The sequence below is a fragment of the Thermococcus sp. LS1 genome, from assembly GCF_012027395.1.
Taxonomy (GTDB): Archaea; Methanobacteriota_B; Thermococci; order Thermococcales; family Thermococcaceae; genus Thermococcus.
Map to the genome: position 1 here is coordinate 1 of NZ_SNUJ01000001.1, position 219974 is coordinate 219974.

The 219974-nt window shown below is 53.0% G+C and carries 237 protein-coding genes, 6 tRNA genes, 2 rRNA genes, 1 other RNA gene, 4 pseudogenes and 1 other annotated feature (1 of these 251 running past the window's edge); of the genes and pseudogenes, 118 read left to right on the forward strand and 132 right to left on the reverse strand.

Annotated features, from left to right (window positions below):
• Positions 1-8 precede the first annotated feature (8 nt).
• Positions 9-96, reverse strand: a sequence feature (5S ribosomal RNA rRNA prediction is too short).
• A 53-nt stretch (positions 97-149) separates the two neighbouring features.
• Together E3E26_RS00005 and E3E26_RS00010 are read left to right on the forward strand one after the other, a co-directional pair.
• On the forward strand, positions 150-1688 hold the full coding sequence (locus tag E3E26_RS00005) for a hypothetical protein (RefSeq protein WP_240911608.1): 1539 nt from the start codon (positions 150-152) through the stop codon (positions 1686-1688).
• 4 nt (positions 1689-1692) lie between these two features.
• Positions 1693-2073: a ribonuclease P protein component 4 gene (locus E3E26_RS00010; RefSeq protein WP_167899386.1), complete on the forward strand. Its 381-nt coding sequence runs from the start codon at positions 1693-1695 to the stop codon at positions 2071-2073.
• A gap of 73 nt (positions 2074-2146) precedes the next feature.
• On the opposite strand, the gene E3E26_RS00015 is transcribed toward E3E26_RS00010, so the two are convergent.
• Together E3E26_RS00015 and E3E26_RS00020 are read right to left on the reverse strand one after the other, a co-directional pair.
• Positions 2147-3295, reverse strand: a complete 1149-nt coding sequence (locus tag E3E26_RS00015) for a cell wall-binding repeat-containing protein (RefSeq protein ID WP_167899387.1) — start codon at positions 3293-3295, stop codon at positions 2147-2149.
• Between the two features lie 230 nt (positions 3296-3525).
• Positions 3526-4095, reverse strand: a complete 570-nt coding sequence (locus E3E26_RS00020) for a cyclase family protein (protein WP_167899388.1) — start codon at positions 4093-4095, stop codon at positions 3526-3528.
• 54 nt (positions 4096-4149) lie between these two features.
• Here E3E26_RS00020 and E3E26_RS00025 point away from each other — a divergent pair, with 54 nt between their 5' ends.
• The 3 genes from E3E26_RS00025 to tsaA all read left to right on the forward strand — a co-directional run bounded on the left by E3E26_RS00025 (position 4150) and on the right by tsaA (position 7220).
• Entirely contained in the window at positions 4150-5415 is a 1266-nt protein-coding gene (locus E3E26_RS00025; RefSeq protein WP_167900042.1) for an adenosylhomocysteinase, read from the forward strand.
• A gap of 165 nt (positions 5416-5580) precedes the next feature.
• Positions 5581-6519 carry a caspase family protein gene (locus E3E26_RS00030; protein ID WP_167900043.1) on the forward strand — a complete coding sequence of 313 codons (939 nt, stop codon included), beginning with the start codon at positions 5581-5583 and terminating at the stop codon, positions 6517-6519.
• 41 nt (positions 6520-6560) lie between these two features.
• On the forward strand, positions 6561-7220 hold the full coding sequence (tsaA, locus tag E3E26_RS00035; protein ID WP_167899389.1) for a tRNA (N6-threonylcarbamoyladenosine(37)-N6)-methyltransferase TrmO: 660 nt from the start codon (positions 6561-6563) through the stop codon (positions 7218-7220).
• Here tsaA and wtpC read toward each other — a convergent pair.
• The 5 genes from wtpC to E3E26_RS00060 all read right to left on the reverse strand — a co-directional run bounded on the left by wtpC (position 7192) and on the right by E3E26_RS00060 (position 10987).
• The gene (gene wtpC, locus E3E26_RS00040; RefSeq protein WP_167899390.1) at positions 7192-8226 is read right to left on the reverse strand and encodes a tungstate ABC transporter ATP-binding protein WtpC; all 1035 of its coding nucleotides are present in this window, start codon (positions 8224-8226) and stop codon (positions 7192-7194) included. The genes tsaA and wtpC overlap by 29 nt on opposite strands.
• Entirely contained in the window at positions 8213-8965 is a 753-nt protein-coding gene (wtpB, locus tag E3E26_RS00045) for a tungstate ABC transporter permease WtpB (protein ID WP_167899391.1), read from the reverse strand. Before wtpB ends, wtpC begins: the two co-directional genes overlap by 14 nt.
• Positions 8966-9005: 40 nt before the next feature.
• Positions 9006-10049 carry a tungstate ABC transporter substrate-binding protein WtpA gene (wtpA, locus tag E3E26_RS00050; RefSeq protein ID WP_167900044.1) on the reverse strand — a complete coding sequence of 348 codons (1044 nt, stop codon included), beginning with the start codon at positions 10047-10049 and terminating at the stop codon, positions 9006-9008.
• Positions 10050-10115: 66 nt separating this feature from the next.
• Entirely contained in the window at positions 10116-10670 is a 555-nt protein-coding gene (locus E3E26_RS00055; RefSeq protein WP_167899392.1) for an HD family hydrolase, read from the reverse strand.
• 2 nt (positions 10671-10672) lie between these two features.
• Entirely contained in the window at positions 10673-10987 is a 315-nt protein-coding gene (locus E3E26_RS00060) for a GTP-binding protein (protein WP_167899393.1), read from the reverse strand.
• Between the two features lie 51 nt (positions 10988-11038).
• Here E3E26_RS00060 and E3E26_RS00065 point away from each other — a divergent pair, with 51 nt between their 5' ends.
• Complete coding sequence (locus tag E3E26_RS00065) at positions 11039-11596, forward strand: Era-like GTP-binding protein (protein ID WP_167899394.1); 558 nt, start codon at positions 11039-11041, stop codon at positions 11594-11596.
• Here E3E26_RS00065 and E3E26_RS00070 read toward each other — a convergent pair whose 3' ends face one another.
• Genes E3E26_RS00070 through E3E26_RS00080 form a run of 3 tightly spaced genes read right to left on the reverse strand, consistent with a single transcriptional unit; the run spans position 11597 to position 13557 of the window.
• Positions 11597-12001 carry a secondary thiamine-phosphate synthase enzyme YjbQ gene (locus E3E26_RS00070; protein WP_167899395.1) on the reverse strand — a complete coding sequence of 135 codons (405 nt, stop codon included), beginning with the start codon at positions 11999-12001 and terminating at the stop codon, positions 11597-11599.
• Positions 12002-12295, reverse strand: a complete 294-nt coding sequence (locus E3E26_RS00075; RefSeq protein WP_167899396.1) for a hypothetical protein — start codon at positions 12293-12295, stop codon at positions 12002-12004.
• The gene (locus tag E3E26_RS00080) at positions 12274-13557 is read right to left on the reverse strand and encodes a prenyltransferase (RefSeq protein WP_167899397.1); all 1284 of its coding nucleotides are present in this window, start codon (positions 13555-13557) and stop codon (positions 12274-12276) included. Before E3E26_RS00080 ends, E3E26_RS00075 begins: the two co-directional genes overlap by 22 nt.
• A gap of 115 nt (positions 13558-13672) precedes the next feature.
• Here E3E26_RS00080 and E3E26_RS00085 point away from each other — a divergent pair, with 115 nt between their 5' ends.
• Positions 13673-14767, forward strand: a complete 1095-nt coding sequence (locus tag E3E26_RS00085; protein ID WP_167899398.1) for a TRM11 family methyltransferase — start codon at positions 13673-13675, stop codon at positions 14765-14767.
• On the opposite strand, the gene E3E26_RS00090 is transcribed toward E3E26_RS00085, so the two are convergent.
• Entirely contained in the window at positions 14764-15192 is a 429-nt protein-coding gene (locus tag E3E26_RS00090; RefSeq protein WP_167899399.1) for a CoA-binding protein, read from the reverse strand. The genes E3E26_RS00085 and E3E26_RS00090 overlap by 4 nt on opposite strands.
• Positions 15193-15261: 69 nt before the next feature.
• Here E3E26_RS00090 and E3E26_RS00095 point away from each other — a divergent pair, with 69 nt between their 5' ends.
• Entirely contained in the window at positions 15262-15699 is a 438-nt protein-coding gene (locus E3E26_RS00095; protein ID WP_167899400.1) for a hypothetical protein, read from the forward strand.
• Here the strand turns inward: E3E26_RS00095 and E3E26_RS00100 are convergent.
• Entirely contained in the window at positions 15671-16054 is a 384-nt protein-coding gene (locus tag E3E26_RS00100) for an NfeD family protein (protein WP_167899401.1), read from the reverse strand. The two genes, E3E26_RS00095 and E3E26_RS00100, sit on opposite strands and share 29 nt — an antisense overlap.
• The gene (locus E3E26_RS00105; RefSeq protein ID WP_167899402.1) at positions 16051-16698 is read right to left on the reverse strand and encodes a M48 family metallopeptidase; all 648 of its coding nucleotides are present in this window, start codon (positions 16696-16698) and stop codon (positions 16051-16053) included. Before E3E26_RS00105 ends, E3E26_RS00100 begins: the two co-directional genes overlap by 4 nt.
• Before the next feature lie 38 nt (positions 16699-16736).
• Here E3E26_RS00105 and E3E26_RS00110 point away from each other — a divergent pair, with 38 nt between their 5' ends.
• Positions 16737-17537, forward strand: a complete 801-nt coding sequence (locus E3E26_RS00110; RefSeq protein WP_167899403.1) for a radical SAM protein — start codon at positions 16737-16739, stop codon at positions 17535-17537.
• Here E3E26_RS00110 and E3E26_RS00115 read toward each other — a convergent pair whose 3' ends face one another.
• The 5 genes from E3E26_RS00115 to E3E26_RS00135 all read right to left on the reverse strand — a co-directional run bounded on the left by E3E26_RS00115 (position 17538) and on the right by E3E26_RS00135 (position 22409).
• Positions 17538-18170, reverse strand: a complete 633-nt coding sequence (locus E3E26_RS00115; RefSeq protein WP_167899404.1) for a diacylglycerol/polyprenol kinase family protein — start codon at positions 18168-18170, stop codon at positions 17538-17540.
• Positions 18171-18210: 40 nt separating this feature from the next.
• Entirely contained in the window at positions 18211-19551 is a 1341-nt protein-coding gene (locus E3E26_RS00120) for a glycerate kinase (RefSeq protein WP_167899405.1), read from the reverse strand.
• A 43-nt stretch (positions 19552-19594) separates the two neighbouring features.
• Positions 19595-20944: a GntP family permease gene (locus E3E26_RS00125; protein WP_167899406.1), complete on the reverse strand. Its 1350-nt coding sequence runs from the start codon at positions 20942-20944 to the stop codon at positions 19595-19597.
• 288 nt (positions 20945-21232) lie between these two features.
• Entirely contained in the window at positions 21233-21901 is a 669-nt protein-coding gene (locus E3E26_RS00130; RefSeq protein WP_167900045.1) for a TIGR00703 family protein, read from the reverse strand.
• 88 nt (positions 21902-21989) lie between these two features.
• The gene (locus tag E3E26_RS00135; protein WP_167899407.1) at positions 21990-22409 is read right to left on the reverse strand and encodes a DUF371 domain-containing protein; all 420 of its coding nucleotides are present in this window, start codon (positions 22407-22409) and stop codon (positions 21990-21992) included.
• A 110-nt stretch (positions 22410-22519) separates the two neighbouring features.
• On the opposite strand from E3E26_RS00135, the gene E3E26_RS00140 reads away from it, so the two are divergent.
• A complete protein-coding gene (locus E3E26_RS00140; RefSeq protein ID WP_167900046.1) occupies positions 22520-22723 on the forward strand; it encodes a 30S ribosomal protein S17e in 204 nt (67 codons plus the stop codon).
• 54 nt (positions 22724-22777) lie between these two features.
• On the opposite strand, the gene E3E26_RS00145 is transcribed toward E3E26_RS00140, so the two are convergent.
• Positions 22778-23374 (reverse strand): ArsR family transcriptional regulator, encoded by a 597-nt coding sequence (locus E3E26_RS00145; protein WP_167899408.1) that lies wholly within the window; start codon positions 23372-23374, stop codon positions 22778-22780.
• A 113-nt stretch (positions 23375-23487) separates the two neighbouring features.
• Here E3E26_RS00145 and thrC (E3E26_RS00150) point away from each other — a divergent pair, with 113 nt between their 5' ends.
• A complete protein-coding gene (gene thrC, locus E3E26_RS00150; protein ID WP_167900047.1) occupies positions 23488-24657 on the forward strand; it encodes a threonine synthase in 1170 nt (389 codons plus the stop codon).
• Here the strand turns inward: thrC (E3E26_RS00150) and E3E26_RS00155 are convergent.
• Both E3E26_RS00155 and rbcL read right to left on the reverse strand, forming a co-directional pair.
• The gene (locus E3E26_RS00155; protein ID WP_167899409.1) at positions 24654-25232 is read right to left on the reverse strand and encodes a thymidine kinase; all 579 of its coding nucleotides are present in this window, start codon (positions 25230-25232) and stop codon (positions 24654-24656) included. The genes thrC (E3E26_RS00150) and E3E26_RS00155 overlap by 4 nt on opposite strands.
• 90 nt (positions 25233-25322) lie before the next feature.
• Entirely contained in the window at positions 25323-26654 is a 1332-nt protein-coding gene (gene rbcL / locus E3E26_RS00160) for a type III ribulose-bisphosphate carboxylase (protein ID WP_167899410.1), read from the reverse strand.
• Between the two features lie 391 nt (positions 26655-27045).
• On the opposite strand from rbcL, the gene hpkB reads away from it, so the two are divergent.
• The gene (hpkB, locus tag E3E26_RS00165) at positions 27046-27249 is read left to right on the forward strand and encodes an archaeal histone HpkB (protein WP_012572195.1); all 204 of its coding nucleotides are present in this window, start codon (positions 27046-27048) and stop codon (positions 27247-27249) included.
• Positions 27250-27281: 32 nt separating this feature from the next.
• Here hpkB and E3E26_RS00170 read toward each other — a convergent pair whose 3' ends face one another.
• The 3 genes from E3E26_RS00170 to E3E26_RS00180 are packed head-to-tail and all read right to left on the reverse strand — an operon-like array spanning position 27282 to position 29015.
• Positions 27282-27776, reverse strand: a complete 495-nt coding sequence (locus tag E3E26_RS00170) for a metallophosphoesterase (protein ID WP_167900048.1) — start codon at positions 27774-27776, stop codon at positions 27282-27284.
• 9 nt (positions 27777-27785) lie between these two features.
• Positions 27786-28697 carry a transcription initiation factor IIB gene (locus E3E26_RS00175; protein ID WP_167899411.1) on the reverse strand — a complete coding sequence of 304 codons (912 nt, stop codon included), beginning with the start codon at positions 28695-28697 and terminating at the stop codon, positions 27786-27788.
• A 6-nt stretch (positions 28698-28703) separates the two neighbouring features.
• On the reverse strand, positions 28704-29015 hold the full coding sequence (locus tag E3E26_RS00180; protein WP_167899412.1) for a Gar1/Naf1 family protein: 312 nt from the start codon (positions 29013-29015) through the stop codon (positions 28704-28706).
• 123 nt (positions 29016-29138) lie between these two features.
• Between E3E26_RS00180 and E3E26_RS00185 the strand changes: the two genes are divergently transcribed.
• From E3E26_RS00185 to E3E26_RS00195, 3 genes are all read left to right on the forward strand, one after another.
• Entirely contained in the window at positions 29139-29978 is an 840-nt protein-coding gene (locus E3E26_RS00185) for a carbohydrate kinase (protein WP_167899413.1), read from the forward strand.
• Positions 29979-30078: 100 nt separating this feature from the next.
• Positions 30079-30588 (forward strand): NUDIX hydrolase, encoded by a 510-nt coding sequence (locus tag E3E26_RS00190; RefSeq protein WP_167899414.1) that lies wholly within the window; start codon positions 30079-30081, stop codon positions 30586-30588.
• A gap of 4 nt (positions 30589-30592) precedes the next feature.
• Complete coding sequence (locus tag E3E26_RS00195) at positions 30593-30946, forward strand: Mth938-like domain-containing protein (protein ID WP_167899415.1); 354 nt, start codon at positions 30593-30595, stop codon at positions 30944-30946.
• On the opposite strand, the gene E3E26_RS00200 is transcribed toward E3E26_RS00195, so the two are convergent.
• From E3E26_RS00200 to E3E26_RS00215, 4 genes are all read right to left on the reverse strand, one after another.
• A complete protein-coding gene (locus E3E26_RS00200) occupies positions 30936-32399 on the reverse strand; it encodes a hypothetical protein (RefSeq protein WP_167899416.1) in 1464 nt (487 codons plus the stop codon). The two genes, E3E26_RS00195 and E3E26_RS00200, sit on opposite strands and share 11 nt — an antisense overlap.
• A gap of 8 nt (positions 32400-32407) precedes the next feature.
• Positions 32408-33169 (reverse strand): ABC transporter ATP-binding protein, encoded by a 762-nt coding sequence (locus E3E26_RS00205; protein WP_167899417.1) that lies wholly within the window; start codon positions 33167-33169, stop codon positions 32408-32410.
• Between the two features lie 84 nt (positions 33170-33253).
• Positions 33254-34564, reverse strand: a complete 1311-nt coding sequence (locus tag E3E26_RS00210; RefSeq protein ID WP_012572204.1) for an RNA-guided endonuclease TnpB family protein — start codon at positions 34562-34564, stop codon at positions 33254-33256.
• Positions 34561-34716 carry a hypothetical protein gene (locus E3E26_RS00215; RefSeq protein WP_167899418.1) on the reverse strand — a complete coding sequence of 52 codons (156 nt, stop codon included), beginning with the start codon at positions 34714-34716 and terminating at the stop codon, positions 34561-34563. Before E3E26_RS00215 ends, E3E26_RS00210 begins: the two co-directional genes overlap by 4 nt.
• 375 nt (positions 34717-35091) lie before the next feature.
• Between E3E26_RS00215 and E3E26_RS11100 the strand changes: the two genes are divergently transcribed.
• Entirely contained in the window at positions 35092-35394 is a 303-nt protein-coding gene (locus E3E26_RS11100) for a hypothetical protein (RefSeq protein ID WP_240911609.1), read from the forward strand.
• 38 nt (positions 35395-35432) lie between these two features.
• On the opposite strand, the gene E3E26_RS00225 is transcribed toward E3E26_RS11100, so the two are convergent.
• Positions 35433-36110, reverse strand: a complete 678-nt coding sequence (locus tag E3E26_RS00225) for a TIGR00289 family protein (protein WP_012572207.1) — start codon at positions 36108-36110, stop codon at positions 35433-35435.
• A 93-nt stretch (positions 36111-36203) separates the two neighbouring features.
• Here E3E26_RS00225 and E3E26_RS00230 point away from each other — a divergent pair, with 93 nt between their 5' ends.
• On the forward strand, positions 36204-37478 hold the full coding sequence (locus tag E3E26_RS00230) for a bifunctional L-myo-inositol-1-phosphate cytidylyltransferase/CDP-L-myo-inositol myo-inositolphosphotransferase (protein ID WP_167900049.1): 1275 nt from the start codon (positions 36204-36206) through the stop codon (positions 37476-37478).
• On the opposite strand, the gene E3E26_RS00235 is transcribed toward E3E26_RS00230, so the two are convergent.
• From E3E26_RS00235 to E3E26_RS00250, 4 genes are read right to left on the reverse strand one after another with little or no spacing between them, the layout of a single operon-like run.
• Positions 37475-38560, reverse strand: a complete 1086-nt coding sequence (locus E3E26_RS00235) for an ABC transporter ATP-binding protein (RefSeq protein ID WP_167899419.1) — start codon at positions 38558-38560, stop codon at positions 37475-37477. The two genes, E3E26_RS00230 and E3E26_RS00235, sit on opposite strands and share 4 nt — an antisense overlap.
• A gap of 10 nt (positions 38561-38570) precedes the next feature.
• On the reverse strand, positions 38571-39440 hold the full coding sequence (locus tag E3E26_RS00240) for a carbohydrate ABC transporter permease (RefSeq protein WP_167899420.1): 870 nt from the start codon (positions 39438-39440) through the stop codon (positions 38571-38573).
• Positions 39440-40375, reverse strand: a complete 936-nt coding sequence (locus E3E26_RS00245) for a carbohydrate ABC transporter permease (RefSeq protein WP_167899421.1) — start codon at positions 40373-40375, stop codon at positions 39440-39442. The genes E3E26_RS00240 and E3E26_RS00245 overlap by 1 nt, the downstream gene beginning before the upstream one ends.
• Positions 40376-40384: 9 nt before the next feature.
• Positions 40385-42019 carry an extracellular solute-binding protein gene (locus E3E26_RS00250; RefSeq protein ID WP_167899422.1) on the reverse strand — a complete coding sequence of 545 codons (1635 nt, stop codon included), beginning with the start codon at positions 42017-42019 and terminating at the stop codon, positions 40385-40387.
• 246 nt (positions 42020-42265) lie between these two features.
• Between E3E26_RS00250 and E3E26_RS00255 the strand changes: the two genes are divergently transcribed.
• From E3E26_RS00255 to E3E26_RS00275, 5 genes are all read left to right on the forward strand, one after another.
• A complete protein-coding gene (locus tag E3E26_RS00255; RefSeq protein WP_167899423.1) occupies positions 42266-43414 on the forward strand; it encodes an inositol-3-phosphate synthase in 1149 nt (382 codons plus the stop codon).
• A 64-nt stretch (positions 43415-43478) separates the two neighbouring features.
• Positions 43479-44081, forward strand: coding sequence for a DUF4443 domain-containing protein (locus E3E26_RS00260; protein ID WP_167899424.1), 603 nt, complete (start codon positions 43479-43481; stop codon positions 44079-44081).
• 4 nt (positions 44082-44085) lie between these two features.
• Positions 44086-44733 carry an orotidine-5'-phosphate decarboxylase gene (gene pyrF, locus E3E26_RS00265; RefSeq protein WP_167899425.1) on the forward strand — a complete coding sequence of 216 codons (648 nt, stop codon included), beginning with the start codon at positions 44086-44088 and terminating at the stop codon, positions 44731-44733.
• A gap of 2 nt (positions 44734-44735) precedes the next feature.
• Positions 44736-45254, forward strand: coding sequence for an RNA-binding protein (locus tag E3E26_RS00270; protein WP_167899426.1), 519 nt, complete (start codon positions 44736-44738; stop codon positions 45252-45254).
• A 1-nt stretch (position 45255) separates the two neighbouring features.
• Positions 45256-45708, forward strand: a complete 453-nt coding sequence (locus E3E26_RS00275) for an adenylyltransferase/cytidyltransferase family protein (RefSeq protein ID WP_167899427.1) — start codon at positions 45256-45258, stop codon at positions 45706-45708.
• A 97-nt stretch (positions 45709-45805) separates the two neighbouring features.
• Here the strand turns inward: E3E26_RS00275 and E3E26_RS00280 are convergent, their stop codons facing one another.
• The 4 genes from E3E26_RS00280 to E3E26_RS00295 form a co-directional block, all read right to left on the reverse strand.
• A complete protein-coding gene (locus E3E26_RS00280; protein ID WP_167899428.1) occupies positions 45806-46150 on the reverse strand; it encodes a CopG family transcriptional regulator in 345 nt (114 codons plus the stop codon).
• Positions 46137-46907: a ParA family protein gene (locus tag E3E26_RS00285; protein ID WP_167899429.1), complete on the reverse strand. Its 771-nt coding sequence runs from the start codon at positions 46905-46907 to the stop codon at positions 46137-46139. The genes E3E26_RS00280 and E3E26_RS00285 overlap by 14 nt, the downstream gene beginning before the upstream one ends.
• 33 nt (positions 46908-46940) lie before the next feature.
• Positions 46941-48191: a cell division protein FtsZ gene (gene ftsZ / locus E3E26_RS00290; protein WP_167899430.1), complete on the reverse strand. Its 1251-nt coding sequence runs from the start codon at positions 48189-48191 to the stop codon at positions 46941-46943.
• 65 nt (positions 48192-48256) lie between these two features.
• The gene (locus E3E26_RS00295; protein WP_167899431.1) at positions 48257-48448 is read right to left on the reverse strand and encodes a ribbon-helix-helix domain-containing protein; all 192 of its coding nucleotides are present in this window, start codon (positions 48446-48448) and stop codon (positions 48257-48259) included.
• 209 nt (positions 48449-48657) lie between these two features.
• On the opposite strand from E3E26_RS00295, the gene cgi121 reads away from it, so the two are divergent.
• The 5 genes from cgi121 (at position 48658) to E3E26_RS00320 (ending at position 52140) form a co-directional block, all read left to right on the forward strand.
• Complete coding sequence (gene cgi121 / locus E3E26_RS00300; protein ID WP_167899432.1) at positions 48658-49065, forward strand: KEOPS complex subunit Cgi121; 408 nt, start codon at positions 48658-48660, stop codon at positions 49063-49065.
• An 85-nt stretch (positions 49066-49150) separates the two neighbouring features.
• Positions 49151-50329, forward strand: a complete 1179-nt coding sequence (locus E3E26_RS00305) for a pyridoxal phosphate-dependent aminotransferase (protein ID WP_167899433.1) — start codon at positions 49151-49153, stop codon at positions 50327-50329.
• Positions 50330-50342: 13 nt separating this feature from the next.
• Complete coding sequence (locus E3E26_RS00310; protein WP_167899434.1) at positions 50343-50606, forward strand: TMEM165/GDT1 family protein; 264 nt, start codon at positions 50343-50345, stop codon at positions 50604-50606.
• Between the two features lie 12 nt (positions 50607-50618).
• Positions 50619-51824: an MFS transporter gene (locus E3E26_RS00315; protein WP_167899435.1), complete on the forward strand. Its 1206-nt coding sequence runs from the start codon at positions 50619-50621 to the stop codon at positions 51822-51824.
• A complete protein-coding gene (locus tag E3E26_RS00320) occupies positions 51814-52140 on the forward strand; it encodes a hypothetical protein (RefSeq protein ID WP_167899436.1) in 327 nt (108 codons plus the stop codon). The genes E3E26_RS00315 and E3E26_RS00320 overlap by 11 nt, the downstream gene beginning before the upstream one ends.
• A 516-nt stretch (positions 52141-52656) precedes the next feature.
• Here the strand turns inward: E3E26_RS00320 and E3E26_RS00325 are convergent.
• The 5 genes from E3E26_RS00325 to ffs form a co-directional block, all read right to left on the reverse strand.
• Positions 52657-52734: transfer RNA gene (locus E3E26_RS00325), tRNA-Gly, on the reverse strand.
• A 12-nt stretch (positions 52735-52746) separates the two neighbouring features.
• A tRNA-Phe gene (locus E3E26_RS00330) sits at positions 52747-52823 on the reverse strand.
• Between the two features lie 92 nt (positions 52824-52915).
• Positions 52916-53635: a 7-cyano-7-deazaguanine synthase QueC gene (queC, locus tag E3E26_RS00335; protein ID WP_167899437.1), complete on the reverse strand. Its 720-nt coding sequence runs from the start codon at positions 53633-53635 to the stop codon at positions 52916-52918.
• 45 nt (positions 53636-53680) lie between these two features.
• Positions 53681-54583 carry a dihydroorotate dehydrogenase gene (locus E3E26_RS00340; protein WP_167899438.1) on the reverse strand — a complete coding sequence of 301 codons (903 nt, stop codon included), beginning with the start codon at positions 54581-54583 and terminating at the stop codon, positions 53681-53683.
• Positions 54584-54646: 63 nt separating this feature from the next.
• Positions 54647-54960, reverse strand: an RNA gene (gene ffs / locus E3E26_RS00345) — signal recognition particle sRNA.
• 123 nt (positions 54961-55083) lie between these two features.
• On the opposite strand from ffs, the gene E3E26_RS00350 reads away from it, so the two are divergent.
• The 15 genes from E3E26_RS00350 (at position 55084) to E3E26_RS00420 (ending at position 69808) form a co-directional block, all read left to right on the forward strand.
• On the forward strand, positions 55084-56520 hold the full coding sequence (locus tag E3E26_RS00350; RefSeq protein WP_167899439.1) for an FAD-dependent oxidoreductase: 1437 nt from the start codon (positions 55084-55086) through the stop codon (positions 56518-56520).
• Positions 56517-57023: a 4Fe-4S dicluster domain-containing protein gene (locus E3E26_RS00355; RefSeq protein WP_167899440.1), complete on the forward strand. Its 507-nt coding sequence runs from the start codon at positions 56517-56519 to the stop codon at positions 57021-57023. Before E3E26_RS00350 ends, E3E26_RS00355 begins: the two co-directional genes overlap by 4 nt.
• A complete protein-coding gene (locus tag E3E26_RS00360; protein WP_167899441.1) occupies positions 57020-57292 on the forward strand; it encodes a (2Fe-2S)-binding protein in 273 nt (90 codons plus the stop codon). Before E3E26_RS00355 ends, E3E26_RS00360 begins: the two co-directional genes overlap by 4 nt.
• Complete coding sequence (locus E3E26_RS00365; RefSeq protein WP_167899442.1) at positions 57285-58451, forward strand: FAD-binding oxidoreductase; 1167 nt, start codon at positions 57285-57287, stop codon at positions 58449-58451. Before E3E26_RS00360 ends, E3E26_RS00365 begins: the two co-directional genes overlap by 8 nt.
• A 162-nt stretch (positions 58452-58613) precedes the next feature.
• Positions 58614-60524: a KamA family radical SAM protein gene (locus E3E26_RS00370; RefSeq protein WP_370520060.1), complete on the forward strand. Its 1911-nt coding sequence runs from the start codon at positions 58614-58616 to the stop codon at positions 60522-60524.
• 78 nt (positions 60525-60602) lie between these two features.
• Positions 60603-61280, forward strand: a complete 678-nt coding sequence (gene pyrH / locus E3E26_RS00375; RefSeq protein ID WP_167731648.1) for a UMP kinase — start codon at positions 60603-60605, stop codon at positions 61278-61280.
• A gap of 66 nt (positions 61281-61346) precedes the next feature.
• The gene (locus E3E26_RS00380; protein ID WP_167899443.1) at positions 61347-61613 is read left to right on the forward strand and encodes a ribbon-helix-helix domain-containing protein; all 267 of its coding nucleotides are present in this window, start codon (positions 61347-61349) and stop codon (positions 61611-61613) included.
• Entirely contained in the window at positions 61589-62056 is a 468-nt protein-coding gene (locus E3E26_RS00385) for a putative toxin-antitoxin system toxin component, PIN family (protein ID WP_167899444.1), read from the forward strand. The genes E3E26_RS00380 and E3E26_RS00385 overlap by 25 nt, the downstream gene beginning before the upstream one ends.
• 18 nt (positions 62057-62074) lie before the next feature.
• Positions 62075-63592, forward strand: coding sequence for a pentapeptide repeat-containing protein (locus E3E26_RS00390; RefSeq protein ID WP_167899445.1), 1518 nt, complete (start codon positions 62075-62077; stop codon positions 63590-63592).
• A gap of 61 nt (positions 63593-63653) precedes the next feature.
• Positions 63654-64973: an NAD(P)/FAD-dependent oxidoreductase gene (locus tag E3E26_RS00395; protein ID WP_167900051.1), complete on the forward strand. Its 1320-nt coding sequence runs from the start codon at positions 63654-63656 to the stop codon at positions 64971-64973.
• 218 nt (positions 64974-65191) lie between these two features.
• Entirely contained in the window at positions 65192-66928 is a 1737-nt protein-coding gene (locus E3E26_RS00400; RefSeq protein WP_167900052.1) for an endonuclease/exonuclease/phosphatase family protein, read from the forward strand.
• Between the two features lie 85 nt (positions 66929-67013).
• Entirely contained in the window at positions 67014-68174 is a 1161-nt protein-coding gene (locus E3E26_RS00405; protein ID WP_240911643.1) for a M48 family metalloprotease, read from the forward strand.
• Between the two features lies 1 nt (position 68175).
• On the forward strand, positions 68176-68340 hold the full coding sequence (locus tag E3E26_RS00410; protein ID WP_167899447.1) for a hypothetical protein: 165 nt from the start codon (positions 68176-68178) through the stop codon (positions 68338-68340).
• Positions 68341-68373: 33 nt separating this feature from the next.
• Positions 68374-69228: a hypothetical protein gene (locus E3E26_RS00415; RefSeq protein ID WP_167899448.1), complete on the forward strand. Its 855-nt coding sequence runs from the start codon at positions 68374-68376 to the stop codon at positions 69226-69228.
• 37 nt (positions 69229-69265) lie between these two features.
• On the forward strand, positions 69266-69808 hold the full coding sequence (locus E3E26_RS00420) for an RNA 2'-phosphotransferase (protein ID WP_167899449.1): 543 nt from the start codon (positions 69266-69268) through the stop codon (positions 69806-69808).
• Here the strand turns inward: E3E26_RS00420 and E3E26_RS00425 are convergent.
• The 8 genes from E3E26_RS00425 to E3E26_RS00460 all read right to left on the reverse strand — a co-directional run bounded on the left by E3E26_RS00425 (position 69792) and on the right by E3E26_RS00460 (position 78510).
• A complete protein-coding gene (locus E3E26_RS00425) occupies positions 69792-71030 on the reverse strand; it encodes an MFS transporter (RefSeq protein ID WP_167899450.1) in 1239 nt (412 codons plus the stop codon). The genes E3E26_RS00420 and E3E26_RS00425 overlap by 17 nt on opposite strands.
• A gap of 173 nt (positions 71031-71203) precedes the next feature.
• Positions 71204-72265: a galactokinase gene (locus tag E3E26_RS00430; RefSeq protein WP_167899451.1), complete on the reverse strand. Its 1062-nt coding sequence runs from the start codon at positions 72263-72265 to the stop codon at positions 71204-71206.
• Positions 72266-72314: 49 nt separating this feature from the next.
• Positions 72315-72911: a hypothetical protein gene (locus E3E26_RS00435; protein ID WP_167899452.1), complete on the reverse strand. Its 597-nt coding sequence runs from the start codon at positions 72909-72911 to the stop codon at positions 72315-72317.
• Positions 72912-73522: 611 nt separating this feature from the next.
• The gene (locus E3E26_RS00440) at positions 73523-73720 is read right to left on the reverse strand and encodes a hypothetical protein (RefSeq protein ID WP_167899453.1); all 198 of its coding nucleotides are present in this window, start codon (positions 73718-73720) and stop codon (positions 73523-73525) included.
• Between the two features lie 220 nt (positions 73721-73940).
• Positions 73941-75101: an FAD-binding oxidoreductase gene (locus tag E3E26_RS00445; protein ID WP_167900053.1), complete on the reverse strand. Its 1161-nt coding sequence runs from the start codon at positions 75099-75101 to the stop codon at positions 73941-73943.
• A 5-nt stretch (positions 75102-75106) separates the two neighbouring features.
• Positions 75107-76591 (reverse strand): FAD-dependent oxidoreductase, encoded by a 1485-nt coding sequence (locus E3E26_RS00450; RefSeq protein ID WP_167899454.1) that lies wholly within the window; start codon positions 76589-76591, stop codon positions 75107-75109.
• Positions 76592-76717: 126 nt separating this feature from the next.
• Positions 76718-78334: a sodium/proline symporter gene (locus E3E26_RS00455; RefSeq protein ID WP_167899455.1), complete on the reverse strand. Its 1617-nt coding sequence runs from the start codon at positions 78332-78334 to the stop codon at positions 76718-76720.
• On the reverse strand, positions 78331-78510 hold the full coding sequence (locus tag E3E26_RS00460; protein WP_167899456.1) for a hypothetical protein: 180 nt from the start codon (positions 78508-78510) through the stop codon (positions 78331-78333). Before E3E26_RS00460 ends, E3E26_RS00455 begins: the two co-directional genes overlap by 4 nt.
• Before the next feature lie 179 nt (positions 78511-78689).
• On the opposite strand from E3E26_RS00460, the gene E3E26_RS00465 reads away from it, so the two are divergent.
• A complete protein-coding gene (locus tag E3E26_RS00465) occupies positions 78690-79175 on the forward strand; it encodes a hypothetical protein (protein WP_167899457.1) in 486 nt (161 codons plus the stop codon).
• A gap of 4 nt (positions 79176-79179) precedes the next feature.
• Here the strand turns inward: E3E26_RS00465 and E3E26_RS00470 are convergent, their stop codons facing one another.
• On the reverse strand, positions 79180-80346 hold the full coding sequence (locus E3E26_RS00470) for a GTP-binding protein (RefSeq protein WP_167899458.1): 1167 nt from the start codon (positions 80344-80346) through the stop codon (positions 79180-79182).
• Between the two features lie 118 nt (positions 80347-80464).
• Here E3E26_RS00470 and E3E26_RS00475 point away from each other — a divergent pair, with 118 nt between their 5' ends.
• From E3E26_RS00475 to E3E26_RS00500, 6 genes are all read left to right on the forward strand, one after another.
• A complete protein-coding gene (locus E3E26_RS00475) occupies positions 80465-80917 on the forward strand; it encodes an Lrp/AsnC family transcriptional regulator (RefSeq protein WP_167900054.1) in 453 nt (150 codons plus the stop codon).
• 76 nt (positions 80918-80993) lie between these two features.
• Positions 80994-81494: a deglycase PfpI gene (gene pfpI, locus E3E26_RS00480; protein ID WP_167899459.1), complete on the forward strand. Its 501-nt coding sequence runs from the start codon at positions 80994-80996 to the stop codon at positions 81492-81494.
• 79 nt (positions 81495-81573) lie between these two features.
• Complete coding sequence (locus tag E3E26_RS00485) at positions 81574-82296, forward strand: hypothetical protein (protein ID WP_167899460.1); 723 nt, start codon at positions 81574-81576, stop codon at positions 82294-82296.
• A gap of 42 nt (positions 82297-82338) precedes the next feature.
• Complete coding sequence (locus E3E26_RS00490) at positions 82339-82767, forward strand: PspC domain-containing protein (RefSeq protein ID WP_240911610.1); 429 nt, start codon at positions 82339-82341, stop codon at positions 82765-82767.
• Position 82768: 1 nt separating this feature from the next.
• A complete protein-coding gene (locus E3E26_RS00495; RefSeq protein ID WP_167899461.1) occupies positions 82769-82996 on the forward strand; it encodes a hypothetical protein in 228 nt (75 codons plus the stop codon).
• Positions 82997-83893: a triphosphoribosyl-dephospho-CoA synthase gene (locus E3E26_RS00500; protein WP_167899462.1), complete on the forward strand. Its 897-nt coding sequence runs from the start codon at positions 82997-82999 to the stop codon at positions 83891-83893.
• On the opposite strand, the gene E3E26_RS00505 is transcribed toward E3E26_RS00500, so the two are convergent.
• Genes E3E26_RS00505 through E3E26_RS00515 form a run of 3 tightly spaced genes read right to left on the reverse strand, consistent with a single transcriptional unit; the run spans position 83877 to position 85292 of the window.
• A complete protein-coding gene (locus tag E3E26_RS00505) occupies positions 83877-84158 on the reverse strand; it encodes a family 4A encapsulin nanocompartment shell protein (RefSeq protein WP_167899463.1) in 282 nt (93 codons plus the stop codon). The genes E3E26_RS00500 and E3E26_RS00505 overlap by 17 nt on opposite strands.
• Before the next feature lie 43 nt (positions 84159-84201).
• Entirely contained in the window at positions 84202-84843 is a 642-nt protein-coding gene (snatA, locus tag E3E26_RS00510; protein WP_167899464.1) for a neutral amino acid NAAT transporter SnatA, read from the reverse strand.
• Positions 84844-84884: 41 nt separating this feature from the next.
• Positions 84885-85292 carry an OsmC family protein gene (locus E3E26_RS00515; protein ID WP_167900056.1) on the reverse strand — a complete coding sequence of 136 codons (408 nt, stop codon included), beginning with the start codon at positions 85290-85292 and terminating at the stop codon, positions 84885-84887.
• 58 nt (positions 85293-85350) lie between these two features.
• Here E3E26_RS00515 and E3E26_RS00520 point away from each other — a divergent pair, with 58 nt between their 5' ends.
• The gene (locus E3E26_RS00520) at positions 85351-86193 is read left to right on the forward strand and encodes a radical SAM protein (RefSeq protein WP_167899465.1); all 843 of its coding nucleotides are present in this window, start codon (positions 85351-85353) and stop codon (positions 86191-86193) included.
• On the opposite strand, the gene E3E26_RS00525 is transcribed toward E3E26_RS00520, so the two are convergent.
• Positions 86120-86953: a gamma-glutamyl-gamma-aminobutyrate hydrolase family protein gene (locus tag E3E26_RS00525; protein WP_167900057.1), complete on the reverse strand. Its 834-nt coding sequence runs from the start codon at positions 86951-86953 to the stop codon at positions 86120-86122. The two genes, E3E26_RS00520 and E3E26_RS00525, sit on opposite strands and share 74 nt — an antisense overlap.
• Positions 86954-87015: 62 nt before the next feature.
• A complete protein-coding gene (locus E3E26_RS00530) occupies positions 87016-88272 on the reverse strand; it encodes a PLP-dependent aminotransferase family protein (RefSeq protein ID WP_167899466.1) in 1257 nt (418 codons plus the stop codon).
• Between the two features lie 238 nt (positions 88273-88510).
• Here E3E26_RS00530 and E3E26_RS00535 point away from each other — a divergent pair, with 238 nt between their 5' ends.
• Positions 88511-89479, forward strand: a complete 969-nt coding sequence (locus tag E3E26_RS00535) for a ribose 1,5-bisphosphate isomerase (protein WP_012572257.1) — start codon at positions 88511-88513, stop codon at positions 89477-89479.
• 54 nt (positions 89480-89533) lie between these two features.
• Here E3E26_RS00535 and E3E26_RS00540 read toward each other — a convergent pair whose 3' ends face one another.
• Both E3E26_RS00540 and E3E26_RS00545 read right to left on the reverse strand, forming a co-directional pair.
• Complete coding sequence (locus E3E26_RS00540) at positions 89534-90394, reverse strand: hypothetical protein (RefSeq protein WP_167899467.1); 861 nt, start codon at positions 90392-90394, stop codon at positions 89534-89536.
• The gene (locus tag E3E26_RS00545) at positions 90384-91640 is read right to left on the reverse strand and encodes a nuclear transport factor 2 family protein (RefSeq protein WP_167899468.1); all 1257 of its coding nucleotides are present in this window, start codon (positions 91638-91640) and stop codon (positions 90384-90386) included. The genes E3E26_RS00540 and E3E26_RS00545 overlap by 11 nt, the downstream gene beginning before the upstream one ends.
• A 310-nt stretch (positions 91641-91950) precedes the next feature.
• Here E3E26_RS00545 and E3E26_RS00550 point away from each other — a divergent pair, with 310 nt between their 5' ends.
• From E3E26_RS00550 to E3E26_RS00575, 6 genes are all read left to right on the forward strand, one after another.
• Complete coding sequence (locus E3E26_RS00550) at positions 91951-93216, forward strand: C/D box methylation guide ribonucleoprotein complex aNOP56 subunit (RefSeq protein WP_167900058.1); 1266 nt, start codon at positions 91951-91953, stop codon at positions 93214-93216.
• A gap of 5 nt (positions 93217-93221) precedes the next feature.
• Positions 93222-93902, forward strand: coding sequence for a fibrillarin-like rRNA/tRNA 2'-O-methyltransferase (locus E3E26_RS00555; RefSeq protein ID WP_012572261.1), 681 nt, complete (start codon positions 93222-93224; stop codon positions 93900-93902).
• Between the two features lie 34 nt (positions 93903-93936).
• On the forward strand, positions 93937-94401 hold the full coding sequence (locus E3E26_RS00560; RefSeq protein WP_167899469.1) for a hypothetical protein: 465 nt from the start codon (positions 93937-93939) through the stop codon (positions 94399-94401).
• 191 nt (positions 94402-94592) lie between these two features.
• On the forward strand, positions 94593-95645 hold the full coding sequence (locus tag E3E26_RS00565; protein WP_167899470.1) for a hydroxymethylglutaryl-CoA synthase: 1053 nt from the start codon (positions 94593-94595) through the stop codon (positions 95643-95645).
• Between the two features lie 10 nt (positions 95646-95655).
• The gene (locus E3E26_RS00570; protein ID WP_167899471.1) at positions 95656-96816 is read left to right on the forward strand and encodes a thiolase domain-containing protein; all 1161 of its coding nucleotides are present in this window, start codon (positions 95656-95658) and stop codon (positions 96814-96816) included.
• A gap of 2 nt (positions 96817-96818) precedes the next feature.
• The gene (locus tag E3E26_RS00575) at positions 96819-97223 is read left to right on the forward strand and encodes a Zn-ribbon domain-containing OB-fold protein (RefSeq protein WP_167899472.1); all 405 of its coding nucleotides are present in this window, start codon (positions 96819-96821) and stop codon (positions 97221-97223) included.
• Positions 97224-97337: 114 nt separating this feature from the next.
• Here E3E26_RS00575 and E3E26_RS00580 read toward each other — a convergent pair whose 3' ends face one another.
• The gene (locus tag E3E26_RS00580; protein ID WP_167899473.1) at positions 97338-97631 is read right to left on the reverse strand and encodes a hypothetical protein; all 294 of its coding nucleotides are present in this window, start codon (positions 97629-97631) and stop codon (positions 97338-97340) included.
• Positions 97632-97648: 17 nt separating this feature from the next.
• The gene (locus E3E26_RS00585) at positions 97649-98152 is read right to left on the reverse strand and encodes a GNAT family N-acetyltransferase (protein ID WP_167899474.1); all 504 of its coding nucleotides are present in this window, start codon (positions 98150-98152) and stop codon (positions 97649-97651) included.
• 70 nt (positions 98153-98222) lie between these two features.
• Here E3E26_RS00585 and E3E26_RS00590 point away from each other — a divergent pair, with 70 nt between their 5' ends.
• Positions 98223-98756 (forward strand): multiprotein bridging factor aMBF1, encoded by a 534-nt coding sequence (locus E3E26_RS00590; RefSeq protein WP_167899475.1) that lies wholly within the window; start codon positions 98223-98225, stop codon positions 98754-98756.
• Between the two features lie 4 nt (positions 98757-98760).
• Here E3E26_RS00590 and E3E26_RS00595 read toward each other — a convergent pair whose 3' ends face one another.
• Positions 98761-99171: a DUF356 domain-containing protein gene (locus E3E26_RS00595; RefSeq protein ID WP_167899476.1), complete on the reverse strand. Its 411-nt coding sequence runs from the start codon at positions 99169-99171 to the stop codon at positions 98761-98763.
• A gap of 91 nt (positions 99172-99262) precedes the next feature.
• Between E3E26_RS00595 and E3E26_RS00600 the strand changes: the two genes are divergently transcribed.
• The 3 genes from E3E26_RS00600 to E3E26_RS00610 all read left to right on the forward strand — a co-directional run bounded on the left by E3E26_RS00600 (position 99263) and on the right by E3E26_RS00610 (position 102704).
• Positions 99263-100993 (forward strand): DUF505 family protein, encoded by a 1731-nt coding sequence (locus tag E3E26_RS00600; protein ID WP_370520061.1) that lies wholly within the window; start codon positions 99263-99265, stop codon positions 100991-100993.
• Between the two features lie 110 nt (positions 100994-101103).
• Positions 101104-101676 (forward strand): TATA-box-binding protein, encoded by a 573-nt coding sequence (locus E3E26_RS00605; protein WP_055430193.1) that lies wholly within the window; start codon positions 101104-101106, stop codon positions 101674-101676.
• Positions 101673-102704: a histone deacetylase family protein gene (locus E3E26_RS00610; protein WP_370520062.1), complete on the forward strand. Its 1032-nt coding sequence runs from the start codon at positions 101673-101675 to the stop codon at positions 102702-102704. The genes E3E26_RS00605 and E3E26_RS00610 overlap by 4 nt, the downstream gene beginning before the upstream one ends.
• A 14-nt stretch (positions 102705-102718) precedes the next feature.
• On the opposite strand, the gene E3E26_RS00615 is transcribed toward E3E26_RS00610, so the two are convergent.
• The 3 genes from E3E26_RS00615 to acs are packed head-to-tail and all read right to left on the reverse strand — an operon-like array spanning position 102719 to position 106661.
• Positions 102719-103327: an indolepyruvate oxidoreductase subunit beta gene (locus tag E3E26_RS00615; protein WP_012572273.1), complete on the reverse strand. Its 609-nt coding sequence runs from the start codon at positions 103325-103327 to the stop codon at positions 102719-102721.
• Positions 103324-105270 (reverse strand): indolepyruvate ferredoxin oxidoreductase subunit alpha, encoded by a 1947-nt coding sequence (iorA, locus tag E3E26_RS00620; RefSeq protein ID WP_167899477.1) that lies wholly within the window; start codon positions 105268-105270, stop codon positions 103324-103326. The genes E3E26_RS00615 and iorA overlap by 4 nt, the downstream gene beginning before the upstream one ends.
• A gap of 11 nt (positions 105271-105281) precedes the next feature.
• Positions 105282-106661: an acetate--CoA ligase alpha subunit gene (gene acs / locus E3E26_RS00625; protein ID WP_167899478.1), complete on the reverse strand. Its 1380-nt coding sequence runs from the start codon at positions 106659-106661 to the stop codon at positions 105282-105284.
• Positions 106662-106847: 186 nt separating this feature from the next.
• Between acs and E3E26_RS00630 the strand changes: the two genes are divergently transcribed.
• Both E3E26_RS00630 and E3E26_RS00635 read left to right on the forward strand, forming a co-directional pair.
• The gene (locus tag E3E26_RS00630) at positions 106848-107522 is read left to right on the forward strand and encodes a metal-dependent hydrolase (RefSeq protein ID WP_167899479.1); all 675 of its coding nucleotides are present in this window, start codon (positions 106848-106850) and stop codon (positions 107520-107522) included.
• 45 nt (positions 107523-107567) lie between these two features.
• Positions 107568-108566 carry a cell wall-binding repeat-containing protein gene (locus tag E3E26_RS00635; protein WP_167899480.1) on the forward strand — a complete coding sequence of 333 codons (999 nt, stop codon included), beginning with the start codon at positions 107568-107570 and terminating at the stop codon, positions 108564-108566.
• A gap of 73 nt (positions 108567-108639) precedes the next feature.
• Here the strand turns inward: E3E26_RS00635 and E3E26_RS00640 are convergent, their stop codons facing one another.
• The gene (locus E3E26_RS00640; protein WP_167731639.1) at positions 108640-108786 is read right to left on the reverse strand and encodes a C2H2-type zinc finger protein; all 147 of its coding nucleotides are present in this window, start codon (positions 108784-108786) and stop codon (positions 108640-108642) included.
• A 158-nt stretch (positions 108787-108944) separates the two neighbouring features.
• Here E3E26_RS00640 and E3E26_RS00645 point away from each other — a divergent pair.
• Positions 108945-110249: pseudogene (locus E3E26_RS00645) on the forward strand (RNA-guided endonuclease InsQ/TnpB family protein).
• 36 nt (positions 110250-110285) lie between these two features.
• Here E3E26_RS00645 and E3E26_RS00650 read toward each other — a convergent pair.
• The 8 genes from E3E26_RS00650 to E3E26_RS00685 form a co-directional block, all read right to left on the reverse strand.
• The gene (locus E3E26_RS00650) at positions 110286-111098 is read right to left on the reverse strand and encodes a hypothetical protein (protein WP_167900061.1); all 813 of its coding nucleotides are present in this window, start codon (positions 111096-111098) and stop codon (positions 110286-110288) included.
• A 43-nt stretch (positions 111099-111141) separates the two neighbouring features.
• Entirely contained in the window at positions 111142-111783 is a 642-nt protein-coding gene (locus tag E3E26_RS00655) for a hypothetical protein (RefSeq protein ID WP_167899481.1), read from the reverse strand.
• The gene (locus tag E3E26_RS00660) at positions 111783-112499 is read right to left on the reverse strand and encodes a creatininase family protein (protein ID WP_167899482.1); all 717 of its coding nucleotides are present in this window, start codon (positions 112497-112499) and stop codon (positions 111783-111785) included. Before E3E26_RS00660 ends, E3E26_RS00655 begins: the two co-directional genes overlap by 1 nt.
• 10 nt (positions 112500-112509) lie before the next feature.
• Positions 112510-113652 carry a glycosyltransferase family 4 protein gene (locus E3E26_RS00665; protein WP_167899483.1) on the reverse strand — a complete coding sequence of 381 codons (1143 nt, stop codon included), beginning with the start codon at positions 113650-113652 and terminating at the stop codon, positions 112510-112512.
• Positions 113653-114441: a UbiA prenyltransferase family protein gene (locus tag E3E26_RS00670; RefSeq protein WP_167899484.1), complete on the reverse strand. Its 789-nt coding sequence runs from the start codon at positions 114439-114441 to the stop codon at positions 113653-113655.
• Between the two features lie 41 nt (positions 114442-114482).
• Entirely contained in the window at positions 114483-115331 is an 849-nt protein-coding gene (gene speE / locus E3E26_RS00675; protein ID WP_167899485.1) for a polyamine aminopropyltransferase, read from the reverse strand.
• Positions 115332-115383: 52 nt separating this feature from the next.
• Complete coding sequence (locus E3E26_RS00680; RefSeq protein ID WP_167899486.1) at positions 115384-115857, reverse strand: pyruvoyl-dependent arginine decarboxylase; 474 nt, start codon at positions 115855-115857, stop codon at positions 115384-115386.
• A gap of 165 nt (positions 115858-116022) precedes the next feature.
• Positions 116023-117171, reverse strand: coding sequence for a cation:proton antiporter (locus E3E26_RS00685; RefSeq protein ID WP_167899487.1), 1149 nt, complete (start codon positions 117169-117171; stop codon positions 116023-116025).
• Between the two features lie 77 nt (positions 117172-117248).
• Between E3E26_RS00685 and E3E26_RS00690 the strand changes: the two genes are divergently transcribed.
• On the forward strand, positions 117249-117656 hold the full coding sequence (locus tag E3E26_RS00690; protein ID WP_167899488.1) for an ACT domain-containing protein: 408 nt from the start codon (positions 117249-117251) through the stop codon (positions 117654-117656).
• Here the strand turns inward: E3E26_RS00690 and E3E26_RS00695 are convergent.
• Genes E3E26_RS00695 through E3E26_RS00730 form a run of 8 tightly spaced genes read right to left on the reverse strand, consistent with a single transcriptional unit; the run spans position 117639 to position 121429 of the window.
• Positions 117639-119141, reverse strand: a complete 1503-nt coding sequence (locus E3E26_RS00695) for a proton-conducting transporter membrane subunit (protein WP_167899489.1) — start codon at positions 119139-119141, stop codon at positions 117639-117641. The genes E3E26_RS00690 and E3E26_RS00695 overlap by 18 nt on opposite strands.
• Entirely contained in the window at positions 119138-119428 is a 291-nt protein-coding gene (locus tag E3E26_RS00700; RefSeq protein WP_167899490.1) for a cation:proton antiporter subunit C, read from the reverse strand. The genes E3E26_RS00695 and E3E26_RS00700 overlap by 4 nt, the downstream gene beginning before the upstream one ends.
• Positions 119421-119822 (reverse strand): Na(+)/H(+) antiporter subunit B, encoded by a 402-nt coding sequence (locus E3E26_RS00705; RefSeq protein ID WP_167899491.1) that lies wholly within the window; start codon positions 119820-119822, stop codon positions 119421-119423. The genes E3E26_RS00700 and E3E26_RS00705 overlap by 8 nt, the downstream gene beginning before the upstream one ends.
• Positions 119819-120061 (reverse strand): hypothetical protein, encoded by a 243-nt coding sequence (locus E3E26_RS00710; RefSeq protein WP_167899492.1) that lies wholly within the window; start codon positions 120059-120061, stop codon positions 119819-119821. Before E3E26_RS00710 ends, E3E26_RS00705 begins: the two co-directional genes overlap by 4 nt.
• Positions 120058-120288, reverse strand: a complete 231-nt coding sequence (locus E3E26_RS00715; protein ID WP_167899493.1) for a hydrogenase subunit MbhD domain-containing protein — start codon at positions 120286-120288, stop codon at positions 120058-120060. Before E3E26_RS00715 ends, E3E26_RS00710 begins: the two co-directional genes overlap by 4 nt.
• Positions 120269-120583: a monovalent cation/H(+) antiporter subunit G gene (mnhG, locus tag E3E26_RS00720; protein WP_167899494.1), complete on the reverse strand. Its 315-nt coding sequence runs from the start codon at positions 120581-120583 to the stop codon at positions 120269-120271. Before mnhG ends, E3E26_RS00715 begins: the two co-directional genes overlap by 20 nt.
• The gene (locus tag E3E26_RS00725; protein ID WP_167899495.1) at positions 120576-120848 is read right to left on the reverse strand and encodes a monovalent cation/H+ antiporter complex subunit F; all 273 of its coding nucleotides are present in this window, start codon (positions 120846-120848) and stop codon (positions 120576-120578) included. The genes mnhG and E3E26_RS00725 overlap by 8 nt, the downstream gene beginning before the upstream one ends.
• Positions 120824-121429 (reverse strand): monovalent cation/H+ antiporter subunit E, encoded by a 606-nt coding sequence (locus E3E26_RS00730; RefSeq protein WP_167899496.1) that lies wholly within the window; start codon positions 121427-121429, stop codon positions 120824-120826. Before E3E26_RS00730 ends, E3E26_RS00725 begins: the two co-directional genes overlap by 25 nt.
• A gap of 196 nt (positions 121430-121625) precedes the next feature.
• On the opposite strand from E3E26_RS00730, the gene gcvH reads away from it, so the two are divergent.
• Positions 121626-122030: a glycine cleavage system protein GcvH gene (gene gcvH / locus E3E26_RS00735; protein WP_167900062.1), complete on the forward strand. Its 405-nt coding sequence runs from the start codon at positions 121626-121628 to the stop codon at positions 122028-122030.
• A 77-nt stretch (positions 122031-122107) separates the two neighbouring features.
• Positions 122108-122446, forward strand: coding sequence for a hypothetical protein (locus E3E26_RS00740; protein ID WP_167899497.1), 339 nt, complete (start codon positions 122108-122110; stop codon positions 122444-122446).
• Positions 122447-122695: 249 nt separating this feature from the next.
• Here the strand turns inward: E3E26_RS00740 and gltA (E3E26_RS00745) are convergent, their stop codons facing one another.
• From gltA (E3E26_RS00745) to E3E26_RS00760, 4 genes are all read right to left on the reverse strand, one after another.
• Positions 122696-124147 (reverse strand): NADPH-dependent glutamate synthase, encoded by a 1452-nt coding sequence (gene gltA, locus E3E26_RS00745; RefSeq protein ID WP_167899498.1) that lies wholly within the window; start codon positions 124145-124147, stop codon positions 122696-122698.
• Positions 124147-125013, reverse strand: coding sequence for a sulfide/dihydroorotate dehydrogenase-like FAD/NAD-binding protein (locus E3E26_RS00750; protein WP_167899499.1), 867 nt, complete (start codon positions 125011-125013; stop codon positions 124147-124149). Before E3E26_RS00750 ends, gltA (E3E26_RS00745) begins: the two co-directional genes overlap by 1 nt.
• Before the next feature lie 222 nt (positions 125014-125235).
• On the reverse strand, positions 125236-125997 hold the full coding sequence (locus E3E26_RS00755) for a tRNA (adenine-N1)-methyltransferase (RefSeq protein ID WP_167899500.1): 762 nt from the start codon (positions 125995-125997) through the stop codon (positions 125236-125238).
• On the reverse strand, positions 125978-126616 hold the full coding sequence (locus E3E26_RS00760) for a DUF257 family protein (RefSeq protein WP_167900063.1): 639 nt from the start codon (positions 126614-126616) through the stop codon (positions 125978-125980). Before E3E26_RS00760 ends, E3E26_RS00755 begins: the two co-directional genes overlap by 20 nt.
• Before the next feature lie 57 nt (positions 126617-126673).
• Between E3E26_RS00760 and E3E26_RS00765 the strand changes: the two genes are divergently transcribed.
• Entirely contained in the window at positions 126674-127018 is a 345-nt protein-coding gene (locus tag E3E26_RS00765) for a signal recognition particle protein Srp19 (RefSeq protein ID WP_167900064.1), read from the forward strand.
• On the opposite strand, the gene E3E26_RS00770 is transcribed toward E3E26_RS00765, so the two are convergent.
• Positions 127019-127264: an Lrp/AsnC family transcriptional regulator gene (locus E3E26_RS00770; protein WP_014789277.1), complete on the reverse strand. Its 246-nt coding sequence runs from the start codon at positions 127262-127264 to the stop codon at positions 127019-127021.
• Positions 127265-127402: 138 nt separating this feature from the next.
• Between E3E26_RS00770 and E3E26_RS11330 the strand changes: the two are divergent.
• The 4 genes and pseudogenes from E3E26_RS11330 to E3E26_RS00780 form a co-directional block, all read left to right on the forward strand.
• Positions 127403-128395: pseudogene (locus E3E26_RS11330) on the forward strand (DEAD/DEAH box helicase); the annotation flags it as partial.
• A gap of 345 nt (positions 128396-128740) precedes the next feature.
• A pseudogene (locus E3E26_RS11335) lies at positions 128741-129424 on the forward strand (LAGLIDADG family homing endonuclease); the annotation flags it as partial.
• A gap of 180 nt (positions 129425-129604) precedes the next feature.
• Positions 129605-130792: pseudogene (locus E3E26_RS11340) on the forward strand (helix-hairpin-helix domain-containing protein); the annotation flags it as partial.
• Positions 130793-130839: 47 nt separating this feature from the next.
• Positions 130840-131397, forward strand: a complete 558-nt coding sequence (locus E3E26_RS00780) for a dephospho-CoA kinase (RefSeq protein WP_167900065.1) — start codon at positions 130840-130842, stop codon at positions 131395-131397.
• On the opposite strand, the gene E3E26_RS00785 is transcribed toward E3E26_RS00780, so the two are convergent.
• A complete protein-coding gene (locus E3E26_RS00785; protein WP_167899502.1) occupies positions 131383-132192 on the reverse strand; it encodes a ZIP family metal transporter in 810 nt (269 codons plus the stop codon). The genes E3E26_RS00780 and E3E26_RS00785 overlap by 15 nt on opposite strands.
• A gap of 70 nt (positions 132193-132262) precedes the next feature.
• Between E3E26_RS00785 and E3E26_RS00790 the strand changes: the two genes are divergently transcribed.
• Entirely contained in the window at positions 132263-132670 is a 408-nt protein-coding gene (locus E3E26_RS00790; RefSeq protein WP_012572308.1) for an RNA-binding domain-containing protein, read from the forward strand.
• A 10-nt stretch (positions 132671-132680) separates the two neighbouring features.
• Here E3E26_RS00790 and E3E26_RS00795 read toward each other — a convergent pair whose 3' ends face one another.
• From E3E26_RS00795 to E3E26_RS00820, 6 genes are read right to left on the reverse strand one after another with little or no spacing between them, the layout of a single operon-like run.
• Positions 132681-133958 (reverse strand): ABC transporter permease, encoded by a 1278-nt coding sequence (locus tag E3E26_RS00795; RefSeq protein ID WP_167899503.1) that lies wholly within the window; start codon positions 133956-133958, stop codon positions 132681-132683.
• Complete coding sequence (locus E3E26_RS00800) at positions 133955-134710, reverse strand: ABC transporter ATP-binding protein (RefSeq protein ID WP_167899504.1); 756 nt, start codon at positions 134708-134710, stop codon at positions 133955-133957. Before E3E26_RS00800 ends, E3E26_RS00795 begins: the two co-directional genes overlap by 4 nt.
• Entirely contained in the window at positions 134700-134909 is a 210-nt protein-coding gene (locus E3E26_RS00805; protein WP_167711324.1) for a helix-turn-helix transcriptional regulator, read from the reverse strand. The genes E3E26_RS00800 and E3E26_RS00805 overlap by 11 nt, the downstream gene beginning before the upstream one ends.
• Before the next feature lie 11 nt (positions 134910-134920).
• The gene (locus E3E26_RS00810) at positions 134921-135220 is read right to left on the reverse strand and encodes a DUF2178 domain-containing protein (RefSeq protein ID WP_167899505.1); all 300 of its coding nucleotides are present in this window, start codon (positions 135218-135220) and stop codon (positions 134921-134923) included.
• On the reverse strand, positions 135221-135589 hold the full coding sequence (locus E3E26_RS00815; protein ID WP_167712260.1) for a hypothetical protein: 369 nt from the start codon (positions 135587-135589) through the stop codon (positions 135221-135223).
• Positions 135590-136198 carry a hypothetical protein gene (locus E3E26_RS00820; RefSeq protein ID WP_167899506.1) on the reverse strand — a complete coding sequence of 203 codons (609 nt, stop codon included), beginning with the start codon at positions 136196-136198 and terminating at the stop codon, positions 135590-135592.
• Between the two features lie 101 nt (positions 136199-136299).
• Here E3E26_RS00820 and E3E26_RS00825 point away from each other — a divergent pair.
• The 5 genes from E3E26_RS00825 (at position 136300) to E3E26_RS00845 (ending at position 144033) form a co-directional block, all read left to right on the forward strand.
• Positions 136300-136387, forward strand: a tRNA-Leu gene (locus E3E26_RS00825).
• 433 nt (positions 136388-136820) lie between these two features.
• Positions 136821-137948 carry a tungsten cofactor oxidoreductase radical SAM maturase gene (locus E3E26_RS00830; protein ID WP_167899507.1) on the forward strand — a complete coding sequence of 376 codons (1128 nt, stop codon included), beginning with the start codon at positions 136821-136823 and terminating at the stop codon, positions 137946-137948.
• Between the two features lie 208 nt (positions 137949-138156).
• The gene (locus E3E26_RS00835) at positions 138157-139974 is read left to right on the forward strand and encodes an aldehyde ferredoxin oxidoreductase family protein (protein ID WP_167899508.1); all 1818 of its coding nucleotides are present in this window, start codon (positions 138157-138159) and stop codon (positions 139972-139974) included.
• Between the two features lie 307 nt (positions 139975-140281).
• Positions 140282-142288, forward strand: coding sequence for a S8 family serine peptidase (locus tag E3E26_RS00840; RefSeq protein ID WP_167899509.1), 2007 nt, complete (start codon positions 140282-140284; stop codon positions 142286-142288).
• Between the two features lie 41 nt (positions 142289-142329).
• Positions 142330-144033 carry a hypothetical protein gene (locus E3E26_RS00845; protein WP_167899510.1) on the forward strand — a complete coding sequence of 568 codons (1704 nt, stop codon included), beginning with the start codon at positions 142330-142332 and terminating at the stop codon, positions 144031-144033.
• Here the strand turns inward: E3E26_RS00845 and E3E26_RS00850 are convergent.
• Positions 144013-144705, reverse strand: coding sequence for a nucleotidyltransferase domain-containing protein (locus tag E3E26_RS00850; RefSeq protein ID WP_167899511.1), 693 nt, complete (start codon positions 144703-144705; stop codon positions 144013-144015). The genes E3E26_RS00845 and E3E26_RS00850 overlap by 21 nt on opposite strands.
• Positions 144702-145754, reverse strand: coding sequence for a N(4)-bis(aminopropyl)spermidine synthase (gene bpsA, locus E3E26_RS00855; RefSeq protein ID WP_167899512.1), 1053 nt, complete (start codon positions 145752-145754; stop codon positions 144702-144704). The genes E3E26_RS00850 and bpsA overlap by 4 nt, the downstream gene beginning before the upstream one ends.
• Positions 145755-145865: 111 nt before the next feature.
• On the opposite strand from bpsA, the gene E3E26_RS00860 reads away from it, so the two are divergent.
• The 3 genes from E3E26_RS00860 to E3E26_RS00870 all read left to right on the forward strand — a co-directional run bounded on the left by E3E26_RS00860 (position 145866) and on the right by E3E26_RS00870 (position 147535).
• A complete protein-coding gene (locus E3E26_RS00860; protein WP_167899513.1) occupies positions 145866-146606 on the forward strand; it encodes an ATPase in 741 nt (246 codons plus the stop codon).
• A gap of 63 nt (positions 146607-146669) precedes the next feature.
• On the forward strand, positions 146670-147200 hold the full coding sequence (locus E3E26_RS00865; protein ID WP_167899514.1) for a metal-sulfur cluster assembly factor: 531 nt from the start codon (positions 146670-146672) through the stop codon (positions 147198-147200).
• Positions 147201-147331: 131 nt separating this feature from the next.
• Positions 147332-147535, forward strand: a complete 204-nt coding sequence (locus tag E3E26_RS00870) for a ferredoxin (protein ID WP_167899515.1) — start codon at positions 147332-147334, stop codon at positions 147533-147535.
• Positions 147536-147802: 267 nt separating this feature from the next.
• Here E3E26_RS00870 and E3E26_RS00875 read toward each other — a convergent pair whose 3' ends face one another.
• Together E3E26_RS00875 and E3E26_RS00880 are read right to left on the reverse strand one after the other, a co-directional pair.
• Positions 147803-148975, reverse strand: coding sequence for a nicotinate phosphoribosyltransferase (locus E3E26_RS00875; RefSeq protein WP_167900066.1), 1173 nt, complete (start codon positions 148973-148975; stop codon positions 147803-147805).
• 303 nt (positions 148976-149278) lie between these two features.
• Positions 149279-150181 carry an MBL fold metallo-hydrolase gene (locus E3E26_RS00880; protein WP_167899516.1) on the reverse strand — a complete coding sequence of 301 codons (903 nt, stop codon included), beginning with the start codon at positions 150179-150181 and terminating at the stop codon, positions 149279-149281.
• 98 nt (positions 150182-150279) lie between these two features.
• Here E3E26_RS00880 and E3E26_RS00885 point away from each other — a divergent pair, with 98 nt between their 5' ends.
• The 3 genes from E3E26_RS00885 to E3E26_RS00890 all read left to right on the forward strand — a co-directional run bounded on the left by E3E26_RS00885 (position 150280) and on the right by E3E26_RS00890 (position 151912).
• Entirely contained in the window at positions 150280-150873 is a 594-nt protein-coding gene (locus E3E26_RS00885; RefSeq protein WP_255453683.1) for a helix-hairpin-helix domain-containing protein, read from the forward strand.
• A 10-nt stretch (positions 150874-150883) separates the two neighbouring features.
• Positions 150884-151153, forward strand: a complete 270-nt coding sequence (locus E3E26_RS11230) for a hypothetical protein (protein ID WP_255453684.1) — start codon at positions 150884-150886, stop codon at positions 151151-151153.
• Positions 151154-151447: 294 nt separating this feature from the next.
• Positions 151448-151912, forward strand: a complete 465-nt coding sequence (locus E3E26_RS00890; RefSeq protein WP_167899517.1) for a hypothetical protein — start codon at positions 151448-151450, stop codon at positions 151910-151912.
• Positions 151913-151927: 15 nt separating this feature from the next.
• Here E3E26_RS00890 and gltA (E3E26_RS00895) read toward each other — a convergent pair whose 3' ends face one another.
• Positions 151928-153376 (reverse strand): NADPH-dependent glutamate synthase, encoded by a 1449-nt coding sequence (gene gltA, locus E3E26_RS00895; protein ID WP_167899518.1) that lies wholly within the window; start codon positions 153374-153376, stop codon positions 151928-151930.
• Positions 153377-154225 (reverse strand): sulfide/dihydroorotate dehydrogenase-like FAD/NAD-binding protein, encoded by an 849-nt coding sequence (locus E3E26_RS00900; protein ID WP_012572337.1) that lies wholly within the window; start codon positions 154223-154225, stop codon positions 153377-153379. It lies immediately after the preceding gene.
• A 204-nt stretch (positions 154226-154429) separates the two neighbouring features.
• On the opposite strand from E3E26_RS00900, the gene E3E26_RS00905 reads away from it, so the two are divergent.
• Positions 154430-155215: a 4-phosphopantoate--beta-alanine ligase gene (locus tag E3E26_RS00905; RefSeq protein WP_167900067.1), complete on the forward strand. Its 786-nt coding sequence runs from the start codon at positions 154430-154432 to the stop codon at positions 155213-155215.
• A gap of 10 nt (positions 155216-155225) precedes the next feature.
• Here the strand turns inward: E3E26_RS00905 and E3E26_RS00910 are convergent, their stop codons facing one another.
• Positions 155226-155957, reverse strand: a complete 732-nt coding sequence (locus tag E3E26_RS00910) for a helix-turn-helix domain-containing protein (protein ID WP_167899519.1) — start codon at positions 155955-155957, stop codon at positions 155226-155228.
• Between the two features lie 357 nt (positions 155958-156314).
• Here E3E26_RS00910 and dph5 point away from each other — a divergent pair, with 357 nt between their 5' ends.
• Both dph5 and E3E26_RS00920 read left to right on the forward strand, forming a co-directional pair.
• Positions 156315-157109, forward strand: coding sequence for a diphthine synthase (gene dph5, locus E3E26_RS00915; protein WP_167900068.1), 795 nt, complete (start codon positions 156315-156317; stop codon positions 157107-157109).
• A 42-nt stretch (positions 157110-157151) separates the two neighbouring features.
• A tRNA-Val gene (locus E3E26_RS00920) sits at positions 157152-157229 on the forward strand.
• Between the two features lie 343 nt (positions 157230-157572).
• Here the strand turns inward: E3E26_RS00920 and E3E26_RS00925 are convergent.
• A tRNA-Arg gene (locus tag E3E26_RS00925) sits at positions 157573-157650 on the reverse strand.
• Positions 157651-157793: 143 nt separating this feature from the next.
• On the opposite strand from E3E26_RS00925, the gene E3E26_RS00930 reads away from it, so the two are divergent.
• Genes E3E26_RS00930 through E3E26_RS00940 form a run of 3 tightly spaced genes read left to right on the forward strand, consistent with a single transcriptional unit; the run spans position 157794 to position 159493 of the window.
• Positions 157794-158159 carry a BlaI/MecI/CopY family transcriptional regulator gene (locus E3E26_RS00930; RefSeq protein ID WP_167899520.1) on the forward strand — a complete coding sequence of 122 codons (366 nt, stop codon included), beginning with the start codon at positions 157794-157796 and terminating at the stop codon, positions 158157-158159.
• 6 nt (positions 158160-158165) lie between these two features.
• Positions 158166-158948 carry a M48 family metallopeptidase gene (locus tag E3E26_RS00935; protein ID WP_167899521.1) on the forward strand — a complete coding sequence of 261 codons (783 nt, stop codon included), beginning with the start codon at positions 158166-158168 and terminating at the stop codon, positions 158946-158948.
• Between the two features lie 5 nt (positions 158949-158953).
• A complete protein-coding gene (locus E3E26_RS00940; RefSeq protein ID WP_167900069.1) occupies positions 158954-159493 on the forward strand; it encodes a cytidine/deoxycytidylate deaminase family protein in 540 nt (179 codons plus the stop codon).
• Here E3E26_RS00940 and E3E26_RS00945 read toward each other — a convergent pair.
• Positions 159490-159855 (reverse strand): DUF2304 domain-containing protein, encoded by a 366-nt coding sequence (locus E3E26_RS00945; protein WP_167900070.1) that lies wholly within the window; start codon positions 159853-159855, stop codon positions 159490-159492. The two genes, E3E26_RS00940 and E3E26_RS00945, sit on opposite strands and share 4 nt — an antisense overlap.
• A gap of 5 nt (positions 159856-159860) precedes the next feature.
• Positions 159861-161183 carry an HAD-IA family hydrolase gene (locus tag E3E26_RS00950; RefSeq protein ID WP_167899522.1) on the reverse strand — a complete coding sequence of 441 codons (1323 nt, stop codon included), beginning with the start codon at positions 161181-161183 and terminating at the stop codon, positions 159861-159863.
• A 55-nt stretch (positions 161184-161238) separates the two neighbouring features.
• Between E3E26_RS00950 and E3E26_RS00955 the strand changes: the two genes are divergently transcribed.
• On the forward strand, positions 161239-162147 hold the full coding sequence (locus tag E3E26_RS00955) for a glycosyltransferase 4 family protein (RefSeq protein ID WP_167899523.1): 909 nt from the start codon (positions 161239-161241) through the stop codon (positions 162145-162147).
• Here the strand turns inward: E3E26_RS00955 and cas6 are convergent.
• Entirely contained in the window at positions 162104-162853 is a 750-nt protein-coding gene (gene cas6, locus E3E26_RS00960) for a CRISPR-associated endoribonuclease Cas6 (protein WP_167899524.1), read from the reverse strand. The two genes, E3E26_RS00955 and cas6, sit on opposite strands and share 44 nt — an antisense overlap.
• 218 nt (positions 162854-163071) lie before the next feature.
• On the opposite strand from cas6, the gene E3E26_RS00965 reads away from it, so the two are divergent.
• A complete protein-coding gene (locus E3E26_RS00965; RefSeq protein WP_167899525.1) occupies positions 163072-164268 on the forward strand; it encodes a proteasome-activating nucleotidase in 1197 nt (398 codons plus the stop codon).
• Here E3E26_RS00965 and E3E26_RS00970 read toward each other — a convergent pair.
• Positions 164255-165382, reverse strand: a complete 1128-nt coding sequence (locus tag E3E26_RS00970; RefSeq protein ID WP_167899526.1) for an MFS transporter — start codon at positions 165380-165382, stop codon at positions 164255-164257. The genes E3E26_RS00965 and E3E26_RS00970 overlap by 14 nt on opposite strands.
• An 84-nt stretch (positions 165383-165466) precedes the next feature.
• On the opposite strand from E3E26_RS00970, the gene E3E26_RS00975 reads away from it, so the two are divergent.
• From E3E26_RS00975 to E3E26_RS00985, 3 genes are read left to right on the forward strand one after another with little or no spacing between them, the layout of a single operon-like run.
• Positions 165467-166018 carry a hypothetical protein gene (locus E3E26_RS00975; protein ID WP_167899527.1) on the forward strand — a complete coding sequence of 184 codons (552 nt, stop codon included), beginning with the start codon at positions 165467-165469 and terminating at the stop codon, positions 166016-166018.
• A gap of 42 nt (positions 166019-166060) precedes the next feature.
• Positions 166061-166993, forward strand: a complete 933-nt coding sequence (locus E3E26_RS00980) for a serine/threonine-protein kinase RIO2 (protein WP_167899528.1) — start codon at positions 166061-166063, stop codon at positions 166991-166993.
• Positions 166983-167474, forward strand: a complete 492-nt coding sequence (locus E3E26_RS00985) for a hypothetical protein (protein WP_167900072.1) — start codon at positions 166983-166985, stop codon at positions 167472-167474. The genes E3E26_RS00980 and E3E26_RS00985 overlap by 11 nt, the downstream gene beginning before the upstream one ends.
• Here the strand turns inward: E3E26_RS00985 and E3E26_RS00990 are convergent.
• The 4 genes from E3E26_RS00990 to E3E26_RS01005 all read right to left on the reverse strand — a co-directional run bounded on the left by E3E26_RS00990 (position 167464) and on the right by E3E26_RS01005 (position 171500).
• Entirely contained in the window at positions 167464-168411 is a 948-nt protein-coding gene (locus E3E26_RS00990; protein ID WP_167900071.1) for a radical SAM protein, read from the reverse strand. The two genes, E3E26_RS00985 and E3E26_RS00990, sit on opposite strands and share 11 nt — an antisense overlap.
• A 2-nt stretch (positions 168412-168413) precedes the next feature.
• The gene (locus E3E26_RS00995; RefSeq protein WP_167899529.1) at positions 168414-169598 is read right to left on the reverse strand and encodes an MFS transporter; all 1185 of its coding nucleotides are present in this window, start codon (positions 169596-169598) and stop codon (positions 168414-168416) included.
• On the reverse strand, positions 169599-170519 hold the full coding sequence (locus E3E26_RS01000) for an isoaspartyl peptidase/L-asparaginase family protein (protein ID WP_167900073.1): 921 nt from the start codon (positions 170517-170519) through the stop codon (positions 169599-169601).
• A gap of 66 nt (positions 170520-170585) precedes the next feature.
• Positions 170586-171500, reverse strand: a complete 915-nt coding sequence (locus E3E26_RS01005; protein WP_167900074.1) for a phosphate uptake regulator PhoU — start codon at positions 171498-171500, stop codon at positions 170586-170588.
• A gap of 89 nt (positions 171501-171589) precedes the next feature.
• On the opposite strand from E3E26_RS01005, the gene E3E26_RS01010 reads away from it, so the two are divergent.
• Positions 171590-172756 (forward strand): MFS transporter, encoded by a 1167-nt coding sequence (locus E3E26_RS01010; protein ID WP_167899530.1) that lies wholly within the window; start codon positions 171590-171592, stop codon positions 172754-172756.
• Positions 172757-172759: 3 nt separating this feature from the next.
• Here the strand turns inward: E3E26_RS01010 and E3E26_RS01015 are convergent, their stop codons facing one another.
• Positions 172760-173341 carry an indolepyruvate oxidoreductase subunit beta gene (locus tag E3E26_RS01015; protein ID WP_167900075.1) on the reverse strand — a complete coding sequence of 194 codons (582 nt, stop codon included), beginning with the start codon at positions 173339-173341 and terminating at the stop codon, positions 172760-172762.
• Positions 173342-173467: 126 nt separating this feature from the next.
• Entirely contained in the window at positions 173468-175048 is a 1581-nt protein-coding gene (gene lysS, locus E3E26_RS01020; RefSeq protein WP_167900076.1) for a lysine--tRNA ligase, read from the reverse strand.
• 134 nt (positions 175049-175182) lie between these two features.
• Between lysS and E3E26_RS01025 the strand changes: the two genes are divergently transcribed.
• Both E3E26_RS01025 and E3E26_RS01030 read left to right on the forward strand, forming a co-directional pair.
• The gene (locus tag E3E26_RS01025) at positions 175183-176058 is read left to right on the forward strand and encodes a PhoI (protein ID WP_167899531.1); all 876 of its coding nucleotides are present in this window, start codon (positions 175183-175185) and stop codon (positions 176056-176058) included.
• Between the two features lie 70 nt (positions 176059-176128).
• Positions 176129-176737 carry a hypothetical protein gene (locus E3E26_RS01030; RefSeq protein WP_167899532.1) on the forward strand — a complete coding sequence of 203 codons (609 nt, stop codon included), beginning with the start codon at positions 176129-176131 and terminating at the stop codon, positions 176735-176737.
• Here E3E26_RS01030 and E3E26_RS01035 read toward each other — a convergent pair.
• From E3E26_RS01035 to E3E26_RS01070, 8 genes are all read right to left on the reverse strand, one after another.
• Positions 176734-177300 carry a DUF366 family protein gene (locus tag E3E26_RS01035; RefSeq protein ID WP_167899533.1) on the reverse strand — a complete coding sequence of 189 codons (567 nt, stop codon included), beginning with the start codon at positions 177298-177300 and terminating at the stop codon, positions 176734-176736. The two genes, E3E26_RS01030 and E3E26_RS01035, sit on opposite strands and share 4 nt — an antisense overlap.
• 2 nt (positions 177301-177302) lie before the next feature.
• A complete protein-coding gene (locus tag E3E26_RS01040; RefSeq protein ID WP_167900077.1) occupies positions 177303-177773 on the reverse strand; it encodes a magnesium-dependent phosphatase-1 in 471 nt (156 codons plus the stop codon).
• Between the two features lie 134 nt (positions 177774-177907).
• Positions 177908-180937 (reverse strand): 23S ribosomal RNA (locus tag E3E26_RS01045).
• Positions 180938-181057: 120 nt separating this feature from the next.
• Positions 181058-181134: transfer RNA gene (locus tag E3E26_RS01050), tRNA-Ala, on the reverse strand.
• A gap of 52 nt (positions 181135-181186) precedes the next feature.
• Positions 181187-182673 (reverse strand): 16S ribosomal RNA (locus tag E3E26_RS01055).
• The 16S and 23S rRNA genes sit together here with 1 tRNA gene alongside, the layout of an rRNA operon.
• 635 nt (positions 182674-183308) lie before the next feature.
• Positions 183309-184148, reverse strand: a complete 840-nt coding sequence (locus E3E26_RS01060) for a ribose-phosphate diphosphokinase (RefSeq protein WP_167900078.1) — start codon at positions 184146-184148, stop codon at positions 183309-183311.
• A gap of 66 nt (positions 184149-184214) precedes the next feature.
• Complete coding sequence (locus tag E3E26_RS01065) at positions 184215-184919, reverse strand: DUF1614 domain-containing protein (RefSeq protein WP_167899534.1); 705 nt, start codon at positions 184917-184919, stop codon at positions 184215-184217.
• The gene (locus tag E3E26_RS01070) at positions 184912-185289 is read right to left on the reverse strand and encodes an ASCH domain-containing protein (RefSeq protein ID WP_167899535.1); all 378 of its coding nucleotides are present in this window, start codon (positions 185287-185289) and stop codon (positions 184912-184914) included. The genes E3E26_RS01065 and E3E26_RS01070 overlap by 8 nt, the downstream gene beginning before the upstream one ends.
• Before the next feature lie 102 nt (positions 185290-185391).
• On the opposite strand from E3E26_RS01070, the gene E3E26_RS01075 reads away from it, so the two are divergent.
• Positions 185392-186027 carry an MBL fold metallo-hydrolase gene (locus E3E26_RS01075; RefSeq protein WP_167899536.1) on the forward strand — a complete coding sequence of 212 codons (636 nt, stop codon included), beginning with the start codon at positions 185392-185394 and terminating at the stop codon, positions 186025-186027.
• 11 nt (positions 186028-186038) lie between these two features.
• Positions 186039-186713 carry a DNA repair and recombination protein RadB gene (gene radB, locus E3E26_RS01080; protein WP_167899537.1) on the forward strand — a complete coding sequence of 225 codons (675 nt, stop codon included), beginning with the start codon at positions 186039-186041 and terminating at the stop codon, positions 186711-186713.
• A 67-nt stretch (positions 186714-186780) separates the two neighbouring features.
• Here radB and E3E26_RS01085 read toward each other — a convergent pair whose 3' ends face one another.
• Both E3E26_RS01085 and E3E26_RS01090 read right to left on the reverse strand, forming a co-directional pair.
• Positions 186781-188196 (reverse strand): ribonuclease E/G, encoded by a 1416-nt coding sequence (locus E3E26_RS01085; RefSeq protein ID WP_167900079.1) that lies wholly within the window; start codon positions 188194-188196, stop codon positions 186781-186783.
• A complete protein-coding gene (locus E3E26_RS01090; protein ID WP_167899538.1) occupies positions 188162-188908 on the reverse strand; it encodes a hypothetical protein in 747 nt (248 codons plus the stop codon). The genes E3E26_RS01085 and E3E26_RS01090 overlap by 35 nt, the downstream gene beginning before the upstream one ends.
• A gap of 129 nt (positions 188909-189037) precedes the next feature.
• Between E3E26_RS01090 and moaA the strand changes: the two genes are divergently transcribed.
• Genes moaA through E3E26_RS01105 form a run of 3 tightly spaced genes read left to right on the forward strand, consistent with a single transcriptional unit; the run spans position 189038 to position 191899 of the window.
• Positions 189038-189961 carry a GTP 3',8-cyclase MoaA gene (moaA, locus tag E3E26_RS01095; RefSeq protein ID WP_370520082.1) on the forward strand — a complete coding sequence of 308 codons (924 nt, stop codon included), beginning with the start codon at positions 189038-189040 and terminating at the stop codon, positions 189959-189961.
• A gap of 38 nt (positions 189962-189999) precedes the next feature.
• Complete coding sequence (locus tag E3E26_RS01100) at positions 190000-190950, forward strand: DUF835 domain-containing protein (RefSeq protein WP_240911611.1); 951 nt, start codon at positions 190000-190002, stop codon at positions 190948-190950.
• Positions 190886-191899: a class I SAM-dependent methyltransferase family protein gene (locus tag E3E26_RS01105; protein ID WP_167899539.1), complete on the forward strand. Its 1014-nt coding sequence runs from the start codon at positions 190886-190888 to the stop codon at positions 191897-191899. The genes E3E26_RS01100 and E3E26_RS01105 overlap by 65 nt, the downstream gene beginning before the upstream one ends.
• 4 nt (positions 191900-191903) lie before the next feature.
• On the opposite strand, the gene E3E26_RS01110 is transcribed toward E3E26_RS01105, so the two are convergent.
• Both E3E26_RS01110 and E3E26_RS01115 read right to left on the reverse strand, forming a co-directional pair.
• The gene (locus E3E26_RS01110; RefSeq protein WP_370520063.1) at positions 191904-193406 is read right to left on the reverse strand and encodes a replication factor C large subunit; all 1503 of its coding nucleotides are present in this window, start codon (positions 193404-193406) and stop codon (positions 191904-191906) included.
• On the reverse strand, positions 193406-194386 hold the full coding sequence (locus tag E3E26_RS01115) for a replication factor C small subunit (protein WP_012572376.1): 981 nt from the start codon (positions 194384-194386) through the stop codon (positions 193406-193408). Before E3E26_RS01115 ends, E3E26_RS01110 begins: the two co-directional genes overlap by 1 nt.
• Before the next feature lie 146 nt (positions 194387-194532).
• On the opposite strand from E3E26_RS01115, the gene E3E26_RS01120 reads away from it, so the two are divergent.
• The 3 genes from E3E26_RS01120 (at position 194533) to E3E26_RS11110 (ending at position 197304) form a co-directional block, all read left to right on the forward strand.
• Positions 194533-195720, forward strand: a complete 1188-nt coding sequence (locus E3E26_RS01120; RefSeq protein WP_167731624.1) for a glycine C-acetyltransferase — start codon at positions 194533-194535, stop codon at positions 195718-195720.
• A gap of 154 nt (positions 195721-195874) precedes the next feature.
• A complete protein-coding gene (locus tag E3E26_RS11105; RefSeq protein WP_240911612.1) occupies positions 195875-196729 on the forward strand; it encodes a hypothetical protein in 855 nt (284 codons plus the stop codon).
• Positions 196672-197304 carry a hypothetical protein gene (locus E3E26_RS11110; RefSeq protein ID WP_240911613.1) on the forward strand — a complete coding sequence of 211 codons (633 nt, stop codon included), beginning with the start codon at positions 196672-196674 and terminating at the stop codon, positions 197302-197304. Before E3E26_RS11105 ends, E3E26_RS11110 begins: the two co-directional genes overlap by 58 nt.
• A 17-nt stretch (positions 197305-197321) precedes the next feature.
• Here E3E26_RS11110 and endA read toward each other — a convergent pair whose 3' ends face one another.
• From endA to E3E26_RS01140, 3 genes are all read right to left on the reverse strand, one after another.
• The gene (gene endA / locus E3E26_RS01130) at positions 197322-197837 is read right to left on the reverse strand and encodes a tRNA-intron lyase (protein WP_167899540.1); all 516 of its coding nucleotides are present in this window, start codon (positions 197835-197837) and stop codon (positions 197322-197324) included.
• Positions 197834-198337 (reverse strand): ribosomal protein S18-alanine N-acetyltransferase, encoded by a 504-nt coding sequence (gene rimI, locus E3E26_RS01135; protein ID WP_167899541.1) that lies wholly within the window; start codon positions 198335-198337, stop codon positions 197834-197836. The genes endA and rimI overlap by 4 nt, the downstream gene beginning before the upstream one ends.
• Positions 198338-198432: 95 nt before the next feature.
• Complete coding sequence (locus E3E26_RS01140; protein ID WP_240911614.1) at positions 198433-199947, reverse strand: protein cytosolic protein; 1515 nt, start codon at positions 199945-199947, stop codon at positions 198433-198435.
• A gap of 256 nt (positions 199948-200203) precedes the next feature.
• Here E3E26_RS01140 and herA point away from each other — a divergent pair, with 256 nt between their 5' ends.
• From herA to nurA, 4 genes are read left to right on the forward strand one after another with little or no spacing between them, the layout of a single operon-like run.
• The gene (gene herA, locus E3E26_RS01145) at positions 200204-201964 is read left to right on the forward strand and encodes a DNA double-strand break repair helicase HerA (protein WP_167899542.1); all 1761 of its coding nucleotides are present in this window, start codon (positions 200204-200206) and stop codon (positions 201962-201964) included.
• 9 nt (positions 201965-201973) lie between these two features.
• Complete coding sequence (gene mre11, locus E3E26_RS01150) at positions 201974-203344, forward strand: DNA double-strand break repair protein Mre11 (protein WP_167899543.1); 1371 nt, start codon at positions 201974-201976, stop codon at positions 203342-203344.
• On the forward strand, positions 203341-205995 hold the full coding sequence (gene rad50 / locus E3E26_RS01155; protein ID WP_167899544.1) for a DNA double-strand break repair ATPase Rad50: 2655 nt from the start codon (positions 203341-203343) through the stop codon (positions 205993-205995). The genes mre11 and rad50 overlap by 4 nt, the downstream gene beginning before the upstream one ends.
• Positions 205988-207322 carry a DNA double-strand break repair nuclease NurA gene (gene nurA / locus E3E26_RS01160; RefSeq protein ID WP_167899545.1) on the forward strand — a complete coding sequence of 445 codons (1335 nt, stop codon included), beginning with the start codon at positions 205988-205990 and terminating at the stop codon, positions 207320-207322. The genes rad50 and nurA overlap by 8 nt, the downstream gene beginning before the upstream one ends.
• A 738-nt stretch (positions 207323-208060) precedes the next feature.
• On the opposite strand, the gene E3E26_RS01165 is transcribed toward nurA, so the two are convergent.
• Positions 208061-210004 (reverse strand): hypothetical protein, encoded by a 1944-nt coding sequence (locus E3E26_RS01165; RefSeq protein ID WP_206204297.1) that lies wholly within the window; start codon positions 210002-210004, stop codon positions 208061-208063.
• A gap of 84 nt (positions 210005-210088) precedes the next feature.
• Here E3E26_RS01165 and E3E26_RS01170 point away from each other — a divergent pair, with 84 nt between their 5' ends.
• Genes E3E26_RS01170 through thrC (E3E26_RS01190) form a run of 5 tightly spaced genes read left to right on the forward strand, consistent with a single transcriptional unit; the run spans position 210089 to position 214747 of the window.
• On the forward strand, positions 210089-211105 hold the full coding sequence (locus E3E26_RS01170; RefSeq protein WP_167899546.1) for an iron ABC transporter permease: 1017 nt from the start codon (positions 210089-210091) through the stop codon (positions 211103-211105).
• Complete coding sequence (locus E3E26_RS01175) at positions 211105-211818, forward strand: ABC transporter ATP-binding protein (RefSeq protein WP_206204322.1); 714 nt, start codon at positions 211105-211107, stop codon at positions 211816-211818. Before E3E26_RS01170 ends, E3E26_RS01175 begins: the two co-directional genes overlap by 1 nt.
• A gap of 46 nt (positions 211819-211864) precedes the next feature.
• Positions 211865-212467 (forward strand): archaeal proteasome endopeptidase complex subunit beta, encoded by a 603-nt coding sequence (gene psmB, locus E3E26_RS01180; protein ID WP_167899548.1) that lies wholly within the window; start codon positions 211865-211867, stop codon positions 212465-212467.
• A 38-nt stretch (positions 212468-212505) separates the two neighbouring features.
• Entirely contained in the window at positions 212506-213594 is a 1089-nt protein-coding gene (locus tag E3E26_RS01185; RefSeq protein WP_167899549.1) for a hypothetical protein, read from the forward strand.
• Between the two features lie 7 nt (positions 213595-213601).
• Complete coding sequence (gene thrC, locus E3E26_RS01190; protein ID WP_167899550.1) at positions 213602-214747, forward strand: threonine synthase; 1146 nt, start codon at positions 213602-213604, stop codon at positions 214745-214747.
• Here thrC (E3E26_RS01190) and E3E26_RS01195 read toward each other — a convergent pair.
• Entirely contained in the window at positions 214731-215012 is a 282-nt protein-coding gene (locus tag E3E26_RS01195) for a hypothetical protein (RefSeq protein ID WP_167899551.1), read from the reverse strand. The genes thrC (E3E26_RS01190) and E3E26_RS01195 overlap by 17 nt on opposite strands.
• Positions 215013-215129: 117 nt before the next feature.
• On the opposite strand from E3E26_RS01195, the gene E3E26_RS01200 reads away from it, so the two are divergent.
• The gene (locus E3E26_RS01200; protein ID WP_167899552.1) at positions 215130-215918 is read left to right on the forward strand and encodes an extradiol dioxygenase; all 789 of its coding nucleotides are present in this window, start codon (positions 215130-215132) and stop codon (positions 215916-215918) included.
• 59 nt (positions 215919-215977) lie between these two features.
• On the opposite strand, the gene E3E26_RS01205 is transcribed toward E3E26_RS01200, so the two are convergent.
• The gene (locus tag E3E26_RS01205) at positions 215978-216433 is read right to left on the reverse strand and encodes an alanyl-tRNA editing protein (RefSeq protein WP_167899553.1); all 456 of its coding nucleotides are present in this window, start codon (positions 216431-216433) and stop codon (positions 215978-215980) included.
• Positions 216434-216641: 208 nt separating this feature from the next.
• On the opposite strand from E3E26_RS01205, the gene E3E26_RS01210 reads away from it, so the two are divergent.
• Positions 216642-217988, forward strand: a complete 1347-nt coding sequence (locus E3E26_RS01210) for a cyclic 2,3-diphosphoglycerate synthase (protein WP_167899554.1) — start codon at positions 216642-216644, stop codon at positions 217986-217988.
• Between the two features lie 89 nt (positions 217989-218077).
• Entirely contained in the window at positions 218078-218347 is a 270-nt protein-coding gene (locus tag E3E26_RS01215) for a PLDc N-terminal domain-containing protein (RefSeq protein WP_167900084.1), read from the forward strand.
• 166 nt (positions 218348-218513) lie between these two features.
• Here the strand turns inward: E3E26_RS01215 and E3E26_RS01220 are convergent, their stop codons facing one another.
• The 3 genes in view from E3E26_RS01220 to E3E26_RS01230 are tightly spaced (each overlapping or abutting the next) and all read right to left on the reverse strand, a layout consistent with a single transcriptional unit that may run on beyond the window.
• Positions 218514-218927 (reverse strand): secondary thiamine-phosphate synthase enzyme YjbQ, encoded by a 414-nt coding sequence (locus E3E26_RS01220; RefSeq protein WP_167899555.1) that lies wholly within the window; start codon positions 218925-218927, stop codon positions 218514-218516.
• Complete coding sequence (locus E3E26_RS01225; RefSeq protein WP_167899556.1) at positions 218884-219207, reverse strand: VanZ family protein; 324 nt, start codon at positions 219205-219207, stop codon at positions 218884-218886. The genes E3E26_RS01220 and E3E26_RS01225 overlap by 44 nt, the downstream gene beginning before the upstream one ends.
• A protein-coding gene (locus tag E3E26_RS01230) for a thiamine-phosphate synthase family protein (protein ID WP_167899557.1) crosses the window boundary here: on the reverse strand, positions 219204-219974 show its 3' portion. The gene runs 120 nt beyond the window's last position; 771 of the gene's 891 nt are visible here — the last part of the coding sequence; its start codon lies beyond the right edge, outside the window; its stop codon occupies positions 219204-219206. The genes E3E26_RS01225 and E3E26_RS01230 overlap by 4 nt, the downstream gene beginning before the upstream one ends.

Consider the following 219974-nt stretch of genomic DNA (forward strand, 5'->3'; position numbering starts at 1 on the left):
CCCCTCTCGGAGGGCAGTACACCCGGGATCGCTGGCGGGCTTAACTTCCGGGGTCGAAACGAGACCGGGTGTAACCCCGCCGCTATGACCGCCGTACCGATACATACCTCCCGCGGTGCATTTATAAATCTTACGGTCGATGAAGACGGATGATGGAGAAGGAGATACTCGAACTACTGAGACTGGAGCGGATGAGGGAGCCGCTGAGCCCTAGCAGAAGGGTTAGGGAGTTCCAGATGAGACTTCAGAGAATAAAAAACGGCGAAGAGACAGAGGTAGCAGGTTTCCTGCTCGCGAGGAAGCCTCCCCACGCCCCAAGGGATGCCGCCTATTACCTCCTCTCCCCGCTCTCTCCATCGGAGCTGGAGGGTCTGGGGGAGGACGAGTTCAGGACGTACCTGATCGTTCGAGCCACAGAGAACACCAGGGTAAGCGGGGAAGTCAGGCCCGGGAGTTACGTGCTTGTCAGAGGTATCATCGACGCTTATCCCCTCGGCAACCTAAGGATGATCCACGCGAGCTCCATTGAGGGAAAAGACTACTCGGACTACTGGAAGGACTACCGCGAGTTCGCCCTCAGCAAGCGCGAGGTCGTTGAGCTTTTTGAAAGGACGATCTACGTCCGTGACGACATGAGGAAGGCCCTCATATACTCCCTCTACGGTGTCCCCTACATCCTCTGGGGAAGCGAGGCGTCCCAGTGGGGCGAGGGCTTTGAGTACACGGTCTACAAGCACAGGGAGAACATGGGACTCCTGGCCCTCTGGAAGGCCCTCAAGTACCTCCAGTCGAGCCTGCCCTGGGAGCTCAGGCTCGGAAAAGAAACCTCCCTCGAGATAATCGACCCCATGCTGGACATAGACTTTCGAACCCGCAACCCCAACAGGAGCGATATGAAATACTACACTCCCCCATCGAAGAGGGGCCTGGTTAGGATTCCGAAGTGGACTGAGAAGTACCTTATGAACAAGAGGGCGATCGGTCTCCTCCCCCAGGACGTGGAGGCAGACCCCACCGACGCACTGGCCAAGATCTCCGAGACGCCTTTTGTCCTCATGCCCTGGGAGGAGAAGCCGTACTTCGAAGAGAACAGGGAGTTCAGGCAGCTGATCCCCAACCTGCTCGTGACGATCTTCATCAACAGGGAGCGCTTTCGCTCCATGAGCCACGATGAGCTCGGCAGGCTGAGGGAGGAGCACCTAAAATGGCGTCGGTGGGGCAGGGAGGAGTACAGCGAGACTTTTGGAAAGCTGACGACGCCGAGAGGGGTGTTCCACCTCGGAATGAGGTTCTACCTCGACGCCAGGCTCTTCGGGGCCATCACAAGGTTCTACGGAAAAATCACAGACAAGGCTGCAAAGGACGTTAGGGAGATCGACGACACCATACTGAACGAATGGAACGTGGTTCTCGACGAGATTATCAGGAAACGGCCTGAAGTCATAATGAAGCTTGAGAAAGAGTACGAGCGCTACATCCCCCGTGACGTCAGGGCCCAAAAGGCCCTCCAGATTTTCCATGACCTGGCATCAACAAGCCCGAGCGGCGAGGTTACCAGGGAGGAGTTCCTGAGGGAGATGGTGAGGGGCGGCTTCAACGAGCGGGACGCCCTCGACATGATTGAAAGGTTTATAGCCACCGGCTACATTTACGAGCCATTTCCCGGAAAGCTGAGGCTGGTACGGTGATACCATGTCAAAAAAGAAGTTCATACGCCAGAGAGAGCAGCGGGAGAAGAAGAGAATAGCGAGGGAGAGAGTCGAGATTCTCTTCACACTCGCCGAGCGCGTCTTTCCCTACGAGCCTGAATTAGCCAACCGCTACGTCGAAATAGCCCTGGCCGTCCAGCAGAAGGCCAAGATAAGGATGCCAAAGAAATGGAAGAGGCGCTACTGCAAGAGATGCCACTCGTTCCTCGTTCCCGGCGTGAACGCCAGGGTTAGGCTGAGGAACAAGCGGATACCCCACGTGGTAATCAAGTGCCTCAACTGCGGGCACATCATGAGGTATCCCTACCTAAAGGAGCAGAAGGAAAAACGAAGGAAAAATGCCGAGAAAAGGGAAAGGGACTGATTTGAGCATCTGATTTAAACTCCACGTATCGAGAGTTCGTTGATGGTGGTGCCCAACGTTAAACAATGAAAGTTCAAGGCCTTCGAGGCCTCTCTCTCGGGACACTCCTTATGGCGTCCCTGCCGTTCCTGTAGGCTTCCTGGATCATACTCTTTATCTGGTTCATAAGCTGCTTTGCAACGTCGTACTGGCCGTTCTGGATGGCAACCCTGAGCTGCTCCATGAGGGCGTTGATCTGGCTTACATCAATGCCCGCCTTCTCCATAACCCGTATCTGAGCTTCAAGCTTCACAAGCTCCCTCTCGAGGGCCATCTTCTCGCTGTTCTTTATTGCTATCCTCATCTCGCCATTCGCTGCCTTGAGGCTGAACTGGGTCCTGACCTGGAGCTCGAGCATGAGCTGGTAGGCGTAGGTGTAGTTGCCAGCCTGAAGGGCCTGGTTGGCCTTCTCCATGGTCATCTCCATGACGCGAACCTGCTCCATGAGCTGAGTAGCGTTGGTGGCATTGGCTATCTCCTCAATGGCCCTGAGCCTCTCCCTGACCTGAATCATCAGCTGGAGCACGGTCTCCTTGGTAACGTTGACCTGGACTTCCTTCGCGGTGCAGTTGCACTCCTTGAGCTGCTTCCTAACCAGCTCCATGATCATTTCAGAGGCATGGGTGTGAACCATGGTCATGTTCCTTATCTGGAACCTCTCCATCAGCAGGGTGATGTTCGTGGTCTTGTTAACGTAGAGTATTATAGCCCTGTTCTGAACCGCTATCCTGAGGGCGTTCTGAATTGCCAGGCTGTCGTTTCCAGCTACCACAACGCTTCCATTGAACTTAAGGCCGAACTTGACCTGGGCTTGAGTCATGACCATGAGGTTTGTCTCGTACCTGTTCTGACCGCCCCAGCGCTCCACTGTAATACCCAGCTCCTGCAGGTCCGTAACGTACTCTTCCACCACCGCGTCGGGACCGCCTATTATTATGACCTCGTCCGGAGCGTAGCTCATTATCTCAGCAGTGACGTTCGGGTCGTAAACACCCCACGTAGTCGTCACAATGATCGCACCTGTCTCGTTGGCCAAGTACTCTGCTATACACTTATCTGCAGCGTTGTCGCTGACGAGTATCACTGTGACGCTTTCGGTGGCCGCGCTGACGCCCGTGAAGCTTACCGGCATTGCTAACATCAGCAATCCGAACAGGATTGCTAGGACTTTCTTTCCTATCATAGCACCTCACCTCAGTTATCCTTATGAAAAAAGACATATTTAAGCTTTTTTCAGGAAATCGTCCAGTTGTGTTACCCATTGTTTAGAAAAAAGCGTTGAGAGCGGGTTTTTATCCAGTAACTGTTAATAAAGGTTTCTCAATGTTTAGCTGCGTTTAAAAATCGAGGATTCACCGCCAAATCTAGAAAACGGCTGAGATGTAATAGTACCAAACCCATACTGACACAGGCTTATTTGGTTATAGCAACTGCTCGGACTGGACTGCCCGAACCTCCCCTAACCTTCAGTGGAAATGCTATGAATGTGAACTCTCTCCCCACCAAAAGCTCGAGGTTGGTAAGGTTCTCGAAGATCGGTACCTCCTCACTGAGGAGTATCCTGTGCACGGCATCATCCCCTATGCTCATGGCATCTGTTCCAACAGCTCTGGCCCCCTCCGCGACAAGGAACAGGGCAACCTCTGGTGATAGCTCCCTCCCTCCGGTGAGGAACAGAACAACCCTCCCCAGGAATCCGGAGTCAGGCACCTCTTCAAGCCCTACTAGTCCTTCACCGCTTCGGACATCGATAACGAGGCCGGGACCCATAAACTTCTCAAGGGGAAGCTCGTCAACTGTTTTCCCTCCAGGTATAAAGTGTGCCGGCGCATCGACGTGGGTTCCGCTGTGCTCACCCAGCTTTAAGACGTTCATGTAGTAGCCGTCGCGTTCTATAACTGCCCAGGGCTTTATCCGTACCTCCGGGTCTCCGGGATAAACCCGGGTCTCCTCGGAGAGGGAAAGGGACAGGTCGATTATCATGGAACCACCAATGAGCTTTTAACGTTCAAGGATTAAAACCCTGCGGTGATAACGATGGACTGCACGAAGGATTACTGCGTCAAGGACATCAACCTGGCACCCAGCGGGGAGAAGAAGATAGACTGGGTATCTCGCTTTATGCCAGTTCTCCAGAGCATAAGGGAGGATTTCGAGAAGAAGCAGCCCTTCAAGGGGGTTAGGATCGCGGCAACACTCCACCTCGAAATGAAGACGGCATTTTTACTGCTCACCCTTAAGGCAGCCGGTGCAGAGGTTTCGGCGGCAGCGAGCAACCCACTTTCAACCCAGGACGACGTTGTTGCGGCTCTGGCCAAGGCCGGCGTTAAGGTCTACGCGGTGAGGGGCGAGAGCCTGGAGGAGTACTACGAGAACATGCATAGGGCGCTGGATATTAGGCCGAACATAATAATAGACGATGGGGCAGACATGATAAGCGTCGTCCACCGCGAAAGGACGGAGCTGATAGACGAGGTTTGGGGTGCCAGTGAAGAGACTACGACCGGCGTTATAAGACTCCGCGCAATGGAGAAGGACGGCGTGCTGAGGTTCCCGATAATAGCTGTGAACGATAGCTACACCAAATATCTCTTCGACAACCGCTACGGAACGGGCCAGTCCACGTGGGATGGCATACTAAGAACTACCAACCTGCTTATAGCCGGGAAAAATGTCGTCGTTGTCGGCTACGGCTGGTGCGGAAGAGGCATAGCTATGAGAGCCCGGGGACTCGGAGCAACCGTTATCGTTGTCGAAGTTGACCCGATCAGGGTTCTCGAGGCAAGAATGGACGGCTTCATGGTCACGAACATGCTCGAGGCTGCAAAAATTGGTGACATCTTCATCACAGCAACCGGAGACATCAACTGCATTCGCAAAGAGCACTTCGAGCTCATGAAGGACGGTGTTATCCTTGCCAACGCCGGCCATTTCGACGTTGAGATAAGCAAACCCGACCTAGAGGCACTGGCTGTAGAGATAAACCAGCCGAGGCCAAATATCACCGAGTACAAGCTCGCCGATGGAAGAAGGCTCTATCTCCTCGCGGAGGGCAGACTCGTCAATCTGGCTGCAGCAGATGGCCATCCCGCTGAGATAATGGACATGAGCTTTGCTCTGCAGGCTAAGGCGGCCGAATATATCAGAAACAACCATGAGAAGCTTGAGCCTAAAGTCTATGTGCTCCCAAGAGAGATAGATGAGATGGTGGCGAGGATTAAGCTCAAGGCAATGGGCATCGAGATTGAAAAACTCACGGAGGAGCAACGTAGGTATCTCCAAAGCTGGGAGCATGGCACATAATGAAAACGTTGATTTTTGTCCATAAGACAACACAGGAGTCCTACCAATTTTTATTCATTTTTGAAAACTCTTCTGTTGTTACTTGTAACGATAAGGGCTGCTATCAATGTAAAACACGAAGAAAATCTTTTATCCATAAATCCATATCCAGTTGCGGTGATCCACATGAAGAAACTTTCAGCTATATTTGTGGTGTTAGTAGTCCTGCTGAGTCTACCAATGGTCGCCTCTGTTCAGCAGAGGCATGGCATAGATTACTCCAAGCCCCTGTACGCAGAGGACGTGAAGATAGGGCACAAGATAACCGTAGACTACATTCCAAAGGCCGGAGGATTCCGCGGCGGAAGAGGTGGAGGAACAAGCACCACAACCGCGGCAACGGGTATCCTCGGGGCCCCAGTCGAAGGAGAGAAGTACGCGATAGTTATCGGTATCGCCGATTATCCAGGAACATCGAGCGACCTTCAGTACACGGACGATGACGCCCAGCTAGTCTACGATACGCTGATTAACGTCTACGGCTTCAAGCCAGAGAACATAATCTTCCTCCTCAACATGGACGCGAGTTTCTACAACATATACAACGCCGTTATGGAGCTCAAGTCGAAGGTTCAGCCGGGAGATGAGGTTGTGTTCTACTTCAGCGGTCACGGTTCAACCGGAAGGGCCGATGATGGAGACGACGAGGTAATTGACGAAGCGATAGTCACTCACGACGGCAACCCTGACGGAAGCTTTATCCTTATATGGGACGGCCAGCTCAGAGCATGGTTCGAGGACTTCCCAACTGACAGGATAATATTCATCTTTGACAGCTGCTACTCCGGTGGAATGACTGATTTGGCCGCTGAGGGCAGGATAGTTGTCATGGCCTCTGGAGAACGGGAATTCTCACTCGAGAGCGCCGAGTGGGAGCACGGCCAGTTTACGTACTACTTCTTCCTTGAGGGCATAAACTACGGCTACGCCGATGTCTACGACCACGATGGAGACCCATCTACTCCTGACGTCACCGTCGAGGAGGCCTTTGACTATACCCTGGCCAACTGCGAGCAGCAAACACCCGTTATAGCGGACGGCTTCACCAACGATCTCCTTCCGTAAAGCGTTTTAACTCTCTCTTCTTTTCTTCTTCTGGTGATGTTATGGACTTTGAGTCCTTCAAGATTATCCCTGTTGGCAGAGTCAGGAAAGAAAACGAGAAAACTTGGCTTGAAATCTATCCCGAGTTCAGCGAAGCCGTAGAAGGGCTTCGAGAGGGAGATTGGATAAAGCTCATCCTCTGGTTCCATGAAAGTGACACCCCGGAGAAGCGAAATATTCTGAGGGTGCACCCCTACAACAATCCAGAGAACCCACTGACGGGCGTCTTTGCCACGCGCTCTCCCGTTAGGCCTAACCCCTTGGCAATTTATGCGGTCAAAATCCACAGAATAAAGGGAAACAGGTTGTACATAGACTGGATTGACGCCCACGACGGAACGCCAATAGCCGACATCAAGATACTCGTCGAGAGGCTCGATTGCCCACAGGAAATACCCATCGAGGAGTGGGAGCTCGACATCGGGAAATCTCGGCAGGTTGGAGAGGTCAACCTGATACCGAGGAAAAGCGAACACCTCGACGAGCTGGAGGAGGTTTTGCCGGAGGAGTACGACGCGCTGGTTCTTGAAATCGGGCCAAAGACCACCGTACTGACAGCGGAAGAACTCGTTGAGCTTATAGAGGCCCTAAAGGAAATTTACGAAAACCTGCCCGTGGAGATAAAGGACAGATTCAGAAGACGTGAAGGGCGCTCGCCTTGAAGCTCACATAGACTTCTTTCCCTTTCCCTATCCCCATCTCAAGCATAGAGGAACGGGTTATGAATGCCCTGAGATAAAGCTCGCCTGCCTTGAGGTGCACCCTCACGAGCGGGCCGAGCTCTTCCACCGAATCAACCACCGCTTTGAACTCGTTCCTGGCAGAGGTTCTTATCGGCTCGATGGAGAGGATTATGTCCTCTGGCCTTAAACCGACGCGTATCTTCCCGCTCGCCTCCACCGGAAGCTCAATCTCGATGCCGTTCGCCCTGAGAACCCTTCCCTCGGCCGTTCCCTCAATGATGTTCTCGAAACCGAGGAAGCGCGCAACTTCTTCGCTCGCTGGCCTTGAGAAGACCTCCCTCACGGGACCGACCTGGACAAGCCTCCCGTCGAGCATAACCCCAACCCTATCACCCAAACTTACGGCTTCCTCGAAGGAGTGGGTGACATGCAAAGCTGTGAAGCCCAGTTCTTTCTTCCAGCGCTTCATCTCCCCTATCAGCCTGGCCCTCGTCTGGACGTCGAGGTTGGCGAAGGGCTCGTCAAGGAGGAGAAGCTTGGGCTCGACCACCAACGCCCTCGCTATAGCCACCCTCTGGCTCTCGCCGCCACTAAGGGTCTTCGGCTTCCTGTGGAGGAGGTGGTCTATGCCAAGAACTTCAGCTATCCCCTTGACCTTCTTCTCGATTTCGGGCTTTGGAATCCTCCTGAGCTTCAAACCAAAGGCAATGTTATCGTAAACGCTCATGTGAGGGAAGAGGGCGTAGTTCTGAGGGATATAAGCTAAGCCCCTTCTCTCCGGCGGCCAGTTAGTTACATCGCTCCCCTCTAGGATTACCTGACCGGAATCGGGCTCTATTATGCCTGCTATGATTTCCAGCAGAACGGTCTTTCCCGCGCCGCTCGGGCCGAGGATTATGAAGTACTCCCCTGCCTTAACGTCGAAGGTTACCCCCCGGAGCTTGAACTCCTTCCAGTCTTTAGATATGGATTTAATTTCCAGCATCCGCCCTCCTCCCCACGAGCCATCTAAGTATCACGAATATAGTGAGGCTCATTACTATGAGTATGACCGAAATGGGCCTCGATGCCCTCAGCCCGTAGTTGTTAAAGTACTCCATGACCAGAACCTGGGCGGTCTTGGGGTAGTAGGCGACTATCAAAATCGCTCCGACCTCGCTTATCGCCCTCGCCCAGGTCATTATCGCGCCGCTCGCTATGGCTGGAAACGCCATTGGGAGGGCTATTGAGAAGAAGGCCCTCAGGCGGGAGGCGCCAAGGGTTCTCGCGACGTGCTCCAGCTCTTCATCCACTGCCAAAAACCCGTCGCGCGCAGCGTTTATCGCGAAGGGAGCTGAAACGAAGAGCATCGCCGCTATTATTCCGGCGTAGCTGTCAAGAATGGCGCTCGAGAAGGTTACCAGAAGCATTATACCGACGACAGAATGGGGGATAACGATTGGAACATCAACTATGGCCTGAACGAGGCTTTTACCTTTGAAGTCCTTTCTAGCCAAGACGTAGCCGAGGGGAACGCCGAAGAGGAGTGATATTAACGCGGTCGCGGTTGCCGTTAGCAGGGAGTTCTTGAGGGCCTTTATGACAAGCTCGTCATGGAGCGTCTTTACGAGCATCCCCCAGTCGGAGGCCTGCTTGAGGAAAATCACGATTAGGGGAATTGCAATGTAGAGCACTATGAAGCTCCCCATGAGGGCAAAGAACGCCACCGTGTAGTCGCGCTTCATTTTCGCCCCCCAGAAAATTTTGAAGAGGGAAATAAAAATATCATCCCTCAACCTTGACCATGTCCTTGATTTCGTCGGGCACGTTGCCGAAAGCTACCGGCGGCCATATGAAGTCCTGATAGTTCTTCTGGAATACCTCCTTACCCTTCTCGCTCAGGAGGTACTTGAGGAACTCCATCGCCAGCTCCCTGTTGGGTGCATCCTTGGGGACGGTGACGCCGTAAACGATGGGCTTTGCCTGGATAACTTTCTCTGTTGAGCCGATGTAAATTTGAACCTTGCCGTAGTAGTCTGCCATCTTGAAGTCCTTGAGGTTTATCTCGTTGGGGAGCTCGATGTACTTGAGGCCGTGCTGCTCGGCCACGCTCTTGTAGATGAAGTAGTAGTCAAGGCTTCCGGATTCGACGAGGGCGGTAAGGTCAGTCTCCTTGGGCCTTATAACAACCCTGTCATTCTTGATCTGAATCTCCTTGGGGGCCACTACGTGGGTGCCGTTGAAGTAGATGTTGGTGTTCTTCTCGACCAGGGTCTCAAAGATTGGCTTGCCATAGTAGTAATCGGCGAGCTTCATGACCATAACGCTCCTGTAACCGCAGGGATCCTGGTTCGGGTCGCTGAAGCCGAAGGAAACGTCGTCCCTTGAGAGAATCTCATACCAGTTGTCGGAGTTTATCTCGTCAGCGTACTTGCTCTTGTCGGTGAAGGCTATGACTATCTCATTGGTGGCAAAGATGACGTAGAAGTCGGTGTAGTTGGGTATCATCAGCTGGGGTATGAGGGTGTAGTCGGCAACAGCAACTATGTCGGCCTTCTTGCCGAGGTCCGTGACCTTCCTGACGGCCGCAACACTTCCGCTGGCCTCATCCTGGAAAGTTACCTTATAGCCAAGGTTCTCCTCGGCGTACTTTGCGAACTCTTCCTCTAACTGCTGGAACGGAACGCTGAGCGAGCCGGCGTGAAAGACTATCAGCGTCGCCTCCTTAGGTCCAGAGGTCGAAGTCTCAGAGCCATCGCCGCTTATACACCCCGCAGCGACCACTGAAAGGATGAGAATAGCCATTAAGAGAATGCCCTTCCACCTCATTGGAACCACCGAACTAATACCCAGAAGCGAGTATTTAAGCATTTTGAGAAAACAAACATGTTTAAGTTAACGTTTCTGTTTACGTCGGGTGACGAGTTCTTCGACCAAGTCCCGGAAATGTTGATAGAACTCGCTCTCCCTCAACTTTTCAAGAGCGCTCCAGAACTCGTCGAGATTCTTAAAGCCCGCCCGCTCGTATTCCAGTGCCTGAATCAACATTTCCAGCTTGTCGGCGAACTTAACGAGTCTGCCCTCAAGGCTGAGCCCTTCCTCGTACTCGCGCCAGAACCTGAAGTACTCCTTTGCCAGGGGTCCGGCCTTAATGAACATCTCCATTGCAGCCTTCTTCTCGGCTTTCTCCTTATCGAGGTAGTACTGGGCAGTTAGAGGAATGTCCGTTATTCTTGCCTCTGCCAGATCGTGGAGTATCGCTATCTTGAGGGCCCGCTCAACGTCTATCTCAATCCCCTTTTCCCTCAAAGAATCGGCCAAAAAAAGGGTTATCAGAGCCACGCGGTAGCTATGGTCGGCTATGCTCTCCGGATTTGAAACGCCCCTCAGAAGCCAGCCTGTTCTCGGCAGCTTCTTGAGGTTCCCGGCTTCAAAAAATAGATCAAGCATGCTCACTCCTCCGTGGTGAAAACGGCTTTTTCGGTCTCTATCGCGCTCGCCATTATGCAGTCGCCCAAGAACCTTCCGTAAACCCTCACCCACTCCCCCTTGCCCAGACATGGGCTTCCGGAGAACTCGACCCTGATGCCGGAAACTTTAAACGTGGTTCTGTATCCAGGAAGTTCCATGGGGAGGAACTCAATCAGAGGCTTGTCCTCAATAGTGCCCTCGATGACAACGTTCTTGCCCCTGAAACCGCCGGCATGGAGCTCATCAACCGTAACGATGTAATAATAATGATGACCGAGCTTGATCCTCTTGGGCATACTTCATCACCTTTATAGCCCGACTTCGAGTACTATCTGTGGGGTGAGGGTATGATAAAGGTTGCGATTATAGGGGCCGAGAACGTCGGCAAATCAACGCTCATGAACGCCCTCATTGGGGGCAAAATTTCAGAGGTGGAGAACCTTCCAGGAACCACGAAGGGAACCATAAGGCGGCGCTTCGGCAAGCTGAAGATACCGAAGAGCATGAAGAACCCGATGGGTGGGGCAGATGAGTTCGTCCTCATAGACACGGCCGGACTCTTTGATCCACAGAGGGAGTTCAGGGGGAAAGTCCTCAGTGAGGAGAAGTTCAGGGAGATCCTAGAGGAGATAATATCATCGGACATCGTCATCCACATGGTCGATGCGACGGTCGGCCTCCACAGGGGTATGGAGAAGCTCCACCACATGCTCAAGTTCAGATACGAGAAGCCGATAATAGTGGTCATCAATAAGATAGACCTTGTTCCAAGGGAGAGGGTCGAGGAGCTGAGGAGGATAATAAAGAAGCGTCTTGAGCAGGAGGCCATCCCCCTCTCGCTGGTCACCTACGAAGGCTTCAACGACCTGCTGAAGGCGTTAGCCTATTACGCCCAGTACGTCTGATCAGCACTTGCATATCTTTACCAGAACTTTTCTGTGCCTCGGCCCATCGAGTTCGACGAAGAGTATCCTCTGCCAAGTTCCAAGCAGGAGTTCTCCTTCGTCTATTGGCACGACGACCTCGGGGCTGAGGAAGAGGCTTGCCCTTATATGGGAGTGGGCGTTGCTGTCTATTGAGTCATGACCGTAGCCGGCCCCTTTGGGAACAAGTTCCTTCATCTTGGCCTTTATATCCTGGAGGAGCCTCTCCTCATTCTCATTTATGAAGAGGCCCGTCGTCGTGTGCTTAGTAAAAACAACGACGATGCCGCTCGTGACGTCGCTCCTCCAGACGAGGTGCTGAACCTCCCTTGTTATATCCACTATCTGAAACCGCTCCTTTGTAGGTACCTCGATTTCGAAGAGCATTCACCTCACCATGTGGAGGTTCTTCCGGATATCAATAAGGACTTCCTCCGGACTTTTAATATCCCCAGAGACTATGGCCCTTAAAAGGACTGCCTTCTCATAAGCCCCAACGAGTTCGCTTCTGCCTTTATCAATAACCTCCGAGCGCAGCGTGTTGTATATCTCCTCGATGGCGTCCCTGAACAGAACTTCGTCTGCGTAAACATCCTTGTCGGTTAAGAGAAGGGTTATCAGGTCGCCTATGAACTCGACTTTACTCTCCTTCCATCCGATCAGTGCTTTGAGCCGTTCCATGGCTTAACCCTCCTCGGAAGCTCACGCTCAAGCGCTTTGATGAGTATCTCCGAGACGAGTATCGAAGAGAACCTTGGATCCCTGACTTCAACGGCGGCGTCAATGGCCTTATCAACCTCACCCTTCTTGACCAGATGATGGGCTATGTCCCCCATCACTATTGAGCGAAGCCTTCTGTCCTGGATGAGTGTTCCAACTTTCATTGCCCCCTCGAGCTCCCCAACGAGGACGTAGTAGCGGGCTATCTTGGCCCAGACTTCTTCGCTTGGTGTGCTTTTCCCTATTGCCTTAACGATCTCCCAGCTCCCCTTCTCCGGCCTCTCAAGAATTCTGTTCATCATGACCTTACCAACAACCTCTGCTTCCTCTTCATTCAGGGCAGATATGAACTTGGGGAGAACATCGTGGTCTCTTTCCAGAAGTTCCAGAGCCATCTTCACGAGAAGCGACTCACTGTCTTCGAGACGTCTGATGAGCTCTACGGCCGGAACACCCTCCCCAGTGAGGGCAAAGGCGAGGGCGAGCTCCACAGTGAACTCCTCTCCAAAGCGGTCTATGAGCTCGTTGGCCACCTCCTCGAGGGAATCTATGTAATGGCCGAGAACTTCCTTGTCCTTCAGGTAGAAGGCGACCTCCTTAAAGGCCTGCCTGGCCCACTCTTTAACGCCGATTGCTCTGATGAGGGCTATCCCGTTCTCGTAGCTTCCAAGAATCATGTAGGCCTTAATCAGCTCGAGAAGGGCCTTGGAGCGGTAGGGTTCAGAATCAATATACTCCAGGGCAAGCTTACTTCTCCTGAGGCGGTAGGCGACTTTCAGCTGCTCCTTTCCAATCATCCGGGTGTTAGTGCGTATTATTTCGAGTAAAACCTCATTCCTAAGCTTCCTGTTGCTGATTTCAAGGGCATACGTCACGGCCTCACCTATTTCGCCGAGGGCAAGCATGTAAGTGGCAGCGCTCTGCATTATTAAATCCCGCTGAGGAGCCGAAAGAACGCGGGAATCCTCGAGAACCTCTTGGTATATCCTCTTGGCCGATTTGAGGCCAGCCTTGCTGAGGGAGTAGCCAACCGAGAGAAGTGCCCGGAACATTTTAACAGGCTCGTCGATTTCCTTTGCAGTCTCCATGGCCATCAAAAAGGCGGTCCTGTAGTTGTTATCCTTCGCCTTTGCCAACCTCTCGCCTATTTTAGCATAGGTAACCGATTTGATATATGGGTCTTGAATTATTTCAACAGAGGCTAGTATCTCCTTAACTAGCATATCCTTCACCCATGAGAGTAAATTACTCAGGGCTCATTTCACTAAAAATACGCGTTTGATGTTATTAAACCTAACCCTCGGAACTTTTTTAAGAGTTTGACTCCATGGAGAGACCATGTACGCAGTGATATTCGGTAAGAATCCCCGCCTCAGCGAGGCAGAGTTTCACACCTTTGCGAGGAGGTTTCATCTAAGGATTAGGTCCGTCGAGAGCGGGAGGGACTGGCTGGTCTTCGAGGCTGATCCCAACGTGGAAAGGTATTTCAGGTGGCTTGGGGGCTCGCTGAAGCTGGTTAAGATACTCGGCGAGGGAGAGGGAACTATACGGGAGTTTGAATACTCAAAGCTCTTCACGGTGAGCCTCTACGGGAAGAGCGACTGGAAGCTCTGGCGGAAGATTGGGAGCGAGATAAAGAAGGAATTCAAAGTCGAGGGTCCCTCAAAGTTCTTCAAACCTGCCAAAGTTTACGCCATGCCGGCCGAGCTCATCCTCAAGGGCTTTCCAGAAACTAAGGACTTTGTATTCCTCTTCGGCGAGAGTCTCTGGGTCGGAGAGACGATTAAGGTCACCGACCCCTTTGAGCTGAAAAAGCTTGACGTCGAGAGGCCGGTTCAGAGGCCGATACTCTCTATTCCGCCCAGACTGGCGAGGATAATGGTGAACCTGAGTGAGGTGAGAAAAGGCAACTTCCTCGACCCCTTCTGCGGCATAGGAACGATAGTCCAAGAGTTCGTCCTCCAGGGGCTTTCAGCTTACGGAAGCGACAGGGACGAGAAAGCCATTAGAGACGCCAAGAAAAACTTAGCGTGGCTGAGGAAGGAGTTCCACCTTAAGAACTCGGCCCATCTTGAAGTCTGCGATGCTAGGAAGCTGAAGAGGTGCTTCAGGACAAGGTTCGATGCCATAGTCACGGAACCCTACCTCGGCAAGCCCCTCAAGAGGAACCCGAGCAGAGGGGAGGCGATAAAGCTCGCCAACGAGCTGGACAGATTTTATTATTCGGTTTTCGAGAGCTTCAGTGAGGTTCTCAAGAGGAACGGAAGGGTTGTCTTCGTCTTCCCAGCCTACAGGCTTTCCAGCGGTGGAATATATAGAAAAGACAGGAAGTGGCTCGGGAAACTCGGCTTTGAGGTCCTGGGCAAATACACCGACTACGAGGAGAGGCACAAGCTGGTGAGGGACATCCACGTGCTGAGGTATCGGGGCTAACCGATAAGCCTCGCGTGCTCCTGCTTTATGCAGCGGTGGGCAACTGCTATAAGTCCCGCTTCTTTCGCCTTTTTGAAGGCATCCCTGTTGTAGGTTCTGAACTGGAACCAGATGACCTTGGCACCCTTCTCTATCGCCTGCTCGACGTAGTCCATCGTGAACTCCGGTCTGACGAAGAGGTCAACGATTTCAATATCATCGGGGATGTCAAGAACGCTCGGATAGCACTTCCTGCCGAGGACCTCCTCGTAGTGCGGATTCACCGGATAGACCTCGTAGCCATGTTCAAGCAGATAGCGCATGACGTCGTTCGCATCGCGCTCTGGCTTCGGGGAAGCCCCAACGAGGGCTATCTTCCGGTACTTGGCAAGTATCTCCTTAATGTCATCATCAGTCAGTCTGTCGACGGGCATTACCCTTACCATACCATCACCATAGGAAGTTTGGAAGCCAAACTTTAAAGGGATAGTGGGGGACTTTTCTCTGGTGAGAGAATGGCACTCTACGAAGAGACGGTTTCAAACAGAGCTTTTCAGCTCATCATGCTAGCTCCAATCGTCGGCATGCTCGCTGGACTCTATGGGACATACTTGGCAGGTGAAGGGTTTGAGATAATGCTGATCTCGACTCTGGCAGTGGTGATAATCCTTCTTGACGTCATGGTGCTGAGGATAGAGATAGATGAGCGCGAGATAAGGCTGCGCGGAGTAATAGGGCTCATCGTCAGAAAAACGATACCGGTTGAGAACATCGCCAGCTTCAGGGTTGGTGGAGGGTGGACGAGCTGTTATGGAATGATACACTTCAACCTCCCCGCCAAAGGCTGCGTCACGATACGCCAGAAACATGGCTGGAGCGTTTCCTTCACAACGAACCGGCCAGAGGACGTCGCGATGGTTCTCTCTACTCTGGGCATTCCACGAGAACCTTAGTGCCCTCAACGGCAACGATTTTCACTTCCTCACCTCTCCTGGCAGTTCCATTTATGCATTCTGCCTTCCAGAGCTCGCCTTCGAGCTTGACAAGACCTTCGGACGTTAAATCCTCAACAACCACCGCAGTCCTGCCTATCAACGCCTCAACGCCGACTTCCACCTTTCTGTCGAAGGTCTTGAGGAGGAACGGGGCAATGGCTATGTCCTTGATCAGGAGCACGCCCAAGATTACCAGCACGCCCCTGATGGGAACGTTTATGCCCATTGCGGGGAGGACGATTAAAAGCAGAACAGCCACGATAAGTTCGTCTACCATCAACGCGAGAAGCTTGAGAATATTTCCCTTCTTCATGTCCTTCCCTCCAGCCAGCGCCAGTATTCGTTCAGCTCAACCACGCGCCACCAGTGTTTGAGCTCCCTTCTGGCGGTTTTGTAGTCGGGATAAAACCTTCCGACGAGCTCCCAGAAGGCCTTTGAGTGGTTGAGATACCTCAGGTGAGCAAGCTCGTGAACAACAACATATCGCTTCAGATTTTCCGGAACGACTATGAGACGGAGGTTGAAGCTCAGGTTTTTCCTCGAAGAGCAGCTTCCCCACTTGCTCCTGCCGAGCCTCACGTAGATCTTTCCGGGTTCGACGCCCATCTTCCGGGAGTACTCACCGATAAGTTCGTGGAGTTCCCTCCTGAGGCGCTCCCTAAGGAGCGAGACCATCGGTTCAGGCATCGGAGGGAGAACGACCGTCTCGAACCGGTCGTGTATCTTCGGCTTTCTACCATGGATGACGTGGTAGAACCTGCCGTTGATCGGAAAGCCCTTCTCCGTTTCTTTCCTGGCTTTTTCAACCTCAGCAAGTTTTTCCTCAAGCCACTTCCTGTGATTCTCAATAAAGGAATCAACGTCAAAGCCGGACGGGGCCGTAACAACTACCTTTCCATCCGGCCTGACCTCAAGCCGGGCGTACTTCACCGGCCTCACGCGGAGCTCGTAGTCCATCCCGCTCACCTTTTAAGGAAAAGTAAGAAGCTGAGCTTATGAAAGTTGAGGTCCTCGAGAGAAAAGCCAAAAGCATCTACACCCGCTCGAAGATTCCAGGAGTTAACTGGACGGTGAACCAGTACGTCGGCTGTGCCTTCGCCTGCAGGTACTGCTACGCCAAGTTTCTGTGCCGGTGGAGGGACTATGGGAAGTGGGGAAGCTGGGTGGAGGTAAAGACCAACGCACCGGAGCTCGCCAGGAAGCGGGTGCGAGGGAGCGTTGTGATGTCAACCGTCAGCGACCCCTACCAGCCGATAGAGGCCGAACTGAAGCTAACTAGGCGGGTTCTCAGCTACATGGACAAGAGAAACGAGCTGTCCATATTGACGAGGTCTCCGCTGGTCACACGCGACATAGACTTATTCCGGGAGTTCCGCTCGATAGAGGTCGGCCTGACGATTAACGGCTTTGAGGGGAGGGAAAAGAGGCTCTTTGAACCGCTTGCGCCCGTTCAGAAGGCCCGGATCACCGCGCTCCAGAGGCTTTACGATGAGGGCGTAAGAACCTACGTCTTCGTCAGCCCCATAATCCCAGGAGTTACCGATGTCAGAACCATCGTAGAGGAGACCCGGGGCTTCGCGGACCGCTACTTTTTCGAGGTGCTGAACCTCAGGGCCTCCGGAAAGGAGTTCCAATGGGTTCTGCGGGAGAACTACCCAGAGAGCTACGTGATTCTAACGGACGACGAGAAGTTCACGCGCTTCATTTCGAAGCTGAGGGAAGAAATTAAAGGGCTCGACATAAAAACGGAGGGGGTAGAGACCCACAGGGAGGGGTGGGAGTTCGTCCCGCTCTGATCACCACGTCACACCAAGCAGTTCTCCACCATAGGCGAGCCATATCAGGAGGGCAGTTGCAAATGGAACTGTGAACTCGTCGTAGGCCGACGGGATGGGGAGGCTCTCCAGAAATACCGCAATCATGGCCACCAGTCCCAGGAACGGGAGGGAATACTGCATACCAAGGACTCTGTGGGCAAAAATCAGCATGACCAGAGAGACCACGAACATGGTGACACTTCCAATGATGGTCTTTCTACCATTCCACGGGATTCTCGGCCCGCCCACGGCTCGGCCTACTATCGCATTGAAGCAGTCGCCGAAGGTCGAGACCCACAGCGCCGAGAGGGCGGCTATCTTCGGAAAGATTGAACATATCATCGCCATCGTAACCCAGAAAAGGAAGCTCCCCAGGTAGTTGTCGGCTTCGTCCTCCCTCGCCATCTGGCGGTAGCTCAGGTCTGCTACAGGGATGGTGAAGCGCCAGCCCCTCCTGAGCTTGAGATGCTGGAGAGTGTAGAGGAATGCGAAACCCCACACCACCAAGAGCGTTACCCACCTTGGCGTGAAGACGATTATCGGAGCCCCCAGTATTCCCGGTGAGATATGCCAAGCCTTTCTTATCAGCTCCCTTCGAGATATACGGTTCATGATTTCACCCTCTAGAGTTCAGCGGAAGGATTTATATCTTCTACGGAATCACTGCTATCACCAGCGAGTTGACGTTCGTCCCGGTCGGGCCGGTTTTGAGGAGCGCACCTACTTTTTCGAGGGCCCTGTAGGCGTCGTGTTTCTTAAGGACTTCCTCCACATCTATTCCAGCCGTTTTGAGATTTTCAAGGGTGGATCCGTCAACAATTCCCCCGGCGGCATCGGTGGGACCGTCGGTTCCGTCGGTGTCAAGGGCCAAAACTACGGCGTTTAAGCCAGCTATCTTCCTCGCTATGCTCAGCGCGAACTCCTGGTTTGGGCCGCCGAGACCAGCTTCCCCTTCAATCGTGACTGTCCACTCACCGCCGGCTATCAGAACAGCGGGCCTCTCAAAGGGCCGGTTTCTCGAGGCTATCTCCTGAATCAGCGAGCCGATTGCGAGCGCTACCTCCCTTGCCTCGCCTTCAAGGGTGGTCGTCAGGATGTGGGCATTAAAGCCGAGCTCTTCGGCCTTTCTCTTTGCGGCCTCACACGCTATCGCCCCACTCCCCACTATGAAGTTGTGAACGTTGGGCAGATCTTCTTTGAGGGTCTCCTCTGCTTCCCCCAGGAGGCCTTTTTCTACGTGCTCCCTAACACTCTCCGGGAGCTTGTCCCACACGCCGTAGAGCCTCAGAACCCTGTGAGCATCTTCAAAGGTGGTGGGGTCGCTCACAGTTGGTCCAGAGGCGATGGCCTCCAAGGGGTCACCGACGACATCCGAGAGGATTAAACTTACAACCGTCCCCTTCACGAGCTTTGCCAGTTTTCCGCCCTTCACCTTTGAGATGTGCTTCCTGACGGTGTTTATTTCATAAATCTTCGCCCCGCTCTTCAAAAGAAGCTCGTTCGTCTGTATCTTGTCGTCGAGGCTTATGCCGTCCTCGGGGAGAGTAAAGAGAGCCGAACCTCCACCTGAAATCAGGACGAGAAGTAAATCATCTTCCCCAACTTTTTCCGCGAGCTCAACGCCAGCCAGCGCGCCCCTCATAGAGTTCTCATCGGGGACTGGGTGGCCCGCCTCGATTACCGTGATTTTCGGGTCGTCCACGCAGTTTGCAGCATATCCGTATTTTGTGACGATGAGGCCTTCCGCTATCCTCTCACCGAGAACCTCGTGGGCGGCCTTCGCCATCGCACAGGCAGCCTTGCCGAAAGCGAGGAGGTAGACCCTGCCTGGAACATTGAAGGACTTTCCATTCACATAGAGCCTATCCTCGCGGTACTCGAGCGCCCTTTTAACAGCCAAGTAGGGATCGGCCGCCTTAAGTGCGGCGTTCATTATTTCGAGGGCCGCTCTCTGGAGATCACCTTTAGGAAATAGGGATAAGCCAGTACCCATCATACCACCTCTCCCCCTCAGTTAAAAAATAAAGAAGGCCAGCTCAAAGAAGAATCGCGCCCATGATTAAAATCACTATGGCCGCTACGACACCCTCAACGAAGGTTGCTATTGTCTGGAGCCTGTAGCCCTGGGTGACGTCCATGTTGGAGAACTGCGTAACCACCCAGAAGTAGCTATCGTTCGCGTGGCTTACGACCATGGAACCGGCACCGATCGCTAAAACTGCCAGCGCTCTGCCGTAGGGAGATCCAAGTCCCAGTGAGTCCATCATTGGAGACAGAAGCGCTGAGGTCGTGATTATTGCAACTGTTGAGGATCCCTGAGCGGTCTTAAGGAGCGCAGCTATAACAAACGGCAGCAGAAGTCCGAGATTGTATGCGGCCAGAGTGCTTCCGATGTAGTCACCTATTCCAGTCTCCCTCAGAACATACCCAAAGGAGCCACCAGCGCCGGTGATCAAGATGATGATTGCAGCGTTCTTTAGACCTTCTCCGACCCAGCCATTGGGCCCGTAGATGCTCTCGTCGAGTTTTTCAACCAGCTTAAACGACAGAAGGACACCGATCAGCAGTGCAGTTATTGGGTGACCAATGAAATCAAGGAAGTTCTTGAGCGTCTCCGTTCCGAAGGGATGAGATGGGAAGTCAGCTATCGACTTGAGAACGATGAGAAGTATTGGAACAACCAGGGGGGCAAACGCCCACTTGGCTGGTGGCAGCTTGCCGTACTTCTGCATGAGATCCTCATAGCTCTCCTCTATGTCGGGCTCGATTTGTATCTTGCTTCCCACCTTCATTGCATAGTAGAGGCCAGCGATGGCAGCAGGTATCGAGGCAATAAGTCCCAGCACGATTACAAGTCCGAGATCCGCGTTAAGATTCTCAGCGGCTGCAATTGGACCCGGCGTTGGTGGCACCAGGGTGTGGGTAGCGTATAAACCCGTGCTCAGTGCAATGGCAGTAACCGCCATGGAAAGGCCCGCACGCTTGGTCAGGGTCTTGTTGAGTGGGGATAAGATAACGAATCCCGAGTCACAGAACACGGGCACTGAGACTATGTATCCGATTATACTCATCGCATGTGGGACCCTGTTCTTCCCAATAACCTTGAGAACGGCCTCTGCCATGGACAGTGCTCCACCGGACTTTTCGAGAATATATCCAATTATTGTTCCAGCTGCAATAACTATGCCTATCGACTTCAGGGTTCCTCCAAAGCCCGTGGCTATTGCATTTACTGTCTCTGAAAGTCCGAGGCCCGAGAATATCCCCACAAAGTATGCTGCTCCTAGAAGCACCAGAAATGCATGCACTTTGTACTTCCCTGTAAACAAAACAATTAGACCAACCGATATAGCCAGCAATAGCAGCAGTATCTGCCCCGAAACCATGGGATACCCTCCTGCCCGAAAGGGCAAAAATTCTATTGCTTAAATACCAAATAAATCTTTCCATACAGACAATAAAAGCCGTCATTACTTTTGGTCTTATGATAAATTTCCACTTTCCAAAACGCCAAATTATTAACAATACATTGTGTTACAAAAATAGTGCTTGAGGCGACTTTATTAACTACAGAAAATTAACGTTCAAATTACATTGGGTTCCCAGAAGACAGAATCTCTCGTAGATCTAACCTTTGCCGTTGGATGGATAATAGGGGAAGAAAATAAACTGAATCAGTCCAGCATAGCTAGAACCTTGTCCACCTCGTTGGCCACCTCGACGTCAAAGAGGTGTATCGTGGGCAGGAGCCACCAGAGGCGGTAGCTGTGGGCCTTACCTTCCTCGCCGTAGTACTGGAAGACGAACCTTCCGAAGCCGGTCATGTCGCGGTGGAGGTCTCTGACTTCTCTCAGGACACGCCTGACCTTGGGTGGGTACTCCTCGTAGGGCAGCGGGAGACTCTTAACAAAAACCCTGTCCTTGAAGAAGTCGGTGGTCAGTCCCACTGACCAGACGTATTTCTCAAGCTGCTTGAAGCCCTTTCCAGTCCAGAAGCGGTGGAGGATTATCCTGGGGTCTTCCTTAGCCAATGGAAAGATCTGCTCTTCCTCTTCTAACCAAAACTCGAGATAGGGCTGACCCTTTCCAATTACTATTCTGGCCAGAAGCCTTGCGTTCTTCGGTATTGCCTTCTGGGTCTCGTCAATGTGGTACTCCTTGCCCCTAACAGTGTAGGTCTCGCCCTCCTGCCTCTCACCAGCCTTTGAGACAAAGTAGGCCCTTTCACCTTCTATCGTTCCGAGGTGAAGGTCATAGCCCCAGGCCTTGAGATCCTTAAAGCGGAACCTCCTCTCGGCAGGGACAACGCCAGAGTTTTCAACTATGTAATACCCTTCGAGCATTTTCATCACCAAAGGTTAATAAAATAGCGAGAGTATTTAAAGGTTTCTTCCCAGCGTTAGGGGATGGAGAAAGAAGCACAGAGTACACTCACTCGAGGATAATCAGCTCTATCTCAGCAACAGTTTTTGGGTTCTTCAGAAGCTCAACGATGCGCCTGTCTATGTCTTTAGCGGCTTTGTTCGCTTTTATCGCAAGGGTTCTTCCATCGATGTAGTCGCTCTTCCTGACGACCATGGAGTAGGGATGTTCGAGAATCAGCCTGGGGCTTCCCTCGGCGAGGACTTCGTCCGTGAGGTCAGCGACTTTTATCCTTATGAGGAGCCTCTTTCCTTCTTTCAGCGCCCGCTTAAACTCCTCGCTCAGGTCGTTTATTCCTTTGTCAGCTTCAATACAGAGTATGCAATCCCCCTTCGGAGTTAGGTAGTCCTCCTTTGTGAACTCAAGCGTGGACTTGTGCGTGGCCCTAACGTTCTCGTGACCCCGGCAGCGGATGATTTCCCTGAGCATGGTTCAGGTTTTGAGAGAGGGTTTATAAGCCTGAGCCGGGGAAAAGTTTTAAAACGGCTTTCGAGATTGGGCATATGGTTGTCAAACTCAAGCTAACGGGGGGATTGATGATGGGAAACATCAAGCAGACGTTCATTAAGAGGGTTGCAAGGGAGCTCTTTGACCGCTATCCAGACCAGTTCACCAGGGACTTCGAGCACAACAAGAAGAAGGTCGAGGAGCTGACCAACGTTACCAGTAAGACCATCAGGAACAGGATAGCGGGCTACATCACCAGGCTCGTGAGAATGAAGGAAGAGGGCAAGATGCTCTGAATGCCCTATCCCTCGTTTTTCTGAGCTTTAACTTTCTCCTTCTCCAGCCGCTTTCTAAAAGTCGTCGAGGTCTTCCAGTATCTTCCTGGGGAGCCTTGGGCCAAACTCGCGCATGAGCCTCTCGAATTCGCGCTCGTTCTCCTGGGCTATTCTCCGCAGGAGATTCTCTATGTAGGTCTCGGTGAGAAGGCGGACCTCTTCAAGCTCCTGCTTTGTCCTTATGATCTCCTCAATCCTCTCCCGGATCTCGGCGAGGAACGTCACGAGCTCTCTAATTTTGTCCTCCACAGGCTCGGTGGACTTTATTAGCGCCCTCGCCTGGGCGTACTCACGGGTGGGTCTTGGCGCCTTGGGCTCGTACATCTCGGTTCCAAAGGCATATGGAGTCAGGAGAACCTCTAAACGGAAGCCGCGCTTTATCGTGTAGTACTTCCTCGGCCTGCCGCGCGGGATCTTCTCTACCCTACCCTCAATCAGTCCTGCACTCTCAAGTATCCTGAGGTGCTCCAGAACGGCCTTCTGGCCGACACCAAGCTCCTGACTAAGCTCGCTCACAAAGTACGGCCTCTTGGTGAGCAGGATGAGTATCCTTCTTCGCGTCTCGTTTCCCAGTATGTCAAGCAATCGTCCCATGTTCTTATTTGACTCCATAATCTCACCCCCTTATCTTTCCCTAACTTAATGTAAGAAAAGGCCACTTTAAGCTTTTCGGTTAGGACGCCCAGGTTTAAAAAGCATCGGCAGAAGTAACTTCGGTGATCCCAATGTTCGCGGCAAATCTGGTCTGCACCAAATGTGGTGAACCTTACCCCCTCGCCTCCGGCATCTACAAGTGCACCAAATGCGGCTCACCCCTGGATGTTTGCTATCATTACGACGACATAGCCGACCTCATCCAGGACAACGACCCCTGGTTCCGGGAGCATCCGCACGTCTGGAAGTACTGGATGTTCCTGCCAGTTTCCAATCTTAAAAAAGCGGTTACGCTCAATGAAGGCGGTACAAGACTCTACAGGGCAAAGAGGCTCGAGGAAAAAATAGGTATCTCGAGGCTGTACATCAAGAACGAAGGCGAAAACCCGACTGGAGCTTTTAAGGACAGAGGCTCAAGTGTCGAAATTACAAAAGCCCTCGAGTTTCACGCGCAGAAAGTGATAGTAGCTTCAACCGGCAACATGGCGGCGTCAATAAGTGCATACGGGGCAAAAGCTGGCCTCAAAGTCACTATAGTAGTTCCTGAGGGAACCCCAGAGGGCAAGCTCGTCCAGGCCAAGATGTATGGAGCAAACGTTGAGGTTTTCGGAAAGACGTACGATGAAGCGCTGGCAGAGGCAGAGAGAAGGGCGCTTGAGGAGGGCTACTACCTGACCGGCAACTATCACTATCGCGTCGAGGGACAGAAGACGACGGGCTTCGAAATCATCGATCAGCTCCACTTCAACGTCCCGGACTGGATAGTAGTGCCCATCGGAGCCGGAACACACCTCAGGGCAATCTGGAAGGGCCTAAAAGAGTTTTATCGGGTTGGCCTCATCAGTGAGCTTCCAAGGATAGCGGGCGTCCAAATTGAGGGCTACGACGCAATAGTTAGGGCCTGGAAGACCGGCAAACCCATTGAGAAGATAACAAAAAAGGTTCCAACCATCGCCAGTGCAATAGCCGTCAAGGCCCCAGTTGATGGAGAAAACGTTCTCAAGGCAGTAAAGGAGAGCAACGGATACCTTGATACAGTTACCAATGAAGAAACAGCCGAGGCTGGCCTTCTCCTCGGAAAGGAGGGCCTCTTTGTTGAGCCATCATCCGCAACCTCCCTGGCCCTTGCTCAGAAAATGAGGGAAGAGGGAATAATAGACAAAGGCGAAAGCGTAGTCATCATCGCAACCGGCCACGGACTCAAAGACATCAACACCTGGAGCAAAGTGCTGACGAGCTAAGGCACCTCGTGATGGAGCCTGCACCTCGCCTCGTAGCTCTCCCTTCCTCCAACGAGGATTACCGGGGAATCCCTGGGGGCAGGCTTTCCATCGATGAGCCTCTGACTCCGGGTTGCAGGTCTTCCACAGACGGTGCAGACTGCGGTGAGGTAGATTATGTTGTCAGCCCTGACGAGAAGCTCCCGGGTTACGGGGAACGGGTCTCCTTTGAAGTCCAGGTTCAGGCCGCTCGCTATGACGTAAACACCATCGTCGGCAAGCCTGTTGAGTGTTTCAACGATGCCCATCGGAAAGAACTGCACCTCGTCGATTCCTATGACCTCAAAGCCCTCCCTCTTAGTTATTTCCTCTATCTTCCTCACACCCTCCTCGTCCGTCGGTATGACAAAGGCCTCGTAGCGCAGCCCGTTGTGGGCAACGATCTCATCCTCGCTGTACCTGTTGTCTATGGCAGGTTTGAAGAGCGCCGCCTTTCTTTTTGCAAACATCTGGCGTTCTATGCGCTTAATCAGCTCCGTTGTCTTGCCCGCAAACATCGGTCCAGTGATGACCTCGAGAAATCCCTCCGGATGCATGTGGTCCCACCGAATATTGGATACCCTCAGAGGTTAAATGACCTCCGGCAGAAAAGTTGAACGGAAGACGAAAAGGAGAAGAGAAAGCCGTCAGACTGGGGTAACGTGACCCCACTTCTCGAGGGCCCTCGCGAGCTCCTTGTGGGTCTTGGCATACTCGTCGAGCGGTATGCCTTCCATGATGGCATCCAGCGCCTGCCTGACGGCCATTGCTCCAGCCCTCGGTCCGTCCGGATGTCCGAGGGTTCCGCCGCCTATCTGGAGGACGATGTCCTTTCCAAGGGCCTCTATAACAGGCTCGAGGTTGCCCGGGTGCAGTCCGCCGGAGCTGGTCGGCATGGCCGGCTTGATGTGGTAGAACTTCTGCTCCAGGTGGAAGACGTCGTTCTCGTCCGGGACGTAGTGCTCCTCCCTGAATATCCTGGCGTACTGTATGACCTCCCACTTGCCACCCTCGAGCTTTCCTGCTCCGGCGGTACCGACGTGGAGCTGATCGATACCTATAACACGGTAGAGCTTTGCCAGGACGAACATTGAAATGCCATGGTAGGGGTTTCTCGTGAAGGTAGCGTGCATCGCCCTGTGGCCGTGGACGGCTATGCCGTAATCGGCGGCCAAATCTCTGATGTACTCGAGAGCTCCCCAGCCGGTAACGACGACGTCAACCATGGCGTGCGGGTTGCCGTAGTCCGCGAGTATCTCAAGCCTCCTCTCCATCTCACGCACGTCGGCGGTGATGTTGGCGAACCAGCTCTTGGTCTCGCCGGTCTCGTTCTCAACACGGTCGATGACGTTCATGACCACCTCAGCCCTCTTATCGAAGCGGTTGTACCACAGGCTGGTGAGGTTCTCGTCGTCCTTTATGTAGTCCATTCCACCGCTAAGGAGGTCGTAGGCAAGCTTCTCAAGCTCCTCCGGGGAGTAACCGACCTTGGGCTTGGGAACGGTTCCAACGATGGGCCTGTCCTTCACATCGAATATCCTCTTAACGCCCTCCTTACCGAAGGCGGGTCCATCGAACTCCCTGAGGAACCTCTCCGGGAGGTAGAGGTCCTCCAGACGGAGTCCCTTAACACGCTTCATACCGAAGACGTTGCCGGCAACCGAAGCCAGCATTCCCGGCATGTTCCACTCTTCGAACAGGTGAACCGGATAGGCTATGCGAACTATCCAGCTGCCGTCACCCATGTCGTGGAAGTGGTAGGCCTTAGCCGACATGTCGTCCCAGCGCTCCTTCTCGTACCACTGGTAGAGGCTCGTCCAGGTTCCGGTCGAGCTCTCGGCGGCAACGGCTCCAGCGGCATCCTCAATGCTGAAGCCCTCGGCGGGGGTTATTCTGAAAACTGCTATCAAATCCCTTTTGGGGTTCGGCTCGTACTCCTTGTCTACATATATGTCGTATATCTCAAACTTCTCTACCATACTTTCACCTCCTCGGTAACCCAGAGATTGCACCAATCCCTATAAAAATGCTATGGTTCAATTTTGGGACATTGCTGCCTCCATGTGCGTATTAAGGGCGCTTTTCCTTCGCCAGCGACCCAAACTCCCGCTCCCCTTTGGGAAATAAGAACCACAAGCAGCTGATAAACCTGATTTAAAGGCCTAAAATCGCTTTTCGAAACTTCGCCCTGAAGTTAGTATTGAGCCGTTCATAAGTCACAAACCCAATGATGTCCAATTTCTCAACACCCCACTGAAAAATGGCCGAGTATTGCCTTCAGAGTGCCCCATTTCCGAAAAGTTTATATAGCTCTTTGTTCTTAGAATAAAACGCAGATACCTGCAAAACAACGTTTAGGAGGTTGGGAAAATGGCTGAGTTGCCAATTGCCCCAGTTGACAGGTTGATAAGGAAGGCTGGCGCTGCCCGCGTTAGCGAGGACGCTGCCAAGCTTCTCGCCGAGCACCTTGAGGAGAAGGCCCTTGAGATCGCCAAGAAGGCGGTCGACCTTGCCCACCACGCCGGCAGGAAGACCGTCAAGGCCGAGGACATCAAGCTCGCCATCAAGGCCTGAAGGCCTTTCTTTCTTCTTGCTTTTCGACTTTTCTACCAGAACTTAACGCGCTCCACCGAGACTTTCTCACCTTCCACTTTGACAAAAGCAAAACCTGCCGAGTCCATTCTTGGGAAGGTCGGCGAACCGGGGTTGAGAAGGACGACCCTCTGACCGTGGATCGAGTAGGTGTCATAATAATACATATGAGTATGGCCAAAAACAAGCACATCGACCTCCATATCGAGGGCCTTAAGGGTCAAAAACTGCGCATTGAGGCTGAAGAATTGATGGCCATGCAGAAGGCCGATTCTAACGTCCTCTGCATCAACGACCTGCTCCTCAGGCAGTTTCAGGTGGTCGGCATTTCCTCTGACTGCAATTACAGAGGCAAACTCCTCCAGTCTTTCGAGGAGCCCCGGAGAAGTAACGTCACCGGCGTGAAGAATAAGGTCTGGCCCTCTCTTCTCAAGCTCCTGGAAAAGAAGGGAAGGAAAATTCTTTGTCTTGTCGCCGTGGTGTGTGTCGCTCGTCACCGCTATCAGCAAGGCCATCCCTCAGATCGGGACGTTTATGCCGAGCTTCTCGACGAGCTCCTTGTAGCGGTTCCTGACAGTAACCTCGGTCACGTGAGCTACCTCGGCTACCTCACGCTGGGTCTTCTTCTCCCCCTCAAGGAGCGAGGCAACGTACAGGGCCGCGGCGGCCAAGCCAGTTGGTCCTTTTCCGCTCGTTATTCCCCTCTTGATGGCTTCCTGAAGTATCTCCTTGGCGCGCTTCTTGGTTCTCTGGCTCACGCCGAGGGCATCGCCAAAGCGGTCGACGTACTCGATCGGACTCGTCGGCCTAAGGTTCAGCCCGAGACCTCTAGCTAAGAAGCGGTAGCTCCTTCCTATCTCCTTCTTGGTAACCTTCGAAACTGCAGCAATCTCGTCGAGCGTCCTTGGAATGCCCTCCATCCTGCAGGCGGCGTAGAGGGCAGCCGAGACCATTCCCTCGATTGACCTTCCGCGGATGAGCTTCTTCATGACGGCCTTCCTGTAGAGCGAGGCGGCGACCTCCTTAACGCGCCTCGGCAGCATCATCTGGGCCGCCATCCTGTCAAGCTCGCTCAGGGCAAATGCCAGGTTACGCTCGGCGGCGTCGTTTATCCTCATCCTGCGCTGCCACATCCTGAGCCTGCGCATCTTGGTGCGGTACATTCCCGTAATCTGGTTGCCGTGAATGTCCCTATCGCGCCAGTCTATATCGGTGGAGAGGCCCTTATCGTGGATCATCAATGTCATGGGAGCACCGGTTCTGGCGCGCTTTGCCCTCTGATCGGGGTCAAAGGCGCGCCATTCGGGACCCTCATCGATGACATTCTGCTGAACGACGTAACCGCAGACAGAACAGACGATCTCGCCCCTCCGCGGATCGTAAAACAGCTTATCTGAACCACAAACCGGACAAACATTCTTATCGGCCAAAAGTTCTCACCCCCTCTTTCTGGGGGCAGGGCGTCTACCCTTTCCGCCCTTAGCTCTTCTTTTCTTCCCGTGATTCGGCTTGACCTTTTTGCGCTTGGTATCGACGTAGAGCAAAGCCCCGACGTACTCCTCGGGGTTCTTGACGCGCGGCTTAATGGCCACGTAGGGCCTTTTAACCGGCCCGAAAACATCCTTAACTACCCCGACCATGGTGAGCTTCTTATCCACCACCGGTTCGTTGAGCGATGGAACCCAGTCCGTACGCAGAATTAGGAACCCCTGCTTTGCATAGTGAGAAACCTTGCCCAGGCGCTTCATAGCCCCACCCCAAAAGGATACATCCTTTTAAGCTTTTCGCTTTTGCACTTATAAACTTTTCGGCGAATTTCCAAAAGGTTTTTATTTAAGGCACTCTCTATATTTGAAGTTAGGCGGGGTAAAATGAAGTGCCTTCTCGTGGGTCACCTTGTCATTGACATCGTGGTCAGAGGCTCGAGGTCCGAAACCCGAATCGGGGGAGGAGCCTACTACTCAGCCCTCGCACTGGCGAAGTTCTGCGACGTTGAGATTCTCACGAGTGTGGGGGAAGACTTTCCAGAGAAATGGATCAAGGAGCTCGAAGAGAGGGGAATAAAACTCAACATCATTCCCTCAAAAACCAGCACAGCCTACGAGCTCAGATACCTGGACGGAAACACGAGAACGCTGAGGCTTCTCGCTAGGGCCGAGCAAATAACAGAAGTCCCAGATAAGCGCTATGATATGGTGATCCTCAACCCCGTTGCCAACGAGATTCCTCCCGAAACGGTCGAAGCGTTCAAGAGGAGAACAGACTTCCTGGCGGCCGACGTCCAGGGGTTCATCCGAAAGCCCCAGCCTGGAATGGTGGAACTTATCGAGAGGGAAACCTCTTTCCTCAAGGGCGTCAAGGTGCTCCACGCTGACCTATTGGAGCTTCCGTACCTCAAGAACCTTCAGCCCGAGGACGTTGAGGTTCTCCTCGCTTCCAACGGACCGGAACCGGGAAGGGCGTATCTAAGAGGCAGGGAGTACATCTACCGGCCGGTTAGGGTTGAGGTCGAGGAATCCACCGGTGCGGGGGACGTTTTTCTCGCCGCGTTCAGCTACTTCTACAAGAGCTGTCCGTTCATTCAGGCGCTCAAGAGGGCAAATGCATTCACTGGGCTGTTCCTAGAGAGGAGGAGCTTTGACTTCTCAATGGAAGATGTGGACGAGCTGGCGATGAGGGTGAAAGTCGAAAGGAGCGAGGACGCTTCTTAACATTGAAAACTATAAAAGCCCCAGCGGGAACTATTATCGACCGATGATGAAACGTCAGCATGCTGAAGATGATGAGAAGGGACTTCCCTGAGGTGATGATATGGACAGGTACGTTCTCCTCGTTAAAGCTCCAAAGGGAATGGATATCTCCCCCGTAAGGGAGGAGCTGAAGGAGTTCCTCAGCGAGAGGCATCCTGAACTCAAGGTCGAGCTTCACAGATGCATAGGCCTAACCGTTGATTTGGTAATTCTCTACCGCGAGGGTGTTGTGCTCATTAAGAGGAAGCATGAGCCGTTTAAGGACCACTTTGCCCTGCCTGGGGGCTTCGTCGAGTACGGAGAGACCGTTGAGGATGCTGCAGTAAGAGAAGCGAAGGAGGAAACGGGGCTCGACGTCAGACTATTGCGGCTGATTGGAGTTTACTCAGACCCCAACAGGGACCCGAGAGGACACACGGTAACTGTGGCGTTTCTTGCTCTGGGAACCGGTGAGCTGAAGGCAGGAGACGACGCCAAGGACGTTATGGTAGTCCCGATAGATGAGATTAATGAAATTCCATTGGCGTTTGATCATGGTAAAATCTTGAGAGACGCCCTGGAACTGAGGTGAAGATATGATAGAAGTTCCCGAGTTCGGTCGGATAATCGTCGATGGAAAGGAGTATGCCCACGACATCGTGATATATCCCAGTGGAAGGATAGAGACGAGAAAGAAGTGGATAAGCAAGGAGAAGCACGGGACAAGCCACAAGCTCGATCCAGAGGAGCTGAGGGAGTACCTGAGAGAGGACTTTGACGTTCTCGTTGTTGGGACCGGCCTCTGGGGCATGCTCTCCCTTCTGCCGGAGAGCAAGGAGCTGGTCAAGGACAAAGAAATCATCGAAATACCAACGCCAGAGGCGGCCGAGCTCTTCGAGAAGCTAAGAAAGGAGAAAAGAGTCCTTGGGATATTCCACGTCACCTGCTAACCGCTTTCAGGAAAACAAAAACTCCTAAAATAGAAAGCCCTATGGCGTAGGGATACCCCACAAGGAACCAGACTCCTGCAACGATTCCGAGGGTTATTCCGTTGAGTATCATCAGGGCTATGACGTGCCCAAAGTTCGTCTCCGGGAGGGATAGCTCTTTTTCCCCGTGATAGAAGAAGGTCATCGCCAGTGATGACGTCAGAAGAGGCAGAACTATTGCAGCGGGAACTAGTTTCAGGAGGTAGGGGTTGAGATAGGAAGCAACGAGCACGAGGACTACTCCAGCGGATATTGGAACTGCGTTCATAGTTATCAGCTTCCCCCTCACGAACTGACCAAGGGTTATCGGCAGGCTTCTTAGGAACTCGAACTCCAAGCCGTCTATTTTGAGAACAGTGTCAATTCCGACGGAGGCCATCCATGCTATCATAAAGAGAACCGACATCACAGCCCCTTCACTGACCTTTCTCGAACTCAGTACACTGATGGCTGTCGGAAGGACAATAAAGAGGGGAAGTAAAAGCCCAACGAGCAGGGAGCTCTTCCTGAAAATTATCCTGAGGTCCTTCATTGTTAGCGCCAGCACCGGGGACAGGATTTTGGCCCTGAACTTGGAAACGACAGTGCGGGAGGCCTTGAGGTTCTCACCCATCCTTTCCCACAGCCTACGAATAACTACCAGGTATAAGGGAGCAAGGATGGCAATGTAGCCGAGCAGTATTAAAACCGAGGTAATGGGTTCGAGTATTGACGTCACAGAGAACGGGTATGCTATGGAATAGCGCGAAAAAACCGGGATAAGCTCCTCATAGTGTTCAGAAACGTAGGCCTGGATGTAGTTGAGGGCGTAAAACATGCTGATGAATAGCAGTACCCCAATCGTTCTCGCAAGGGTCTTCAGGCCAGAGAACCTTCCGCCGACACTGGCGGAGCCGAAGAATGTGAATATCACCAGGCCCAGAACGTGGCCGAGAAACGCACCAACGATTATCCAGAGGAGTCCCAGGAGGCCTATGAGGCCGTAGTTGAGAGCCAAAACCCCGACTGACGGAAGCATAGCGACCAGGGCCGGAACGTTGTCAATCATGAGAAGCAGGCTGAGGTATTTGGCCCCGGTTTTTATTGGGAGCGGCTTCAACGGCTCAAAAATTCCCATAGAGGTAGCGTAAGAGGCGTTGACTGCAGTTGTGTAGAGAGCCATCACAAAGGGAAGCATCGCGTATGTTGAGAACATTATAACTGCCTTGGTCTTGTCTCCGGTGGATTTTATGGCCATCGCCATCATGAAACCGAAGAAGAGGAACGCGATGGACTGGAAAAGAATACCCCTGATTATGTCCCCGCTAGTTTTGAGCTGCTTCTCGAACTTTTTGGGATCGCTTGCTATCTGAGGGTTGCTTTTGAGCCGTCTGTAGTGCAGCTCCAGGTAGAGTATCCTCACAACCTCAAACATGCTCCCACCTAAAGCCTCTCCTTGAGTGCCTGAACTACGGCAAAAATCTCGTCCTGGCTCTCGGTCAGTTTGAGGAAGACATCCTCCAGGCTCTCCTCATGGGCGAACTTCTTGAGTTCGTCAACCGTTCCCTCGGCAATTATTTCGCCGTTGTAGATAACACCAACACGGTCGCAGATCATCTCCGCCAGCTGGAGCACGTGGGTGGAGAATACAATGCTCCTGCCCTCCCCTTTGAACTGAAGGAGAAGTTCCCTGAGAATGCGAGCGCTTTTAGGATCGAGGCCGTTCATGGCCTCATCAAGGATAAGGACTTTTGGATCATGGAGGAGGGCGCTTATGAGGGAAACCTTCTGCTTGGTTCCGAAGCTGAGGGAGCCTATCAGCTCATCGAGGTATTTCTCTACCCCAAAGGCCTTCACAAGGGTCTCGGCCATCTCATTGAGCCTCTCTCCTGGAATCCGTCTCACACTCCCGATGAAGTTGAAGAACTCGATTGGGGTAAGACTCTCATAGAGGACTGGAGTTTCGGGGACGTAGCCGACTATTTCCTTCACTTTGATTGGATTTTCCGATACATTAACACCATCAACGAGAACCCTCCCGGAGGTGGGTCTCAAGATCCCCGCAAGGATTTTCATCGTTGTTGACTTTCCACTACCGTTGGGACCAAGAAGGCCGTATATCTCGCCATTTTTTACCGTGAAGCTGATTCCCCTAAGGGCGTGAGTGGAACCAAAGGTCTTGACGAGGTTCTCGGCTTCAATCACCCTACCACCCGGGATAAAATTTCACCCACCGCTAATAAGTCTTGTCCATTGACTGACCTCCCTCCCTGCATTGAAGGGCGAGGATTAACCCCTCGCCAGTGACAGGGAGGTTTGAGGGGCTTCATTCAAACCCACTAAAAAGTGGGTTTTCAACCCCTCGGGGAGAGCCTTCCCCCCATTACCCCTCACCCTGAAGGCTCTCAAACCCTCAAGGCTCGGGGTTATCGTTTTTACCTTCTTCAAAATATTAAATGCCCCAACCAAGTCGGCATTAAACACAAGCCCCGTTGTGGGACACGAATAAAGACCACGAACAAATCTCGCCCCTTTATGAGGCTTCCCGCAAACGGGGCAGGTTTTAGAAGTAAAAGCCTCATCAACGACCTCAACAAGGATACCATACTCTTCGGCAACTTCCTTAAGACGTTTGATAACGTAATTAAACCGCCAGACGTGAGAGAGGAGAAAATTTTGCTTCCTTCTCTTCTCAGAGTTTCTTGCTATTCCCTTTGGGTAACCAACGACGATTTTAGAAACACCCAAATCGTAAAGCCTCCTAACTGTTTGTCTTACCACCGTGTTAATGTAGTGCTTCGCCTGAAGTTTGGCCTTTTCATGCATTCTTTTGAGTTTCCTGCTCTTTTTAGCCCCGCTTTTGCTGAGTTTCGACTGATAATCCGCAATCCTCCTCTGCCAGTAGAAGGCTATTGATTTTAGTGGTTTTCCATTCACCAAGAAGCTTTCCCCGTTCTCGACATAAACGGCCATTAAGTTGTTCACTCCTAAGTCAATCCCTGCTGTGAGTCTTCCTTTTGGTGTTCTTGGAACGCTGATCCATTCGTTTTTGATTAGCTTTTTCTCAACGGTGAAGCTGACATGAGCATACCATTTTTGCTTAGCATTATCATAGATGATTTCTAATCTTCCCTGCTTGCCCCTCAAGTGTATTCTCCCCTTAAACTGTATTTCGAGGCGTTTGAATTTGCCGAGACCCATTAAAATAAGCTTATTTCCTTCAATGCGGTATTGAGTGTTTCTCAGAACGATGAAGAGCTTTCTCTTCCCGTTTTCTTTGAGGTAGTTTGGTGGTTTTGGTTTTAACCAAGTGGGGAGTTCTCCGTTCCTCTTCTTCCTGAGGAGGGAGAAGAAGCCCCGCCAAGCTTCAGCGTTTTTCCTCGCTATTGTTTGGACGGTTGCAGAACCGATTTCTTTCTTGAACTCTTCGTAAACGATTTTCTGAGTTTTCAAAAAGTCTATTGGTTTTCCTTGGAAGTATTCCTGCCGTCTAAGGTAGTTTACTCTATTCCATGCTCTGGAACTTAGGTCAGCCAACTGAAAGAGAGCCTTTTCTTGCTCTTTTGAGGGCTGGAGTTTGAGTGTCAATGTTCTCTTCATTTTTCCTCGCTTTCTACTTTTTTAATCCAGAGTTTCATGGCTTCAGTTACTGCAACGCCTAAAGCTCCCCTGATTTTCCCGTATTTCTTTTCCACGAGTTCCCTGAATTTTCTTTCGACTTCATCATCAACGGAAATTGTCATGACCCCCAAGCTCTCACCATTAATTATTAGCATTGCTTAGTATTTAAGCTTTTCTTTGAGTGCTTTCTCGGTATGAGGGTCATTGGGTGGTTTATTGAATCCTCGCCCTAAGGAGCGAAGTTTTCAAAAGAAAAAAGATAAACCATCCAGAAACTCTTAAATATGAAGAGGGCCAAATTATAAAAAATCCAAACCCTTGTATGGGACCTAATTTCGTTTCTTGCCTCCAAGGGTTTGGATTTGGAGGCGCCTTCATGAGAGAGACATCAAAGGTTCTAATTTTTGTATTCCTAACGTTATTAGTCATTATCAGCGGATGTGCGAGTAATACCCCCACATCAACATCAACGGGAACGAGTCGAGGCGAACGACCACAGCAGGCTTTTGTATCACGACGATAGGACGATAAGCGTGAACTGGTCCTACATCAACGGCTATCCTGTCTTTGTGATGCCGCTCGACGAGGCCCGGAAGTACAGGAGAATTCTGATCAAAACCACCGGGTGGAACAACGACGACCCGGTGGGCATCGTGGGGATAACGATCCTGCTCGACGACGACTACTTCGACTGGCACGTTTTCTCCGGAATCCCGACCAAGGAGTGGGTCCTGGATTTCAACGTCTGCGGCGTCAGCGGAGGCTGCAGTAAGGTTTGGCTGTGGGTAAGGGTGAAGCCAGAGGGCTGAGGCTTTCCCTTCTTTTCCAAATTTTAAAAGGTGAAGAATCACTCTTTTGGCTCCAGATGCGCCCTTTTAACCTCAAGAACGCCGGAATAGCTGCACTCGTCCCACCGCTTTTCTACCTCATCGAAGACTATCCTGGCTTTGAAGAAGGGCGCATCGCGAACGAAGGTCTCAAACTCGCCACCCTCGCCAGCGACGTGAATGCTGTACTTTTCGTGAATTTTGATAAGCTCTTCTAAAGCTTTCTCGTCTATCCTCCTTCCGAGCCACTTCTGGTCGAGGCCGTAAGCGGAAACGCCGACCATCACGATGTCAAAGATGTTTATCAGCTCGCGCATGTAGTCAACCGGATCGCGATGCCAGGCGGGAGCGAAGCTCTCAAGTCCGAGCTCTTCTGCAACCCTATCAACCCTCTTCTTCTGGTACTCGCTCGCTAAAGCTCCAGCAACGATGCCGTCTACCTTCAGCCCCTCAAGGACGGCCTTCATGTCCTCGACTTCCTTCTCCTTCTCGCCGCTGGTGAAGCCCTTAATGAGGGGTATCCCAATCGCTTTGGCCTGAAGCTCGGTTAGGTGAATGTTCGGCACGTGGTACATGTAGCTCTCGTCGCTCTCGCTAACCATGCTGACAAGATATTTGACCTCAAAGCCCTGCTTCAGAGCCCAGTATAGGGCATAGTTCGAATCCTTACCGCCGGAGTAGAGCACCGCAACGCGCATCTCTCTCACCCGAAAGCTTTAAATCACCTTCAGTTAATTTAATTTCAGACTTCTAATCCAACGCACTTGAAATGCCTTAAAAAGGTGATGCCCATGGTTCCAACTACGGCAGTGATTCTAGCAGCTGGCCTCGGGACAAGGATCGGCAGAAGGCCCAAGGGACTGCTCAAGGTGGCAGGAAGAGAAATACTCTACCGCACCATGAAGCTTCTGAGCAATGAGGGAGTCAAGAGGTTCGTTATAATCACCAACGAGCACTATGTCGAGCTTTACAGAGAGTTCATCGAAAAACACGGCTTCAATGCAGAGTTCGTGACAAACCCCGCCCCTGAGCGAGGAAACGGTTACTCCCTTCACCTCGCGAGGGGAAAGGTTAGTGGAAGGTTTGTTCTCGTAATGAGCGACCACGTATATTCGGAAGCCTTCGTCAGGGAAGCAGTGAAGGGTAAAGGGCTCATAGCGGACAGGAAACCGGGATGGGCCGACGTTGGAGAGGCCACCAAGGTAAAGGTCGAGAACGGGAAAGTGGCAAGAATCGGGAAGGATCTTGAGGAGTGGGATGCCGTAGATACCGGCTTTTTCGTCCTCGAGGAGGATATCTTTGAAGTCACGTCCTCACTGGTCGCAGAGAAGGGTAGCTTCGAGCTTAGGGAGGTCGTTGAAAGGGCAAAGCTGAAAGTTACCTTCGTTGACGGCCTTCCATGGGTCGATGTGGACACGCCAAAGGACGTCAAGCGCGCCAGGAGGATGCTCATTAAGAGCGCCGTTAAAGGAACCGGTGATGGCTTCATCAGCAGGCATCTGAACAGGAAGATTTCAACCGAGATGAGCATACTGCTGGTCGAGCACGTCAGCCCAAACGCAATGACCGTCGTTACGTTCCTCTTTGGCCTGCTCTCGGCACTGCTAAACCTCTGGAATCCAGCGGTAGCCGGCATCCTTTACCAGCTCAGTTCAATCCTTGACGGGGTGGACGGTGAACTGGCTCGAGCGAGACTGCAGACGAGCCGCTTTGGAGGCTATGTTGATTCCCTCCTCGACCGCTACGTGGATGGAGCATTTTTGGCCCTGCTCGTATACTCAACGCTAAGCGAACCAGTTTGGTGGCTTGTAGCTCTGCTGGCCTTGTTAGGCTCAGTTATGGTGAGCTACTCCACAGAGCGCTTCAAAGCGGCCTACTGCAAGGATGCTTACAGAGTCGTTCCAGCGCTTCGATATCTGCCGGGCAAGAGGGATGAGAGGATATTTTTAACGATGATCCTGCTCCTTCCTGGCCAGGTTAAGGCTCTCTTTGCCCTCCTGGCAGTTTTGACGAACCTCCGGGTTGGTCTCACGGCCTATCTCATATGGAGAAAAGAGGGAAGCTAAGATTCAAGGAATTCCAGGGCTTTCTCCGTCTTTCTATCGAAAAGGACAATTCTATCCTCCATGATCCTGACCGTTACCTCCTCCCCAAAGCGGAAGTGCTCTCCCTCCGGTGCGAATACCTTAACGTGGGCCCCGTTGAATGAAACCGTAACTATCTGCTCCCTACCCAAGGGTTCAAAGGAGTAAACGGCACCTTTTAATCCCTCGGCCTCTCCCCTAACGACCTCGGCATCATGGGGCCTGAAGCCGAGTATAACCTCCTCAACGTTGATCCTTTTCACAAGCTCCCGGTACTGCGCCGGAACCGGAATTCTATTACCGTAAACATTGAGGTGCTCATTCTCAACCTCAGCATCGAGGAAGTTCATGGGTGGGCTTCCAAGAAAACCGCCGACGAAGCGGTACTTGGGACGGTAATAAACGTCGTCCGGGTCCCCGACCTGTAGTATCTTTCCCTCCCTTATCACGGCTATCCTGTCGGCCATGGCCAGAGCCTCGGCCTGGTCGTGGGTTACGTAGACGGCCGTTATGCCCAGCTCCTTCTGGAGCCTCTTGAGCTCTGCTCTCACCTCCAGCCTGAGGAGAGCATCGAGGTTGCTGAGGGGCTCATCGAGGAGGAGGACGTCCGGTTCCTTGACAAGGGCCCTCGCTATTGCCACGCGTTGCTGCTGGCCGCCGCTCAGCTGCCAGGGATACCTATCGAGGAGCTTCTCTATGCGGAGCATCTCGGCTACTTCTCTCACCTTCCGCTCGATCTCGTCCTTCGGAGCCTTTCTCAGCTCAAGGGGGAAGGCGATGTTGTCGAAGACCTTCATGTGGGGATAGAGCGCCCAGTTCTGGAAGACGAGTCCGACGTTCCTGTCCTTCGGGGGGACGTCAGTTATGTCGCGTCCGTCAAAGTATATCCTCCCGCTCGTTGGTTTATAGATTCCAGCTATCGTGTAGAGGAGCGTCGACTTCCCGCTTCCGCTCGGCCCGAGGAGGGCCATGAACTCCTTGTCCTCTATCTCAAGGCTTATGCCCCTAAGGGCTGTGAAATCACCGAACTTCTTCGTGATGTTTTCCAGGGTTATCCTGACCATATCCACCACCTCATCCCTTAATTCCACCCGAATAGCCCTGGAGGAGGAGCTTCTGGGCCGTCAGGAAGAATATTATGGTAGGAAGAAGGTAGAACGTCCCGGCGGCGGCAATGAGGGGCATGTGCGAGTACTCCGCCTCTATGTTGGCCTCTATGAACGTCGCGAGCGTCTGGTATATCAGGAAAGTCCTGACGTAGATTATGTCCTGCCAGCCGGCGAGGAAGGCAAAGAGGGCCACCGAAAGAATTCCCGGCTTTATCAGGGGGAGCATAATCTTTCTCCAGACGGTTATCCTAGATGCCCCGTCGATTATCCCCGACCACTCAAACTCCCAGGGGACTGTGTCGAAGAAGCCCTTCATCAGCCATATTGACATCGGGATTTCAAGGGCCGCGCGGGCGAGAATAACGTAGAGGAAGGAGTAAAGCCCGACGAAGCCCGTTGACTCCGGAAAAGTAAGGCGGTATAGGAGGTAGACTCCGACTATGAGGGCAACACCCGGAAAGGCGTGGAGAACCAGGAGGAGAACCATCATGGTCTTCCTTCCCTTAAAGTCTATCCTCGACAGTGAGTAGCCCGCCATCGTGCTCGTCAGCGTGACTACCCCAGCAACCCCTAGGGCCACAATGAGGGTGTTGAGGGTTATCCTCCAGATGTTGACCCTTATCCCGCCGGTTGTGGCTATCTTCCCCTGGAAGAGGTTTATCCAGTTTTCAAGGGTGAAGTGAAAGGAACCCGGGTCGAGGTTTGTGACCATCTCGGTGCTGAAGCTCGACAGCATGAGGAGGGAAAAGCCGACGAGGAGGGGAAGGCTTGCAAGGAGGAGGGCGAGGAGGATTAGCCACTCGTACCTCTTGGGTCTAGCCTCAACGTCCCTCATCAGAAGTCCCCCCTTGGCCTTCTCATCATCCTCTCGAACTTGAGCACCTTAAGAGTCACAAAGCCACCTATTATGCCTATTATTGAGAGAATCACCGCTGCCGCCGCTGCCAGCCCCTGGTCCTGCTCACCCCTGCCGAAGGCAGTATTGAATACGTACAGCGCCAGCGTTGTTCCGTAGTCCCTGTTAACGAGATCCCACTGAACGAGCAGGAAGAGGTGGGGATATGTGGTGAGCAGGCTGAGGAACTGCCAGGTGAGGACGTAGAGCAGGTGCCACTTGATCATGGGAATTAGTATCCTCCTTGATATCTGCCACGAGGAAGCGCCGTCAACCCTCGCCGCAACGACCAGCTCCCGGGGTATCTGGTTCAGCGCTGAGGTGAAGACTATCATTCCGAAGCTTACCCCCACGAGGCCGTTAACGAAGATTATTATGCTCCACGCCCCCCAGGGTATGACCTGTCCCCAGGGGATGGGTTCGGAAATGAGGCCGAGGTGCATCAGAACGGAGTTCAGAGTTCCGATTTCACTCCCGTGAAAGAAGTAGTACCAGACAAGGCTGTAAACCGCTATCGGCGACATCCTGGGGAGGAGCCAGAGCAGACGGTATGAAGAGGCGGATTTTTCGTTAATGAAGAATGTCGCCAGGGCGAGGGCAAGGCCCCCAAAGACGTTTATCATGAGCGTGATTCCGACGAAGACGAGGGTGGTCAGAACAACGGCCTTGAAGGTCGGGTCGTGCTGGAACATGTAGAAAAGCCTATCGTAGTTGTAGAGGCCCACAAACTCGGTAAGATACCTGTCAACGTTCCAGTTCCTCATCCGGGTCATGCTAATATAGACGGTCATGACTAGGGGTATCAGGTAGAACAGGAACACCATAATTATCATAGGGGACAGAAAGAAGGAAAGATCCCTAACTTTTCCCCTCATGAAATCACCTCATCCCTGGGGGAACTTCCAGTCTTTGGGTATCTCTCCCTGTATCTCGACGGCATCTTTAAGCTCGGGATCGGCATTGACCTTCTGAATTATGTAATTAACGGCTTCGTCCGGCTTCATCTCGCCCCTGAGGACCTTGTCAACCGCCTCCTTGAAGATGTCGGCCAGGGCAGGATACTTCGGGTGAGCAGGAGCCAGGTGGGTGTACTCCAGCATGTAGCTAACATCTGCCAGGAACTGGGCGTTTATCGGGTTGACCGTCGCCTGAACGATGTCCCGGATGTTGTTCTTCACCTCATCGCTCAGGTCGAGGTTGAGCGACTTGAGGTCGTTGAGCCACTTTTCGTCCTTGATGAGCTCTGCAGCAGCTTTTCTCACGGGCAGGTGAGCGGAGATGACGCTGTGTATCGCGTTTATGTCCGGGTCGCTGGCCTTGATGAGCATCAGGAAGGCGAGCTTGTGGTAGACATCTTTGAGCTCATCGTACTTCGGGTTCAGCTGGCCGGCCTTGGAGTTTATCATCCAGACGAACGGCTGGCTCAGCGTTACCGGCTTCTCGCCCTTCTCACCCGCCGGGAAGAGCGTGTAGTAGAACCACTCCTTCACTTCCTCGGGCTTGAGGCCCCTCGGAGTTCCGCCCTTGGCGTAGTACTGCTTGGTCTGCCACTCGGTCCAGTACCACGTTCCGCCTATGTCAAAGAGCGTTCTCCCCTCGACCACCGTTGGATGTATCTGCTTGGCCCAGTCCCAGCTCATTATGTCCTCAGGAAGGAGGCCATCGCGGGCAAACTTCCACTCAACGTAGAGCCACTTGTAAACGGCCGGAACATCAACGACCAGCTTTCCGGTGTTTGGGTCATAGAGCCTGCCCCCGAAGGCGAAGATGAACTGTATCAGGTCAGGGTGGGCTGAACCCTTTCTGTGGATGAGGCCCCACTCGGCGGCTCCCTCATCCTTGGCCTTCTTGGCCCAGTAGTAGATGTCGCTCCATGTGAACTCACCGTTCTTAACCTTCTCGTCCAGACCGTTAAGGTCGAAGCCTATCTTCGCCGCGACGTCCTTCCTTATGTAGAGGGGCCTCGCCTCGGTATCCTGAGGCAGGCCGTAGAGCTTTCCGTTGTACTTTGAGGCCTCAATCAGGGACGGATAGAAGTCGTCGATAACGCTCTGGTAGGCCTTCGCATAGTCTGTTATGTCAAGGATGTAGCCCTCATCGGCCAGGGTCGGCAGGAAGGCGTAGCTGTTGACGAAGAAGTCCCCGGCCTGTCCAAGGGGCTGCTTGCTTAGGTACTCTTTGTAAGCGTCTTGGAAGGAGGCGACGTAGTGAGTGTCGGTTATCACGATTTTGACGTTGATACCGTTGTCGGCCCAGATTTTGTTTATCCTCCTCGCCGCTTCAACTATGCCATAAACCCTCATCACGCTGTTGGGGTCGCCGGAACCCCATGCGGAGAACTTGACCTCCTTAACTCCATTCTGCTCTAGAATCTTGCCTATCTCAACGGCGTCCTTTGTAAAGTCCCCCGTAAGCTGAACCTCCGCAGAAGAAGTCTTCGTTTCTTCTCCTCCTATGCAGCCGCTGGCAATCACTCCGAAAACCACCAATGCGACCAGCCAGAGTGCCGCGGCCCTCATGGCTACCACCCCCTAAGTCGTCAAAAGCGAGCCCAAAAAGGCCCGGAGGGAGTTATTTTAGAAAGCGGGCAAACGCCATCTTTTATTCAGGTTTTGTTATTTATAAAATTTTTGGAGGCGGTTCTCTGGATGGCAATCGGGCAAACTGGGAAGGAAGGAATGTTCAAAAATTCATAAAATCGTTTTTCCACCAAAAACTATTTAACTGCTGTAAAATATCCATAAACAAGTAAAGGAGGTGGGAAAATGGTTAGGGTTGTAATCCTCGGACAGGGCTACGTTGCCAGCATCTTTGCGAGCGGTCTTGAGAAGATAAAAGCCGGAAAGCTTGAGCCCTACGGCGTTCCCCTGGCTGATGAGCTCCCAATCAAGATAAAGGACATCGAAATAGTTGGCTCCTACGACGTCGATGCCTCCAAGATCGGCAAGGATCTCTATGAGGTCGTCAAGGTCTACGATCCAGAGGCGCCAGAGAGCCTCAAAGGAATAACCGTGAGGAAGGGAATCCACCTGAGGAGCCTCAGGAACCTGCCGATTGAGGCCACTGGTTTGGAGGACGAGATGAGCCTTAAGGATGCCATTGAACACCTCGTAAACGAGTGGAAGGAGATGAAGGCTGAGGTCTTCATCAACGTCTGCACCACCGAGGCCTTCCTTCCCTTCGAGAGCAGGGAGGAGCTTGAGAAGGCCATCGAGGAAGACAACAGGGACAGGCTCACGGCGACGCAGGTCTACGCCTACGCCATTGCCCAGTACGCCAAGGAGGTCGGCGGCGCTGCCTTCGTCAACGCTATTCCGACCCTCATCGCCAACGACCCGGTCTTTGTAGAACTCGCCAAGGAGAGCAACATGGTCATCTTTGGTGACGACGGTGCCACCGGTGCAACCCCGCTCACCGCCGACGTACTCAGCCACCTCGCCCAGAGGAACCGCTACGTCATCGATATAGCCCAGTTCAACATCGGTGGAAACAACGACTTCCTGGCTCTCACCGACAAGGAGAGGAACAAGAGCAAGGAGTTCACCAAGAGCTCCATCGTCAAGGACCTGCTCGGCTACGACACACCGCACTACATTAAGCCCACCGGCTTCCTCGAACCGCTCGGCGACAAGAAGTTCATAGCCATGCACATCGAGTACGTCAGCTTCAACGGCGCCCACGATGAGCTCGTCATAACCGGCAGGATAAACGACAGCCCTGCTCTGGCTGGCCTGCTCGTTGACCTCGCCAGGCTCGGCAAGATAGCCCTCGACAAGAAGGAGTACGGAACGGTTTACGAGGTCAACGCCTTCTACATGAAGAACCCGGGACCAAAGGAGAGAGGCAACATCCCAAGGATCATCGCCCACGAGAAGATGCGCATGTGGGCCGGTCTCGAACCCAAGTGGCTCTGAGCCTTTCTCCCTTTTTCCAATAAAGTTTTAATCTCCTTGCCCTACTTTTCTCGGAGGGAAGCCGATGAGCTGGAAGAGAGGAGCCTATCCAGAGTTCACGCTTGAGGATGCCATTGCAGTTCTGTTTATGCTGAGAAATCCAACGGGTAGAAAAACTATTTCGGAGGTTCTCGACCTCGGTGAGGGGAGTGTTAGAACCCTTTTGAAGAAGCTCGCCGGTCTCGAGGTCATCGAGTCGACTCAGAGGGGGCACTCACTAAATGATAAGGGCCTGGAACTCCTCGAGAGAATCTCCGAGAGCTTCTCAGAGGTTCAGAAAGTAGGAGAAGTTGAAGGTTATCCAGCCTACGCTCTTATCGTGAAGAACCCGCCAGAGTTCAAGAGCATAGAGCTCCGTGACGAGGCCATAAGGTTCTTCGCGAAAGGAGCGATGATACTCGTCGTCAAGAAGGGGGAGCCGGTCTTTCCAGAGGACAGCAGGCCGCTTAGCGACACCATGCCTGAACTGGCTGAAAAGCTCAAGAAAGCATTTCAACTGGAAGAGAGCGACCTTGTCATAGTTACCTGGGCCGAGAAGGAGTCCGAGGCCATGAAGAGCGCCTACCATGTCGCCCTGTTCCTGAAAGGAGAGGAACTGCCAGAGGAAATCAAGTCACTCGTGAGGTGAAGGCATGACATCTCATGAAGAGCGCAGGCTTATACTGGCGTTAGACGTCTACGGACGGGACAGGGCGTTGGAGATAGCCGAATGCACAGCTGATTATCTCTGGGCTATCAAGGTAAACTGGCCGCTTATAATCGGCTCGGGTTTGAGTATCATCACAGAGCTGAAGCAGGTTACGGGTCTCCCCGTAATAGCGGATTTAAAGCTAGCGGACATTCCAAACACGAACAGGCTCATAGCAAGCAGAGTTTTCGAAGCGGGGGCAGATTACATAATCGCCCATGGTTTTGTTGGCAAAGACAGCGTTAAGGCCCTCATGGAGCTCGGAAAGACGATAATCGTCGTCGAGATGAGCCACCCAGGGGCAAAAGAGTTCATTCAGCCTGTAGCAGACAAGCTCATCGAGATGGCAAACGAGCTCGAGCCCTTCGGTGTTATCGCCCCAGCAACGAGGCCCGAGCGCGTCGCTTACATCCGTGAGAGGCTCAAAAAGGAGGTTAAAATCCTGACCCCCGGTGTCGGGGCACAGGGAGGAAAGGCTTGGGAAGTTTTAAAGGCCGGCGCCGACTACATCATCGTCGGGAGGAGCATCTACGCAAGTGAGAACCCAAGGGAGAGTGCGAGAAAGCTCTACGATGAAATAATGGGGGTGTGAAGATGGAGCTGAAAGTCAAGCACCCGCTCAGCAAGAAGGAGGTAAAAGAGATAATCCGTGAGATGAGCGAGATCTTTGGAGAGGAGGTCGCCCAAAAGCTCATCAAGAAAAAGGACAGAGTCGAGCTGGCCGAGTTCGACAAGACCACCGAGATAATCATCGTGAACGGGAAACCGACATTCATAAGGCGGAAGGACCTAATCTTCCCGCTCGTCATAGCGCTCTACGAACTGTCCAATGAGGAAGACCTGAGAACCTTGAAGCGCAGGGTTGTTGTCGATGCCGGGGCGGTGCCCTTCATCCTTAAGGGCGCCGATGTGATGGCGGCTGGAATAACCGACGCCGATGAGGGAATTAAAGAAGGTGATTTCGTCTTCGTCGTCGAGGAGGACTACGGCAGACCTCTCGCGATTGGGATAGCCCTAATGAGCGGAAAGGATATGAAGGAGAAGCCCAAAGGCAAAGCCGTCAAGGTCATACACCACGCAAAGGACAGGATCTGGGAGCTAACGGTGGGATGATATGGAAAAAAAGGAGAGAAAGAAGATTAGAGTCCTCGTCGGCGGAGTCTTTGACCTCCTCCACGTTGGTCACATCCACTTTTTGAGCCAGGCAAAGAGCCTTGGAGATGAGCTGGTGGTCATAGTCGCCCACGATGAGACGGTTAGAATGCAGAAGCGCCGTGAGCCGGTGAACCCCGCTGAGGACAGGGCCGAGCTTTTGAGGGCACTCAAGATGGTGGACGAGGTTTACATCGGTTCTCCAAGGACGATAGACTACGAGCTCGTCAGGAAAATAAACCCGGATATTGTTGCGATAGGGCCGGATCAGGCATTCAGCTGCGAGAGGCTGAAGGAGGAACTGAGAAAGCACGGAATAAACGCCGAGGTCATAAGGATTCCATACCTATACAAGGAGGATAGAGCAAAGACAAGCAAAATAATCCAGAGGATAGTGGAAACATACTGTGAGTGATTCCAGCTCTGATTTCAGCCCTTATTTCATCGCAGATTCTTCCCAACGGGAGTTGGGGCCTGATTCTAGCACTTATTTCACTGGTCCTGGATTAACGTCAGAGTTTAAACCGTCCCATGTACTCCCTCAGGAACTCCGGGTCTTCCCTCTTGACGGCGCTCATTAGCTCGTCGAACTTCTTTTCGCCCAGGGCTAGCTTGAGATAGTAGTAGAGGTTGACTGCATCCTCCACTATGGCGCTCTGCCTCCTGCCCTCCTCTCCGTAGAGCTCAATGAGCTTCCTGTTCATGTCGAGGCTTATGTAGAGGGTCTTCTGCTTCTTCTCCTTCTTCAGGTCTTTTGATTTCAATTTGACCTTCTCCTCCAGCTTCTTTAGCCTGGAAGGCTTGGTAAGCTCGTTAACGGAACCGTCAAAAAGTCTCGGGATTTTATCCTTCGACAATCTCAACCACCTCTCTGGCGAGCTTTAAGAGGGCCTTTGCGGCCCGTCCGTCACCCTCAAACTCGAATATGCTCAGCCCCTGGCTCTGGGCCTTCTCAAGTGCTATGGCCTTTGGGATCGTCGTCAGAATCGGCGCATCTGGATAGGTTTCCTTCAGCTCTCTAAGGCGCATCTTGGGAACCTTAGTCTGGCGCGTGAACTTGTTGGGAACTAAACCAAGCAGCTTGAGGTTCTCGTTGGTTTCATCTCTTATCATGCGCATCAGGTTGAACATGAGCTGCATTCCGATGACACCGAAGTAGCTGAGCTCGAGCGGGATTAGAACGTAATCTGATGCCGTGAGTGAGTTAACCAAGAAGATTCCCATGCTCGGCGGGTTGTCTATAAGCACGTAGTCGTAATCTGGCAGTATCGGGGTTAAAGCCTTTTCAAGTCTTCTCTCGCGGTTGTAGGCGTTGATTATCTCTATTTCCTTGGCCGAGAGGTTGAGGTGGCTCGGTATCAGGTGGAGGTTCTTCCTGACCTCGACGATGGTTTCTTCGACACTGCTCTCTCTCGTCATCAGCGTTCCGACATTGTTTTCCCCATATTCGAGCACATCCATGCCGATCAGGCCGAAGGTGAGATTGAACTGAGGGTCAATGTCCACGAGCAGAACGCGCTTGCCCATCGAGGCCAGTGCGTGGCCGAGGTTCATAGTGAGCGTCGTCTTTCCAACTCCACCCTTTTGGTTGGCTACGCTAATCACCACTGCCATAGAATCACCTGCTCAAAGTTAAAGATGAAGAAGTCAGGTAAAGTCGATAAAGTCGTCGAGAACCCTCTTCGCGTAGGGTGGAAGCTCCTTTTTGTTCTTCTTGTTCCCCGAGATAACCCTCCAGATTTTGTCCGCTCCATCGCCATCCGACTTGAAGGGCTTGATCGGCTCTGGGGCTATCAGGTTCTCCTTGAATGATGAGCCCATCTGGAGGGCGTGCTCCCCGCCGAGTATGTGCGGTGATTTAACCCCGGTCATGATTACCATCGCACGAACGACTTTACCCATGTCCTCGTCTATCCTGGCGCCCCACTTTATCTCCGACTTTTCACCGAGCTTCTCGTAGACAATGTCCATAGCGGCGTTTATCTCGCCGAGGCTGACGTCCGGACCAACGGTGAAGTGAACCAGAGCCTTGTCACCGCTGCCAAACTCGACTTCGAGCATCTTGTTCTCGAGGGCGTTCTTGACGGCATCCACTGCCCTGTTGCTGGAGTCGCTCTCGCCTATTCCGATGAGGGCAGCTCCACCGTTGTGCATGACGCTGTAAACGTCGGCGAAGTCAATGTTGACCATAGAGGGCAGCTTTATGGTCTCGGTGATTCCTTTGACCATCCTTGCTATTATCTCATCCGCAAAGCGGAAGGCAGCGTTGATGGGCAGCTTCGGGACGAGCTTGAGGAGCTTGTCGTTTTCGATGATTATGACTGTGTCCGAGTAGTACATAAGGGCTTTTATGCCCGCCCTGGCCTTCTCGATCCTTATCTTACCCTCGTTCCTGAACGGGAACGTGACGACGCTGACAACGAGCGGCTCCCTAAAGCGGCCGTTGTGCCTCGCGCGCTCCTTAATGACCTTGGCCACAACAGGAGCGGCGCCCGTACCTGTGCCGTTACCCATACCTGCGGTTATGAAGACCAAATCAGCGTCACCTATGGTCTCGGCAATCTCGTGGGCGCTCGCCTCGGCTGCGCGGTAGCCTATCTCAGGGTTCCCGCCGGAACCCTTGCCGTGGGTTATCTCCCTACCAAGGAGGAGCTTCTTATGAGCCTTCGTCCTAGCAAGGTGCTGAGCATCGGTGTTCATGGCTATCAGCTCAGCACCCTGGACACCAAGTTCGTAGAGCCTGGTTATGGTGTTGTTTCCAGAACCGCCAACGCCGACTATTACAATCCTTATCAGGTCGTCTAAATTCTCTTCTGAAAACCCATCGAGCTTTGCCGTCTTCGGCTCGTCGTCCAAATCGAGTTTAATTCCGGCCTGTTCTAAGAGCTTAAATACCATTGGCCCCAACCCCCTCAGTCCATCAGATATTAGAGGATAGTGATTTTAACGTTGATTTTAGCGGCTTATTTCATGATGTAGTCGGGCGTTGAGCGTTCCTCAGTCTCAAACTGATAGAGTTCCTTCTTCAGGAGCTCGCGAATGGCTTCTCTGATGATCTCACTTCTGTTGGGATAGACGCCCTTCCTAACGAGTTGATCCATGGCGTTAATCAGTCCCTGAGGGAGCTGTACACTGATGATACGCATCTTGCTCATTGCTGCACCACCCAGTCCAGTAAGCCGCTGAAATAAGTAGTGCTTTAATTAGTTAAATACTTTGCGCTTGCTTAATATTACTAGCATATGATGATTTTCAAAAAATTTTTAGAAAAATTCAAAAAAGCAAAAAATACCTCAACTCAAGGAAGATTGGAGGGGAGAAAGGGTTTTAACGTCAGAGATTTCAGCTAACTCTGGGTGGCTCGATGAGAAAAATACTAGAGAACCTTCACATCGCAAAGGTCCATGTAGACAATGCCGAGGAGCTCATCCCGAAGCTGGGTGGGAACTTTCAGATAGTGAACGTTGAATGCTGGGAGGCAGCGGCATTTGCAGCACTCTTAGCCCTTCGTTCCTTTGAGAGGAAAACCAACCATGCGAGAACCGTGGGCGGCGAACTGCTTCTCCGTCTCGCCGGGACACTTCAGATAAAAGATGCAATAGCCCAACACGGAATAAGAAACGGAGAGAACTACCTGGTCGTCTTTGGAAGCCGTGAGAGAGCGGAATCGATACTTCAGGAACTCGGCCTCAAGGAGCTACCAATGAACGACTGTGATAAGGAAAAAGTGAAAACTTTTTTTGAAAAGGCTGCCCTCGTTGAAGTTTTATAGGCGTTAGATGCCCATTTCTGTACTTCCTTGAGGATAGGTTTATAAAATCCCTTCCTCATTTTCGGACTGCTTGAGGTGATGCTCAATGAGATATAAAAAGCGCAAGTACTTCCTTGCAGGGCGTATAAACCTCATCCAGCGCTCAAAGATTAGGGAACTTTTTGAGAAAGCCAGAAAAATGGAGGGCGTCATTTCCCTTGGAATAGGTGAGCCCGACTTCGACACGCCCGATGTCGTTAAGGATGCCGCGAAAAGGGCTATTGACGAAGGCTACACCCATTACACGCCCAACGCAGGTATTCCCGAGTTCAGGGAGGCGATAGCCGAGTACTACAAGACCCACTACAAGGTGGACGTTTCTCCCAACGATATAATCGTCACTGCTGGCGCTTATGAGGCAACTTATCTCGCCTTCCAGACGCTCCTTGAGGAGGATGACGACGTTATAATCCCCGACCCTGCTTTTGTCTGCTATGTTGAAGATGCCAAGATAGCCGAGGCGGGAATAATAAGGATTCCCCTCCGTGAGGAGAACGAGTTCCAGATTGACCCCGATGAACTAGTCGAGGCTATAACCAAGCGCACCAGGATGCTCGTTCTCAACTACCCTAACAACCCCACGGGTGCAATCCTCAAGAAGAAAACTGTGAAAGCCATAGCGGACATAGCTGAGGACTACAACCTCTACATCCTCAGCGACGAACCCTACGAGCACTTCCTCTACGAGGGGGCCAAACACTACCCCATGATCAAGTACGCCCCTGACAATACAATCCTCGCGAACAGCTTCTCGAAGACCTTCGCCATGACCGGCTGGCGTTTGGGCTTCGCCATAGCGCCGACCCAAGTAATCAGGGATATGATAAAGCTCCACGCCTATGTCGTTGGCAACGTTACCTCCTTCGTTCAGATAGCGGGAATAACGGCCCTGAGAGACAAGCGCAGCTGGGAAGCCGTTGAAAGGATGCGCCAGACCTACGCTGAAAGGAGAAGGCTCGTTCTTAAGTACCTCAACAAGATGCCCCACATAACGCCGTTCAGACCGAAGGGCGCCTTCTATGTCTGGGCCAAAATTGACTCAGAGCTCGACATGAGCAGTGAGGATTTCGCCGAGTGGCTGCTCGAGAACGCGAGGGTTGTCGTTATTCCAGGAACCGCCTTCGGCAAGGCCGGTGAGGGATGGATAAGGATAAGCTACGCCACCAAGAAGAGCCAGCTCATCGAGGCTATGGAGAGAATGAATGAGGCACTATCAAAGCTCTAACGGTGAACAAGACATGGATGGTATCCTCGCCATCTTCATTGCAATATTTCTTGCCGAGCTAGGAGATAAAACCCAGCTCGCAACGATAGCCTTTGCTTCCAAATACGGCTGGAAGACAGCCTTCGTTGGAGCGATCTTGGGCCTGGCGGCGGTAAATCTTATCGGTGCATTTCTGGGAGACAAACTCGGCGACGTACTGCCCCTGGACGTTGTTCACAAGCTTGCTGGAGGACTTTTCATTATTTTCGGCGTGCTGATGATACTCGGAAAGCTTTAGGGAGGAGATATCATGGACAAGCGGTGGAGGTCAGTCCTGCTTGATACACTGGTTATGACTGCCGGTTTTGGAACTCTCACCATGATGGCCGTTGCGAAGCCCGATGTCATGGCGCACTTCGGAATTGACAGCGCCGCCTACGAGTGGCAACATATCGCTTATGTTTTCGGTCTCTTCATAGCCTTCCTTCTCGGCCATACTAAAATCTACGAGGGCAGCTTTAAGAGAAGCGTCGCCATAGCACTGAGCTGGGCGGCTGTTGCTCAGGCTTTAATCCCCCTCGCTCCCAACTGGCAGACCGTTGTCTTCCTGAGGTTCATTCAGGGATTCGTCGTCACGCTCGTTCCGCTCTTCAGCACCCAGATAGCCCACTTCTTCGTGGCTGAAAGGCCCTTCGCCAAGGGCATAATTCTCTCGGGCATTTTCTGGGGCGGCGTGTTCGGAAGCATAAGCGCCAAGTACGCTGTTGAGGCCTTCGGCTGGAAAGGCGGCTTCTGGAGCACCGTCGTTATCATGTACGCGGTTCTCGCTATCTGGTGGCTCTTCATAGAGGACTTCGAAATAATCCACATGAGTGAGGCCAGCGCAAAGATCAACGTCTGGAAAATGCCATTCACCTGGATCCTTGGCCTGACTTTCTTCCCAGCTCTGTGGATAATCTTCACCATCGTCGGCTTTTCCGCCTCGCTCGGCTATGAGATTGGCTGGACTAAGGAGCATGTGGCAACCCTCAGCACCAGCCTGAACATATCGAAGGCTCTCTGGAGCATAGGCATGGGCTACGTCGGCTACCTGCTCTCAAGGAAGAACCCGACAGCCAGAGGACTCTTCAAGGCCATTGTCCAGGTCATGATATTCTCCTACGCGATTGCGTTCATCGGACTCGTCATATACGCCAAGGCAATGCTAGCTGGCAACTACACGATGGCGCTCGCTTCAGTCGTCCTCATTGGCGCCCTCCAGGGAACGGGACCGGCGTTCTGGACCAGCGCTCCAGCCACCTACCCAAAGAGCATCTTCCCCAAGGCCAGCTTTGCCCTTGGACTCATCTCCAACTCTGCCAACATCATAGCCCCGGGCCTTACTGATGCGCTGGCAAGGCAGAGTACTGCCCTCGCCCTCGGGGAGCTGGCGATAATGCCCCTCCTCGGAATCCTGACGCTGGTGATTGTTTCGAGGATGAAACTCCCCGTGGAGGAACTCGGCGATGAGGTCTAAGCCCATCGTCATTTCCTTCTTTCTGCTTTTGGCGGCTTACTTCTACGGAATGGCAGCGATAAGCTTCGGAGATAGATACACCTTCTGGGGCTTTATCGTAATAGCGACGATCCATCTCCTATTCGCCTATGGAATCAAAACCAGCCACGACCTTATAATTGACATCTCCCCTCACATAGCTCTTCTTGACTTTCTCTTCGGCCTGCTGTGGGTTCTCATCGGCCTTTCAATTCCAGCGGTAAGCTTAACGCTATTTTCAGCACTGGCGCTTTTCATACTGCTGGATGAGGAAGTCAAAATGGAGCTGAAGAGCTGAACAACACTTTGTCTGTGCATCCTGAGACTGTCGTTTCAGTCCCCCGGCTCTGCCGAAGGAAGTTTGATTAAAGAGTTAACTTCTCACTAAACTGGCTGGCACGCTTTCACGTCTTATCAAACTCGCGAGTTTAACACAGGTTTAACTCAAAAGCCAGCGAATGAAGAGTCCTGCGAAGTTAGTATGTGAAGAAAAATACACGAACCCAATCAAATCCTCCAGCAAAGCAGACTTCACCTTAAATCGTTGGAATGAGTTTGCATGTCTTTTTCAAAAACAGCAATTTCCATGGGTTTAACTTGAAAACCTGTGAATTGAAATGTTTCACTCTCCTCTTAACGCCCGAAGGGTGTTATTCCTGCAGCGAAACGCTATAAAACTGGCAAAATGTGAAGTAAACCACTCAAAAACTACCAGTTTGAGAAGACATGCGAGCCTTGATCAAACTCAACGGGACGATAGTCCCGTGCGTTGAAGCTTCGCTTCAACGTCGCGCAGGCGAAGTTTGTTAGAATGTGGTGCGGTGGCCGGGATTTGAACCCGGGTCACCGGCTTGGAAGGCCGGTGTCCTAGACCAGGCTAGACTACCACCGCATTGAGAGAAAGTGGTGGGGCGAGGGGGATTTGAACCCCCGACACCCGGATCTTCAGTCCGGCGCTCTCCCAGGCTGAGCTACCGCCCCATGCCCAATGGATAGGGTAGAGAGCGTATTTATAAATCTTGCGGTGGTGTGGCCAGAGGTCTTTCAAAACCTAAAGAAATGGAAAGAAACAGTCATATCTTCGGCTCAACGGCATAAACGGTTCTGTCCTCCCCAAGGGCTTCCATCAGACCGCGATGCCTCCTGACGCAGCTCTCGCACTCGCCGCAGTGTATAGGCTTGCCATCTTCCGTGAAGCCCTTGGGCATGTAGCAAGAGTTAGAGTACTCGTATTTGGCATCGAGCTCCTTCAAAAGCCTCGCTATTCCCTTCTTGTCGAGGTCGATGAGCGGTGCAACGACTTTTACTTCGGCCATAGTGCCGTACTTCAGCATTTCGTTCATCTTCTCGACGAACTCGGGCGTGTTGTCCGGGAACGTTGTTCCCTCTTCAGCGTTGAAGCCGACTATTATATCGCCCCCGCCGAGCGCATCGAGGAGCGAAGCGGCGACGCTGATGAGAACGACATTCCTTGCTGGAACCCAGACGCTTTTCGCAGTTTCCTGTGCAATGCTCATATCTTCGAGCTCTTCTGCGCTTACCTTCGGCGTCTCCCCGCCGACGAGGGTCGTCCCCCTGAGCTTCGAGAACTCCTCGAGAAAGTCAAGCCTAACTATTTTCAGCGGAACGTCCAGCTCCTTCGAGAAGAACTCCGCGACCTTGTTAGTAACCTTCTCTTCGTTGCTGCCGTAGTTTACTGTCAGCATTATCACCTCGTCGTAGTTCCTCTTCGCCCAGTAGAGGCAGGCCGTCGAGTCGAGCCCCCCGGAAAATAATACCACTGCTCGCTTCATGTTATCACCTCGCTTAGGTTAAAAAGAGGACTGAAGGTTAAAAACCTACTCCAGCGCCAGTCCAACTATGTCCTCAACACTCTCAAAGCCTTCCTCCTCGAGATACCTTGCTATTCCCTCGTTTATCTCCCTGAAGACCTTCCAGCCGCGTAGAGCCACCGCAGTTCCTATCTGGAGTGCTCTTGCTCCAGCTAGGAAAAACTCCAGGGCATCCTGCCACGTGGTTATGCCGCCTATTCCGATAACGGGGATATCAAGGGCCTTGGCCAAATCGTAGACCGCCCTCAAGGCAACGGGCTTGACCCCCGGACCCGAGTAGCCGCCGACCCTGTTGCTCAGTATCGGCCTCCTCGCGTAGACGTCTATCGCTATCGCCTTCAGCGTGTTTATGGCTGCGACCGCATCTGCACCGGCCTTTTCAGCTGCCAGACCGAGCTTCGTTATGTCGTCTATGTTTGGCGTGAGCTTCGCTATAACGGGCTTGTCCGTCGCGTCCTTAACGGCTTTGACGACCTCATAGACCATCTCCTGTCTCTGGCCTATCTCCATGCCGTAGCCCTTCGCATGGGGACAGCTGAGGTTGAGCTCAAAGGCATTGGCCACTTCGCTCAGCTTTTCAGCGAGAAAGGCAAACTCCTCCGGCGTTCCGCCGAATATCGAGACTATCAGCGGAAAGTCAAAGGTGTAGCCTTCAACCATCTCCAGAAAGCCCTTCCAGCCGGGATTCGGAAGGCCCATCGCGTTTATCAGCCCGTAAGGAAGCTCTACGATGGTCGGATTGTCGTATCCATCCCTCGGCTCAATTCCGATGGACTTGGTAACGACGCCGCCAGCACCTTCCTCATGAGCGCGTATCCACTGTTCAGGGGTCTTATCGTTTACCCCCGAGGCGAGAATAAGCGGATTTTCAAGTTTAAGACCGGCGACCTCAACGGAAAGCCTCACCACATTTAACACCCCGAAGGCAAAAGAGGTGGTTTGCTATTAAGGTTTTTGCCAGAATTTTAACGGCGGCGGGCGGGCCCGGGGGTGGGAACCCTCCACCGTCCGCTTCCACCGGGGCTCGCTCACCCCCGCTACCCCACGAGCGCCGAACGTCCCGCCTACCGCTGCTCCCTTCCGGGCCTGGCGGGGTTCGGCGGGTAAAGGGCGTTAGTCCGGCCCTCCAGCCGGACCCCGCCCACCGCCGGCCCCGTGGGACGAGGGATCACCGTTGTGCCCCGGCTTCCGCGGGCGGCTTTGGGAACCGCCCCCCGGGCTTCGGCCCCGGCATATCGACGGTTTCCGGTTACAGGGGACGCCGAACCCCCCGGCCTAGCCCGCCGCCAGGTTAAGTTACCAGAGCTGGATATATAAAGGTTTGGTAACGCTGAAACCAAAGGTGAAGAACCTTCGGATTGAAAAATTTTCATAAGCCAATGCGCAGATAAGTGCTTGGGTGATATATCGTGCGCCTAACTGAACATCCTGTTCTACATTTTAAGCGTGGAAGAGAGGTAACAATCTACTTCGAAGGACAACCAATCAAAGCCTATGAGGGAGAAACAATAGCAACGGCGCTCCACGCCGCGGGAATACGGGTTCTCAATTATTCTCAGAACTCCAAACGTCCGCGGGGGCTCTTCTGCGCCATAGGGAAGTGCTCCTCCTGTTTGATGGTTGTTAACGGAATCCCCAACGTCAGGACGTGCATAACCCTCGTCGAGGACGGCATGACCATAGAGCGTCAGAGAGGGAAGGCCGAGCTCCCGAGGGGCGCCAAGCCGCCGGAGTGGAAGGACGCCAAGGTCGTGAAGGCAGATATTGTCATCATTGGAGGTGGGCCCGCCGGACTGATGGCGGCAATCCATGCGGCCGACGCCGGAGCAAAGATCGTTCTTCTCGACGAGAATCCGATGCTCGGCGGTCAGCTCGTCAAGCAGACCCACAAGTTCTTTGGCAAACGCGAGCAGTTCGCTGGAGTGAGGGGCGTCGAGATAGCGAGGATTCTGGAGGATGAAGTCAGAAAAAGGGAGAACGTCGAGGTCTTCCTCGAAACTTCAGCGGTGGGAATATTCCAAGATGGAGATGAGAAGCTCGTTCTGGCCGTCAAAAACAACCGCGAACTCATAGAGTTCCGTGGAAGGGCCGTCATTGTCGCCACCGGTGCGATGGAGAAGATGATTCCCTTTGAGAACAACGATCTGCCCGGAATCTACGGCGCCGGAGCCATTCAGACCCTCATGAACACCTACGGGGTGAAGCCAGGCGACAAGGTTCTAATCGTTGGTGCGGGCAACGTGGGACTTATTCTGGCGTATCAGCTCATCCAGGCTGGAGTTGAAGTCAAGGCTATAGTCGAGGCGATGCCAAAGGTGGGAGGCTACTTCGTTCACGCGGCCAAGGTTAGGCGCTTGGGCGTTCCGATACTGACCAGGCACACTATTCTTCGCGCTGAAGGAAAGGAGAGGGTCGAGAGGGCCGTCGTTGCTCAGCTCGACGAGAACTGGAATGTTATTCCCGGAACGGAGAAGGTCTTCGAGGTCGATGTGATAGCCCTTGCCGTTGGCCTGAGGCCAAGCATAGAGCTCCTCCACCAGGTAGGCTGCCAGATAAAGTACATCCGAGAGCTCAGCGGCCACGTGGCAGTTCGCGACGAGTGGATGGAGACCACCGTGAGAGGCATCTTCGTGGCCGGCGATTCTGCCGGAATAGAGGAGGCTACCACTGCGATGCTGGAGGGCAAGATAGCAGGAATAGCCGCTGCCCTGAGGCTCGGCATAGCCGACGAAAGCTGGGTCAAAGAGATAGAGAAGGCACGGAGAGACTTGGACGAGTTCCGCTCCGGGCCCTTCGGCAGGCACGCTATGGAAGGTGTTAAGAAAGCTCTGGTGGTGAGAGAATGAGCGAGATTCCCGAGTACCTGAGAACCGGCTACATAACGCCCGAGGAGCTTCAGAGGTTCATCCCGCTTCCGAGCGAGGAGAGATTGAGGAAAAGGCCAGTGGCGATTCCAGAGTGTCCGCAGGAGATACCCTGCGCCCCCTGTAGGGAGATATGCCCAACTGGGGCGATAAGCATGCCGACTCCAAACGATTTGCCGGTCGTTGACTATGACAAGTGCATAGGCTGCTCTCTCTGCGTCCAGATATGCCCCGGTCTAGCGTTCTTCATGATGCACTACGTTGGAGACAAGGCGAGGATAACGATGCCCCACGAGCTTCTGCCGGTTCCGGAGAGGGGCGAGGAGGTCGTTCTCCTTAATCGCGTCGGGGAGCCCCTTGGTAAGGGAAAAGTACTCACCGTAGTCCCGAGGGAGAAGAGCAAGGGTGACACGCCGATAATCACTGTGGAGGTTCCAATAGAACTCGCCTGGGAGGTCAGGGCGGTTAAGGTGGTGAGAGAATGAGCGGGAAGAAAATTGTCTGCCGCTGCAACGACGTCACGGTTGAAGACATCGAGAGGCTCATCGACTCGGGCATCACGGACATCGAGGAAATCAAGAGGCTCCTCAGGATAGGCATGGGGCCCTGCCAGGGAAGGACGTGCATCCCGATTGTAATCTCAATCCTCGCGAGGAAGACAGGAAAGAGGCATGAGGATATACCGCTCCCGAAGTCGAGGGTTCCGATAATGCCCGTCCGCGTCGAGGTTCTGGTGGGTGGTGCCGATGAGTAAGATAGCGATCATCGGCGGCGGAATAATAGGCGTCGCGACGGCCTATGAGCTGGCAAAGCTCGGAGAAGAGGTAATTCTCTTCGAGAAGAACTACTTCGGCTCGGGTTCGACCTTCCGCTGTGCAACGGGAATACGGGCGCAGTTCACGGACGAGGCCAACATCAGGCTCATGAAGTACTCCATCGAGCGCTGGGAGAGACTTGAAGAGGAGCTCGGGGCCGAGATAGGCTTCCGGCACTCCGGTTACCTCTTCCTGGCGACGAGCGAGGAGGAGGTTGAAGCCTTTAAAAACAACATAAAGCTCCAGAACAGCTTTGGCGTTCCCACAAGGCTCATAGATATGGACGAGGCAAAGGAAATAGTCCCGCCTCTCAACACGGAACCGTTCTTGGCCGGGGCCTGGAACCCGATGGACGGAAAGGCCAACCCCTTCAAGACGCTCTTTGCATATCTCACGAAAGCCAAGGAGATGGGCGTTGACGCGAGGGAGCACACCGAAGTTGTGGCTCTGGAGCGCGAGGGAGACGAGATAACCGCGGTGAAGTTCAGAAGCAACGAAAAGGTGGAGAGCGTTAAGGTTGACGCCCTTCTCAACGCGGCCAACGCATGGGCACCGCTGATTAACGAGATGGCAGGCCTGAGCAGGGAACTCGTTCCAATAACCGCGTACAAGCACCAACTCGTGAAGACGGAGCCCCTCAAGCCTGGTCAGGTCGAGCCCCTCGTCTGTCCGCCGAGCTGGAACGACAGCTACGTCATTCAGGACGGCGAGGACGGTGGAATAATCTGCGGCTCGGGAATAGAGTACAAAGCCAAAAGCCTCGACGACTACGAGCCGACCTACGACTTCCTGAGGGGTGTGCTGAGATACGCCGTTCAGATAATTCCCGCCATCAGACATGCCCACATCGTCCGCCAGTGGGCCGGCTTCTACGCTAAAACTCCTGACAAGAACCCTGCCATAGGAAAGCTCCTCGACAACTTCTACATTGCGGCAGGCTTCAGCGGTCACGGCTTCATGATGGCGCCAGCGGTTGCCCAAGCGATGGCGGAGTTCATGACCAAAGGAAGAAGCAAAGTGCCCCTCGACTGGGAGTGGTACGACCCGTACAGATTCGAGCGCGGCGAACTGAGGAGCTCGGCCTTCCAGATAGGCTGATATATCCCAAAAGTTTGCCAAATATTCTTTTGTTTTTTACACTATGTGACGCAGGTTATTCGAGAATAGGGGCAAAATTTAAATAGGTCTTCTCAGAATTAATGCACGCATACGTACTTCCACGCCTCTTTCTGTCCTCTTCAAGGTCCGGAGGTGGTCACCGTGATTAGGGTTGATAGTGCCCTTTCAGCCTTTGGAGTTGAGGAGTCCCCATGGGGCCTTGAGCAGGGGGTGGGACACGGAGAATTCATGGAAATCTTCGAGCCACTGCCAGAAATAGGCGAAATTCTCCAGAAAAGCGAGAGCCTTGAGGAGGCAAGGGAGAAGCTCCTGGAATTCACGAGAAACCTGAGGTGGAAGTTCAAAAGCGGCGGGATAGAGGTAAGCCCCATAGACAGGTGGCTCGCCGTCTACGCCTGCGACGTCTTTGAGAACATTCTCTCGCCATACAGCGAAAAGGCAGCAGGTTTCTCAACGCTGGAATACCTCTGGAAGGCCGCCAAGGGCGACGAAAAGACCCTGAGCGTTCTCACTAAGGGCTTCCTCGAGGAGTTCAAACACCTCTTCCTTGCCATGTCCTGCAAGGCGAATTACTCCAAGGGCTGGCTCGGGCCAAAGCTGGAAAAAGCCGGCATAGTTTCACCCGACTTCAGTAAGGTTCACGGCAGGGAAGCGGGGAAGCTGCGCTCCGACTACCTAGACAAGGTCTACGAATACATAAAGACCTGGCTGAACCGCTATCCGAGTGGACTCGACGAGAGGATAATCAGGAAGAGAGAGGAGCAGAGGAAGCAGCTCCAGGAGTACTGGGGCATAGGTGACGAGGAGTGGTTCGACTACAGGTGGCAGTTCAGCCACGTCCTCAAGGGCAGGAAGGGCCTCGAAACCCTCAGGGAGCTCAACGAGCTCGGCATCGTCAAGGTTCCGGAGGAGGACCTGGCAGAAGTCGAGAGGGCAGTCAAGTATCGCATCCCCTGGGGAATAACACCTTACTACCTCCACCTCTGGGACTTCAAGGAGCCCTACAAGGAGGACAGGCACGTCAGAAGGCAGGTGATGCCGCCCAAGTGGTACATGGACAACATGATACTCCACCGCGAGGACAGGGAGTACGCCTTCGACTTCATGGGTGAGCACGACACCTCTCCGATAGACCTCGTCACGAGGAGGTACGTGATGATAGCGATCCTCAAGGCCTTCGACACCTGCCCACAGATATGCGTCTACTGCCAGAGGAACTGGGAGGTCCTTGAGCCATTCATGGCCGGCTCCTTCCCGGGCTGGGACAAGATAGAGAAGGCTATAGAGTGGTTCGGCGAGCGCGAGTCGATGATAGACGTGCTCATAACCGGAGGAGACCCCTTCGCCCTGAGCAACAAGATTATAGACAAGATAATGTCCCGCCTGAGCGAGTTCGACCACGTCATTAACATCCGCTGGGGAACAAGGATTCCAGTGACCGTCCCAATGCGCATAACTGAGGAGCTGGCCGAGATACTCGGATCGTACATCGAACCAGGCAAGAGGAACGTGGCCGTCTCGACCCATGTAGAAACGGCCTACGAGGTGACCCCAGAGATGGCCAGGGCAGCCTACAACCTCCGGAGGCAGGGCATCTACATCTACAACCAGCTGGTCTACCAGAGGAACGTCAGCAGGCGCTTCGAGAACGTCGCGCTGAGGATAGCCCTCAAGAAGATTGGCATCGACCCCTACTACACCTTCTATCCAAAGGGCAAAACCGAGCAGAGGGACTACCTCGTGCCGATAGCGAGGGTCGTCCAAGAGAGGAAGGAGGAGGCGAGGCTCTTACCGGGCCAGTTCAGGACGGACGAGCCGATATTCAACGTGCCGAGGATGGGCAAGAACCACCTGAGGGCCTGGCAGGACAGGGAGCTCATAGCCATAAAGCCCGACGGAAGCAGAGTGTACCTCTTCCACCCGTGGGAGAAGGGCATCAGCGAGACAAAGCTCTACACATACACAGACGTCCCGATAGAGGAGTACCTCCGCTACCTGGAAAGCATCGGGGAGAAGAGGGAGGACTACGAGACCATCTGGTACTACTACTGAGGACTTCTTATCTTTTTGCTATTTTCTCGGCAAGAAAAAGGTTATAAAGGGGCCCCGATTAGCATCGTGAGGGTCATCATGAGGATAGTCTTTGACATAGGCGGTTCAGTTCTCGTTCCGGACGATCCCGACATCGATTTTATCAAGGCCATCGCGTATGAGCTCACCAAGATAAGCGAGGACCATGAGGTGGCTGTGGTAGTCGGCGGCGGCAAAGTGGCGCGCAAGTACATCAAGGCTGCGAAGACCTTCACGCCCAACGAGACCTTCAAGGACTACATAGGGATTCACATCACCAGGGCCAACGCAATGCTTCTGATAGCTGCGCTCGGCGAGAAAGCTTATCCCTTCGTCGTCCAGGACTTCAGGAAGGCCTGGGAGGTCATACAGCTCAAGAAGATACCCATAATGGGCGGAACTCACCCAGGACACACGACCGATGCGGTCGCTGCTCTTCTCGCGGAGTACCTGCAGGCCGACCTTCTGATCGTAGTCACCAACGTCGATGGCGTCTACGACAGCGACCCGAGGAAGAACCCTGACGCAAAGAAGCTCGACAGGATAACCGTCGACCAGCTCGTCGACATAGCGATGGAGGGCGAAAGCAAGGCCGGTGGAAGCGGCGTCGTCGATGCCCTTGCTGCGAAGTTCATCCAGCGCGGCAAGATAAGGACGTACATCGTGGGCAAGAAGGACGCCTACAGCCTCTTCGATGTGATAAAGGGTAAGCACAACGGGACGGTTGTGGAGCCTTGAGGTTCCTTTCAATTTTGCTTCACAACGTTTATATATTCTGTCCGACTATTGTCCTACGGTGATGGCATGTCTGCCACTGAGAAGGTTTCAGTCCGTTTTCCCCAGGGCATCATGAGGGAAATTGATGAGCTCGTGGAGAGCGGCGAGTTCTCAAGCCGGAGCGAGCTTATCAAGGAAGCCGTGAGGTTCTTCCTGATGCACTACGAGTCCCCCGAGGATCTCTGGGAGACATATAAGCTCCTCGCGAGGGAGAGGAGGGTTCCATCCGAGAGGGAGATTGAAAAGCTCCTCGAGGAAGTGGACGAGGAATGGAAGCGTTCAAGGTCGTCTTAGACACCAACGTCATCATAACGGCCGCGATAAACCCCCTTGGAAGTTCTGGAAAGGTCATGGACTTAGTCGTCGGGAAGAGGGTTCTTTCCTACACCTCGGAGGCGATACTTGAGGAGCTTCGCTTCAAGCTGACGAGCGAGAAGGTTCTGCGATACCTTGAGAGCAGGGTTTACGCCCTATGGATTTACAGGATATTTCGAGCTTCGTCAATCCTCGTTGAGCCGGCTGAGCGCTTTGAGGTCTCGCCTGATCCAGACGACAACAAGTTGTTTGACGTGGTGTATTCGGCCAAAGCTGGCTTTCTGATAAGCCTAGACAAGAAGCACGTGCTGAAGCTGAGGGATGGGGAGAGAAGGTTTTCTCTTAAAGGGCATGAGTTTCTAATCTTAACCCCTGCCGAGTTCCTTGAGGTCGTCGAAAGGGATAAAAACTTCAAGGCGTAGTTAAATTAGTGAGCACCTATGTGCAAGATGGCACACTTCGGGAACTGCGACCCCGAGACAGCCGACCAGGAGTACTGCATTTTCCACAAGCCGAACAAGAGCAAGGAAGAGGCTGTAGAGTTCTACAGGAAGTTTCTGGAGAGGTTTAAGCCGAGGGTCGAGGAGATTGAGGTTGATGGAAGGAAGACAAAGAGGCTGGTTTTCGAGGAACCAGTGGATGCGAGGGAGTATGTGTTTCCGAAAATTCCAGATGAACCAATTGAGTACAAGGATAGGAATGGGAACAAATGGGAACAGAAGTTTTCGTTTAAATATGCAGTTTTCAAGAATACTGCAAACTTCAATAAAGCCACGTTTAAAGAGGATGTATCCTTTGAGCAGGTTCATTTTGAAAAGGGGGTCGATTTTATTAAAAGCAATTTTTTAGGCTATGCAGACTTCTCAAATGCCGTTTTTCATAAAGATACACAATTTGCAGAGGCAACTTTTGAAGAAATAGAGTTTTTCGGAGCCACCTTCAAAGGTAGGGCAAAGTTCGTAAGTTGTATATTTAAGAAAGGTGCAGATTTCTGGTTTGCAAAGTTTAATGACGCTGCTGTATTCAGTATGAGCGAGTTTAAAGAACAGGCTTATTTTCATCAAATAACATTTAGATCGAAGGTAGATTTCAGGGGCTGTAGATTTGAGGGTTACACTACATTCTCTCATTCCCAGATTGAGGATGCAGACTTCAAATATTGCAGGTTTCAGGACATAGCAGAATTCTGGAATACTTCATTTAACGGGAATGCATATTTTGACAACTCAAGCTTTGAATACGTTGTCTCATTTGAAGGCATAGATAGTAATCCCAACGTTAGATTTCATAAGATACTAAGCTTTTCTAACTGCGATTTTCGGCAAGGAATTAAATTTATCGGATCTCTCGATGAAGAAAAGTTCCAAAAGATGTTCAATCAAAAGTATCCTCAGTCTCTCCAAGAGGCCGCAAGAGTTCAACGCCTCAGTTATGAAAAAGAAGGCAAGCGCGACGAAGCCGATAGAATGTTCGTTCTTGAACGTCGTGCTTATCGTAAAGTCTTGAAAAATCGTGCAAAAGAAAAATATTTTAACGCAAAAACGCCTTATCAAAAATTTGAAGCTATCCTGTTTTTGATTTATGCATACATCTCAACAGCAATAGAAACAGTGTTAGCAGACTGGATATCACTCTATGGAACTAGTTGGGGGCGGATTATCCTAAGCTCTTTCTGGGTAATCACTGCAAATGCAATCCTGTACTGGACATTATCCCACTTCTCTTATGTAGAGGTCTATGGAATTCCCATTGGGACTATTTATACCAATGGAATCTCTCAAGGTGTTCCAGGCTTTTTAAACGCCCTCTACTACAGCCTCGTCACCTTCACCACCCTCGGCTACGGCGACATGCACCCGACCGGCTGGCTCAAAGCCCTGAGCGCAATCGAAGCCCTCACCGGGGCGGTCTTCATGGCTCTTATCGTCGCCGTCATAGCTCGCAAATGGATGCGCTAATCAACCTTCGGTTAAGGCCAACTTTTTATATCCCTCCTTCCTCTTTTCTCCGGTGGTGTCTATGAAAATCGTCGTCATCGGTTCTGGAACTGCCGGAAGCAACTTCGCCCTCTTCATGAGGAAGCTCGACAGGAAAGCCGAGATAACCGTCATCGGAAAGGAACCAACGATGCAGTACTCCCCCTGCGCCCTGCCGCACGTGATAAGCGGCACGATAGAGAAGCCCGAGGACGTTATTGTCTTTCCGAACGAGTTCTACGAGAAGCAGAAAATAACCCTCATGCTCGACACTGAGGCCAAGGAGATAGACAGGGAGCGGAAAGTTGTCATTACAGAAAAAGGTGAAGTTCCCTACGATAAGCTGGTTTTAGCAGTTGGATCCAAAGCTTTTATCCCACCGATCAAGGGCGTCGAGAACGAAGGCGTCTTCACGCTCAAGAGCCTCAACGACGTGAGGAAGATAAAGGCCTACATAGCCGAGAGGAAGCCGAAGAAGGCTGTCGTCATTGGCGCCGGCCTGATCGGTCTTGAAGGCGCGGAGGCCTTCGCAAAGCTCGGCATGGAGGTCCTCGTCGTCGAGCTGCTGGACAGGCTTTTACCCACGATGCTCGACAAAGATACCGCCAAGCTTGTCCAGACCGAAATGGAAAAGCACGGTGTTTCCTTCCGCTTCGGCGTCGGTGTGAGCGAGATAATTGGAAGCCCCGTCAAGGCCGTCAAGATTGATGACGAGGAAGTCGAGGCTGATCTGGTTCTCGTCGCCACCGGTGTGAGGGCCAACGTTGACCTCGCTAAAAAAGCGGGCCTCGAAGTTAACCGCGGAATAGTCGTCAACGAGCACCTCCAGACGAGCGACCCTGACATATACGCGATAGGCGACTGTGCGGAAGTTATTGACGCCGTTACCGGAGGAAGAATCCTCAGCCAGCTGGGAACTTCTGCAGTGAGGATGGCGAAAGTGGCAGCGGAGCACATAGCAGGAAAGGACGTCTCTTTCAGGCCCGTCTTCAACACGGCAATAACCGAGCTCTTTGGCCTTGAGATCGGCACCTTCGGCATGACGGAGGATAGGGCGAAGAAGGAGGGCATCGCGATAGCCGTCGGTAAGTTCAAAGGCTCCACCAAGCCCGAGTACTATCCCGGAGGCAAGCCGATAACAGTTAAGGTCATCTTCAGGAAAGACGATAGAAAGCTCATCGGCGCTCAGATAGTCGGCGGCGAACGCGTCTGGGGCAGGATAATGACGCTCTCTGCCCTAGCACAGAAAGAGGCAACCGTCGAGGACATCGTTTACCTCGAAACTGCCTATGCCCCTCCGATAAGCCCGACGATTGACCCGATAAGCATCGCGGCCGAGATGGCTTTGAGGAGGTTCCGCTGAGTGGGGCTCTGGGCCCCTTCCCCTCTCATTAATGACGTACTCGGTTTTCCACCTCTGGAGAGGTTTTCACAGTGCTGAAAGGCGAGAAGTGTTCAGGAAGATGGAGATTGCCTCCCTCTTAGTGCCCTCACCTTCTTGGTCCCCTTCTTCCTCTAAGCTGTTGGAACATCAACAAAGTTTAAGTGTCCCCCCAACAACTTGAGTTTTAGGTGATGGACATGGGCGTGAACGAAAGGGATAAAATACTTCTCGGTCTTGGAACCGGAGTGCTGCTGGCGTCGAGCCTGAGGGTCTTCGTTGCCGGCGCTTATTCCAGCCTTGAGAAGACGTTCTTCTACGGCGTGAACTTCCCATCGGGACTTGGTATAATACTCCTTATACTCGCCGCCATCCTCGTTGGCAAAATGAGCAGAAAAGCTGGAGCGGTCCTAATGGCGGCCTACGCGGTGGCTTCCCTTGCCACTGACGCCACCGAGTACACCCACCTGATAGCGGCCTTCACCATTCCGATCGCCCTCGCACTCGTCAAGGAGCTCGACATGAAATACCTAACAATGGGCATTGTGGCCGACTTGAGCCTCAGGGTTCTCGCGGTCGGGGGCGAACCCCTAGACTTCCCGCACACGAGGGTTATTCTGGGAGTTCTCATTCTCCTCGGGGCCTTTGCCCTCTGGAAGGAAGAGGGAACTCTCAAAAAACCTGGCTTCGGCCTCTACGCCTTCGCAGCCCTGCTGGAGCTCGGCCTCATCTATCCGAATGCCGTCATGCGCTACTCAGGAATCACCGTCTATTACCTACCGCATTTCATAGGCTACTCGCTTGTCATTGGTCTGGCGATTATTGCAGGACCCTACCTGGCCAAAAAACCTGGCGTAGCGTCTGCCCTTCTCATCGTAGGTGTGGCGACGCTCTTCGTCAAGCCTGCCAGTTTGATAGGTCTTCCCCTTGCCCTTGCATCAGCCATCGCCTTAGTTGAAAGCGCTAAGGGCAGCAGGGGTGGGGTAATCGGCGCCGCTTACCTCTTCCTCGTGGCAACTTTGGCTTTGGGCGCCTACGTCGGCAGGGACATCGGCTTGCCCTTCATGGAGGACAGGCTTGAGGCCCTAATTCTAGCCGCTTCCGTGATCTACGCCCTCGCGAGCTACGGTGGAAGTACCGAGGTTAGGCTTCCAAACGCAAAAGAAATAGTGGGCCCGCTTCTCGGCCTCGCAGTGGTTTCGGTAATAGTTCTAGCCCTCTTCAACGTGGGCCCAACTTACGTTGAAGCCAAGAAGGACGTCCTCATCTGGAGCTACAACGTCCACCAGGGCTTCGGGCCTTACCAGGGGACGTTCAACGGCTACGAGCTGATTAACCTCCTGAAGGAGCAGAAGCCCGATATCTGGGCGGCTCAGGAGGTCGTCGGTGGAATGATCGGCAACGGCTACCAGGATGTCCCCCTGATGATCTCCGCATACCTCGGCTACGCCTACGAGTACAAACCGGCCGTTGAAGGAACCTACGGCATAGCGGTCTTCTCGCACTGGCACATGAAGACGGAGAGTGAACTCAACCTCGAGAGCGTCGGACAGGCGAGGCCGGCTCAGAAGGTAACCATCGATGAGCTCGGATTAACCATCGTCAACGTGCACATGGGGCTGAACGAGACAGAGAGAGCAATGCAGGCGGAAGAGCTCCTCAAGTTCGCGGAGAGCGAACCGGTAGCCCAGATAATAGCAGGCGACACTAACGCCGAGCCGGATGAGAAGGCCATCGAAATACTCACGCGCGACTACTATGACTCTTTTGAGAAGAGGCCGCCATACACCTTCAACTGGGGCAACATCGACATCGAAAACATCGACTACATCCTGCTCAAGAAGGACTGGCCGGCAAAGGTCAAAGACTACGGATGCCTCTGCGATGTGGAAGTTTCCGACCACAGGCCGATATGGACCGTCATCGAGCTGCCGTGAGGTTTTTTACTCTTCCAACCTTTTTTGAAAATTGAACCACAACTCTTAAATTCCAAACCAGACGTATCTCCGCCCGGTGAAAAATATGAAGGAGATTTCATTGATTCTGGTGTCCATTGCAACCATTATTATTCCTCCCCTCGTCATGAGACACTGGGGCCGCAAAATCCTGAGAGAAGAGCTACCAAAGAAAGAGAAAAACTACAATCTGCTGAAGGCTGAAGTCACCTGTATCTTTGGAGCCTTCATACTCTACTTGCCTGCGATGATAGCCCTCGGAGCCCTTGACTGGGCCTCTGACGTGGTAGATAAGCTCCCCCTACCTGAAATATTCAAGGTGTTTGCATTTGCAGCAATCCTGATCTTCCCGCTTCTGCTGTCAATCTTCCTCATCATCTACGAGACCGTCAAAGTAGGGGTGAATATTACAGAGGAAAAGATTGAAAATCCAAAAAAGGAGGTTCTGAAAGTTCTCGCACTTATTCTTGGTCCAACAGTTGGCTTTGCCTTTATCTGGCTGCTGCTGATACTCTACCTGCCAGAGAGTTTGACCTCAAAGTGGTGGTTTGACCTGCTCATGTACTCAACCCTAATATTCGCTTTCTTTGCGCTCTTTCCACTCATCCTCATTAGAGTTGGGACAAAGAGCGAACTCGACCCCGAGCTTAAGGCCGAGCTCATGGGGTTCTGTGAGGAGCATGGAGTTAAAGTCAGGGACATTATCGTTAAAGGAAAGCCCGGTCAAAAGCTTGCCAATGCCATGGTTACGGGTATAATCCCCCGCTACCGCTACGTTGTTTTAACCCGCTATCTGGTTGATAACTTCGAAGAGGACGAGATTAAAGCGGTCTTAGCCCATGAGATTGGGCACATAAAAGGAAAGCACCTCTGGATAAACGCGGCTTTGAGCATCGGTTGGTTCATCTTCTGGATAGGACTCATCTACATCCTCCACAAATTCAACGTTCAGCTGTTCTCATCGCCGTGGGTTTTCTTCGGCGTTTTCTTCTTTGCCTTCTACTTCTGGCTCTTTGTTATTGAATCAAGGATAGCCATAAGGAACGAGTTCAAGGCAGATGAGTTCGCGGCGAATGTCGTGGGGCTTGAGCCAACTCTAAGGGCGCTTAAAAAGCTGGCCGAGCTCAATCTGCTGCCGGAAAAAACGGGGAAATGGTTTAACCTGTTGAACAGACACCCTTCGATTGAAAAGAGGGCAGAGCATTTAGAAGAACTGAGGGGTGTCTGAGATGAAATTGCTTCAGTTTGTTAAAGATGACCCGGGAAGGATTGTGATTATCTGCGGGTTTTTCCTAATGGTTCTGGGACTCCTCTTTCGTGACGGCAGTGCACTATCCCTGAGCGTGATGTTTCTTTCGACTGGTTTAATCCTTCAGCGGAGGGAACGGCATTGAAACAAAATTATTGATTAAAAAGGAGGCATGAAAATGAAAAAGCTCGGCATCCTGTTGCTGGTCGTTTTTCTGGTCGGGATTGGTGCTGGATGTATATGGGAGAACACGGGGACATCCACTACGCCCGCCGCAACGTCAAACACATCATCCCCAAAAGTAGTCCTCCAGCCCAAGCACTACCCGACGGAGGAGCTTCTCAAAAACATGAGGAGTATAAAGCAGTTCACCTACCTCGAAAACACAAGCATGATACTTCACGTCAGTATCTCTCAGAGGAACGTTACCCGGGATGAAGGCAACGTTACTGTGGTTTACAAACGGGAGGGCTATATTGATCTCGAGGGCAGGGAAGCCGACGTCAACACTACGACCAGAACCTTTCCGGGAGGGGCCGCCGTTTTCTCGCGCCAGATTATAAGGGACGGCGAAATCTATGTCTTTTCAAGCGGAACATGGCAGAAGCTGACGAATGAGACCCTCGGAATTGATCCGGAGGCAGTTCTAAACCTCACCTGGGAATACAACGTTGTGAGCTTCGTGGCAAAGTATCTACAGGAGGAACCCTTCAACACAACCATCGAAAACGATACGCAGCTGCTCTACTATCGGATAACAAAGGAAGACCTCGATGCCATTACCAGGCTGTTCATAGGCTCCAATGCGAACATGACGTTCAACGTTACCAACGGCATCCTTGAGGTCAGGTTCAGGAATGGCGTTTTTGTCGGAGGCAGAATAGCCTATCAAATGGAGATTCGTATCTGGGGCAAGGACATCTACGGTCAGAAATTTGAAGTCTATGAAAAGGGTCATGTCTACGATGAGTTCGTTGTTAGGGACATAAACGTCAAGAAGCCCGTCAAAAAGCCCGTTTCCTACCGTGCTTGAGGGAAAGTTTTTTGGAACCTCTTTCTAACTTTTCACGATGTTTCCGGGCAGGAGAAAAGTCAGCAAGCTAATGGCCTATATCCTGCGGCACTCGCCGGAGGAGTTCGGACTGAGGCCAGACATGGAAGGCTTCGTGCCCCTTCCCGAACTCGTCGATGCCCTAAGGACGGTTTATCCAGATGTTACGGAGGAGTTCGTACGCGAAGTAGTCGCCCGCGATGCGAAGGGCCGCTACGAGATTCAAGGAGACAGAATACGCGCCCGCTACGGTCACAGCTTTCCGGTGAGCCTGAACCACGAAGAAGACACCGAGAGCCTTTTCCTCTATCACGGCACGCCGAGGAGGAACCTCGAGAGCATCCTCCGCGAAGGGTTGAAGCCCATGAGGAGGCAGTTCGTCCACCTAAGCACGAGCAAAAGCGAGGCAATCGAAACCGGCAGGCGGCACGGGCGGGACGTGGTTCTTCTGGTAATAGACGCCGAATGCCTCCGAAAGAAAGGCTTGAAGGTTTACAAAGCCGGAAAGAATGTCAGGATAGTCGAGAAAGTCCCACCGGAGTGCATCACTCTGGCAGTCTAAGCGCGAAGAGGAAAGCTACTCCGAGAGGCACGAGCGTGCTCGTGAAGTTCAGCTTAAAGCTTATGGCAGAGAGATAGCCTCCGAGTAATGGACCTACGACCCAGCCGAGGCTCATCATAGCGTTGAGCAGGCCCATCGCCTGACCCCTCTCCGTCGCTCTGACCTTCGTGGCAACATAGGTCGAGGAGGCGTTTAGGGTCAGAGACCACTTGACGCCCGAAAAGAGGGCCACGACGATCATCAGGTAGAGATTCTTAGCGAAAGCGTAGCCGAGGAAAGCGATGGCGTAGCCGGCTATCGCCAGCAGGTAGAATTTCTTGGCGCCGTAGCGGTCAATCAGCTTCCCGAGGTAGTATCCGCTCACCGCCGCCGCTAAAGAGTCTATTCCAAAAAGTATCCCTACCCACTCGCTCCCAAAGACCTCCCCAAAGTAAACCGAGACCACTGAATAGACCTGACCGGAAGCTATCATTACGAGCAGAACTGTAAAGTAGAAAAGGCCCAGATGGCCCCTCATGAGCCGCTTGAATGCCGCACCCTGGAAAGTTGCCTTTTCGCTTTCCCGCCCTTCCTGGACGAGTATAAGCTTTCTTGGAGCCCTTTTCGGCCTCGGCCTCTCCCTGAGGAGGAGAACTATCGCGGAGGAAAGGACGAGGAGAGCCCCTGCTATGAGGAAGATTCCTCTGATCCCGACGTATTTTATAAGGAAGCCGCCGATGAAGTTGCCCAGCATATAGCCCGCGTTCTCAATCGAACCGAAGAGCCCGTAGGCCGAACCCACCCGGGTTGAGAGCTCCGCTATCAGCGCAGAATGGGCCGGCATCATGGCCGAACCAAGTGCCCCCTGGAACGTCCTCAAGGCAAGCAAAGCTAGCGGAGTTGAAACGACCGCCATGAGGGCATAGAAGGTTCCCGTAGAGAACAGGCCGAAGGATATGAAGGCCTTCCGGTTCCTAGTCCTATCGGAGAGATAGCCAAAGGGATACTGGAAGACCGTCGAGGTCAGGTTGAAGGCGACGCTTAGAAGCCCGACCATCAGCATGCCGCCGCCGAGGAGCTTCATGTAGACGCTGAGATAGGGAAAGGCCATGCCGAAGGCCGCGTTGGCGATGAACATACTCACCGCTAGCAGGACCACGTTCCTGCGCTTGATCTTTATTCTGCGGACCTTCCCTGCCTTCTCGCGCCTTCCCTGCGTTACGACGAGCTCCCTTCTGCTCATCGCTCGCGCCTATGGGAAGCCTCTTATAAAACTTCCTCCAAGGTGATTTTAGGCTGAGGATTTATTATGGCGCTGAAGCATCTCGATGGTTCTCTCTTCAGAACACGACCTTTGAGAGAACTTGGAAAAAGTGCCAATGTTTATGGAGAGATAAAAGATACAAGAGAGACATCCTAAACCCTCCTCACAGCAACACCATCGGTCGGGAGAACAAGGTAGTAGTCGGCCTCCCAGTTGAAGGCACGCTGGTACTCCTCCAAGACTGTCCTAGCAATGCTCAGTGCCCTGTCACTATCGACTATCGCTATGGCCGAACCGCCGAAACCTGTTCCCGTGAGCTTCGCGCCATAGGCGCCGAGCTGGAGGGATCTACGAACGAAGAAGTCCAGCTCTTCGCAGCTTACATCATAGTTCCTCGCCAGATCCCAGTGAGAAGCTGTAATAAGCTCTCCCAATGTGTCTACATCCCCCACCCTGAGTGCATCCCTTGCCTCGAGAACGCGCCGGTTTTCTCTAACGATGTAGCCGAAGAGGCGCCTGTAGAGGGAGGGAATGTTTCTCAGCTCTGCCTCTTCAACCTCCTTAGAAGTTCTCTTACCGAGAAGCCTTAAGGTTTCTTCTGCAACCTTCCTACGCTCCACGTAGGCTGAGTTGGCCAGCTCCCTCTTGACACCGGTATAGAAGACGATCACCTGAATGTCCCTCGGGAATTTTATGTATTCGTGCCTCAGCGTATCAGTATCAAGGAAAATGACGTGCTCCTTCCTCCCATGGGTCATGGTGAACTGGTCGAGTATTCCACAGGGGACACCCACAAACTCGTTTTCGGCTTTCTGAGCCAGGAGGGCCATTTCTATGGGAAGTAATCTCAGTTTATATGCCTCGTTGAGAAACGCCAGAACTGCAAGCTCAAGACTCGCTGAAGAACCCAAACCCGAGCCTATAGGCAAGTCTCCATTCAGAATTCCCTTCATGCCACCTACCTCGTGCCCTTCCTCCCAGAGAACCCAGAAGATTCCCTTTATGTAGTCCGCCCAGTCTCCACTTCTTCTGATGTCATCAAGCGAGAACTCCTTGACCTCACGGAATATCTGCGAGTAAACCCTGATCTGCTCGTCCTCCCTGGCATGCAGAACCGTATGGATGTTTATTGCCATCGGCATGACGTAGCCAAGGGCGTAATCAGTGTGCTCACCGATAAGATTCACCCGACCGGGAGAATCAACGCGATACATGATTCCACCTAGATCAGTAGGGCTCGAAAATATTTAAGGGTAGCGAGGCTCAGGCGTTGCTGTACTGCTTTAGGATGTTGTAGATGTGCTGTGCTGCGTCGGTGTAGAGGGTGAACTTCTTGCCCCTCGCATGGAACTCCACGTAGTAGCCGCCGCCCAGTATGGCCTTCTTCAGCTCAAGCCAGCTTACCTCCTTCAATGGGATGTCCTCGTAGACCTCCCCAACTCCAGCGGCCCTCAAAGCGGCCTTGACAGCGACGGTGGCAACCGTGCCCCTCAACCTGTATTTCCCAGTAAGCTTCAAGCGCTTGTTCGTGATAACGAGCGTTCCGACCCTCTCCTGGCTCATTGCGCCCATCTTGAAGCGCACCTCACCGCGGTATAGTTCCTTCTCCGGCTCCTCCTCCGGTACGGAGACCTTCTCAACTTGGGCGGGAACCTCAACCGGTTTCGCTTCGGCGAAGCGTTTGGCCTGCTCCTCCGTGAGCTTCGCCACCGCCCCCGTCTCGGCCTCGTAGGCCTCAACAACGGTCTTGAGCAGGAAGTAGTGGAACTCGAAGAGGTACTTGAAGAACTTGACGTCGCCGATTACGAACCTGTCCCGCTCGTCGAGCATCTCCCTTGCCTCGCTGAGGAGCTCGCGCATCTTTTCAACGTCGCCGAGGTAGAGGGCGTCGCAGGCGCGGGCGGCGAAGGAAAGCGGGTCTATAATATTCTTCGGGGCAATATACCAATCCCATCCGGGGGATTGTGAATCAAAGGCCCGAGGTTCAATCTTTGATTGGAAAACTGCGTCTAATGCAAATATTGAAAATTTGAATTTTTCTGAAGCTTCTGAGAAGTTGCCCTCTGATAGGTGCTTTAGTCCTTCAGTTAGGGGATAATAAAGATATTCCGGTATCGTGGATTTTTCCAATTTTTTGTATTCGCTTGCACACTCCTCATAACTAAGGGAGTGTTTTTGTAATTCATTCTGGATAAGAGTTTTGAACTTCTCTTTAAGCTCGAGATACCTCGTTGCAAGGTTTTTTACGCTTTCAACTTTTTCTTTGTTGATACGCCCTTGGGCATAAATCATAAACAACAAAAAACCGGATCCAATACTTAATCCTAGTAATATTCCAATGGACATTCCCCTATCTAATAACAACGTATCTTCTAACAGTAATCCAAGCATAACCCCAACTACATAAAAACCTATAAAATAGAAACCAAGGAGTAGCAGAAAATTGCCTTTACTATTTTCCCATAATTCCTTTATTGCCCCACCAAAACCACTATATTCTTTGTACTTCTCGTACTCCCAATAATCATCCCGCAGTCTCTCTCCTCAACAAGCGGTTTAATGGCCTCCGCGCACTTTAGGATTTTCTCCACATCCACCGGACTCTTTATTCTCTCAAGCTCCGCCTTCATCTTTTCCAGAAGAGCGTCGAGATTGACGTTGGCCTGCAATGGACACCACCAGGGTAAAAATAAGTGCATTGATGTATTTAGCCCTTTCGCCCAGTTGCGGACCTTCACAGGCGGGCTTCGCGGGGGTTACCCCCACTTTGTCATCAAGTGCCCGATTTCCGATGGTTCTCGCTAAAAATCCCTTGGAGAGTTCCACGATGACCCTCTCCAGAAGAAAGAAGAGGGAGCTTTTTCTCCCGAGAATGAGAGAAAGAAAAACTTATCCCATCTGCAGCGCTTCTCCGCGGAGCTCACCGCGCTCAAATCTGTATGGGTCGTACCACTCGACTGGAAGGTTCGTTATCCCTTTGGTTATCAAATCGGCGACCATCTCCGCCACAGCCGGCGCCATCATGAAACCGTGACCGGAAAAGCCAGCGGCAATGTAGTAATCGCTCAGCTCCTCGATTTTCCCTATGGCAGGGTTGCTATCAGGCGTTTTAGCGTAGTAGCCCGCCCATGTTCTGAGTATAAGGAGCTCCCTCAGGGCCGGGATTATCTTGGTGAAGTAGTAGCTGACCTCACGGAGGAACTCGTAGGTCGGATTGAGGTCGTAGGTCGGTCCCAGCTCGTAGCCGACGCCTCCAACAACGCCACCGTGACTGGTCTGGGTGAGATAAGCGTGCCCGTACTTGAAGGAGATGACCATCGGCTTAATCGCTCCCTTCCTTATGGGCTGGGTTATCACCGCTTGGTGCTTGTAGGGTTCTATCGGAACCTGGGTCTTTATCCCGGCCATCGCGTTGATGAGCTTGGCCCAGGCGTTGGTGGCGTTAACGACGATGCCCGTCTTGATAACTCCCCTGTTGGTCTTGAGACCCTTTATCTCACCGTTCTCGATGATGAAATCCTTGACCTCCGTGTACTCAACCAGCTTAGCCCCAAAGCGCTCGGCGTTGAGGGCAAATGCAGCGGTTGAGTAGAAGGGATCGGCCTTTCCATCAGTGGGGTTCCACGATGCCGCTATGACCTCACTTATGTCAAGGAGCGGGACTATCTCCTTCGCCTCTTCTGGAGTTATGAGCCTCGTCGGGACGCCGAAGCGGTTCTGGATGGCTATGTTCCTCTTGAACTCCTTGACCTCATCATCGTCGTAGAGCAGGAAGAGATAGCCGGTCTGCTCGAAGGAGAAGCCGTACTCTTCACTATAACGCTTCCAGAGCTCGACGGAGCGCTTCATGACCTGAACGTTGGCCTCGTCGTTGAACTGCTGCCTTATGCCAGTTCCACAGCGGAAGGTCGAGCCTGAGCCTATGAAGCGCTTCTCTATGACGGTGACCTCCTCACCGCGTTTAGCTAGCTCGTGGGCGAGGGTCACACCTATTATTCCCCCGCCGATGATAACGATTTCGCTTCTTTCGGGAAGTTCTTTCGTCGGCATGGCCATCATCCCCCAGCGGCGGTAACCTTCATCTTCACGTTCTTGAGCGGCGGTCTCGCGACCGGCAGGTCAATCCTCGCCATGTCCAGGTTGGCCCTCTGAGAAACCACCACCGCGCCGTTAAAGAGGCAGAAGCGACCTTGGCAAAAGCCCATGGCCAGGTGGGTAAGGCGCTTGATTATCTGAAGGTCTGTTATGCCACTTCTCACCACGTCATCGACCTTCTTCAGCGAGACGTCGCAGCCACATATCTGGACGTCCTCCAGATTAAAGGAGTCGAACTCTATCCTGTGGATGGTGATAGCCTCAGGCTCGTACTCCTTCAGCTTCTCCTCATAAACGCACGGCTGGGCCTCGTAGCCGAACTCCTCAAGGATGTATGCCCCAACGAGTCTGCCCTCGAGGTAGTTGGCATAGTGGGGCTTTATGCTGACGGCGCTTCCAGCGACGTAGATGCCATCCCTTATTCTGTGCTGGGAGTCGAGAACTGGCATGTAGTAGCCCCTCTTAAAGCGAAGCTTTCCGCCGGCCTGGGTTATCGGGTTTATGTCCGGCCTCCTGCCGTCGGAAACTATCACAGCGTCAACCTCGTAAACGTTGCCGTTCATGTCTATCAGCTTTTCAACCTTTTCCGTTCCTTCAACGCGCTTCGGGTTTGGGACGACGATGTACTCAATGTCCCACCTCTCGAGCTCAGGAACGATGTCCTCGGGCCTGCTTCCAACGACTGCGACTTTTTTGCCGGGAGCGACACCCCAGACGTTCATGACCTCAAGGGCAAAGTCGCGCCTGAAAACGCCCGGAATGTCGTTGTTCTCAAAGAGGAGAATATTGCCAACTGCTCCAACGGCCAAAACAACGCGTCTCGCCATGAGTTCTATAAGCCGGTCCCCCTTAACGATGGGAACCAGGAAGTACTCCCCCTTGTCGAAGATTCCCAATGCTATCGTCTTCCTGAAAACGCGAACGTTCTCATTGAATTGGGCAACGAGTGACTTTATGACCGCCTTGGGCTCACCATCAAAACCTTCCTGTGGGAGGCCCCTGAGCCACATGTCTCCGCCGAGCCAGCCGCGCTCCTCAATGAGGGCGACCGTCAGATGCTCCTGAAGCTCAAGTGCTGCCCCTATTCCGGCGGGGCCAGCACCTATAACGGCCACATCAACGACCTGTCTCGTTACGGGCTTGCTCTTGTCTATCTCAACAGTCTCCTGAAAATCCCCATAGTTCTGACGCTCTATTCTCATGCCATCCTTTACAACCGTTTTTCTGCCGTTGATGTTCTTCACGCCGTTGACGACCATCGGAACGGGGCCGAACGTAAAGGCCCCTCTCTTTCTCCCCTCTGTGCTGGTGGTAAGCCAGTAGATGCCGTTAGCCAGAAGGGCAACAGTGAGCTTTTCACCTTCATAAGCCTCGAGAGGTTTCCCCTCAAAGTAAATCGTGATTCTCCTAGAAGGGTCTTTTTCCGTCAGGTCGAGCGGTCTCATGCTCCCACCCCAAAGATTTTACGAAACGAACGTTCTTCAATATACATCAATGCTTATAAACGTTAGGTTGACCAAAAAGGGTCTAAAACCATTGGTTAAACAAATAGGAGAAAAGAGGAGGAAACGTCAGGCAAGGCCCTTCGTGAGGACGAACTCGGCGACGTTCTCGAGCTGGCTCTTGGTTCTGGTTTCCATGACGGTTTTGCCGCCCTTCTCGATGGGCACCTTCTTGAATATCTCCTCATGGAGCCTGACGACGTCCTCCGGCGGCTTGGTGAGGAGGCTAACGATTATAATCACCAGCAGTGCCACGAAGAAGTTGATGAAGAACACTGGGACGCCGTTGAACCAGCCGCCGATGGTTCCGAAGAAGCCCGGAGCGTCCGGGTGGAAGGCCCAGCCATATATCTTGGCCTCAAGCAGAACCTCACTGACCAGACCGTAGGCCATGCCAACTATTCCGCCCTCCTTGGTTACTTTCTTCCACCAGAGGCTGAGCGTCAGAATTGGGCCAAAGCCTACAGCGAGACCTCCCCATGCCGTTGCAACCATCTGGTAGATAATTTTCGGACCGCTTATTGCGAACCAGAGGCCGACGAGGGCAACGGCGGCGACGACAACCCTAGAGATGTTGACCATCTGCTTCTTTCCGAGCTCTTTTCCGAGAACCTTGTGGTAGAAGTCCCTCGCGATAGCTGAGGAGGCAACCAGCAGCTGTGAATCCGCCGTACTCATAACTGCAGAGATTATGCCCGCGATGACGAATCCGGCCAGCCAGCTGGGCATCAGCTCAACAGCCATGGCTGGTATTACCTTCTCAGGATCGCTGACCTGAAGGATGCCTGCCTGATACATAGCGAAGCCGAGGAATCCAGCGAAGAATGCTCCCCAGAGGACGATTATAGTCCAGGTGCCGCTGATAAATATTCCCGGCCTCCTGAGCTTCCTCGGGTCTTCAACACTCATATAACGGGTGACTATGTGCGGCTGACCGAGGTAGCCGACTATCCATGAAGCGTAACCGATGGCAAAGATTATCGCCGCCCAGCCGGTGGCCCCTCCGAAGGGATGGAGCTTGTTTGGGTCCACCTGTCCTATTATTTCCGTCGCCTTGTCGAGACCGCCTATCTTGGCCAGAGCCAGGAACGGGACGATTATCAGCGTCAGCAACATAAAGAGCGCCTGAACGACGTCGGTCCAAACAACGGCAAAGAATCCACCGGTAATAACGTAAGCCGTCAGGATTATGACGGTTATCAGTATTCCCGCGTTGTCGCTTATTCCGAAGCCCTCCGCAAAGGTCTTACCGCCCGCGGTGAACTGAGCGGCAACGTAGGCAGTCATGAAGATTATGATTATCAGCGCGCTGAGAATCCTTATCATCTTGGTGTCATCTTTGAGTCTGGCCTCCAGGTAGTCCGGTACCGTTATTGCCCTGAATTTGCCCGCGTAGATTCTGAGCCTCGGCCCTATGAGGAGGTAGTCAGCCAGCGTTCCGAAGAGGCAGCCTATCGCTGCCCAGAAGGCTCCAAGACCGCTCTTGAAGGCCGCTCCAGGATATCCGAGCATCAGCCAACCGGAGAAGTCGCTCGCCTTGTCGCTCAGGGTTGCGGCCAAAACGTGGACTCTCCTACCTCCGACGAAGTACTGCTCCTCAGTCTTGGTGTACTTGTTGGCCCACCAGCCGATGTAAGCCAGGAGGGCGAGATAGACCAGAAAACCAAAGAGTATCCCGCCGTTCATGCCTTACCCTCCTTCCTAAGTTCTACCATAAGGTCTTCGTCGTAGGCCAGAATCTCATCGTCGACGTAGTACTCCTTGCCGGTTATTCTGTCCCAGTAGCCGTAGACCAGCATTGTCAAAATAGCCAAAAAAGTCGGAACCAGTAGGGTTGCCCAGGCTGCACCACTAAGGCCCATTTTGTACCACCTCAATACACCAGTGTGAATTAAAGGGCATCAGTCCCCATTATGGGCATTTGCAAATATAAATGTATTGGTTTAACAATTCCAAAAATGAAATGCAATGTTCAGAAAGAGCAACAAGCTTCGGGGCAACAGTTAATAAGAGTTGAGGTATAAAATGTTGGGGTTGAGATATGAAAGTCAAGGTCATGAGACCAATATTCAAACCAGAGGATGGCTCAAACACGGATTTCGTGCTGTATCCATACTACATATTCCACCTCAGGCTTTTCTACAAGCGCCTTGGAAGGAGCGACAGGGTTTTTGACTACTACGCCTACGTTGATCTCTACCGGCTCGGTGCCGAGAGGGGAGACGGCTTCATAGAGCTCTACGAGTGGAACGTCGACGAGAGGCAGGTAATGGAACCGCTGGTGGACTACGAAGAGGCCAGATTCAAAGCCTTCGAGAGTGCCATAACCTGGGGAAACTCGAGGGTCATATCCTGGTGGCTGCCGAGAATTGAGATAATCAGAGAAGAGCAGGCCTACAAGGTCTTCTGGGTGTTTAAAAAAGGTGGAGAGACCTTTGTGATGGACAGCCTGAACGGAAATGAATTTAAGCTGAAGGATTTAACCGGAACCAAGGAAAGAACGTGCAAAGGGCTCTGGTGCCGGTGAGAGCTCATCTCGCGTGAATCTCCACTATGTCCCCATCCTCCAGCACGTGGTCGGCCCCAACCCTCTGGCCCGGGAACTTGACACTCTTACCCCAGACACGAGCGTATCGGAAGTTCTTGGCAAAGTCCTTGTGGATTCTTTCCGCCAAATCCATAACCGTTGAGCCCTTCTTGAGCGGTACCGGAGGATAGGCCGGCTCTTCCCCGGGACTCTTCGTGAAGACCCTTATTATTCCGGCCAGCTCGTACAGCTCGTCCTTGAGCTTGTCGAGGTTTATCTTCTTTCTCGCGGAGACGGGTATGATTCTGAATCTGTCTCCGTAAGCCTGAACGAGCCTCTCGTAGTTCTCTTTGCTTCCAGGGGCGTCGCCCTTGTTGGCGATGATTATCGCCCTTCTCCAGACGAGGCTCTCGTCGAGCGCATCGGCGAACTCCTCCAAAGTCACAGGCTCTTTGACGGTTATCTCAGCGGAGTGAATCCTCTCCTCGCGGAGCATCTTCATGACTTCGCTTACCTCGCCCTTTATGTTCTCCTGACCGTTGATGATTATTCCACCGCTCGCTGTCCTCTTTATCTCGACCCTCGGGCGGCGCTTGTTGAGTTTTATTCCCGCCCTCTCGAACTCCCGCAGGAGGATTTCCATCTGCTTTACGGGATCCTGAGAGAGATCAACGACGATGGCTATAGCATCGGCGTTCCTTATAACGCTCAGGAGCTGAGGCCCCATGCCCTTTCCGAGGGCGGCACCCTCGACGAGGCCGGGCACCTCAACGAGCTGTATCTGAACATCCTTGTGATGCATCATTCCAGGGATGGGCTCGACTGTAGTGAAGGCATAATCAGCAACGTCGATATCAACGTTTGTCAGCGCCTTCATGAGGGAGGACTTTCCTACATTCGGAAGGCCAGCCAGGACTATCTGAGCAGCACCTTCCTTCCTAACGCTGAAGGAGTAGCCTCCACCTTTCTTCTGAACCTGCCTCTGCTTTTCAAGCTCCTTCCTCAGCTCAGCTAGCTTTCGCTTTATCTGGAGCCTGAGCTTCTCCGTTCCCTTGTGCTTGGGAACGGTGGAGTACATTTTCTCGAGGGCCCGAATCTTCTCTGGAATCGTCTTGGCGTTCCGGTATTCTTCCTCCGCTGCTAGGTACTCCGCTGTTACGTTGGTTGGCATGGCTGACCCTCCAGAAGCCTCTGGATTAAAGAGCGGATGGCGTTTTATAAAAGTATGGTTCTCGAAAATCGGCAAGTTTATATAATCTTCCGAAAATTTTTTACAGGCGGTGATGCTCATGCGAATGGGTTTGGACAAAATAGACAAAAAGATTCTCGCCATACTCCAAAAGAACAGCAGAACGCCCCTGCGGGAGATCTCCAAGGAGGTCAATCTGGCCGAATCGACCGTTTATGAAAGGATAAAGAAGCTGAAAGAGAAAGGCATCATAAAGAAGTTCACCGTCATTCTCGACCCGGATTCCCTTGGCTTCAGGATTCTCGCGTTTATACTCATAAAGTCCAAGGCCGGCAAGTACTCCTACGTCGCCCAGGAGCTTAAGCAGTACCCGGAGATAATCGAAATCTATGAGACCACCGGCGACTACGACATGCTCGTGAAGATAAGAACAAGTGGAAGCGAGGAGCTCAACGAGTTCCTCGACACCATCGGTGAAATCGAGGGCGTTGAGGCGACCCACACCATGGTCGTGCTCAAGGTCCACAAAGAGACGACGGAACTTCCGCTCTAATGCCCATTTTTGTCCACAAAAGCTTATAAGTGTCCCATTTCTATTTCTCTCTGAGCGTTAATATGGGGGTGTTTCTATGAAGGTACTGTTTCTGAGCGCGGATGGTTTTGAGGATCTGGAGCTGATATACCCGCTCCACCGGATTAAAGAAGAAGGCCACGAGGTTTACGTCGCCAGTTTCCAGAGGGGCAAGATAACCGGAAAGCACGGTTACACCGTAAACGTCGACTTAGCTTTTGACGAGGTTGATCCTGATGAGTTCGATGCCCTCGTTCTTCCCGGTGGGAAGGCCCCGGAGATAGTCAGGCTCAACGAGAAGGCGGTTATGATAACCAAGAGGATGTTCGAGAAAGGCAAGCCGGTCGCGAGCGTATGCCACGGGCCACAGATACTCATCTCCGCCAAAGTCCTTAAAGGCAGGAAGGGAACCAGCACGATAACCATCAGGGATGATGTGATAAACGCTGGAGCAGAATGGATCGACGCAGAGGTAGTCGTCGACGGCAACTGGGTCAGCTCAAGGCACCCAGGCGACCTGCACGCCTGGATGAGGGAGTTTGTGAAGCTCCTCCGCTGAGCTCCAACTTTTCTTGTTAACTTTTCTCCGGCATAAGCCTTATACAGAAAAGTGATGAGATTTTTCATAGGTGCAAGCCATGAAAAGGCGAGGCGGGACTCTCGGTGCACTCCTAGTATTAATCCTCGTGGCAGTTCTTGTGGGTGCGGCGGTGACGTTAGCCTTAGCGCTCCACGGCGACATTGAGATCAGAGGTATAACCCCAAAAAAGACCGCCGGAGCACTCGTCGAGTTTGGAAAGTTCAATGCGTCCTCTCTTGTTGTCAGGAGCACCGTGGGAGATGTATACGTGGTCAAGGCAAACGTGAGCGGCCTCGTGGTCAAGAGCAACCTTCCAATAAACGTTAGCTTTGAAAACGGCGTCCTCGAAGTGTACTGCCCGATTAAAGAGAGCATTACCGGCAAAAGGAACATCTGCAACGACTACAAGAACGGCACCGTTGTGGTAGAAGTTAGTGGAGAGCTCGAGTACCTGGGCATGAGGGACGCCGTCGGGGACTTCCTGATCTCGGCAGGAGTCAAGAGGATAACAGTGAGGCACGTCGTTGGCGATTTCGATGGCGAGAGCTGGGCGGGGTACACGATCGAGAACGCAGTTGGAGGTATAACTCTCCACGCGAACGACCATGTGAGCATCAACAATGTGGTAGGCGATATCCTAGTAATCGTCCCGCCGGACTTTAGTGTGGCCCTAAACGCCGAGGATGTGCTGGGAAACGTTAAGAACACAGCAGGCGGGAACAACGGCACAATAGTCGTTTCGATTTCCAATGTGGTCGGTGATGTGAGCATCAAGGGATGACTTTTTAAGCCCCTTCCCCTTTCTTACAACCGGTGAGGAGAAATGGTGAAGAAGCTGATGCGCTCAAAGGAGAACAGGGTCTTCCTCGGGGTTATTGGGGGGATAGCCGAGCACCTTGAAGTAGACCCGACGCTCCTCAGGATTATCTTTGTCGTCCTGCTGGTATTCAACCCCTTCGCGATGGTCCTGCTCTACTTCCTGCTTGCCCTCGTCCTGCCCGAGGAGGGGGGCGAGGAGAAGCCCATCGAGGAGAGGCTCAACGAACTGGCGGACGAGACCGGAAAGAGTATCAACGAGGTCTTTTCAAGGAACGACAACACCAAACCCCTCGCGGTAATACTGATAGTAATCGGCGCGGCCCTTATAGCAAAGCCGTTCTTCCCCCTGATAATCGGCCCCGTTGGAGGAACGACGCTCCTCGCGGCAGCTCTCTTGGTGATAGGCATAATACTGCTGACGAAGGGTGATTGAAATGAGAACGCTCGGAATAATCTTCGTTTTCCTTGGGCTTGTCCTCCTGCTGAAGCAGTTCAATCCAGCTTTCATAGCCTGGCTCCAGCCCTACGCTGGGGCGATAAAGGGTGCCTTCTGGGGCGTTACGCTGGTAGCCTTCGGCCTCTACATGCTGACAAAGAGAACCGCGAGGAGGGTTGTACTGGTCCTCTACCTCATCTATCTGCTCCTCTATCTGGTGGTCTGAATGGAGCGGTGGAGGATCATAAAGGCCTTCACCCTCGGCCCGCTCCTTGAAGCAGCTATCCCGAAGCCCGGCAACGTGAATCGCTTTAGGGACTTCGAGGATCTGACCTTTTACCACTTTCTCTTCGCTGAAACTGCCGTTATAGACATCTACTACGAGGCCGTTAAGGTCGGTGAGCTCCTCAGGAAAGGAGCCCTCCTGCCGAGTGAGGCAGGAATCGGCGAGCTGATCAAAAGAGCAGTTCAGAACGCGAAGGAGGCACAGAACGCCAATCCCAACTTCGGCATAATAACCCTCTCCATTCCACTGATGATTGCCTTGTCCATGGGCAGGAACATGCTCGATGCCAGGGAGAAGGTGAAGCTCCTCATCGAGGAATCCACCGTGAGGGATACTATGGAGCTCTACCGTGCAATAAGGATAGCCAACCCGAAAGGCATCCCCAGCGGCGTTAAGTACGACGTTTACAGCAACGATTCCTTCAGGGAGCTCTTCCAGGACGGAATAAACCTAGCAAGGCTCGCCGAGATGAGCTGCGAGAGGGAACTGATATTCTGCGAGTGGCTCAACCAGTACGAGCTCAGCTACAGTACCTTCGCGAGGCTTTACGAACTCGTCAGAGAGAAATCGCTCGAGGAAGCAGTTCAAACGGCTTTTCTGGAGCTTTTGGCGGGCAACCTCGACACGCTCATCATCAGAAAAGCGGGCATAGAGGAGGCAAAGCTCGTCCAGAGAAAGGCGAGGGAAGTCCTGGAAGGGAAGCTTACGCTCGGGGAGTTCGACTCCTTTATGAGGGAAAAGAAGGACTTAAGGAACCCCGGAAGTCTGGCGGACGTAATGGCAGTAGCGTTGAGCCTCCTCATCTTAAGGGGCTACCGTTTCACTCCAGAACCCTGAACCTCTTTGCCCCGCCGAGCCCAAAGCCCAGAGCCTTACTGTCAACAACAACCGCGTCCTTTCCGAGTTCGTCGAGGATGCGGAGCTTTAATCCCGAAAGCTCGAGGACTTCCTCCTCACCGCCGAACTCCTCGTTCACCTGTCCTTTTATGAATTCGTAAGCTTCGAAGCCGACAAGAACGACATCGGGCTCGTAGCCGTCGAGCTTTAGCTCGTTGGCCTTCTCCTCAATCAGGCTTAGAACCCTGATCAAATCTCCCCTCATACAACCACCGAAAGAATTTGGAGAAGGGGCTTAAAAGTCTTCCTCAGAGGCCGAAGGCGCCCTTTATGCCGTTTATTATCATCTGGACGGCCATAGACGTTAGTATCAGACCCATCATCCTTGTCATGACCTTGATTCCGACCCTTCCGAGTTTGGTTTTGATTCTGTTGGCCGAGCACAGGACGAGCCATACCGTGAGACCTATTGCCATTATGCTGGCTATGACCGTCGCTTTCTCCGGAAGGCTCACGCTCTTGGCGGTGTAGATCATCACCGTCGTTATCGCGCCCGGACCTGAAATCAGCGGGATGGCGAGAGGAATTATCGCAACCTCCTCAAGGGTTACCACTTCCTCGTCGAACTCCTCCGTTTCCTCCCTGCTTATCTTGATCGAGGAGAGACTTCCCGAGAGCATATCCATCGCCATGCGGAAGAGTAGAATACCGCCGGCTATGGCGAAGGCATCTATGCTCGAGCCGAAGAACCAGAATATCCACTGGCCGATGAGGGCGAAGGTTACGAGCGTTACCACTACCGTTATGGCAGTTTTCCTCGCTATCTCTCTTCTCTCGCTCCATGAAAGGTCGTGAGTGACGCCCAGGAAGACTGGCACTGCTCCAACGGGATTCGTTATCGCAAAGAGGCCGCCGTAGAGTATGACGAAGTACTTGAGGAGCTCTATCACTTTACCACCCGCGGCGGCTGAGAGAAAAGAAGTTTAAAAAACTAACTCTTGATAATCTCGAAGGAGTACGTAAGCTCCGCTCCACTGAGCTTTATGTGGGCCGAGGCGGAGCAGTATTTGTCCTGACTCAGCTCTATCGCGCGTTTGGCTTTCTCCTCGCTCACGTCACCGTAAATTTTGTAATGGAGGTGAACCTTCTTGTATATCCTCGGGTGCTCCTCCCTTCTCTCACCGCTGATTTCGACTTCCAGGCCCTCAATCGGCTCGCGCATCTTCTGGAGTATCATAACCACATCATAGGCGGTGCAGCCAGCAACGCTCAGAAGGAGAAGCTTCATGGGGCTTATACCACCCTCGCCAAGGATGACGGAGCAGCTATCGCTCTCTATCCTTCCGATGAACTGATAGTCCTTGAACCACTCCACCCGGCCTTTAACCTCGTCCCCCATATTTTTCACCCATAAAAGTAAACACAATTTCTTTTAAGGCCTTTTCGTAGGCACAAATATGTATATACGGCCCTTCGACCCATGGAAGGCAAAGCTCTGCACATGCCCCTTTAAGTACACACTGAACGTCTACACCGGTTGCGATCATGCCTGCGTTTACTGCTACATAACGAGCTACATCCCCCACGCCTTTCGTGTGAGGATAAAGGAGGGACTTTTACCAAAGCTCGAGAAAGAACTGAGAAAGTTCGACAGAAGGTACATCATAGCGCTCTCATACTCTTCCGACCCCTATCCAACCATAGAGCGTGAGCTCGGAATAACGAGGAAGGTTCTCGAGCTTTTCAAGAGATACGACATCCGCTGTTTGCTCCTCACGAAGTCGGACGTCTTCGAGCGTGACCTCGATATCCTGAAGGAGCTCAAGTGCGCCGTTGGGATAACCGTGACCACCGTAGACGAGAGAAAGGCAAAGCTCCTGGAGCCGAACGCACCCGCACCTAAAGACAGAATTAGAGTCCTCAAAAAGGCTAAAAGCGAGGGAATCCCAGTTTACGCGCGCATAGATCCGATAATCCCGTTTTACACCTGGGGAGACTTCGATAAGACCCTCAATGCGCTGAGCTTCGTTAATCACATAACCGTCTCGACGCTCAAGCTGAGAATCGATTCAAAGAGAAGGATGTTTGCGAAGTTCCCGGAGCTCATGGAAAAGCTGTGGCCGCTCTATGAAAAGGGTGAGAGGATAGGGGGGTATTACTACCTTCCGCGGGAGCTTAGAATAAAGATCCTTCAAGAGGCGGAGAGAAAAATAACCGAGAGGGGTATTACGTTTGGCTCGTGTCGGGAAGGTTATCGGTCGTATCCGAGCTGCGACGGTTCTCATCTAGTTCCTCTCTGACTTCAGCCTCTATCTCCAGTCTCTCCATCTCCCGCTTCTTGGCCCGGTATTCTGCAGCAGCCAGTACAAAAGCCTCGAAGAGCGGCTCCATTTCGGGCAAATGCTCCGCCTGCCACTGGACGCCAATCACAAAGCTCTCTTCTGCCTCGATCGCCTCGATGAGACCGTCAACGGCGTAGGCAACGGGCTTTATTCCCTCACCGACCCGCTTGATGGCCTGGTGGTGGAAGCTGTTGACGCGCAGATAGACCTCGTTGGTACCCTCTATGTTGAGCTTGTCCTTGAGAATCTCATAGAGCTTCGAGCTCATCTTTATCCTTACTCCATGGACGCGCTGGGTCGGACCGATAAGCTTCAGATCCCAGTCGTGCTTGATGGCTTTAGGAATCTCCGTTAGATCCTGATACAGAGTTCCACCCAGGGCAACGTTTATAACGTGCATTCCACGGCCGATGCCCAGAATTGGCACACCTTTCTCAATCGCTTTTTTTACAAGGCATATCTCAAATTCGTCCCTCTCCACATCCACATATTTGATGAAACTCGATGGATCCTCACCGTAGAAATGGGGATGAACGTCGGGGCCCTCAATGAGGAGGATTCCGTCGGCGTGCTCCAGAACCTCCTCCGGAGAGGAATCCGCAGTGAAAACCGCAGGAATGCCCCCGGCTTTAATCACCTTTTCCACGTGCATTTTATCGAGAAAAAGACGGTTTCTGGAATGGTCTATCTGACCGATTATACCTATCAAAGGCTTCATAGCGACCACCTGAAAAGAAGTTGAAGAAGGGAGTATAAAAAGGTTTACGGAAAAGGATGAAATCAGCCCTTAAGGGCCTTCATTTCCTCCTCTATGACCTCTGCGAGCCTCTTAACGCCCTCACGTATCTTCTCTTCTGGGACATAGGTAAAGTTCAAGCGCATGGTGTTCTTGACGTCCCTGTGGGCAAAGAATGCCTCACCCGGAACGTAGGCGACACCCTTGGCAACGGCCTTCTCCATCATGAGCTTGGTGTCGATGCCCTCAGGGAGGGTAACCCAGATGAACATTCCTCCGTCCGGCTTGGTCCACTTAACGCCCTCCGGCATGTACTCCTCGAGGGCCTCGAGCATCGCATCTCTTCTCGGCTTGTAGAACTCTATAACCTTCGGAATGTGCTCGTCGAGGTGGCCGTCAGCAACGTACTTCCAGGCGATGACCTGACCGAATGGGTTGGCACAGAGGTCAACGGCCTGTTTGGCTATCTCCATCTTCCTGATGAAGTGCGGGTGGGCTGCTATCCATCCCAGCCTGAAGCCTGGAGCAAATATCTTCGAGAAGGTGCCAAGATAGATAACCCTTCCCTCGTCGTCAAAGTGCTTAATAGGCGGAATCGGCTCTCCGGAGTAGCGGAGCTCGCTGTACGGGCTGTCCTCAACGATGAGGAAGTCATACTCCTGGGCCAGTTCTATGAGCTTCTTCCTCCTGTCGAGGCTCATCGTAACACCCATCGGGTTCTGGAACGTCGAGACGGTGTAGACGAACTTGATCCTCTTGCCCTCGGCGTTGAGCTTCTTGAGCTTCTCCTCGAGGAGGTCAACCATCATACCATCGTCGTCCATTGGAATTGAGACGAATTCCGGCTCGTAGTACTTGAAGGCGTTGAGAGCAGCCAGATAGGTTGGACCCTCAACGACGACTATGTCGCCGGGGTTTATGAAGACCCTTCCAATGAGATCAAGGGCTTGCTGGCTTCCAGCGACCATCATTATCTCGACTTTGCTCGTTGGGATACCGTAGCGCTTTTCCATCCACTCCGCGAGAGCAAGGCGGAGCGGTGTGAAGCCCTTGGTCGTTCCGTACTGGAGGGCCTTATCTGCATGAGTGGTAAGTATCTCGGCGGTTATCTTCTTGATCGTCTCCACAGGGAATGTCTCCGGGGCTGGAAGGCCGCCGGCGAGCGAAATAACATCTGATGTCTCGACGAGCTTGAGGAGCTCTCTAATCTCCGAGGCCTTCATTTCCTGAGCCTTGTTAGAGAAGTAAGTCTCAAAATCCAGTGAACCAGAACTCAGCTTCCGCATGAGTTTTTCCTCCACTTCCGTTCCCCCCATTCAATGAACACTTTTGAGCGCGTCACCAATTCTATACACGTAAGGGTAGCGGCGATTGGTTATAAATCTTTCTGCAATGGTCGTTAGAGCCCTTTACTTTTGTAAAGGAGCCTTTTTGAGCCTGTTTGTGAACATCAAAGAACATAAGGCTTCACCAGTGAACACGAAAAGTTCTATAAACCCCCTAGACATAATGTGAATTTACCGGTAAGGGGTGAGAGCGATGGCGGTAGTAAAAGAAGTGCTCGAAATAGCGGAGAAGATTAAGAACATGGAGATTAGGGGAGCCGGGAAGATAGCCCGCTCGGCCGCCTACGCACTCCAGGTCCAGGCCGAGCAGAGCAAAGCGACCAACGTTGACGAGTTCTGGAGCGAGATGAAGCAGGCGGCAAAGATTCTCTTCGAGACGAGGCCGACGGCAGTCTCTCTGCCGAATGCGCTCCGTTACGTCATGCACCGCGGAAAGGTGGCCTACGCAGGAGGAGCCGACCTCGACCAGCTAAAGTTCGTCGTCATCAACGCGGCTAAAGAGTTCATCCACAACTCCGAGAACGCCGTTGTGAGGATTGGAGAATTTGGTGCCAAGCGCATAGAGGACGGCGACGTCATAATGACCCACTGCCACAGCAAGGCAGCTATAAGTGTCATGAAGACCGCCTGGGAGCAGGGCAAGGACATAAAGGTCATCGTCACGGAGACGAGGCCCAAGTGGCAGGGCAAAATAACGGCGAAGGAGCTTGCCAGCTACGGCATTCCGGTCATATATGTCGTTGATTCTGCGGCCAGGCACTACATGAAGATGACGGACAAGGTCGTCATGGGCGCGGACAGCATCACCGTGAACGGTGCGGTTATAAACAAGATCGGAACTGCCCTCATAGCGCTGACTGCCAAGGAGCACAGGGTATGGACGATGATAGCGGCCGAGACTTACAAGTTCCATCCGGAGACCATGCTCGGCCAGCTCGTCGAGATTGAGATGCGCGACCCCTACGAGGTCATTCCAAAGGAAGAACTGGAAACCTGGCCAAAGAACATCGAGGTCTGGAACCCAGCTTTCGACGTTACTCCACCGGAGTACGTGGATGTCATAATAACCGAGCGCGGAGTTATTCCACCGAGCGCAGCAATCGACATCCTCAAGGAGGAGTTCGGCTGGGCCCTCAAGTACACCGAGCCCTGGGAGGACTGAGGTTTTTCCTTGTCTCTTTATTTCTCGTCATTTGATGGTGAAAAATGAAAGGCTTTAACCTCCGACGCTTCCTGCGGTGAACGCTTCGGCATATGCCTTCACGACTTCCTCATCGCCCATTATCATGAGGACTCTGACGAGATCCATGCCCTTCACTTGGGCAAATTCCACGTAGAGGTACTGACTGTCTCTAACGAAAAAAGCTGAATACATGGGTTTTAATGCCTCTGTTTCTAAGATTTCCACATGTTCCTTTTCTTTGAAGCCAGAGAATTTGATTTTATTAAGAGTGGCCTTTAAAATTTCCTCGGGCTTACAGGTACAAGTTCCGTTGAACCAAGTGGAAACGAACCGTCCTCCACCAGTGCTGTTGAACCAGTAAGGGTTCTCCAAGAGCTCACCTGCCTCGATTTTCCAGCTTCCGTTGGATATCGGTATCGTGTAAACTGCTATTCTCACTGAACCCGCGGAGACAGCGGTCTCTTTTCGTTTGTCCACCCTTTTCAAATCGCTCCAAGAGTTCCCGTCGTTTTTGACTCTCCACCGAAGGAATAGACCATAGCCAGCTTTCCCTTCCGCTTCCAGCACTGCCTTTCCTGTAGCCTTGGTGATGTAGCACGGTGGGCTTATCCCCAGTTCCTCAGCCCAGTCTTCGATCACGTAAAAGCCCTTATCTCCATGGGGCCACGGGGTAAAGCTCTCCTCGTACTCTACAACTGACCCGTTTGGTAGATAACGGTGAACAGTTACCACAGGCATCGAGGGCCAGTAGGATACGTTCGAAGTTAGGAGGCAATTCTTTGAACCTTCATCCTGTTCTGTCTCTCGGATGGGCATTTTGGAATACAACACCACCGCAAGAAAAAGTAAAATAATGGAAAGTATGAGCAGTTTTGTGATAGTTCTACCGTTCAACTGTATCACCCCCGGATAATGGTTCTGGCCCGCTTATGCATGTTGGGTATATTACGTATAAATCCGCGTTTTGCCAGTTCCCTACCAAAATCCAGTCCACGCTTAATGCCTCATAATTTCTTGCTCCCGTGTGGACTTGTAGGTATTCGTACCCGTTGCTGTAAATTCGGTATCCTGTAAAGGACATTACATGAGGCCATGTTATCCATTTACCACTTTCCTCTAAATACGCCTGAAATGTTCTAAATAATCCTGGTCTGTTGTTGTCAACCTCATACTTCAATTTGCCAAACAACCAGGAGGGATCTGGATTCTCGTACCAATAAACTTGATATGAGCAATGTGGAGGATCAGCCAGTTCCCCTTCCCAGTAGCGGCGAATGGCGTCTTGGTAAAATGCTTCAAGACCAGGCCCAATGTCATCGGGAGCAGTGTTCCCACAGTAATCAGTGTGCATAAGGTCATGGAGGATATCTATTATGGCCTCCCGATACCAGTCAGTACGATATTGAGGCTCGTAATAACCCACAACCATAGAACCTGCGATTGGAGCGCATGCGTCGTCATCTCCCCAGGGATCCGGGGCTGGCCCAAGGTTTGAATCTGTATCTGATGCTCCTCCTGGATCTGTATCGGTCCATGCTGGAACGCCGTAGATTATCTTCTCAGACGTTATTGTTGCCAGTGGAGTAATCGGGTATTTCGGTGTTGTAAGTACTATGGATTCTATTGATTTCCACTCTTTTTGGTTCTTGGTGGCCTCAACTTCCAGTGAGAGAGTGTACCTGCTTGGCTTTTTGTACTCCCTCCCCTTTATGTCCATTAATTTGTCTCCTATTAGTAACCCATAGCTTAGCCCTCCAAGGTAGGCAAAGCGGTAGTTTTTCGCTCCTTTCCTCACCGCAAGTTCTTTCATCAAGTCGCTTGGGGTCTTTTCCCCAAAGCCCGCTTCGAGAATTGCCGGCGGCAAATTCCTGTTGGCAGAGACGATTATGTAGCCGATGGTTTTTCCATTCTTGACCATTCTGAACTCATAAGCGGCTAATCTACCATCGGGGAAGTAGAGGGGTGTTGGGTTGGTTGGGACTGCCCCGTTGAATTCCGGGAACTTGTGAAGTTCCCTGACTGCCAGTGCTTTGACTGTCGCTAGAGGTACTGCTTCTGGCTTGTCAACTGGTGCTGCCGTCACGATCCCCCCTAACAAGAAAAGTCCGATAAGTAATACTGCAGGGGCCTTCCAGTTCATGACCTGCACCTCCGGGAAAATAGCAGTGCACAATGAAACGTCAAAATATTTAAACATTTCTATCATCAGGAATGATAAAGTAGTATAAAACCAAGTTATTTAGATAAGAATTCTAAATTATTGAACAAACACGAACTCACTCAAGATGAATCAACATCCTTCATAATAGAAGGAATCAAACGATCAGACTTTGGCCATTCGGTTATGTCCTTTCAAAACACAGGGATGATATTAAACGAACCACACGCAAGGGTTTAAAACGCCTAACCCTTTTATACTTCGGAGACAAAAAACTGAGAGGGTGATGATAATGAAAGCGTACCTTGCTGAGAACGTCAGGGGCATCTACGCCTTTGACGAGAGCGGTAATCTCATCGACCAGAAGGTCTTCTCGGGAAAGCCAGAAGTGAGCCTTGACAGGCTTTTGAAGGGCGAGTCGAGCGACGAGCTCCTTTCGTTCCTCAAAGAGCTTGAAAGCAGGGGCTACGACGAGTTCGTAGTCGAGGACTCGGAGCTGAGCAGGGCTTTAAAGGAGCTCGGATACAATGTTACTGCTGAGTTCCCCAACATAGCCGGTGAAAAGCTCCGTTCAAACCCGGAGGAGTTTTTGGGCGAGAACTGGTTTGAGGAGTACTTCAGCGTCGGTGTGGCCCTGACAAGGCTCCGCATACAGGAACAGAGCGGTGCGAGAGATAAGATGATAATCCAGGCCATTGAGGCGCTTGATGACATTGACAAAGTCATCAACCTCCTAGTTTCCCGCCTCAGGGAGTGGTACAGCCTCCACCTCCCGGAGCTGGACGAGATTCTGCCCAAGCATCAGCAGTACGTTGCCTTCGTCAAGACCATAGGACCGAGGGAAAACGTCACCGAGGAGAAGCTCAGGGAGCTTGGCCTTCCCGATGGAAAGATCGAAAAGATAGTCAAGGCCGCCGAGAGCTCCATGGGCGCCCCGCTCGGCAAGTTCGATAGCGACATAATCCAGAAGCTCGCCAGCGAGATAAGCGACCTCTATAAGCTGAGGGAGCAGATAGAGGACTACCTCGAGACTGCCATGGACGAGGTCGCCCCGAACCTCAAGGCCCTCGTTGGTGCGAAGCTCGGTGCCAGGCTACTCAGCCTCGCTGGAGGCCTCAAGGAACTCGCCATGATGCCGGCATCGACCATACAGGTTCTCGGTGCCGAGAAGGCGCTCTTCAGGCACCTCAGAACCGGTGCCAAGCCGCCGAAGCACGGTGTCATATTCCAGTATCCCGCCATAAACCGCTCACCGTGGTGGCAGAGGGGTAAGATAGCAAGGGCTCTCGCCGGCAAGCTTGCCATAGCTGCCAGAGTCGACTACTTCTCCGGCGAATACATCGCTGAAGAGCTCAAGCAGGAGTTGGAGCAGAGGATAAAGGAGATCAAGGAAAAGTACCCGAACCCACCCAAGAGGAAGGCCAAGCCAGAGAAGAAAAAGAAGGAGAAGAAGTTCAAGAAGAAGGGCAAGGAGAAGTTCAGGGGCAAGGAAAAGAAGAAAGGAAAAGGCGAGGGTAAAAAGGGTGGAAAGAAGAAAAAGAAGGGTGGCAAGAGGTGATTTGAATGAAGATTAAAAAGCACAAGTTCCCGGGCGTTTACGTCTTCATCGATGAGGACGGGAGCGAGAAGATAGCCACCAAGAACCTCGTCCCCGGCCAGAAGGTCTACGGCGAGAGGCTGATCAAGTTTGAGGGCGAGGAGTACAGGGTCTGGAACCCGAGGAGGTCAAAGCTCGGCGCGGCCATACTCAATGGCCTCAAGCACTTCCCGATTAAGCCGGGCTCAACCGTGCTCTACCTCGGTGTAGCGAGCGGAACTACTGCATCTCACGTCAGCGACATAGTCGGCTGGGAGGGCAAGGTCTTTGGAGTGGAGTTCTCGCCGCGCGTCCTCAGGGAGCTCGTTCCGATAGTCGAGGAGAGAAGGAACATAGTTCCGATACTCGGCGATGCAACGAAGCCAGAAGGTTATCGCGCGCTGGTTCCCAAGGTGGACGTCATCTTCGAGGACGTCGCCCAGCCTACGCAGGCGAAGATACTCATCGACAACGCAAAGGTCTTCCTCAAGAGCGGCGGCTACGGAATGATATCCGTCAAGAGCAGGAGCATTGACGTCACCAAGGAACCGGAGCAGGTCTTCAAGGAGGTCGAGAAGGAGCTTGCAACCTACTTCGAGGTCGTCGAGAGGCTTTCGCTTGAGCCCTACGAGAAGGACCACGCGCTGTTCGTGGTCAGGAAGCCTTGAGTCTCTCTTTACTTTTGAGCATGGGGGTGCCGGGATGGTTTTTGACTCGGCGATCCCTCTATTGGTGGTACTGGCGCCATTTCTGCTCATTGTTTCTTTTGTGGCCATCAAGATAAAGCTCTACCTCGATGAGTACGTTCCCCGCAGGGTTGTCGTTAGGCATGATGGCGGACGTAAGATCATTTCTGTGGAGACGAAGAAGAAAAACATCCAGATACCTGTGAAGGAGTTTTGGAGGACGAACTGCAGAGAGACGCTTGAGGTCAGGCTCAACGGGCTTGCCTTTGGGAGGTACCGACTGGGCCTCTACAAGGGCGCATACGGGTATGTCGACTCCTACGCGGTCTCGGATTCCGGCCTGCTCATAGAGGACACAAACGGGAAAAGATACTACCTTGCTTTTGATAACATTGATGAAGTCGTGGATGCGATAATGGATGACAGCATAAGAGAGAAGGCAATAACGGTGAGAGATAAAGCGAAGGAAAATAGAACTTAAAGGGATCGGCAGTATCCAGAAACGACAACATTTTCTGGAATTCTTGTCACTTGGAGACTCGGTTGAATTCAGATGAGCTTCACCTGGTATCGCCAATCGTCGAAAAAGCCTTTCACTTTCACCGAAAGACTTTTATAACTCCCGTCTCAACCTTAGGCGGAGTTACGTTCAACTTTTGTAGGTGATGCCCCATGAGAAAGCTCCTGAAGCCCGTCAAGGACGTCGGTATCGTCGGCTACGGTGCCTACGTTCCAAGGTATAGAATCAAAGCCGAAGAGATAGGAAGGGTCTGGGGAGTTTCGAGCTTCCCGATCGAGGAGAAAGCCGTTCCAGGTCTTGACGAGGATGCACTCACAATTGGAATTGAGGCAGCGAGAAACGCCCTCAAAAGGGCGAGGATAGATCCAAAGCTCATCAGGGCGGTGTGGTTTGGCTCGGAGTCCAAGCCCTACGCCGTTAAGCCCACCGGAACTGTAATAGCTGAAGCCATCGGCGCTACGCCAGACGTCAGCACCGCCGACTTCGAGTTCGCCTGTAAGGCTGGAACCGAGGCACTTCAGACCGCCATCGGTTTCGTCGGCTCAGGAATGGCCGACTATGCCATGGCCATCGGTGCCGACACCGCCCAGGGAAGGCCCGGTGACCACCTCGAGTTCACCGCCGGCGCTGGAGGTGCCGCTTTCATAGTTGGCGAGAAGAGCTCCGAGACCGTTGCGTATTTTGAGGGAAGCTACTCCTACGTCACCGACACTCCGGACTTCTGGAGGCGCCAGCACGAGCACTACCCGAGGCACGGAAACAGGTTCACCGGGGAGCCGGCATACTTCCACCACATAGTCAACGCCGCCAAGACCCTGATGGAGGAGCTTGGTTTAACCGTCAACGACTTCGACTATGCCGTCTTCCACCAGCCTAACGTTAAGTTCCCGCTTACCGTCGGCAAGATTCTTGGAATCCCCAAAGAGAAGATACTCCCAGGACTGCTCACCGGAATCATAGGAAACACCTACAGCGGCGCGACTATGGTAGGCATTTCCGCCGTTCTCGATATCGCCAAGCCTGGCGACAGGATTCTGTGGGTCTCCTTCGGTTCTGGAGCAGGAAGCGATGCCTTCAGCATCGTCGTACAGGACGCCATAGAGGAGAAGCGCGACCTCGCGCCGAAGACTATGGACTACGTGAACAGGAAGAAGTACATCGACTACGCCCTCTATGCGAAGGCGAGAAGGAAGTACATAATGTGAGGTGGTTGAAATGAAGAAGGCCGTCATAATCGGTGTCGGAATGACCCCCGTTGGGGAACACTGGAAGCTTGCCCTTCGCGATCTGGCCGTTGAGGCGGTTCTCAAGGCTATGGACGACGCTGGAATCGACAGGGTTGACTCCCTTTACGTTGGAAACATGGTCTCAGGATCATTCGTCGAGCAGGAGAACCTCGGAGCGCTCATAGCCGACTGGGCTGGCTTGGGAAACATCCCCGCCGTTAAGATTGAGGCAGCCTGTGCCAGTGGCGGTGCCGCCGTCCAGGAAGGAGTTAAGGCCGTTCTGAGTGGTCTCGAGGATGTAGTTGCCGTCGTCGGCGTTGAGAAGATGACCGATGCCTGGCCAAGCGACGCCACCCGCTACTTGGCTTACGCCGCCGACGCCGAGTGGGAGCTCTTCCACGGGGCCAGCTTCGTCGCCCTTAACGCGCTCATCATGCGCTATTACATGAAGACCTATGGCTACACCGAGGAGGACTTGGCTTTATTCGCCGTTAACGCTCACGCCAACGGCGCTAAGAACCCCTACGCGATGTTCAAGAGGCCGATAAAGGTTGAGACCGTCCTCAAGAGCCCATACATTGCTGACCCGCTCAAGCTCTTTGACGCGTCCCCTGTCTGCGACGGTGCCGCGGCCCTGATAATCACCACACCGGAGAAAGCGAAGGAGCTCGGTGTTCCTAAGGAGAAGTGGGTCGAGGTCGCCGGAATAGGAAGGGCCATCGACACCATAAACCTCGCCAACAGAGAGGATCTTCTTGACCTCAAAGCTGCAAGGGTAGCCGCTCAGAGGGCATACAAGATGGCAGGCGTCGAACCAAAGGATATAGACTTCTTCGAGGTTCATGATGCGTTCACAGTTATGGCCGCCCTCAGCCTAGAAGCTCTCGGCGTTGCCAAGAAAGGCGAGGGAGCAAAGCTCGCGAAGGAGGGTCAGATAGCCATCGACGCTGATTATCCGATACAGACCATGGGTGGACTAAAGGCCAGAGGACACCCAGTCGGAGCGACCGGCGTTTACCAGACAGTCGAAGCGGTTCTCCAGCTGCGCGGAGAAGCGCCGAGCCAGGTACCCGATGCTGAAGTGGGTCTGACCCAGAACATAGGTGGAACCGGCTCGAACATAACTGTTAACGTCCTGAGGAGGGTCTGAAAATGGCGAGGCCGATGCAGGTTTCGAGGCACTGGAGGCACTTCCGTGAGAAGTACAGGCTCATCGGCGGTAAGTGCGAGAACGGCCACGTTCACTTCCCGAAGAGGAGCGTCTGCCCCGTCTGCGGCTCGAGGAACATCGAGGAGATTGAGCTCAGTGGTAGGGGCAAGATCCTAAGCTGGACCATCGTTAGGAACCCGCCGAGCGGCTTCGAGTACTACAAGCCCTATCCGCTCGCCCTTATCGAGCTCGAGGAGGGACCGGTGGTACTGGCCCAGCTGACGGACGTCGATCCCGAGGAGATTGACTTCGGCATGGAGGTCGAGGTCGTCACCAAGAAGATAAGGGAGTTCGAGGAGGACGGAATAATCCTCTACGGCTACAAGTTCAGGCCGCCGATTAAGTGAGAAGCCTCTTTTTCCACCATTTTTCCCAAACAATTTCTGGCATTAATGTATCAAGCCAGTGGTGACTTCATTATCCAAACGAAGTCAACCAAACAAAAGAAATCTGGAACAGTATCAACTCTTCTCAATCCTCATCCTATCCCCGCTCTCGAACTCCAGCTCAAGTTTGCCTTTCTCCATCTTCACCTTCACACCATCAACAACGGCCTCTAGCTTTCCATCCTTGGCCTCGACGCCGAGCATCTCGGCTATCTCTCCAACACTCCTCAGCGAGCCGCTCATCGTGGTTTCGAGCTTCTCCCCACCGCTCTCTATCGTAACCTTCAGCTTCCCCTTTCCTTCCCGTATAAAACTCTCCTCGTTCAAGTTTCCCACCTTCTCAGGGTTTGGCGGACGTATGCAGGGCATCCCATCCACCCAATAGTTTAGCTTTCCCTCTTCCCTTTATCATCCTTTCGAATGTCCTTCACCATTCGAACCCATATCCCGCTCTGCTCTACCCTTCTGAAGCCGTAGTCCTCGTAGAATTTCATGGCCTTCTCGTTCTTCTCGCCCACCCAGAGCTCTATCCTGTCGTTGTACTTGCTCAAGTATTCGAGGCACTTTTCCATCAGCTTGTGCCCGATTCCGTGTCCCTGAAAGCGCTTATCAACGACGAACTCGTGGATAGCTCCAACGGTCCTCCCCTCGTACTTGCTGTACCAGTCGTTGTCACAGACGATAAAGCCGGCTATCTCGTCGCCGACCTTGGCAACAAAGAAGCCGTCCTTGGCTTTGTTCCAGCACCAGCGGAGGTAGCGCTTGGCGTAACTCTCCCCCTCACCGCCGTACTCTCGCATACCTTCGTAGCCGCTCATGTATATCTCTATCAGCCTCTCAAGGGTCTCCTGATCGAGCTTTTGCAGCTTCTCTATCCTTACCTCACTCATCAATATAAGCTCATCGAGGGGTTTAAAAAGGATAGCTCCGAGCTTTAGGTGGAGTCAGAAGGTGATTAAAATGGCAAAGGCTAAGCCGAAGTACTGCGAGATATGCGGCGCGCCCATAAGGGGTCCAGGTCACAGGATAAGGCTCGAAGGAGCCGAGGTTCTCGTCTGCGACCGCTGTTATGAGAAGTATGGAAGGAAAAAGGCGGGCTTCAGCATAATGCCCACAGGCAGGCAGCCAGTCAGGAGGACCTACTCACGGCCAAAACCCAAGCCGGCTCCTAAGCCGAGGACGGAAAGACCTCTTTACACAGAGGAGATAGTCGAGGACTTCGCTGAGAGGGTTTACAGGGCCATACAGCGCTCGGGCAAAAGCTACGAGGAGCTTTCGCACGAAATTGGCCTTTCGATGAAAGACCTGCGCGCGATAGCCCACGGCTACCGTGAGCCCACGATAAAGGAAGCGAAGAAGCTCGAGAAGTACTTCAAGATAACCCTCATCGAGAGAGTTGAAGAAGAAGTTAAGGAGAAGGCCACAATTCCAAAGGACTACGAACCGACACTTGGCGATATAGCCAACATCAAGATTCGGAAGAGGAAGAAGTGAGGGCTCAGAACTCCTCCAGCTCTTCCTCTTCCCTCTTCTTCTTAAGCTCCTCAGCCTTCGTTCTCTTCGGCGGGTGGAAGCCTTTGAGCTTCTCGAAGGTTCCCCACATACGAATTAACTCCTCCCAGACCTCTGTATCGGGGGGAATAACCAGGATGTGAGCCGGTGGGTGTATGTCCATCAGCCTGCCTATGGCCTTAGCTGGAGGCAAATCTATCTGCGCTATCACGTGAGCCCTGAACTTTTTCCTCGGCTTCTCACCGCTTATCTTCTCAAACGCCCAATCAGAGAGTGCGGGGGGCATTATCCTCGGGTCTCCCCTTATCTTCATGCCGCCGTAGCGGACGAGGTCGGCCAGTGCTATGCTGGCCTTCTGGAAGTTGTCGGTCCTTACCAATACCATCGTGTTTCTCATGTTCTCACCAATTCGTCCTTGTCGTGAGCCTTTTTAAGCCTTCTCAATTTTTAGTTACCGAAAGTTTTAAAAAATTCGAGTGAGGAAAAAAGTGCAGAAAACAACCGGAGGGATGATGATGTTCCTGAAGAGGAGGCACCTGGAGATTCTCAGGGAGATGAAAAACACCGAAAGTGGAGCCGAAATTGAGGCCAAGCTTCCAGAGGAGTTCCAGCTCAGAGCGCTTGAACTCTACATACTCGGCTTTGTTGAGCTCGAGGGTGGAAAAATCAGGTTCACCGAGGCCGGGAAGAAAATGCTCGAGTTCGCTGAGAAGCTCGATGTGGAGAAGCTCCCCGACCTCTTCGCTGACAGCGAGATAATCAAGATACTCGAACTGGCTGTCGAGACCGGTCAGATTCCAGAGGAGTGGATGGAGCTTCTTAGGGAGAGGCAGCTGGCCGACGAGAACGGTATCAACGACCTCGGCAGGGAGCTTCTCCAGATATACCGCGAGAGCCACCCGATAGTCTACCTCACACCCGAGGTAGTCTCCTTCCTGAGAGGGATGCCCAAGATTGGAACACTCGACGAGCTGGTGAACTACAAGAACTCGAAGCTCTACGGGGATAACATCGTCAACGCTCTGCAGGCCATGAGACTGCTTCTGATTTCACCGGCAACGGAGAAAGGTAAGGCCTTCGCCACAACGCCAGCTGCCAAGCTCGCACTCAAAGCTGCAAGCATGATTCCCGTCTTCGCCGGAGCTATAATCCTGAGGAAAGAGGATTTTGAAGCCCTCAAGGCCGGAAAGAGGAGCGAGAGCAGCGATGCCCAGGGCTTCACCGATGAGAAAGGAATCACTGAATTCGGTAAGACCGTCATGGAGACCTACGAGGCCATGGGAAGGGTTGAGGAGAAGGTACTGCCCATTTACCTGCTCGCAGACGAGCTCAAAGTTCTCAGGGCGATAGCAGAGATAGAGAAGAAGCACGAGGCCAACCCGGAGATACTGCCCACCTACACCGAGATCGAGAAGCTTGCCAAGGTCGATGACCTCGGAGCCATACTTCACCTGCTCGAATCAAAGGAACTCCTCGAGAGAAAGTTCATGAAAAACAAAGACACCTATTGGTTAACCGGGTGGGGCAGAGAAGCCAAGGAGTTCGGCATTGTAACGCCCGATGGAATGAAGGCCTTAACCTACGCCGAGAGCGGCGACGTTCCAACGGCCGAATGGGTGGTTAAAGCCAGGGAGGAGGGGCTCATCAGGAACGGAATAACCGACAAGGGCAGGTTCTACCTCAGGCTCAGCAGGGAAATCAAGAGGAAGCCGTATCTCACCAAGTACGATGCCGCCATACTCATCAAGACGCCCAGGAAGAAGTACATTCTGCGGGACGAGCTGGTCGGACTCGTTAGAGACTACGTTGGCGGGAACGAGAAGGACATCGTAAGGGCCATAGGCGAGGCAGAGGCCAAAGGATTCATAGTTGAGCTCCAGAACGGCATGATCAAGCTCACCGAGCTTGGGGAGGAAGTTAAGACTGCCATAGAGAACGCCAAGGCCCAAGAAATCGTGAAAGTCAAGTTCAGCATTACCCCAACCCTCTACAACGTGCTCCGTGTAATCTACGAAAACATAGAAACATTCAACAGGATCTGGAAGGAGAGCACCGAAATCAAGGGATACAAGAAGGACGAGATCGACGTCATTAAGAAGCACCTAAGCCTCAGCGATGAGGAGATAAAGAAAGCCCTAACAATGCTGAGGGCACTTGGATTCCTCGGCGAGAAGAGCCTCACAGAGGCCGGAAAGGTGCTCGTCGAGGCTTATCTCTGAACCATTTTCTTTTTGTCCGTACTTTTAACACCTGAATGACCTAAACCTTTAAAAACTCCTTGCGTTCATTTATAAAGGGTTTTTAAACCCACCATCTGGAGGTGTAAGCCTTGGTCGACATGAGCAATGTAAAGCTCAGGATTGAGAACATTGTTGCTTCTGTGGACTTATTCACGCAGCTCAACCTTGAGAAGGTCATCGAAATATGCCCCAACTCCAAGTACAATCCCGAGGAGTTTCCGGGAATAATATGCCGCTTCGAGGAACCGAAGGTGGCCCTGCTAATATTCAGCTCCGGCAAGCTCGTCGTCACCGGTGCCAAGAGCGTCGAGGACATCGAGAGGGCCGTCAACAAGCTGATCCAGATGCTGAAGAAGATAGGCGCCAAGTTCCAGCGCGCGCCGCAGATAGACATTCAGAACATGGTCTTCAGCGGCGACATCGGCATGGAGTTCAACCTCGATGCCGTCGCTCTGAGCCTGCCCAACTGTGAGTACGAGCCCGAGCAGTTCCCGGGCGTTATCTACCGCGTCAAGGAGCCCAGGGCGGTAATACTGCTCTTCTCCTCAGGAAAGATAGTTTGCTCTGGAGCCAAGAGCGAGCACGACGCCTGGGAGGCCGTTAGGAAGCTCCTCAGGGAGCTTGAGAAGTACGGGCTCATCGAGGAAGAGGAGGAGTGGTGAACTCTTGGAGGGCGCGGGCCTTGCCCGCTTATGAAGTTTTGTACTCTCCCCTTTTCCGTGAACACAGGCCAAAAGAGTACCATCCCGAAAATCCGAGCAGACTTGATTACGCAATCGACGGGCTTGAACAACACAACCTCTGGATCAACGTAAGGGAGCCGGAGGACGCGACCGTAGCCGAACTTCTCAAAGTTCACGGACGCGAACACGTCGAACTCGTTAGAAAACTGAGTACAGATTTTGACTACCTCGATCCCGATACCTACGTTTCTCCGGGAACCTGGGAGGCGGCTTTGAAGGCGTTAGGGGCTTCAAAAGAGGCCGCCCTATCCGCCATGGAGAAGAAAGGCCTTTATCTTGCCCTGGTTAGACCGCCCGGGCACCACGCAGGCAAAGACGGCAGGGCATTCAACGCCCCCTCCTTAGGCTTCTGCATCTTCAATAACGCTGCATTTGCCGCATACACTCTGAAGGAACTCGAAGGGAAGGCCGTTATCATAGACTTCGATGCCCACCACGGCAACGGGACGCAGGAGATATTCTGGCACGACCCGAACGTAATCCACATAGACCTCCACGAGCGCGACATCTATCCCTGGAGCGGTTACGAGCATGACGTCGGCGGCAGAGATGCAAAAGGAACAAAAATAAACATACCCATGCCTCATTACTCTACTGATGACGACTACATCTTCGCCTGGAGAGAGGTCGTACTGCCGATCCTTGAGGAAATCAAACCGAAGGTCGTTTTAGTATCTGCAGGCTTTGATGGCTTTCGCGGCGAGTACCTCACGATGCTCAGACTAACGGAAAGGTTCTTCCGCTATGCGGGCTCAACGCTGTCCAAGTACTCCCTTGCGGTAATCCTCGAGGGCGGCTATAACGTTGGGCTGAAGAAAGGTCTGCCGGCTTTCATAGAGGGCTACTTAAACGGGGGAGACGTCGAAGAAATCGCCCATCCAGGCTACGAGGCAATAAAAACGGTGGAGAGTGTGGTAGAAATACAGAGGGAGTGGTGGAGGATTTAAGAAAAATAGGGGCATCAGAGCCCCAGCATCTCTTTTGCAGCCTGGACTCCGAGGTCGAAGGCCTTCATGTTGACCTCAACGGCCTTCGGCGGGACGCTTACGCGGATAACCTCCTTAACGTGCTCGGCGTCGAGCGGGAAGCCCGGTGTCTGAGTCAGCGCGCCGATGAGGACGACGTTCGTGGTGATGACGTTGCCGGCCTTCATGGCGAGCTCTTCGGCGTCGAAAGCCATGAACTTGGCCTCAAAGTCCTCCTCGACGACCTTCTTTATCTCCTCGAGGCTCGGGTACTTGGCGAGGCCCATGGAGACCTGAACCGGCGGAATCGGCCTCGCGTTGGTGAAGACCAGGCCACCCTTCTTGAGGTAGTTGATGTAACGGAGGGCCTCAACCGGCTCAAAGCTTAGGATAACGTCGGCCTTTCCCTCAGGAACCATCGCACCGTAAACGTCCTCGCCGAAGCGGACGTAAGCGATAACGCTACCAAAGCGCTGGCTCATGCCGTGAACCTCACCAACTCTCACTTTGTAGCCAGCGTGGAGGGCGGCCCAGCCAAGAAGGTTGGCGGCGGTGAGGATACCCTGGCCGCCAACTCCGGTGATAACGATGTTGTATTCCCTCATAGCTCTCCCTCCCTGACCTTCTCAAAGGCACCGAACGGACAGACCTGCGCACATCCGCCACAGCCCCAGCACATGAGCGGGTCGACCTTGGCCTTGCCGCTCTCGGCATCCCAGTAGATCGCAGGACAGCCGTAGGCGTTGATACATATCTTACAGCCGGTACACTTCTCCTCGTTGACCTGGTATAGCGGCCACTTGATTCCGGCCCTTCTGAGCTCACCAATCCTGTGGAGGGCGCAGACCCTTCTCGAAACAACGACGCTCACACCCTCAACCTGGAGGGCTTTCTTGATGGTCTCGATGGTGGCCTTTATGTCGTAGGGGTCAACGACCGCAACGAAGTCCGCACCGAGTGCCCTGGCAACCTCTTCAATCTTGATCTGCTTACCCGGTCCGTGCGGGGTGTCGCCCGTTCCCGGGTTCGGCTGGTCGCCGGTCATTGCCGTGACGAGGTTGTCCACGACAACTATGACGACGTTGGAGCGGTTGTAGATGGCGTTCGCCAGAGCCGGAAGTCCAGTGTGGAAGAAGGTCGAGTCTCCAATGGTTGCCACGATGACCTTCTTCTCTTTGCCCTCCTTGTGCTCATCCTCAGCGACAGAGCCGTTGAGGGCTATGCTGAGACCGTGGGCAACTCCGATCGAACCGCCCATCGCGACGGTTGTATCGACGGCCTTGAGCGGCGGGAGAACACCGAGGGTGTAACAACCGATGTCGCTCGGGAATATCGCCCTAGGCGTCGCGGCCTTCTTTATGGCGTAGAAGGTGTTCCTGTGAGGACAGGCAGGACAGAGGCTCGGCGGCCTCGGCGGGACCATCTCACTAACTTTCTTATACTTCTCGTCAAGCTCGGCGAAGTCTATGGGCGTCTCAAGGCCGAGGAACTTCGCTATGGCCTCGACGGCCCTCCTCGTGGTCATCTCGTAAATCCTCGGGACGAGATCCTTGCCGTGAATCGGGATGGTGAGGCCCTTGTCGTAGGCCCAGGTCTTGACCTGCTCCTCAACGACGGGCTCGAGTTCCTCAACGATGAGAACCTTCTCAAGGCCGTCAATGAACTTCTCGAGCAGGCCGTAGGGAACAGGGAAGGGCGTTCCAAGCTTGAGGATCTTGACGTCTTCGATGCCGAGCCAGGCAAGGGCTTCTTTAACGTAGGCGTAGCTCAGACCGGGAGCGATGATACCGATCTTGGCGTCTTCCTTACCCTCTATCCAGTTGAATGGGCAGTTGTTAAGCTCCTCGCGGATCTTCTCGATCTTCTCTAGTATCTGCGGGTGGAAGCGTCTGGCGTTGGCTGGAACATCGACGAATCTGCTCGGATCCTTTTTGAACTCACCGAACTTCCTCTTACCGGTCTTTATTTCCTCTGGAAGCTCGCCGAGAACAACATCTCCCCTCGCGTGGGAGCTCCTGGTGGTGGTTCTGAGGATAACGAAATGCTTAAACTTCTCGCTCAGCTCGAAGGCGTACTTCGTCATCTCCTTGGCTTCATGCGGTGAAATCGGCTCGAGAACCGGGACGTTGGCGAACTTAGCGTAAACACGGGTATCCTGCTCGTTCTGGCTGCTCCACATGCTTGGGTCGTCCGCCACCATTATGACGAAGCCGCCCTCGACGCCCATTCCGACGGCGCTGAGGAAAGTATCCGCCGCGACGTTCAAACCAACGTGCTTCATTGCCGTCATGGCCCTCAATCCGGCCCAGGCAGCGCTCAGAGCGGTCTCAAAAGCCACTTTCTCGTTGGTCGAGTACTCCATGTAAACACCGGCCTTTTTAGCAACCATGGCCATGGTGTCGGTGAGCTCTGAGCTTGGCGTTCCAGGATATGCCGCGAAAACCGCTATGTTGGCCTCAAGCGCTCCCCTGGCTATGGCCTGGTTACCGAGGAGGATAACCTTCTCCCCGGGCTTGTCCCACAACACTATGTCGGTAACCTTCGCCATCCAAAATCACCTCATTTTTCTTCCTTCAAAACTCCAACGTCCTTCGCGAACTCGACAAGGGCATAAGCGGCAGAAGCAACATCTTCCGGCCTCTCATAGCTTGGAATGCCTGCCTTTTCGAGAACCTCCTTGGCGGGCTCGCTTATGTAGCCGGCCATGAAGAGTCCAAGAACGGGCTTGCCGTTGTTGACCTCTTTAACCGCCCTGACGACACCTTCAGCGTGCTCGGTTGGCGTCATTCCTGCGAAGGTTGGGACGACGCATATCGCTATGAGCATGTCAACATTCGGATCCTCGAGGAGGAGCTTCGCAGTTCTGTAGTAGTCCTCGCCTCTCGCGCTCGCTATCATGTCAACAGGGTTCTTCACCGCTGCCATCGGCGGGAGGAAAGAGCGGAGTCCCTCCATCGTCTTCTCCTCGAGGTTTGCAAGCTTGAGGCCGCGCTTATCAATTTCATCCGCAGTGAGGACTCCTGGCCCACCAGCGTTGGTTATTATCGCGACGCGCTTACCCTTCGGCAATGGCTGGGTGAAAGCCCTCGCCATGCTTAGCATGTCATCTATAGTATCAGCCACGATGATGCCGCTCTGCTTGAATGCGGCTTCGTATATCTTGTATGAACCAGCAAGAGAACCCGTGTGGCTTGAGGCTGCCCTGGCTCCACTCTCACTCTTTCCAGCCTTGAGGACTATGACCGGCTTCTTCTTGGTAACACGCTTTGCGACCTCCATGAACTTCCTTCCATCCTTGATGCCCTCGATGTAGAGTGCTATGGCCTTGCTCTCCGGGTCGTTCGCCAAATACTCCATGAACTCGGCGAAGTCAACATCGGCCATGTTGCCTATGCTGACGAACTTGGAAAACCCTATGCCCTCCTTGATGGTCTTGTAGATGATTCCAGCCCCCAGAGCTCCGCTCTGGCTGATGAAGGCGATGTCCCCCTTCTTGGCGTTGGCTACGAAGGTGGCGTTCATGTCGTTGTGAGTGTTCATTATGCCGACGCAGTTCGGTCCGACAATCCTCATGCCGTATCTGTGGGCTATCTCAACGAGCTCGCGCTCCTCCCTCTTGCCCTCCTCGCCAACCTCGCCGAAGCCCGCTGTTATGAGGATTACTCCCTTGACTCCCTTTTCGCCGCAGTCGATTATCGTCTGCTTTACGAACCTCTTCGGGACGACGACAACCGCGAGCTCAACCTCATCTGGGATGTCCTTGACGTTTTTGTAGGCTTTGACGCCCTGAACGACCTCATCCTTGACGTTAACCGGGTAAACCTTGCCGTCCTTGTAATCTTTGAGGTTCTTGAAGACCTCGTAGCCTAACTTGAGGGGGTCATTAGAAGCTCCAATAACAGCTATGGCCTTGGGTTTAAAGAAGTAATCAAACGTCATCACATCACCGAGCTAGACTCGGCGGAATTCTATATAAGCTTTCCTAAAAAGGACAGTGAGGCAGATATGGGCATGGAAGGGAACAAGTAAAGCTCTGATGGGCTAAAAAGACCATCACTGCCCACTTCCAAAGAAGTCGAAAGATTTAAGTGAGCTTTGGTTATTATATCCGCTGGAGGTGATGACATGGTGAAGGTGAGGTTTTTGGGCCACGCTGCCTTCGAGATCGTCGGAAGCAAGAGGATTCTGATAGATCCCTTCCTGACCGGCAATCCTGCGGCTGCCGCGAGGCCAGAAGAGCTTGAAGCCGACCTGATTTTGATAACCCACGCCCACGGTGATCACATTGGTGACGCCGTGGGGATAGCCAAAAGAACTGGCGCCAAGATAGTCGCCATGTACGACATAGCCAATTACCTCGTCGAGAACAACCCCGGTATAACAACTATCGGAATGAACTATGGTCCGACCGAGGTTGATGGGGTCAAGATAGTCCAGGTTCCAGCCTGGCACTCCAGCAGCGACGGCAAGTACAGCATCGGAAACGCGGCTGGATACGTAATCGAGCTTGATGGAGTCAAGATCTATCACGCCGGCGACACCTTCGTGTTCAAGGACATGGAGCTCCTCAACGAACTCTACGGGCCGATTGACCTGGCTTTACTCCCGATTGGAGGCCACTTCACGATGGGACCGAGGGAGGCCGCAAAGGCTGTGGAGCTTCTTAAGCCAAGGAAGGTCGTCCCTATGCACTACAACACCTGGCCGCCGATCGCCGCGGACCCGGAAGAGTTCAAGAGGCTCGTCGGGGACAAGGCGGAGGTCATCATCCTCAAGCCGGGCGAGAGCCTGGAACTTTGAAAAACCTTTTAAGGAGCTTTCCCTACTCTTTTTTCAGGTGATAAAATGGTTAAAAGGGCCATTGCCTTGGTGCTCATCCTGTTCATGGTTTCATCCCTCACACTGCCCCTCTCCGCCGCTCAGGAGGAGACCCCAAAATACGACCTGATAATCGTGAGGAACGATGATTTGATAGATTACATCGTGGCGTGGCCCTACGCCAAGATGCTCGGTGTCCCTATTCTGCCCGTTGATCCGAAGGAACTCGATCCTGGAACGCTGGCCCAGCTCCAGTCCTACGCTCAGTTCGGCTGGAACCATGTACTTATCATAGGAGACTCTCAGGCCGTAAGCAACGAGGTTCAGGACGAACTGCTGAACATAGGCTTTGTGGTCGAAAGGATAGGTGGAGCCGTTAGAACGGAAACCGCCGCAAAACTGGCCCTCCATTTCTACCCCAACGGCGCGGAGACCGTTGTTGTCGCAAGCTCCAGTGATTACGGTTCGGCTCTGGCGGCGGCAAGATGGGCAATGAACTATGGCTATCCTCTGCTCCTCACACAGGAAGACGCTCTGTCAGACTCAACGGCCAACGCAATACAGAAACTCAACCCAGATCTTGTCATACTGATCGGGGCAGGAATGTCAAAGGATGTCCAGAAGAAGATAGAGTCCCTGGGTTACGAGACCTACTGGGTGAAGGAGAACATAGAGATAACCGTGCCCAAACCTGAAGAAGGAACCAATTGGGTCATGGTTATCGCCGCGGTGATGCTGTCTCTGGCAGTCGCAGTACCGGTTTCGCTCTACTACGCCAAGAAGCGCTGGGCGGCAAACAGGGTGCCTATCGAGGTGCTCACCGAAAAAGAGCGCATAGTTGTCAAGGCAATCCTTGAGAAGGGTGGAGTTGTCAAGCAGGAAGAGCTTCCGGAGCTTACCGGTTACTCGAGACCAACGATAAGCAGAATCATCCAGGAACTCGAGAAGAAGCAACTCGTGACAAGAGAGAAGGTCGGGAAGACGTTCATCGTCAAGCTGACGAAGGAGATAATAATCAGAGACTAACGGTCAGCAAGCCCGAACCGCTCATCACGGTTCAGACCCTTAATCTTTTCTTCATCCCAGAAAAAGGGAAGAATCAGGCCTTCCTGAAGAGATGGCCGTGCGCTTTGTTGATGTGCCTCACGTAGTCCTTACTCCTGCGGAAGACCATCCCGCACCTGGGGCAGCGGAAGTAGAGCTCTCCGTCCCTGTCCTTGAACTTGATGGCCTTCAGCACCGCCATCTCCTCCACCCCCGTCGCTGGTAGGAGATTGAATTTTTAAGCTTTACCTTTTTCTTGGGCCTCGTCGTTCACGGTGGGGATGTAGTAAACAACCCATGGAGCCTTTTAGCAAGAAAGCAACACTCTTTTAAAGCCTAAAAATCATACCATATCTTAAGATGAAGCGAACAGCAACAGTCAAACTCCAGCCCTCGAAAGAGCAGGAAAACTCCTCTTCGAGTTAGCGGACATTAGTGCTAAAGCGTGGAATAGAGTAAACTACCTCCGAAGACAAGAATACTTCCAAGGAAAACCCATAGACTTCTTGAAAACTCAAAAAGTCGTTTACGAGGAATTCAAGAAGGAAATCGGTTCTGCGACAATCCAAACAATAGCAAGGAAAAACGCCGAAGCTTGGAAGGGTTTCTTCTCGCTCGTGAGGAAGAAGAGGAATGGAGAACTCCCCTTTTGGCTTAAACCAAAACCACCGAACTACTTGAAAGAGAACGGAAAGCGTAAGCCTCTCATAGTTCTGAGGAACACTCAATACGGGTTGAGGAGAATAAACTCATCCTCAAGGGACTCGGAAAGTTCAAACACCTCAAAATTCAATTCAAGGGGAGAATTCATCTCAAGGGCAAGGAAGGGAGATTAGAGATTACCTACGACCCCGTTAAGCGTAAATGGTATGCCCGCATCAGTTACACGGTTGAGAAAAAACTAATCAAGGGTGAGTGGGTGAAGGTTCCAAGAAAACCTTTGGGTAACATTTCAGCGGGGATAGACTTGGGAGTGAACAATTTAATGGCTGTGTATGTTGAAAACGGTCAAAGTTTCTTGGTCAATGGCCGACCCTTGAAGTCAATAGCCTTTTACTGGCAGAGGAAGATTGCCAATTACCAGTCCAAACTCAATAGATCGGGAGCTAAGACGAGCAGGAAACTCAAAAGAATGCACGAAAAGGCCAAACTCCAAGCGAGGCACTACATTAACACGGCTGTAAGACAAACCGTCGAAAAACTCTATCACCTTGGTGTTTCGAGAATCGTGGTCGGCTATCCGAAGGACATATCCAGAAACTCTAAGAGAGGAAAAAGACAGAATTTTATCCTCTCCCACGTGTGGAGGTTTAATTACGTTATTCAAAGGCTGAAGGAAGTTGCTGAAGAGTATGGTATCACTGTTGAAGTCGTTGATGAGGCTTTTACTTCTAAGCTTTGCCCTGTTTGCGGGAAGCCTCATGAAGGGGCTCGCTTTGTTCGTGGTCTTTATGCGTGTCCCGCAACGGGGTTTACCTTCAATGCTGACCTCGTTGGAGCGTTTAACATTTTGAAAAAGTGGTAAAAACGATAACCCCGAATCTGGGCGGGCTTTACGCTCAGAGGAGGGGTAATGGGGGGAAGGCCCTCCCCGAGGGGCCGAAGGTTCGCTTTAGTTTGGGCTTTAATGAGGCCCCTCAAACCTCCAGCTGGGCGAGGGATTAAACCATTGAAACCCTCGCCTGGCAGGAGGAGGTCAGGTCAGACCCATATCCTGTTGCCCTTCACCTTGAGGTAGCCCAGCGTTTGAAGCTCCTTCAGGAAGTCTTCTATCGCTTCTTCATCAAAGTATATGTTGAGCCTCTCGTGCTTCCCCTCGACCACTATGGGTTCTCTCTCAAGGAGGGCGTCAATGAGCTCGTTCTTCTTCCTGTGCTTTTCAGCGAGATCGAGGATGACGTCGGCCAGGACGGAGCGAGCTATACCGTCGAACATCGCCTCAACGATACTCTCCTCGGTTGCATAGTCCTCAGCTATCTCGAGGGCAGCCTCAACAAGCTCCCTGTCAACCTCCATGACCTCAACGTAGTAGTGCTTCTCCAGTGTGAACTCTGTCACCATGCTCGTCTCAAAGCGCTCCTCGAGCTCCTCGAGGTACTCGTCAACCTCCTCTATCGGAAAGCGCAGCTCGACCCTCAAGCCATCCAGCGGAGGTTTCTCCATGAGGACGAGCCTTCCGTCCTCCTCAACGACCGCACCAGTCTCGATGAGCGAGGTGACTATGAGCAGCTTACCCAGGTCAGACTCGTCAAAGAGCTCCTCAAGGGCCTTCCCCTGGTTGACCTCCCAGTTGACCATGATGTCGTCGAAGGCAGCCCTCAGCTCCTCGAGGCTCTCTTCAAGGGGCTCTATACCCTCCGCCTTCTCAACGAGCTCGGCATAGGTGCCGCTTATGACGATGTAGTGAGCTATCTCGGGCGAAACCTCTTCCTTGGTCCTGTTCATTATCCCAGCCCTGCTCAGCTCCCTCGAGAGGGCGTTCATATCGTCCTTGCTAAGAACCTCGAACCTCAACCGTCTCACCGATTAAAGAGAAAGCAGGAAAGGTTATTAACCTTTAGGCCTCGGCAAGGGTCGAGAGGAGCGCCTTCAGGGGCTTGTTGTGGAGGGACGAGAGAACTTCCTTAAGTTCTCCCTCCATACCCTTCTGATAGGAGGTGTAGAGGTACAGCGCGTAGGCCATGAGCTTCGGGTCGCCCTCGTTCATTCTCTCAACGGCTTCCGCCAGGACAGGATTGGTTAGAAGCTCATCGGCGAGGCTCCTCAAGGCTTCCCTGTTCCCTTCCTCAATGGCCTTCCTAAGTGGACGGTAGAAGAGGGACAAAACAAGTCTGGCGAGCCTCTCCCTCTCCTCTAGCTCATCCATTGGTGTCTTTGGCTCCTCCCGCTTGCTCCACAGCAGGTATATGAGCGGGAAAACTATGGCCGTTAAGGCAACAAAGAGATACGGCAGGAGCGGGATATTGATCTCTCCGGGGAGGCGGTTCCTGATGCTCATGAGGGCGAGGAATCCCACAAGCATCCAGACGCCCATGAGCAGGAGATAGTAGATCAAGTAGTCTTTTCTCCGGAACGCCCTGTACTTGGACGGTGCGCCTATCTCATCAAGGTAGCGAAGTCTGTTCTCCACGAGCTCTATCTCAGCCTCGAGGCGCTTTATGCGCTTATCAAGTTCCTCCAGAACTTTCTCGTTTTCCATTAATCCTCACCCAGCAGAAGGCGGGCTATCTTCTCGCTGATTACACCCAGTATTGCCTCGCCGTTCTCCCTCGTCGCCGACCCAGGGTCGTCGTTGACCCCATCCGGGAACAGTTCCCTCCCTATGTCCTTCCTGATGACCCTAACCCTGCTCGTCCTTTTCTCGCCGACTGCTTTGTCCATCTTCACTAGTTCCGGTCTTATGGCGAGTATCACCGACGTTTCGTCCTGGCCTGCATGGCCCTGGCTGGAGCATATGCTGAGTATGTCCTCCCTGAAGTCGATCCACCAGTTTATGAGCCATATCTCGGCGTTCGGATAGCTCTCCGCAACTTCCTCGGCGGCCTCAACGAGCGGATAAACGTTGCCCCCATGGCCGTTCATGAGAACTACCCTCTTGAAGCCCTCCTCGACGAACTCCGAGATGACTTCCCTAACGTAGGCTTTGAAGGCATCGGCCCTAACGTCGATGGTCCCGGGATAAACGTTCAGGACGAATGTATGGCCGTACCATATCGGCGGCGCTATTAGAACGTCCTTCCCCGCGTTTCTCACTCTCTTCTCCACGCGCCTGCAGAGCTCTAGAGGGGCAAAAACGTCGGTACCCAGAGGCAGGTGCCTGCCGTGGGCTTCCACACTCCCAACGGGAATAAGAACCGTGTCTATCGATTTCTTAGCTTCCTCAAAATCAGGCCAGGTGAGTTCTTCCATCCTCATAATTATCCCCTTACCCCATAAGGAGTGCATCCTCATAAGCCTTTTCTATCTCCGCGGTGACCTTTTTCCACGAGTAGCGCTCCTCCACAGCTTTCCTTCCGTTGCTTCCGAACCACTTTGCAAGTTCCTCGTCGTTGAGGAGCTTTTGAATTGCCTCCCTAAGCGAAAGCTCGTTGCCTGGTGGAACGAGGAGTCCACTTTCACTCTCCTTAATTATCTCGGGGATTCCCCCAACGTCCGTCGCGACAACGGGAATGCCTGATGCCATCGCCTCGAGAATCACTATACCGAAAGCTTCCGCCGTAATGGATGGAAGGACGAAGACATCCGCCATACCAAAGAGCTTCGGAAGGAGAGAGCTCTCTACATAGCCAAGGAAGCGCACCCTGTCCTCCACCTTCAGGAACTTAGCCTGCGCCTTCAGGAAGGGGAGCATCTCGCCTGAGCCAACCATGAGGAGCGTCGCGTCCTCTATCTTCGAGAAGGCATTAATGAGAACCTGAGGGCCCTTGCGGTAGCTCATCCTGCTGACGTACAGGACGACCTTTCCTTCAATGCCGAGTTCGGACTTGAGGCGCTCCCTTTCCGTCTTACTCAAAGGTTTGAAGATCTCATCGTCCACCCCGTTCGGGATGACCCTCACAGGAACGTCCGTGAAGTGGTTGATGAACGCCTCCGCAGCCTTGCTGACGGCTATTATCTCATGGGGATAGCGGAGATACCTGCTGAAGAGAGGGATAGTTAGTCCGAGAGCTTCCCAGAGCCGCGATTCGTGGGAAAAAGATATGCTGTGGGTCGTCAGCAGGGTCGCCTTCCCAAGGGTTCTGCCGGCTTTAACAGCCTTAAGCGCGAGAGGTGTAAAGGCGTGGTGGGAGTGCACGACATCGTAATCCTCCAAAAATTCACCCAGCTCTTCACTTGATGCGAGGGAGTAGCTCATGTTGATCCCAAGTATAGGGCTTACCCTCCCCGGAACCTTAACGAGCTCGATGCCGAGGCTTTCGAGTTCCTCCTCCTTCCCGGTCTCGAGGTCGTTGGTAACAATGGCCACTTCATGACCGCGCTCTCTGAGGTGGATTGCAAGGTGGTGCATGTGGCTGGCGACACCACCAACCTTGGGGTAGTACCAGTCACTGACGAGGGCGATCCTCATTCACACCACCGTCCCGAGCATGTGTGTGATGAGCAAAGCGACTACTCCTGCGTCCATAAGCCTGTAGTTGCCCCTGAACCCGTAAACGGCCACTCCCAGTGCCCCGAGGGCGAAGTTGAAGGAAGCGAGCAGGAGCACCAGTGAGAGGCCCGAGAAGACCACCACGAGGGTCTCTGAGGCTTCCCTGCCGAGGACTATTGGCGTGGTTTTCAAGCCTGCCCTGAGGTCGCTCTCGTAGTCCTCAAGGTGGTTTCTCAGCTCTAAGGCAAAGGAATAAAGGAGCACCGCGACGGCTATGGTTATCTCCCCCCGCGTGAGGATACCATCGAAGTAAGCCCCGTAGAGGAAGGGCAACACCCCGAAGAATATTCCGTGGGAGAGCACGTCGATTATCGGACGGGCCTTGAGCCTCGGTGGGGCTGAGTAAACCGTTGCAAGGGCAACCATTGTAATGTATATCCAGAACTCGCCTCTGCCAAGGGTGCTGGCGAGGAAAATTCCCACGAGAATAATCAATGTGGAGGATATGACTCCAGCACGGAAGCTCAGCTCACCGCTGGCTACCGGGTTCTTATCCCACTTGGCCGGGTTGAGGGAATCGGTATCGGCATCGAAACAGTTGTTTATCGCGAAGGCATATGCAACATACAGGAGGAGCGAGACAACCAGTATGAACGCATCATAAACATCGGGATTACGGGAAAAACTCATCGCTAGGCCAAGAAGGCCCATGCCAACGAACGCTCTTCCATCGAGGATTCTGGTGTTTTTGAAGATTGCCTTAAGCACGGGTTAATCACCTCCAAAAGGTATTGAAGTAAGGAGAAGGGTTAGACCTTCTCCAGAAGCCCCCTCACATACTTTGGCATCTGGAAGAGGGTCTCGTGCCTCTCCGGATCGTAGTAGTAGAGCTTAAGCTCCTTCGCGCGCTGAAGGTCAACCTTTCTGAAGTCGATATCTCCCTTGACTCCGACGAGGAAGCTCCATGGAGATGCGTAGCCTATGACAGGGAAGCTGAAGTAGTGAACCTCGTCGAAGACCTTCTTCATATCCCTGTAGGCGTCGAGCAGCTCGTTGGTGAATAGGTACACACTGCCTGCCTGGGTGATGTACAGACCGTTATCGTTGAGCTTCTCGTAGGCGTTTCTGAAGAATCCCTCGCTGAAGAGCATCTTTGCCGGTCCAACGGGATCCGTTGAGTCAACAATGATGACGTCAAACTTCTCATCCGTGTTTTTGAGGTACTCAACGCCGTCGCCGACTATAACTTCCGCCCTCGGGTCCTCGAAGGCGCCCCTCGCGACGTTCATGTAGATCTTGGAGACCTCTATGACCATCTCGTCTATCTCGACCATGATGGCTTTTTCCACAGTCTTGTGCCTCAGCACTTCTCTCAGCGTTCCTCCGTCGCCGCCACCTATGATGAGCACCCTTCTCGGATTAGGGTGAGCGAGCATGACGGGGTGGACGAGGGGCTCGTGGTAGCTTTCCTCACCTATCTCGACGAGCTGAACCGTCCCGTCGAGGACAAGGAGTTTGCCGAAACCTTCGGTTTCGTAGAGCTCGAGCCTCTGATACTTAGTCTGGGTCTCAAAGAGCCTCTCCTTAACCTTGAAGCCCACTCCGTAGCCCCTCGGATACCACTCGATGAATGCATTCTCCTGCTCGTTAAATCCCATAAGTTTCCACCTCTAAAAGCTGAAGAAGGGAAAGGGCTTAAAAACTAAACCCTCAGTAGGGGAACATTACGACAGCGGCTATGGCCGCAGCCGGCTTGTCCCTGACGGTTATTTCGGCCGAGGCGACCTTGAACTCCTTCAGCTTCCAGCCTCTGACGCGGAAGCCTTCCTCGACCATCTTCCTGACCATTTCCTCGGCCTCTTCCTTGGTGCAGTATCCGGCGTACTCGTAGATTAGTCCACCCTCGTTGCCCTCACTGATGCCTATGCCAAGCGCGGCGCTGATGGTCATCCCGGGCTCATCGCTCTCGATGTGCGCATAGACGGTCGGAAGCAGCATTCCTATTGGCACGTCGTGGACTTCGTCGATCCACTCGATGTGAGCAGGTATGACGCTGCTCAGCTTGACGAGGTTGACGTTGCCTATGCCCAGCTTGAGGAGAGCGTTATCGAAGGCGTTAAGTTTAGTCCCGCCTTCTGCGGTGGCAGCACCTATAAAGGCTCTTTTCGGGGTCGTCCAGCTCATCTCAGCTTCCTCCTTTCCTTTCTCACGGATTAGACGGTTATACGTTAAAGCGAGGATTCGCTCACTCGCTAATCTGTGGGGGACTTAAAAACGTTTCGCTATATTGGAAAGAACTTCAAAAAATCTTTTCTAGGCAAAATATAAGGGAGAGCAAGGTTTGAGGAATTAACCGGCTGTTTTCTGCGGTTTTGCTATGTAGTGATTCACCACTCTGCCCAGAGTTGCAGAGGTGAATATTCCAAGGACGCTTGCCAGGGAGGCCATGGCGTACATGTGTTCGCTTAAAACACCCGAGACGTAACCGATTTCACCCACGAGAAGGCCAAGGACGCCGAAGCTTGCTATTCCAGCGCCCCTAACGATGGACGTTGAAACGTCCTTGTGTCGGACCACAGCCGCTGACAGGACAAGCCTGACGACGTAGACCACGACGAAGAACTCCAGCACGATGAGGGAAAGCTCAGTCTCAAAGTTCAAGCCACGCCAGGCAAAGAATATGGGAGCGAAGATGCCGTAGGTAACTCCGCTCACGATAGTGGTGAGCCTCTCGTACTGCTTAGTTCCGACGAGGTCGCTGTGCATCATGAGACCGGCCAGGAAACCGCCTATGCTGAAGTGCATACCAATCTCCTCGCTGATGAACGCTAGGGATGTGGAAAACACCATGAACAGGCCAAATACAGCCTCGTCGCTCTTAAGCCTCCTCAGGAACCTTATGATATAGACTTTCTGCTTTATGCCTATGATGTAGTTGATGTACATGATGCCGCCAATGAAGACCGCATCCTTGAGGATGCTGGTCACAATGGGAGTGTAGTTCCCGGGGCTTTCGTGTATTCTAACCATTATATAGACTATGAAGAGGCTCATGACTTCACTTATGACCGCGTATGAGAGGGCAACATGAAGGAAATCCTCACCAAAGAAGCGCTTTAGGCGGAGCACTATTGGAGCGGACGCTATTGACAGTATCGCCGCTGCAATGACGTTGTCCGAACTTATCGTCCAGTTCGTGAAGGGCAGGGTCACCACAAACATTGCAATATACGTGAGCACATAGAGGGGCAGGGTTATCCTGCCGGCGTAGTGGAGCTCCTCCGGCGTCACCTCAAGACCAGCCGAAATCATCAGGAAAAAGAGACCAAGCTCGGCCATCAGAAGCATCTGATCTCTCGGCATCTCCAGCAGAATGGCGCTGAGTATCATACCTGCGGTTATTTCACCGAGGAAGCCAGGATAACCCAGTCTCTCGAAGCCTTCAGCTAGAAGCCTTGCAAAGGCTATGATTACAAAGACGTACCCTATGATTTCCATGTTGGTTTCCTATGGCGGCTGGGTTAATAATGTTTCCGCTGGGCAAGGCTTTTATCAATTAAATGAGAGCTTTACCCATGAGGCATTACGAGATAGTTCGAATAAAGGAGAACGGAAAGGTTGAGATACCCCTCGATTACGCCTATGAGCTCGGTCTTGTCGAAGGTGCCTACTTCCTTCTGGAGATTGACACGGACCTCAACGAGGTGCACATGGAAAGGATAGCCCTGCCAGGGAAGAGGCTCGTGGAAGTCGAGCTTATTGTCGAAGACAAGCCCGGTGTTCTGGCGAAGATAAGCGGTCTCTTCGGGAAGCACGGAGCGAACATACTCTTCAGCGAGTCCGAGGAGCTTGAAGGCATAGAGCTGGCCGGGATAGTTGCGGTCATAGACGTGAGCGGAATGAGCGGCACGCTGGAGGGGCTGAGAGGGGAACTTGAGGTGCTGAAGGAAGTTAAGGAAGTAGTCCTACGCCCCCTGGAGTAGGACCGATACCAGAGTTGCCAGTATAAAAATCGCCGTGAGGACGTTTACCTCCTTTCCTATTTCTCCAAAGCCGACGTGAACTCTCTTCTCGAAAATACCCGCTGCCTTCAGAAGGAAGAACAGAACCATGGCTAGGACTATGTATACGATGTCCTTTGGATCAAAGACGGCTCCTAAATACAGCCCAGAGCCTAAGGTGACAAGGGCGAGGAAGATGGAGGAAAACTTCCAGACTGCTTTAATGTCCTCGGAGGTGCCCTTCAGCAGGTGGTAGTTGAGCTTTGTGAAGGAAACCAGCGTGCCGACGCTTCCGGCGTAGAGGACGTACTTCCACGCCCCATCGAGGCCAGAAGAGATCAAGCCCTTCGCGTAGGAGCCTACGAAGGGAGAAACGCCGCCTATAGCCAGACTGAGCACGACCACGGAAAGCGCCATGAGGGGCGCGTTCCTGTAGCCGAACTTCCCGAGCTCCCGGGTTTTTCTTCCCAGAGCACCAACGCTCAGGAAGAGGCCACCCTTGAAGAGGGAATGGGCCAGCGCGTAGTATGCTGCCCCGAGGAAGTTGAGGCTCGCTATCCCAAGGAGCACATAGCCCATCTGGGAGACTGTGTGGTAAGCGAGCAGCCTCTTCGCGTCCCTCTGGAGGAGTGCCATGCCTATGCCGAAGAAGATAGAAGCGATTCCCGTACCCATGGCGATGGTTCTTAGGGTTCCCCCTACAGGAAGGGCCGAGAACATGAGGATCAAGCCGTAGGCGGGAGCTTTAACCACCGCCCCCGAGAGAACCGCGCTGACCGGGGTGGGAGCGCTCGAGTGGGCATCCGGAAGCCATGAGTGAAGCGGAAAGATGCCCGCCTTCAGGAGCAGCGAGGCAAAGGCTATCCCAACGGCCGCGTTCAGCTCCCTCGAGGGGACGGCGTTCTCGGATATAAGGCTGAGGTTTAGATAGCCAGTTTCCATATATATCAGCCCTATGGCGAAGACGAAGAAGTAGGAAGCCAGAAGTGAGAGCATGAGGTACTTGAAGGCAGCTCTCCTCGAGTTCGGCTCGTCTGAGAAGGTTATGAGCGCGAAGGCCGAGACAGATGCAATCTCCATGTAGATGTAGAAGTTAAAGAGGTCTCTGGCTATGAACGCTCCCAGAAGGCCAGCGTGGAGAAGCAGGAGCAAAGCTAAAGCCTTGGGCGTTTTCTTGTCCCTGAAGTCAAAGTAGGAGATTGAGTAAAGTGCCGCAAAGGCGAAGAGTATGAGCTCCCCTACAATGAATGGCATGCTTAGTTCGCTTATCCCGACCTCTATGCCGCTTATCCGGTTCCAGCCGCCGACTATCTCCCCCTCCGGGATACCCATAAAGAGAACCGCGGCAGGGAGGAGGGCACCGAGCAGGAAGGGAATCTGAATCACTTGCTTTTTTGCCCTCAGCGTGTCCAGCAGGACGATAAAGAAGGCGAAGAGGAGTGGAAACGCTACCATCAGCGAAATCACAGCCCGTCCCTCCGCATGCGCATTATAATTGCCAAGGCTAGGGAAGTTATCGCGACATCAACTACAAGGGTAGTGAGCATAAGCGTCGCTGGGAGCGGGTCAACGGGATCCGTGGGCATTATGGGGACGTCCTTTCCCGGCAAATATGCCAGCCCCACGAAGAAGAGAACCAGGCCAAGGGAGACGACGTTGATGGAGAGCACTAGCTTTATCGGCTCCTTTTTGGCCATCAGGCCGTAGGTTCCGATGAGCATGATTACTACTCCCGCCTGCTCCGGGCTAATCACTTTCCACCCACCTCAGCAGGATGTAGAATACGAACGTGAACGCCGCACCGACCTCGAGGCCGACGATGACGTTGAAGGGAACTATTATGCCTCCTTCCGTTGGAAGGAAGTTCGCGTAGAACGCCCCGAAGGCAAGGCCAGCAACGCCGAGGAGCACGAGGAACGCTCCGGCGGAGCTTTCTATCAGTCCAGCCCAGTTGAACTTGAATTTCCTGCGAACTTTTTTATAGCCGTGGGATGTGATTAGGAGTATTACCGCCACTGCGAGGATTACACCGCCCTGGAAACCCCCTCCCGGGCTGAGATGGCCGTAGAGCATAAGGTAAGCCGCGTAGGTTACGAGGAAGGGGCTGACGAGCTTCGTGGTCGTCCTCACGACGATGCTCATCTTCACTTCTTCTTCCCTCCAATGAGCAGGTAGAAGCCAATGACGGCGGTGAAGAGCAGGCTCGCCTCCCCGAGACTGTCATAGGCTCTCCAGCCAGCTAAGATGGCCGAGACCAGGTTGGGTATCCCTATTTCATCCCAGTTCTCAACGTAGTAGGCATAGCTTCCGCCAAAGGAGTGGGAGTAGTCCAAGTTAAGGAGGACAACAGCCAGTGCGAGAGTTATCAGGAGAGCGGCCTTCCTCACCTCGTCACCTCCTCTATCGTGAAGAGGAATATTCCGATGACTATCGCGCCGACGACTATGGCCGAGAGGGCAACATCGGGGGCTCTGAGCTCGAATAAAGCCAAGATGAAAAGCAGACTGAGGAGGGAGTACTTAACAACTGCATTAACCAGGTTCTTTTCCTCAACAACAGCCACTGCGAGTATTATCATGGCCACGAAGACGACATCAAGGATTGTCCCAAGCATACATGTCCACCACTACTTTGGGCTTTACGCCGTACTTGTAGGCCCCGCGCGCTATGGCGTGGGAGACCATGGGGTTTATCATCGCTATCAGGAAGGCCAGCACGAGAAACTTCAGCCTCACCAGAGCCGGAGCGTTCATCATGAGGACGAGCGCTAAGATTATGCTCATCGCGCCGCCTGTGTCGCACTTCGTTGCCGCGTGGAGGCGGGTGTAAACGTCGGGGAAGCGGAGTATCCCCAAAGCGCCAAAGAGCATAACCGCCCCACCGAACAGGAGGAGTATCGTCTCAATCATGAGCAGCCCTCCTCTCCAGGTATTTAGCCAGAATTAACCCCCCAACGGCGTTCACCATGAGCAGGACTATGGCGAGGTCTATCAGGTAGTACTCCTCCCTGATGACCGATACAATGGCTATTATCATCACCACCTTCGTCGTTATCGTGTTGAGCCCCACTATCCTGTCAGGAAGGGTCGGTCCCCTAACCACGCGGTAGGTTATCAGTATCGCCGTAAAGACCAGCAGGTAGAAGGTACTCACCAGAAGACTTTCTTGAGCCATTCCTCGATATCCCCCTTTATCTTCTCTCCAGCCTTCTCACGGTTGAGCGTTTCGAGGTCTATCCAGTGGACGTAAAGGTAAGTTTCCCCGAGCTTCTTGCTGACGTCAAGGGTTAGAGTTCCCGGCGTCAGGGTTATGGAGTTTGCCAAGATGGTAACACCCGTGTCGGAGTGCAGATCGGTCTTTATCTTGACTATGCCAGGGTGGATGTCCAAGAAGATCACGTTTTTAGCCACCTTGAGGTTGCTCTCTATGAGCCTGAAGGCCATTATGATGAGGTACTGCGGAAGGTAGAGGAAGGCAAAGTAGAGAAGCTTCTCCAGAACGTGGCCGCTCCGCCTTATGTCCTCGGTCAGCAGGTCCCTCATGAAAGAGGCTATTATCAGGGTAACTGCCGCGCCCAGAGAGAGGTTCCTCGGCTCGAGATCAGCAGAGATGACCACCCAAAATGCCAGCAGGGCGGCCCAGGTGAGGACTATTCGCTCCCAGACTGGGAGCTTCGACGCCTCAAACCTCTCATGGAGAACCCTCTCTCGGAGGTTCTCGAGCCTCTCTTTGAGGTAGAAGGGGATGCGGCTCATGTTGTAATCTATGGCGCGGGAAGTTATAACGGTTTTGCAGATGCAAAGAGAATGCCCAGAAATGTGAAATCCGTTCGGAGAACTCCCCAAAAATAGGGAATTTTTGCGCCCAGAGCCCTTCTCGGCCGGCCATGAGAGGGTTCCGTCATGGAAAGGTTTAAATCTCGAGCGGTTTTAGAGGAATTTGGTGATGCTTATGATTGAGGTCGGTGAATACAAGGTCAAGGAGGGCCTTTACTACACAAAGGACCACGAGTGGGTCCAGGTTCTTGAGGACGGTACTGTTCTCGTCGGAATAAGCGACTACGCCCAGAAGGAGCTCGGTGACCTTGCCTACGTCGAGCTCCCTGAGGTCGGTAAAGAAGTCAGCAAGGGCGACGTTCTCTGTGAGCTCGAGAGCGTCAAGGCTGTTTCCGAGGTCTACGCTCCGGTCAGCGGCGAGGTTGTCGAGGTCAACGAGGAGCTTGAGGACAGCCCCGAGGTTCTTAACGAGGACCCCTACGAGAACTGGATAGCCAAGCTCAAGCCGAGCAACCTCGACGATGAACTCAAGGAGCTCATGGACGCCGAGGCTTACGCGGAGTATCTCAAGTCCCTTTGATTGCCCTCAACTTTTCTCTCCCTTTCGCTTCGGAACGCTTAAGTATCTTACAGCCCTATTCTCTTCGGTGATCCCCCATGAAGGTTCTGAAGGAATGGGACGTTAAGGTTAGACTCGTGAAGACGAAACGCGGCGCTATTCTTCACATGATAGCGCTCGAGCCCGGCCACTTCTACCTCGAGCAGAACCCGCTGAAGGACTCCAAGTACGGCGTTGCTTACCGGAAGATCAAGGAAAACTTCCCCGAGTTCTACATGTTCTGGGAAATAAAGAACAACCGCTATACGGGCAAGCTTCTGGCCGGGGCGTTCTTGGAGAAGAAGGAAATAGACGAGTTCGTTACACTCCTGGCAAAGAGTGAGGACTTCAAGAAGTTCGAGGAGATACTGGAGGAAATCGAGGAGATGGAGGAGTGAGCTCAGGCTTTGACCATCATCATCTTTTTCTCAGATACCCTAGAGGTCTTCATCGCTCGTTTCTTCCTCTTTTCAAGGGGTTAAAAGGCTGACGGCTCGGCCAGTATGCCCTTCATCATGGCATGCCCGATTCAGCCACTCCGGAGTTCGTCATCGCCAGAGTTTCATTCGCCAGGGAATTGATAAAGGTGCCGCAACTTCTGGGGCAGTAGTTGTAAGAGGAAAGTTGAGAAGAACAGAGAAAAGAGCTCAGGCGTTCTCTCTCTGCTCTTCCCTCTTCTTCGTCAGATACTCATGGATGGCCTTGGCGGCCCTCCTTCCGTCACCCATAGCGAGGATAACCGTTGCCTCGCCCCTTATCGCGTCACCGCCGGCGAAGACTCCCGGAATGCTCGTCATGAGGTTCTCGTCGACGACTATCTTACCGCGCTCGACCTTCAGGCCGGGCGTGTTGACGATGAGCCTGTTCGGGTGCTTGCCTATGGCTATGATGACCGTGTCAGCCTCGAGAGTTACGTATTCGCCGGTGCCGACTATCTTCCTCTTGCCCCTGCTGTCTTTCTCGTCGAGCGGCTTCATCTTTTCGAACTTAACCGCCTTGAGGTTGCCCCTGCCATCGCCTATGAACTCGACCGGGTTGAGGAAGAACTCGAACTTGATGCCCTCCTCCTTGGCGTGCTCGACCTCCTCGACACGGGCGCTTACATCCTCTGGACCGCGGCGGTAGGCGATGATGACCTCGGCGCCGAAGCGCCTCGCGCTCCTCGCTGCGTCCATTCCGGTGTTTCCGGCACCAATAACTATAACGCGCTTGCCGACTTTGACGGGCGTGTCGTACTCCGGGAACTTGTAGGCCTTCATGAGGTTGACCCTGGTCAGGAACTCGTTGGCCGAGTAGATGCCGTTGAGGTTAATTCCTGGGGCGTTGATGAACCTCGGCGTTCCAGCTCCTGAGCCAATGAAGACGGCGTCGTACTCCTCGAGCAGCTCTTCCATGGTGACGGTCTTTCCGACGATGTGGTCAGTCAGGATTTTCACACCGAGCTTCTTGAGCTTTTCAATCTCGCTCTGGACTATCTCCTTAGGCAGCCTGAACTCTGGAATGCCATACATGAGGACTCCGCCGGCCTCGTGGAGAGCCTCGTAGATTGTGACGTCGTAGCCGAGCTTGGCCAGCTCGCCAGCGGCGGTAAGTCCGGCCGGACCGGCTCCGATGATTGCAACCTTCTGGCCCTTCTTCTCGATCTTGGGTACTATCTCAAAGAGAAGCTCCTCGTCTATGCCGTGCTCCCTCGCGTAGTCGGCGACAAACCTCTCGAGCTTGCCAATGTTTATCTTGTCACCAACCTTGCCCATAACACAGTTCATCTCACACTGATCCTCCTGAGGGCAGACACGACCGGTGGTCGCCGGCAGGGAGTTGCAGGCCCAGATGACGTTGAGGGCCTCCTTAACGGCCTTGTCAGGGTTGTCGCGGTACTCAACGAGCTTGCTTATAAAGCCCGGAATGTCGATGTGAACGGGACAGCCCTTGATACAGGGCGCGTAGTTGTATGGACACTGAAGGCAGCGCTCGGCCTCCTTAACAGCCAGCTCGAAGGTATATCCGAGATTGACCTCGGCGAAATCCCTAATGCGCTCCTCCGGCGGCCTCTCCGGGGTCGGAACGCGCTCCTTAATGAGCTTTCTCTTAACCGCCATCACTGCTCACCTCCCTGGAGAGCCTTCATGTACTCCTGCATGGCCCTCGCCTCCAGATCAGTGTAATAACCGCTCCTCGCTATGAGCTCGTCCCACGCGACCTGGTAGGCATCGAACTCCGGACCATCTATACAGGCAAACTTAACCTCGCCGCCAACGGTGACTCGGCAGGCTCCGCACATTCCGGTTCCGTCGACCATGATTGGGTGAAGGTCGACCTTCATTGGGACTCCAAACTCCTTAACGACGTTGAAAACCGCTCTCTGGTCGCCCGCCGGGCCGACCATGAAGACGAGATCCCACTCCTCGCTCTCAAGAAGCGCACGGACCTTCTCGATGAGCCTCTTGGTGACGTTCCTCATGTTCGCCGGGAAGTCGAGGTTCGGGTCTATTGGAACGGGCTCAACTAGGTGCCTTGAAACTGCCTTCTCAAGCTCCCCTTTGAGAACTACCATCGGTTCAAAGGTAACGTTAAGGGTCGTAACGTCGTTTCCAAGCTCCTGCCAAGCCTTTGCTATCGGGAAGACCTCTACTATTCCGGTGTAGGCCCCAATTGCGAGGATCTTCCCAAACTTCTTCATCGGAACGGGATTTCCAAGCGGACCGGCAATGTTGAGTATCTCATCACCTTCCTTGAGCTCAACGGCCATTCTCATGGTGGTTCTTCCCCTAGTGAAGACCACGAGGACTATCCAGCCCTTTTCGCGATCCCACATGACGGGGGTGAGGGGGATTCTCTCACCGTTCTCGAAGGCCCTAACGATTACGAACTGCCCCGGCTGAACCTTTCTGGCCACATGGGGGGCGTGAACCTTATACCAGGTGTTCCGCATGGCAATCTCCTTTTTCTCGAGGATTTTATACACAATGAACACCTCCGTACACGTGGTCAAACTTGGGCATCTAAAGGTTTGCAATATAAAGTGTTTATAAATATGTTGTCAACCAAAGGTTTAAAAGTGAAAAAGAATTTCGAAGAACGAGTCCGAAATGCCAAAATGACTCGATTATACCCCCAAAGTTTGAAAATTCGAACGTCCAAGAAACGAGCTTAAACTGTACGCATATTGGAAAAGGAGAAAAGGCCCTTAGAGCTTTCTAAGGAATGTTATGTATCCTGTGTGCGCCAGCATCGTTGTTTTTGGTCTCATGCACTCCTTCTTGACCTCGTGCTCCCTGACAAGGACCTCCACAACCCTCGGTTTGTAGAAGTGCTCCCTGTACTCCTGGAGGGCCTGGAAGAAGCGATGAACCTGGTTCATGCACGGCGTGTAGGCAACAAAGTAACCACCGGGCCTGAGGACTTCAACGGCATGCGGGAGAACATTCTCGGGCTGTGGAAGGTCGAGGACGATGTGGTCGGCGTAGTCCTCATCGATGCCCTCGTAGATGTTCTTGAGCTTTATCGTGACCCTGTCAGAGAAACCGGCTAGCTCGACGTTCTTCTGCGCTATCCTGGCGAAGTCTTCCCTTACCTCGTAGCTGATAACCCTGCCGGCCGGGCCAACGATGTTCGCGAGGAAAATCGTCAGCGCTCCACTGCCGACACCAGCCTCTATAACCGTATCTCCCGGCGAGATTCCGGCGTAGGCGATGATTATTCCCGCGTCCTTGGGGTGCACTATCTGGGGTCCTCGTTTCATTTTGGCTATTATGTCGTTGATGTCAGGCTTCAGTATCTTGAACTCCTCACCCTTGTGGCTGGTCAGGGTGTCTCCATAGCTCTTATCGAGAAGCTCCCCAAGGTTGATTATACCCAAATCCGTGTGGAACTCCCTATTTGAGACCGTTACAAGGTACCTCTTCCCCCTCCTGTCTATCAGCAGTACCTTATCCCCCTCCCGAATCAAACGCCTCACCGCCCTTCTTTACTATCAGGCCATCTTTTGATATGTAGAAAACCATCGAGGCCATCTCCTCGAGCATCGCTACGTGTTCCCTGCTTAAAATGTCGACGTTGATGAAATGGATTCCAACCCACTCTTCCAGGGGAATGGTGCTGATGCCCGTGAGTATTGCCTTCACAGCCTCATCTCCCCCAAAGTGGACGTAGTGGGCCAGCCCAAAGGTTACGAAGTACTCCGGCTTGGTGGGGCAGTGCGTCATCCTGTTAACGACCGTGTGGTAGTTCTTCAGGAAGCTGTGAGAGTCATAGGCAGGCACGACTTCCTCTATCACCTCACCGTAGCTGGCCGAACCCGGGCCTATCTTGACAATCTTGATTTCCTTGATGAGCTCGATTATCTTTGAGTACTCCTTACCAGACACCTTGCGGGTGTAGTTCCGGAACATAAGATCACCGATACCAAAGAAGTCGCCTATAACAACCCCACCCCTCTCAACAAGTGCCGGAATCAGGAAGCTCCACGAGAACTCCTCTATAGGATATGTTGATGGATACTCCACAAGAATCATGTCTCCTCTGTTGGCCTTCCCAAAGAGATGTTTCTCAAAGACGGAAGTGTCCATACAGCTCACCAAAAGGGTTTTTAACCGCTCCTCTTTTAAACCTTTTAGGTGGGAGAGATGAGAAAGTTCGTAGTGTGGCCCAACGAGCTCGATGCAAGGCTCAGCAGGCGATACGGGCGGACCGTTGGAAAGGAATTTGCCGTTGATGGGCCAACGATTCAGGAAATCGTCGATGCAGCCGAGAGCCTCGGGATGAAAGTTGTCGAATTGGATGAGAACAAGCTGAATCCAAGGTTAGCCGGCCTCGACGAGGAGTACAGAAGGCGTGGCATGGTCAGGATAGAGAGCAAGCACCCCAAGGGCAAGAGCCTGAAGATGATAGGTCAGAAGATCAGGGAAATCAGAAAAACCCGGGCTAAGGCCAAAGACAAGAAGTCCAAATCCAAGAGGAAAAAGAGGTAATCACTCCTCCTCTTCCATTTCTACGACTATTGCAGTGGTAGTGTCGATGACGCCATCGATGTTGTGTATGTCGTGGAGTATCTTTCTGGTCAGCTCGCCGAGGTCCTTGGCCTCTATATGAACTATGGCATCATAGGGGCCCGTAACTGCGTCGGCCTTGGTAACTCCAGGAATCTGCTTGAGGGCCTCTATGACGCTCTCGACTTTTCCAATCTCAACTGTCAATAAAACGTACGACCTAACCATTTTTCACCACCGCGGAAAGGCTTTACGTTTTTATTTAGCCGACCATCTCATTTAAGCTTTTCGTAGGGGCCGAGTGATAGGCTCTCCCGCTAAAACCAAAAACCTATAAAGCGCCCCGCCGATTTTTTCTGGTTGACCATGAGGGTTGAAGAGCTTCCCGTTGACGAGAGGATAAAAAGGATCATCCTGGAAAGGGGCATAGAGGAGCTCTATCCTCCCCAGGCGGAAGCCCTGAGGAGTGGAGTGCTGGAAGGGAAAAACCTAGTCCTGGCCATTCCAACGGCTAGCGGAAAGACCCTCGTTTCCGAGATAGTGATGGTTAACAAACTCCTGCGTGAGGGGGGTAAAGCAGTCTATCTCGTCCCCCTTAAGGCCCTGGCCGAGGAGAAGTACCGTGAATTTAAGGAGTGGGAAGTCCTCGGCCTCCGCGTTGCGGCCACAACCGGCGATTACGACTCCACAGACGAGTGGCTCGGGAGGTATGACATAATCGTCGCGACTGCCGAAAAGTTTGATTCGCTTTTGAGGCACGGCTCGAGCTGGATTAAGGATGTTAAGCTCGTCGTGGCGGATGAAGTCCATCTCATAGGCTCTTACGACAGAGGAGCGACGCTTGAGATGATTCTAAGCCATATGCTCGGCAGGGCTCAGATTCTGGCCCTGAGCGCCACCGTCGGAAACGCTGAAGAACTGGCCGAATGGCTCAACGCCGAGCTCGTCATGAGCGACTGGCGGCCGGTTCAGCTCAGAAAGGGAGTTTTTGCACAGGGTGAACTCTTCTGGGAGGACGGGAAGATAGATAGGTATCCAGCCAACTGGAACTCTTTGGCTATTGACGCCGTTAAAAGAGGTAAGCAGGCCCTCGTCTTCGTCAACACAAGGCGTTCCGCTGAGAAGGAAGCCGTGAGCCTGGCCCCGAAGATAGCGAGGCTTCTGACTAAGCCGGAGCAAAGAGGGCTCAAAGAGCTTGCTGATTCCCTTGAGAGCAACCCCACCAATGAGAAGCTCAAGAAGGCTTTGAGGGGTGGTGTGGCCTTTCACCACGCCGGCTTGAGCAGAACTGAAAGGACGATGATAGAAGATGCCTTCAGAGAGGGCTTGATCAAGATAATAACGGCTACTCCGACTTTGTGTATGCATCCCGACACCTACGTAATTACAAAAACCGGTGTCAAAAAGGTCTCTGAGCTTACAGTCGGAGACGAAGTGCTAACCCACAAAGGCAGGTTTAAAAAGGTCATAACACCATTAAAAAGACCTCACAATGGTAAGATGCTGATAATAAAGGCTAGAGGAACGGTTCCAGTTAGGGTGACTCCCGAGCATATGGTGTGGGTCGTGAAGAGGATTCGCCACAAGTCCCACTACTCCGATGGCACACAGGTTATATGGTGGGAGTTTGAAGGGCCGGAGTGGATGACTGCTCAGGAGCTCAAAGAGCTTGTGGAGAACAATAAGGACGAGAAGATTTCGTACATGCTCCTTCAGCCAATCCCAGAGACCAATGTTGATGCCAACAAGATTCCCCTAAGGAAGGAGACCTATGTTGCCAACCAGTTCGGGAAGACCAAGAGACTTCATCCTTCACTCAGTAGAACGCCCGAGTTCCTGCCTCTGAACTTTGAGACAGCGAGGCTAATCGGCCTGTGGATTGCAGAGGGCTCCGCGACTAAGACCGGCGTGATTCAGTTTGCAATTGGCTCCCACGAGGAAGAACTGACAGAGTTCCTCATTGAGACAATCAAAAAATACTTTCCCCGCGCAAACGTCGTCGTAACCGACCACCAGAGGAACAGGAGAACCGTCCGCTTCTGCAACAAGAGGTTCGCCGAGTGGCTCAGGGAGAACGTGGGGAGTAAGGCCCATGAAAAGCACCTGCCAGAAGTTCTGTTCCTCAACAGAAGCCGCGAGATTCGGCTCGGGCTGCTAAGGGGGCTGATTGAGGGAGACGGCTACGTCAGAAGGAACGGTGCAAACAGGGTGAACTACATAAGTTATACAACCGTTTCACCGACCTTGGCCTATCAGCTCCAGCTCCTCATAGCATCTCTGGGCTACGTCTCCTCGGTTCAGAAGAGCGTTAGAAGCCCGGGCCTTGGCAAGACCAGAAAGCCCGTGTACGAGGTCAAAGTAAGCGGGAAGTCTTACTATTCCTTGCTCGATGAAATCGGTCTTGAGGTTCCGCCGAAGGGCAACAGGACATACAACGTAAACATGATATGGAATGGCTACCTCCTGTTCAAAGTCCGCTCCATTGAAGAGGAGTTCTACGAGGGCGAGGTCTACAACCTTGAGGTTGAGGGGGACGAAAGCTACAGTGTCGGCTTCATAGTTCACAACTCCGCCGGGATAAACCTCCCCGCCTTCCGCGTTATCATAAGAGACACCAAGCGCTACTCCAACTTCGGCTGGGTTGACATCCCAGTTCTCGAGATACAGCAGATGATGGGGCGCGCGGGAAGGCCGAAGTACGACAAGGTTGGAGAGGCTATAATCGTCGCGAGAACCGAGGATCCCAAGAAGATGATGGACAGATACGTCTTCGGAAAGCCTGAAAAGCTGTTCTCCATGCTCGCCAATGAGTCCGCCTTCAGGGGGCAGATTCTAGCCCTAATAACCAACTTCGGGGTGGAAAACTTCCGGGAACTCATAAACTTCCTCGAAAAGACCTTCTACTTCTACCAAAGGAGCGACACGTCTCAGTTAGAGTGGAAGGCCAAGGAGATAGTCTACTTCCTCATTGAGAACGAGTTCATAGACATGGACATTGAGGATCGCTTCATAGCCCTTCCCTTCGGCAGGAGGACTTCCCAGCTCTACATAGACCCGCTTACCGCCAAGAAGTTCAAGGACGCCTTCCCGAAGCTCGAAAAGAACCCCAATCCTTTCGGAATCTTCCAGCTCATAGCTTCAACGCCCGACATGGGCACACTGAACGCGCGCAGGAAGGAAATGGAGGACTATCTTGACATGGCCTACGAGATGGAGGAGAAGCTCTACGTCAACATCCCCTACTGGGAGGACTACAGGTTCCAGAGCTTTCTCAACGAGGTCAAAACAGCCAAGATTCTCCTCGACTGGATAAACGAGGTGCCCGAGACGAGAATCTATGATACATACAACATCGATCCCGGTGACCTTTACAGAATCCTTGAGCTCGCCGACTGGCTGATGTACTCGCTCATCGAGCTCTACAAGCTGTTCGAGCCAAAGAAAGACGTTCTGGACTACCTCCGCGACCTGCATCTAAGGCTCAGGCACGGCGTCAGGGAGGAGCTTCTTGAGCTGGTCAGACTGCCCAACATCGGAAGGAAGAGGGCGAGGGCGCTTTACAACGCCGGCTTTAGAACAACGGAGGACATCATGAGAGCCAAAGTGAGCGAGCTTCTGGCAGTTGAGGGCATAGGCTTAAAGGTCGTAGAGGGATTGTTCAGGCACTTTGGCGTCGAACTCCCGAAAGCCTCGAAGAAGAGCACCGAAGAAAACAGAAAGAGGAGAAAGGGAACCCTGGATGACTTCCTGAAGTGAGCGGATTAAATTTTTAAATCCCGGCCTTTTACTTTGGCGTGGGCACTATGATAATCATCGTGACAGGAATGCCAGGTTCCGGGAAGAGCAAGATTGTGAGGGAGTTTGAAAGAAGGGGCTTTCCGAGCGTTTCTCTCGGGGACATCGTCAGAGAGGAAACGGAGAAGCGCGGACTGCCCAAGACCAAGGAAAACATCGCCAAGGTCAGCATCCGCCTGAGGCAGGAGCTGGGCCAGAACGCCGTGGCAAAGCTCGCCGTTGAGAAGGTTCGGGAACTCCTCAGAAAGAATAAAGCAGTTGTAATCGACGGCGTTCGCTCCCTCGACGAGGTGGGAACATTCAGGAGTGCCTTTCCAAACGAGGAGATAATAATCGTGGCCGTCCACACACCACCGAGACAGCGCTTCGAGAGGCTCAAAGCCAGGGGAAGACACGACGACCCGCAGAGCTGGGAGGACTTCGAGGAGCGCGATTGGAAGGAGCTCAAGTTCGGCATAGGAAACGTCATAGCAATGGCCGACTACATGATAGTCAATGACTGCCCGAAGGAAGAATACGAGAGAAGAGTTAAGGAGCTCGTTGAGAAGATTTTAGCCGAGCATTGAGTCGAGGAAGAGCATCACGTAGAATCCAACAAAGAAGCCCAGAGTTACAAGCGTCTCGTTTTCTTCCCTCTTGTATATCTCAGGAATCATCTCCTTCACAGTTACGTAAAGCATGGCTCCTCCTGCCAACCCAAGGCCGTAGGGCAGAGACCAAGCAAAAGCCGTGAAGAAGACTGCTCCGAGGATCACCATCGCCATTTCAGCCAACCCGCTCAGAACGCCGATCATAATCGGCTGGAGGCGCTTCTTCTGGATGACAGCTAGAGGGAGCGAGACGACCGTTCCTTCAGGGAAGTCCTGGATGCCTATGGCTATGGCCGTAACTAGGCCAACCTCAAGGTTGTAAACGAGAGAAGTACCAATGGCTAATCCCTCTGGCAGGTTGTGGATTATGAGGGCAAGGACGAGGAGCCAGACCTTCCTGAGCCTATTTTTCAAATCTCTCGGGCCTTCGTAGCCCTTGACCATGTGCTCATGGGGGATGAGGCGGTCTATCACAAAGACCATGAGAATGCCAAGGGCTATTCCGATTCCAGCCGGCCCAAAGCTCCCGGTGCTTTCTATAGCAGGGAGAATTAGGCTGGTGAAGCTCGCGACTATCATAACTCCAGCCGCGAAGCTCAGGCTGAAGTCAACTCCCCTTTCAGGGATGTTCTTGGCAAATATTGCCGTCATCGCGCCGAGAGAAGTCATGATAGCCACAAACAGGCCTGCATAGAAGGAGACCCACAGGATGTTGCCCCCGGAGATCTCGAGCATCCACTCGGCGAGGTTCGCGGTGAAGTTGTCTAACACCGTTAGGCCACCCTAATTAATAGGGGGGTTGCCTTTATAAGCTTTGGGTCGAGTGGATGACGGTGGGAATATGTTCGAGGAAGTTGAGGTTGAGGCTTACGTTTATCCGACGGAGGATATAGAGAAGGTCAAGAGGGCGATGCTGAATCTGATTCCGGATTTGGAGTTCGAGGCATTCGACAGAGGAGACTACATCATCTTGACCGGAAAAACCAGGAGCAAGAAAGCCCTTCAGAGGCTCTACGAGCTCTTCCGCGGCCAGGCAATACTCGACACAGCGCGCTCGTTCCTCGAGGAGGGCTACTTCGGCGAGGAGATAATCATAAAGGTCAACAAACAGGCAGCTTACGCTGGGGTGGTGAACTTCAACGAGGAATCCCCACTAGGCCCGATAACGATAATCATCCGCACCAAAGATCCGCAGAGGCTCATGAAGTGGCTCGCACCGAGGACAAAAGATGGAGTACCTATAGAATAAAAAGAAAGGCTCACTCCATCTTCTTCCTTCCCCAGCTTATTTTTGCCGTCATAACCTTCTCCGTTGAGAATATCCACGCGGTAACGTAGAGCGTCAGTCCGGCCATTAAGGCAAGATACCCCACGCTGAGAAATACTGAACCGTAGTCACCAAGGAGGATGTAGCGGTAGTCCACTATCGGGTGTGTGAACGGAATCGCCAGCAGGACATACTTGATGGCCACTGGCAGGTCGCTGATGTCCGTGTACATAAGGAGGAACGCGGGAAAGGCAAGGGGCATTATCACTGCGCTCACCACCGTTGTGGCGCTCTGCACGTCTTCCGCGAAGATTGCGAGTATCATCGCCAAGCTGAGGGAGAAGATTATGGTCAGGAAGACGAGGAGGGCGAAGAGGAGCATCCCCGTCGGCGTCACGCTGAGACCAATGTCTTCGAGGGTTATGCCCGTCGCCCCCAGACCGAAGGAGCCAAGGTAGCTGCGCATTCCTATCATGTAGGCTATCGCCGCCATCAGACCCATGACGGCGGTTCCAAAGATCTTGGCACCTACTATCTTTGTTCTGGCAACGGGAAGGGTCAGGAGCGTCTCAAGGGTTTTGTTCTCCTTTTCGGCCGCCATCGCCCCGGCAGCCATCTGGGCGGTGACCATCACCATAAGGAAGACTATCATAGGTATTGAGAAGGCCTGTGAGGCTATGACGTTCGAGACTATGCTCGGCGGGATGTCAACTATCTTACCCCTGATGACAGATTTGCTCTCTGTCTCTATCGGCCGAAGTATCGCGTCTGGATTTCCAGCCCCGAGCTGCTCAATCTTTATCCGGGCTATTCCATCGCTTAGAACTCCGATAACGGCGTTTATCCTGCCCTCACTGACGCTCTCCTTTATACCCGCACCGATTGTCGTGAAGATACCGTAAATTTGAACAGTGGCCTTCTCGTTGCCTTCGAGCTTCGTTGAAAAGTCCGGAGGAATCACCACAAGAACGTTCTGCTTCTCCAGAACTGCCTTCTGAAGGGCTTCATCCAGGGATGTTGCGTTGATGACCGCGACAGTTACGTTTGGAGTTACCTCAAGGGCCTTTATCAGAACTTCACCGTACCCTCCCTCATCGAAGTCCACTATGGCGACCTTCGTCTCGCCCTGTGCCTGCTCCAGCCCAAGGGTTATCACCTTGCCCATGACCGGGAACAGGATGAGAGGTATGACCACAAGACCGAAGATAAGCTTCCTGTCCCTGAAGAGGTTCCTGAGTTCTTTCTTCGCCATCACCCAGAAGTCGCTCATGAGCCCTCACCCCCAACGGGTTCATTGATTTCCGCCCCCACAGCCCTCATGAAGACCTCTTCGAGGTTCTCAGCGCCGTACTTCTCCTTGAGCTCGGCCGGAGTGCCCATGTCGACTATTCTGCCCTCATTGATGAGGGCAACCCTGTTGCAGAGGTACTCGACTTCGAGCATGTTGTGACTCGAGATGAGAAACGTAACGCCCTCGTTCCTCGCGAACTCCCTGATGGTCTTCCTTATGGTGTAAGCGTTGACTATATCAAGGCCGCTTGCGGGCTCGTCAAGAATTGCCAGCTTGGGCTTCACCATCAGTGCCCTCGCTATAAGGAGCTTCCTTGTCATCCCTTTGGAATACGTCGAGACTTTGTCATAGAGCCTGTCCCCCAAGTCGCTCAGCTTAACGCCGAGCTCCAGCATCTCCTCAAAGTTCCTCCCTCCCTTAGCGTAGAGCCTCGCCATGAACTCGAGATATTCGTAACCCGTGAGGTTCTTGTAGGCGCCAGCTTCCTCCGGCAGGTAGCTTATGAACTCTCTGACCTTTGAGGCGTCCTTGACAACGTCGTAGCCTGCTATGCTCGCCTTTCCAGCCGTTGGTCTGAGGAGCGTTGAGAGTATCTTTAACGTAGTACTCTTTCCCGCGCCGTTAGGCCCTATGAGACCGAAGATTTCGCCCTCCGGAATCTCGAAGCTTATTCCCTTGAGGGCCTTCACTTTTCCGTAGTCTTTCTCGAGGTTCACAACCTCAACTATCATCCCTCTCCCCCTCGTAGACGAAAATGTCTTCAATGAGAACTCCAAAAAAGCGCGCTATCTTGAAAGCAAGCTTAAGCGATGGATCGTACTTACCCTTTTCTATCGCTATTATCGTCTGCCTCGTGACGCCTAAGGCTTTAGCGAGTTCCTCCTGGGTTAGTCCCCTGGCTTCCCTGAGCTCGCGGAGGCGGTTCTTCATAAGTCATTCCCTCACATCTTTCTTGAATAGTATGCCCTGAAGGCCATGTTGCCAAAGAAAATCGTCGCAAAGATCAGGCTCATCGCATTGGCGCAATCTTCGCTCTTGGTAACAAACGCGTAGTAATAAAGGGAAACAACCGTAACTAAGAGAACCAGCTCCAGCGTTTTCATTGCTGCTCTCTTCGATATTTCCTCCGCCCTTTCGTCAGGAGGGATGCCGATGTTGGTTACGATCTCCCGTGATAGAAAATATCCCAAAATTCCGCCAACGGCGATTGAGACCAACGAGATGAGGGCAAGCTCGTTCATTCACATCACCATCTCATAGCGAACCTTTAGAATCATTGCAGTCAGGATCCCGACCATTAGGGGAAGCATAAGCCACTTCACGAACACGACGGCCGTTTCGTAATCGTGCCCGGCGAGCCAGATGAGCTCGTAGCCGAGAACAACGAGGCCGAGGAGCAGACCGTGGTAGAAGCTCTTCATAGTTATCAGTCTCGTCCTCTCGTCCTCCACCGGCCCGACCTTTGCCTCGTAGGCCTTCATCAGGAGCCACGTTCCTGCTATCGTCAGCGTGAAGAAGAACCAGCTCAGGTAGGTGTTCGTCCTTGAGTAGTAGTTCATCAGGAAAATCGTGACAAATAGGAAAACGAAGTGGATGGCCCTAAAGCCCATTCACATCACCTTCCTGTAGTAGAGTTGGCCAGCGAGGTAAGCAAATCCCCAAGTCGCGAGGAGGAAGTAGAGGGGCGTCTCATTCAACTCCCAAAGGCCGAAGATGTCTCCGATGAGCACTACCGCGAGGAGCGTTATCATGGCATCGCTCACAAGGGCCTTGCTCCTCAGCTCTATCAGCTCCTCCCTCTCGTCCGTTATCGGTTCTTCAGCTTGGATTTCCTTCGAGTGCCTGCGGGCAAAGGTAATCCAGAGGGCCACGCCGAGAAGGAAGACCGCGAGAAGGAATGGCCTGGACGTGCTTGACTTCATCGCCGTGGCCATTACTCCTGAGAGGAAGCCGAAGAGAACACTCAGAGTTAGGAGCTGAGGCAGGAAACTTCTCCTCGATATCAAATCCTCTCGGGTTACCGCCGTCAGCAGAAAACCTCCAAAGAAGGCCACGCCAAAGGTGAAGACCCCAACGAAAAGCGGGAACCAGCTCTCCGGAAGCTCGTAGCTCACCACCATCGTCCCGCCACTTTCCACGTAAAGCCAGACGAGGTAGAGGATATAGGTGAGTGCAAACACCAGGAGCAGGCCGGCAACGTTCCTCTTCCAGCGCTCCATGCTCCCACCATGTAAAGTTTCCTTTACGTAAAGCTTCCTTTACATCCTTATAAGCTTTGCCCCTCAAAGTTTTTAAAGAGCGGGGAAGAAGTTCCATCCGCGCGGGGGTAGCCGAGCCTGGCCAAAGGCGCGGGATTTAGGGTCCCGTCCCGCAGGGGTTCCGGGGTTCAAATCCCCGCCCCCGCACCAAAACAGCCCTTTGCTGGCGCAAAGCGCTGGCGGAAAGAGTGCGTGCTTTTGTGAAGTGCCAAATTCTCAAGGGGTTTACTCTCTAAATGGCGGTTTTACAGTGTTTGCTCCCCTCGAGGCATCCTTCGGGTGCCAGAACAAAAAGCAAACTACTTGAAAGGCTCTTCTTGAAGTCAAACCCGCTTTTAGTGGAGGTTTAGAGAGTGCACGCCAATGCTCCTAGCGTTTTATAAGAAGGGCGCTCTTTGATTAAACTTTGCTATGCAAAGTTTATTTGCCCGCGCAAAGTTTCATCAAGGTTAGCATGTCAAGTCCAACATCAGTTAAAAGGCTTGTTTGAAGAATCAAATTGCACAAGCAAAATCCGTTGCCCAAACTTGTCCACTAAACGTTATAAATATATCCGTTTTATTTCGCAGCCAGGTGATTTAAGTTGGAGAACGACGCTCATAAGTTCGACCTTGATGGTGCATTCGTTCTAATCCCCAAGAAGCCCGATTTGAAATATCTCTACATAGAGATAACCAACCGCTGCAACCTCCGCTGTGAGATGTGCTTCAAGCAGTACTGGGAAGACGACGAAGGTGACATGGACTGGGATCTCTTCATCAAGATACTCGATGATGCAGAGGAGCTTCCAGAGCTGGAGATGATTTACTTTGGTGGCATAGGCGAGCCAACGGTTCACCCCCGCTTCATGGACATGGTCAGGGAAGTGAAGAGACGCGGCTTTGCCCTCGGCATAAGCACCAACGGATTCCTCCTTACGGACAAGCGAATAGAGGAGCTTGTGAAGCTTGGGGTTGACTTGATATACTTCTCGATCGATTCCGTACCGACGCAGCCAGCCGACATTGGACATATAAAGCCAGACTACACCGGATCCCGCATCAGGAAGATTCAGGAGGCCAAGAAAAAGCTGGGAAGGGACGTTCCCCACATAGGCGTTGAGGTCGTGGCGACAAAGGAGAACTACAAGGAGCTACCCAAGATAGCGCACTACGTTGGCTCTCTGGGTGTCGATACGCTACTCATCTCAAACATCATTCCAATAAACACGGAGCATGCTGATATGATAGTCTATGATGGTAGCGTGGACATGAAGCCGATAGTTGACAAGCTCCAAGCCATCTACCATGGCTATCTACAGAAGATAGCAGAGTTCTCCCTGAGGACAGAACGGCACTGTGAGTTCATTGATAAGAAAGTGGCCGTAGTAAGGTGGGATGGTGAGGTAGCTCCCTGCTACCGCTTCTTGCACACATATCCCGAGATAGTCTTCGGCAGGGAGAAAATAGTCACCGCTTACTCCTTCGGCAATGTTCGGGAGAAGAGCCTAGCGGACATTTGGACGAGTAGGGAGTACAGTTGGTTCAGATTCGTCGTTAAGAACTCTCTATATCCAAGCTGCACTGACTGTCCGCTCAATGAATCCTGCTCCTTTGTCCGGGATACAAACTCCGACTGCTGGGGCAACAGCCCGAGCTGCGCGGACTGTCTATGGTCCAGGCGCATAGTCCTCTGCCCAATACCCGAAAAGGGTATGAAGGGCTTTTGGTAGCTCGACTATTTTTAATTTTCCTCGAAAACAGGGTGTGGTTTTCCAACTTAGTTGTTCGGAAATGGTCTCAACTTTTTTGTTAAACAATTTTTTTTGTTAAACAAATCCACTTGCTTGATACATTTGTGTTTCCTTATTTTGCTTTCGTCAAGTTTATTAGCAATAGTGTACAAAAATGTTTCCGACAACAACTGGGGGGCATCGAAGCATGTTTGCATACTGGGGAAGAATTTTGAGGGTTAACCTAAGCACAGGCAAAATCAGTGAAGAGAAGTTCGACGAGAAGTTTGCCCAGAAGTGGCTTGGAACCAGAGGATTTGGTATCTACTACCTCCTGAAGGAGATAGACCCAACGGTTGACCCATTCAGCCCTGAAAACAAAATAATATACGCCACCGGCCCGTTGACTGGAACCACTGCCCCAACTGGCGGCAGATACATGGTTATAACCAAGAGCCCACTGACTGGCTATATAGCCATGGCAAACTCCGGTGGCTTCTTCGGAGCCGAGCTGAAGTTCGCTGGCTGGGACGCTATAATAGTCGAGGGCAAGGCTGACCACCCGGTTTACATATACATAAACGACGACCAGGTTGAAATAAGGGATGCAAGCCACCTCTGGGGCAAGCTCGTGAGCGAGACCGAAGAGAAACTCAGGGAAGAAGTCGGCGACAAGAGGGTTCGCATCGCCTCAATAGGCCCGGCAGGTGAGAACCTCGTCCGCTTCGCTGCGGTAATGAACGACGAGCACAGGGCAGCCGGAAGGGGTGGCGTTGGAGCCGTCATGGGAAGCAAGAACCTCAAGGCGATAGTTGTTCGCGGCCACAAGAGAGTTGAGGTCGCCGACAGGGCCAAGTTCACCAGCGTGGTGAAGGAGAAGACAGACAAGCTCAGGAACGATCCGACTGCCGGCGGCGGACTGCCGAAGTACGGTACAGCAGTTCTTGTCAACATAATCAACCAGAACGGCCTCTATCCGACCAGGAACTTCCAGGACAGCCAGTTTGAGTACGCCGAAGAGCAGAGCGGTGAGGCTATGACCGCCAAATATCTCATCAGGAACAAGCCCTGTTACGCCTGTCCGATCGGCTGTGGAAGGGTCAACAAGCTTCCAACCGTCGGCGTCACCGAAGGTCCTGAGTACGAGAGCATCTGGGCGCTCGGAGCGCACCTCGGAATAAACGACCTGGCAAGCATCATAGAGGCCAACCACTTGATAGACGATCTCGGTATGGACACCATCTCAACCGGTGGAACCCTTGCCACTGCCATGGAGCTCTTCGAGAAGGGCCTCATCAAGCCTGAGGATCTCGGCGAGGAGGCTCCGCCCTTCAGGTGGGGCAACACCGAGGTTCTGCACTACTACATCGAGAAGATAGCCAGGAGAGAGGGCTTCGGTGACAAGCTCGCCGAGGGTGGCTACAGGCTTGCCGAGATGTACAACGGCACCGAGTACTTCATGGGCGTCAAGAAGCAGGAGCTTCCGGCCTACGACCCGAGGGGTGCAGAGGGCCATGGCCTTGGTTACGCTACCAACAACCGTGGCGGCTGCCACATTAAGCAGTACATGATAAGTCCGGAGATACTTGGCTACCCATACAAGATGGATCCGCACGACATCAGCGACGAGAAGGTTAAGATGGTCATAATCTTCCAGGACCTTACCGCGTTGATAGACGCCGCGGGTCTGTGTTTATTCACAACCTTCGGACTTGGTGCGGACGACTACCGCGACATGCTTAATGCAGCCCTTGGATGGGACCTCACTACCGAGGAGTACCTCAAGATTGGAGAGCGCATCTGGAACGCAGAGAGGCTCTTCAACCTCAAGGCCGGCCTCGACCCGCTCAAGGAGGACACCCTGCCCAAGAGGCTCCTCGAGGAGCCCGTCAAGCAGGGCCCGAACAAGGGAAGGGTCGTCAGGCTCAAGGAGATGCTTCCAAGGTACTATGCACTCCGCGGCTGGACCGAGGATGGAAGAATCCCCGAGGAGAAGCTCAAGGAGCTCGGCCTGGACGAGTTCTGAATTCTCTTGTCTTTTCTTTAATTGTTGTTTCATCAATATTCTGAGGTTCTTGCAGAGGCGTGTGCATATCGTGCTACATTGTTCCATGTTGTGGGTGATCTGTTAATTTTCCATCCACATAACTTACAATTCGTTGTGTTTTGAGTTTACGTAAAACAACTAAAATCGCCCAGTCATCCTGGTCATATGTAATAATACGCTTTAAAATCGAAAGATTTATACGGTAGATGTCCAGAGGAGTGCCCTGATGACGGGTAGAGTACCCAGATGGTTCAATAAGCTAAAATCTAACAAGGGGTGTACATGAATGAAGGGTTGGAAGGTAGTAGTGTTTGCAGTTTTCCTTGCCAGTTTGATGATCGGTCTGGTTGTGGCAACACCGACCAAGATTGTGAACACCAGCAACATGCCGACCCTCGAGAAGAACTACGGCCTCCTCAAGCCATCACTGTTCAAGAAGATCCAGGGAATGAATGATGACCAGAGCATAAGCACGATTATAATGTTCAAAGACCAGGCAAGCAAGGAGCGCGCCCTGCCGATTCTGAAGAGGCTTGGGAATATAAAGTACAACTACAAGATAATACCCGCTGTTGCCATAGACATCAAAGTCAAGGACGTTAAGATGCTTGCCGGCCTGTACAGGAGCGGTCTCTTCACACTTTCCCGCAGCACTTCCGTTCCAGGAATAGAGTTCATCCAGGATGACTATCAGGTTAAGGTTGCCGTTGAGCTTGAGGGTCTTGACGAGTCCGCTGCTCAGGTTCAGGCAACCAACCTCTGGAATCTTGGCTATGACGGCTCTGGAATAACGATTGCCATAATTGACACTGGTATTGATGGCTCCCATCCCGACCTCCAAGGTAAGATAGTCGGTTGGTATGACGTTGTTAACGGTAAGACCACCCCCTATGACGACCAGGGACACGGCACTCACGTGGCCAGCATAGCCGCTGGAACTGGTGCAGCCAGTAACGGCCAGTATAAGGGAATGGCTCCGGGTGCCAAGCTCGTTGGCGTTAAGGTTCTCGGTGCGGATGGCTCTGGAAGCACCTCTGACATCATAGCCGGTATCGATTGGGTTGTCCAGAACAAGGACAAGTATGGAATAAAGGTCATCAACCTCTCCCTCGGTTCGAGCCAGAGTTCCGACGGTACGGACTCCCTCAGCCAGGCTGTCAACAATGCCTGGGATGCGGGCCTTGTCGTCTGTGTCGCCGCTGGAAACAGTGGTCCTGACAAGTACACCATAGGCTCACCTGCAGCCGCTAGCAAGGTCATAACCGTTGGAGCCGTTGACAAGTACGACGTCATAACTGACTTCTCAAGCAGGGGTCCAACCGCTGACGGCAGACTCAAACCAGAAGTTGTCGCCCCAGGCAACTGGATTATAGCCGCCCGTGCCAGCGGCACTCAGCTCACTGACCAGCTCGTTGGTGACTACTACGTTGCAGCTCCTGGAACTTCAATGGCTACCCCGCACGTCGCCGGTATAGCCGCGCTCCTCCTCCAGGCCCACCCAGACTGGACCAACGACAAGATAAAGCACGCCCTTATGGTCACCGCCGAGATAGTGGCTCCAAGTGAGATAGCTGACATAGCCTATGGTGCCGGTAGGGTTAACGTTTACCTCGCTGCCAACTACGACAACGACGCCAAGCTCTACTTCAGCGGCTACGTCGCCGACAAGGGAAGCGCCACCCACACCTTCACCGTTGGAAGCGGCGGAAGCAGGATAGTGGCCTTCCTCACCTGGGACACCGCCTCGAGCGACCTTGACCTCTACCTCTACGACCCGAACGGCAACCAGGTCGACTACTCCTACAGCGCCTACTACGGCTTCGAAAAGGTCGGCTACAACAACCCGGTCGCCGGAACCTGGAGCGTCAAGGTCGTCAGCTACAGCGGCGCCGCCAACTACCAGGTCGAGGTTCTCGCTGAAGGAACGACCCTCAGCGCTGACACTGGAACCGAGCCGGCTCCAGAGCCGACTCCCACCCCAACCGTCGATGAGCAGACCTTCACCGGCTATGTCCACGACTACTACGACAAGAGCGACAGCTTCACCATGACCGTCAACAGCGGCGCTACCCTGATTACTGGAGATCTCACCTTCAACACCAACTACCACGACCTTGACCTCTACCTCTACGACCCGAACGGCAACCTCGTCGACCGCTCTGAAAGCTACGACAGCTACGAGCACGTCGAGTACGCCAACCCGATTCCAGGAGACTGGAAGTTCCTCGTTTACGCCTATGACACCTACAGCTGGGCCAGCTATCAGCTCGATGTTAAGGTCTACTACGGCTGAATCTTTTTATTTCCCCTTTCCACTTTTGTTGGGGTGGTGAGATGAGAAGGATAGTTTCAATAGCGCTGGTGCTGCTTCTTCTCGTGCCGTTCGTTTCGGCCCGCGAGGTGCCCTATGTATACACCCCCACCGTGAGCGAGACTGCTTTCGCTGTTCTGGCCCTCTACAAGGTTGGGGATTACGCTCACGTCCTTGAGGGTTGTGAGTGGTTGAATCAGCTTAAGAGCCCCGAGGATTCTTGGGGCTGGAAGTACGGCGAGAAGCCCGAGGCAAAATACACCGCACTGGCCCTGATGGCCCTCATCCGCGGTGAAAGTATAGCCGAGGGGCGCTATGGATACACCATAGACGGTGCAGCTTACTGGCTGATTTACGTCCAGAGCCCCGATGGCTCCTTTGGCGACTACATCGATACAGCACTCTCCGTTTTAGCCCTCAATGAGTATCAAAAAAGCCGCTTCGGAACCCTCGATGTCTCGGAAGCGATAAGCCGGGGACTCGGCTGGCTGAAAGCCAACCCGCCGAAAAACGAGGAGGAAGCCATCTTCGGCTACCTCGCCCTAAGGGATGTAGAATCGCTGAAGGAGCTCAGTGTTGATGGAGAGATGCTCGCTTACAAGTACTTCGCCCTTGCCTATCTTGGAGAGAAAGTTGAGACCGAGGGCGAGTTCAAGACCGTTCTGGCAAATGCTCTCCTTCTCTACGCCACTGGGAATGAGGCCTATCGCGATGCACTTCTCAGTGACCAGCACTTCGGCTTCTGGGGGAGGCTCCGCTATTCCCCACCAGAACTCCTTGAAGTGTCGCAGGTCCAGGGCTTTGATGACCTGAAACCCCCTGCCTGCCATTACATGAGGCTGGTAATTCCCCAAGAGGAATGGGATAGAGTCGTTCTCGCCAAGTATTTCCTGGCCTGCGGGATGGAAGCAAACCTGAGCGGTCTCGACTACGATAAGCTCCTTCCCTGGATGGTGGCCGAATTAGCAAGGCTCAAGGCCCTCATGGGACAGCCCTACGACTCGGAGGTCGATTATCTTCTCTCTCACCAGCAAAACGGGGTCTGGAAGGAGTTCTACAACACCGCTTACGTGGTGTGGGTTCTCAGGAGCCTTGGAGTGGACTTCAACTACACGGAGAGCCTCAACTTTCTTGAAGAGAGCCTCACCGATAGTTATCCCAACTACTACTACGCCTATGCGCTGATAGACTTCCGCCTTTTTGACATGGATGAGGCGTTCAACAGAACCCTTTCAATAATCGAGGCCCACCAGAATCCCAATGGTGGTTGGGGCTACAATTACGGTGCCCCAAGCGGGCTGAAGTCGACGGCTACTGTACTCTGGGCGCTGGAAGAGACCGGCATCAAGGACTCGGAAACATATGCGAAGGGCGTTCAATTCCTCAGAGAGTCCCTCTACGCTGACATTCCGGACGTTGATATTGCTGGGGACATGGTGGTGCTGACCAACGCGACATTCCTGCTGATACAGGATGGCAGATACATCGGGAACAGCACTGGAACAGCGAACATCGCCGGGCTGGATGGCTACGTTACAATCTACCCCTCCATGAGCCCGCTGACTGTTCAAGCCTTCAGTGTCTCGGGATTCAGGGCAGGTGATCCATGGAGGGCAGCAGAGGAGGCTTACCTTTACATAACTGCAGGGGTGATTCTCCTCTTCCTTGCCGGTTTCGTCGTTTGGAGGCACGGGAAAGAGAAGAGATTAAAGCCGCAAAAGAAGTGAGCCCTCTTCAATTTTCTTTTTGATGAGCTCTACTCGTGACCTCACGAACTCCTTCAGGAACTCTTCCTCAAAATTCATCCTTCTCCCGTTGAGATAGGCCTCGTATACCCTTACTGCCCATTCATCGCCGATTTTTCTGAGGGTTTCAAGAACATCGTCCTTCTCCAGGCCAGAGCCATGGATAAATGCCAGTAGCCGAGCCGTTTCTCCAGCGGTTATGTGAAGCATCTTTCTATTCAGCCCCTCCAACCGCTGAAGCGTCCTTTCGAGGCGTTCAATCATGATTCCATCGAGCCTGTACTCCGGGAGGAGACCAACTACATCCTCGCCAAAGATGACAACGTGGTTCACCCTGAAGTCTTGCTGGTAAACGGTCAGGAACTTGAAGGGATAGCCAAGGTGCAGGGGATCGCGGAGGTTCGGGAGCCACTCCCACGCGAGGTCGACCTCCACAGGGTTAAGAAAGGCTGAGCACTCCTCAAGGGTTGGTTTTATCTTTTCAATAATACTCTCTGGATCAGCGCCATCTTCAAGAACCGCGAAGAAGTCAACGTCGCTCGTTCCGGGAATGAAGTCGCCCCTAACCAGCGAGCCAAAGAGAATTAAAGAGTGGAGGCTGGGAACCCGGCCGAGCTTTTGCCTCACGCATTCTATGAGGCCTTCAACCTTCATGTGGTCGAGGCTTCCTCGTCGTTGTAGATGTCCCAGTTCTCTATTTTTTCCTCGTAGCCCTTTGAGCCTTCCAGGGTCTGAATCCTGAACATGTAGCTCTTGTACCAGTTGTAGGACGGCTTGACCTTAATCGGAAGGAGCTTCCAGGCCCTGGTCTCCTCCTCGTAGCCCCAGTTGACGTACTCGTTGAAGTTCCTGATGATGTCCGTTATGACGACGTTGAACTCGTTGAGGAGAACCCTCTGTATATCGCGCCACTTGTCGAGAGAGCTCTCGCGTCTGGTTATGCCGAAGTAGCCAGCGCAACCGGGGCCCTTGAGGGTGGCGATTCCCCTGCCGACGAAGGCCCTTATGGCATCAACAGTCTCAGGCGGATCGGTGATGAAGGTGTCGAACTTGTGGAGGGCGTAGTCTGGAAGCGGCTCCCTAAGGTCGAAGGTGAACATCTCGATGTTGCTGAAGCCTATCTCATCGGCGACCTTCTCGATGAACTTAACGAGCCTCTCGTCGATGTCGAGGACGGCTATCCTTTTCGGAAGGCCGCTGAGCATCAGGGCAACACTGGTGAGGTCGTCATCACCCAGGACAAAGACCTCCTTGTTCTCAAGGTCGCCCCTCGTGTGCATCAGGGCAATCCTCGCCACGGTGGTCTCTGGCGTAACGTAGGCCTGGTCGAAGTCGTGGAGCGGCTGGGGCCTGTCCTTGACAATCTCCTTGAACTGCTCGAGCAGATCGCTGAAGGCGTCGAGCTCGACGGTCTTGCCCTCGCAGTGGGAGCAGGTGTAGTCCTTTCTCGATCCGATTCCATACTTTTCCACCAGCTCCTTGCCCTTGGCGGTGAGCCTCACGCCGTTCTCCTCGAAAGCGATGTAGCCGAGCTCGTGGAGGGCCGTTATCACCGCGACGACCAGCGGAAGCGGCTCCTCGCTGAGGTCAACTATGCGCCAGACATCGCTGCTCGCGAGAACCGCGCTCAGAACGTTCTCAATCGTCCTCTCGTAAACGGGAATGCTCGTCTTCTCCTTAACCCTCTCAACTATCTCCCTCATTTCAAGCACCTCCAGAAGGATTTTGGTTCGTGAACGGGGTTAAGGTGAGGCGCTTTTAAATGTTTTCCACGCAGAGTAAGGTTAATAAGTCCTCCAACTTTCGCTTCTCTGATGCTGAGGATTGTTGAAGATGACTTCGTCAAGCGCTATCGCCTCGAATACAACCGCGAGGCCCTTGAGCAGGTTAGGCCTTACATTAGCGAGAGGGCCTACTCCCGTCTCAGGGCCCTCCTGGAGTACCGTCTAACAGGTAAAGACTTCGACCGCTCACCCGTTGGTGAAAAAATAGCCCTGGCTTTCTCTGCCGGCTCTGACAGCACCTCAACTCTCAAAATCCTCCGCTGGGCCGGCTTCGAAGTTGTCCCCGTTACGGCAAAGCTCCCCCAAATGAACGAGAAGGTTGTAGACAAGGCTAAAAGCTACGGCGCGGTTTTTGTTGAAATTCCTGGTTATCTTGAGGCGATGACTGAGCAGATGAACAAGGGTGCCCCAATCTGCGGCCGGTGTCATTCGATGGTCATAAAGGCCGTCGAGGACTACGCGAGAGAGATAGGTGCCAAAATCGTAGCCAGCGGCGACTTGCTGAGCTCTGGCCTTATTTCCATCTACAAAAACGGAGACATGGTAACGCTGAACCTCCCTGCTTTTCTTGCCCTTGACAAGGCCGAGATAATCGAGCTGATTGGCGGGAAGTACGACCTTAAGTTTGGCTGTCCTCTCCTGTGGGAAACCTTCAGAAAAGCCCCAAGTGTGAAGCGCTTCTCAATTCAAAGGGTTCTCCGTGAGCTCAGAGCCAGGGCCATAACCCCTGAAATAGCGGAGACATTGATATTCGACATCCTATCCCGCTGACTACTCATTTCTGACCCAAAAGGTTTAAATTTGTCATCTTGAACTTCGTTCAGGTGGTGAATTATGGTAACCAAGGAAGAGGTAATGGAGAAGGTTAAAGCGGTGGTTGATGAGAAGTACGTTAAGGGACTTGAAATCGGTGAGGATGGTTCCGTGACGATTACCCTTGCAAAGGACACGCCAAACATAGACGATGTCCTCATAAGGCTCAACGCCGAGCTTCAGAGAATCGAGGGAATTGGTACGATCACGATAAACCGCGAGAGGGACAAGCAGGTTGACGACAATGTCGAAGTAACAAGAGAGATGATACTTGAGAGGCTTAAGGAAGTCATAGACCCCGAGATAGGCATCGACGTTGTCAATCTTGGCCTCATATACGAGCTTGACATAATGCCAGACAAGACAGTCTACGTCAAGATGACGATGACCACTCCCGGTTGTCCGCTGACGATGTGGATTCTCAGGGCCGTGGAGGACAAGATACTCGAGATTCCGGGGGTTAAGGACGCCGAGATCGAGCTCACTTTCGACCCGCCGTGGACGCCAGATAGGATAAGCGATGAGTACAAGAAGAAGCTCGGGCTCTATTGACCCATCCTGCCCCTCTCTGTGCATGGGGGTTCGATTTTTCTCCTTCTTCCACGAATTTTCGTCGTTTGGAGTCCTTTTCCTCGACGAAAAGTTTATATTCGCCGAGGTTCATCTAACTGCGGTGATGCTCCATGGCGTGGAAGGTTAAGGTTGACCAGGACGTTTGTATCGGAGATGCTATCTGTGCCAGCCTCTGCCCGGACGTCTTCGAGATGAACGACGAGGGCAAGGCAGTGGCTATTGTCGAGGTTATTGAGGACGAGAGCCTCTACAACTGCGCCCAGGAGGCCGCTGAGGCCTGTCCAGTCAGCGCTATTATAATTGAGGAGGCCTGAAGGCCTCTTCTTTTTCCTCTCATTGTTCATTATTCCTTTCCTGTTCTTCCCTCTTCCGTAGCCCTTCTGACAGTTCTTGAGACATTATTGTAAGCACTTGGTTGAGGAGGATATAGCATGAAAACTCGCCCGTTTTCCATCAGTGTCAGAACAATGAACATAAAAAGGAAGAACGCCAGCAGAAACACAAATTCCGTATCAGTTATGGGCCAACTGGAATCCCATATTCTTTCCCCTCGAACCATTAAATAGAAAAGGTTTGGAAGGTCATTCAAGGCTCAGCTTGAATTTTTTAGCCTGCTCCAGGACGTACTCCCTTATCTCCGTCGCCTTTGGAAGTTCTGCCACTATTTCACCGTTTTCAATGAGCGGCTTTAAGAGCGGCTCGACTTTCGCCCCACAGACTGGACATCTTTCCAGCTTTTTATCTGCTGAAACCCTGTGGTAATGGCCGTTCTCACAGCGGTATATCTGCTTCCTTCCGCTGAGCTTGCCACGCTTGGTGAAAGGCTTTCCTTCGATCTCGACTATGTCAAGGGAGAAGTCTATAGGTTTCGCACTGGCTATGGACGAGCCAACGCCAAAAGCATCTGCGATGTCCACTATCTCCCTTATGCTCTCCTCGTTTAGGCCTCCACTGACGAAGATTTTAACGTGCTCGTAACCCCTTAGGTCGAGCTCCCAGCGGACCTCTTCGATTATCCTCCTGAAGTTGCCCCTCCTCGAGCCGGGCGTGTCGAGCCTCACCGCGGTCAGGCGTTCTCCTAAGGCTTCAGCTGCCATCAGAGCCTCAACCTTCTCGTCGCAGATGGTGTCAACCAGCGCTGTCCTTGGCACCTCCGGCTCGACGACCTCGTCGAAGTACTTCCAGGCCTTCACCTGGTCACCTACGGTAAGAATCAGCGCGTGAGGCATCGTTCCAACGGGCTTTTCACCTATCATCTCCGCCCCGAGAACGCCGCTCACCCCGTCGCAGCCGCCTATGAATGCCGAGCGGTCAATCATTGGGGCTATGGCAGGATGCATGTGCCTTATGCCAAAGGAATAGACTGGCTTGAAGTTCGCGGCGATCTTGACCCTCAATGCCGCGGTGGCTATACCGCTCGCCTGACTGAGCATTCCGAGTAAGGCAGTCTCGTAGATGCCGAATTCCTCGTAGTATCCTTCAATCTGAAGAACAGGCTCATAGGGGTGGAATATCGTCCCCTCTGGCATGGCGTAGACGTTCACCGGCAGGCCTTCGAGGAGCTTGGCAACTTCTTCGATTCCAGCCAGAACTCCCCACTTCCAGCCCTTTGGAAGTCCCGTCGTGGTTACGTCGGCGAAAACCTTCTTGTGGATGCCCTTTTCCTCAAGGATTTTCTTTGTCCTAATGAAGTAAACGTCAGTGGTCCTTCCGGCTTTTATATCTTCCTCGTGGGCGATATAGAAATCCCTCATTTTCCTCACCCAAAACAACTTTACCCCCCTCGATTTAAGGCTTTCCTCAGTTGAAAGGTCTAAGTAGTACCAAAACCGACCCCGTGGGTATGTGAAATCATGGGTCTGCACAATATACAACACTAAGTGAGGCTCGACGGAGAAGGTCGCTCACTGGATGGCGGAGGCGATAAGGGACGTAACGGAGGTAAAAGTAGCCAGGGTCACCGAAAGCCCCAACGTTGACGACTGCGATCTGGTGGCCATAGGCGCTGCTCTTCCACGCACTCGACGAGTGATTATCCCTATGGACGGCGGCTTCCCTCAACTTAGTTTGAACGGTATCTCTGCCTCCCCACCTTTCTCGATTTTGTGAAGTTCCCGCCTGTAAGCCTCCAGCGGCCGGTCTTCAACCTTCAGGTAGCCCGCGAATGTCTTTGGTCTCTCCTCGAGCTCGTCGAAGAACCTCGGATAGTTCTTATCCCTGATGATGTGGTGGTCGAGTATTATCTCTGCTCCTGTTTCGCGGATTATCTCGTTGAGGTTTTTAATGCCAGCCTGCCAGCTTCCCTCAGCGCGCTTACCGAGGTATGTCGGTGGTCCCCCAGTTATGAGCAAATCTGGAACCCTCTCGATTATCCACTCTACAGCTTTTTTGTTGAGGAGCTGAATATCGCTCGCGTGGATTGCTCTCTCAGAGCCGTCATCGATGAGCGTCATCACAACGAAGCCGAGCCTGGAACCTTCGCTTCCATGGGGAACGGCTGGGGAAAACTCCAACTCAACGCCGCCGAGGTCGAAGGATTTGCCGTCCGCGAACTCAATCTTCTTCGCTATCGGTTCGGCGTTTTTGAGGAAGGCCCAAGCGCGCTTCCTCTGGCTGAAGTTTATGTTTTCCCGTGGGTGCTTTATGAAAAGGAGCTTTCTCTCGTATATCTCCCTCGCGTAGCTCTCGTTTGAGCTCTCGTACAGACCTTCGAAGAACGGTGTGTGGTGGTCGTAATGATAGTGGGAAATAACGACAACCTCACTCCTCCGCGCGTAGCCCTGAAGCTTCCGTCTCATCTTCTGGAGTGCCTCCATCTCGGCCTTCGCTGGTGGAAGGCCGTAGCGCTTCGGCCCGAGGGCGACACCGGGGTCAATGAGAATTTTTATTCCTCCAGCTTCCACGAACGTTGCCAGGCTCCTCACCCCAAGACTTTCGGCCGCGAGAGGAACGATGCGCATTTTATCACCCGCATTTTATCACCTTTCCACAACACCTATACCAAAGTCAGAATTAAACCATTAAATATTTATCATACATAATAGACAATAAACAGGTGATGAGATTGGGCGATAAAATTGAAGACCTTCCTAGTGTGGAGCCAGATATTGCAAAGAAACTACGCGATACAGGATACGACACAATTGAGTCCATTGCAATTTCTTCTCCAATGGAACTGAGGGAGATAGTTGGAATAAGCGAGAGTGCCGCTTTGAAAATAATTCAAGCCGCTAGAAAAGCTTCTTCACTGTTTATTAGTGCAGAAGAATACAAGAAGAGACTTGAAGCAGGAGATAAGATTTCAACAGGAAGTCTCAACCTTGATTCTATTCTTCATGGTGGTATTTGGATAGGGGGTATAACCGAAATCTATGGAGAGTCTGGGAGTGGCAGAACCCAATTTGCACATGCAGTTGCAGTAATGGTTCAACTCCCTTCTACTAAAGGTGGCCTTAATGGTTCGGTGATATGGATAGACACTGAGAATTCATTTAATCCATACAGAATAAAACAGATAGCGGAAAACAGAGGGCTTGATTCTGAGGAAGTTCTTAAAAATATATACACTGCTAAAGCGTTTAACAGCAATCATCAAACTTTCTTAGTGAATAAAGCTGAGGAGATTATCCAAGAAAAAAATAGAGGGAGATAGACCAGTAAGAATGCTGGTAATTGATTCAATATCAACACACTTCCGAGTAGAATACACCGGTAGAAATGCCTTATCTTTGAGACAACAGCACTTGGCAAGACATTTATTTGATCTCCATCGATTAGCAGATATGTACAAGGTAGCTGTTCTTATAACTAACGATTCGTATCGAGGACAACCATGGGGTGGTTCCATTATGAAGGTGGCTTCTATGTTTAGACTGTATATACGAAAAAAAGGGAAGCAAAAACTCAAACATAAGGGTTGCCCATGTAGTTAAATCCCCTTACATAGATACTGCAACGGAAGCTACATTTAGGATAACTGAAAAAGGAATAGAAGACTGAAGTATTAAACAGTATTAAACTACGAGGGGGATAAGTTTATTAGCCAATTCACAGATACTCTCGGTAGAGGTGAGGATAAGGCACCTTTAACCTGTGATGACCTTCCTTGGAGAATGCTCCTTTGGCCAAAAGAAGGTCGTAAAGGGAGATTTAGTCTGTCAACCGATGATGAGTGTCATCCCTCCCGAGGAGACGATGAGGACATTATCCCCACCTGAGGTGGTCTCATGTTTGGATTTTTGAGACGAAAGAAAAAGGAGAAATACGGGCCGCTCGTTTACCTGAGCGAGCCCACGATACTTTACCACACTCACACAGAGAAGGTCATCCTTGAGCTACTTGAGGAGAAGCTCGGCTCGAACAACTTCATAGTTCCTTCAAACTATGGACTCAAGAGCACAGATCACATGATAAAGGACGCGGAGGTATTTGTGGCTATAGCCATAGTGGGCAAGTTCACCTCCCTCGTTGTCAGAGAGATAAAAATCGCCCAGGAGCAGGGAAAGAAGATCTACACTCTCGATGTGGCCAGAAAGGGCGACGAGATTCTATACCTCTTTGAGGAAGGCATCCCGGAGAGGATTGAATGGCTCTCCCCGGAGGAAACGCAGAGCCTCTACGCGGCCTTCCGCGGCGAGGATTTCTCAGGCTTCATGAAGTTTTTCTTCGGCGACAGAAAGAGGCAGTGGTAGAGAAGAAAAGAGGTGTCAAGCGTTCGCCTTCTTGGCCTGTATGTAATTGTGGATGGCCTTTGCCGCCTTCTTTCCATCGCCCATCGCTAGGATGACGGTTGCTTCTCCCCTTATCGCGTCTCCACCTGCAAAGACTCCAGGGATGCTCGTCATGAGGTTCTCGTCAACCACGAGCGTTCCATCGGGGTTTGTCTTGAGACCGGTGGCTTCCTCGCTTATTATTTTGTTGGGTTCAAGGCCAATGGCGATGATGACAGTGTCGGCTTCCAGAGTTATGTACTCACCGGTGCCAACTATCTTTCTCTTACCTCTGCTATCGCGCTCATCGAGCGGCCTCATCTTCTCGAACTTCACTGCCTTCACCTTACCGTTTTCGTCCCCTATGAACTCGACCGGGTTCACGAAGAACTCAAACTTAACACCTTCTTCCTCAGCGTGCTGAATCTCTTCGATACGGGCGGTCATGTCGTCCCTTCCGCGACGGTAGGCTATCGTAACTTCAGTACCGAGCCTGAGGGCGGAGCGCGCCGCATCCATCGCCGTGTTTCCAGCTCCAATAACGATCGTCTTCTTTCCTATCGCGATTGGCTCGTCATATTCAGGGAAGAGGTAGGCCTTCATGAGGTTAATCCTCGTGAGGAACTCGTTTGCGGTGTAAATTCTGTCGAGAAGGATTCCCGGTATGTTTAGGAGCTTTGGAGTACCAGCCCCGGTACTGATAAAAACGGCATCGTACTCTTCAAGGAGCTCCTCAAGAGTTACGGTCTTCCCGACGATGTAGTCGACCTTTATCTCAACTCCCAGCTCTCTGAGTTTTGCTATCTCCTTCTCGAGTATTTCCTTCGGGAGCCGGAACTCGGGAATCCCGTAGATGAGTACTCCACCTGGCTTGTGGAGGGCCTCGAAAATGGTAACCTTGTAGCCCATCTTCGCAAGCTCTCCCGCACAGGTCAGACCAGCAGGCCCGCTTCCGACCACTGCGACCTTTCCCTTCACTCCCTCACTGTCTCCCATGAATTCCCTGAGGAGCGCCTCCTCTATGCCGTGCTTCCTCGCGTAGTCAGCCACAAACCTTTCCAGCTTGCCTATGTTTATCGGTTCTCCGACCTTACCCATCACACAGGGGGCCTCACACTGCTCCTCTTGCGGGCAAACCCTTCCCGTAACAGCAGGTAAGGTGTTGTCGTTCCATATTACACGCAGGGCGTTCTTGACGGCCTCGTCGGGGTTGTCAGAGTTCTCACGGAGGGCCCTTATGAATCCTGGTATGTTTATGTGGACAGGGCATCCTTTGATGCATGGCGCGTACTCGGGTGGACACTGTATGCAGCGCTCCGCTTCCTTTAGGGCCGAAGCAAAGTCATAACCAAGGTTAACCTCAACGAAGCTCCTCACCCTCTCCTCCACTGGCACTTCCGGAGTGGGAACGCGCTCCTTGATAAGCTTAGGCTTGGCTCTCGCCATTCAGATCACCCCCTTCTCCCTCAGCTTGGCGAGGTATCTCTCCCTTGCAATTTTCTCCTGCTCCGCAAAGCGGGCGTTCCTCTTTATGGCATCGTCCCAGTCTATTTTGTGAGCATCCATCATTGGCCCGTCCCTGCAAGCGAACTTTATCTCACCGTCGTAAAGAACCCTGCACGAACCGCACATTCCGGTTCCGTCGACCATTATCTGCCTGACCGTGACTATCGTAGGGATTCCGTAAGGCCTTGTTAGCTCAGCGAGCTTTTTGAGGGAGCCAAGCTTTCCGCCGCCGAAGACTATATCCACCTTGTCCTTCTCGATGAGCTCCTTGAGGACATCAAGGTAGTGGCCCTTTATGCCAACGCTCCCATCCTCCGTTGTGAGGTAGTGCTCGTCCGCCACTGGTTTTGCGAGGTACTTCTCTGGATAAACGTTTGCGGCGTTCTCAAAGGTCTGAATCGCTATAGTGTAGTTTCCAACCTCTTTCATGGCCTTGAGCGTTGCGTAGCTCTCAGCCTGTGCACAGACGGCATCCGAGACAAAGACAACGTTGCCGTAGTACTTGACGTCAATCGGCTTTCCAAGGGGGCCCGTTATGCTTAGAATCTCGTCTCCAACGTCGAACTCATACCAGAGCTTGAAGGTTGTGATTCCATGGCGCCTGAGAAACATACCTATCCTCCCATCATCAGCATAATAGACAGACATCGGGACTCTCTCGCCCTTCTCATCGGGGATCAAAACCACAAACTGACCCACCTTCCAGGAGCGGGCTATGTGGGGTGCCTCAACCTCCATGAAAAAGTCTATGGCGCTCAGGTTCTCCTTTTTTGTTATCTTATATCCCATAATGCACCACCTTGAGCATGTGTTCAAACTTGTTCACCTAAGGTTTTGAACCTAAGGTTTATATTCCTTTTTTAAACCAAAGGTTCAGAACCCCGAGCCACCCTAAAAAAGTTCTCTGCAGGCTTTATTAGGGACGGCTAAAGGATAAATCCGGCGAGGAAGACTTTTTATCATATCATGCCAAACCAATACAAGGTGATGGAAATGGTGAAAATACCCAAGAGCCATCCGCGCTACTGGAGCCTCTACTATAGAGAGAAGATCATCGAGGGAATGGAGAAGGGAATGACGGCGAAGGCCGGTTTGATCGCCCACGGTAGGGGAGAGGCCTTTGACTACCTCATCGGCGAAAGGACGATAGAACCTGCCGAGAGGGCCATGCGGGCAGCAGTCGCGAAGCTCCTCCTTGCGGAGCATCCCATTGTCTCCGTGAACGGCAACGTTGCCGCTCTGGTGCCGAAGGAAACGATAGAGCTCGCCAAAGCACTCAATGCCAAGCTCGAAATAAACCTCTTCTACCGCACAGAGGAGCGTGTTAAGGCGATAGCAGAAGAACTCCGCAAATACGATCCCGAGATAGAGCTCCTCGGTATAAACCCAACGAAGAGGATTCCCGGCCTAGAGCACGAACGTGGCAAAGTCGATGAGAACGGCATCTGGAAGGCTGATGTCATCATCGTTCCCCTTGAGGACGGTGACAGGACTGAGGCCCTCGTTAAGATGGGCAAGTTCGTGATAACCATTGATTTGAACCCATTATCTCGTTCGGCGAGGATGGCAGATATAACCATCGTAGACAACATCGTTAGGGCTTATCCAAGGATGACAGAGCTCGCCCGTGAAATGAAGGACTACAGCAGGGAGGAGCTCCTCAGAATCATCGAGGAGTACGACAATGGAAAAACGCTGAGCGATGTACTGCTCCACATAAGGAACAGACTAACTAAGCTCGCGGAAGGTGGGATATGGCGAAAGAAGCAGCTCGATTAGAGGTCGCCCGTTAGAGCTCCATCTCTGTCTTTTCTACCAGTTTTCTCAGCCCTGTTATAAGTTCTGCCTCACTTCCCGCGTGGGAGATCACCAGTGGGACCCTCTCGCGCTCGGCCAGCTTTACCGCAAGCTCATCGAGCTTCTTGACGCCGTGGAGGACGACTACTGCCGGCTTGAGCCCCTGAACGCGGACGGCTATCATTGGACTCCTTCCGGTCGTTACCTTGGTGAATATCAGCGCTCTCTCGGTCGTCCAGCCGTAGAGCTTGAGGAACTCCTCCGCTGACATCTCGAGGATCGCCTTTATACTGTCAACGACTGTGTAGCCGTATATCCTTCTATCCAGGAGGTGCATGTTTGCAACAACTTCGCCCTTGACGGCTCCAACGAGGTCTTTGATGGTGATGGGCAGTGCGAACTCCCTTATATCAAGGATAGCGCTCGTCGGAAGCTCACTTCCAAGAGTCTTGCTGAAGGCTTTTATGACGTTTCCTCCCCTGCGCTCGTCTATCTCCAGAAGAGCCTCAACAAACTTCCTGATGGTCGAGGCACCGGGGCTCTTTCTCCTCCCGCCCTCGTAGTCGCTTATGACGGAAGAAGAGACGCCGAGGTATTCGGCGAGCTCCGTCTGACTTATGCCGAATATCTCCCTCCACTTGCGCATAGTCTTTCCGGGGTCGGAGGAGAGGGTTATTTCTCCTGCTATTCTCTTGGCGAGAGCTTCTTTCTCCTTTTCAAGCATAGTGAAAGATATTCGTCAATCGTTATAAACCTTTCGGCAATTGCCTAACAAGCAAACTTTTCTTGAGAAAGGTTGATCAAAAGTGATTAACTTCCAAGATTGCAGCTTTACAGTGCATTCTCCTTACTTGGCTTGCTTGTTGAGGGGTTCATTCACCGAATGGCGGTATTTATGCGAGTTCTCTCCCAGCTAACGTCCTGTGGGCATCTAAAACAAAGTGAACTCGCGTTAAACAGGTCATTTTAAGTTGAATCCCGGCTTGGCCAGTAATTGGAAGATTAAATGCAGTTTCAGAGTTGCCCACGTTTGGCGGTCAAGCTTAAAAACCTCTCATCCTACGCTGGGTCGGTGGGAAAAATGGCGATATACTTCATTGGGTTGGGACTCTACGACGAAAAAGACATCACGCTTAAGGGCCTTGAGATGGCCAGAAAGTGCGACCTTGTCTTTGCCGAGTTCTACACATCACTTTTAGCCGGGACGACGCTTGATAAGATTGAAGAGATTATAGGGAAGCCCATCAGGAGGCTCAGCAGGGAAGAAGTCGAGCTCCAATTTGAGAGAATCGTTCTTAGCGAGGCGAAGGACAAGGACGTCGCCTTTCTAACCGCGGGTGACCCTATGGTGGCAACCACTCACTCCGACCTCCGCATAAGGGCGAAGGAGATGGGAATCGAGAGTTACGTCATCCACGCGCCGAGCATCTATTCCGCTATAGCCATAACCGGCCTCCAGATATACAAGTTCGGCAAGAGCGCAACCGTGGCTTACCCAGAGAAAAACTGGTTTCCAACGAGTCACTACGACGTGATAAAGGAAAACAAAGAGCGGGGACTTCACACGATGCTCTTCCTTGACATAAAGGCCGATCAGAATCGTTACATGACAGCTAACGAGGCGATGGAGATTCTCCTTCAGGTTGAGGAGATGAAGGGTGAGGGTGTTTTCACGCCTGATACGCTGGTAGTCGTTCTTGCACGTGCGGGCTCGCTCAATCCGACGCTCAAAGCTGGCTACGTTAGGGACATGCTCAACGAGGACTTCGGCAGACAGCCGCACGTTATGGTCGTTCCGGGAAGGCTGCACATTGTTGAGGCAGAATACTTAGTGGCCTTCGCCGGTGCGCCGAGGAAGATACTCGAGGAGGTCTAGCGAAAGCTTTATATTTTCGTTCCCTTCCACTATTCCCGGGACGGGCCCGTGGTCTAGCCTGGTTATGACGCCGCCCTCACACGGCGGAGGTCCGGGGTTCAAAGCCCCGCGGGCCCACCATAAGAAACTTTTGCCAAGCAAAAATTTCATCAAAGTTGGCATGCTTCTTTGAATTGCTGGTTTTCGAATGGTTTCTACGAGCAGAAGGCGATTTTACAGTGTTTCACTGTGAGTGTGACGCCCAAAGGGCGTCAAAAGGGAAAGTTGAAACAACTCAAAAAGCCAAATTTAAACAGAAACCACTTGCCCTTGCAAATTCTCTTTTGATGTTGTTTTATGCTGGTTCTCTTGCAAGAAGAAGCCCATAGGCCGTCGAAGACACTCGGAACTTGACAAATCTAAAAGAGACGTACAAGCTTTGATGAACCTCTAACGAGCAACTTTTGCTCGGCAAAAGTTTCTATGGCGGGCCGGGCGGGATTCGAACCCGCGACCTTCGGCTCCGGAGGCCGACGCTCTATCCAGGCTAAGCCACCGGCCCACGCCCATAACTACTCGAGGGGTAGATTTAAAAACCTAATTCCGGAATCGGCTGGACTTAATAGTACATGGAAGCATCAAAAAGCACAAAAACTTTTTAGCTAAGGCACCCTACATACAGTAAGGAAGAGGAAGGTGATACCCATGGAGCCCCACGAGTTCAAGCTCACCGAAGAAGGTATAAAGGCGGTTCTCCCACCCCTCGAGGCAGAAATAATGGAACACATGTGGAAGGTTAAGGTGGCCACCGCCGGCCAGGTCTACGAATACATGAAGGAGAAGCATCCCGACATAAGGCGCTCCACCATAAGCATTCTCATGAACCGCCTCTGCGAGCGCGGTCTGCTCAAAAGAAGCGTTGAGAAGGGAAGGGGTGGTATGAGATACGTCTACTCAATAACCACCACGAGGGAAGAGTTCGAGGAAAAAGTAGTGGAGAGCATTCTCGATGCCCTCATGACGAACTTCAGGGAGGCAACCTACGCGTATCTCTCCAAAATTAAGAAGTGATGAAAGATGCTCTTCATCATAATAGCCCTTGAGGTCCTGCTGGCAGTTATAGCCTTAGAGGAGCTGGGCCTCAAGATATCACTGGCAGCGTTCGGACTCATATTTGCATTCTACCTGTGGGTCTCCACCCACGACATCAAGGGCAACTATATTACCCTTGAAAGAAGCGAGATCCCCTGGCTCTACGATGGCATAGCCAGAATGGCAAAGAAGGCGGGCCTTCCAATGCCAAGGGTTTTCATCCTTGACGACTACATTCCAAACGCATACTCATTTAAGAACACGATAGTCCTCTCCCTTGGACTGTTCGAGGTTCTTGACCAGGACGAGATACTCGCCGTTGCCGCCCACGAACTCGGCCACATAAAGAACGGCGACACAAAGATGTTTCCCCTTATAGCATACGGCAGGTACCTCATGATTGTGTTCACAGCGGTGCTGATTTTCCTCGCCCACAGCCTCGCGGTCACGATAGCGGCACTCGGACTGTACGGGCTCTACGAGGTTACCCGTGCCAGCTTCCTGAAGAACAGGGAATTCCAGGCGGACGAAACCGCACTCAGACTCTTAGACGTCCCCATGAGCTTGAAGCGCGCCCTTGAGGAGCTCAAATACTACGAGGATCTCAGGATAGGAGTCAGGTTGAGCTCGTTGCCGAGCATTGAGCCGGCAATAGAGAGGAAGCAGAAAACGGCCATCATAGAGACCCATCCAAGTTATGACGAGAGGATATTCAGAATCCTCGTTGAGATAAATGGTAGCAATCTGTTCAACAGGCGCATGCAGTGATGGCTATGAGCGTTGAAATCTTCCTTGATAGGAAAAAGGCAGAGCGCATAAAGCGCATCAGGCCGACCAAGGACGAGTACTTTATGCTGATAGCGAAGCTTGTTAGCCTTAGGGCAACCTGTCCAAGGCTCCGCGTCGGCGCCGTTGCCGTCAAGGACGGGTACATACTTGCAACAGGCTACAACGGTGCGCCGAGGGGAATGGAGCACTGTATTGATGTAGGCTGCCTCATAGTGGACGGCCACTGCCACAGGGCGGTTCACGCGGAGCAGAACGTCATAGCCATGGCAGCCAGAAAGGGCATAAGCCTCGAAGGGGCAACGCTCTACGTCACCCACTTTCCCTGCGACACCTGCTTCAAGTTAGTTATCAACGCAGGCATAAAGGAGATAGTATACGAGGAGATGTACCCCAACGAGGCAACTGAAATACTCCTCAGGGAAGCACAGGAGAAAGGAATAGTAAAGATAAGGCAGTTCAGACTCCCGAAAGAGAGAGTGAGGCTCTTCCTGGAGGAGCTCTTCGGAGAGTTTGTGGAAGGTTAAAGCTTCTTCTCTATTTTCTCCAGCCGCTTGTTCATCTCCTCCAGCTCTATGGCGATTTTCCTTGTAAGTTCGGTTATCTCGCGCTCGGCTTTGTCGACAGCGAGGTAAACCCTGAACGTCAGTATATACGCAAGGCCGATGCCTATAACGAAAAGAGCATCGAGACCTCTACCAAGGCCAAGAACGCGTTTTATCTCTTTGGCTATCTCGACTGGAAATATGGCCACTATTAAGATACCCACGAGTAATGACTCCCAGAACAGGAAGTCTCCCCACTCAAATTCCTTGCGCCCATACCTTCCAAGCACATAGACCATCAAGGCGAGAACAATAACTATAGTTATGTACTGAACCGCATACATACCCATCACCTCAGTTTATCGAACAGCAGATTAAGAGCTATCTTGATCCCCTCCAGGATGTTTGTGCCCTTCTTCATGGAGTACTCCGTATAGACTGCTTTAATGGGAACTTCCACAATCCTGCAGCCGTTCCTCGAGGCCTCTATGATTATCTCGCTTGAAACTGCATAGCGGTCGCAGGTTATCGTTATTTTTGACGCACACTCACGACTAAAGCACCTCAGTCCGCTCTGGCTGTCGCTGACGTACTTCCGCGCGAAGACCGCGGTTATGGCATCAAGGACGAAGTTGCCAAAGCGCTTGACGAAGGGCATCTCGCTCGTGTCGCCCTTGAGCCTCGAGCCAACTGCAAAGTCGGCTTTGCCCTCGGCGACTGGCTTCATAACGCGAAGGGCATCACTCACTAGGTGTTGACCATCGGCATCAAAGGTGAGTATAAGTCTCGCATTCTTCCTGAGGGCATAGGCAATGCCCGTCCCAAGAGCCCCACCGAGGCCTCGGTTGACAAGGTGGGTAAGGACGTGAACGCCTCTGGAGCGTGCTACCTCGGCTGTTTTGTCCCTGCTGCCATCGTTGACGACGATTATCTCTTCAGCCCGGAAGTAGCGCAGGAGATCGTTAAGAACTGTCCCAATGGTTCTCTCCTCGTTGTAGGCAGGAACGACCACGTATGTACTCAATAGGTTCTCCAACAGCGGAAGGAGGCCTTTAATCGTTTTAATCTCGAAGTTCGGCTTCGCCTCAACGCTGAAACTCATCCTCCCGGCGGTGTGGTCAGTGATCATGACGCTCAGCGCACCTAGCTCTCGGGCGGGAATTATATCGTAGCCGTGATCTCCAACGACGAGAACCTTGCTCGGCTCGACCCCAAAGGCGGTAATTATCCTTTCAAGCTGACCAGCGTTCGGCTTGACTTCTCCGGCTGGAACATCGTCCCGGGTGGATATCAACGAGAAGTAGTCCTTAATGCCGTTCATCTCAAGGGCCCTCATCGTTGCCTCACGGGAACTCCTCGTCATTATCGCCATTGGAATGCCCCTTGCCTTTAGGAACTCCAGAACGTCGAGAACGCCATCGAAGAGAAAGCTCTCCTCTATTCGTTCCACTTCGAGCTCGACCATTATCGAGTATAGCTCCTCAAAGCTTCTCCCCGTTTCCTTCGCTATCCGATGGAGATTCTCGTACATTGGAGTGAGGTCACCAATGATATCCTCGGGAATTCCCATCTCCAGCAACCTTGATTTAAGCTCCTCCTTGACTTGGGCAAAGGGCTTTGGTGCCCCAATGAGGGTTCCGTCGAGGTCAAAGACGACGAGCCTTATATCCATGGCTTTCACCGAAGGGTTTATTTTTGGGCCGTTGTAACACCGGTGGGTGTCTAATATGATAGCCGTTGCTCCGCTTATAGGTTTAACCCTGACACTCATCATGACGCCATACATCGCAGAAAGGATGAGAAGAGCCGGCATTGTCGGGAGGGACATTCACAAGCTTGACCAGCCGGAAGTACCGGAGATGGGTGGAATCGCCCTTATCCTGGCCCTGCCAGTCGCACTCTCGCCGTTTCTGACTGATGAGATTGCCCGGGTGACAATGGTGTTTCTCCTCTTTGGAATCCTCGGCGTTGTTGATGATCTAACCAACCTGAGGCAGCTTCACAAGGTTATCCTCTCACTTTTCGTGTCAATCCCAGTTGCTGTCATAGGGGTTTCATCCCATATCGACATCTTCGGCTTTGACCTGAACCTCGGGATACTATATCCCATCTTTGCCGTGCTCTTTGTAACGGGTTCAGCTAACTTGGTGAATATGCTTGCTGGATTCAATGGACTCGAGATTGGCACCTCCGCCATAGCACTTCTCTTCCTGGCACTGATAACAGACGGAAGTGCTCAACTGCTTGCGCTTACCGGTCTCGGTGTGGCTCTAGGCTTCCTGTGGTGGAACAAGTATCCAGCGAAAGTCTTTCCCGGCGACACTGGAACGCTCAGCATGGGGGCACTTATAGGATTAATAGGAATTATTGGAAAAGCCGAGGTTTATACCGCAATACTCCTAATCCCACACTTTTTAGACTTCATCATAAAGGCAACGAGCGTTCGCTTTGGGGTGAGAAGACACGGAAAAACTAAAGTCCTTCCGGACGGGACACTCCAAGCACCACCTTATCCGAGCTTTTTGGGGGCGATAATGAGAAAAACAAGAGTGAACGAGCCAAAGCTTGTCGCGATAGTCTGGCTGATAGAGGCTACTCTTGGTCTTCTCGTCTTAGTTCTTCATCAATTACTTTGACCATGCCAAAGCCATACCTGGTTTTTTCTCCAAAGCCGTTCTCATAGCCAAAGCGAGCTATCTCGAGGGAGCCGCGGTAGCGGAATATCATCAGAGAGCCACGATAGTATGTGTCCTTCACGAGTATCCGGACGGGCTTAAACTTGATAACGTCTATGTTGAAATCCCTATCTTCAGGCATGGAACCCATGATCGCAGAATAGCGCATCAGCATGACCTTGCGGAGCTTATCGAAGAATGCCTCCTCGTTCGGGTAGAGATCCCATATCTTCATCCTGTTGCTGCTGAGCTTGACTGTTCTTACCATGATAGGACTAAGGGTCGAGAAGAGGGCACTATCCTTTATCTTGGGCTCCTTTAAAATCTTTATATCCTCGGCTATGAAGGCAGCCTCCCCTATCTGAAGGATGGGACTATCGATAAAGCCCTCAACAACGGCCTTTATGAGCTCGCTGGAGGAGGAAGAGACATAGAGGGAAACATCATCGGAGAGAACTCTTATGCCCCGGTCAGGGATGAGCTCGCGCTTCCTCACCATTATGCGGGAGAATGTGAAGTAATCAACGTGGCTTACTTCAGCCTCACGGGCAATCTCGGGAGAAACAATCGCCATCTTCTCTATGAGTTGGGCATAGACATCGTAGTTGTAGTTGAAGGGAAGAATTGTGCCCTCCTTTGTGGGTCTAAACTTTATCTCAACCCTCATTACATCACCCCTTGCTACAGCACCTTTTTATAATTGGCACCCATAGTTAATAAAAATTTCGCAAAGAAACCATCTGCCCATTACTTCAAAGTCAAGTTAAGAAGAATCCGCACATCTGTCACCAAAGATATATAAGGAAATCCAAATCATAACTTATAAGGAAGGATAGAGTTAAAAAGGCCCTTCTACACAAGTTGACCCGTGAGAGGTGAAAGATCATGAGCGTTGAAGATGTTGGGATAAAGCCCTCCGACGAGTACGATGATTACATCATGTACCTTAAGAGGAGGATTAGGCAGCTTGAGCTCCAGGTGAGAACCCTCGAGGCAGATAAGGAGAGGCTCGAGAGAGAGCTCTCACGCTTAAGGATGGAGATGTCAAGACTCAGGCAACCACCGGCTTTCGCTGGAACGCTGATAGAGCTTCTCGACGAGGACAGGGCAATAGTCCAGAACTACAACGGCCCGCGCTTCGTCGTCAGGATAGCCCCCTGGATCGAAAGGGAGAACCTGAAGCCCGGCGCGAGGGTTGCCCTCGACCAGAGGACGATGGCCATCGTCGAGCTCCTTCCGAGCGAGAAGGATCCAAGTGTCCTTGGCTTCGAGGTCATCGAGAGGCCAACGGTGAGCTACAAGGACATAGGCGGTCTGGACAAACAGCTCCAGGAGCTGAGGGAGGCTGTGGAACTCCCTCTCAAACACCCGGAGCTCTTCGAGAAGGTCGGCATAGAGCCTCCCAAGGGCGTTCTTCTCTATGGTCCGCCCGGTTGTGGAAAGACCCTCATGGCAAAGGCCCTGGCACACGAGGTTAACGCAACATTCATCCGCGTCGTTGGAAGCGAGCTCGTGAGGAAGTTCATCGGCGAGGGCGCTCGTTTAGTCCACGAACTCTTCGAGCTGGCAAAGGAGAAGGCACCGGCCATCATATTCATCGATGAGATTGACGCCATCGGGGCGAAGAGAATGGACGAGACAACCGGTGGGGAGAGGGAGGTCAACAGAACCCTCATGCAGCTTCTCGCGGAGATGGACGGCTTCGACCCAAGTGGCAATGTCAAGATCATCGCCGCCACCAACAGGCCGGACATCCTCGATCCAGCACTCCTCAGACCCGGAAGGTTCGACAGGCTCATAGAAGTTCCACTTCCCGACTTCAAGGGCAGGCTCGAGATACTCAAGGTCCACACTAAGAGGATGAACCTCAAGGGCGTTGACCTGAGAATAATAGCAGAGATGACCGAGGGAGCGAGCGGTGCAGACCTAAAGGCCATAGTCACTGAAGCGGGAATGTTCGCTATAAGAAACAGGCGCGAGTACGTTACTCAAGAGGACTTCCTCAAAGCCATTGAGAAAGTTTTTGGCTCGGAGCAGAGGCTCGCCCAGCAGATAGCCATGCATGAGGTCATGTACGGCTGAGGCTTTCCTTTTCTTCCAGCTTTTCTTCAACTTTGATTATCGCCCAGGCGAGGAGATACATCATAGGGATTGAGAAGAAAGCCATCTTGTAGCCAAAGCCATCTATCAGAAGGCCAAGGAAGTAAGGACCTACCGTTGCCCCGAAGAATCCGACCATATTAACGAAGCCCATGACTGAGCCGAGGTTTTCACCACTGGCCTTCTCCGAAGTATAGGCGGTGACTATAGCTCCCACGGAGTAGAAGGTGAGACCAAGAGGTATGATGACCCAGGGCGATGCCGTAACTGTCAAAACAAAGGTCAGCAAGGCGTTGAGCCCAAATACAACCGCGATGCTCCGCCTCCCGATTCTATCGTAGAGCCCTCCCCCAAAGAGAGAACCCGCTATGCCGATGACGGAGAGGAGCGAGAAAAGCAGGGAAGCCATCTCAATGGAGACGCCGGAGTTTACGAGGAACGAAACGAGGAATGTGAGAAGGCCGAAAAAGGCAGCCAGAACTATGAAGTTGGCAGCACTCAGGAGAAAAACGTTCTTGGGGATTGAAAAGCTCACCCTGCTTGGCTTTGAAACTTCTCCCCTCACGGCAAAGGCCAGCGCAAGGCCAACGAGGAGGCTCATAACAGAGAGAACCAGGAAAGCATAGCGCCACTCAAGGTTGAGAGCTATGGGCATGACTATAAGGGGTGCTATTCCGCTTCCAACCGGCGGACCTACCATGAAAACACCCAGGGCAGATCCCTTTCTCTCGCGGTAGACCTCGCTTATCAGAGCAGTTGCCGGGGCATAGTAGAGGCCAGAAAATAGGCCGTAGAGGGCCCTAACTGCAAGAAGCTCCCAGTACTCCCGTGCAAAGATTATCAGAGCGGATGAAAGTGAGTAACCTATTATGCTGAGCACGAGGAGTCTTTTCCGCCCGATTCTATCGCCGAAATAGCCTGCAGGAACCTGGATGAGAGCGTAAGGAAGAAGTAGGGAGGTCATCAGAAGGCCAGCCTCAGCATTGTTTATTCCGAGTTCGGCCTTTATCATCGGAATCAGGGGTGGAATCGCCATCCTGTGAGCATAGTTGAAAATCCAGCCAAGGGATATAAGGAGTAAAAGCCTGCGGCGCATGTTTTCGATAAAAAGTTAAGCGCTTAAAAAAATTGTCTGTCCAAAGGCTTAAGAACAATTATAGATAGTAATTTATGGGCAGCTATGACAAAGAAAGAGTTATTCCTAGCTATTGGGATCATTGCAGTAGTCATGATTGGGATGCTGTATCTGACAGCTCCAAGGGAACTGACCGTCAAAGGAGATCTAAGTGGGCCTGTAGAGTTTGGCAACTGGACAACCAGATTGCTCTATTACAAGGAGGCGGATCTAGCCCACGTCAGCACTCTAGCAGAGATGAACGGGCATATCCTGATCTCGATCTCCCATTCGGGAGATACCGTGGTAACTTACATTAAAGTAACCATCAAAAGTCCCGGAGATGGAACGGTGTATTTCCTCTTCCCAGAGGGTGGTCCGTGGAAAAATATTAGGATAGAAAAGCAGTTCGAAGACTATCTCACAATCAACGTGGTGGAACTCAGCGACCTAGGCATTCTAGGAAAAGGAACAATTACACTTGAATATTCAATCGCACCAATTTGTGACTTCACCCATCCAGTTGAAGTTAGCGTAGAAATTCATCTAAGAAATGGGCTACAGAGATATTCAGGAAAGGTACATTTCGTCTACGACTTCTGCTCCCGGACCAACTAACGTTTATAAATCTCCAACCCAAAGCGAGTTCAGGGAGAGAATATGGTAAGCAAGTTACTTGCATTGGAGGCCTACCCAAACCTGCGAGACCTGGACTTCCGCATACTCAGAGGGGTAGAGCTCAATATGCGTCACCACAAGTGGGTCCCTCTGGAGGACATAGCGCGCTTCGCGAGGGTTGACATTGAAACAGCCTCGTTCCGCCTCGGAAAGCTCGACAACTGGGGACTGGTGAGAAGAAGGAGTGACATAGGCTACATCGGCTACCAGCTGACGATACACGGCTACGACACCCTAGCGATAAGAGCACTCTCCAAGAAAGGCATTATAGATGCCATAAGCACGACGCAGATAGGCGTTGGAAAGGATGCTGACGTTTACGTTGGCATAACCCCGAGCGGTGAGAAGGTCGCCGTTAAGTTCAACCGCATAGGCGGGAGAACGAGCTCCAGGAAAGCTAGCTATCACGGGATAGTTTTCCGAGACAAGCACCATACGAGCTGGCTCTACGTTTCGAGGCTGATAGCCAAGAAGGAGTACGAGGCTTTAGCGCTACTCAGCCCTATAGCCAGAGTTCCTAGGCCAATAGCCTGGAACAGACACGCGGTAGTGATGGAGTTCGTTGAAGGGACCGAACTGGCGGAGCTCCGCGATACTGATCTGACCAAGGAGGAAGCGGCCCAGGTACTCGACCGCGTTCTGGAGGAGTACCTCAAGATAGTGCGCTTCGGCATAGTGCACTCGGACATGAGCGAGTTCAATATAGTTTTAACGGATGATGACATACTCATAATAGACTGGGCGCAGTACGTCACCACAGCTTACCCGGAGAGCTACGAGCTACTCAAGAGAGACTTAACAGTGCTCCTTAACGCTTTCAGGAGGAGATGGCGTGTGGAAAGGAATTTGGAGGATGTCTGGAAGGAGTTTTATGAAGCCTGGCTCGAGAGCAGAGGTGAGGGAGATGGTGATTAAATATGAGCCGCTGAACCGGCGGGAGAAAATAGTTAAGCTTTTCCGCGAAGCGATAGAGGCGGAGAACGCCAAAGACCTGGAGACCGCAAAGAGAAAGCTCGATAAGATAATGGAGCTCGCCCGTGAGGAAGAGCCGGAGTTCTACTTTGAGGCCTGCTTCAGAATGGCAGACGTCTTTGTTCAGGAGGATAACTACCGGGGGGCCGTTAAGTGCGCCCTCAGAGGCATATACCGAGCTCCAAGTAAAGATCTTTACAGGCTTGGCATCAGGAGATTAGGGGATCTCTTGTTTATTATGAAGAAAGAAGGCAGGCTCCGTGAACTGGCCGAGAGTATGGAGGTTACACTTAGCCTCATAAAGGATGACGAAGAGTTGCACCGTTTCACTCAAGCTCTGGTCAGGCTTGCGAAGGGAGAAAATGTCAGGTCAGACTTTTCGCTGAAGGAATTCAATGAAATAATAGATGCACTTAAAGGATAGAGTCGAGGACTCTTTTTACGTACTCTTTTTCTGGCCTTACTGGGAAGTTGTAGGGCTCCTTCTTAGGCCTCTCGTTGTAGTAGGGCCTGTTGCAGCCGGGACAGCCGTGGGTGGTAAAGACTTCAGACGGGATGATATTTACCAGCTCCTCCTTCGAAAGGCCAAAACCTGCAAGGAAGTCGTTTTCGTCGAACTCAAAATCTTCAGTCTTGGCTACGCCTTCTTTGATGAGGTAGTGAGCTACTTGAATCCTCCTGTATCTCTTGAGGCTTGGTGGCCTGGCGTTTTCGAGGCGTGTGCCTTTGATCGGCGTGAATGCGAAGAGAGAAACTTCAGCGCCCATGGAGTAAGCCCTTTCTATGGTTTCAAGCACCTCTCTGTCGGTCTCTCCAAGGCCTATGATGATGTGAACAAGGGCCCTTCCATCACCGAAGACATCTATCACATCTCCCGTGAAGCGCCACATATCATCCCATGAGTAGAGTGAGTCCTTAATTTCTGGATAGAGCCTCTCACTTGCCACGTCAAGGCCAACACCGATGTAGTCAACGCCGAGGGCTTTAAACTCTTCCAGAGTTTCCCTATTCACTGGTGTTATAGAGACGGAAACAGGCAAACCTAAAGGCCGGAGAAGCTCGAGGAGTTCGAGAACATCGTCCACTAGCCCTGGATAATCGACCGTCTGAAGGCAAATTCTGGCAAAGTTTCCATCGGGAAGCTTCTGCACGACCCTCTCAACCTCGAAGGCAGGCCACGTCACACGGGAAAGTCTGCTTAAATCCGCTCTGCTCCCCCTTGCCTGAGGGCAGAAAGCGCAGTTGTTCCTGCAGCGGCCATCGTAATGTGTCATGAGGTAAGCGGTGGTCGGTCTGGCGAGCATCTTGGCCTTGATCAGACCCATCGCTATAGCCGTTCCGTAGGAGACCCTTATCAGCACTTTCATCCCCCTGTGGAGTTTTTACCGTCTTTTAAAAACCTTGGCAGCTGGGCAATGAGAAGGGACAGCGCCATTATGATGGGCAGGAGCGGAAACACAGCGGCGTAGCCCTTGAGCTGGGCGACGTATCCAAGGATTATTGGCCCAGTCAGGTAGCCAAGGTCGAAGAACATCGTATAGACACTGGAACCAAAGGTTCTTATCCTTTTTGGCAGATTCGCCAACGCCATCATCTGTAGGGATGGAACTGCCAAACCGAAGCCGGCTCCAAGTATGGCGGCGCTGGCGTAAGCCCAAGGTGGCTCGGTGTAGATGGCCAGTAGAATATAGGCTATCAGAACACCGCTCAGGCCGACCGTTGCCACCGGCAGGGGGCCCCTCCTGTCAGCCTCCTTTCCACCGAGTACCCTCGTCAAAAGACTGGTCCCGCCCATCACGCTAGCGTAGAGGCCGAAGACGCTCGTTCCAAGGCCGAGAGACTTATAGAGGGCCGGAAGGAAAGTGCTCATCCCACCGTAGGCAACTGCCATGAAAAATAGGGCGAGCGAAGCAGCCACGAAGAATGACTTAAGCAGAGCCCTGTACTGCGGCTTTTCGTGCCTCTCATGGTGCCGGAGTTCAACCCTACCTTTGACCCTAGAGTACGCTAAGAGAACGAAGCCTATAGCCGCTATCGAAAGCAGCACTGTGAGCAGGAAAGCCGCCTGAAAGCCGAGCAAATCTGCCACGAAGCCGCCTATGGCTGGCCCCATAAGGTTGCCAAAGGAGAACATCATCCCACGCCATCCAAGGGTCTCTCCGATCCTCCCCTCTGGGGCGAGGTCTATAGCGGAGGAGAGAGAGGATGGAAAGAACAGAGCCATTCCGAAGCCATGAACTGCCCTGCCAACGGCAAAGGCCGTCAGATTGTCAGTTAGGATCGAGACAACGTAGAGACCACCCGCAAGGGCACCAAAGAAAGAGCCAAGAGCCATCATCTGAAAACGCAGGCCCCTGTCGCCGAGGACTCCCCCCAAGGGCTTGAAGACCAACGCCACGATCGAGGCTATCGCCGCAATCATTCCGACGACGAACGGATCGGCACCGAGGGTCATAGCTAGGGGGGAGATTAAAGGATTGACTACTGCCATTCCAAGGAAGAAGAAAAACGTTGAAGCGTGGAGGAACCAGATATCCCACTTTCCCATTCAGACACCTGCGTGAGGTTCTTCCATTCCTTCTTTCATGAAAGCGTAGCTCATGTGTTTGGTGTTCTTGGCGAAGCCAATGTTTCCGCGGGAATCAACCATTATGATGCCCATGGTATCGGGGCCAAAGTACCTCGTGGCAAGGCTTATCGCGGCCTCGCTGGCAGCTTGAGCATCCATTCCCAAGCGGACGAAGTCGGTCGCGCTCTTGGCCAGAGCCAGCTTTATAGCGACCTCACCGAGGCCAGTACAGGAAGCGCCGGCAACTTCGTTGGCGTAGGTTCCGCCTCCGATTATCGGTGTGTCACCAACACGGCCGAACATCTTGAGGAAAACGCCGCCGGTTGAGGTGCCGGCCACAACCTCCTCGCCGTCGAAGGCAACCGCACCAACCGTGCTCCTCAGGACTTCGGGATACTCCTTAATCAGCTCACTCAGCTTCTTCCAGTGCTTCACTTCCCCAGTCTCAAGGAGCTTCTTCCTGAGCTCTCCCCACTGCTTGAGTCTCTCCTCAGTCCTCGGGTCATACTCCTCGAAGCCCATCAACCGGGCGAACTTAACGGCACCCTCTCCGCTGAGGAGAACGTGGTCGGTCTTCTCCATTACCTTCCTCGCAACGCTTATTGGGTTCTTAACGCCCCATATCCCAGCAACTGCACCGGCTTCAAGGGTTTTGCCGCGCATTATTGCCGCGTCCATCTCGACCTTGCCGTCGAGGGTCAGGACGGAACCAGTTCCGGCGTTGAAGATAGGGTTATCCTCAAGGGCTTTGAGGGCCTCCTCAACGGCATCCAAAGCCGAACCCCTCTTCAGCTCGCGCCAACCAGCGAGAACAGCCCCCCTAACGCCTTCAATAACCTTTGGAATACGCTCCTCCTTCCTTATGGTGCCGGCACCACCGTGAACTATTATCGCGACCATGAGAACCACCGTAGGCAATGAACCTCGAAGGGTTAAAAGAGTTGTGGAAACGAAAAGATTGGAACTTCAGCTCAGCGCCATGTTGATTATGGTTTCACCTATGTTCTCCAGGTACTCCAGAATCCTGCGGTAGCTCTCGAGGGCTATTGAGCTGCGGTAGTCAATGGAGCGTATTTCCTCCTTGAGCTCGAGCATCAGCCTGTCTATCTTGCCCAGATCACGCTCCTCTATCTGTGCCATCATTCCCTCGAATTTCTCCTTCAGATACGGGATGTTGATATCACCGGGGTTCTCCGCTATGCGCATTATGTGGTCCCCTATGCGTTCGATATTGCGGACTATGAAGAGTATACCCAGCAAATCGAAAGTGCGCTTTATTATGCCGCTCTCCTCGGTGACGCCGCGCTTTGTGAGGAGCCTGTTCACCGCGCGTATTATGAGGAAGTAAAATCTGTCAAGTTCGTTCTCAAGGTCGTTTATATCGCGCAGGATTTCTTCTTCACCCGGGGAGGAGATAAGCAGCTCCAGGTCACCGAGCATCGAAATTATGAGGGAACGAATCCTGGTGAGCAGCTCCGCGAGGTTCACCTCCTCCTCATCGAGCAGGCTCTTTGCGACCATCCTCTGGGGCTCGTCAAGGATTATCTCAACCCCAGGGAGGCTCTGAAGAACCTTCCTTATCTTTACCTTGTAAATGGGCATTTCCTCCGCAAAGTGAATCTCAAGGACATCGTAACCCTGAATGTAAGCCGAGATGACCAGTCGGACGGCCATGTCAGGGGAATACTCTTTAGAGAGACTCAGGATTTTCTTCTCGCTTACCTCTCTGAGCTCCTTCGGAAAAATCGTTATGCTTCCGTCGGGATTTATAGCGAGAGGAACGACGTCGCCCTGCTTCAGGTTGTGCTCCGTAACCCATTTCTTGGGTAGAGAAATTATGTAGGAGCTCCTGCCGGTAAATTGAATCTTCCTGAACTCCATAGATATCACCGCCGGTATATAGCTAACTGAGCATGTATAAAAGGCTTCACTTCGACAATCTTATAAACGCTAAGATTTAGATTGCAAACATGCTTGGAGAGTACACCAGGGACGCCAAGGTGCTCATACTCGCGAATGCCGCTGGACAGCTCTTCCTCCAGTTCTCGATATTCATAATGCCGTTTTACCTGACCGCCCTCGGCTACGACATGGCCCAAATGGGAACGTTCTTTTCAATTCAGACTCTCGTTGGGGGCCTCTTCTTCCTCATAGCGGGCCAGATTTCGTTAAGGATGGGATACAAGAAAACCCTCATACTAAGCGCTCTCTTAGGACTGACTGGAAGACTCCTGCAGGTGCTCGCAATTAACGATTACGTCCTTGCCCTCGGCTTCTTCCTGGTGGGCGCAAATATGGGGCTCAGACAGCCCAACTTCTCGGCACTCCTCAGTGAGGAGGTGAAGGAAGAGCAGAGGCACCATGCCTTCTCGATAAGCTTTGGGCTGGGAACACTGTTCAACGCCCTTGGAGTCCTCATAGCGGGCTTTGCCCCCGAGTTTTTCATAAGCCTTGGACTGACGGAGAGCCTAGCCTACAGGCTTGTCGTTTCGCTCGCGCTCCTTCAGTTCGTCCTGGTTATCCCTGCGCTCCTCATAATCAGCGACGTCCCAGTTAAGAACCCGAAGATAGACTGGAACAGCGAGCTGATAATCAAGATACTCAAGTTCTCCCTGCCGAGCGCACTAATAGGCCTCGGCGCGGGGATAACAATACCCTACATGAGCCTCTACTTCAAGCTCCAGTTCGGACAAACGCTCGCCGCGATAAGCGGCATCTTCTTCTTTCAGCAGCTCGCGATGGGTCTCGGCTCCTTCGGGCTGCCGAGGCTTGTCGAAAGGATAGGGCCCGTTAAGGTCATAACGTCCTTCCAAAGCTTTGCAGCCTTTCTCTTCCTGATATTCCCATCGATAGAGACGTTTTTACTGGCGGCGGCGCTCTACATACTCCGCTCCATACTCATGAACATAGTCTGGCCCATAAACGACTCCTTCATGATGGGCTTCTTCAGTACTGAGGAGAAGGCGACCGCAGCCGGAATAAGAAGGGCCTTCTCAACCTTCATGCGTGGCGCTGGAAACTATATAGGCGGCCTCCTCTTCGGCATGTCCTTGAGCTATCCATTTTACACAACGGCATTCCTCTACATAGTAGCGACGGTGATTTTCTACGCCTTTTTCATAAAACACAATAAGTGAAAATCAGCGGGCAAGCTCAATGCCCCTCTCCAGGGCTTTGAAGTTTACCTCCCAGAGCTTTTCGCGGAGGGTGGCCTTTATGCCCTCGTAGAGGCTCTCCTTCTTGAGGAGAATCAGCCCTTTGCCGTAGGCGTAGCCGAGCATGAGGACGCCCAGCGTTCTTGGGTTTATTTTGTCGGCTTCCTCCTGGAAGTTGAGCATGTCAACGGGGCAGATTCTACCGACGGCATCTTTAATTTCGTCGAGCTCAGGGTACTTCTCCTTGCCAACGAGGGTCGTTGCTGTATGGATGGGATAAGCGTTGATTATCGCATAACTGTTCCTCCCGAGAAAGCGGGCATTTCTGAGGGCTTCTGCAGGCTCGAGGGCGAGCATAAGGTTCGCTTTCCCCTCCTCGATGAGCGGGGAGTAGACTTCTTCGCCGAAGCGGAGGTAGCTGAGAACGCTTCCATACCTCTGGCTCATTCCGAGGGTTTCACCGATTCTAACGTTGTATCCCTCGACCATGGCGGCGTTTCCTACTATGCGCGAGAGGGTCAAACCACCCTGGCCGCCAACTCCAGTGATTATGAGGTTGAACTCCATGAGCACCACCGAAAAGCATTGGAGAATCAGGAATAAAAAGGTGTTGCCAAAGAAATTCGACAAGCAAACATCCCCGTCGAAAAAGTTGAGCCAGAAAGTCATCATGCATGCCAAAAGAATAAAGAATCAGGCCTCCAGGCGGAGGCGCCTGATGACGAACTCCCTGTTCATTGAAGCGAGGAACGGTGCCAGCCTTGGACCCCTGTCCTTGCCAATGAAGAGGTTGTAAAGCACCCTGAACCACTCTTTGCTCGGAATGCTGCGCTTCTTGGCGGCGTCGAAGATAATGTTGTTGAGCTCATCAACGGTGAAGCTTTCGTTGGCCTCGAGCCAGTTGGCCACCTCTTCAAGGGCCTCCTTCATCTCGGGCGTAAGCTCAACCTTCGGCGGCTCTTCGAGGATGCTGAACTTAACGTTGTCCGGCGCGTACTTCTCGATCCAGTTCCTGGCCAATTCAATGCGGAGCCTTATCCTCTCGACGTCCTCCTCGCTCAGCTCCCCGGGTATGTGTCCCTGCTCCTTGAGGACTTCAGTTATGCCGTCCTCGTCGAGGTGAGGCATCTGAACGAGCGTAACCAGGAACCTGAAAGGCGCCTGAGCGATGAGTCTCTCCGGAACCTTCGGCATCGAGAGCTCGTAGGTTCTCTTGAGCTCCTCTTCCTCCTCGGGGTTCTTTGCGTGCTCAAGACCAAAGTATATCCTCTCGACCTTGTCGAACTCGTCATAGAGGTTGAGCAGACCGAGGCCGAGGTCTATCTTAAGCTCCTTGTTGGGCCTGTGCTTGGCGTAGATGAAGCGAATTATACCGGGCTCAAGAACCTCGTAGAGGTCGCTGAGGAGGATCACGTTACCCTTGCTTCCGCTCATCTTGCCCTTCTCTCCCTTTATGCCGACGAACTCGTACATGAGCGTTAGCGGGGCGGGCTTTCCGAAGACCTTCTCCACTATCTCGCTGCCAGTATCGTAGGAACTGCCGGCGGCGAGGTGGTCCTTGCCAGCGGGCTCGAAGTCCACACTGAAGTGTGCCCAGCGCATCGGCCAGTCAACGCGCCAGCGGAGCTTGACGTTCCCTTCGCGGATGTCTGTTTCTCCCTCGCTTCCGCAGTGGGGACACTTATAGGCCACCTTCCACTCGCCGTCCCAGGAAACGAACTCAGCCTCCTTTCTGCACTTGGGACAGTAAACCATGACAGGCTGCCAGCTCTCTTCGAGAGGCGGCTGCTTGGCCCTCTCGCGGTACTTGTCGAGGATTGCCTTTATCTCGTTGCGCTTCTCGAGGGCAAGCCTGATGTCCTCTGCATACTCCCCCGACTTGTAGAGCTCGCTCGCGTAGAGGAAGTCAACCTCGATACCAAGCTTGGCAACTTCTTTCTCGAAGAGGCTCATAAAGTGCTCGGCATAGCTATCGTGGCAGCCCCAGGGATCTGGAACCTCACGGACAGGCATGGTGAGGTATTCCTTCCACTCGCTCGGAACGTTCTTGGGAACCTTCCTAAAGCGGTCGTAGTCGTCCCACATGTGAATGTGGCGAACCTTCTTTCCCCTGTCCCTGAGGGCATGGCCGACAATATATGCAGTGAAAAACTCTCTGAAGTTGCCTATGTGAACGTAACCACTCGGGGTTATGCCGCTCTCTACCACGTACTCCTCCTTGTCTCCCCTTTCCTGGATGATCTTCTCAGCCATGTAGTCAGCCCAGTGCACCATTTTCTTCACCCGAGGTAGCTTGGTGGAGGGGCTTTTAAGTTTAAGCTCGCCGACCAATAACAACTAAAAGACGGAAAAATTTATAAACATTGATAGTAAACAACTCAAGAGCGTAAAAATAAGGAGGTCTTCACATGGAGTTAGAGCTCGAGAGGATGCAGGTATTCTTTCCGGCGTCGCTGGAGATACAGGAGGAGCTCCTTAAGGCGGGCTTTAAGGTACCCTACGACAAGGAAACGGGGAGAAAAACACCAGTCCCCGTTGTTGTCAGCTCAAGAGAGGGAAGAAAGCTTAGAAAGGACAGGCTGCTCAAAGCCAGTGACTTCGAAGAGGATGGTAAATTCGCATTTGTGCCCGGAGGAAGGGCACTGGTCGATGTTGAGGCAACAGACAGGGGATTCCTAATACTGAAGCCAAAAGCCATAGAATACCATCTGGAGGACATGAACTTTGTCTCAATACCTCCTAGAGTATGGGGAACATGGGCAAGCTTTTCTCTTCCATTCTCAGCCTATGAGGCGCTCATGGATTTTCTGGAGGAGTTCAGGGGTGAGGAGCCGAAGGGATTCTACTTGGCATCAAAGGGTTCGGGGAGGCGAATAGAGGTCTACGCGTACAAGGGCAGGAGCAGGAAGGATTTAGGCATACCCGTCTTCGGCTACGCGCTCGGCCTCCATGGGCTAACTTTAGTCGAAGAATACCTCAAAGAAAAAGCCGAGGAGAACGACATCCCGGGGGAGAGACTGCGCTATCTGAAGCTCGGCCTCAGGAAAAGGAAGGAAACAAAAGCCGGACTAAAGGTTGGAATAGTCTGGGAGGATGGGAAGCCGGTAGAGATAACGATGAAGCTCTCCACGACTGCACCCAGAGTCCGGATTCAGGGACTTTACGGCGAACTGGTGGGAAAATCAAGGGGAGAGCTCGTTAAAACTGATGAGTGGTACTTTGTGGTGCACGCGAGCGACCTATACTGGGGTCTCAGAAGAGTCCGCTCGGCTTTCGGCAGCTAGCTAAAGACACTAAGACATTGAGCGAAAAGCATATTAACATTCTTTCATTTTTAACTTCAGGTGGAATCAAATGGCTTCGTGGCTCATCTACACAGTAGTCGCCGCGACGTTTATACTCGCCGCGATATGGCTAACACGGCATCTCGGAGAAGACTACGCATGGATCAACAGGAAGATCATCCACTTCAGCATCGTTCCAGCTGTTCTGATGTACTACCAGGGCTTGATCCCGAAGGGGGTCTTCAGTGCTGCAGCCTTTATCTTCGGCGCCTTTCAGCTTTGGCCGCACCTGAAGAACAGCGAGTTTTCGTGGTATCAGATCAAGCACAACTACGGAGAGGTCTTCTTTGCATTCTCCGCTTCAGCTGTTGCGTTTTTCCTGCCTAGAGAGTACGCAACGGCTCTGCTTTTGGCTATGGCAGTAAGCGACGGAGTTACAGGAATCATCAGGCATCACTATTTCAAACGGCATGGTTTCAATGTCAAGCTCAAGAAGCACTGGACCGGAAGCCTCGGCTACGTAGTAACTGCCATGATAATAGCCTTCGCACTGCTTGATGGAGCAACAATAATGAAAATAGCATGGGCAGGGATTCTGATGCTTGCAGAGTACCAGCCCTACGTGGATGACAACTTGGCCGTTCCACTCGTGGGAAGCGCCCTCTTTTTGGCGTTTTAGCTCGCCCACCTGACCTTCAGACTGTCCTTCTTCACCTTTTTGAACTCCTCGACGAGGGCCTTTCCGGTTTTCTCCATGAAGCCGTCGATGTCCTCGATGCCGAGTTCTTTAAGGCCAATGGCCTCAACGCCCTCGGGAATTCCCTTTGCCTCGACGTTAATGCCTATGTGGACCTTGATGCTGACAGGTGAAACGGTCGCTATTGATATGCTGAGTTTCCTTCCGTTAACGTAGATGTCGTCGCCCTTCCTGACGGTTTTGATGCCGTAATCACCAAGAACTTCACAGAGTTTGGCTATGAAAAGCTTCTGAAGGGCCGAGGCAAGCAAGACATTGGGAAAGTCGAAGACCTCGATGATGTAGTGCACCATATCGTCGCTCTTTATCTCCTTGTTCTGCCTCAGATCCTCGATGTCAATCATCTCTTCCACTTTCACATCACACTTACCGCGGAAGACGACGAGTGAATTGCCAAGTATTCCAAAGTTCCTGTAAGCCCAGTGGCTTCCGATGGCTGAACCATCATAGTCTATGCGCCTATCCTTAACTATGAGTAACTCCATAATCACACCTCCAGAAGTTTCCTAAGCTCATCAAAGCTTTTAATGTCTACCCACATGTGGATGAAATCAACGTTCGGGACCTTCGAGAGGACTTTATCTAGGTGGAGCGTCCTGTCATCAACGTAGATGACTTCCTCTATTTCATAGCCGATCGACTTCAGCTGCCAGAGGGTGGTAAGTATCATGTTCGCTTTGTCTGGATGCCCCTCGATTTTAGGGAAGAGGAAGTAGTTCCACAATCCAAAACCCTCGAGAATTGGCCTAACCTTCTCTTCAAGATTCCAGCTGGCTATGCTGAGTATAAAGCGCTCGCTCGCCCACTCAATGAACTCGCGAACTCCTGGAAACAGATGAAGTTCTTCACCGTAGGCATCAACGAGGTAATCATCGTAGAATTCGTAGGGTAGCATGAGGAGTGAAGCGTCTTCGTGATCCCAGAGCGTGCCATCCAAGTCGAGAACGAGCAGCTTCACTGACATCACCGAAGTTAGAATCCACAGGCAAGTTTTAACAATTGCGATTGAAGTGCACAGAAGCGCGAGAAGTTAAGGGTTTTGAGGACCGTGCATAGGTGGATTGACCTATCAAATGCCCAGCCCCCCTTTCAGAGGCAGAAACCTCGGGCTGTTGGGAGCGGCAGGCTGAACGGGTCGGTTTCCCTTCCCGCTTACACCCCCGCCCCATCAAACGGGTCTTCTTCCCGAGCCCTCGTCCCAGGCAAAGGACCGGTCGCCCGACCCCCTGCGCCTGGGAGTGGCCGCCTATTTTCGGGGACCGCTTCGGCCTTAGATGCTTTCAGGCCTTATCGGACGCGGCGTAGCTGCCCGGCTGTGCCCTGTAGGACAACCGGTAGACCAGAGGCCGCGGCTCCCTGTTCCTCTCGTACTGGGGGAGCCTTCCCCTCAGGCGGCCAACACCTCCGGTAGATAGCATCCGACCTGTCTCACGACGGTCTAAACCCAGCTCACGTTCCCCTTTAATGGGTGAACACCCCCACCCTTGGCCCCTGCTGCAGGGCCAGGATGGGAAGAGCCGACAGCGAGGTAGCAAGCCTCGGGGTCGATATGGGCTCTCGCCCGAGACGACTCTGTTATCCCCAGGGTAGCTTTTCTGTCATCCCTGGCCCCCACCGGGGAGGCACAGGGGTTCGCTAGGCCACGCTTTCGCGGCTGGACCCGCCTCTGTTACGGGTCCAGTCAGGCCGGCTTTTGCCCTTGCACTCTACGGCGGATTCCTGACCCGCCTGAGCCGACCTTAGGGCACCCTCGATACCTTTTCGAGGGTGTGCCGCCCCAGCCAAACTGCCCACCTACCGCTGTCCCCCCATCGGGGGTTAGCTGTACGGCAGAGGGTGGGCGGTGTCTCATGGACGGCTCCACCCGCCCCGGAGGACGGGCTTCGACGCCTCCCGCCTACGCTGCGCACCCCCCGCCGTACAGCAACGGCAGGCTGCAGTAAAGCTCCATGGGGTCTTCGCTTCCCACCGGAGGTCCCAGGCATATGCGCCTGGCAGTGGTTTCGCCGGGCCCCAGCCGGGGACAGTGGGGACCTCGTTACGCCATTCATGCAGGTCGGCATTTAACCGACAAGGAATTTCGCTACCTTAAGAGGGTTATAGTTACCCCCGCCGTTTACCGGTGCTTCACCCGGTTGTACCCGGGCTTCACATACCGGCACTGGGCAGGCGTCGGCCCCAGTACAAACCCTTTCGGGCTAGCTGGGACCTGTGTTTTTACTAAACAGTCGGGCCCCCCTAGTCACTGCGACCTGCGGGTTACGCACCCGCAGGCACCCCTTCTCCCGAAGTTACGGGGCCAATTTGCCGAGTTCCCTCGGCTGGGTTTCCCCCGACACGCCTTAGGCTTCTCACCCAGGGGCACCGGTGTCGGTTCTCGGTACGGTCGCGGTGGATCGTTCCCGAGGGGCTTTTCACGGGCCCCAGGGATCGGCGGAACCCCCCTTACGGGAGGCCATTCGCGCTTTCACCCGGTTCTCGCCATTACGGCACTCCCCGGGCTTATACGCTTAGCCGGCCTTGTGGACCGGTCCGCCTACCCCGAGGCGTCACCCCTCGGGCTTGCGTTGCCGCACCTACCACCGCGGTACGGGAATATAAACCCGTTTCCCTTTCGCCAGCGCCGAGTTACGGGCTGGCTTAGGACCGACTAACCCACGGCTGACGAACATTGCCGTGGAACCCTGGCCCCTACGGCGGCCGGGATTCTCACCCGGCTATGCTGCTACTCCCGGCAGGATCCGCAATACCGACGGGTCCACTGGACCTTACGGCCCAGCTTCCGCCCCATCGGCACGCCCGCCTACCCGATCACGGACCAATCGGTCCGTGCGCCGGGGTCTCGGCAGCCGGCTTAAGCCCCGTCCATTTTCGGGGCCCCTGACCTCGACGGGTGAGCTGTTACGCACTCTTTAAAGGATGGCTGCTTCTAAGCCTACCTCCCCGCTGTCTAAGGCCAGGGACACCCTTTGGAGTAACACTTAGCCGGCATTTAGGGGCCTTAACCCCGGTCTGGGTTGTTCCCCTCTCGGGTGACGGCTTACACCGCCCCCCTACTCCGGCCATCTACGGCGGTGGTGGGTTCGGAGTTTGACAGGGAGCCGGGGGATTTCTCCCCCTAAACCCCCAATCAGTGCTCTACCCCACCACCTACCTCCGGCCGGGCTATCCTGAGGGATAATTCGGCGGGAACCAGCTATCGCCGGCCTCGATTGGCCTTTCACCCCTAGCCCGAGGTCACGGGAGCGAATTGCACGTCAGCATCCCTAGCGGGCCTCCATCCCTCTGTTGAGGGACTTCACCCTACCCCGGGCTAGATCGACCGGCTTCGGGTCTCACGGCCGTGACTCCGGGCGCTTTCACACCCCGTCCCTCGGCGAAGCGCCTGCGGACCTGTCGGTTTCCCTGTGGCTTCGGGGCTTAACCCCCTTAACCTCGCCACGGCCGTGAACTCCCTGCCCCGTGATCCAAGACGGACGGTGCAACCCCGGTCCCCTCCCCTCGTACTCCACGGTCGCCCGTGTTTCCTTCGGGGAGGCTCAACCCTTTCGGGCCGCACCCACCTATCGCCGCCTGGTTTCAGGCTCTTTTCACCCCCTGCCAGGGGTGCTTTTCAGCTTTCCCTCACGGTACTAGTTCGCTATCGGTCTCGGGACGTATTTAGGGTTGGGAGCCGATGCCTCCCAGCTTCCCGCCGGATATCCGACCGACGGTACTCAGGAACCCTGCAGGAGCCTGAGGGCTTACGCCTACGGGGCTTTCACCCTCTACGGCGCCGCGTTCCAGCGGACTTCGGCTTCACCCTCGAGGCTCCGGCGCAGGGCCCTACAACACCACATCCCCTCCGGGTTTCCCCGAAGGGTTCAGTTTGCCCTGTGCCGCTTTCGGTCGCCCCTACTCACGGCATCGCTTTTGCTTTCTTTTCCTGCGGGTACTAAGATGTTTCAATTCCCCGCGTTCCCCCTCCCGACTGGGAGTGCGGCAAATGCCGCGGGAGGTCCCATTCGGGAATCCCCGGTTCGACGGCTGCCTGCGCCTCGCCGGGGCTTATCGCAGCTTGCCACGCCCTTCGTCGGCGCCCCGAGCCGAGCCATCCACCAGGCGGCTTAGGTTTTCTGCCCCCTACTCAGGGGGCTGGGCATTTTTTGGGTCAATCCACCTATGCACGGTCCTCATCGTGACCCCTGTTCGGGGCCTAGGACCCTTCCACCCCGAGCCGTGCTCGGGATGTGCACCTCTTCGTGGTGGACCGGCCGGGATTCGAACCCGGGGCCTTCGGCTTGCAAAGCCGACGCTCTCCCAGGCTGAGCTACCGGCCCACGGATGGCAGGCCCGGCACTCCTTAAACCCCCCGGACGGATTTCCGGCGATAGGAGGTGATCGAGCCGTAGGTTCCCCTACGGCTACCTTGTTACGACTTCTCCCCCCTCACGGAGCCCAGGCTCGACCCGACCTCCCCGAAGGGAGATCAGGCCTCACCCGGACCCCGCTCGGGTGGAGTGACGGGCGGTGTGTGCAAGGAGCAGGGACGTATTCGCCGCGCGATGATGACACGCGGGTACTAGGGATTCCAGCTTCACGCGGGCGAGTTGCAGCCCGCGATCCGAACTGGGGGCGGGTTTAGGGGATTCCCTTCCCCTTTCGGGGTCGGATCCCATTGTCCCGCCCATTGTAGCGCGCGTGTAGCCCGGGGGTTTCGGGGCATACTGACCTACCGTCGCCCGCTCCTTCCTCCGGCTTATCGCCGGCGGTCCCCCCAGAGTGCCTCCTCCCCAACGGGGAGGACTGGCAACTGGGGGCGCGGGTCTCGCTCGTTACCACACTTAAGTGGACGCCTCACGGTACGAGCTGACGGCGGCCATGCACCTCCTCTCGGCGTGTCCGGCAAGACCTTCAGCCTGGCCTTCATCCTGCCGTCGCCCCCGGTGAGGTTCCCGGCGTTGAATCCAATTAAACCGCACGCTCCACCCCTTGTAGTGCTCCCCCGCCAATTCCTTTAAGTTTCAGCCTTGCGGCCGTACTCCCCAGGCGGCGGGCTTAACGGCTTCCCTTCGGCACCGGGCGAGCTCGAAGCTCGCCCGACACCTAGCCCGCATCCTTTACAGCCAGGACTACCCGGGTATCTAATCCGGTTCGCTCCCCTGGCCTTCGTCCCTCACCGTCGGACCCGTTCCAGCCGGGCGCCTTCGCCACTGGCGGTCCCCCTGGGATTATAGGATTTCACCCCTACCCCAGGGGTACCCCCGGCCTCTCCCGGTCCCAAGGCCCGCAGTATCCCCAGCAAGCCCCACGGTTGAGCCGTGGGATTTCGCCAGGGACTTACGGGCCCGGCTACGGACGCTTTAGGCCCAATAATAGCGGCCACCACTCGGGCCGCCGGTATTACCGCGGCGGCTGCCACCGGCCTTGCCCAGCCCTTATTCCCGGAGCTTTTTACACTCCGGAAAAGCCGTGGCGATGCCACGGCACTGGGGGTCCCCCCGTCGCGGTTTCCCGCATTGCGGAGGTTTCGCGCCTGCTGCGCCCCGTAGGGCCTGGACCCGTGTCTCAGTGTCCATCTCCGGGCTCCCACTCTCATGGCCCGTACCGATCTTCGGCTTGGTGGGCCGTTACCCCACCAACTACCTAATCGGCCGCCGGCCCATCCTCGGGCGGGCCGAAGCCCCTTTCGGCCTGAGGACCTTCCAGTACCTCAGGCCTATGGGGGATTAGCCCCAGTTTCCCGGGGTTATCCCCCTCCCGAGGGTAGGTTACCGACGTGTTACTGAGCCGTCCGCCGGTGCGCGCAAGGCGCCCCATGACTCGCATGGCTTAGTCGGACCCCCATAGCAGTGGCCTCCGGCAGGATCAACCGGAATTGAGCAAGGAGTACGGCCGGTGGGACTTCCCATGGCGGGAAGTACCAAATTCCGTCCGGGGTTTAGTCGGGGTGCCGGGCCTGCCTTACCCCCGAGGGGTCCGCCTTTCGGCGTTTCCTCGGGAGCGCACCTTTTTGTGACCCGGGCTGGAGGGCGGGGTTCATGAGTGGGTGCTTTGCACCCTGTCCCCCCGACGCCGCCGTCTTGGCGCCCGGGTTTGTCGCGCCCTGTTCGGGCGCTCCACCCAATAGGGGCGAACCCCAGCAGTGAAAAATTTTTGCAAAACCTCTCCCAGGCCATCTCTTTGAAAAAGAAGCTGTCAAAAAGCACGTTAGAAATACGCATTTTTAGACATAAAAAAGGCAAAAATTTTGCAGGGATTAGCAGAACGCGAAGGGAGTAAACATCAGAATCCCAAGTATGAACCAAGTACAGTACACGAGCAGGATCTGAAGGATATGCCTCTCGTAGTACTTCCACGTTAACCCAACGCCAAGAGATACCGCGATAATTAGATAGAGAAAGAGAAACAATACACGCCTAGATCAGCCGAAGACATTAATCACACCCAACTAAAAGTCACGCTCTCCACTAAAAATCTTGTGAACGTTTCTAGTAGAATGAAAAATGAAAAGTCAGAGCTTCACTACATCGGGCACTATGCTTATCCTCGAAACCGGCGTCGGTATTGTGTTGGTTACGGCGAGCTCATCCACGGCCCTGCTGACGCGCTCTATTGCACCCTCAGCGAAGACGCCGTGCGTTGCCGCCACGAATATCTTCTCGGCACCCATCTCCCTGAGCAGGTTCGCGGCTCTAACCATCGTGCCACCCGTGCTTATGATGTCGTCCACTATAAGCACGTTTTTGCCTTTCACGTCGATATCGACTGGCCACATCTGAACCTCAGTTGGGGAAATCCTCCTCTTCTCGAAGTGGCTGTACTCAAGTCCAAGCTTCTCGGCAACTGCTCTAGCCCTCTCCCGGGCGCCTTTGTCTGGGGCAAGGACTATGCCCTCGCCAAGTTTCTCGCCGAAGTACTCAGCTATCGCCCTCGCCGGCGAGAGGTTCACCGCCTTACCGGGGAAGAACCTGAGAGTTTCCGGATTGTGCAGATCAAAGACGTAAAGCTCGTCATAGTAGAGGCCAAGCGCTCTCATGATAGCCCTAACGCTTACCGGTTCGCCCTCCTTTGTAACCCTGTCTTGCCTAGAATAGGCTAGGTAGGGGACGAGGGCCCTGAGCTTCTCAAAGCCCCTCTCGCGGAGGGCGTCGCCTATGAGGAGCAGCTCGATGAGGTTCTCATCCTGCGGCTTAAAGGTTGACTGAACCACAAGAACCTCATCGCCCGAGCCAAGAACGCGAACGTACTTCTCCCCATCCGGGAACTTCTTAATCTCGACGTCGAGAACCTCACCGCCGAGCTTCCTTATCTCGTCCTCCAGGTGCCTCGCACCGCTTCCGACCACTATCATGAGCATCACCCCGTAACCGCGCATCTTGCCGCTTCCATGTTTAACCCAGGCCTTATAAACCCACCGTTATGCCAGGAGAACGGCAATCAGGCCGGCCAGAAAGATACCGTCGAAGGTTCCAGCCCCACCTATGCTCACCATCGGTGCGCCGAGGTTCTTGATTTTGCGCCAGTTCATCAAATCGGCCCCTATGAGAACTCCCATCGTTCCGCTCACATAGGCCACCAGCGGAGGGTTTCCGTCACCAAGAAGAAGGGCCAGTATCAGGGCCATCAAAGGAGGCAAAAATAGCGGCATTGCTATTCCGAGACCTTTAACCGGCTTCGCTATGGCATGGCTAAAGAGGGCCGCTATCGTAACCGCGAGGAGCGTGTTGAAGAGCAGCCCGAATTGCCCGAGATAGACGAGCCTGAGAAGCTCGTAGATGACGATGCTGAGGGGAACCAAAGCGCCGCCAACGTTTATGGCTATTATGACCTTCCTCTCTTCCCAGTCAAAGTAGGGGACTGGATAGGGGATTCCGAAGAACCGAACCTCTCCCACCCGTATGACCGGCTCGTAGGAGGTTTCCTCAGCTATGGGAATGTTGATGAAGCTGCCAAGCAATGCGAAAAGGAAAAGCGCATAGGCGACCTGCGGAGGGATTCCAAGCTTAGCAAAGGCCGCCATAACTATGCTCGAGAACAGGAGAAAAACAAGGAGAAAGAGGATGAAGATGACTACAAGGATTGGCAGTGAGACCGGGGGAATTATGAGGCGCCTATTATTCATCCCTCATCACCACGTTCGCCCACACCTGGGCTCCCTTGGCAATGCTAACCTTCGCAGGTTTTTCGAACTTCTCCGCGTTGCGGAGAACCCATGCGTAGAGGGGCTTTCCATTCGAATAGGCCCTGAGGAACTCGAGGTCGGCGAGGTGTTTGTCCCTGTGCTCAGCAAGCTCTTCGGGCGTGAACGGTCCAAGAACCTCCACCAGCTCCGCCTTCCCCAGAGCCTTCCCCCCATTCAGAATCAGGATCTCGCCTCTCACCCTCGTGCGGGACTTCCTTATCTCCCATACCTTTTTACCCTCAACGATGAGCGTCGCGAAGGGCTCCCTCACTATTAGACCCTTCTTTCGGGTTTCAACTTCCACCGCCATCAAAGAGATAATGCACTCCCGGCTTATAAAACCAACGTCGGAAAGGAGCAAACAAAAAACTTTAAGTCCACCTCACCGAACCCATGGAGGGAGGTATCACCTATGAGGATTATCTGGTATGGACACGCGTGCTTCTGGGTCGAGACGAAGGGTGTGAGACTGCTCATCGACCCCTATCCTGAGGTTGACGACGACAAAATAGGCGAGGTCGACTACATCCTGATAACCCACGAGCACAGCGACCATTACGGCAAGGTCGAGCTCCTCTCGAGGCTCCGCGACGCAACCGTTATCGGACCGAAGCCAGTATATCTCATGGCTATCAGCGACGGGGTAACGAAAGTCAGGGAAATCGAGGAAGACCAGACCATAGAGCTCGAGAACGGCGTCAAGGTTACCGCAATATACGTTGAGCATCCCTCCAGCCAGTACCCGGTTGGATACCTAATAGAAGGGGACAAAACGTTGTTCCACACGGGGGACACATATTCGACGCCAACCATTCAGAGGCTCCGCGGAAAGGTCGACGTTCTGCTGGTGCCCATAAGCGGCCGCTCAACGGCGAACGAACGCGAGGCGGCTCAGATAATCGAGGACATAAGGCCGAGGATGGTCATCCCGATGCACTACGGGGTCTACGGAGGGGGGAGCGTCGAGAAGCTCCTAGAGGAACTCAATAAGAGGCGCATCTGGGCCGTGGTGAAGCCCCTCAAGCTCTACGAGGAGCTCTCGCTCTAGCGGTGGCGGTAATGCTGAGCACGGGAGTCAAATCACTAGACGAACTTCTTGGAGGGGGCATAGCCCCCGAGGTTCTGACCCAGGTTTATGGAAGCTTCGCCACCGGAAAGACCACCCTTGCCGTTCAGATTGGCCTCCTGAGCGACGGGAAGGTTGCATACGTCGATACAGAGGGTGGCTTTTCTCCCGAGAGGCTCGCCCAGATGGCTGAATCTAGGGGCCTCGACCCTGAGGAAGCCCTCCAGAGGTTCATCCTCTTCACCCCAGCCGATTTCAAGGAGCAGAGAAGGACGATAGGAAGCCTGAAGAAGATCGTCGATAAGAGTTTCTCCCTCATCGTCGTGGATTCCATAACGGCCCACTACAGGGTTGAAGAGCAGAGAAAGAACCTCACCGCTGAACTCGGGAAGCAGTTGCAGGTTCTCCTGTGGCTCGCGAGGAAGCACGGTATCCCAGTAATCGTGATAAATCAGGTGCACTTCGACAGCCGCGCCGAGAGGATGAAGCCAGTTGCCGAGCACACCCTCGGATACCGCTGCAAGGACATTCTGAGGCTCGACAAGCTGAACACTCCCGGATTGCGCGTGGCCCTTCTGGAGAGGCACAGGTTCAGGCCAGAGGGCGGCATGGTGTACTTCAGGATAACCGAGAAGGGCATAGAGGACGCGCTCGGAGGGGCGGACTAGTCGAGTTTTGCGAGTATTGCCTGCTGAGTACAATCATTCTGAACGAGCAAATGAAAAAGAAAAGGGTTCAAACTCTCTCAAACACTTCCTGAGTTATCCTGAGCACGGCTTTGTAGAGCTTCTCCGTGATGATGCCCTCTTCGTAGTGCTCGGTGAGCTTGTCCTTGTCGATTATCTCCTTCTTGCCGTCCGGCCACTTGACGATGTCGACCTCAAGGTCAACGTAGCGCGCCCTGTCAGGGTAAATCTCGACGGGGGTGTTGATGTTGTAGTACTCGCCCTTCAGGTTGCCGTCTCTGTCGTAATACCTGTGGACGAACCACCACTTACCTGCCTCTATCTCAGTAATCACGTAGTCGCCAAACTCTATCGGAATGTCAAGGCCGTCGTAGAACTTGCCGGGCTTGAGGTGGCGCTTTATGGTAACCTTGAGCGGGTTCATGGAGACCTCGACTATCTCGCCCGGCCCTATCTTTATCCTCTGGCCGTCGGGCTTGTAGTGCTCCAGGCTGAAGAGCCAGCCCTTCTTCGGCCCCTTGTTGGTAATCAAAGCCTCCCAGAAGCCCTGCCTCACCCTCTCCCTCTGGCCAGGAACCTTGGCGAGGATTCCCTCGGCTATTTCAACCGCAAAACTGAACTCCGGGTCGTAGGCTTTCAGCTGGTGGTGACCCTCAACGGTGGGAACAACCTTGTTTCTTACCTCGTCGAGCTTCTTCTTCGCCCCTCCACCAAACTCGACCTCGTAGATGTCCCTGCCCTCGATTATGACCGATGGAGCCGTGTAGGAGTCCGCCTTCTTGAGCCTGTCGGCAAGCTTGGAAAGCTTTATTATTTCATCCCTGAGAGTGTTCCAGTCCTTGTATGCTGCGGCAGTCCTCCAGAGTATTCCCCACTCCCCGAGGTCTATGCTGAGTCCGAGGATCCTAAGCCTCTCCCTCTCGCTCTGGTCGCGTATCTTTCTGGATATCTTCACGTGCCTCTGCGCCCCTATCGGTTTTGGAATGAGCACCGCGTAGTCACCGGGAATAGTCAAAGTAACGCTCAGGTGCGGCAGGAGGTTGTGCTTCTTGACCTGGACAAGGACTTCGTCGCCTTCCATAGCGTTCGGAAGCTCGTCGGCAACGACGGTGCCTATGGCACTGCCTATGTCGATGTAAACGTAGCGCTCGTCTCTCTTGACGATCATTCCCTTGTATATCCCGTAGAGCTGATAGGGAAGCTTTCTAAAGAAAACATCTATCAGCTCGTCCTCAAGGACCTTCCTAACTTCCTCAACCTTCGTCCCAACGAGAACGACACCGTGATGGTCCTTCTTGTCATAAACATCAACGTCAAACTCGTCGTAGGTCTTTTCGAGGCTGAAGCGCTCGACGATCTTCTGGCTCGGCTGGGAGATGCCAAAGCCCCTGTCGAGGAAGAGCTTCGTGAGGGCCGTGCTGTAGATGCCCCTAACCCGAACTGAAACTCCTGTGTTTGTAGACACTTTCACCACCCCTCATTTTCTTTTCCACCACTCCTATGAGCGTCAGACCTTCGAGTATCTCGCCGGCTCTCCCAACGCCGCTGAGCTTCTCCACGTTCCTCGCCTCGACCCACAGCAGGCCCCTTGAATGCCAGTCCTTTAGGGCCTCCTCAACCTTGTGAACGTCGCCGGGGTGAGAGTAAAGCCTGAGCATGAAGGTTTTCATAACCTCGAGCTCGGCCTCAAGCTCTTCAATCTTCCGGAGCTTGTCCATTATACTCACGGGTACCTTTTTCTCCTTTTCGCCCTCGGCCAGAAGGGTGAGTCCCTCAACCTCAGTGGCAAGTTCCTGAATTGCCTTGCTCACAGCGTAATCGTAAACCCTGTGGAAGTGAACAAGTCTGTCAAGGGCAGTGTTCAGCCTCAGTCGGGCGTCATAGTCGGTTGCTTTCGCCAGTAGAGACAGAATCTCCTCAAGGCGGAACTTCATCTGGTGCTCGTTCCTGTGGAGCTCCTTGGCAAGTTCCTCAGCTCTTCCACCGATCTGGGCCATCTCCCGGTAGAGAACAGAGGCTATCTCAAGCTTCTCTCTGGAGAGCGTGTAAAGTCCCTTGATCCTTGCAAGAAGAGCTTCATAGTCCTTCTCCTCGTAGATGCCAGGAAACTGATGCTCAAATTGAGCGTGGAGCTCCTCGAGACGGGACAGCCTGGCCCTCAGTTCGTCAACGTTCATGCGAAAACCCCCTGAGGGTTATCTAGATTCTCCCCCTACTTGTAGTTTTCGATGATCGTTGGGTAAACAGAATCACTTACCCAAACCTTTTTTTAAGCCCAAATGTTAATCATCTTGGTGCTTGAAATGGTGCTCTACGACCGCTTTGGCAGGCCGGTGACGAACCTCAGGATTTCAATCACACGGGACTGCAACTACCGATGCTTCTTCTGCCATCGAGAGGGCCAGCACTTTAACGCAAGGTTAGAACTCACTCCAGCTGAAATCGAAAGGCTCGTTAGAGTAGCCTCGAACCTAGGGATAAAGAAAGTCAAGCTAACCGGCGGCGAGCCGACTGTGAGGAGCGATATTATCGAGATAGTGAGAAGGATAAAACCCTACCTAAGAGACCTCTCGATGACGACCAACGGGAGCAGGCTGAAGGAGCTAGCGAAGCCTTTGGCAAAAGCAGGCCTTGACAGGGTGAACGTTTCGCTCCACAGCCTTAAGCCAGATGTTTACAAGAAGATAACCGGCGTTGACATGCTTGATGTCGTTCTTGAGGGCATTGAGGAAGCCGTCAGATACCTCAGCCCGGTCAAGCTCAACATGACCGTAATGAAGGGCCTCAACGACGGCGAGATATGGGATATGATAGACTTTGCGGCCAAGACCGGCACGATACTCCAGCTGATAGAGCTCGAGGCGCCGAGAGAGATGACACAAACGAGCTTCTTCAGGAAGTATTTCTACCCGCTCAAGCCCGTTGAGCAGAAGCTCGAGGAGATGGCCGTGAAAACCCGGGAAAGGAGGATGCACAGAAGGAAGAAGTATTTCATTCCGACGGACTACGGAATAGCCGAGGTTGAGGTTGTCAGGGCTATGCACAACACGATTTTCTGCGCCAACTGCACCCGCCTTAGGGTTACTTCAGACGGCAAGTTCAAAACCTGCCTTCTAAGAAAGAATGATCTCATAGACTTCTCCACGGCGCTTAGGAACAGCGTCAGCGATGCAGAACTTGTTGAGCTCTTCCAGAAGGCAGTTCTGATGAGAGAGCCCTACTGGAAATAGTTTAATACTACTTTGCCCTAAATTACAAGGGTGACTGGATGGGAGTTGACATCATAACCCTCATGGGGGGAATTTTGCTATTCATCATTACCACCTACTGGCTCGTCAGGGCTAGGCGTTACTATTATCTCGCGGACAGTCGAACCAAGAAGTTTGCCCTCGGACTCGCAATTATGCTAACACTACTCGGGCTCCTTGGTGGGACAGTTATTATCCTCACGGCCTTTGGGAGGAACGTACTGCGCCCCATGCTCGAACTTATAACAATCGGAACGTTCTTGTTTCTATCGCTTCTGTCACTCAGGTGTCTAGAGAGGGAGATTTGTGGGATATATGTCAGAAAAGACGAAGGTGGAAGCGGAATAAAAAAGTCTGACGTCTTTCTTGTCGAGAGCACTGAAGAAGCCAAGCTTTTGCTGAAGGCGCTCCACAGAGAGAAAGTGCCGATCCTCGTCATTAGCAGGCGAACATGGGAAGAGTGGGTACGCGAATTTGGAATAGAGCCGGAGAGATTCCTGTGGCTCAGTGGGGTGTCCCACAGGCATGCCGTCAGCCCCAGCAGTCTGCATATCCTCCGGGAAGAGGCCGTCAAGTTCATGAGGAACCACGAGAAAAGTGCAATTTACATCGAGGGAATAGAGTACTTGATGTTCTACTCGGAGTTCAGCGCCATAGCAAAGTTCCTCTTCACTCTCAAGGACTATGCAGTTGTCAGCGGTGCATACATGATAGTCCTCGCCATACCCCAGATTCTAGATGAGAAGCAGTTCAACATCCTGGCCAGGGAATTCAAGAGACCCAACATAAAAGAAATCGGGGAACTGCTTTCCAGCAAGGCATTCTTTGGAACTCTACTGCGCGAGGATTTAGACAAACTGGCAAAGAGAACAAACGTTAAAAGCCGGGAGCAAGAGGGAGAAAACAATGCCAGCAATAAGAGTGCCGAAGGAGAAAGCGGAGCCAGTAAAGAGGAAACTGAAAAAGCTTAACCTATATGACGGAAAGAGGAGACCAAAGAGGGAAGAAAACCATGTTCTCCTGCCTGTCCTGGACGATCCCATAGTCAAGGAGCTCGGCTACGAGGTCCTGGAGGTTGAGCTCCCCCTTAGACCGGAGAGGCAGATTTACAAAAACCTAGAGAGTGTTCTGGCGGAGCGTCTTAGCGAAGAGGAGCTCTCCTATCTGAGGCGCTACGACGTCGTAGGGGACATCGCAATAATCCAGATCCCGCCCGAGCTGGAGCACAGGATCAAGGATATCATCTGGGGCCTGAGGAAGGTTCACCCGTTTCTGAAGGTCATTGCAAAGAAGGGCTTCCACGAGGGGGCATTTAGGATTCGTGATTATTCCATAATCTGGGGCGAGAAGAGGCTGACGACGGTTCACAAGGAGAACGGCGTGAGGATAAAGGTGGACTTAAGCAAAGCCTTCTTCAATCCGAGGATGAAGGGTGAGAGGTATAGATTAGCTCAGCTCGTCGGGGACGGCGAGAGAATCCTGATTCCCTTCGCCGGTGTTCTGCCGTACGCCCTTGTCATAGCGCACTATAAACAGGTCAAGATTACCGCCGTCGAGCTGAACGAAGATGCTTACAGGCTAGGCCTCGAGAACATCGAACTGAACAGGAAAAACCTGAAGGGCGAGATAGAGTTCATTCACGGCGATGCCTTCGAGGTTCTCCCAGAAATGCCAGCGTTCGACCGCGTGATAAGCCCCACACCAAGGGGAGTGGATGCCTTGGCCCTAACCCTGAGCAGGGCCGAGAAATGGCTCCATTACTACGATTTCGTCCACGAGGACGAGATCGAGTCCTTCAGACGGCAAATCCTTGAGGAATGCAAGAAACAGGGAAAAGATTGCGAGGTCAAAGTAAAAAAGGTGAGCGACTTCAAGCCGCACGTGTTCAAAGTGTGTGCGGACGTGAAAATTTTAAAATAAAGCCTCACTTCTTCAGGAAGTCAAAGAGCGTAGCCTGCTTGCCCTTCTTCTTGGGCTTGTCGATCTTCTCGGACTTCTTCTCCTTCTCGACGGCTTCCATCTCTTCCTCGGCCTTCTCGAGCTCCTCCTCGCTTATCTCCTCTTCTTCGAGCTCTTCTGCTTCATCGACTTTTTCTTCCGGTTCTTTCACCTCGGCCGCCTCAACCGCTACCTTAACGTGCTCCTTGAGCTCGTTCCGCTCCTCCTTGAGGCGCTTGTGAATGTTGAGGCTCTTGCCCCATATCGTCTTCGCTTTCTCCTTGTCGCCAACTATGAACTCGACCTCCTTCTCACTCAGGTCGAGGAAGACGACGAAGTGCGCCGCCATGTCGGGGTTGTGCTCGAATATCGCCTTAAGGATGTTGAGGGTTTCAAGAGCCTCGAGCTTCGCCATGTGCATCTCGCTCATTATCTTCTTGACCACTGAATCCCTGAGCGAGCGCTCCTCCTTGCTCTCGGTGAGGAGCTTTATCGTCTTCGGCGGGTAAATCCTCACGAAGCCCTTCTTCTTGACGCCAGCCACTGCAACGCCGGCGGTCATCATGTCCGTGGCGTACTTCCAGAGTCCGTAGTTACCCGTCCTCTGGGCCCTGCCGAGGTATATATCAGCTCTGCTAAGCGCTTCGTAGGCCCTCGCTATGTCCTCCGGCTTGTAATAGACGTAAGGCAGGTTCTCGTCTATCCACTGGAGGAGCTCGTGGGGAAACATGTCAACGCCGAGAACGGCCAGCTTTGCGCGTTTGGCGTTGTCGGTTGCGAACAGCTGAGCCAATGCCTGGAAGACGCTCTTCTCCACGTCACGGAATGCGAGAACCTCTCTGGCGTCCTCGATTCCACCCGAGACAACAGTCTGAAGGTCGTTTATTGCTGCCCTTAAGTCGCCGTTGGCGCGCTTGGCTATCTCCTGGAGGATTTCCTTCGGAACGGTTACACCCTCTGCCTTTAGGATCCTTATGAGGGCCTTCATTATGTCCCTCTGGCTCAGGCGCTTGTATTCAACTATCTGGGCCTTGTTCCTTATCTCCCTCGGAACCTCCCAGTAGTGGTTGGCTGACATGATTATCGGGTTCCTGGCTTTGTCGATGAGCTTCGCTATCTCTCTCGCTCCGCTTGGTTCTATGTTGTCTGACTCGTCGAGGAATATCAGCTTTCTCCTCTTTCCAAGGATGTCCATCGTGTAGGCTGCCTGGACATAGCGCTCTATCTTCTCGTAGGTCCTCTCGTCGCTCGCGTTGAGCTCGATGACCTCGAAGCCGTACTCCCTGGCCAGGGCGTAGATGGTGGTGGTCTTGCCCGTCCCCGGAGGTCCAGCGAGGAGGAGAGCCTTCTTCTTCGGCGGATTACCGTGCAGCCATGCCTCTATCCATGCCCTTACCTGCTCCAAAGCCTTGTCCTGATTCACTATCTCGCTCAGCCTTCTCGGGCGGTACTTCTCAACCCAGGGAACATCGAAGGAGGGCATGGCCATCACTTACCCATCAGGGTGAACTGAGCGAGCAGAGCCTCGAGCTGAATCATCTCGTTCGCTCCCTCAACGAGCCTGAAGTTGTACTCGCCTATCTTGTCCGCCAAAGCGACCTTTCTGTCCTCTGGAATTGTGAGGTTGAACACTTCCTTGTGCATCTGGATGAGAACGTCCTCGCCGCTGAGCCCCTGCTTGAGGAGAATCTCCCTCAGCTTCTCTCTGGCCTTGAGGAAGTTGCCCTCGAGGGCAAGGTTCATCATCTCACGTACGTCTTCTGGACGAGCCCTGCTCGCAACGAGGAAGACGTTCTCATCGGTTATCTTTCTGTCGAGCGCAGCAGCTGCCTGAAGGACATTTATTGCCCTCCTGAGGTCGCCTTCAGCGACATAAAGGAGCGCCTGAAGGCCGTCCTCAGTGAGCTCAAGCCCCTCGTTCTCGGCTATGTACTTGATGCGCTTTGCTATGTCATTATCGTTGAGCGGTCTGAAGCGGAAGATGGCACACCTCGACTGTATTGGCTCGATTATCTTGCTGCTGTAATTACAGCTGAGTATGAACCTCACGTTGGTCGAGAACATCTCCATTGTTCTCCTAAGCGCCTGCTGGGCGTCCTGGGTTAAAGCGTCCGCCTCGTCGAGGAAGATTATCTTAAAGCTTGCACCACCTATCGGCTTAGTTCTCGCGAACTCCTTCACCTTCTCGCGGATGACGTTTATACCGCGCTCATCGCTCGCGTTGAGCTCGAGGAAGTTGTGCCTCCAGTGCTCGCCGAAGAGCTCCCTCGCCAGGGCTAAAGCGGCCGTGGTCTTTCCGACACCAGGCGGCCCTGCGAAGAGGAGGTGGGGCATCGAACCGGTTTTAACGTAGTGTTTGAGGCGCTTGACTATATGCTCCTGACCGACTATATCTTCCAGCCTCTGCGGCCTGTACTTCTCAACCCACGGCTTTTCAAGGATTTTAACCTCCTGGACTTCCTCTGGCATAGCTATCACCTTTCCTAAAAGGCTTATGCGCCTCCGGGGTATTAAGCCTTTTGCCCTCCCGAACCCCCACTTCCAAGCCCTGATGAACCCAAAGGAGAAGTGCAAAACTTTTATACCTCAGTGTCCAAAAACTTTCGGTGGTTCTCATGGCGAAGCTCGACTGGATTAGGGAAGAGCTCCAGGAGCTTAAGGAAAAGGGCCTCTACGTAACTATTAGAAAGCTCGAGAGCGCCCAGGGGCCCTGGGTTGTGGTTGACGGAAAGCGCGTTCTCAACATGTGTTCGAACAACTATCTCGGCCTCGCCGCACATCCCAAGATTAAGGAAGCGGCCATCAGGGCTATTCTCGACTACGGTGTCGGTGCCGGTGCCGTCAGAACCATAGCCGGTACCATGGAGCTCCACGTTGAACTGGAGGAGAAGCTGGCTAAGTTCAAGAAGAGAGAGGCTGCCATACTCTTCCAGAGCGGCTACAACGCCAACCTGGGAGCTATAAGTGCACTCCTCAAGAAGGGTGAGGATGGAGTATTCATCAGCGAGGAGCTCAACCACGCAAGCATAATCGACGGAATGCGCCTCAGCGGCGCTCCAAAAGTCATTTACAAGCACCTCGATATGGAGGACCTCAAGAAGAGGCTGGAGGAGAACAAGGACAAGAAGAAGAAAATCATCGTCAGCGACGGTGTCTTCTCGATGGACGGTGACCTCGCCCCGCTCCCTGAGATGGCCGAGCTGGCTGAGCAGTACGATGCTATACTCTACATCGACGACGCCCATGGTGAGGGTGTCCTCGGAGACAGCGGAAGAGGTATAGTGGACCACTTCAAGCTCCACGACAGGGTCGACTTCGAGATGGGTACGCTGAGCAAGGCCTTCGGTGTCATAGGTGGCTACGTTGCCGGTCCGGAGGAGGCCATCGAGTACCTCCGCCAGAGGGCCAGACCGTTCCTCTTCTCGAGCGCTCCGAACCCCCCTGACGTTGCCGCCGCAATAGCGGCCGTTGAGATACTCCAGAAGAGCGACGAGCTGGTTAGGAAGCTCTGGGACAACACCCACTTCCTCCAGAATGGATTGAGAGACCTCGGCTACGACCTCGGCAACACCAAGCACCCAATTACCCCGGTCATGCTCTATGACGAGAAGCTCGCCCAGGAGTTCTCAAGGAGGCTCTACGAGGAGTACAACATCTTCGCGCAGGCAATCGTCTATCCGACAGTTCCGCTCGGAACTGCCAGAATAAGGCTCGAGCCCTCAGCGGCCCACAGCAAGGAGGACCTCCAGTATGTCATCGACGCCTTCGAGGATCTCGGAAAGAAGACCGGGTTCCTGAAGTGAGCTCTTCTGTTCTTTTCCTTTTAAGTCGTCATTGAGAGCAGGATTAAATATCCATCTCAACATAATACGATTGCTAATTGAATTTTAGATTGGACTTAATAATAGACTTAGCTAACGAGAGTAAATTTTATATATTAAAAACTAAGTAGTGATTGTGAGCTACGTGGTAAAGAAAAAGCTCGCCGCGGCGCTAATACTTCTCATACTGTTGGGAAGCACGACGGTGGGAGCACTGAACTACCTAGCCAACAATGAAAACTCGATAACCCAAATCCTCGGCTACGATGTCTACAAAATCGAAGGCTCAGGCAACTACATCATCTACTACCCCCTGCCCAACGGAAGTGTTAAAGTACTGAAAACCGGAAAAGCAGAAGGGTTCTTTCCGACCTTCGTCAAAGTACCCAGACACAAGTGGATCAAAGAACTCTCAACGGGTGAAAAAGCCTTCTACGCCCCACCAACTCCCCTAATACTCTACATTACAGAGGACGGAAAGCTGGGAGTGAAAAGCATAACCTCAAGCAGGATCAAGCTCGAAAGCGAAAAGACCGTGGATTTAAAGGGAACCCATCAGGTTCAGGCGAAAGGCTCATGTCCAAGGGGCTGGATAGACTTTGGAGGAAGGTACTGCCTCAACCCCCAATGGGACCTGTACTTTGAAAGCAGGGCAAAATCAAAAACCTTCAACGAATGGGTCTCAGTGATGGGACTAAAAATAGAAAACAAAGTCGCAGAAGAGATAGATTTCGACTGGGATCTCGTGCTCAGCAGGAGTACCTACAGCTACTGGACGATTGGAATTGACGTTGGGCCCTTAACGGTGCTTAGCGTATCCAAGGGACACCGCTTCGAAGGCTGGGCACTGGATATAAGCTATCAATCATTAGGGCCCTTAACAGTTAATTCAAACACTTGGAGAGGTATCTTAACATCAAGGTGGAGTACATTGTGGCCCACGCTAAGGTTCCCGCGTACGACAAGCTCACGAGGAGGTATGTGGACATAGAGATAGCACAAACATACCCAATCAAAATCCACAGCACCGGAAAGTACACGATATGGGAGTCTCCTACAAGGGGCATCTACTTCACAGAGTCGCAAGGGAACAACCCTCCAAGGATCACCACAACCCCCAACATCTGGAGCATCTCAAAAGAAGCGGAGTGGAGAAGGAAGTGGATAAGTGCTGGGAGTTGGAAAAGTGCCGTCTATGTTAGACAATCTCAAAGTGAGGTCTTCTCATCGAGCTCCAGCCTGAGCATCCCAATAGGCTATGCCGCCGGAAAGTACCTTGCGGGCATAAATCCCACCCTTGGAAGACTGGCCAGCGCGCTCAGCCTGACGTTTGGGTTCCACAAGTACATGAACGCAGCTTCAATGGCAGAATACAGCGTCGACGTCAAGCCCAAAAAGAGATGCTACGCAATGTACAGCGTTCTGGGGGTGAAGGTGAGGACTAGTGGGCCGAAGATCAGCGTGCCGCTGGTGTTTGGCGTTATAACCGACGGCAGGTCCCCGTCCCCACCCTGCGATCCAAGAACAGGCATGTGCGTGAACTCTGACAACGATATCATAGGCTAAAGATCTCTTTCCTTTTTTCAGAACTTCACCCACTCAATCTTATAGTACACGACGTCATTGTCCTCATCAACGACCGCCATCACCATATTCTTCCTGACGCCGTGGGCAACTCTCACGCGAGCCGTTATATCGTTAGGGCTGAAGCGGAGGTTCTCCGGAACGACCCATATCAGCCACTGGGAGTGCTCGTCCATTCCGCGCCTGTAAACCCTGAAGTGGGAGCCGAACTTAAGGGCCGACTTGACGATATAGCCCCTGTCGCGCAGGTCTTTGTAAACGAGGTATTTGATGTCGAACTGGCCGTCCTTTTTCCGGCCGAGTTCAAAGAGCTCCTCGAAGGAGAGCTCCTTACCACCGTCAAGAACCTTTATCTTGCCCCTCTCCATCAGGTATGCCGCCTCGATGAGCGAAAGAAAGAGCTTTCCGTTGACGACCTCGCCGAAATAGCGCTTGTTGTAGAGCTGATTTATTGCCTTCTCCCTCTCGCTGAAGGCCCTGTCACCGCTGAGCTTGAACTCTATCGGCTCCTTCAATTCCTCCCACCCCACTCGTCGGCCGGCATAAGCATGTAGTAGGCATCCTCGCCGTCGGCGTAGTAGCCTATTATCCTTTTAATCTTTCTAAAGCCGAAGCGCTCGTAGAGCTTTATGGCATTTTCGTTGCTGACACGAACCTCAAGCCCTATGTAGCGCGCGCCCTTCTTTATCAGTCTTTCTATAGCCTCACTCAATAAAGCAGAGCCTATGCCGTTGCCCCTGTAAGCCGGATCGACGGCGATGCTCATTATGTGGCCTTCCAAGTCGGGCCTCAGGTAGGCCATGACGTAGCCGACAACCCTGCCGTTGTACTCCGCGACAAGAAACGTATCCGGATTGTTCTCGAGAAAAACGAGAAAGACGCCCCGGGGGTACTGCTCACGGAACGAGGCACGCTCTATCCTAACTATATCTGGAATGTCAAAGAGCTTAGCAGGCCTTATAACCACCATCGAGAGGGGAATCCTTCCCCCCAGATCCCGGACGGAGACACTCATGTTATAACCTACGCGCCAAGGCTTTTAATGTTTAGCCTCCCCGAAAAAAGGTAAAGATATGGCAGGAACATTAGCTTTCTGGGTTTTCTTCATTTTCAGGGCAAATTCCAGTACGTGGGTCGCACCTTGGATTGAATGGGGGGGAGCACCGTAATGTCCGCGTACATCGAGCTGAGCCAGTACTCGTTTCCACTATACCCAAAGCGAACCGGGCTCTTGTAAAAGGTGCCAGAGACTTCTCTGTATCTGTGTTCGAGCCCTACCGTAATTCCAACGAGGGCATACTCTGAGCGGTATTTGGTCACTCCAACACCTGCTGACAGCAGTATCGGATAAACATCGGTTCCCAACGGGCCGTTGAGCTTTGGAAGCACAGGCGCGGCAATGCTGAAGAGCGGTAGCGTGGAGACACTCTGTGAAACGTCAAAGTTGTTAACATCAAAGAAATCCCTTGACTTGACAGTAAAGCTCGGCTTCCAGTAGCGTTCTATGTAGTACATGGCTCTTCTGAACGTCCCACCGTATCTGGACGGTGCCCCTTCCTCCTTGCCCCACGCGGGAACCAGCTTCCCATTCCTTATCTCCGGTTGAGCCATTACGACGTACATCGTGGCCTTTAATGGTCCATAAGGCCCATACAAGCGATATTTGGCAAGGGCTATGTCTCCCTTTATCCCGATTCCAACCACAGTCGGCCTCCTTATGTCTTCTCCTCTAAATCTAACACTTTTCTTAAGCCACAGACGTGTTCCTTTGAGTGTGTACACCATCCCGGCTATCTGGGCCTCGTAGTTTGCCCCCGAACCGCTCCTGTCAACCGCTGCGACCGCCGAAAATCCTATCTCAACCCCCAGGGTTCTTGAAGACATGAACTGCTCCCTTAAATATACATCATCAATTTCATTCACATCACCGTTCAGGTAAGCTGCGGCGAGGGGTATTACGGTGTTGTCCTTTGTATCGTAGACCTCTTCGAGTACCCAGTCAAAGCAGACCGACGTGCCGTAGGGACCGGGATAGCACTCCTCCGGGAAGGAGCCGGGCGGGAAGGAATCAACGCCAGAGGTCTTTCCAGTGGCTGCACTCGCCTCAAGGGGCTTTAGCTGCTCAAGCTCTTTGGAGGAGAACAGGGGGCGAAAGTCATTGGCAACTGAAACCTTGAAGCTCCTCCCCTTTAGAACCTCTTTGAGGTTCAAGGGCACGCCCTTCACAAAATATTTGAGCCCGTCTTTTTTGTGGCTCGTGCCGAGAAGAACTATTCCCGGATTCACGAGGGACGGGTCGGTCCCGGTTTTTCTGAGGTGTTCCTCCCAGGTTTGAAGATATTTCTCAATCCGCCTATAGTCCAGCTTGATTGAATCCTTGCCGGTGTAAGTGCCGAGATCAACCGGCGTGCCGTTGGGGAGCATTCCAAGGACGGTAACGGTGTTCACGCCTTTGCTCGGAATGAGGATCCTGGCTTCCGGCTCCTTGAACGGCAGAGTTCGATAGTAGGCAATCTTAACCTCCGTGTAGTCGCTCGCCTCAACCGGCGTGCTGAAAATCGCCCAAAGAATAGGCAATATTACCAGTAAGCTAAGAGCTAACGCAACAATTTTTCTACGTCTCATTCACACCACCGCCGACAGTAAACTATTTGAAGTATAAAAGATTTTCGATTACTAAGTTATAAACCACGCGTCAAAGCTTTTAAGGCTTGAGGGAACTCTAAGCGGGGTGGCCACCCCGGCGTGATGAGCACTCTCGAACCTGACCCAGGGATGATGACCGGATTCCTGGCTGATTGCCGCCATTCTCCCCACTTCCACTATCCCGTTGAGTAAAACTTATAGCCCGGAAAAACCAACCTACTCGACAGGTGGTGTTATGCGAATTAAAGAGGAAGCCGTTGGAATAGTAACAGGTGAAGCCACTGTCAGCTCATTCCAGTTCTACGCTCAGCCAGATGTAGATCTGAAGTTCGGCGACTTCGTCGTCGCCAAGCTCTGCAAGGAGGCGAAAGAGAGAGACTGCCGCTGGAGTGACGACGTCGAGTGGGTAATAGGTACGATTAGAGGCCTCAAAAACATAAACTGGCTCCTTAGCGAGGGGAAGAGCACTTTCCACTCCCTCCAGCTCGACATAAAGGAGTACGGCGAGAGCATAGGCGAGAACGAGGCTTTGATAGTGAACGTCCGCGTGCTCGGTAAGGTCCTCCTTAACGGCGAGAAGGCTGAGATAGTACCCAACCGCGTGCCGGTTCCAAACGGCAACACCGTCTATAAGGCCAGCTCGGAGCTGCTCAAGGCGATTTATTACGGTGGAGAGGGATTCATTGAGGTGGGAACACTCCTACTGAGAGAGGACGTGCCGATTTACCTCGACGCCGACGAGCTGGTTTCAAGGCACTTTGCGGTTCTGGCCGTTACGGGAGCGGGCAAGTCCAACACGGTTGCTGTTCTGATAGGAGGCATAGTCAACGATCTGAGGGGAACGGTGATAGTCCTCGACCCTCACGGCGACTACGTCAAGCTGAAGCTCCCGGGGACCGGGAAGGACTACGTCAAGCTCATCGAGGCAAAGATAATGCCGGAAGAAATGGACAGCGAAGAGTTGGCCGACCTCATAGAGGTTGCCAGCAACGCTACGATACAGAGGGAGTTTCTGGCCAAGGCATGGGAGACGGTTAAGTACGAAAACCCCGATTTAGGTGGAAGGGAGCTCATGGAAGTCCTGATGAATACGCTCAACGACTGGATAGCCAACAGAACTGCCTACTTCTGGGATGAGGGCAAAGGGGCCTATATCACGGAGGAGCTGAAGAGCGAGAGGATCGAAACGCTTCGCGGAGTGGTCTACAGGATTAGGCGTTTCCTGAGGAACTACGGCTCTCTCCTCACAAGCGAAGATTTAATAGCCCAGATAGAGCCCGGCAAGGCCAACGTGATCGACCTCGGCCCTCTTGACGAGGGTCAGATGAAGGTCGTTGTGGGCAAGCTTCTTGGGAAGGTCTTCGAGGCTCGCGTTGACTACGAACAGGCGAGAAAGAACCTCTTCAGGCTGAGGGAGGAGCTAAAAGAGAGACCGAACTCGAAGACAGCCGAAGAGATAGAGAAGTTCGAGAAGGTCATGCGCGAAATCGAGAGGAGGAGCCCAGCTTTAGCGGAGCCCGTGCTGATAATAGTCGAGGAGGCCCATATCTTTGCACCTCAGGGGGAGCACAACGACGCCGTCAGGATTCTAAGCAGGATAGCACGTGAGGGAAGGAAGTTCGGCGTTGGTCTTGGCATAGTCTCCCAGAGACCCAACAAGCTCAACGAAGACGTATTGAGCCAGACCAACACAAAGATCATCCTCAGGATAGTTAATCCCAAGGATCAGGACTACGTTCTCAAGGCGAGCGAACAGCTGAGCTCCGATCTGCTCGGAGATATCGCAGCACTCGGCAAGGGTGAGGCCGTCATAGTCGGCCAGGCTATAAGCCTGCCTGCACTCGTCAAGATACACAACTTCAAGGCATTGGGAGGAGACTACGGCGGCGAGGACATAGGTGTAGTCGCTCGCTGGCACGAAAGGGCGCTTCGGGAGAAGGAGGAAAGGGAGAAACAGGCCTTCTATGAGGAGGAGGGCATAGAGATAGACCTCTGAGGTGTTAGAATGAGGTTCGCGCACCTGGCAGACCTCCACTTGGGCTTTGAACAGTACAGGTTGCCGTACAGGGCTGAAGAGTTCGCTCAGGCCTTCAGAGAGACAATAGAGAAAGTCGTCGAGGAAAAAGTCGATTTCATACTCATCGCCGGCGACCTCTTCCACCAGAGCAGGCCAAGCCCCGAGACCATAAAGGAAGCCATTGAAATCTTAAGCATTCCAAAAGAGAAGGGAATTCCTGTCTTCGCCATAGAGGGCAACCACGACAGAACTCAGAGGAGGATTTCAGCCTATCACCTCCTCGAAAGCCTCGACCTCCTTTACCTCGTCGGCCTGAGGGAGGAGAAGGTCGAGAACGAGTACCTGACGAGCGAGAAGATAGGCGGGAAGTACCTCGTCAAGGGTGTCTTTGAGAGAGGAGGAAAAAGCGTCGAGATTCACGGACTCAAATACATGAGCGCCGCCTGGTTAGAGCGCAATAAGCTGAGTGATATCTTCAAGCCAGAGAGCGATGCAATCCTCATGCTCCATCAGGGCATCAAGGAGCTCATAGAGAGAATGATGGGTGTCATTCCCGAGAGCCAGCGCGACTACTTCGAGCTGAAGATGGAGGACTTACCGAAGGGCTACGTCTACTATGCCCTCGGCCACATCCACAGGAGGTTCGAGACCAACTACGACATCGGGAAGGTCGTCTATCCCGGCTCCCTCCAGCGCTGGGACTTTGGCGACTACGAGCTCAGATACCGCTGGGACGGTAGAGCCTTCAAGCCAAAGGCTGGAATCGAGAAGGGCTTTTACATCGTGGAGGACTTCGAACCGCGCTTCGTTGAGCTTAAAGTTCGGCCATTCGTGGACATCAGAATAGAGGCAGATGAAGAAACCGCCAAGAGAGAGATTAAACGCTTGAGCACAAAAATCCCGAGCGAGGCCTTTGTGAGGCTCGACCTCAAGTGGGAGAGGCCCTTCGATGTCTCGACATTTCGTGATCTCCTGGACGTTAAGTATCTCTACATCAGGACGCGCTTCGAGAGGAAGCTGAAGACGGTTAAAGGTGGAGAACTGCCCAAGCCAAGCGAGTACTTCCTCCCGGTCGAGCTGAAAGCTATAGAGCTGACGGGCGAGAAAAAGTTTGAGGCTGTTGAGGCTGTCGTTGAGCTCTTCCTCGGCGAGGGATGGGACGAGAAACTCAAGAACACACCGAAAGAAAAGCCCGAAGAGAAGCTGAAAGACGAAGAAAAATCGACAGAGAAAGATGAAATTTCAGAGAAAAGAGAAGCCAAAAAGCTCGAAAAAGTGGAGAAGAAAGAGGAGACCAAAGCAAAAGTCAAGCCTAAGAAGGGTTCTGACCTCTTAGCCTGGCTCGGTGGTGGGAGATGAAGATAGAGAAGCTCATAATCAAGGACTTCCGCTCCCACAAGCTCACGAAGGTAACCTTCACGAGTGGGATAAACCTCATAATTGGCCAGAACGGGAGCGGAAAGAGCTCCCTGTTGGACGCACTCCTGATAGGCCTCTACTGGCCGAGCAAGCCGAGGGACTTGAAGAAGGATGACTTCCTGAGGATAGGCGGCACCGCGACTGAAATCACAGTCTTCTTCGAGAAGGACGGCGTCAAGTACCAGATACACCGCAACATAACGCGCGGACTTTCTTTCGTCAAGTACCACGACGGAAGCAGCTGGAGGGGATTGGAGAGCGGCCAGAAGCAGGTAAGGGACTGGATGGAGAAGCTCGTCCCCTACGACGTCTTCCTCAACGCGATTTACATAAGACAGGGTGAGATAGACGCCATCCTCGAGAGCGACGAGAGCAGGGAGAAAGTTGTCAGGCAGGTTCTCGGCCTCGACAGGTACGAGAACGCCTACAAGAACCTGCTCGAGGTAAGGAAGGAGATAGACGCAAGGATAAGGGCGATAGAGGACTACCTCAAGAGCACGGAGAACATAGACGAACTGATTGGAGACATGGAGAAGGAGCTGGCCGAGACCCTCAAGGTCATAAATGAGCTCTCGCCCGAGATTCCAAAGCTGAGAAAGGAGCTGGAAGGCGTTGAAAAGAGGCTCAGGGATCTCGACGCCCTCGCCGAAGAAATCAACGCTCTCCAACTCGAGACCAGGAAGAAGGAAGGGAACGTAAAGGCCCTCGAAGCAAAGCTCCAGGAGCTGGAGAAGAGAATCGAAGAGAGCCGGAGCCGCCTCAGGGAGCTGGAAGAGAAGGTTAGGGAGTCCAACAAGCTTAAGGGAAGCGCCGAGCTCTATCTCAAGCTGGTGGAGTTCAGGAAGCAGTATGTTGATGAAAAGGCGAATGGAGAGAAGCTCGCCGAGAACTACAGGGCGCAGATTTCAGGCATAGAGGAGCGCCTGGCCGAGCTTAGTGAGATGAAGAATCGCCTCGGAGAGCTGGAGAAGAAGAGGGAAGAGCTCAAGAAAAAGCTCGCTGAACTCGAGGAGAGCGTTAAGGCCTACGAAGAGGCCAAAACCCTGAAGACCAACCTAGATCGGCTGAGAATGAGGCTCAAGCTCGAGCCAGAAGAGATTGAGAGGCTAGCCGCAGAGATTGAGACCGCCAAAAAGAGGAAGGAAGAAATCCAAAGGGAGCTCGAGGAGATAAACGAGAAGAGGGGAGAGCTGAAGAACAGGGTCAGCGAGAGGAACAAGGCCATCATGGAGCTCAAAAAGGCCAAAGGCAAGTGCCCGGTCTGCAACAGGGAGCTGACAGAGGAGCACAGGAAGGAGCTGATGGAGAAGTACTTAGCCGAAGTTAAGGATGTCTCCAAGGAGATTAAGGAGCTCGACTCGCAAGAGAGAAAGCTCAGACGGGAGCTCGTGAAAGTCGAGGGGGTTCTCAAGAGGGAGCGCGAGCTGATAACCCAGAGGGAGCTCCTCGAGCAAATAAAGGAGCTCGAGGAGAAGCTCAAGTCCTACGACCTCAAGAAGCTCGAGAAAAAGGCAGAAGACTACGAGAACCTGAAGGGGGAGCTTGGAAAGATCGAAGGTGAGCTCAAAAGCCTGAAGGACGAGCTTGAAAAGGCCAAAGCCCTCGAGAAAAAGAAGGCAGTTCTCGAGAAGAAGCTGAAGAGCATCGAGGAAAAGCTCGCCGAACTCGAGAAGAAACTCGGAGAACTCGGCTTCTCTGACATTAAGGAACTCGACGAGAAGCTCTCGGAGCTTGAGCCGACATACAGGAGGTATCTGGAGCTTAAAGGGGCGGAAAGTGAGCTTGAGAGAGAAAAGAAGCGCCTCAAACGGACGGAGGAAGAGCTGGAAGATGCAAGAGAGAAGCTCCAGGGAGAGTTCTCTTCCCTCGAGGAGCTGAGGAAGAGGCTTAAGGAGAAGGAGAAGCTCTACAGCCCGGAGGAGCACGCCGGGATCAGAGAGAGGTTCACCTCATTGAGAGAGGAGCTTGCAGGGAAGAGGGCTCAGCTCGAAGCCCTGGAGAAGAAGCGGGAGGAAACCATGGAGAACCTCAAGAAGCTCAAGGAGGAAAAAGAGGGGAGGAAAGAAAAAATCAAAGAGCTCGAGAACCTGAAGAAGGCCCGGGAGAGAGTGCAGAACCTCAGGGAGAAAGTGAGACGCTACAAAGCCATGCTGAAGGAGGGGGCCTTGGCCAAGGTCGGTGAGCTGGCAAGTGAGATATTCGAAGAACTGACGGAGGAGAAGTACTCCGGAGTTACCGTCAAGGCTGAGGAGAACAAGGTGAAACTGGGCGTCATCTACAATGGAAAGGAATACGGCCTCGGCTTCCTCAGCGGTGGCGAGAGGATTGCCCTCGGTCTGGCGTTCAGGCTTGCCCTCTCACTCTACCTGGCTGGAGAAATAAGCCTGCTTATACTCGACGAGCCAACTCCCTACCTCGACGACGAGAGAAGGAGAAGGCTTGTTGACATAATGCAGCGCTACCTCAGAAAGATTCCGCAGGTCATCGTGGTTTCCCATGACGAAGAGCTGAAGGACGCGGCCGACAGGGTGATACGGGTAAGCCTCGAGAACGGCGTTTCGAGCGTGAGGGAGGTGGAGCTGAGTGTATAGGCTCATAGACAGAGCGAGCGTCGACAGGATAAAGGCGATGCTCCAGAGGGGCTACGCGGAGGCACAGAGCAAGCTGAAGGATATAGAGTGGCGTGAGCTTCCCGAGGAGCGGGTCAAGAGCAGGGTTTATGCCGTCGACGGAAGCCAGGGCAAGCAAAGGCTCAGCGGGACGATATTCTACGCCGTTTCTTCTTATGCATTCGGAAACGGTCCGGCATACAGACTCGTCTATACCAACGCGATGCTATACAACCAGGGCATATCGGACCAGATTATCCGCCTCCAGATGGAAACCCTTGAGAACAAGCTCGGCTACCTCGCGGCAAAGATTGGAAACGTTGACTACGTCATGATGGACGGTACGCTTACCGGCTCGCTCACGAGGCCTCCGGTTTATCCGGAGAGTGTGAAGGGGATAACTACGATAAGGGGCGCTCTCGAGGAGAAAGGCCTCGAAGACCTCGTGAAGAAGTTCATAGGGATGCTCGACGAGCACTATTCGGAGCTCAAAGAGGGGCTGGAGGAACACGGGAAAATCAACGGGAGAGTGATTCTCGCCGATGAGAAGCTTGATGACTTTGAGGAGTTCTACAAGGCGATGGAGGGATTTCCGGTTAGAGACCTAGCGGCAACCCTGCCTAACAGAGGGGTCAGGATATCCGGAAAGACCCTCGATGCATACCTCAAGGGCGAGAAGAGCGCTGAAGAAATATTCCAGGAGATTCTGAATGAGTACGGAGAGGAGAAAAAGCTGTCCCTTGACGACGCCAGAAATGCCGTCCATGTCGTCCTTGGATACCTTGAGTACCTCTACTCCCTCGAGAAGCTGCTCAAGAAGAATCTCGTCTACATCGCCAAGAGCTTCTACAACAGGAAGATAACTCAAAAGCTCGGCATAGACATCGTGGACGTCCCCTATCTCGACGCCTACCTCAGGAGCCGCTTTGGAGAGGAGCGGGCAGGATACTACGTCATAACGCAGGGAGGAAAGGCGATAAGCCACAGGATGCCAAAGGTTCTGAGGAAGCACTTCCCCACCGTCGAGCACTACATCGAGAACGGTGTGGCAATGGCCTACATCAGAACCATGAAGGGCGGCGTTATATACCTGCTCCAGAGCAACAGGGAAATTAACGATGAGCTTTTGAGCGAAATCCTCTGGCACGAGAGCAACGGCTACTTCAGACCCCTTCAGAGGGCGCATGAGGGAGTAAAGATAGAGAAGAAGGCCTTCGAGGCCGAGCTCGCGGCCCTGCTCAACATAATAAAGAGGGAATCGCCGGAGCTGAGGGTCTTCCTGAAGTACGGAAGGAGCCCGCTGGAGTGATTGATTATGAAAAACGTGAAGATAGTGGCCGCTATTTCAGCCATTATAATAATCCTCGTTTCAATGGCGACATGGATAACTGTGAAAGACCTAAACGCCACTAGCCTTGTCCTAACAGCGATAACTACCATAGCCACGGTTATAATGGCGGTGACGATATACCAGCTTGACCTGACCCTCCGGCAACTTCGCTTTGAGGCCCTCAACAAGGCTTACGACTTCCTGAGCAATGACATCAAGGCTGATCTGAATGTAATCTCAGAATGGGCAAAAAATGGGAAAAGACCTGAGGAAGTTTTCAGCGGAGAAGAGAGAGATGAAAACTGGAGAAAGGTGCGCTTCGTTAGTATTGCCTTCAACAAGGTTGGCTACTATGTCTACAAGGGATTCCTCGACGAGGAGTTCATACAGGAGGAGTTCGGAGGACTAGTCGTCCGCTCCTTCATAGCTATTAGACCCTATCTGAAGTATATGCGGGAGAGCAGCGAGCCCAAGGACAAGCCCTGGTTCATGAGGCGCTTCTACTTAATGATAGTCGTCGTCTGTGAACAGTATCTGCGTGAACGGAAAGAGTTTGGAGAGTACCTGAGAAAGCTCGTGGAAGAATACGGGAACGATGACGTTGAGAGACTACGAAGAAGGCTCACTTGTGCCCATCGAGTGGCTGGCAGACGACGTAAAGGGATGGTTGAAAAAGAAAGGCTATCTAAAGAAAATCAAAAAGAAAAATCAAACACCTCAGGAAACCGCCGCGCTGAACTCCGCAAGCAGCTCGGCGTAAGCCAGATCCAGACCCTCCAGGTAGGCCTTTATTTTTCTACTCGTTCCCCATCTGTCCTGTCCGGCCAAGACGATGACGACCTGTCCCTCGGCCCAGACGTCGGTCTTGATGAACATCCCGGCCTCGCCGTTTATTATCGCGTTCTGCTCCTCCAAGCTTAGAGCCTGCTGTACGTAAGAGCCAACGCCGTCGTAGGCCTCCGGACCGCCAAGGATGACTATTATTCTGCCCCGCTTGTAGGTCTCAAATTCGTCGGCAGTGACGCGCCTAACGGAGAAGCCAAGAGCCTCTAGCTGAGAGGCCAGCAGAGTGCCCCTTATGCCCCAGTCGATGTCGTTTGAGAGTATGACCACCTCAGGCATCTGGGGCGGTTCGTAGTCAAGCGTCCAGTCGATTAGATTCTTGAGGATAGCGAGTTCCTCCTCTCCGCCGGCTTCTAGTTCAAGGGAGATGTAAACTGCTCTGTAATCACCTTCCCTCGCGAGTATCCCGCCGCTGTAGTCCTCCGTGCGAGCGAGTAGCATGGGCACGTATTCCCTGATGCTATGGAGGAGTCTTATGCGCTCGAGAACCCTTCTGTCCGGGGTGAGCTCCGCTGAGGAGTTGCCAAATCTCAGTGAAACGCCATCGTCAGAGACCCTCATCTGGCCGATGGCTTCGGCGAGTGAGAGGGAAGCTGCCATAGAAAAGTTGAACTGAAGCCCCGTGAAGCTTTTAACGACGTCCCCCATCTCCCGCATCCTCAGACCGTTCTCGCTGGCAAAGCGTATAACGCTCCTCTTGGCTATCCCAAACTGAACGGATGGGAGGATGTACTGCCAGCCGGCCGTGGAATAGACGTTAGCATCAACCCTGCCTCCCGCGAAGGGCTCCTTCTCCGAAAGGATAAGGGAGTAGCCCGTGTTAATGTGGGAGATTATAACCGGGACACTGGTGAGATTGAGAGCACTTCTGGCACTTTCTGCCACGGGAAGAAGTTCCAGACCGACCATCCTGGCTATGCTCGGGCTACCATCAATGTCCCCAACGTGCTGGGGGTTGGTGGCATCAAAGAGCGTGCCCGCGGTGACTATCAATCCTGCATGATTGACCTCAAGGTAGTTCTCCAGCTCGGCCATCTGCTCCACTGAGAGACCCCATTCAGGAAGCCACAGGTTGGACAGGATCACAACTTCGGGCTTGAACTCATTGAGCGCCTCAGTTAGCTCATCGGGGGAAACTATCTTGATGTTGTACTCCCCCGCAAGGGCCTCCCAGCGATGCTCCGTGAACATCCACGCCTTCAGCTTGGTGAGTGGCTCAGCTATGGCCTCGAAGTCAGAGAGATTGTAGTAATAAAACTCCCTGGAGAGGTTGAACTGAAGCATCAGGGAATCCAGAGAGCGCTCAAAGGCCATCGCCTCAACGGAGGGATCGACTATCAGAACCTTCGGCCCAGCGGGATTGGTGACGTAGTAGGTATACACAGGGCTCACCGAAGTGTGGCCCTCAACGTCGGTGGCCTCAATCTTGAAGTCTATCCTTGTCCCAGGAGCCGCACCGGGAATGTTGAACTTACGGTAGAAGACGTAGAAGTTCTGAGTCTCGCCGTAGAAACGATTTATTATCGACTGGTAGATTGACCAGTTCTCGCCAGCCGCCGCTGTTTTGGCGTATGCCGGCCGCCATTCACCCCCATTTACCCGGTAGTAGGCCCTGACGTCTCCAAGTCCAAAGTCGTCCGCCACGTAGAAGTATACGGTGTACTCCTCATAAGGACCAACGACGAAGTTACTGGGGATATTGCCCACAATTATGAGGGGCGGACGCGGACCTGTAACTATGACCACAGAAGATGCGGACGGTAAAAGGGCACCGAGCAGCAGCAGTGCCGTAAAAACCGCAAGGAGCCTGTTTGTCATCATGATCACCCTATAGAATATCGCGTCCGAACTATTTATACTTAGCCCGAAAGCTTTAAACGGGTGGACAAATAATCCACGGCCATGAAGAAGTGGCTCCCCGCGCTGATAACCCTCTCCATTATCGCCTGCTTCCTGGGCGTTTACATCGGCTCGGTAAACGTGAGTCCTTCCGACGTCACTGGGAGCATATCTTACGGGATAAAATCGGCCCTCGCACGATTATTCCCTTCGATTGAGACGGGGGAGGAGCCAAAGTACTTCATCATCATCTGGAAGCTCCGCCTGCCCAGAGTTCTGCTGGCTTACCTCGTCGGGATGAGTCTGGCCTCGGCTGGAGTCGCTTCCCAGGCACTTTTCAAGAACCCTCTAGCTGACCCGTACATAATAGGCGTAAGCGCTGGTGCCGGAATAGGAGCCGCACTTGCCGCTATATACGCGCCGGCGCATATGGGAGCTTTTGCACTGGTTTTTGCCATCATCTCTGTCTTCGTCGTTTACTCTGTTTCCAAAGTTGACGGTCACATCCCGGTCGATACGCTTCTCCTGGCTGGCATAGCCTACGGCTTCTTAGCGAGTGCGATAACATGGTACCTTGTCATAAGCCAGGGGGAAAAGGCCCACGTGACGTGGATGTGGCTCATGGGGACCTTCAACGGCTCTGACTGGGGCGACGTGGGAGAGATGTTCATCATCGCCCTGTTTGGGGTTGGATTCCTCCTCTCGAGGTGGCGCGAGCTGAATCTAATACTCTTCGGCGAGGAAAGCATAGCGCTCGGCCTGGACGTGCATCTTTACAGAAAGCTGTTCATCGGAGTTATAGCTCTTCTAACTGCCTTTGCCGTCTCCACTGCCGGAATAATTGGCTTCGTCGGCCTCGTCAGCCCCCACGTAATCCGCATCATTCTCGGCCCCAACCACAGGGAGCTCACTCCGGCGTCGGCACTCTTCGGCGGAGCCCTTCTGGTAATGGCTGACCTTCTCGCAAGAACCGTGGCGAAGCCAACCGAGCTTCCAGTGGGAATAATCACCGCCCTGATGGGGGCACCATTCTTCCTCTACCTCCTGATGAAGCACAAAAGGGGGGAGCTGTACTCATGATGGAGGTGAGCGTTTCCTTCTCTTACGGCGAGAGGGAGGTTCTGAAGAACGTCGAGTTTAAGGCGGATAAGGGTGAGCTGCTCGCGATAATCGGTCCCAACGGGGCGGGAAAATCAACACTCCTGAAGTCCCTGGTGGGAATACTCAAGCCCATCGGCCACGTAAAGCTCAACGGGATTGATGTCCTCTCCCTCAAGCCCAAGGAAAGAGCGAAGCTGATAACCTATGTGCCCCAGAGCTCCTATCCGGAGTTTGCCTTCACGATAGAGGAGTTCGTCGAGCTCGGAACCTACGCGACCAGGGGCGACGTCGAGGGAGCTTTGAAGAAGGTGGGCCTGTGGGAACGCAGAAAGGAGCAGATAACCAACTTGAGCGGTGGTGAGTACCAGCTCGCCTTGATAGCGAGGGCTCTGGCCCAAGGCAGCGACGTTATCCTCCTCGACGAACCGACTTCCCACCTCGATATCAACCATGCACTTCATGTAATGGAGCTCCTCCGCGAGCTGAGCAATGAGAAGATTGTAATAGCGGTTCTCCATGACCTGAATTTAGCGCTCCGCTACGCTGACAGACTGATTCTCCTCCACAGAGGAAAGAAGCGCTGGGAGGGAAAGCCCGAAGAGCTGAGCCCGAGAGTTGTGGAGGAAGTTTACGGAATAAGCGCCAGAATCGTCGAGGTTGATGGGCACAGAGTCCTTCTCGCAAGCATCTAGCAAAGGTTTAAAACCTACCACGAGAAGAGACGTTAGGGGTGAGAGAATGGAAACGAAGAAGACCGGCACCACCACCGTAGGAATAAAGGCCAAGGACGGTGTCGTCCTCGCGGCCGATACTCAGGCCTCGCTCGACCACATGGTCGAAACGCTCAACATCAGGAAGATAATCCCGATCACCGACAGGATAGCCATAACTACCGCCGGGAGCGTCGGCGACGTTCAGGCTTTGGCGAGAATGCTCGAGGCAGAGGCGCGCTATTACCAGTTCACGTGGGGCAGGCCAATGAGCACGAAGGCAATGGCCAACCTGCTGAGCAACATCCTCAACGAGAACAAGTGGTTCCCATACCTGGTTCAGATAATCCTCGGCGGCTACGTTGAGGAGCCGACTTTAGCCAACCTCGATCCGCTCGGCGGACTGATATTCGACGACTACACGGCGACGGGTTCAGGAAGCCCCTTCGCGATAGCCGTCCTCGAAGACAGCTACAAAAAGGACATGAGCATTGAAGAGGCCAAGGAGCTTGCCGTTAGAGCGGTAAGAACCGCTGGAAAGAGGGACGTTTACACGGGAAGCAGAAAAGTCCAGGTCGTCGTCATAACCAAGGACGGCATAACGGAGGAGTTCGTCGAGTTCAAGGATTGAACCAAAGCTCTTTTTAATTCCCTTTTCGAGCTGGTCACATGAACGATAGGACTCAACGACTCGTATCAATAACACTCATCCTACTCCTCATTCTTGCACTCTACGGGGCCGAAAGGGTCACTGTTACTCCCAACATCGTTCTCGAGCAGGTAAACGAAATCCTCGACCAGGTTCAGGAGATAAGGAACCTCACCTTCAAGGAGATGCCCCAGATAATAGTGATCACCAAGAGCGAGGCCCTCGCTATGTGGAAACCCTCCAAGGCCGACGTGGAGAGGATGAAAATCGAGGAGCTCACTTACAAGATGACGCTGATGCTCCCTCCAGATTACCAGTACATCAAGGAAGAGACCGAAAGGAGCGCCAACTGGATAGCGGCAACAATGGGAGACAGGATATACATCATTCAGGAGAACTTCATGGCCAACCTCGACGTCGCAAAGAGAACGATAGCCCACGAGTCGGTTCACGTCCTCCAGAAGCAGTGGTTCGACGCCAAATACAGTGCCGACACTTTCGATGCAACTCTGGCTGTACGGGCGCTCATTGAGGGCGACGCCGATCTCGTGGCGGATCTCTACTGCGAGAGGAACGGGATTCCAATCCACAAGATACGTTCCCTGAGCGGGAATCCCCTCACGGACATCAACATATTCTCCTACGTCTTTGGCGACAGGTTCGTGAGGTACCTCTACAAGAAAGGCGGCTGGGAGCTTGTGAATGAAGCCTACAGCCGCTATCCTATCTCAACCCAGCAGGTTATGCACCCGGAGCTCTACATCGAGAACGTCGCGCCGGTAAACGTCACGCTGAGCATCCCGGAGAACTCCCGGGTTCTGAGGAACGACAGGATGGGCGAGTTCTACGTTTACATCCTTCTGAGAAACCACGGCTATGACAATGAGACTGCGTGGAGTATTTCCTCGGCCTGGCGCGGCGACAGACTGCTTTTGACTCAAAACGCAAGCAGCTATCTTCTCCAGTGGAAGGTAGTCTTCTCCAACGAGGAGAGCGCGAAAGCCTTTGGAGAGGCCCTCGAGAAGCTGGCCAAAGGCAACACCTATGCGAACTACACGATAAGGGTTGAGGGAGATTCCGTTCTCTTCATCGCCGAGAGGAGGGAGTAGTGTGAAGATGAAGTGTCCAATGTGCGGGAAGGAATACACCGAACCGGTTCAGAGGTGTGAGTGCGGCGAGCCCGTTGAGTTCGAGCTCTTCCACGGCGAGCCGTACATAGCAAAGAGTGTCTGGGAGCGCTTTTACGACTTCTGGCCGGTCGAGCCAAACCTCGAACTGAGCCTCGGCGAGGGGGATACTCCGCTGATTAGGTCGAAGCTCGGCAAAGAGCTCGGCGTAAAGCTCTACCTCAAGAACGAGACAGCCAATCCAACGTGGAGCTTCAAGGATAGGGGGACGTTTTTGGCGATGAGCTACGCGGTTAAGGTCGGCTACAAAGCCGTTGGGACTGTATCGACCGGCAACATGGCGGCGAGCGTTGCAGCCTACGCCGCAAGAGCGGGCCTGAAAGCCAAGATACTCGTCTCAGGGAGCGCGAGCGATGAGAAGCTCAAGGCCGTATCCGTCTATGGAGCCGACGTGATAAGAGTAATGGGCGACTACGGAAGGCTCTACTTCGAGAGTCTGGAACTCGGAGAGAGGCTCGGCATCTATTTCATGAACTCGGACAACCCCTTCAGAGTGGAGGGGTATAAGAGCATCACCTTCGAAATCGCCGAGGAGCTAACGCCCGACTACGTTCTGATTCCGACCTCATCTGGCGGACTTTTCAGAGGAATAGCAAAGGGCTTCCTCGAGCTCTTCGCGAGCGGGCTGATTGATAAGGTCCCAACGCTCGTAGCGGTTCAGGCAGAGGGCTGCTCGCCTATATGCAGGGCTTTCTCTGAAGGGAAAGAGAGGATAGAGCGCTTTGAGACTCCACGGACGATAGCCCATGCCATAGAGAATCCTTATCCCCCAAGCGGGAACGTCGTCCTTAAGCTCCTCCGTGAGCTGGGCGGAAAGTGCGTGACTGTTAGCGACGAAGAGATTCTGGAGGCACAAAAGAAACTCGCTGGAGAAGGCTTCTTCGTCCAGCCGGCGAGTGCAACGGGAATAACCGCCCTCAAAAAGCTCCGGGAGAGTGGAAAAATACCGGAAGGCTCAAAGGTCGTCTCGGTACTAACCGGGGCAGGACTCAAAACGCTCAACCAAATCAGTGCGAGGGACATTAGAGAGTGCCCACTTGAAAAGCTCGAAACCTGCCTCAGAAGCGGTTCATGAAGAACCTTCTCCCCATTCTTCTGTTGCTCTCCCCAGTGTCTTCGAGCTTTCTTGGATCCTCGCCAAACAGGATTGTATACATCTTTCTCAGAACCACAAGTATTCCACTGTAGACGCCAACAGCTATGGTTGCAATACCGTTCGTAAAGTAGCCCCAGAAGAAGAGTACTCCGGCTATTATGGAGAGACTTACCGTCATCATGAGCCAAAGCAGTAACTTGTAACCATAGCGTTCCATGAAGAGGTCGAAGTCCACACCGCCCACCAGACATTTACAACGATGTAAATGTTTATAAACTTTTGCTCAACTCTGGCCATTCCATGACTGGTGGAAGGGGTAAGACGTATAAGTTCGCGAAGCAGAATCTGAACGGGTGATAACATGCTCAGCGGAGTCGCCATGATGCCCCACGGCAACGACGTTCTTGACCCGAAGGATGAAAAGACGAAAAGGCTCACCGAGACGCTGAAGGAAATCGGGAGGACATTCTCTGGAGCGGAAGCTTACGTTCTGGTCAGTCCGCACAACGTCAGGATGAGCAGCCATCTCGGCGTCATAATGGCCGAACACCTCGTTTCGTGGCTCGGCTTTGCAGGCGTTGAGCTTCCAGGGGAATACGAGACCGACCGCGAGTTGGCGGGAAGGATTTACGAGAAGGCTAAAGCCGAGGGCATTCCGGTGGTTGACATCAACTTTGCTGCCCTGAGCGGCGAGTATTCCCGCTTCCCGCTTACGTGGGGAGAACTGATACCCCTCCACTTCCTCGAAAAGAGGCCGCTCGTCCTCGTAACGCCGGCGAGGAAAGTGCCGAGGGAGACCCTCGTCCGCTTTGGAGAGGTTCTTGCTGGGGTTCTCGAAGACTACGAGAGGAAGGTCGCCCTTATAATCAGCGCCGACCATGGCCACGCTCACGATCCAAACGGCCCCTACGGCTACGCCCCCGAATCGAAGGAGTACGACGAGCTCGTTATGGGGCTCATTCGCGAGGACAGACTGGAAGAGCTTCTGAACATCGATGAGGAGCTCATAAGAAAGGCCCTGCCCGACAGCTACTGGCAGCTGTTGATAATGCTCGGCGCGCTGAGAAAGGTTCCAATGGAGCTCAAAGGCACCGCCTACGCCTGCCCGAGCTACTTCGGTATGGGAGCGGCGCTCTACGTGAGACCCTGAGTTTGTGCATTTCAAATACACAGCCCTTTATATACTCTGGGAAGTAGCAGTACACAGACTCAGAGCACATCAAAGCTTATCTCCAAAAGCTCCTTGCTCTTCCTAAAGCGAACCTTCCTTATCTTTATCCTCCCTATTTCGCCAGTCGTTGCCGTGTGCCCCTCCTTGCACGCGTTGACATTCCAGTCCTCGATGACGACAACCTTCAGAGTCTTAACCTCCGGCGGAATCGGGAAGAGGTCGTACATGTCCTCGCCGAAGCGCTCCTCGGCCTCATCCCTGGGCAGCTCGTAAACCTGAACCGGGGCGTTCTCTTTTACCTTCTCGTTGGCGAGGCGCTCAATCTCTGCTACTTCCTCGGGAGTTGGTTTCTTGTCGAACTTGACGGTTAACCTTCCGCGGTTTCCACCGACATAAACGCTCGCCGTCCACTTAGCGCCCTCGCCGAGAACCTTAACAACCGCACCCTTGACCACGTGGAGGGCAGTGTGAGTTCTAACCTCAACTGGCTCCATAAGGCACCTTAATAGGTTGAAATGTATGTTTATTAAAGCTACGGGTAAACTGGAACAGGGATTATTCAGCCGAGCTTGAAGGTTCTTCAGCCCATTAATGCTTCCATCGAATAATCCCCGCTAAGGAGTTGCACCGTTAAACAAAAACCGTTATAAATGCCAAAAACAAGACATTAGTGCCAAATTAAAAACTTTTGAGGTGGTCAACATGGCCGAAAAGAAGAGAAAGAGGGTGCTGATTCTCGGTGCCGCCGGAAGGGACTTCCACAACTTCAACGTCTTCTTCAGGGACAACCCCGAGTACGAGGTCGTTGCATTCACCGCAACCCAGATTCCTGACATAGAGGGCAGACTCTACCCACCCGAGCTTGCCGGCGAGCTCTACCCGAACGGAATACCGATATGGAGCGAGGACGACCTTGAGAAGATAATCAAGGAGCACAACATTGATATCGTTGTCTTCGCCTACTCAGACGTCTCCCACGAACACGTCATGCACCTCGCCTCTCGCGCTCACTCCGCTGGCGCTGACTTCTGGCTCCTCGGTCCAAAGAGCACCATGCTCAAGTCCAGCAAGCCGGTTATAGCGGTTACCGCCGTCAGAACTGGCTGTGGAAAGAGCCAGACCTCGAGAAAGGTCGCCCAGCTCCTCCAGGAGATGGGCTACAAGGTCGTCGCCATAAGACACCCAATGCCCTACGGCGACCTCAGAAAGCAGATCGTCCAGCGCTTCGCCAGCTACGAGGACCTCGACAAGCACGAGTGCACCATCGAGGAGAGGGAAGAGTACGAGCCCTACATCGACAGGGGCATGATCGTTTACGCTGGAGTTGACTACGAGAAGATCCTCCGTGAGGCCGAGAAGGAGGCTGACATAATCCTCTGGGACGGCGGAAACAACGACTTCCCGTTCTACGAGCCGGACCTCTGGATAGTCGTTACCGATCCGCACAGGCCCGGCCACGAGCTCAAGTATCACCCAGGTGAGACCAACTTCAGGGCTGCTGATGTCATAATCATCAACAAGATAGACACCGCCAACAGGGACGACATCCAGAAGGTCAGGGAGAGCATCGAGAAGGTTAACCCGAACGCCATCGTCATCGACGGCGCCTCACCGCTCTACGTCGACAAGCCCGAGCTCATTAAGGGCAAGCGCGTTCTCGTCGTCGAGGACGGTCCGACCCTCACCCACGGCGGCATGAAGTATGGTGCCGGCTACATCGCCGCCAAGAAGTACGGAGCTAAGGAAATAATCGACCCGAGGCCCTACGCCGTCGGCTCAATCATCGAGACCTACAAGAAGTACCCGCACCTCGACGTCATCCTCCCGGCCATGGGCTACGGCAAGAAGCAGATTAAGGAGCTCGAGGAAACCATCAACAGGGCAGACGCCGATGTGATCATCATAGGAACCCCGATCGACCTCAGGCGCGTCATGAAGCTCAACAAGCCGGCCGTCCGCGTCAGGTACGAGCTCGAGGAGATCGGCGAGCCGAAGCTCAAGGACATCCTCAAGGAGTTCGTCGAGAAGTGCGAGAAGCTCAAGAAGTGAGCTTCTTAATCTCCCGTTTTCTTTTCCATACTATCAGCCAAAAGTAATCTTTTTATAAAAAGAGATCCACTCAATCTTTGGTGAATGCCATGATAGGATCAGGAATATTTTTTGCCCTATGGGGATTTGGATGGATTTTGGGCATTTTAGGCCTTGTCGCGATTGTGTGGGTGATCTACGACGTGCTGGTTAACCAGAAACGCATGCCCGACGTTGAGAAGGTGGTATGGATCATTGTAGCGCTCTTCCTCGGAATAATAGGCGCGATAATCTACTACGTTATCGTTAAGTCCAGCCACAAGTACGAGGAGCCGAGGAAGGAAAGCCCCAAATCCAACGATGACATCCCGGTTTACTGACCGGAAGCCTTTTAGGCATGACACCCAACTATCCCTGCCCGGGGAGCACCGCCGAAGGCGGAGTCAATGAACTTGGGCGGGTTATTACCCCCTTTATAAATTGTGAAAACAGTTCTTCTCAAGGTTTATAAATGGTTGAAAAGCGGGAGTTCCCAGCAGTTATAAATCATTCACCCAAGACCTGAACTACCACCCTTCTCCTCCTTGGCCTCACATCGAGCTCAACGAAAAATATCTGCTGCCACGTCCCCCTGAGGAGCCTGCCGTCAACGACGGGGAAGCACTCGCTCGCGCCGAGCAGGGTTGCCCTCAGGTGGGAGTGGGCGTTGTCGTCGATTCTGTCATGGAGGTAGTCTTTACCTTTGGGTACCAGCTCCCTCAAAGCTCGCTTGAAGTCCTCCAAGAGACCCGACTCGTGCTCTATCGTCACTATTGCCCCAGTTGCACCCGGAACAAAGACAAGAACCTGGCCGTTCTTTATTCCTGACTCCTCGACAATTCTCTCGACATCATGAGTTATGTCAATGAGATCAATCTCACCCTTCGTTGAGAAGTGGAGCTCCTTCGTAACGACCTTCATACCACCACCCAAAGAGAACTCCAAGGGCAAAGCCTATTAGGTTTGCGGCCATGTCGTAGGGCGAGAAAGTCCTGCCCGGGACGAATAGCTGGAGAAACTCAAGGAGAAAGGGCAGGGGAATGAGGTAGCACCAGAGGGGCCAGCCCAGAAAACCTAGAATTAGGAACTCAGCAAAGTGTGCGAGCTTGTCGCCGTTCTCAACCGGAGCGGAAGGAATCCTAGGGGTTAGATTGAGGAAGAGGAGCAGAAGTATGTAAAAAGCAAGGAGTTTCCGCCTCAAAGGAGTTCCACCAGCCTTTTGAGCTTCTCTACGACCTCGACGGGGTCCTTCCCGAAGAAGTAAACGACGGGCTCGACGCCGAAGCCACCCTCGTCGATGACGGCCTCGTAGACTCCATCCTTGAAAACCGCCGCGATCCTCTTAACAGCCTCATCCTCACTCAGTCCACCGGTTTTAACCCTTGCGACCTTAAAGCCAGCCTTTTTGAGGGCATTCTCCACATCCTCACCGTACCTTATGTTCAGGACGCTCCTGATTTCAGGTCGTATTTTCCCAAGTTCAACGAGTATCCCGGCTGTAAAGCTGCTTGCACCGAACTCTGGGGGCAGTGCGAAGGCCTTCCCTTTGACGGAGGTTATCCTACCCGGGATAGCAGCAACGTCCTCTGAGCCTCTTGGGTTGGGAAGAGCATAGGCGAAGTTGCTCCTAACCTCAGGAATCAGCGAGGGGAACGTCTCATCTCTAAGCAATTCGTTGAGGGCCAGATTGAGCATTTCAAGGATTTCTCCCCTAGAGGGCTGGGCCGAGAAGAGCGAGCGGCAGGATTCCTCACTTACTCCAGCATACTCAGCATAGAACCTGCACAGAAAGCCATTCTGGAAGAGCTCGAAGAACCTGCGGGAAGTGAGAACTATGGCGTCTTCTCTGCTTCCCCCGAAGAGTATGAGCTTTGACACTTCTGAGGCCAGCTTTTCAAGCTCGTCCGCGACTTTCTTTGGCGGAACTTTGTACTTACCGGCAAGATACTTGCTCACCATTGCCTGGGT

Bases quoted from the DNA above. Each gene is read 5' to 3' on its own strand.
- E3E26_RS00935 (WP_167899521.1), top strand. From the start codon at position 158,166: ATGCTCTTCATCATAATAGCCCTTGAGGTCCTGCTGGCAGTTATAGCC.
- E3E26_RS01030 (WP_167899532.1), top strand. From the start codon at position 176,129: ATGGCTTCGTGGCTCATCTACACAGTAGTCGCCGCGACGTTTATACTC.
- E3E26_RS00840 (WP_167899509.1), top strand. From the start codon at position 140,282: ATGAAGGGTTGGAAGGTAGTAGTGTTTGCAGTTTTCCTTGCCAGTTTG.
- E3E26_RS00125 (WP_167899406.1), bottom strand. From the start codon at position 20,944: ATGGTTTCGGGGCAGATACTGCTGCTATTGCTGGCTATATCGGTTGGT.
- E3E26_RS00395 (WP_167900051.1), top strand. From the start codon at position 63,654: ATGAAAATCGTCGTCATCGGTTCTGGAACTGCCGGAAGCAACTTCGCC.
- E3E26_RS00850 (WP_167899511.1), bottom strand. From the start codon at position 144,705: ATGAAGGTTGAAGGCCTCATAGAATGCGTGAGGCAAAAGCTCGGCCGG.
- E3E26_RS00070 (WP_167899395.1), bottom strand. From the start codon at position 12,001: ATGCTCTTCGAAATCGAGGTACCTACAAAGGAGCGGTTTCAGATAGTG.
- E3E26_RS00025 (WP_167900042.1), top strand. From the start codon at position 4,150: ATGGACTGCACGAAGGATTACTGCGTCAAGGACATCAACCTGGCACCC.
- E3E26_RS00200 (WP_167899416.1), bottom strand. From the start codon at position 32,399: ATGTTTGAGGTTGTGAGGATACTCTACCTGGAGCTGCACTACAGACGG.
- E3E26_RS00845 (WP_167899510.1), top strand. From the start codon at position 142,330: ATGAGAAGGATAGTTTCAATAGCGCTGGTGCTGCTTCTTCTCGTGCCG.
- E3E26_RS00660 (WP_167899482.1), bottom strand. From the start codon at position 112,499: ATGAGGATGGAAGAACTCACCTGGCCTGATTTTGAGGAAGCTAAGAAA.
- E3E26_RS01025 (WP_167899531.1), top strand. From the start codon at position 175,183: ATGGAGTTAGAGCTCGAGAGGATGCAGGTATTCTTTCCGGCGTCGCTG.
- E3E26_RS00465 (WP_167899457.1), top strand. From the start codon at position 78,690: ATGAAAGTCAAGGTCATGAGACCAATATTCAAACCAGAGGATGGCTCA.
- E3E26_RS00550 (WP_167900058.1), top strand. From the start codon at position 91,951: ATGAAAGCGTACCTTGCTGAGAACGTCAGGGGCATCTACGCCTTTGAC.
- E3E26_RS01000 (WP_167900073.1), bottom strand. From the start codon at position 170,519: ATGGTCGCGATAATAGTTCACGGTGGTGCCGGCACCATAAGGAAGGAG.
- E3E26_RS01005 (WP_167900074.1), bottom strand. From the start codon at position 171,500: ATGGAGTTCAGGAAGATTCAATTTACCGGCAGGAGCTCCTACATAATT.
- herA (WP_167899542.1), top strand. From the start codon at position 200,204: ATGCGAATTAAAGAGGAAGCCGTTGGAATAGTAACAGGTGAAGCCACT.
- E3E26_RS00805 (WP_167711324.1), bottom strand. From the start codon at position 134,909: ATGAAGAACCGCCTCCGCGAGCTCAGGGAAGCCAGGGGACTAACCCAG.
- E3E26_RS00770 (WP_014789277.1), bottom strand. From the start codon at position 127,264: ATGGTTAGGTCGTACGTTTTATTGACAGTTGAGATTGGAAAAGTCGAG.
- E3E26_RS00640 (WP_167731639.1), bottom strand. From the start codon at position 108,786: ATGGCGGTGCTGAAGGCCATCAAGTTCAAGGACAGGGACGGAGAGCTC.
- E3E26_RS01120 (WP_167731624.1), top strand. From the start codon at position 194,533: ATGGCGAAGCTCGACTGGATTAGGGAAGAGCTCCAGGAGCTTAAGGAA.
- E3E26_RS00405 (WP_240911643.1), top strand. From the start codon at position 67,014: ATGAAGGAGATTTCATTGATTCTGGTGTCCATTGCAACCATTATTATT.
- E3E26_RS00655 (WP_167899481.1), bottom strand. From the start codon at position 111,783: ATGGAAAACGAGAAAGTTCTGGAGGAACTTGATAAGCGCATAAAGCGC.
- E3E26_RS01015 (WP_167900075.1), bottom strand. From the start codon at position 173,341: ATGGAGTTCAACCTCATAATCACTGGAGTTGGCGGCCAGGGTGGTTTG.
- E3E26_RS00595 (WP_167899476.1), bottom strand. From the start codon at position 99,171: ATGAGAAACACGATGGTATTGGTAAGGACCGACAACTTCCAGAAGGCC.
- E3E26_RS00190 (WP_167899414.1), top strand. From the start codon at position 30,079: ATGGACAGGTACGTTCTCCTCGTTAAAGCTCCAAAGGGAATGGATATC.
- E3E26_RS00240 (WP_167899420.1), bottom strand. From the start codon at position 39,440: ATGAGGGACGTTGAGGCTAGACCCAAGAGGTACGAGTGGCTAATCCTC.
- E3E26_RS00880 (WP_167899516.1), bottom strand. From the start codon at position 150,181: ATGCGCATCGTTCCTCTCGCGGCCGAAAGTCTTGGGGTGAGGAGCCTG.
- E3E26_RS00910 (WP_167899519.1), bottom strand. From the start codon at position 155,957: ATGCTTGAAAAGGAGAAAGAAGCTCTCGCCAAGAGAATAGCAGGAGAA.
- E3E26_RS00430 (WP_167899451.1), bottom strand. From the start codon at position 72,265: ATGTATCGCGTTGATTCTCCCGGTCGGGTGAATCTTATCGGTGAGCAC.
- E3E26_RS00485 (WP_167899460.1), top strand. From the start codon at position 81,574: ATGAAAAGGCGAGGCGGGACTCTCGGTGCACTCCTAGTATTAATCCTC.
- E3E26_RS00115 (WP_167899404.1), bottom strand. From the start codon at position 18,170: ATGAACCGTATATCTCGAAGGGAGCTGATAAGAAAGGCTTGGCATATC.
- E3E26_RS00155 (WP_167899409.1), bottom strand. From the start codon at position 25,232: ATGCATCCGGAGGGATTTCTCGAGGTCATCACTGGACCGATGTTTGCG.
- E3E26_RS00260 (WP_167899424.1), top strand. From the start codon at position 43,479: ATGAGCTGGAAGAGAGGAGCCTATCCAGAGTTCACGCTTGAGGATGCC.
- E3E26_RS00760 (WP_167900063.1), bottom strand. From the start codon at position 126,616: ATGGACACTTCCGTCTTTGAGAAACATCTCTTTGGGAAGGCCAACAGA.
- E3E26_RS00455 (WP_167899455.1), bottom strand. From the start codon at position 78,334: ATGAACGGCGGGATACTCTTTGGTTTTCTGGTCTATCTCGCCCTCCTG.
- E3E26_RS01220 (WP_167899555.1), bottom strand. From the start codon at position 218,927: ATGAAGGTCGTTACGAAGGAGCTCCACTTCTCAACGAAGGGTGAGATT.
- E3E26_RS00790 (WP_012572308.1), top strand. From the start codon at position 132,263: ATGTTCGAGGAAGTTGAGGTTGAGGCTTACGTTTATCCGACGGAGGAT.
- E3E26_RS00685 (WP_167899487.1), bottom strand. From the start codon at position 117,171: ATGGAAATCATAGGGTACGTCTTTGTAATCATAGCCTTTGCAAGGCTT.
- E3E26_RS00305 (WP_167899433.1), top strand. From the start codon at position 49,151: ATGAGATATAAAAAGCGCAAGTACTTCCTTGCAGGGCGTATAAACCTC.
- E3E26_RS00145 (WP_167899408.1), bottom strand. From the start codon at position 23,374: ATGGAGTCAAATAAGAACATGGGACGATTGCTTGACATACTGGGAAAC.
- E3E26_RS00450 (WP_167899454.1), bottom strand. From the start codon at position 76,591: ATGAGACCGCTCGACCTGACGGAAAAAGACCCTTCTAGGAGAATCACG.
- E3E26_RS01115 (WP_012572376.1), bottom strand. From the start codon at position 194,386: ATGCCAGAGGAAGTCCAGGAGGTTAAAATCCTTGAAAAGCCGTGGGTT.
- E3E26_RS00890 (WP_167899517.1), top strand. From the start codon at position 151,448: ATGTTTGGATTTTTGAGACGAAAGAAAAAGGAGAAATACGGGCCGCTC.
- E3E26_RS00865 (WP_167899514.1), top strand. From the start codon at position 146,670: ATGGTAACCAAGGAAGAGGTAATGGAGAAGGTTAAAGCGGTGGTTGAT.
- E3E26_RS01070 (WP_167899535.1), bottom strand. From the start codon at position 185,289: ATGGCGGTGGAAGTTGAAACCCGAAAGAAGGGTCTAATAGTGAGGGAG.
- E3E26_RS00435 (WP_167899452.1), bottom strand. From the start codon at position 72,911: ATGCGCGAGCTCCTCAGCGAGGCAAGGGAGATGCTCGACGAGCGGGAC.
- acs (WP_167899478.1), bottom strand. From the start codon at position 106,661: ATGACGTTTGATTACTTCTTTAAACCCAAGGCCATAGCTGTTATTGGA.
- E3E26_RS00390 (WP_167899445.1), top strand. From the start codon at position 62,075: ATGTGCAAGATGGCACACTTCGGGAACTGCGACCCCGAGACAGCCGAC.
- E3E26_RS00385 (WP_167899444.1), top strand. From the start codon at position 61,589: ATGGAAGCGTTCAAGGTCGTCTTAGACACCAACGTCATCATAACGGCC.
- E3E26_RS01215 (WP_167900084.1), top strand. From the start codon at position 218,078: ATGATAGGATCAGGAATATTTTTTGCCCTATGGGGATTTGGATGGATT.
- E3E26_RS00210 (WP_012572204.1), bottom strand. From the start codon at position 34,564: ATGAAGAGAACATTGACACTCAAACTCCAGCCCTCAAAAGAGCAAGAA.
- dph5 (WP_167900068.1), top strand. From the start codon at position 156,315: ATGGCGATATACTTCATTGGGTTGGGACTCTACGACGAAAAAGACATC.
- E3E26_RS00565 (WP_167899470.1), top strand. From the start codon at position 94,593: ATGAGAAAGCTCCTGAAGCCCGTCAAGGACGTCGGTATCGTCGGCTAC.
- E3E26_RS01165 (WP_206204297.1), bottom strand. From the start codon at position 210,004: ATGACAAACAGGCTCCTTGCGGTTTTTACGGCACTGCTGCTGCTCGGT.
- wtpB (WP_167899391.1), bottom strand. From the start codon at position 8,965: ATGAAGCGCGACTACACGGTGGCGTTCTTTGCCCTCATGGGGAGCTTC.
- E3E26_RS00505 (WP_167899463.1), bottom strand. From the start codon at position 84,158: ATGAGGGGAGATTTGATCAGGGTTCTAAGCCTGATTGAGGAGAAGGCC.
- E3E26_RS00730 (WP_167899496.1), bottom strand. From the start codon at position 121,429: ATGAGCCGCATCCCCTTCTACCTCAAAGAGAGGCTCGAGAACCTCCGA.
- E3E26_RS00665 (WP_167899483.1), bottom strand. From the start codon at position 113,652: ATGAGGATCGCCCTCGTCAGTGACTGGTACTACCCCAAGGTTGGTGGT.
- E3E26_RS00905 (WP_167900067.1), top strand. From the start codon at position 154,430: ATGGTGAAAATACCCAAGAGCCATCCGCGCTACTGGAGCCTCTACTAT.
- E3E26_RS00940 (WP_167900069.1), top strand. From the start codon at position 158,954: ATGAGCGTTGAAATCTTCCTTGATAGGAAAAAGGCAGAGCGCATAAAG.
- radB (WP_167899537.1), top strand. From the start codon at position 186,039: ATGCTGAGCACGGGAGTCAAATCACTAGACGAACTTCTTGGAGGGGGC.
- rimI (WP_167899541.1), bottom strand. From the start codon at position 198,337: ATGAGTGTCTCCGTCCGGGATCTGGGGGGAAGGATTCCCCTCTCGATG.
- E3E26_RS00560 (WP_167899469.1), top strand. From the start codon at position 93,937: ATGGTTTTTGACTCGGCGATCCCTCTATTGGTGGTACTGGCGCCATTT.
- E3E26_RS00630 (WP_167899479.1), top strand. From the start codon at position 106,848: ATGGTGAAGGTGAGGTTTTTGGGCCACGCTGCCTTCGAGATCGTCGGA.
- E3E26_RS00360 (WP_167899441.1), top strand. From the start codon at position 57,020: ATGAGCGGGAAGAAAATTGTCTGCCGCTGCAACGACGTCACGGTTGAA.
- pfpI (WP_167899459.1), top strand. From the start codon at position 80,994: ATGAAGGTACTGTTTCTGAGCGCGGATGGTTTTGAGGATCTGGAGCTG.
- E3E26_RS00315 (WP_167899435.1), top strand. From the start codon at position 50,619: ATGGACAAGCGGTGGAGGTCAGTCCTGCTTGATACACTGGTTATGACT.
- E3E26_RS00355 (WP_167899440.1), top strand. From the start codon at position 56,517: ATGAGCGAGATTCCCGAGTACCTGAGAACCGGCTACATAACGCCCGAG.
- pyrH (WP_167731648.1), top strand. From the start codon at position 60,603: ATGAGGATAGTCTTTGACATAGGCGGTTCAGTTCTCGTTCCGGACGAT.
- rbcL (WP_167899410.1), bottom strand. From the start codon at position 26,654: ATGGTAGAGAAGTTTGAGATATACGACATATATGTAGACAAGGAGTAC.
- E3E26_RS00800 (WP_167899504.1), bottom strand. From the start codon at position 134,710: ATGATAGTTGAGGTTGTGAACCTCGAGAAAGACTACGGAAAAGTGAAG.
- E3E26_RS00415 (WP_167899448.1), top strand. From the start codon at position 68,374: ATGAAAAAGCTCGGCATCCTGTTGCTGGTCGTTTTTCTGGTCGGGATT.
- E3E26_RS00365 (WP_167899442.1), top strand. From the start codon at position 57,285: ATGAGTAAGATAGCGATCATCGGCGGCGGAATAATAGGCGTCGCGACG.
- E3E26_RS00835 (WP_167899508.1), top strand. From the start codon at position 138,157: ATGTTTGCATACTGGGGAAGAATTTTGAGGGTTAACCTAAGCACAGGC.
- E3E26_RS00250 (WP_167899422.1), bottom strand. From the start codon at position 42,019: ATGAGGGCCGCGGCACTCTGGCTGGTCGCATTGGTGGTTTTCGGAGTG.
- E3E26_RS00090 (WP_167899399.1), bottom strand. From the start codon at position 15,192: ATGGTAAGGGTAATGCCCGTCGACAGACTGACTGATGATGACATTAAG.
- tsaA (WP_167899389.1), top strand. From the start codon at position 6,561: ATGGACTTTGAGTCCTTCAAGATTATCCCTGTTGGCAGAGTCAGGAAA.
- E3E26_RS11230 (WP_255453684.1), top strand. From the start codon at position 150,884: ATGCTGGTAATTGATTCAATATCAACACACTTCCGAGTAGAATACACC.
- hpkB (WP_012572195.1), top strand. From the start codon at position 27,046: ATGGCTGAGTTGCCAATTGCCCCAGTTGACAGGTTGATAAGGAAGGCT.
- E3E26_RS00985 (WP_167900072.1), top strand. From the start codon at position 166,983: ATGGTGATTAAATATGAGCCGCTGAACCGGCGGGAGAAAATAGTTAAG.
- E3E26_RS00900 (WP_012572337.1), bottom strand. From the start codon at position 154,225: ATGGGATATAAGATAACAAAAAAGGAGAACCTGAGCGCCATAGACTTT.
- E3E26_RS01110 (WP_370520063.1), bottom strand. From the start codon at position 193,406: ATGGCCATGCCCTCCTTCGATGTTCCCTGGGTTGAGAAGTACCGCCCG.
- E3E26_RS00870 (WP_167899515.1), top strand. From the start codon at position 147,332: ATGGCGTGGAAGGTTAAGGTTGACCAGGACGTTTGTATCGGAGATGCT.
- E3E26_RS00105 (WP_167899402.1), bottom strand. From the start codon at position 16,698: ATGGACTACGAGCTCCGCGTGAGGCCGGTGAAGTACGCCCGGCTTGAG.
- E3E26_RS00055 (WP_167899392.1), bottom strand. From the start codon at position 10,670: ATGCTTGATCTATTTTTTGAAGCCGGGAACCTCAAGAAGCTGCCGAGA.
- E3E26_RS01210 (WP_167899554.1), top strand. From the start codon at position 216,642: ATGGCCGAAAAGAAGAGAAAGAGGGTGCTGATTCTCGGTGCCGCCGGA.
- E3E26_RS01100 (WP_240911611.1), top strand. From the start codon at position 190,000: ATGGGAGTTGACATCATAACCCTCATGGGGGGAATTTTGCTATTCATC.
- E3E26_RS00555 (WP_012572261.1), top strand. From the start codon at position 93,222: ATGAAGATTAAAAAGCACAAGTTCCCGGGCGTTTACGTCTTCATCGAT.
- E3E26_RS01090 (WP_167899538.1), bottom strand. From the start codon at position 188,908: ATGAACGTTGACGAACTGAGGGCCAGGCTGTCCCGTCTCGAGGAGCTC.
- E3E26_RS00820 (WP_167899506.1), bottom strand. From the start codon at position 136,198: ATGGAGCGCTGGAAGAGGAACGTTGCCGGCCTGCTCCTGGTGTTTGCA.
- E3E26_RS00635 (WP_167899480.1), top strand. From the start codon at position 107,568: ATGGTTAAAAGGGCCATTGCCTTGGTGCTCATCCTGTTCATGGTTTCA.
- E3E26_RS00875 (WP_167900066.1), bottom strand. From the start codon at position 148,975: ATGAGGGATTTCTATATCGCCCACGAGGAAGATATAAAAGCCGGAAGG.
- E3E26_RS01105 (WP_167899539.1), top strand. From the start codon at position 190,886: ATGCCAGCAATAAGAGTGCCGAAGGAGAAAGCGGAGCCAGTAAAGAGG.
- E3E26_RS00445 (WP_167900053.1), bottom strand. From the start codon at position 75,101: ATGCCGACGAAAGAACTTCCCGAAAGAAGCGAAATCGTTATCATCGGC.
- E3E26_RS01035 (WP_167899533.1), bottom strand. From the start codon at position 177,300: ATGGAGTTACTCATAGTTAAGGATAGGCGCATAGACTATGATGGTTCA.
- E3E26_RS00810 (WP_167899505.1), bottom strand. From the start codon at position 135,220: ATGAACGAGCTTGCCCTCATCTCGTTGGTCTCAATCGCCGTTGGCGGA.
- E3E26_RS00180 (WP_167899412.1), bottom strand. From the start codon at position 29,015: ATGAAGCGCCTGGGCAAGGTTTCTCACTATGCAAAGCAGGGGTTCCTA.
- psmB (WP_167899548.1), top strand. From the start codon at position 211,865: ATGGAAACGAAGAAGACCGGCACCACCACCGTAGGAATAAAGGCCAAG.
- E3E26_RS01065 (WP_167899534.1), bottom strand. From the start codon at position 184,919: ATGAATAATAGGCGCCTCATAATTCCCCCGGTCTCACTGCCAATCCTT.
- E3E26_RS00780 (WP_167900065.1), top strand. From the start codon at position 130,840: ATGATAATCATCGTGACAGGAATGCCAGGTTCCGGGAAGAGCAAGATT.
- E3E26_RS00110 (WP_167899403.1), top strand. From the start codon at position 16,737: ATGAAAGTTGAGGTCCTCGAGAGAAAAGCCAAAAGCATCTACACCCGC.
- E3E26_RS00525 (WP_167900057.1), bottom strand. From the start codon at position 86,953: ATGAAGCCTTTGATAGGTATAATCGGTCAGATAGACCATTCCAGAAAC.
- E3E26_RS00275 (WP_167899427.1), top strand. From the start codon at position 45,256: ATGGAAAAAAAGGAGAGAAAGAAGATTAGAGTCCTCGTCGGCGGAGTC.
- E3E26_RS00740 (WP_167899497.1), top strand. From the start codon at position 122,108: ATGAAGGTTCTGAAGGAATGGGACGTTAAGGTTAGACTCGTGAAGACG.
- E3E26_RS00020 (WP_167899388.1), bottom strand. From the start codon at position 4,095: ATGATAATCGACCTGTCCCTTTCCCTCTCCGAGGAGACCCGGGTTTAT.
- rad50 (WP_167899544.1), top strand. From the start codon at position 203,341: ATGAAGATAGAGAAGCTCATAATCAAGGACTTCCGCTCCCACAAGCTC.
- E3E26_RS00570 (WP_167899471.1), top strand. From the start codon at position 95,656: ATGAAGAAGGCCGTCATAATCGGTGTCGGAATGACCCCCGTTGGGGAA.
- E3E26_RS01140 (WP_240911614.1), bottom strand. From the start codon at position 199,947: ATGAGACGTAGAAAAATTGTTGCGTTAGCTCTTAGCTTACTGGTAATA.
- E3E26_RS01075 (WP_167899536.1), top strand. From the start codon at position 185,392: ATGAGGATTATCTGGTATGGACACGCGTGCTTCTGGGTCGAGACGAAG.
- cas6 (WP_167899524.1), bottom strand. From the start codon at position 162,853: ATGAGGGTTGAGATAAAGTTTAGACCCACAAAGGAGGGCACAATTCTT.
- E3E26_RS00135 (WP_167899407.1), bottom strand. From the start codon at position 22,409: ATGCTCAGGGAAATCATCCGCTGCCGGGGTCACGAGAACGTTAGGGCC.
- E3E26_RS00320 (WP_167899436.1), top strand. From the start codon at position 51,814: ATGAGGTCTAAGCCCATCGTCATTTCCTTCTTTCTGCTTTTGGCGGCT.
- E3E26_RS00515 (WP_167900056.1), bottom strand. From the start codon at position 85,292: ATGGGGGACGAGGTTAAAGGCCGGGTGGAGTGGTTCAAGGACTATCAG.
- wtpC (WP_167899390.1), bottom strand. From the start codon at position 8,226: ATGCTGGAAATTAAATCCATATCTAAAGACTGGAAGGAGTTCAAGCTC.
- gltA (WP_167899518.1), bottom strand. From the start codon at position 153,376: ATGGCGAGAGCCAAGCCTAAGCTTATCAAGGAGCGCGTTCCCACTCCG.
- E3E26_RS00095 (WP_167899400.1), top strand. From the start codon at position 15,262: ATGGCACTCTACGAAGAGACGGTTTCAAACAGAGCTTTTCAGCTCATC.
- E3E26_RS00615 (WP_012572273.1), bottom strand. From the start codon at position 103,327: ATGAGGGAATACAACATCGTTATCACCGGAGTTGGCGGCCAGGGTATC.
- E3E26_RS00400 (WP_167900052.1), top strand. From the start codon at position 65,192: ATGGGCGTGAACGAAAGGGATAAAATACTTCTCGGTCTTGGAACCGGA.
- E3E26_RS00010 (WP_167899386.1), top strand. From the start codon at position 1,693: ATGTCAAAAAAGAAGTTCATACGCCAGAGAGAGCAGCGGGAGAAGAAG.
- E3E26_RS00015 (WP_167899387.1), bottom strand. From the start codon at position 3,295: ATGATAGGAAAGAAAGTCCTAGCAATCCTGTTCGGATTGCTGATGTTA.
- E3E26_RS01205 (WP_167899553.1), bottom strand. From the start codon at position 216,433: ATGGAGCCAGTTGAGGTTAGAACTCACACTGCCCTCCACGTGGTCAAG.
- E3E26_RS00420 (WP_167899449.1), top strand. From the start codon at position 69,266: ATGTTTCCGGGCAGGAGAAAAGTCAGCAAGCTAATGGCCTATATCCTG.
- E3E26_RS00295 (WP_167899431.1), bottom strand. From the start codon at position 48,448: ATGAGCAAGATGCGTATCATCAGTGTACAGCTCCCTCAGGGACTGATT.
- E3E26_RS00490 (WP_240911610.1), top strand. From the start codon at position 82,339: ATGGTGAAGAAGCTGATGCGCTCAAAGGAGAACAGGGTCTTCCTCGGG.
- E3E26_RS00980 (WP_167899528.1), top strand. From the start codon at position 166,061: ATGGTAAGCAAGTTACTTGCATTGGAGGCCTACCCAAACCTGCGAGAC.
- E3E26_RS00475 (WP_167900054.1), top strand. From the start codon at position 80,465: ATGCGAATGGGTTTGGACAAAATAGACAAAAAGATTCTCGCCATACTC.
- E3E26_RS00285 (WP_167899429.1), bottom strand. From the start codon at position 46,907: ATGGCAGTGGTGATTAGCGTAGCCAACCAAAAGGGTGGAGTTGGAAAG.
- thrC (WP_167900047.1), top strand. From the start codon at position 23,488: ATGTTCGCGGCAAATCTGGTCTGCACCAAATGTGGTGAACCTTACCCC.
- E3E26_RS00195 (WP_167899415.1), top strand. From the start codon at position 30,593: ATGATAGAAGTTCCCGAGTTCGGTCGGATAATCGTCGATGGAAAGGAG.
- E3E26_RS00005 (WP_240911608.1), top strand. From the start codon at position 150: ATGATGGAGAAGGAGATACTCGAACTACTGAGACTGGAGCGGATGAGG.
- E3E26_RS00580 (WP_167899473.1), bottom strand. From the start codon at position 97,631: ATGCCCTGCATACGTCCGCCAAACCCTGAGAAGGTGGGAAACTTGAAC.
- E3E26_RS00085 (WP_167899398.1), top strand. From the start codon at position 13,673: ATGTACGCAGTGATATTCGGTAAGAATCCCCGCCTCAGCGAGGCAGAG.
- thrC (WP_167899550.1), top strand. From the start codon at position 213,602: ATGAAGTGTCCAATGTGCGGGAAGGAATACACCGAACCGGTTCAGAGG.
- speE (WP_167899485.1), bottom strand. From the start codon at position 115,331: ATGGGATTTAACGAGCAGGAGAATGCATTCATCGAGTGGTATCCGAGG.
- wtpA (WP_167900044.1), bottom strand. From the start codon at position 10,049: ATGAGGTGGAAGGGCATTCTCTTAATGGCTATTCTCATCCTTTCAGTG.
- pyrF (WP_167899425.1), top strand. From the start codon at position 44,086: ATGACATCTCATGAAGAGCGCAGGCTTATACTGGCGTTAGACGTCTAC.
- E3E26_RS01010 (WP_167899530.1), top strand. From the start codon at position 171,590: ATGCTTGGAGAGTACACCAGGGACGCCAAGGTGCTCATACTCGCGAAT.
- E3E26_RS00965 (WP_167899525.1), top strand. From the start codon at position 163,072: ATGAGCGTTGAAGATGTTGGGATAAAGCCCTCCGACGAGTACGATGAT.
- mnhG (WP_167899494.1), bottom strand. From the start codon at position 120,583: ATGATTGAGACGATACTCCTCCTGTTCGGTGGGGCGGTTATGCTCTTT.
- lysS (WP_167900076.1), bottom strand. From the start codon at position 175,048: ATGGTGCACTGGGCTGACTACATGGCTGAGAAGATCATCCAGGAAAGG.
- E3E26_RS00080 (WP_167899397.1), bottom strand. From the start codon at position 13,557: ATGCTAGTTAAGGAGATACTAGCCTCTGTTGAAATAATTCAAGACCCA.
- E3E26_RS00270 (WP_167899426.1), top strand. From the start codon at position 44,736: ATGGAGCTGAAAGTCAAGCACCCGCTCAGCAAGAAGGAGGTAAAAGAG.
- E3E26_RS00185 (WP_167899413.1), top strand. From the start codon at position 29,139: ATGAAGTGCCTTCTCGTGGGTCACCTTGTCATTGACATCGTGGTCAGA.
- E3E26_RS01170 (WP_167899546.1), top strand. From the start codon at position 210,089: ATGAAGAAGTGGCTCCCCGCGCTGATAACCCTCTCCATTATCGCCTGC.
- gltA (WP_167899498.1), bottom strand. From the start codon at position 124,147: ATGGCGGTTAAGAGAAAGCTCATTAAGGAGCGCGTTCCGACCCCGGAG.
- E3E26_RS01200 (WP_167899552.1), top strand. From the start codon at position 215,130: ATGCTCAGCGGAGTCGCCATGATGCCCCACGGCAACGACGTTCTTGAC.
- mre11 (WP_167899543.1), top strand. From the start codon at position 201,974: ATGAGGTTCGCGCACCTGGCAGACCTCCACTTGGGCTTTGAACAGTAC.
- E3E26_RS00970 (WP_167899526.1), bottom strand. From the start codon at position 165,382: ATGCGCCGCAGGCTTTTACTCCTTATATCCCTTGGCTGGATTTTCAAC.
- E3E26_RS00520 (WP_167899465.1), top strand. From the start codon at position 85,351: ATGTATATACGGCCCTTCGACCCATGGAAGGCAAAGCTCTGCACATGC.
- E3E26_RS01175 (WP_206204322.1), top strand. From the start codon at position 211,105: ATGGAGGTGAGCGTTTCCTTCTCTTACGGCGAGAGGGAGGTTCTGAAG.
- E3E26_RS00410 (WP_167899447.1), top strand. From the start codon at position 68,176: ATGAAATTGCTTCAGTTTGTTAAAGATGACCCGGGAAGGATTGTGATT.
- E3E26_RS00885 (WP_255453683.1), top strand. From the start codon at position 150,280: ATGAGATTGGGCGATAAAATTGAAGACCTTCCTAGTGTGGAGCCAGAT.
- E3E26_RS00545 (WP_167899468.1), bottom strand. From the start codon at position 91,640: ATGAACTGGAAGGCCCCTGCAGTATTACTTATCGGACTTTTCTTGTTA.
- E3E26_RS00310 (WP_167899434.1), top strand. From the start codon at position 50,343: ATGGATGGTATCCTCGCCATCTTCATTGCAATATTTCTTGCCGAGCTA.
- E3E26_RS00460 (WP_167899456.1), bottom strand. From the start codon at position 78,510: ATGGGCCTTAGTGGTGCAGCCTGGGCAACCCTACTGGTTCCGACTTTT.
- gcvH (WP_167900062.1), top strand. From the start codon at position 121,626: ATGATTGAGGTCGGTGAATACAAGGTCAAGGAGGGCCTTTACTACACA.
- E3E26_RS00715 (WP_167899493.1), bottom strand. From the start codon at position 120,288: ATGCTTGGGACAATCCTTGATGTCGTCTTCGTGGCCATGATAATACTC.
- E3E26_RS00255 (WP_167899423.1), top strand. From the start codon at position 42,266: ATGGTTAGGGTTGTAATCCTCGGACAGGGCTACGTTGCCAGCATCTTT.
- E3E26_RS00930 (WP_167899520.1), top strand. From the start codon at position 157,794: ATGGAGCCCCACGAGTTCAAGCTCACCGAAGAAGGTATAAAGGCGGTT.
- iorA (WP_167899477.1), bottom strand. From the start codon at position 105,270: ATGGCGAAGGTTACCGACATAGTGTTGTGGGACAAGCCCGGGGAGAAG.
- E3E26_RS00950 (WP_167899522.1), bottom strand. From the start codon at position 161,183: ATGGATATAAGGCTCGTCGTCTTTGACCTCGACGGAACCCTCATTGGG.
- cgi121 (WP_167899432.1), top strand. From the start codon at position 48,658: ATGAGAAAAATACTAGAGAACCTTCACATCGCAAAGGTCCATGTAGAC.
- E3E26_RS00690 (WP_167899488.1), top strand. From the start codon at position 117,249: ATGAGGCATTACGAGATAGTTCGAATAAAGGAGAACGGAAAGGTTGAG.
- E3E26_RS00860 (WP_167899513.1), top strand. From the start codon at position 145,866: ATGCTGAGGATTGTTGAAGATGACTTCGTCAAGCGCTATCGCCTCGAA.
- E3E26_RS00235 (WP_167899419.1), bottom strand. From the start codon at position 38,560: ATGGTCAGGATAACCCTGGAAAACATCACGAAGAAGTTCGGTGATTTC.
- E3E26_RS00725 (WP_167899495.1), bottom strand. From the start codon at position 120,848: ATGGCTCAAGAAAGTCTTCTGGTGAGTACCTTCTACCTGCTGGTCTTT.
- E3E26_RS00590 (WP_167899475.1), top strand. From the start codon at position 98,223: ATGGCAAAGGCTAAGCCGAAGTACTGCGAGATATGCGGCGCGCCCATA.
- E3E26_RS00245 (WP_167899421.1), bottom strand. From the start codon at position 40,375: ATGAGGGGAAAAGTTAGGGATCTTTCCTTCTTTCTGTCCCCTATGATA.
- ftsZ (WP_167899430.1), bottom strand. From the start codon at position 48,191: ATGGTATTTAAGCTCTTAGAACAGGCCGGAATTAAACTCGATTTGGAC.
- E3E26_RS00495 (WP_167899461.1), top strand. From the start codon at position 82,769: ATGAGAACGCTCGGAATAATCTTCGTTTTCCTTGGGCTTGTCCTCCTG.
- E3E26_RS00680 (WP_167899486.1), bottom strand. From the start codon at position 115,857: ATGAGCTGGACGACCCCGAAAAGAGCCTTTATAGGTGCTGCCACCGCA.
- E3E26_RS00425 (WP_167899450.1), bottom strand. From the start codon at position 71,030: ATGAGCAGAAGGGAGCTCGTCGTAACGCAGGGAAGGCGCGAGAAGGCA.
- E3E26_RS00380 (WP_167899443.1), top strand. From the start codon at position 61,347: ATGTCTGCCACTGAGAAGGTTTCAGTCCGTTTTCCCCAGGGCATCATG.
- E3E26_RS00470 (WP_167899458.1), bottom strand. From the start codon at position 80,346: ATGCCAACCAACGTAACAGCGGAGTACCTAGCAGCGGAGGAAGAATAC.
- E3E26_RS00955 (WP_167899523.1), top strand. From the start codon at position 161,239: ATGATAGCCGTTGCTCCGCTTATAGGTTTAACCCTGACACTCATCATG.
- E3E26_RS01185 (WP_167899549.1), top strand. From the start codon at position 212,506: ATGAACGATAGGACTCAACGACTCGTATCAATAACACTCATCCTACTC.
- E3E26_RS00100 (WP_167899401.1), bottom strand. From the start codon at position 16,054: ATGAAGAAGGGAAATATTCTCAAGCTTCTCGCGTTGATGGTAGACGAA.
- E3E26_RS00765 (WP_167900064.1), top strand. From the start codon at position 126,674: ATGAGAAAGTTCGTAGTGTGGCCCAACGAGCTCGATGCAAGGCTCAGC.
- E3E26_RS00945 (WP_167900070.1), bottom strand. From the start codon at position 159,855: ATGTATGCGGTTCAGTACATAACTATAGTTATTGTTCTCGCCTTGATG.
- E3E26_RS01060 (WP_167900078.1), bottom strand. From the start codon at position 184,148: ATGATAGTGGTCGGAAGCGGTGCGAGGCACCTGGAGGACGAGATAAGG.
- bpsA (WP_167899512.1), bottom strand. From the start codon at position 145,754: ATGAGGGAGATAGTTGAGAGGGTTAAGGAGAAGACGAGCATTCCCGTT.
- E3E26_RS00500 (WP_167899462.1), top strand. From the start codon at position 82,997: ATGGAGCGGTGGAGGATCATAAAGGCCTTCACCCTCGGCCCGCTCCTT.
- E3E26_RS00585 (WP_167899474.1), bottom strand. From the start codon at position 98,152: ATGAGTGAGGTAAGGATAGAGAAGCTGCAAAAGCTCGATCAGGAGACC.
- E3E26_RS00975 (WP_167899527.1), top strand. From the start codon at position 165,467: ATGACAAAGAAAGAGTTATTCCTAGCTATTGGGATCATTGCAGTAGTC.
- E3E26_RS00060 (WP_167899393.1), bottom strand. From the start codon at position 10,987: ATGCCCAAGAGGATCAAGCTCGGTCATCATTATTATTACATCGTTACG.
- E3E26_RS00230 (WP_167900049.1), top strand. From the start codon at position 36,204: ATGGTTCCAACTACGGCAGTGATTCTAGCAGCTGGCCTCGGGACAAGG.
- E3E26_RS00815 (WP_167712260.1), bottom strand. From the start codon at position 135,589: ATGGGCTTTAGGGCCATCCACTTCGTTTTCCTATTTGTCACGATTTTC.
- E3E26_RS00225 (WP_012572207.1), bottom strand. From the start codon at position 36,110: ATGCGCGTTGCGGTGCTCTACTCCGGCGGTAAGGATTCGAACTATGCC.
- E3E26_RS00795 (WP_167899503.1), bottom strand. From the start codon at position 133,958: ATGAGCGACTTCTGGGTGATGGCGAAGAAAGAACTCAGGAACCTCTTC.
- queC (WP_167899437.1), bottom strand. From the start codon at position 53,635: ATGAAGCGAGCAGTGGTATTATTTTCCGGGGGGCTCGACTCGACGGCC.
- E3E26_RS00065 (WP_167899394.1), top strand. From the start codon at position 11,039: ATGATAAAGGTTGCGATTATAGGGGCCGAGAACGTCGGCAAATCAACG.
- E3E26_RS00995 (WP_167899529.1), bottom strand. From the start codon at position 169,598: ATGGGAAAGTGGGATATCTGGTTCCTCCACGCTTCAACGTTTTTCTTC.
- E3E26_RS00140 (WP_167900046.1), top strand. From the start codon at position 22,520: ATGGGAAACATCAAGCAGACGTTCATTAAGAGGGTTGCAAGGGAGCTC.
- E3E26_RS00535 (WP_012572257.1), top strand. From the start codon at position 88,511: ATGGCGGTAGTAAAAGAAGTGCTCGAAATAGCGGAGAAGATTAAGAAC.
- E3E26_RS00120 (WP_167899405.1), bottom strand. From the start codon at position 19,551: ATGGGTACTGGCTTATCCCTATTTCCTAAAGGTGATCTCCAGAGAGCG.
- E3E26_RS00575 (WP_167899472.1), top strand. From the start codon at position 96,819: ATGGCGAGGCCGATGCAGGTTTCGAGGCACTGGAGGCACTTCCGTGAG.
- E3E26_RS00030 (WP_167900043.1), top strand. From the start codon at position 5,581: ATGAAGAAACTTTCAGCTATATTTGTGGTGTTAGTAGTCCTGCTGAGT.
- E3E26_RS00130 (WP_167900045.1), bottom strand. From the start codon at position 21,901: ATGCTCGAAGGGTATTACATAGTTGAAAACTCTGGCGTTGTCCCTGCC.
- E3E26_RS00075 (WP_167899396.1), bottom strand. From the start codon at position 12,295: ATGGAACGGCTCAAAGCACTGATCGGATGGAAGGAGAGTAAAGTCGAG.